At 70.7% G+C, this 175,533-nt stretch carries 161 protein-coding genes, 2 tRNA genes and 2 pseudogenes (1 of these 165 only partly in view); 75 read left to right on the top strand and 90 right to left on the bottom strand.

The window, feature by feature from the left end; genetic code table 11:
• Nucleotides 1–106 (top strand): annotated as a pseudogene (locus JTJ31_RS08685) (IS5/IS1182 family transposase); the annotation flags it as partial.
• Between the two features lie 685 nt (nucleotides 107–791).
• Here the strand turns inward: JTJ31_RS08685 and JTJ31_RS08680 are convergent.
• From JTJ31_RS08680 to JTJ31_RS25340, 4 genes are all read right to left on the bottom strand, one after another.
• A tRNA-Arg gene (locus tag JTJ31_RS08680) sits at nucleotides 792–868 on the bottom strand.
• Nucleotides 846–2,144, bottom strand: a complete 1,299-nt coding sequence (locus JTJ31_RS08675; protein ID WP_207538224.1) for a glycosyltransferase — start codon at nucleotides 2,142–2,144, stop codon at nucleotides 846–848. Before JTJ31_RS08675 ends, JTJ31_RS08680 begins: the two co-directional genes overlap by 23 nt.
• Nucleotides 2,141–3,538, bottom strand: coding sequence for an SEL1-like repeat protein (locus JTJ31_RS08670; protein WP_207538223.1), 1,398 nt, complete (start codon nucleotides 3,536–3,538; stop codon nucleotides 2,141–2,143). The genes JTJ31_RS08675 and JTJ31_RS08670 overlap by 4 nt, the downstream gene beginning before the upstream one ends.
• A gap of 57 nt (nucleotides 3,539–3,595) precedes the next feature.
• Complete coding sequence (locus tag JTJ31_RS25340; RefSeq protein WP_207538222.1) at nucleotides 3,596–3,973, bottom strand: FAD-dependent oxidoreductase; 378 nt, start codon at nucleotides 3,971–3,973, stop codon at nucleotides 3,596–3,598.
• Nucleotides 3,974–4,069: 96 nt separating this feature from the next.
• Between JTJ31_RS25340 and JTJ31_RS08660 the strand changes: the two genes are divergently transcribed.
• The 7 genes from JTJ31_RS08660 to glyA all read left to right on the top strand — a co-directional run bounded on the left by JTJ31_RS08660 (nucleotide 4,070) and on the right by glyA (nucleotide 9,974).
• A complete protein-coding gene (locus JTJ31_RS08660) occupies nucleotides 4,070–5,059 on the top strand; it encodes a Bug family tripartite tricarboxylate transporter substrate binding protein (protein ID WP_207538221.1) in 990 nt (329 codons plus the stop codon).
• Nucleotides 5,060–5,150: 91 nt separating this feature from the next.
• Complete coding sequence (locus JTJ31_RS08655; protein WP_207538220.1) at nucleotides 5,151–5,618, top strand: deoxycytidylate deaminase; 468 nt, start codon at nucleotides 5,151–5,153, stop codon at nucleotides 5,616–5,618.
• Between the two features lie 63 nt (nucleotides 5,619–5,681).
• Nucleotides 5,682–6,275 (top strand): tetratricopeptide repeat protein, encoded by a 594-nt coding sequence (locus JTJ31_RS08650; RefSeq protein ID WP_207538219.1) that lies wholly within the window; start codon nucleotides 5,682–5,684, stop codon nucleotides 6,273–6,275.
• A 54-nt stretch (nucleotides 6,276–6,329) separates the two neighbouring features.
• Nucleotides 6,330–7,376, top strand: coding sequence for a methylated-DNA--[protein]-cysteine S-methyltransferase (locus JTJ31_RS08645; RefSeq protein ID WP_207538218.1), 1,047 nt, complete (start codon nucleotides 6,330–6,332; stop codon nucleotides 7,374–7,376).
• Nucleotides 7,373–8,176, top strand: a complete 804-nt coding sequence (locus JTJ31_RS08640; protein ID WP_207538217.1) for a dienelactone hydrolase family protein — start codon at nucleotides 7,373–7,375, stop codon at nucleotides 8,174–8,176. The genes JTJ31_RS08645 and JTJ31_RS08640 overlap by 4 nt, the downstream gene beginning before the upstream one ends.
• Nucleotides 8,177–8,223: 47 nt before the next feature.
• On the top strand, nucleotides 8,224–8,664 hold the full coding sequence (rpiB, locus tag JTJ31_RS08635) for a ribose 5-phosphate isomerase B (RefSeq protein WP_207538216.1): 441 nt from the start codon (nucleotides 8,224–8,226) through the stop codon (nucleotides 8,662–8,664).
• Nucleotides 8,665–8,675: 11 nt separating this feature from the next.
• Nucleotides 8,676–9,974, top strand: a complete 1,299-nt coding sequence (glyA, locus tag JTJ31_RS08630) for a serine hydroxymethyltransferase (RefSeq protein ID WP_207538215.1) — start codon at nucleotides 8,676–8,678, stop codon at nucleotides 9,972–9,974.
• Between the two features lie 10 nt (nucleotides 9,975–9,984).
• On the opposite strand, the gene trpF is transcribed toward glyA, so the two are convergent.
• Both trpF and JTJ31_RS08620 read right to left on the bottom strand, forming a co-directional pair.
• Nucleotides 9,985–10,194 carry a phosphoribosylanthranilate isomerase gene (trpF, locus tag JTJ31_RS24590; RefSeq protein WP_207538214.1) on the bottom strand — a complete coding sequence of 70 codons (210 nt, stop codon included), beginning with the start codon at nucleotides 10,192–10,194 and terminating at the stop codon, nucleotides 9,985–9,987.
• A 90-nt stretch (nucleotides 10,195–10,284) separates the two neighbouring features.
• On the bottom strand, nucleotides 10,285–10,578 hold the full coding sequence (locus JTJ31_RS08620; RefSeq protein WP_207538213.1) for a beta/alpha barrel domain-containing protein: 294 nt from the start codon (nucleotides 10,576–10,578) through the stop codon (nucleotides 10,285–10,287).
• Between the two features lie 144 nt (nucleotides 10,579–10,722).
• Between JTJ31_RS08620 and nrdR the strand changes: the two genes are divergently transcribed.
• The 8 genes from nrdR to JTJ31_RS08580 are packed head-to-tail and all read left to right on the top strand — an operon-like array spanning nucleotide 10,723 to nucleotide 17,091.
• Complete coding sequence (gene nrdR / locus JTJ31_RS08615; protein ID WP_207538212.1) at nucleotides 10,723–11,175, top strand: transcriptional regulator NrdR; 453 nt, start codon at nucleotides 10,723–10,725, stop codon at nucleotides 11,173–11,175.
• Between the two features lie 10 nt (nucleotides 11,176–11,185).
• The gene (gene ribD / locus JTJ31_RS08610; RefSeq protein WP_457852406.1) at nucleotides 11,186–12,283 is read left to right on the top strand and encodes a bifunctional diaminohydroxyphosphoribosylaminopyrimidine deaminase/5-amino-6-(5-phosphoribosylamino)uracil reductase RibD; all 1,098 of its coding nucleotides are present in this window, start codon (nucleotides 11,186–11,188) and stop codon (nucleotides 12,281–12,283) included.
• A 5-nt stretch (nucleotides 12,284–12,288) separates the two neighbouring features.
• Entirely contained in the window at nucleotides 12,289–12,891 is a 603-nt protein-coding gene (locus JTJ31_RS08605; protein WP_207538211.1) for a riboflavin synthase, read from the top strand.
• Nucleotides 12,888–14,015 carry a 3,4-dihydroxy-2-butanone-4-phosphate synthase gene (gene ribB / locus JTJ31_RS08600; RefSeq protein ID WP_207538210.1) on the top strand — a complete coding sequence of 376 codons (1,128 nt, stop codon included), beginning with the start codon at nucleotides 12,888–12,890 and terminating at the stop codon, nucleotides 14,013–14,015. Before JTJ31_RS08605 ends, ribB begins: the two co-directional genes overlap by 4 nt.
• On the top strand, nucleotides 14,012–14,488 hold the full coding sequence (gene ribH / locus JTJ31_RS08595) for a 6,7-dimethyl-8-ribityllumazine synthase (RefSeq protein ID WP_207538209.1): 477 nt from the start codon (nucleotides 14,012–14,014) through the stop codon (nucleotides 14,486–14,488). Before ribB ends, ribH begins: the two co-directional genes overlap by 4 nt.
• Entirely contained in the window at nucleotides 14,485–14,973 is a 489-nt protein-coding gene (gene nusB, locus JTJ31_RS08590; RefSeq protein ID WP_207538208.1) for a transcription antitermination factor NusB, read from the top strand. The genes ribH and nusB overlap by 4 nt, the downstream gene beginning before the upstream one ends.
• A 1-nt stretch (nucleotide 14,974) precedes the next feature.
• Nucleotides 14,975–15,904, top strand: a complete 930-nt coding sequence (gene thiL / locus JTJ31_RS08585) for a thiamine-phosphate kinase (protein WP_207538207.1) — start codon at nucleotides 14,975–14,977, stop codon at nucleotides 15,902–15,904.
• Nucleotides 15,901–17,091 (top strand): MFS transporter, encoded by a 1,191-nt coding sequence (locus JTJ31_RS08580; RefSeq protein WP_207538206.1) that lies wholly within the window; start codon nucleotides 15,901–15,903, stop codon nucleotides 17,089–17,091. Before thiL ends, JTJ31_RS08580 begins: the two co-directional genes overlap by 4 nt.
• A gap of 7 nt (nucleotides 17,092–17,098) precedes the next feature.
• Here the strand turns inward: JTJ31_RS08580 and JTJ31_RS08575 are convergent, their stop codons facing one another.
• Nucleotides 17,099–18,334 (bottom strand): MFS transporter, encoded by a 1,236-nt coding sequence (locus tag JTJ31_RS08575; RefSeq protein ID WP_207538205.1) that lies wholly within the window; start codon nucleotides 18,332–18,334, stop codon nucleotides 17,099–17,101.
• A gap of 251 nt (nucleotides 18,335–18,585) precedes the next feature.
• On the opposite strand from JTJ31_RS08575, the gene JTJ31_RS08570 reads away from it, so the two are divergent.
• A complete protein-coding gene (locus JTJ31_RS08570; RefSeq protein ID WP_207538204.1) occupies nucleotides 18,586–18,993 on the top strand; it encodes a response regulator in 408 nt (135 codons plus the stop codon).
• 38 nt (nucleotides 18,994–19,031) lie between these two features.
• On the opposite strand, the gene JTJ31_RS08565 is transcribed toward JTJ31_RS08570, so the two are convergent.
• The 15 genes from JTJ31_RS08565 to JTJ31_RS08495 all read right to left on the bottom strand — a co-directional run bounded on the left by JTJ31_RS08565 (nucleotide 19,032) and on the right by JTJ31_RS08495 (nucleotide 34,486).
• Nucleotides 19,032–20,393 (bottom strand): MmgE/PrpD family protein, encoded by a 1,362-nt coding sequence (locus JTJ31_RS08565; protein ID WP_207538203.1) that lies wholly within the window; start codon nucleotides 20,391–20,393, stop codon nucleotides 19,032–19,034.
• On the bottom strand, nucleotides 20,390–21,913 hold the full coding sequence (locus tag JTJ31_RS08560; protein ID WP_207538202.1) for an AMP-binding protein: 1,524 nt from the start codon (nucleotides 21,911–21,913) through the stop codon (nucleotides 20,390–20,392). Before JTJ31_RS08560 ends, JTJ31_RS08565 begins: the two co-directional genes overlap by 4 nt.
• Nucleotides 21,914–21,925: 12 nt before the next feature.
• Nucleotides 21,926–23,098: an acyl-CoA dehydrogenase family protein gene (locus JTJ31_RS08555; RefSeq protein WP_207538201.1), complete on the bottom strand. Its 1,173-nt coding sequence runs from the start codon at nucleotides 23,096–23,098 to the stop codon at nucleotides 21,926–21,928.
• A 3-nt stretch (nucleotides 23,099–23,101) separates the two neighbouring features.
• The gene (locus JTJ31_RS08550) at nucleotides 23,102–24,241 is read right to left on the bottom strand and encodes a dihydrolipoamide acetyltransferase family protein (protein ID WP_207538200.1); all 1,140 of its coding nucleotides are present in this window, start codon (nucleotides 24,239–24,241) and stop codon (nucleotides 23,102–23,104) included.
• Between the two features lie 4 nt (nucleotides 24,242–24,245).
• Nucleotides 24,246–25,031, bottom strand: coding sequence for an enoyl-CoA hydratase/isomerase family protein (locus tag JTJ31_RS08545; protein WP_207538199.1), 786 nt, complete (start codon nucleotides 25,029–25,031; stop codon nucleotides 24,246–24,248).
• 10 nt (nucleotides 25,032–25,041) lie between these two features.
• Entirely contained in the window at nucleotides 25,042–26,016 is a 975-nt protein-coding gene (locus tag JTJ31_RS08540) for an alpha-ketoacid dehydrogenase subunit beta (RefSeq protein WP_328805708.1), read from the bottom strand.
• Between the two features lie 3 nt (nucleotides 26,017–26,019).
• On the bottom strand, nucleotides 26,020–26,973 hold the full coding sequence (locus tag JTJ31_RS08535) for a thiamine pyrophosphate-dependent dehydrogenase E1 component subunit alpha (RefSeq protein WP_236019980.1): 954 nt from the start codon (nucleotides 26,971–26,973) through the stop codon (nucleotides 26,020–26,022).
• A 5-nt stretch (nucleotides 26,974–26,978) separates the two neighbouring features.
• Nucleotides 26,979–27,686: an ABC transporter ATP-binding protein gene (locus JTJ31_RS08530; protein WP_328805707.1), complete on the bottom strand. Its 708-nt coding sequence runs from the start codon at nucleotides 27,684–27,686 to the stop codon at nucleotides 26,979–26,981.
• Nucleotides 27,683–28,456, bottom strand: coding sequence for an ABC transporter ATP-binding protein (locus JTJ31_RS08525; protein ID WP_207538198.1), 774 nt, complete (start codon nucleotides 28,454–28,456; stop codon nucleotides 27,683–27,685). Before JTJ31_RS08525 ends, JTJ31_RS08530 begins: the two co-directional genes overlap by 4 nt.
• Nucleotides 28,453–29,247, bottom strand: coding sequence for an SDR family NAD(P)-dependent oxidoreductase (locus JTJ31_RS08520; RefSeq protein WP_207538197.1), 795 nt, complete (start codon nucleotides 29,245–29,247; stop codon nucleotides 28,453–28,455). The genes JTJ31_RS08525 and JTJ31_RS08520 overlap by 4 nt, the downstream gene beginning before the upstream one ends.
• Nucleotides 29,244–30,209: a branched-chain amino acid ABC transporter permease gene (locus JTJ31_RS08515; protein ID WP_207538196.1), complete on the bottom strand. Its 966-nt coding sequence runs from the start codon at nucleotides 30,207–30,209 to the stop codon at nucleotides 29,244–29,246. Before JTJ31_RS08515 ends, JTJ31_RS08520 begins: the two co-directional genes overlap by 4 nt.
• Nucleotides 30,206–31,108 carry a branched-chain amino acid ABC transporter permease gene (locus tag JTJ31_RS08510; protein WP_207538195.1) on the bottom strand — a complete coding sequence of 301 codons (903 nt, stop codon included), beginning with the start codon at nucleotides 31,106–31,108 and terminating at the stop codon, nucleotides 30,206–30,208. Before JTJ31_RS08510 ends, JTJ31_RS08515 begins: the two co-directional genes overlap by 4 nt.
• A gap of 34 nt (nucleotides 31,109–31,142) precedes the next feature.
• A complete protein-coding gene (locus JTJ31_RS08505; RefSeq protein WP_207538194.1) occupies nucleotides 31,143–32,408 on the bottom strand; it encodes an ABC transporter substrate-binding protein in 1,266 nt (421 codons plus the stop codon).
• A gap of 143 nt (nucleotides 32,409–32,551) precedes the next feature.
• Nucleotides 32,552–33,214, bottom strand: a complete 663-nt coding sequence (locus JTJ31_RS08500; protein WP_207538193.1) for a TetR/AcrR family transcriptional regulator — start codon at nucleotides 33,212–33,214, stop codon at nucleotides 32,552–32,554.
• Nucleotides 33,215–33,286: 72 nt separating this feature from the next.
• Nucleotides 33,287–34,486: an MFS transporter gene (locus JTJ31_RS08495; protein ID WP_207538192.1), complete on the bottom strand. Its 1,200-nt coding sequence runs from the start codon at nucleotides 34,484–34,486 to the stop codon at nucleotides 33,287–33,289.
• A 145-nt stretch (nucleotides 34,487–34,631) separates the two neighbouring features.
• On the opposite strand from JTJ31_RS08495, the gene JTJ31_RS08490 reads away from it, so the two are divergent.
• Entirely contained in the window at nucleotides 34,632–36,332 is a 1,701-nt protein-coding gene (locus tag JTJ31_RS08490) for an NADH-ubiquinone oxidoreductase-F iron-sulfur binding region domain-containing protein (RefSeq protein WP_207538191.1), read from the top strand.
• A complete protein-coding gene (gene fdhF / locus JTJ31_RS08485) occupies nucleotides 36,329–39,076 on the top strand; it encodes a formate dehydrogenase subunit alpha (protein WP_207538259.1) in 2,748 nt (915 codons plus the stop codon). The genes JTJ31_RS08490 and fdhF overlap by 4 nt, the downstream gene beginning before the upstream one ends.
• Nucleotides 39,077–39,100: 24 nt before the next feature.
• Here the strand turns inward: fdhF and JTJ31_RS08480 are convergent, their stop codons facing one another.
• Complete coding sequence (locus tag JTJ31_RS08480) at nucleotides 39,101–40,123, bottom strand: LLM class flavin-dependent oxidoreductase (RefSeq protein ID WP_207538190.1); 1,023 nt, start codon at nucleotides 40,121–40,123, stop codon at nucleotides 39,101–39,103.
• 167 nt (nucleotides 40,124–40,290) lie between these two features.
• Between JTJ31_RS08480 and JTJ31_RS08475 the strand changes: the two genes are divergently transcribed.
• Entirely contained in the window at nucleotides 40,291–41,190 is a 900-nt protein-coding gene (locus JTJ31_RS08475; RefSeq protein ID WP_207538189.1) for a hypothetical protein, read from the top strand.
• A gap of 37 nt (nucleotides 41,191–41,227) precedes the next feature.
• On the opposite strand, the gene JTJ31_RS08470 is transcribed toward JTJ31_RS08475, so the two are convergent.
• From JTJ31_RS08470 to JTJ31_RS08440, 7 genes are all read right to left on the bottom strand, one after another.
• The gene (locus JTJ31_RS08470) at nucleotides 41,228–42,631 is read right to left on the bottom strand and encodes an MATE family efflux transporter (RefSeq protein WP_207538188.1); all 1,404 of its coding nucleotides are present in this window, start codon (nucleotides 42,629–42,631) and stop codon (nucleotides 41,228–41,230) included.
• An 86-nt stretch (nucleotides 42,632–42,717) separates the two neighbouring features.
• The gene (locus JTJ31_RS08465) at nucleotides 42,718–43,176 is read right to left on the bottom strand and encodes a MarR family winged helix-turn-helix transcriptional regulator (RefSeq protein ID WP_207538187.1); all 459 of its coding nucleotides are present in this window, start codon (nucleotides 43,174–43,176) and stop codon (nucleotides 42,718–42,720) included.
• A 111-nt stretch (nucleotides 43,177–43,287) separates the two neighbouring features.
• Nucleotides 43,288–46,185, bottom strand: coding sequence for a PAS domain S-box protein (locus JTJ31_RS08460; protein ID WP_207538186.1), 2,898 nt, complete (start codon nucleotides 46,183–46,185; stop codon nucleotides 43,288–43,290).
• Between the two features lie 137 nt (nucleotides 46,186–46,322).
• Complete coding sequence (locus JTJ31_RS08455; RefSeq protein WP_207538185.1) at nucleotides 46,323–46,721, bottom strand: GFA family protein; 399 nt, start codon at nucleotides 46,719–46,721, stop codon at nucleotides 46,323–46,325.
• Nucleotides 46,722–46,738: 17 nt separating this feature from the next.
• Nucleotides 46,739–47,830, bottom strand: a complete 1,092-nt coding sequence (locus JTJ31_RS08450; protein WP_207538184.1) for an MBL fold metallo-hydrolase — start codon at nucleotides 47,828–47,830, stop codon at nucleotides 46,739–46,741.
• Between the two features lie 272 nt (nucleotides 47,831–48,102).
• Nucleotides 48,103–48,726: a 3-keto-disaccharide hydrolase gene (locus JTJ31_RS08445; RefSeq protein ID WP_207538183.1), complete on the bottom strand. Its 624-nt coding sequence runs from the start codon at nucleotides 48,724–48,726 to the stop codon at nucleotides 48,103–48,105.
• A gap of 816 nt (nucleotides 48,727–49,542) precedes the next feature.
• On the bottom strand, nucleotides 49,543–50,127 hold the full coding sequence (locus JTJ31_RS08440; RefSeq protein ID WP_207538182.1) for a TetR/AcrR family transcriptional regulator: 585 nt from the start codon (nucleotides 50,125–50,127) through the stop codon (nucleotides 49,543–49,545).
• A gap of 198 nt (nucleotides 50,128–50,325) precedes the next feature.
• Between JTJ31_RS08440 and JTJ31_RS08435 the strand changes: the two genes are divergently transcribed.
• Nucleotides 50,326–51,447, top strand: a complete 1,122-nt coding sequence (locus JTJ31_RS08435) for an efflux RND transporter periplasmic adaptor subunit (protein WP_236019979.1) — start codon at nucleotides 50,326–50,328, stop codon at nucleotides 51,445–51,447.
• 30 nt (nucleotides 51,448–51,477) lie between these two features.
• Entirely contained in the window at nucleotides 51,478–54,663 is a 3,186-nt protein-coding gene (locus tag JTJ31_RS08430; RefSeq protein ID WP_207538180.1) for an efflux RND transporter permease subunit, read from the top strand.
• Nucleotides 54,664–54,728: 65 nt separating this feature from the next.
• Here JTJ31_RS08430 and JTJ31_RS08425 read toward each other — a convergent pair whose 3' ends face one another.
• The 3 genes from JTJ31_RS08425 to JTJ31_RS08415 all read right to left on the bottom strand — a co-directional run bounded on the left by JTJ31_RS08425 (nucleotide 54,729) and on the right by JTJ31_RS08415 (nucleotide 58,712).
• Nucleotides 54,729–56,312 (bottom strand): Na+/H+ antiporter, encoded by a 1,584-nt coding sequence (locus JTJ31_RS08425; protein WP_236019978.1) that lies wholly within the window; start codon nucleotides 56,310–56,312, stop codon nucleotides 54,729–54,731.
• 534 nt (nucleotides 56,313–56,846) lie between these two features.
• The gene (locus JTJ31_RS08420) at nucleotides 56,847–58,022 is read right to left on the bottom strand and encodes an OmpA family protein (protein WP_207538179.1); all 1,176 of its coding nucleotides are present in this window, start codon (nucleotides 58,020–58,022) and stop codon (nucleotides 56,847–56,849) included.
• A gap of 66 nt (nucleotides 58,023–58,088) precedes the next feature.
• A complete protein-coding gene (locus JTJ31_RS08415; RefSeq protein WP_207538178.1) occupies nucleotides 58,089–58,712 on the bottom strand; it encodes a hypothetical protein in 624 nt (207 codons plus the stop codon).
• Nucleotides 58,713–59,087: 375 nt separating this feature from the next.
• Here JTJ31_RS08415 and JTJ31_RS24580 point away from each other — a divergent pair.
• The 7 genes and pseudogenes from JTJ31_RS24580 (at nucleotide 59,088) to JTJ31_RS08380 (ending at nucleotide 69,977) form a co-directional block, all read left to right on the top strand.
• Nucleotides 59,088–60,550, top strand: a pseudogene (locus JTJ31_RS24580) (DUF2252 domain-containing protein).
• A 507-nt stretch (nucleotides 60,551–61,057) separates the two neighbouring features.
• A complete protein-coding gene (locus JTJ31_RS08405) occupies nucleotides 61,058–63,769 on the top strand; it encodes a hypothetical protein (protein ID WP_207538177.1) in 2,712 nt (903 codons plus the stop codon).
• Nucleotides 63,770–63,787: 18 nt separating this feature from the next.
• On the top strand, nucleotides 63,788–65,491 hold the full coding sequence (locus JTJ31_RS08400; protein WP_207538176.1) for an aspartate:alanine exchanger family transporter: 1,704 nt from the start codon (nucleotides 63,788–63,790) through the stop codon (nucleotides 65,489–65,491).
• 35 nt (nucleotides 65,492–65,526) lie between these two features.
• Nucleotides 65,527–67,218 (top strand): aspartate-alanine antiporter, encoded by a 1,692-nt coding sequence (gene aspT, locus JTJ31_RS08395; protein WP_207538175.1) that lies wholly within the window; start codon nucleotides 65,527–65,529, stop codon nucleotides 67,216–67,218.
• 58 nt (nucleotides 67,219–67,276) lie between these two features.
• Nucleotides 67,277–67,957 (top strand): MarC family protein, encoded by a 681-nt coding sequence (locus JTJ31_RS08390; protein ID WP_207538174.1) that lies wholly within the window; start codon nucleotides 67,277–67,279, stop codon nucleotides 67,955–67,957.
• A gap of 292 nt (nucleotides 67,958–68,249) precedes the next feature.
• Nucleotides 68,250–68,732 carry a hypothetical protein gene (locus JTJ31_RS08385; RefSeq protein ID WP_207538173.1) on the top strand — a complete coding sequence of 161 codons (483 nt, stop codon included), beginning with the start codon at nucleotides 68,250–68,252 and terminating at the stop codon, nucleotides 68,730–68,732.
• Between the two features lie 3 nt (nucleotides 68,733–68,735).
• Nucleotides 68,736–69,977 (top strand): HlyD family secretion protein, encoded by a 1,242-nt coding sequence (locus JTJ31_RS08380; RefSeq protein WP_207538172.1) that lies wholly within the window; start codon nucleotides 68,736–68,738, stop codon nucleotides 69,975–69,977.
• 71 nt (nucleotides 69,978–70,048) lie between these two features.
• On the opposite strand, the gene JTJ31_RS08375 is transcribed toward JTJ31_RS08380, so the two are convergent.
• The 5 genes from JTJ31_RS08375 to JTJ31_RS08355 form a co-directional block, all read right to left on the bottom strand.
• Entirely contained in the window at nucleotides 70,049–71,284 is a 1,236-nt protein-coding gene (locus JTJ31_RS08375; RefSeq protein ID WP_207538171.1) for a patatin-like phospholipase family protein, read from the bottom strand.
• A 99-nt stretch (nucleotides 71,285–71,383) separates the two neighbouring features.
• Nucleotides 71,384–72,388, bottom strand: coding sequence for a DUF2950 domain-containing protein (locus JTJ31_RS08370; RefSeq protein ID WP_236019976.1), 1,005 nt, complete (start codon nucleotides 72,386–72,388; stop codon nucleotides 71,384–71,386).
• Nucleotides 72,385–74,232: a DUF3300 domain-containing protein gene (locus JTJ31_RS24970; RefSeq protein ID WP_268957031.1), complete on the bottom strand. Its 1,848-nt coding sequence runs from the start codon at nucleotides 74,230–74,232 to the stop codon at nucleotides 72,385–72,387. Before JTJ31_RS24970 ends, JTJ31_RS08370 begins: the two co-directional genes overlap by 4 nt.
• Before the next feature lie 139 nt (nucleotides 74,233–74,371).
• Nucleotides 74,372–75,556: a patatin-like phospholipase family protein gene (locus JTJ31_RS08360; protein WP_207538169.1), complete on the bottom strand. Its 1,185-nt coding sequence runs from the start codon at nucleotides 75,554–75,556 to the stop codon at nucleotides 74,372–74,374.
• A 332-nt stretch (nucleotides 75,557–75,888) separates the two neighbouring features.
• Entirely contained in the window at nucleotides 75,889–76,731 is an 843-nt protein-coding gene (locus tag JTJ31_RS08355) for a hypothetical protein (protein ID WP_207538168.1), read from the bottom strand.
• 244 nt (nucleotides 76,732–76,975) lie between these two features.
• Here JTJ31_RS08355 and JTJ31_RS08350 point away from each other — a divergent pair, with 244 nt between their 5' ends.
• Complete coding sequence (locus tag JTJ31_RS08350) at nucleotides 76,976–77,926, top strand: helix-turn-helix domain-containing protein (protein WP_207538167.1); 951 nt, start codon at nucleotides 76,976–76,978, stop codon at nucleotides 77,924–77,926.
• A gap of 71 nt (nucleotides 77,927–77,997) precedes the next feature.
• Here the strand turns inward: JTJ31_RS08350 and JTJ31_RS08345 are convergent, their stop codons facing one another.
• On the bottom strand, nucleotides 77,998–78,276 hold the full coding sequence (locus JTJ31_RS08345; protein WP_207538166.1) for a YMGG-like glycine zipper-containing protein: 279 nt from the start codon (nucleotides 78,274–78,276) through the stop codon (nucleotides 77,998–78,000).
• Nucleotides 78,277–78,292: 16 nt separating this feature from the next.
• Nucleotides 78,293–78,721: a Rap1a/Tai family immunity protein gene (locus JTJ31_RS08340; protein WP_207538165.1), complete on the bottom strand. Its 429-nt coding sequence runs from the start codon at nucleotides 78,719–78,721 to the stop codon at nucleotides 78,293–78,295.
• Nucleotides 78,722–79,057: 336 nt separating this feature from the next.
• On the opposite strand from JTJ31_RS08340, the gene JTJ31_RS08335 reads away from it, so the two are divergent.
• From JTJ31_RS08335 to JTJ31_RS08310, 6 genes are all read left to right on the top strand, one after another.
• Entirely contained in the window at nucleotides 79,058–80,041 is a 984-nt protein-coding gene (locus JTJ31_RS08335) for an AraC family transcriptional regulator (protein WP_207538164.1), read from the top strand.
• Nucleotides 80,042–80,271: 230 nt separating this feature from the next.
• Entirely contained in the window at nucleotides 80,272–81,243 is a 972-nt protein-coding gene (locus JTJ31_RS08330) for a helix-turn-helix domain-containing protein (RefSeq protein ID WP_207538163.1), read from the top strand.
• A 334-nt stretch (nucleotides 81,244–81,577) separates the two neighbouring features.
• Nucleotides 81,578–82,300, top strand: coding sequence for a CBS domain-containing protein (locus JTJ31_RS08325; protein ID WP_207538162.1), 723 nt, complete (start codon nucleotides 81,578–81,580; stop codon nucleotides 82,298–82,300).
• Nucleotides 82,301–82,457: 157 nt separating this feature from the next.
• The gene (locus tag JTJ31_RS08320) at nucleotides 82,458–82,853 is read left to right on the top strand and encodes a potassium channel family protein (protein ID WP_207538161.1); all 396 of its coding nucleotides are present in this window, start codon (nucleotides 82,458–82,460) and stop codon (nucleotides 82,851–82,853) included.
• A gap of 249 nt (nucleotides 82,854–83,102) precedes the next feature.
• Nucleotides 83,103–83,987, top strand: coding sequence for a hypothetical protein (locus tag JTJ31_RS08315; RefSeq protein WP_207538160.1), 885 nt, complete (start codon nucleotides 83,103–83,105; stop codon nucleotides 83,985–83,987).
• An 8-nt stretch (nucleotides 83,988–83,995) separates the two neighbouring features.
• On the top strand, nucleotides 83,996–85,003 hold the full coding sequence (locus JTJ31_RS08310) for a hypothetical protein (protein ID WP_207538159.1): 1,008 nt from the start codon (nucleotides 83,996–83,998) through the stop codon (nucleotides 85,001–85,003).
• An 18-nt stretch (nucleotides 85,004–85,021) separates the two neighbouring features.
• Here JTJ31_RS08310 and JTJ31_RS08305 read toward each other — a convergent pair whose 3' ends face one another.
• The 4 genes from JTJ31_RS08305 to JTJ31_RS08290 are packed head-to-tail and all read right to left on the bottom strand — an operon-like array spanning nucleotide 85,022 to nucleotide 89,220.
• Nucleotides 85,022–86,749 carry a SulP family inorganic anion transporter gene (locus tag JTJ31_RS08305; RefSeq protein ID WP_207538158.1) on the bottom strand — a complete coding sequence of 576 codons (1,728 nt, stop codon included), beginning with the start codon at nucleotides 86,747–86,749 and terminating at the stop codon, nucleotides 85,022–85,024.
• 4 nt (nucleotides 86,750–86,753) lie between these two features.
• Nucleotides 86,754–87,890: an AI-2E family transporter gene (locus JTJ31_RS08300; protein ID WP_207538157.1), complete on the bottom strand. Its 1,137-nt coding sequence runs from the start codon at nucleotides 87,888–87,890 to the stop codon at nucleotides 86,754–86,756.
• Complete coding sequence (locus JTJ31_RS08295) at nucleotides 87,887–88,564, bottom strand: 3-oxoacid CoA-transferase subunit B (RefSeq protein WP_207538156.1); 678 nt, start codon at nucleotides 88,562–88,564, stop codon at nucleotides 87,887–87,889. The genes JTJ31_RS08300 and JTJ31_RS08295 overlap by 4 nt, the downstream gene beginning before the upstream one ends.
• A 2-nt stretch (nucleotides 88,565–88,566) precedes the next feature.
• On the bottom strand, nucleotides 88,567–89,220 hold the full coding sequence (locus JTJ31_RS08290) for a 3-oxoacid CoA-transferase subunit A (protein WP_207538155.1): 654 nt from the start codon (nucleotides 89,218–89,220) through the stop codon (nucleotides 88,567–88,569).
• 320 nt (nucleotides 89,221–89,540) lie between these two features.
• On the opposite strand from JTJ31_RS08290, the gene JTJ31_RS08285 reads away from it, so the two are divergent.
• Genes JTJ31_RS08285 through JTJ31_RS08265 form a run of 5 tightly spaced genes read left to right on the top strand, consistent with a single transcriptional unit; the run spans nucleotide 89,541 to nucleotide 95,550 of the window.
• Entirely contained in the window at nucleotides 89,541–90,926 is a 1,386-nt protein-coding gene (locus JTJ31_RS08285; RefSeq protein ID WP_207538154.1) for a bifunctional enoyl-CoA hydratase/phosphate acetyltransferase, read from the top strand.
• Entirely contained in the window at nucleotides 90,923–92,116 is a 1,194-nt protein-coding gene (locus JTJ31_RS08280; protein ID WP_207538153.1) for an acetate/propionate family kinase, read from the top strand. Before JTJ31_RS08285 ends, JTJ31_RS08280 begins: the two co-directional genes overlap by 4 nt.
• Complete coding sequence (fabI, locus tag JTJ31_RS08275; protein ID WP_457852405.1) at nucleotides 92,113–92,910, top strand: enoyl-ACP reductase FabI; 798 nt, start codon at nucleotides 92,113–92,115, stop codon at nucleotides 92,908–92,910. Before JTJ31_RS08280 ends, fabI begins: the two co-directional genes overlap by 4 nt.
• A 30-nt stretch (nucleotides 92,911–92,940) precedes the next feature.
• A complete protein-coding gene (locus tag JTJ31_RS08270) occupies nucleotides 92,941–93,396 on the top strand; it encodes a hypothetical protein (protein WP_207538152.1) in 456 nt (151 codons plus the stop codon).
• Between the two features lie 3 nt (nucleotides 93,397–93,399).
• Nucleotides 93,400–95,550 (top strand): DUF3141 domain-containing protein, encoded by a 2,151-nt coding sequence (locus JTJ31_RS08265; RefSeq protein WP_207538151.1) that lies wholly within the window; start codon nucleotides 93,400–93,402, stop codon nucleotides 95,548–95,550.
• A 236-nt stretch (nucleotides 95,551–95,786) separates the two neighbouring features.
• On the opposite strand, the gene JTJ31_RS08260 is transcribed toward JTJ31_RS08265, so the two are convergent.
• Nucleotides 95,787–96,650, bottom strand: a complete 864-nt coding sequence (locus tag JTJ31_RS08260; protein ID WP_207538150.1) for a hypothetical protein — start codon at nucleotides 96,648–96,650, stop codon at nucleotides 95,787–95,789.
• A 345-nt stretch (nucleotides 96,651–96,995) separates the two neighbouring features.
• On the opposite strand from JTJ31_RS08260, the gene JTJ31_RS08255 reads away from it, so the two are divergent.
• The 3 genes from JTJ31_RS08255 to JTJ31_RS08245 all read left to right on the top strand — a co-directional run bounded on the left by JTJ31_RS08255 (nucleotide 96,996) and on the right by JTJ31_RS08245 (nucleotide 99,349).
• Nucleotides 96,996–97,592 carry a hypothetical protein gene (locus JTJ31_RS08255; RefSeq protein WP_207538149.1) on the top strand — a complete coding sequence of 199 codons (597 nt, stop codon included), beginning with the start codon at nucleotides 96,996–96,998 and terminating at the stop codon, nucleotides 97,590–97,592.
• A gap of 582 nt (nucleotides 97,593–98,174) precedes the next feature.
• Complete coding sequence (locus JTJ31_RS08250; RefSeq protein WP_207538148.1) at nucleotides 98,175–98,813, top strand: Crp/Fnr family transcriptional regulator; 639 nt, start codon at nucleotides 98,175–98,177, stop codon at nucleotides 98,811–98,813.
• Between the two features lie 71 nt (nucleotides 98,814–98,884).
• Nucleotides 98,885–99,349, top strand: coding sequence for a hypothetical protein (locus tag JTJ31_RS08245; RefSeq protein ID WP_207538147.1), 465 nt, complete (start codon nucleotides 98,885–98,887; stop codon nucleotides 99,347–99,349).
• 415 nt (nucleotides 99,350–99,764) lie between these two features.
• On the opposite strand, the gene JTJ31_RS08240 is transcribed toward JTJ31_RS08245, so the two are convergent.
• Nucleotides 99,765–100,496: an oxygen-binding di-iron domain-containing protein gene (locus JTJ31_RS08240; RefSeq protein WP_207538146.1), complete on the bottom strand. Its 732-nt coding sequence runs from the start codon at nucleotides 100,494–100,496 to the stop codon at nucleotides 99,765–99,767.
• Nucleotides 100,497–101,826: 1,330 nt separating this feature from the next.
• Between JTJ31_RS08240 and JTJ31_RS08235 the strand changes: the two genes are divergently transcribed.
• The 4 genes from JTJ31_RS08235 to JTJ31_RS08220 all read left to right on the top strand — a co-directional run bounded on the left by JTJ31_RS08235 (nucleotide 101,827) and on the right by JTJ31_RS08220 (nucleotide 106,340).
• The gene (locus tag JTJ31_RS08235; RefSeq protein WP_328805706.1) at nucleotides 101,827–102,849 is read left to right on the top strand and encodes an amino acid ABC transporter substrate-binding protein; all 1,023 of its coding nucleotides are present in this window, start codon (nucleotides 101,827–101,829) and stop codon (nucleotides 102,847–102,849) included.
• Between the two features lie 153 nt (nucleotides 102,850–103,002).
• A complete protein-coding gene (locus JTJ31_RS08230; protein ID WP_207538145.1) occupies nucleotides 103,003–104,235 on the top strand; it encodes an ROK family protein in 1,233 nt (410 codons plus the stop codon).
• 57 nt (nucleotides 104,236–104,292) lie between these two features.
• The gene (locus JTJ31_RS08225) at nucleotides 104,293–104,982 is read left to right on the top strand and encodes a cyclase family protein (protein ID WP_207538144.1); all 690 of its coding nucleotides are present in this window, start codon (nucleotides 104,293–104,295) and stop codon (nucleotides 104,980–104,982) included.
• The gene (locus JTJ31_RS08220) at nucleotides 104,982–106,340 is read left to right on the top strand and encodes an amidase (protein ID WP_207538143.1); all 1,359 of its coding nucleotides are present in this window, start codon (nucleotides 104,982–104,984) and stop codon (nucleotides 106,338–106,340) included. The genes JTJ31_RS08225 and JTJ31_RS08220 overlap by 1 nt, the downstream gene beginning before the upstream one ends.
• 6 nt (nucleotides 106,341–106,346) lie before the next feature.
• On the opposite strand, the gene JTJ31_RS24965 is transcribed toward JTJ31_RS08220, so the two are convergent.
• The 11 genes from JTJ31_RS24965 to hisB form a co-directional block, all read right to left on the bottom strand.
• Complete coding sequence (locus JTJ31_RS24965) at nucleotides 106,347–106,961, bottom strand: GAF domain-containing protein (protein WP_268957017.1); 615 nt, start codon at nucleotides 106,959–106,961, stop codon at nucleotides 106,347–106,349.
• An 8-nt stretch (nucleotides 106,962–106,969) separates the two neighbouring features.
• Complete coding sequence (locus tag JTJ31_RS08210) at nucleotides 106,970–107,914, bottom strand: tripartite tricarboxylate transporter substrate binding protein (RefSeq protein WP_207538141.1); 945 nt, start codon at nucleotides 107,912–107,914, stop codon at nucleotides 106,970–106,972.
• Nucleotides 107,915–108,283: 369 nt separating this feature from the next.
• Nucleotides 108,284–108,859 (bottom strand): 3'-5' exonuclease, encoded by a 576-nt coding sequence (locus JTJ31_RS08205; RefSeq protein WP_207538140.1) that lies wholly within the window; start codon nucleotides 108,857–108,859, stop codon nucleotides 108,284–108,286.
• A gap of 236 nt (nucleotides 108,860–109,095) precedes the next feature.
• Nucleotides 109,096–109,186, bottom strand: a tRNA-Ser gene (locus JTJ31_RS08200).
• Nucleotides 109,187–109,241: 55 nt separating this feature from the next.
• Entirely contained in the window at nucleotides 109,242–109,748 is a 507-nt protein-coding gene (locus JTJ31_RS08195; protein WP_207538139.1) for a phosphoribosyl-ATP diphosphatase, read from the bottom strand.
• Nucleotides 109,748–110,521, bottom strand: a complete 774-nt coding sequence (gene hisF, locus JTJ31_RS08190) for an imidazole glycerol phosphate synthase subunit HisF (protein ID WP_207538138.1) — start codon at nucleotides 110,519–110,521, stop codon at nucleotides 109,748–109,750. The genes JTJ31_RS08195 and hisF overlap by 1 nt, the downstream gene beginning before the upstream one ends.
• An 89-nt stretch (nucleotides 110,522–110,610) precedes the next feature.
• Nucleotides 110,611–111,336 carry a 1-(5-phosphoribosyl)-5-[(5-phosphoribosylamino)methylideneamino]imidazole-4-carboxamide isomerase gene (gene hisA / locus JTJ31_RS08185; RefSeq protein WP_207538137.1) on the bottom strand — a complete coding sequence of 242 codons (726 nt, stop codon included), beginning with the start codon at nucleotides 111,334–111,336 and terminating at the stop codon, nucleotides 110,611–110,613.
• A complete protein-coding gene (locus JTJ31_RS08180; RefSeq protein ID WP_328805705.1) occupies nucleotides 111,333–111,908 on the bottom strand; it encodes a GNAT family N-acetyltransferase in 576 nt (191 codons plus the stop codon). Before JTJ31_RS08180 ends, hisA begins: the two co-directional genes overlap by 4 nt.
• Nucleotides 111,896–112,543 carry an imidazole glycerol phosphate synthase subunit HisH gene (hisH, locus tag JTJ31_RS08175; RefSeq protein ID WP_207538136.1) on the bottom strand — a complete coding sequence of 216 codons (648 nt, stop codon included), beginning with the start codon at nucleotides 112,541–112,543 and terminating at the stop codon, nucleotides 111,896–111,898. Before hisH ends, JTJ31_RS08180 begins: the two co-directional genes overlap by 13 nt.
• Nucleotides 112,540–112,905, bottom strand: coding sequence for a DUF2628 domain-containing protein (locus tag JTJ31_RS08170; protein WP_207538135.1), 366 nt, complete (start codon nucleotides 112,903–112,905; stop codon nucleotides 112,540–112,542). Before JTJ31_RS08170 ends, hisH begins: the two co-directional genes overlap by 4 nt.
• Nucleotides 112,905–113,504, bottom strand: a complete 600-nt coding sequence (hisB, locus tag JTJ31_RS08165) for an imidazoleglycerol-phosphate dehydratase HisB (RefSeq protein WP_207538134.1) — start codon at nucleotides 113,502–113,504, stop codon at nucleotides 112,905–112,907. Before hisB ends, JTJ31_RS08170 begins: the two co-directional genes overlap by 1 nt.
• A gap of 48 nt (nucleotides 113,505–113,552) precedes the next feature.
• Here hisB and JTJ31_RS08160 point away from each other — a divergent pair, with 48 nt between their 5' ends.
• The 4 genes from JTJ31_RS08160 to rho all read left to right on the top strand — a co-directional run bounded on the left by JTJ31_RS08160 (nucleotide 113,553) and on the right by rho (nucleotide 116,362).
• Nucleotides 113,553–114,053: a D-glycero-alpha-D-manno-heptose-1,7-bisphosphate 7-phosphatase gene (locus JTJ31_RS08160; protein ID WP_207538133.1), complete on the top strand. Its 501-nt coding sequence runs from the start codon at nucleotides 113,553–113,555 to the stop codon at nucleotides 114,051–114,053.
• The gene (gene hemJ / locus JTJ31_RS08155; protein ID WP_207538132.1) at nucleotides 114,050–114,499 is read left to right on the top strand and encodes a protoporphyrinogen oxidase HemJ; all 450 of its coding nucleotides are present in this window, start codon (nucleotides 114,050–114,052) and stop codon (nucleotides 114,497–114,499) included. Before JTJ31_RS08160 ends, hemJ begins: the two co-directional genes overlap by 4 nt.
• Nucleotides 114,500–114,501: 2 nt before the next feature.
• The gene (locus tag JTJ31_RS08150) at nucleotides 114,502–114,975 is read left to right on the top strand and encodes a hypothetical protein (RefSeq protein ID WP_207538131.1); all 474 of its coding nucleotides are present in this window, start codon (nucleotides 114,502–114,504) and stop codon (nucleotides 114,973–114,975) included.
• Between the two features lie 112 nt (nucleotides 114,976–115,087).
• The gene (gene rho / locus JTJ31_RS08145) at nucleotides 115,088–116,362 is read left to right on the top strand and encodes a transcription termination factor Rho (protein ID WP_207538130.1); all 1,275 of its coding nucleotides are present in this window, start codon (nucleotides 115,088–115,090) and stop codon (nucleotides 116,360–116,362) included.
• 169 nt (nucleotides 116,363–116,531) lie between these two features.
• Here the strand turns inward: rho and JTJ31_RS08140 are convergent, their stop codons facing one another.
• From JTJ31_RS08140 to JTJ31_RS08125, 4 genes are all read right to left on the bottom strand, one after another.
• Nucleotides 116,532–116,945: a phasin family protein gene (locus tag JTJ31_RS08140; RefSeq protein ID WP_207538129.1), complete on the bottom strand. Its 414-nt coding sequence runs from the start codon at nucleotides 116,943–116,945 to the stop codon at nucleotides 116,532–116,534.
• A gap of 73 nt (nucleotides 116,946–117,018) precedes the next feature.
• Nucleotides 117,019–117,657, bottom strand: a complete 639-nt coding sequence (locus JTJ31_RS08135) for a TetR family transcriptional regulator (RefSeq protein ID WP_207538128.1) — start codon at nucleotides 117,655–117,657, stop codon at nucleotides 117,019–117,021.
• A gap of 34 nt (nucleotides 117,658–117,691) precedes the next feature.
• Nucleotides 117,692–117,877, bottom strand: coding sequence for a hypothetical protein (locus tag JTJ31_RS08130; RefSeq protein WP_207538127.1), 186 nt, complete (start codon nucleotides 117,875–117,877; stop codon nucleotides 117,692–117,694).
• Nucleotides 117,878–117,915: 38 nt separating this feature from the next.
• A complete protein-coding gene (locus tag JTJ31_RS08125) occupies nucleotides 117,916–120,411 on the bottom strand; it encodes a hybrid sensor histidine kinase/response regulator (protein ID WP_207538126.1) in 2,496 nt (831 codons plus the stop codon).
• A 356-nt stretch (nucleotides 120,412–120,767) separates the two neighbouring features.
• Here JTJ31_RS08125 and JTJ31_RS08120 point away from each other — a divergent pair, with 356 nt between their 5' ends.
• Nucleotides 120,768–122,345 carry a sensor histidine kinase gene (locus JTJ31_RS08120; protein ID WP_207538125.1) on the top strand — a complete coding sequence of 526 codons (1,578 nt, stop codon included), beginning with the start codon at nucleotides 120,768–120,770 and terminating at the stop codon, nucleotides 122,343–122,345.
• Between the two features lie 100 nt (nucleotides 122,346–122,445).
• Nucleotides 122,446–123,687: a Na+/H+ antiporter NhaA gene (gene nhaA / locus JTJ31_RS08115; protein ID WP_207538124.1), complete on the top strand. Its 1,242-nt coding sequence runs from the start codon at nucleotides 122,446–122,448 to the stop codon at nucleotides 123,685–123,687.
• A 70-nt stretch (nucleotides 123,688–123,757) separates the two neighbouring features.
• Here nhaA and JTJ31_RS08110 read toward each other — a convergent pair whose 3' ends face one another.
• The 7 genes from JTJ31_RS08110 to JTJ31_RS08080 all read right to left on the bottom strand — a co-directional run bounded on the left by JTJ31_RS08110 (nucleotide 123,758) and on the right by JTJ31_RS08080 (nucleotide 128,342).
• A complete protein-coding gene (locus JTJ31_RS08110) occupies nucleotides 123,758–124,828 on the bottom strand; it encodes a DUF3618 domain-containing protein (RefSeq protein WP_207538123.1) in 1,071 nt (356 codons plus the stop codon).
• Nucleotides 124,825–125,220, bottom strand: a complete 396-nt coding sequence (locus JTJ31_RS08105; RefSeq protein ID WP_207538122.1) for a phage holin family protein — start codon at nucleotides 125,218–125,220, stop codon at nucleotides 124,825–124,827. Before JTJ31_RS08105 ends, JTJ31_RS08110 begins: the two co-directional genes overlap by 4 nt.
• Entirely contained in the window at nucleotides 125,217–125,984 is a 768-nt protein-coding gene (locus JTJ31_RS08100; RefSeq protein WP_207538121.1) for a hypothetical protein, read from the bottom strand. Before JTJ31_RS08100 ends, JTJ31_RS08105 begins: the two co-directional genes overlap by 4 nt.
• A gap of 105 nt (nucleotides 125,985–126,089) precedes the next feature.
• Nucleotides 126,090–126,413, bottom strand: a complete 324-nt coding sequence (locus JTJ31_RS08095; protein ID WP_207538120.1) for a DUF305 domain-containing protein — start codon at nucleotides 126,411–126,413, stop codon at nucleotides 126,090–126,092.
• Entirely contained in the window at nucleotides 126,410–126,607 is a 198-nt protein-coding gene (locus JTJ31_RS08090) for a heavy-metal-associated domain-containing protein (protein ID WP_207538119.1), read from the bottom strand. The genes JTJ31_RS08095 and JTJ31_RS08090 overlap by 4 nt, the downstream gene beginning before the upstream one ends.
• 45 nt (nucleotides 126,608–126,652) lie before the next feature.
• Entirely contained in the window at nucleotides 126,653–127,549 is an 897-nt protein-coding gene (locus JTJ31_RS08085) for a PfkB family carbohydrate kinase (RefSeq protein ID WP_207538118.1), read from the bottom strand.
• Nucleotides 127,550–127,559: 10 nt separating this feature from the next.
• Nucleotides 127,560–128,342 carry an SDR family NAD(P)-dependent oxidoreductase gene (locus tag JTJ31_RS08080; RefSeq protein ID WP_207538117.1) on the bottom strand — a complete coding sequence of 261 codons (783 nt, stop codon included), beginning with the start codon at nucleotides 128,340–128,342 and terminating at the stop codon, nucleotides 127,560–127,562.
• 85 nt (nucleotides 128,343–128,427) lie between these two features.
• On the opposite strand from JTJ31_RS08080, the gene JTJ31_RS08075 reads away from it, so the two are divergent.
• The gene (locus JTJ31_RS08075; RefSeq protein WP_207538116.1) at nucleotides 128,428–129,597 is read left to right on the top strand and encodes a zinc-dependent alcohol dehydrogenase; all 1,170 of its coding nucleotides are present in this window, start codon (nucleotides 128,428–128,430) and stop codon (nucleotides 129,595–129,597) included.
• 49 nt (nucleotides 129,598–129,646) lie between these two features.
• The gene (locus tag JTJ31_RS08070) at nucleotides 129,647–131,245 is read left to right on the top strand and encodes a DEAD/DEAH box helicase (RefSeq protein ID WP_207538115.1); all 1,599 of its coding nucleotides are present in this window, start codon (nucleotides 129,647–129,649) and stop codon (nucleotides 131,243–131,245) included.
• Between the two features lie 147 nt (nucleotides 131,246–131,392).
• Here JTJ31_RS08070 and JTJ31_RS08065 read toward each other — a convergent pair whose 3' ends face one another.
• Nucleotides 131,393–131,704 (bottom strand): hypothetical protein, encoded by a 312-nt coding sequence (locus tag JTJ31_RS08065; RefSeq protein ID WP_207538114.1) that lies wholly within the window; start codon nucleotides 131,702–131,704, stop codon nucleotides 131,393–131,395.
• Between the two features lie 78 nt (nucleotides 131,705–131,782).
• Here JTJ31_RS08065 and JTJ31_RS24960 point away from each other — a divergent pair, with 78 nt between their 5' ends.
• Nucleotides 131,783–134,902: a DEAD/DEAH box helicase gene (locus JTJ31_RS24960; RefSeq protein WP_207538113.1), complete on the top strand. Its 3,120-nt coding sequence runs from the start codon at nucleotides 131,783–131,785 to the stop codon at nucleotides 134,900–134,902.
• A 186-nt stretch (nucleotides 134,903–135,088) separates the two neighbouring features.
• Here the strand turns inward: JTJ31_RS24960 and groL are convergent, their stop codons facing one another.
• Together groL and groES are read right to left on the bottom strand one after the other, a co-directional pair.
• Nucleotides 135,089–136,726: a chaperonin GroEL gene (gene groL, locus JTJ31_RS08055; protein WP_207538112.1), complete on the bottom strand. Its 1,638-nt coding sequence runs from the start codon at nucleotides 136,724–136,726 to the stop codon at nucleotides 135,089–135,091.
• A 39-nt stretch (nucleotides 136,727–136,765) separates the two neighbouring features.
• Nucleotides 136,766–137,080, bottom strand: a complete 315-nt coding sequence (groES, locus tag JTJ31_RS08050) for a co-chaperone GroES (RefSeq protein WP_207538111.1) — start codon at nucleotides 137,078–137,080, stop codon at nucleotides 136,766–136,768.
• A gap of 221 nt (nucleotides 137,081–137,301) precedes the next feature.
• Here groES and JTJ31_RS08045 point away from each other — a divergent pair, with 221 nt between their 5' ends.
• A complete protein-coding gene (locus JTJ31_RS08045) occupies nucleotides 137,302–137,574 on the top strand; it encodes an usg protein (RefSeq protein WP_207538110.1) in 273 nt (90 codons plus the stop codon).
• Here the strand turns inward: JTJ31_RS08045 and JTJ31_RS08040 are convergent.
• Complete coding sequence (locus tag JTJ31_RS08040) at nucleotides 137,561–137,806, bottom strand: helix-turn-helix domain-containing protein (RefSeq protein WP_207538109.1); 246 nt, start codon at nucleotides 137,804–137,806, stop codon at nucleotides 137,561–137,563. The genes JTJ31_RS08045 and JTJ31_RS08040 overlap by 14 nt on opposite strands.
• 145 nt (nucleotides 137,807–137,951) lie before the next feature.
• Here JTJ31_RS08040 and JTJ31_RS08035 point away from each other — a divergent pair, with 145 nt between their 5' ends.
• Nucleotides 137,952–139,118 (top strand): alpha-hydroxy acid oxidase, encoded by a 1,167-nt coding sequence (locus tag JTJ31_RS08035; protein WP_207538108.1) that lies wholly within the window; start codon nucleotides 137,952–137,954, stop codon nucleotides 139,116–139,118.
• Nucleotides 139,085–140,218 (top strand): calcium-binding protein, encoded by a 1,134-nt coding sequence (locus JTJ31_RS08030; protein ID WP_207538107.1) that lies wholly within the window; start codon nucleotides 139,085–139,087, stop codon nucleotides 140,216–140,218. The genes JTJ31_RS08035 and JTJ31_RS08030 overlap by 34 nt, the downstream gene beginning before the upstream one ends.
• Before the next feature lie 28 nt (nucleotides 140,219–140,246).
• On the opposite strand, the gene JTJ31_RS08025 is transcribed toward JTJ31_RS08030, so the two are convergent.
• Complete coding sequence (locus JTJ31_RS08025) at nucleotides 140,247–140,768, bottom strand: TlpA family protein disulfide reductase (protein ID WP_207538247.1); 522 nt, start codon at nucleotides 140,766–140,768, stop codon at nucleotides 140,247–140,249.
• An 18-nt stretch (nucleotides 140,769–140,786) separates the two neighbouring features.
• Here JTJ31_RS08025 and argH point away from each other — a divergent pair, with 18 nt between their 5' ends.
• The 3 genes from argH to JTJ31_RS08010 all read left to right on the top strand — a co-directional run bounded on the left by argH (nucleotide 140,787) and on the right by JTJ31_RS08010 (nucleotide 143,810).
• Nucleotides 140,787–142,178, top strand: a complete 1,392-nt coding sequence (argH, locus tag JTJ31_RS08020; protein ID WP_207538106.1) for an argininosuccinate lyase — start codon at nucleotides 140,787–140,789, stop codon at nucleotides 142,176–142,178.
• Nucleotides 142,175–142,372 carry a hypothetical protein gene (locus tag JTJ31_RS08015; RefSeq protein WP_207538258.1) on the top strand — a complete coding sequence of 66 codons (198 nt, stop codon included), beginning with the start codon at nucleotides 142,175–142,177 and terminating at the stop codon, nucleotides 142,370–142,372. Before argH ends, JTJ31_RS08015 begins: the two co-directional genes overlap by 4 nt.
• Nucleotides 142,373–142,631: 259 nt before the next feature.
• Entirely contained in the window at nucleotides 142,632–143,810 is a 1,179-nt protein-coding gene (locus JTJ31_RS08010; protein ID WP_236020019.1) for a sensor domain-containing diguanylate cyclase, read from the top strand.
• A gap of 14 nt (nucleotides 143,811–143,824) precedes the next feature.
• On the opposite strand, the gene JTJ31_RS08005 is transcribed toward JTJ31_RS08010, so the two are convergent.
• Nucleotides 143,825–144,469 (bottom strand): YjbF family lipoprotein, encoded by a 645-nt coding sequence (locus tag JTJ31_RS08005; protein WP_207538104.1) that lies wholly within the window; start codon nucleotides 144,467–144,469, stop codon nucleotides 143,825–143,827.
• An 81-nt stretch (nucleotides 144,470–144,550) separates the two neighbouring features.
• Between JTJ31_RS08005 and proB the strand changes: the two genes are divergently transcribed.
• Nucleotides 144,551–145,666 (top strand): glutamate 5-kinase, encoded by a 1,116-nt coding sequence (gene proB, locus JTJ31_RS08000; protein WP_207538103.1) that lies wholly within the window; start codon nucleotides 144,551–144,553, stop codon nucleotides 145,664–145,666.
• A 3-nt stretch (nucleotides 145,667–145,669) separates the two neighbouring features.
• Entirely contained in the window at nucleotides 145,670–146,464 is a 795-nt protein-coding gene (locus JTJ31_RS07995) for an undecaprenyl-diphosphate phosphatase (RefSeq protein WP_207538102.1), read from the top strand.
• On the opposite strand, the gene JTJ31_RS07990 is transcribed toward JTJ31_RS07995, so the two are convergent.
• Nucleotides 146,448–147,983 (bottom strand): Na/Pi cotransporter family protein, encoded by a 1,536-nt coding sequence (locus tag JTJ31_RS07990; RefSeq protein ID WP_207538101.1) that lies wholly within the window; start codon nucleotides 147,981–147,983, stop codon nucleotides 146,448–146,450. The genes JTJ31_RS07995 and JTJ31_RS07990 overlap by 17 nt on opposite strands.
• A 21-nt stretch (nucleotides 147,984–148,004) precedes the next feature.
• Nucleotides 148,005–148,898, bottom strand: a complete 894-nt coding sequence (locus tag JTJ31_RS07985) for an NAD(P)-dependent oxidoreductase (protein ID WP_207538100.1) — start codon at nucleotides 148,896–148,898, stop codon at nucleotides 148,005–148,007.
• 79 nt (nucleotides 148,899–148,977) lie between these two features.
• Here JTJ31_RS07985 and JTJ31_RS07980 point away from each other — a divergent pair, with 79 nt between their 5' ends.
• Nucleotides 148,978–149,901 (top strand): alpha/beta hydrolase family protein, encoded by a 924-nt coding sequence (locus JTJ31_RS07980; RefSeq protein WP_207538099.1) that lies wholly within the window; start codon nucleotides 148,978–148,980, stop codon nucleotides 149,899–149,901.
• A 9-nt stretch (nucleotides 149,902–149,910) separates the two neighbouring features.
• Nucleotides 149,911–150,306: an SRPBCC family protein gene (locus tag JTJ31_RS07975; RefSeq protein WP_207538098.1), complete on the top strand. Its 396-nt coding sequence runs from the start codon at nucleotides 149,911–149,913 to the stop codon at nucleotides 150,304–150,306.
• Here the strand turns inward: JTJ31_RS07975 and purD are convergent.
• The gene (gene purD / locus JTJ31_RS07970; RefSeq protein ID WP_207538097.1) at nucleotides 150,303–151,577 is read right to left on the bottom strand and encodes a phosphoribosylamine--glycine ligase; all 1,275 of its coding nucleotides are present in this window, start codon (nucleotides 151,575–151,577) and stop codon (nucleotides 150,303–150,305) included. The genes JTJ31_RS07975 and purD overlap by 4 nt on opposite strands.
• A 42-nt stretch (nucleotides 151,578–151,619) precedes the next feature.
• Here purD and xseA point away from each other — a divergent pair, with 42 nt between their 5' ends.
• Complete coding sequence (gene xseA, locus JTJ31_RS07965) at nucleotides 151,620–153,113, top strand: exodeoxyribonuclease VII large subunit (protein WP_207538096.1); 1,494 nt, start codon at nucleotides 151,620–151,622, stop codon at nucleotides 153,111–153,113.
• Nucleotides 153,113–153,898 (top strand): M23 family metallopeptidase, encoded by a 786-nt coding sequence (locus JTJ31_RS07960; protein WP_236019975.1) that lies wholly within the window; start codon nucleotides 153,113–153,115, stop codon nucleotides 153,896–153,898. Before xseA ends, JTJ31_RS07960 begins: the two co-directional genes overlap by 1 nt.
• Here the strand turns inward: JTJ31_RS07960 and JTJ31_RS07955 are convergent.
• The 4 genes from JTJ31_RS07955 to JTJ31_RS07940 are packed head-to-tail and all read right to left on the bottom strand — an operon-like array spanning nucleotide 153,843 to nucleotide 164,234.
• Nucleotides 153,843–155,135, bottom strand: coding sequence for a capsule biosynthesis protein (locus tag JTJ31_RS07955; RefSeq protein ID WP_207538095.1), 1,293 nt, complete (start codon nucleotides 155,133–155,135; stop codon nucleotides 153,843–153,845). The genes JTJ31_RS07960 and JTJ31_RS07955 overlap by 56 nt on opposite strands.
• Nucleotides 155,132–155,899, bottom strand: a complete 768-nt coding sequence (locus tag JTJ31_RS07950) for a formyltransferase family protein (RefSeq protein WP_207538094.1) — start codon at nucleotides 155,897–155,899, stop codon at nucleotides 155,132–155,134. Before JTJ31_RS07950 ends, JTJ31_RS07955 begins: the two co-directional genes overlap by 4 nt.
• Nucleotides 155,896–157,194, bottom strand: a complete 1,299-nt coding sequence (locus JTJ31_RS07945; RefSeq protein WP_328805704.1) for an aminotransferase class I/II-fold pyridoxal phosphate-dependent enzyme — start codon at nucleotides 157,192–157,194, stop codon at nucleotides 155,896–155,898. The genes JTJ31_RS07950 and JTJ31_RS07945 overlap by 4 nt, the downstream gene beginning before the upstream one ends.
• Nucleotides 157,191–164,234, bottom strand: coding sequence for a type I polyketide synthase (locus JTJ31_RS07940; RefSeq protein WP_207538093.1), 7,044 nt, complete (start codon nucleotides 164,232–164,234; stop codon nucleotides 157,191–157,193). The genes JTJ31_RS07945 and JTJ31_RS07940 overlap by 4 nt, the downstream gene beginning before the upstream one ends.
• Before the next feature lie 175 nt (nucleotides 164,235–164,409).
• Between JTJ31_RS07940 and JTJ31_RS07935 the strand changes: the two genes are divergently transcribed.
• Both JTJ31_RS07935 and JTJ31_RS07930 read left to right on the top strand, forming a co-directional pair.
• Nucleotides 164,410–164,838 carry a PaaI family thioesterase gene (locus JTJ31_RS07935; protein WP_207538092.1) on the top strand — a complete coding sequence of 143 codons (429 nt, stop codon included), beginning with the start codon at nucleotides 164,410–164,412 and terminating at the stop codon, nucleotides 164,836–164,838.
• A 34-nt stretch (nucleotides 164,839–164,872) separates the two neighbouring features.
• Nucleotides 164,873–165,850 (top strand): asparaginase, encoded by a 978-nt coding sequence (locus JTJ31_RS07930; RefSeq protein WP_328805703.1) that lies wholly within the window; start codon nucleotides 164,873–164,875, stop codon nucleotides 165,848–165,850.
• Here JTJ31_RS07930 and JTJ31_RS07925 read toward each other — a convergent pair.
• From JTJ31_RS07925 to gnd, 4 genes are all read right to left on the bottom strand, one after another.
• Entirely contained in the window at nucleotides 165,844–166,191 is a 348-nt protein-coding gene (locus tag JTJ31_RS07925) for a hypothetical protein (protein ID WP_207538090.1), read from the bottom strand. The two genes, JTJ31_RS07930 and JTJ31_RS07925, sit on opposite strands and share 7 nt — an antisense overlap.
• A 35-nt stretch (nucleotides 166,192–166,226) precedes the next feature.
• Entirely contained in the window at nucleotides 166,227–166,943 is a 717-nt protein-coding gene (locus JTJ31_RS07920; protein ID WP_207538089.1) for a ribonuclease activity regulator RraA, read from the bottom strand.
• 34 nt (nucleotides 166,944–166,977) lie between these two features.
• A complete protein-coding gene (locus JTJ31_RS07915; protein WP_328805702.1) occupies nucleotides 166,978–167,487 on the bottom strand; it encodes a gluconokinase in 510 nt (169 codons plus the stop codon).
• A 174-nt stretch (nucleotides 167,488–167,661) separates the two neighbouring features.
• Nucleotides 167,662–168,624 carry a phosphogluconate dehydrogenase (NAD(+)-dependent, decarboxylating) gene (gene gnd / locus JTJ31_RS07910; protein WP_207538088.1) on the bottom strand — a complete coding sequence of 321 codons (963 nt, stop codon included), beginning with the start codon at nucleotides 168,622–168,624 and terminating at the stop codon, nucleotides 167,662–167,664.
• A gap of 63 nt (nucleotides 168,625–168,687) precedes the next feature.
• Between gnd and JTJ31_RS07905 the strand changes: the two genes are divergently transcribed.
• Nucleotides 168,688–169,908: a pyridoxal phosphate-dependent decarboxylase family protein gene (locus tag JTJ31_RS07905; protein ID WP_207538087.1), complete on the top strand. Its 1,221-nt coding sequence runs from the start codon at nucleotides 168,688–168,690 to the stop codon at nucleotides 169,906–169,908.
• A 112-nt stretch (nucleotides 169,909–170,020) separates the two neighbouring features.
• Nucleotides 170,021–171,334: a tetratricopeptide repeat protein gene (locus JTJ31_RS07900; protein ID WP_207538086.1), complete on the top strand. Its 1,314-nt coding sequence runs from the start codon at nucleotides 170,021–170,023 to the stop codon at nucleotides 171,332–171,334.
• A gap of 19 nt (nucleotides 171,335–171,353) precedes the next feature.
• Here JTJ31_RS07900 and JTJ31_RS07895 read toward each other — a convergent pair whose 3' ends face one another.
• From JTJ31_RS07895 to JTJ31_RS07885, 3 genes are all read right to left on the bottom strand, one after another.
• Nucleotides 171,354–172,328, bottom strand: a complete 975-nt coding sequence (locus JTJ31_RS07895; protein ID WP_207538085.1) for a Bug family tripartite tricarboxylate transporter substrate binding protein — start codon at nucleotides 172,326–172,328, stop codon at nucleotides 171,354–171,356.
• A gap of 91 nt (nucleotides 172,329–172,419) precedes the next feature.
• The gene (locus JTJ31_RS07890) at nucleotides 172,420–172,845 is read right to left on the bottom strand and encodes a DUF4149 domain-containing protein (RefSeq protein ID WP_207538084.1); all 426 of its coding nucleotides are present in this window, start codon (nucleotides 172,843–172,845) and stop codon (nucleotides 172,420–172,422) included.
• A 5-nt stretch (nucleotides 172,846–172,850) separates the two neighbouring features.
• Complete coding sequence (locus JTJ31_RS07885; protein WP_207538083.1) at nucleotides 172,851–173,867, bottom strand: zinc-binding alcohol dehydrogenase family protein; 1,017 nt, start codon at nucleotides 173,865–173,867, stop codon at nucleotides 172,851–172,853.
• A 137-nt stretch (nucleotides 173,868–174,004) separates the two neighbouring features.
• Here JTJ31_RS07885 and JTJ31_RS07880 point away from each other — a divergent pair, with 137 nt between their 5' ends.
• Nucleotides 174,005–174,181 (top strand): hypothetical protein, encoded by a 177-nt coding sequence (locus tag JTJ31_RS07880; protein ID WP_207538082.1) that lies wholly within the window; start codon nucleotides 174,005–174,007, stop codon nucleotides 174,179–174,181.
• Nucleotides 174,178–174,321, top strand: coding sequence for a hypothetical protein (locus JTJ31_RS07875; RefSeq protein ID WP_207538081.1), 144 nt, complete (start codon nucleotides 174,178–174,180; stop codon nucleotides 174,319–174,321). Before JTJ31_RS07880 ends, JTJ31_RS07875 begins: the two co-directional genes overlap by 4 nt.
• A 35-nt stretch (nucleotides 174,322–174,356) precedes the next feature.
• Here the strand turns inward: JTJ31_RS07875 and JTJ31_RS07870 are convergent, their stop codons facing one another.
• Entirely contained in the window at nucleotides 174,357–174,845 is a 489-nt protein-coding gene (locus tag JTJ31_RS07870) for a helix-turn-helix domain-containing protein (RefSeq protein ID WP_207538080.1), read from the bottom strand.
• A 188-nt stretch (nucleotides 174,846–175,033) separates the two neighbouring features.
• Nucleotides 175,034–175,533, bottom strand: the 3' end of a protein-coding gene (gene lnt / locus JTJ31_RS07865) for an apolipoprotein N-acyltransferase (protein ID WP_328805701.1). It continues 1,009 nt past the right edge of the window; the window shows 500 of its 1,509 coding nt (coding positions 1,010–1,509); the start codon falls outside the window, past its right edge — the gene reads right to left on this strand; it ends in the stop codon at nucleotides 175,034–175,036.

Below are 175,533 nucleotides of genomic sequence, written 5' to 3'. Positions count from 1 at the left end.
ATGCCGTCGCCTTGCCAAGGACTGGGAGAACCTCAGCCGTACCGCGCTCGCCTTCCTACGCCTCGCATCCATTCGGCTTATGATGCGAAGGCTCTGCCAACCTTGAAAATGTTCGCGGACAGACTCTTAGCATGAGCATGACATCGAAGAGGACCGATAGAAGTAGTCCAAGAACTTGCCTTGCGGTGCAGGCTACTGTGCCGCTGAAAAGCGGGGCGCGGTCATAGCATCGCGGCGATGCGCTCGCTCAAGTCGGTGGCCGCTGCGGAACCTCCCGCTCCCGGCCTTTCCAGTTGTCGGGACCGATGCCCATGTACGCGCCCCTCGCGTCGGCGGTCAGCGCCGCTGCCTCGTTGGGCAGGCGGGAACAGCCCAATCGGCGGCAATGTCTTTCGGAAGGATTTGCGTTTGGACATTCCAGGCTTGGATTGGAAAACAGCAGGCCCCTCACCGGCCCGGCTGGCGTCCAGGTTCAGGATGTTGGGATGACTTGCAGCGCCACCGCGGACGTCCACTCGAGGTGTCGCACCGGCTCATGGCATTTTGCAGCGGCTGGAGCCTTGGAAAAGCGCACGCCGAGGGGGTGTCTGACGGGATAGCGATAGCGCGCCTTGGAACGTCGCGAAGCGCAGGCTGAGCGTGTCACTGCTTGGCATTGGGAACCCACCCGGCAAAAAGAGCCATGCCGAAATGGAGCGACCATCAATGCCTTCTCTTGTGGCCCCTTCTGTGGGCCACAAGGAAAAACCTCGAAAATTGGCGAGCTAAATCAAGCGCTTAAATATGGAATCTGGCGGACCCGAATGGATTCGAACCATCGGCCTTTGCCTTCGGAGGGCAACGCTCTATCCAGCTGAGCTACGGGTCCCCGCGCGTCTCTTAGCGGATCGGCGCCGTGCGGGGAACCCCCGCCGGTCGCCGCCTTCCAGGGCGATGGCTTCCTCCATCACCGCGTCCATGGTCCGGTGGGTTTCGTCCAGGGTCAGGTGCGCCTCCGCCCATTCGCGCGCCCGGATGCCCAGGCGGGCGGACTGGGCTGGGTCGGCCAGCAGGTCGATCGCCGCTTCGGCGAGGAGGTCGGGGCGGAGGAAGGGGAACAGCATCCCCGTCTCGCCATGGGTGATGAATTCCTGCACCGGCCCGACATCGGAACCCAGGATGGTGCAGCCGGAAGCCAGCGCCTCCCGCAGCGACCAGGACGCGACGAAGGGATAGGTGAGGTAGAGGTGCAGGCTACTCGCCTGCAGCATGGCGCGAAAGGAATCGTAGGGAATCTTGCCGGGGACGAAGACGCGCTCCGGATCGAGCGGCGCGCCGAGTTCCGCCAGGAAACGGTCCTTCCAGCTGCCGCCGCCCGGTGCCGGTGCGCCATAGGATACGCCATGCCCTCCCACCAGCACCACGTCCACGTCGGGGCGGGCGGCCAGCAGCTGCGGCAGGGCGCGGAGGACGATATGCGTGCCCCGGTAGGGCTCCAGGTTGCGCGACACGTAGGTGACGAGGCGCCGCCCGCTGCCCTTGCGCCAGCGCCGGTCGCCGATCGCGAACTCCGCCTCCGCGTTGGGCCTGCACAATTCGAGGTCCACGCCCTCGGGCACGTGGCGCAGCTTGGGCTGGGCCCAATCGGGATAGGTGGAACCCTGGAACCGCGTCGGCACCTGGCCGAGCGTCGCCAGCTCGAGCCCCAGCAGGTTGGTGGCGTTGCGGATGCGGACCTGGCTGCGCTTGTCGGCATCCATGGGAAATTCGGGGTCAAAATCCACGTCGAGCCCCGACGTGTGATAGTAGAACTCAAAATAGGGAATGATGGGCACGCGCGGCCACACCTCGCGCAGGAGCAGCAGCTCGCCCCAGCCATTATGGCCGAGGATCACGTCCGGCTCGTAGCCCAGCTTCACCAGTTCGCGCGCCCGTATCGCGACCGACTGCGCGCGCAGCATCGCCAGGTCGAAATCATGCACCAGCGGATCGGGCGGCTTCATCGGCGCGCGGATCAGCGGGTATTCCATCTTCCGCACGCCCGCGAGCGAGTTGGAGTTGGGCTGCGACAGGAACAGCAGGTCATGCACGCCTTCGCGGATGTGGCGGCGAAGGATGTGGAGGTACTGCCCAGGAAAATTCTGATGCAGGAAGAGGAGCTTCATGCGCGCTGCGCCAATGCCTGCCGCGCTTCCTCATGCCCCTGCCCGGCCGCGGCGGCGATGAGCTGCCAGGCTTCCGCGGCGTCGCCGCCCGTTTCCAGCAGCATGCGCCCAAGCCAGAACTGCCCGTCGGCACGCCCCGCCTCCGCGACACGGCGCATCCAGGGCAACGCGGCGGCGGGGTCGGCCGTGCGCCCGATGCCGTTGCGGAGGCAGACGGCGTAGTTGAAGGCGGATTGCACGTCGCCCCGCGCCGCCAGCGCCTCCAGCCGGTCCGCCGCGCCCCGCACCTCGGCGGATTCGGGTCCGAACCCCGCCGCGATGCGGATCAGCGAGGCGGCGGCCTCGGCATCGCCGCGCTCGGCCGCGCGGTCCAGCCAGTGCATCGCGTCCTGCGGGCTGGGCGCCGTGCCGGTGCCACGATGATACATGAGGCCCAGCACCCGCATCGCCACGGCATGGCCGTTCTCGGCGGCGATGCGGTACCAGTTTAGCGCCTCGATCGGGTTGGCGGGCGAACCGTCGGCCGGGTTCATCTGCATGTCGCCCACCAGCGCCGCCGCCTCGGCATCGCCCGCCAACGCAGCCCGGCGCAGCCAGCGCTCGCCCTCCACCGGATTGGCCGGGGTGCCCCAGCCCTTGATGAGGGCGAGGCCATAGCGCGCGCAGGCCGGGCGCAGCCCCGCATCGGCGGCGCGGCGATACAGCTCGAAGGCCTTGGCCTCGTCGAAGGGCAGCGGCGGCACTGCCGCCTCATAGAGCGTGCCGTGCACGTATTGCGCCGTGGGCAGCCCGGCCTCCGATGCCTCAGCGATCAGACGGCAGGCCAGCTCCTTGTCCTCGATGCCGTCCGTGGCGTGGAGCCGCATGAGGCCGAGGCCGAGCTTGGCCTGGGGTTGCCCCATCTCCGCCGCCTTGCCGTACCAGCGTGCCGCCAGGGCGGGGTCGGCCTCCATGCCCTGTCCCGTCGCCGCCAGCCATGCGAGGAGCGACATGGCGGCGACATCGCCTGCCTCCGCGGCCGCCAGCGCCAGCCGCACCGCTTCCGCCGGATCGGGCTCGCCCTTGGTGGTGCCGAACAACTCCTCCGACGCGCCATGGCCCTGGCCGCGCAAGTGCATCATGGCCAGGAGTAGCCGCGCTGTGTTCTCGCCCTGGGCCGCGGACAGGTTGAGCCAGCGCGCCGCCTCGGCCGAGTTCTCCGGCACGCCCAGGCCGGACAGATAGGCCTCGCCCAGCTCACGCTGCGCGGTGGCGTTGCCGCGCGACGCGGCGCGGGACAGGCGCCGGATCTCGGAGGGGGAGCGCGGGGTGCGCGCCGCCGGACCGGCCGGCGCCTCCTCGACTCCGCCGCCGACGAGGTTGATGAACCAGGTCATCGGGCCGCTCAGCGCCATGGGCACGGTGCTCCCATGCGGGAAGGAAGGGCAATCATCGCTGGGCTCCTTACGATGTCACGCCCGTCTGCGCGAGGTGAGCGGCCACCACCGCCGCCTGGGTGCGAAGCTCGGGCACCGCCGTCGACTCCCAGAACAGCGCGCATGTTGCCGGACCAAGCAGGCCCCGACTCGGGGAAGAGAGACCCCAGCGCCTCGGCGGGCTGAGCGCAGCCAATCGAGGAAATGCTCCGACTGGTCTGGCAGTACGGACATGGATTTCGCGGTGACGTTCAGGAGGTGCAGCGGGTCGAGCGTGCCATAGGCGACGCCCGGACCTGGCTCACTTCGCTCGAAGAGCGCAACCGCCTGCCCGGCACGAGCAAGCTGCACAGCCAGCGCCGTGCCGGTGAAGCCCGCGCCGATGACCAGGACGGGCCGCAAAGACGAATCCATGCCCCAGCTTATGAACCCGCGCCGCGGAGCGCCACCGTTGAAGGCTCCGCCCCGGCGCGCCAAGGTGTCGACAACGAAACGGAGGGATTCCTGTCCATGGCACGACGCCGCTCGCTTCTGGCCCTGCCGGCGCTGCTGGCCGCGGCGCCGCGCGCCCAGGCGCAGCCCGCATGGCCCGACCGGCCGATCGCTATCGTGGTGGGCTTCCTGCCCGGGGGCTCGGTGGATATCGGCGCGCGGCTGCTGGCGGACCGCATGGCACCGCGGCTGGGCCCGCAGGCGCGCATCATCATCGAGAACCGGCCCGGCGCCGGCGGCTCGCTCGCCGCGGAATACGTGGCGCGGCAGCCGGCGGACGGGCATCTCCTTACCGTCTCCTCGGCCTCCTCCCACGGCACCAACCCGGCGGCGCTGCCCGACACGGTGCGCTACGACGCGCTGGGGGATTTCACTCATCTCGCGGTGATCGGCGGCGGGCCGATGTGCATCGTGGTGCCGGGCTCCTCGCCGCACCGCTCCATCGCGGCGCTGGTCGCGGCGGCGAAGGCGGCACGGGCGCCGCTGCTCTGGGGCTCCTCCGGCTCCGGCGGCATCGGCCACCTGACCGGCGAGCTTTTTGCCCATCGCGCCGGGTTCCGGGGCGAATACGTGCCGTATCGCGGTGGCTCGGCGGTGCTGGAGGCGATGCGCAAGGCAGAGATCGACTTCTCGGTCGAAGTGCTGGCCTCGGCCATGCCGCATCTGCGCGACGGCTCCTCCCGCGCCCTGGCCGTCACCTCGCCGGGGCGGCACTCGCTCCTGCCCGACGTGGCCAGCCTGCAGGAGCAGGGCTTCGCCGGCTTTGACATCGTCACCTGGAACGTCCTCCAGGGACCGCGCGGCATACCGGACGCGGTGGCAGACCGCATCAACCGCGCCGCGATGGAGGCGATGGCCGAGCCCGATCTCCGCCGCCGCCTCGCCGGCGCCGGGATCGACCCGGCCGAACCCTCCACCCCGGATTCCACCCGCGAGTTCGTCGCCTCGGAGCTGCGGAAGTTCCAGGGCATCGTGCGCGAGACGGGGCTGCGGCTGGGGCGGGGGTGAGGATCCGCCACGGGGCCGGGGCGGAAGCTCCGTCCCCGGTGCGGACATCCACCGAGTAGGCGGCCGCCTTTGCCTCTGGCACAAGCCTGGCATGGACTGGGACAGTTACTTCATCAACGAGGCGCACCTGGCGGCGCTCAAGAGCAAGGACCGCAAGCGTCAGGTGGGGGCGGTGATCGTGGGCCGTGACCACGCTATCCGCTCCAAGGGCTATAACGGCCCGCCGCGCGGCATGAACGACGACGATCCCGCGATCCACGTCAAGCCGCTCAAGCTGAGCATCTTCGAGTGCGCCGAGCGCAACGCCATCTTCAATGCCGCCCGGATCGGGGTGTCCTGCCTCGGCTGCACGCTCTACGTCACCCACGCGTGCTGCGCCCCCTGTGCGCGCGGCATCGTGCAGAGCGGCATCCAGGAGGTGGTGGTGCACGCAGCCTCGCCCGAAATGCCCAGCTGGCACGACAGCCAGGAAGCGGCCCGCCGCATCTTTGCCGAGTGCGGCGTGGTCTATCGGCGCTGGGCCTGCGAGGTGGTGGTCCAGCGACCGCTCACCGAGTAGGGGCAGGCCGACGCCTCCTGGCGCGGGCCGCGGCGACGCTCGGGACGGACTTCGAAACCGGCCTTGCCAGCGCACCCTGCACAGGCCGACCATGCGGCGATGCGCGCCCTGGCCCTTTCTCTTCCGGTGCTGCTTCTCCTCGCCGCCCCGGCCCCTGCCCAGGCGCCCCCTCCTGCCGCGCGCGAGCTGGACCGTGCCTTCGAGGCGCTGCGCGCCGCGCCCGATGCCGAGGGCGGCCAGATGGCAGAGGCGGTGATCCGACAGATCTGGGCGCGGCAGGCCAGTCCCGCCGTGCAGCTCCTGCTCAACCGCGGCATCCGCAACCTCCGCGCCAGTCAGACAGAGGAGGCGCTGGAGGATTTCGACGCCGCCATCATCCTCTCCCCCAACCTGGCCGATGCCTGGCACTGGCGCGCCCAGGCCCATGCCCGTGCGGGTGACAACCGCGCCGCCGCGGCCGATCTGCGCGAGGCGCTGCGGCTAGAGCCGCGTCACTTCGCCGCCCTGCTTTCCCTCTCGCGCCTCCAGGAGACGGCGGGCGACGCTGCCGGGGCGCTCCGCAGCCAGGAAGCGGCGCTGGAGATCCATCCCCGCCTGCCCGGCGGGGCGGAACGGCTGCGCGAATTGCGGCGGCAGGCGGAAGGGGAACGGATGTGAAGCGCCGCAACGCCCGGATGGCGCCGCGCACAGCGCCGGGCGGATAATCGCCCCATGCCCGACGATGCCCCCCTCCCCCTCGACGCGCGCCGCTTCCTCGCGGTGGTGGCGCGCAACCCTCAGCCGGATTGCGGACCCTTCCTGTATGGCGTGGTGACGCAGGGGGTGTTCTGCCTGCCCGGCTGCCCCTCCCGCGCGCCGTTGCGCCGCAACACACGCTTCTTCGCCGATGCCACGGAGGCCTCGGCGGCGGGGTTCCGCCCCTGCCGCCGCTGTGACCCGCTGGGTGAGCGCGCGGCGCTGCACCGCGCGGCGGTGGCGGAGGCGGCCCGGATGATCGAGGCGGCGGAAACCCCGCCGAGCCTTGCCGAGCTGGCGCAGCGCGCCGGGTTCGGGCGGCACCATTTCCTGCGCCTGTTCCGGGACGTCACGGGCGTCACGCCCCGCGCCTATGCCGAGGCGGTGCGCGCCCGGCGCCTCGGCACCGCGCTCGGCCAGGGCGAGCGCGTGGCGGATGCGGTGGCCGGAGCCGGCTTCGGCAGCGAGAGCCGCGTCTATGAGCGCCCGCCCCTGGGCATGACGCCGGGTACGGCGCGGCGCGGCGGCGCCGGGGAGCGCATCGGGATCGGCCGCGCGGAAAGCGCCATGGGGCCGCTCCTGGTTGGGGCCACCGCGCGCGGCGTTTGCTTCATCGGCTTCGGCGAGCCCTTTCTGGCGCTGGAAGCCGATCTGCGCCGCCGCTTCCCCCACGCGACGCTGGAGGAGGACCCGGCCCTGGCCGAGACGGTCGCCGTCGTGGCGGCCAAGCTGCACGAACCGTCCCGCGCCCTGGATCTGCCGCTCGACCTGCGCGGCACCGCCTTTCAGCGCCGGGTATGGGAGGCGCTGCGCGAGATCCCGCCCGGCCGCCCCACCACCTACGGCGCCCTGGCCGCCAGCCTCGGCATGCCGCGTGCCGTGCGGGCCGTGGCCTCGGCCTGCGCCCGCAACCCGGTGGGGCTGGCCGTTCCCTGCCACCGCGTGGTCGGGTCGAATGGCGCCCTGACCGGGTATCGCTGGGGGGTGGAGAACAAGCGCCGCCTCCTGCAAGGGGAATCATGATCCGGGCGCTGCCGCTCCTGTTCCTGCTGCTTCTCGGCTGCGCCACCCCGGACGAGGCCGCGCCACCCCTCCCTGCCTCGGCGCGCGAGGTCACCCTGCCCGGCCCCGGCGGCGTCGCCCTGCGCGCCCTGGTGCTGACGCCGGAGACGCCGCGCGGCCCGGCAGTGGTGGCGCTGCATGGCTGTTCCGGCATCGGCGGCGGAGGCTCGCCCATCCGGCTGGGGGCGCGGGAGCGGGACTGGACGGCGCGCTTGGTCGCCGCGGGGCACCCGGTCATCTTCCCCGACAGCTTCGGCTCGCGCGGGCTGGGCGAAGCCTGCGGCCAGCGCCCCTTCCCTGCCGGCCCCTTCAGCGTCCGGCGCGACGACGCGCTGGCGGTGGCGGCCTGGGCCACGGCGCAGGGATGGGGCCGCCCGGTTCTGCTCGGCTGGTCGCATGGCGGCTCCACCACCCTTGCCGCCTGGGCCGCCGCCCCGCCAGGCGCGCTTTCCGGCGCGGTGGCCCTCTACCCCGGCTGCCTGGGCGCCCCAGCGCCGAGCGGGGCCGTGCCGATGCTGCTCCTGCTCGGCGGTTCCGACGATTGGACGCCCGCTGCCCCCTGCGAGGGCTGGGCTGCCCGTGCCCCTGGGCGCGTCGTCGCTGCCACGTTCTCCGGCGCCCATCACGGCTTCGACGGGCTGTCGGGCGGGCTGCGGCGCCGCAGCTTGCCGGATGGACGCACCGTGTCCCTCGGCCCCGACGGGGCAGCGCGGGGCGAGGCGCGGCGCCGGGTCATGGAGTTCCTGGCAGCCCTCCCATGAGTCCTACGGGGATGCTGCGGCGCATGGGGGCGTGCTAGACGCCCACCATGATCATCGCCATCGGTTCCGACCATGCCGGGCTGTCGCTAAAGCGCAGCCTCCTCGCCGCCCTGGAGGCGGAGGGGCACACGCTGCTGGATGCCGGCACGCATGGCGAGGAAAGCTGCGACTATCCGGACTTCGCGCACGTGGTTTCCGCCAAGGTCGCCGCGGGCGAGGCGCGCTTCGGCGTGCTGGTCTGCGGCAGCGGCATCGGCATGAGCATCGCGGCCAACCGCAACCCCGCCATCCGCGCCGTGGTGCTGCACAACACGACGGAGGCGCGGCTGACCCGCGCGCACAACGACAGCAACGTCGCCTGCTTCGGCGCTCGCACCACGGGGGCCGAGGTGGCGATGGACTCGCTGCGCGCCTTCCTCGGCACCGAATTCGAGGGCGGGCGCCACCAGCGCCGCCTGGACAAGCTTTCCCCCACCGCCCTCGCCTGAAAGGCCCCGCCATGAACGAGAGCACCGCCCGCTTCCTCCCCGCGCGCTTCTTCCAGGCGGGCGTCGCCGAGGCCGATCCGGAGCTGAACGCCGCCATCCAGAAGGAGCTGGTGCGCCAGCAGGATGGGATCGAGCTGATCGCCTCGGAGAACATCGTCTCCCGCGCAGTGCTGGAGGCGCAGGGCTCGGTGCTGACCAACAAGTATGCGGAAGGCTATCCGGGCCGCCGCTACTATGGCGGCTGCGAGTTCGTGGACGTGGCGGAGACGCTGGCGATCGAGCGCGCGAAGCAGCTCTTCGGCGCTTCCTTCGCCAACGTACAGCCCCATTCCGGTGCAAGCGCCAACCTGGCGGTGTTCTTCGCCCTGCTGCAGCCGGGCGATTCCTTCCTGGCGATGGACCTCGCCGCGGGCGGGCACCTGACCCATGGCGCGCCGGTGAACTTCTCGGGCAAGTGGTTCAAGCCGATCCCCTACGGCGTGCGGGAAGAGGACGGTCTGCTCGACTACGAGGCGATGGAGCGGCTGGCGCGCGAGCACAAGCCGAAGCTCATCATCGCCGGCGGCTCCGCCTATTCGCGCGAGATCGACTTCGCCCGGTTCCGCGCCATCGCGGACGAGGTGGGCGCGATTCTGATGGTGGACATGGCGCATTACGCCGGGCTGATCGCGGCGGGCGCCTACCCCTCGCCCGTGCCGCACGCGCACGTCACCACCACCACGACGCACAAGACGCTGCGCGGCCCGCGCGGCGGCATGATACTCACCAATGACGAGGCGATCGCGAAGAAGATCAACTCGGCCATGTTCCCCGGCCTGCAGGGCGGGCCGCTGATGCATGTCATCGCCGCTAAGGCCGTGGCCTTCGGCGAGGCGCTGCGCCCCGAGTTCCGCGCCTATGCGAAGCAGGTGGTGGCCAATGCCCGCGCCCTGGCGGCGGAGCTGGTGGACCAGGGCCTCGCCATCGTGTCGGGCGGCACGGACAGCCACCTGATGCTGGTGGATCTGCGCCCCAAGAAGCTGACCGGCAAGGCGGCAGAAGCGGCGCTGGGCCGCGCCCACCTCACCTGCAACAAGAACGCCATTCCCTTCGACCCCGAGAAGCCGATGGTCACCTCCGGCATCCGCCTCGGCACGCCGGCCGCCACAACGCGCGGATTCACCGAGGCGGAGTTCCGCCAGGTGGGCCGCATGATCGGCCGCGTGCTGGACGGGCTGGCTTCCGCCAATGCGCCGGAGGCGAACAGCGCCGTCGAGCAGGCGGTGGCGGAAGAGGTGAAGGCGCTCTGCGCCAAGTTCCCGATCTACTGAGGCGAGGCTTCTATTCGCTGCGCGCGGCGTCCGCCGCGCGCACGGCCGCCATGAAGGCCCTGAGCCGCCCGGTATCGAGGTGTCCCTCGGGCCGCAGGGCGGAGCAGAGATCGAGCCCATAGGGCCGGACCATCTGGATCGCCTGCGCCACGTTTCCCGGCGTGAGTCCGCCCGCCAGGAAGACCGGGCGCGGGCTGCGCCGGACGAAGGCGGCGCTCACCTCCTAGTTCATGCACGCGTCCCGTCCCGCCCAGTTCCGGCACCGCCAGGCTCGGCCGGAATCCAGCAGGAAGGCATGCACATGCGGCGCTTAGGCCTCGATGAGGTCCAGCGCGGCTCCGTCCTCGACATGGATGACCTGCACACGACGGGTGACCGGCAGCAGCGCCGCGAGGCGTGCGGACTCGGCGGGCGGGATGTGGGAGACGATCTGCACCGCGGTCGTGCCCATCCCGGCGACATGGCGGGCGATGATCGCATCGTCCACCACCCCGGGCCCGGAGGGTATGGCCCCCACCAAGCCCAGCGCATCGGCGCCATTGGGGACCGCCAGCGAGGCCTCCTCGGGCGAGGCGATGCAGCAGACCTTGACCCGGCTGCGCATGACGCACTCCGCAGCAAGAATTCCGCCCGGTCAATGAAGCCCCTTGCTTCCGGATCAGGCGCTCGGTCTAGCCAAACCGCCGGCCGGGACCCTAGATGAAGGCGACCGCGCAGCAGCAGCCGGGCGTGGGAAGACGAGGACGCAATGCGTTGCCCCTACTGCGGACATGAAGACACCCAGGTGAAGGACTCCCGGCCGTCGGACGACGCCTCGGCGATCCGGCGCCGGCGCTTCTGCGCCGCCTGCGGCAACCGCTTCACCACCTTCGAGCGGGTGCAGCTTCGCGACCTGACGGTGCTGAAGTCCGATGGGCGCCGCGTGCCCTTCGACCGCGACAAGCTGCTGAAATCCATCCGCATCGCCTGCCGCAAGCGCCCGGTGGAGGAGGAGCGGATCGAGCGCATCGTCAACGCCATCCAGCGCCGCATGGAGATGGAGGCGGAGGCCGAGATCCCGTCCCGCCGCATCGGCGAGATGGTGATGGAGGCGCTGCGCGAGGTGGACCAGGTCGCCTATGTCCGCTTCGCCTCGGTGTACCGCAACTTCAACGAGGCTAAGGACTTCCAGGCCTTCCTCGGCGACCTCGAGGCGCCGTGAGTCCCGTCCCGTGAGCGCGGACGGGGCGCATATGCGTGCCGCTCTGCTGCTGGCACGGCGCGGACTCGGCAATGCGTGGCCGAACCCGGCCGTGGGCTGCGTGCTGGTGCAGGAGGGGCGCGTGGTCGGACGCGGCTGGACCCAGCCCGGCGGCCGCCCCCATGCCGAGACGGAGGCGCTGCGCCGCGCCGGCCCGCTGGCACGGGGCGCCACCGCCTATGTCACGCTCGAACCCTGCTCCCACCACGGCCGCACGCCGCCCTGCTGCGACGCCCTGATCGCCGCCGGCGTGGCGCGGGTGCTGGTGGCGATGCGCGACCCCGACCCGCGCGTGGACGGGCGCGGCCTCAATCGCCTGCGCGATGCCGGCATCGTGGTGGAGGAAGGACTGTGCGAGGCGGAGGCGCGCGCCATGCAGCGCGGCTTCCTCAGCCGCATCGGCGAAGGGCTGCCGCTGGTGACGCTGAAGCTCGCCTCCACGCTGGATGGGCGCATCGCCACGGAAACCGGGGAAAGCCGCTGGATCACGGGGCCGGAGTCACGCCGCGCCGTCCATGCCATGCGCGCCCGTCACGACGCCATCCTGGTCGGCTCCGGCACGGTGCTAGCCGATGACCCCGACCTGACCTGCCGCATCCCGGGCATGGAGCGCGTTCCCATGCTGCGGGTCGTGGCCGATGCCCGTCTCCGCACGCCGCTGGCCGCGCGGGTGGTGCGCACGGCACGCGATATCCCCACATGGCTGCTCACCGGGGTGGGACACCGCCCGAGCGCCCTGGCTCCCTTCATCGAGGCGGGGGTGGACGTCGCCACGATCCGCCGCGCACCGGGCGGTGGGCTGCTGCCGCGCCCCATGCTGGCGGCGCTGGCGGCGCGTGGCGTGACGCGGCTGCTGGTGGAAGGCGGGGCTGGCCTCGCCGCCGCCCTGCTGCGCGCGGGGCTGGTGGACCGCATCGCCTGGTTCCACGCGCCGGGCGCGATGGGGGCGGAGGGGCTTCCGGCCGTGGGGCCGCTCGGCCTCGCCCGGCTGTCGCAGGTGCCGCGCTTCCGCCGCCTGCGGAGCCTGACCGTGGGCCATGACGTGCTGACCGAGTTCGAGAGGGAGTAACGGGAATGTTCACCGGGATCGTCACGGGGCTCGGCACGCTGCGCGAGGTGCAGCCCATCGGCGCGGGGCAGGATATGCGCCTCGTCATCGGCGTCGCGCCGGAATTCCTGAAGGGCGCGGAGCTGGGCTGCTCCATCGCATGCTCAGGCATCTGCCTGACGGCGGTGGAGCTGAACGCCGACAGCTTCAGCGTGGACGCCTCCGCCGAGACGCTGAGCCGCACCACCATGGGCTCCTGGCGGGAGGGGCGGCGCATCAACCTCGAACGCTCGCTGCGCCTGGGCGACGAGCTGGGCGGGCACCTGGTTTCCGGCCACGTGGACGGGGTGGGGGAAGTCGTGTCCGCCACGCCGGAGAATGCCTCCGTCCGATGGCGCTTCCGGGTGCCGGAGGCGCTGGCGCGCCACATCGCGCCCAAGGGCAGCGTCGCGCTGGACGGGGTGTCGCTGACCGTGAACGAGGTTGACGGGTGCGAGTTCGGGGTCAACATCATCCCCCACACCGCCGCCGTGACCTCCTTCGGGACGCTGCAGCCCGGCGACCGTGTGAATGTCGAGACCGACACGCTGGCGCGCTACGTCAGCCGCCTCCTGGAGTTCCGCGCGTGACCACTGAGACCCGCATCACCTCCCTGCACGACTTCATCTCCCCCACGGAGGAATTGCTGGAGGAGGCGCGGCGCGGCCGCATGTTCATCCTCGTGGACGACGAGGACCGGGAGAATGAGGGCGACCTCGTTATCCCCGCGCAATTCGCCACGCCGGATGCGATCAACTTCATGGCCCGCTTCGCGCGTGGGCTGATCTGCCTCGCCATGACGCGCCATCGCGTCGAGCAGCTGGGCTTGCCGCTGATGGCACAGAGCAACGGCACGCGACACCAGACCGCCTTCACCGTCTCCATCGAGGCGCGGGACGGCGTCTCCACCGGCATCAGCGCCGCCGACCGTGCCCGCACCGTCGCGGTCGCCATCAACCCTGAGCTGGATCGCGAGCACATCGTCACCCCCGGCCATGTCTTCCCGCTGGTGGCGCGCGAGGGCGGCACGCTGGTGCGCGCCGGGCACACGGAGGCGGCGGTGGATTTCGCGCGCCTCGCCGGGCTGAATCCCGCGGGCGTGATCTGCGAGATCATGAACGAAGACGGCTCCATGGCCCGCCTGACCGACCTCGTCGCCTTCGCGCAGCACCATGGGCTGAAGCTTGGCACCATCGCCGACCTGATCGCCTATCGCCGCCGCACCGAGAAGCTGGTGCGGCGCGTGGAGGAGGCGGAGGTCCACCACGCAGTGGGCGGTGACTGGCGCGTCATCGCCTATAGCAGCGCCATCGAGCCGGGCGAGCACGTGGCGCTGGTGAAGGGCGACCTCGCCGGGACCGAGCCGGTGCTGACGCGCATGCATGCCGCGAACCTCATCAACGACCTCGTCGCCGGGCGCGGCACGCGGGAGCTGCATGCGGCGATGGAGGCCATCGCGGCGGAGGGGCGCGGCGTCGTGGTGCTGTTGCGCGACTGGCGGCCCGACGGCATGTCCACCCAGCTGCGCCAGACCCGCGACCGCAACGCCACGCCGCTGCTGCGCGACTACGGCATCGGCGCGCAGATCCTGGCCGATCTGGGCGTGCGCGACCTGATCCGCCTGACCAACAACCCCCGCCCCCTGGTCGGGCTGGACGGGTGGGGTCTGCGGGTTGTGGAAACCCGGCCCTTGGCGCAAGAACGCCGCGCATGAGCACCGCCGACGCGCCCGAACGCGCCCTCCCGAAGCTGGAGGGCGCGCCCCCACGCATCCTGCTGATCCAGGCCCCCTACTATGCCGAGGTGGTGGAGGGCATGGCGCGTGGCGTTCAGCGCGTGGTCGGCGAGACAGGCGGCACGCTCGACACGGTGGACGTGGCCGGCGCCTTCGAACTGCCGGCGGCGCTGCGCCTCGCCCTGACGCAGCGCTATGACGGATACGTGCTGCTCGGCTGCGTGGTGCGCGGCGAGACCGACCACTACGACCATATCTGCCGCGAGGCCTGCTCCGGCGTCATGGCCATCACCGCCGAGACGGGCGCGGCCGTGGGGTTCGGCCTGCTGACCGTGCACACCCTGGCCCAGGCCGAGGCGCGCTCCCGCGATGACCGGCACAACAAGGGCGCGGAGGCGGCGGCCGCCTGCCTGATGCAGGTGGCGCTGCGCCGCCAGTGGGGCGTGGCGTGAAGGCGCATCCGCGCGATCCCGCCAAGGGCCGCAAGCGCACCGGCGCGCGCGTCGCCGCCGTGCAGGCCCTGTTCAATGCCGAGGCCTCGGGCGAGAGCGTCGAGACGGTGCTGGACCAGTTCCTGCGCCACCGCCTGGGCACCGTTCCCGGCCAGGAGGGATTCGAAGATGGGCGGGTGGAGGAGGCGGATGCCTCGCTCTTCGTCCGCATCCTCCGTTCCGCCGCGACGGAGAGCGACGCGCTGGACACGCTGATCGCCAAGCACCTCGCCGCCGGCTGGGGGATGCCGCGCCTCGACCCGGTGATCCGCGCGCTGCTGCGTGCCGCCGGGGCGGAGCTGCGCGACCGCGAGGGCCCGCCGGCCCGCGTCGTCATCAAGGAATACATGGACATCGCCCACGGCTTCTTCGGGGGCGAGGAGCCGCGCTTCTGCAACGGCGTGCTGGACGCCATGGCACGGAGCCTCCGGCCCGGCGATTTCTGAAATGTCCGGCGCACCGCCGGAATTCGGCCTGATCGCGCGGCATTTCGCGCCGCTGGCCGCGCCGGGCGGGCTAGGGCTGCTGGACGACGCGGCGCTGATCGCGCCACCCCCTGGGCAGGAGCTGGTGCTGGCCGCCGACGCCATGGTGGCGGGCGTGCATTTCCTGCCCGATGACCCGCCCGACACGATCGGCCGCAAGCTGCTGCGGGTGAATCTCAGCGACCTCGCCGCCATGGGGGCGGAACCGCTGGGCTACCTGATGACCATCGCCCTGTCGCGCGGCATCGGTGATGCCTGGCTGGAGGGCTTCGCCGCCGGTCTGGCGCAGGACCAGGCGCTGTTCGGGCTGCGCGTGCTGGGTGGCGACACCGTCTCCACGCCCGGACCGCTTTCGCTCTCTCTCACCATCCTCGGCACCGTGCCTTCTGGGCAGGCCATCCGCCGCGTGGGCGCGCGGCCGGGGGACGAGGTCTGGGTCTCGGGGCGGATCGGCGATGGCTGGCTCGGGCTGCGGGCGGCGCGCGGCGAATGGCCCGATCCGGATGGGGCGCTGGCGCGGCGCTACCGCCTGCCCGAGCCACGCCTCGAAACCGGGTTGGGGCTGCGCGGCGTGGCGCGCGCCATGCTCGATGTCTCGGATGGGCTCCTGCAGGATCTGTCGCATCTCTGCCGCCTGGGCGGCTGCATGGCGGAGGTGGAGGCTTCGCGCATCCCCGTCTCCGACGCCATGGCCGACATCGCCGCGCTGGCGACGGGCGGCGACGATTACGAGCTGCTGCTGGCTGCCGCGCCAGAGGATGCCGAGCGCTGCGCCGCTCTGGGCCTGACACGGATCGGCCGCTTCACGGAAGGTGCGCCGCGTGTGACGTTGCGCGACGCGGCCGGAAGGGACATCACCCCGCGCCGCCTGGGCTGGAGCCACGTCGAATGACCCCCGAGGAACGCGGCATGCGCCGCACCGTCTGGCGCCTCTTCTTCTGCCAGGCGCTGCTGAACACGACGCTGGTCGGTCAGGTCTCCATGGCGGCGCTGATCGGGCACTCGCTTTCCGCCGACAAGTCGCTCGCGACCCTGCCCATGGCGGTGCAGATGACCGCGGTGATGGCGGCCTCCATCCCCGCCTCGATGATCTTCGCGCGCTGGGGGCGGCGTGCCGGCTTCCTGCTGGGCGCGGTGCTGTCCCTCGCGGGGTCGCTTACCTTTGCCGCAGGCGTGGCGATGGGGGATTTCGTCACCTACTGCTCGGGCGCGGTCTTTGCCGGGCTGGGCATCGGCATCGGCCAGCATTACCGCTTCGCGGCCGCCGAGGCGGCGACGCCCGAATACCGCCCGCGCGCCATCGCGCTCGTCATGGCAGGCCCTGTGCTCTCCGCGATCTTCGGGCCGGAGATCGTGAAGCACACGCATGCCGCCTTCGCGCCGACTCTGTTCCTGGGCACCTATCTCGTCCTCGCCGTGCTGCCGGTGATGTGCCTGCTGCTGCTGACCGGGCTGCGCCTGCCGCCCCTGCCGGCGCGCGGCGCTGCGCACACCCCGCTGCTGGAGATCATGCGCCGACCGCAATTCATCTACGCCGCGGCCGCCGGCATGGTCTCCTATGGCGCCATGAACCTCGCCATGACGGCGACGCCACTGGAGATGATGCTGTGCGGCTTCGGTGTCGCCTCCTCCGCCACGGTGATCCAGTTCCATGCCGTGTCCATGTTCGCCCCTGGCTTCTTCACCGGCCACCTGATCACGCGCTTCGGCGTGCGGCGGATCATCGTCGCCGGCGCGGCGCTGATCGCCGCTTCCGTGCTGGTCGCGGTGGCGGGCAAGGAATTCTGGCATTTCGCCACCGGCCTCGCCCTGCTCGGCATCGGTTGGAACTTCATGTTCGTGGGCGCCACCAACCTGCTGGGCACGGCGCACCGGCCGGAGGAGCGGGTGAAGGCCCAGGCGGCGAATGATTTCCTGATCTTCGGCACGGTGGCCGGCACTGCCTTTCTCTCCGGCTTCATCCATGCCCGGCTGGGCTGGGAGGCGCTGAACCTCCTCCTCCTGCCCACCCTGCTTGGCGCGGTGGCGCTGATCGCCTGGCAGACGGCCCGCGCCCGCCCGGCGCCAGCCGCCGCCTGACGGGAACTCAGCGCGCCGCGGCCGGCGCCGCTTCCTCCTGCGGCGCGACCATGGTCGGCGCCGTGCCCGCCAGGTCGAAATCCGGCCGAAGCTCCTTCGGCATGGCGGCGCGGCGGGTGATGCGCCAAGCGACGAAGCCTGCGAGTAGGAGGTGCGCCACCGCCGTCGCCATGAACAGCCCTGACGGTCCGGATATGCGCATCAGGACGGAGGCCAGCAGCGGCCCCGCCACCGCCCCCAGCCCGTTCGCCAGCAGGAGGCCGGAGGAGGCTTCCACGAAATCCGACGGCGCCGTGTGGTCGAAGGCATGGGCAGCGCAGATGGCGTAGAGCGGAAACGCCGCCGCGCCGAACAGCGCCGCCAGCAGGGCCATGGGCAGACCCGTCTCGTCCACTCCCATGACGAGGCCGACCCCCGACGCCGCACCCACAAGGCAGGCGCCGATCACCACGATGCGGCGGTCCAGCCGGTCGGACAGACGGCCGATGGGCCACTGGATCAGCGCGCCGCCCAGCACGGCGATGGACATGAAGATCGCCACCTGCCGCGTGTCGGCGCCCATCGCGACCACATAGGCCGGGCCGAGCGCCCAGAAGGCACCGGAGGCGACGCCGGCCATCATCGCCCCCACCACCCCCACCGGCGAGATGCGGTAGAGCTTCAACGGCCGCAGCCTTGCCTCGGCCAGCGGCGCGGGCGGCGCCGCGCCGGTGAGCGCCACCGGCACCGCCGCCAGCGACACCAGGATGGAAGCCAGCGCGAAGAGCGGAAAGCGAGACGGATCGGAGAGGGTCAGCATCATCTGCCCGATCACGATCACGCCCAGGTTGATCATGGTGTAGACGCCCATGACCATGCCCCGGTTCTCGTTGCCCGCGCGCTCGTTCAGCCAGCTTTCGATGACGAGGTAGAGCCCGGCAAAGCAGAAGCCGGTGATGGCGCGCAGCACGGCCCAGGTGAAGGGCTCGACCACCATCGCGTGGATCAGCACCACGGTGGAGGCGACGGAGGCCAGCGCGGCGAAGGTGCGGATATGGCCCACGCGCTGGATCATCCGCCCGCCGAGGATGCAGCCCACGACGAAGCCGAGGAAGTAGGAGGAGCCTTGCAGACCGATCTCCGTCGGGTCGAATTCCTCGAAGCTGGCACGCACGGGCAGCAAGGTGGATTGCAGCCCATTGCCCATGATGAGGATCGCGACGGAAAGCAGCAACGCGGAGATCGGGGACAGCAATGCCCTCATGCGGAAGGCTCCTGTTGATGTGGGGGAAGATGTCTCCGTCCCCAACGCAACAGGATGCGGTGGGATTACGGGGAATGCCGCATGTGGCTTTCAGGGCGCAGCGTTCACATTTATGGGGAGGTTCGCGCAGGTCTCACTTTACTTTTCAACCATGTCCCGAAAAATGGTGCATCGTGGAGACGACGTGGCGAGGGGGCCGGCTTCTGCTGGACGCCGCGTTTGCTCTCGGCCATGATGGGCGCACGGGGTGCATGACAGACAGGGGCGATGACAGCGCGACGTTGGAGGATTGGTACCCCCGGCTGGAGGGGCGCCACTTCCTTGTTGTCGAGGACGAGTTCCTGATCGCCTGCTGGCTGGAGCAGGTGCTTACCAATCTCGGGGCGACGGTCTCGCATGCGAGCAACGTGGCCATGGCGCTGGACACGATCAGCAGCCGCGTCCCCGATGCCGCGCTGCTCGACTTCAACCTCGGCGAAGGGCGCAACTCCGTCCCGATCGCCGATGCGCTGGAGGCGCAAGGCATTCCCTTCGGCTTCATCACCGCTTCCGACCGCCGCGTCCGCGAAACGCATCATCGCGACCGGCCCACGGCGCCGAAGCCCACCTTCGACGAGGATCTGTACGCCCTGTTGCGGAAGATGCTCGCCGACGCCTGAGGCGCGGCCTCAGCCGCACCGCGGGGGGTGAAGGGCCCTCACCCCCGGCGCGGCAGCAGTGCGAAGCAGCCGACGATGTCCTGCACCGAGCCTCCCGGCAGGCCCATCACGAAGCGTTCCATGCGGTCATAGGCCTCTTCGGGCACGGCTTCCTCGGCGCCGATGCGGCGCACGAGTTCCATGGTGCGCGCGCGGTCATAGCTGTAGTCGGATGCGGTCATGCGCTGGTCCTGAACCAGCTCGGTGCCATCCTCCAGCCAAACAGCGATCACGGCGGAGAGTGTCGGCACATCAGGGTCCGCCACGGTCTCGACCGCCTGCATCAGCGCATTCACCTGGGCGTCGTCATAGTCCGTCATGATGCCCATGGTCGGCGTGCCGCGCAGCAGCGTGGCCGCGATGCAGAAGGGAATGGACATCAGCGTGCCGGAGACGGTGTTGAAGGGTCCCTTGCTGTCCATGCCGGCATAGCCGATCTCGTAGGGGTTCATCCGCACCGTGACGCCGGCGATCTTCCTTTCCGCGATCTTCTCCCTGAGCAGGAGCGCCGCGGTGACAGGCGTCTGGTTGAAGGCGCAGACCGGGAAGGGCTTGAAGGCCACGCGCATGGTGGACCATTCGACCCCCAGCTTCGCGGCGAGCCCCCCCACATCCGGCGCCACGCGGGCGAAGGCCCGGATATAGCCGGCGCTGCCCTCGAAGGCGTGCGGCGCGGCGACCGCACCCTGGCGTGCCAGCTCCGCTGCCATCAGCCCGTTCACCGCAGCCTGGCCGACCTGATAGCGCCATTCATCCGTGCCATCGGCGAAGGATTGCAGGATGCCGCCGGCGAAATGCGCGCCGTAGGAGAGCGCGGCGGCGATGCGGTCCTCGGGCAGCGCCATCGCCTTCGCCACCGCCGCCGCGGCGGCGATCGTGCCGTAGATCGGCGAGGCGCGCAGGCCCGCCGGGGTGGTGTGGCCGGCATGCGCCTTCTCGAACAGCCCGCCCGCCTCGTAGCCGGCGACCAGCGCGGGGATTAGGTGATCGAGCGGAAGCCCCCGCTCCTCGAACAGCGCGGTGAGCAGCGGGATGAGGATGGCGCCCAGATGCGCCGCGCCGCAGGCATCCTCCTGCGCTCGGCCGTGCGAGAGCGCGGCATTGGCCAGGGTCGCGCCGGCGATGGTGGTGCGGCGTCCGTCGCCCCAGAGCGTCGCGCCGTCCGGCCGCTCGCCTTCCATGGCGATGGCGGCGGCGCGGGCGACCGGCGCGAACTCCGTCGCGTGGCAGCCCAGCGCGATGCCGTAGCCGTTCAGCAGGCAGGCACGCGCCTTCGCCTCGACCTCTGCCGGGATGGTCGCGGGGCCAAGGCTATGGATGAAGCGCGCGAGGGCGCGGGCGAGCGGAACTTCATCCGTCATGGCGTGGCTTCCTTGTCCTGCGCCTTCTGCGCCAGCTCCTCGCGCAGCACGCGCTTCAGCACCTTGCCCGAGGGGTTGCGCGGCAGCGCGTCCCGCAGTTCCAGCGCCTTGGGCACTTTGAATCCCGCAAGATGCACGCGGCAATGCGCCTGCACCGCCGCGAGGTCCAGCTGCACGCCGTCGCGCGGCACCACCACGGCCACCGGCGTCTCGCCCCAGCGCGGGTCGGGCACGCCGATCACCGCCGCCTCGCTCACCTCAGGCATGGCGTAGAGGACGCGCTCAACCTCGGAACTCGCGACGTTCTCGCCGCCCGAGATGATCATGTCCTTCTTGCGGTCCGTCAGGAAGAGGAACCCGTCGGCGTCGAGGAAACCCACGTCGCCGGTACGGAACCAGCCGCCGGGATGGAAGGAGGCTTCGGTCTTTGCCGGGTCGTTCCAGTATCCCTTGAAGACCTTGGGGCCGCGCAGGCAGATCTCGCCCTCCTGCCCGGGAGGAAGAGGGGCCCCGGCCTCGTCGCAAATGGCGATCTCCACATGCGGCGTGGCGCGGCCGGTGGAACCGATCTTCGCGATCTCCCACCCCGCCTCCATCAGCGTGTCGCCGCTGCATGTCTCGGTGAGGCCATAGGCGTCGATGTAGCGTCCCTTCGGGAACAGGCCGGTGAAGGCGCGGATGCGGCCCTCGGGCGTCTTCTCGCCGCCACCGATGCACCAGCGCAGCGTGGAGAGGTCGAGCCCATCCGGATTGCCGTGTTCCAGCGTGCGCGACAGCATGACGGGGGCCATCCAGGCCCCGGTCAGGCCTTCGCGCGCGATGGCGGCGACGGCGGCCGCAGCATCGAAATCCCGCAGGATACAGAGCATCCCACCGACCCAGAGCACCCCGACACCCGGCAGGTCGAAGGCGCCGACATGGTAGAGCGGACCGACCACCAGCAGCCGGTCCGACGCGGTGAGCCCCAGCGCGACGACGTGCTCCATGCACTTCCAATAGAAATTGCCGTAGCTGTGCATGACGCCCTTCGGCCGGTCCGTGGTGCCGGAGGTGTACATCAGCCGGAACAGGTCACCCTCCTGCCGCGCGGCCGGAGGCGGCACGGGCAGGCCGGGCGGCACGAGGCGCGTGGGGTCCGCCTGGGCGGCGGAGTCCACGATGACGAGGCCCGGCACATCCTCGACGACCGGGCGGAACTCCGCATCGGCGAAGAGCAGCCTTGCCCGCGCATTGCCGAGAATGTAGGCCACCTCATCCCGCGCCAGGCGGAAATTGATCGGCAGGAACACGGCGCCGATGCGGCTGGCGGCGATGGCAAGCTCCACGAAGGCGGTCGAGTTCTTCATGAAGGCCGCGACGACCTGCCCGGCTTCCACGCCGCGCGAGGCGAGCAGCGCCGAGAGCGCCTCCGTCCGGCGCTGCAGCGCCGCGTAGGTGATGCGCTGCGGCCCGTACACGATGGCCAGCGCATCCGGACGCTGCCGCGCGTGGAAGGCGACGAAGGCGGACAGGTTGAGCATGCTCAGGCCCCCTCAGTAGCCGCGCGGCATCCCCAGATCGTGGATGGCGATGAAGTTCAGCACCATCTCCTCGGAGACCGGCGCGAAGCGGAACAGGCGCGCATCGCGCCACAGCCGCTCCATGTGGAATTCCTTGGCGTAGCCCATGCCGCCCATGGTCTGCATCGCCCGCTCGGTCGCCTGCGCCGCCGCCTGGGCGGCGAGCAGCTTCGCCTGGTTGGCGGCGGAGCCGTAGGGTTCGCCCAGATCGCAAAGAGAAGCGGCCTTGTGGTTCAGGACCCGCGCCGCCTCGCCCAACGCATGCGCCTGGGCCAGCGGGAATTGCAGCCCTTGGTAGGAGGCGATGGGCTTGCCGCCGAACACCTTGCGGCCCTGCGCATATTCCACCGCGCTGCGGATCGCGAGCTCTACCGTCCCGACGAGACCGGCCGTGGTGACGATGCGTTCGGTGTTCAGCACCTCCAGCAGCGCGGTCCATCCTTCATCCAGCGTGCCGACCAGATCGTCCGGCTCGACGCGCACCTCGTCGAAGAAGACTGAGGAGGAGGGCAGCGTGTTGGTGCCGAGCTTGTCGATCGCGGCATGGCTCACGCCCTCCCGCTCCGGCTCGATCATGAACAGGCTGATGCCTTCCGTGCGGCGCTTCACCTCCTCCACCTTCCGCGTGCGCGCCACGACCAGCATCTTGCTGGCCTGCGGCACGGCGGTGATCCAGACCTTGCGACCGTTCAACCGCCAGCCATTGCCGTCGGCGCGCGCGAAGCTCCGGACCTCCAGGCTGTTCGTGCCGGCATCGGGCTCCGTCAGCGCCATGCAGAAGGTGATCTCTCCGCTGGCCAAGCCGGGCAGCAGCGCCTTCTTCTGCGCCTCCGTGCCGAACTTCGCGATGCTGACGCCGCCGAAGATCGGGTTCAGCATGAACATCTGCGCCAGGGTTGAGCCGGCTCCGCCGGCCGTCAGCGCCTCGATCGCCAGCGCCATCTCCAGCATGCCCAGGCCCGAGCCGCCATGCTCCTCCGGCAAGGTGATGCCGCAGAGCCCGGCCTCGCAGATCGCGGCCCAGGCTTCCTTCGGATAAGCCTTCCGCGCGTCCAGGTCGCGCCAGTATTCGGGGCCGAAGCGCTCGCCGACCTTGCGGGCCGTCTCGACCAGCATGCGCTGGTCCTCGGAGAGCCGGAACTCCATGACTCAGGTCCTTTCCTCGGCCGGCGGGCGCAGCAGGGCCAGCGGCTTCTCCAGGCAGGCGACGATGCGTGCGAGGAAGGCGGCGGCGGCCGCCCCGTCCAGCACGCGGTGATCGGCGGACAGCACCAGCGTGACCTCGCGCCGCAGCGCGGGCGCGCCATTCGCATCCGGCCGGAACAGCGATTCCATGGCACCGAGGCCGAGGATCATGGACTGGCCGGGATTGACGATCGGCACGAGGAAGCGCGCGCCGAACATCCCGACATTTGACAGCGAGATGCAGCCGCCCTCGAGCTCATTGGGGGACAGGCGCCCGGCGCGGGCGCGCTCCACCAAGCCATTCGCGTGCTCCGCGAGCGCATCCAACGTCAGCCGCCCCGCATCGCGCAGCACCGGGGCGAAGAGGCCGCGCGGCGTGTCCACGGCAAGGCCCACATCCGGCTGCGACAGAAGCCGCCAGCCCTCTCCCTCCCAGACGCGGTTCAGCTCCGGCATGGCCAGCAGCGCGCGGCCCATGGCGGCGAGCACCGCATGCGTCACCGTCAGGCGCGGCGCACCAGGGATTTCCCGCCATTCGTCGCGCAGGGTCAGCAGGCGCGAGATCTCGGCCGCGGCGCCGACATAGAAATGCGGCATCTCCTGCTTCGCCTGGGCAAGGCGACGCGCCGAGGCCGCGCGCACGCGGTCGAGCGGGACGAATTCGCCAGGGGCGGGCGCCGCCACTGCGGGAGGCGGCGGAGCCTCCGGCACGTCCTTCGCCTTGATGCGGCCGCGCGGCCCGCTGCCGCGCAATGCTTCCAGCTTTACCCCCCGCTCCCGCGCGAGGCGACGCGCAAGCGGCGTGGCGACGATGCGGGATGGCGGGGCGGCCTGCCCGGCCGGCTCTGCCTCCGGCGCTGCGGCGCCGGTCCAGCGCGCAACCGGCGTGCCCACGGGGATGGTGCTGCCGGCAGGGACGAGCAATTCCAGGATCTCGCCCTCACCCACCGCCTCGATGTCGGTGGAGATCTTCTCCGTCTCCACCACGAAGAGGATGTCGCCCGCTGCCACCCGCGACCCCGGCTGCACGTGCCACTGCGCCAGCAGCCCCTCGGTCATGGTGAGGCCGAGCTTCGGCATGACGATGTCGGCAGAAGCCGTCATCGGGTCATCGCCCGGTGAACTGGGCCGGGCGCTTCTCCAGGAAGGCGCGGCAGCCCTCATGCGCGTCGGCGGCGTCGAGCACGAGGCCGATCATCGCATGCTCATGCGCCAGGGCCTGCGGCAGCGGCATCTGCGCGCCTTGGCGCAGCGTGCGTTTCATCAGCTTGAGGATCAGCGGCGACTTGGAGGCGCAGCGCTCGGCCAGCTTCATCGCCTCGGTCATGAGTTCCGCCCGCGGCACCACGCGGTTGCACAGGCCGAGCTCCACCGCCTCCTGCGCCGTGATCTGGCTGCCGGTGAACATCATCTCCCGCGCCCGGCAGGGCGAGATCTCGCGGATCAGGCGCTGCGTGCCGCCCGCACCAGGGAAGAGGCCGAGATTGATCTCGGGCAGGCCGAGCCGCGCCGTGTCTGCCACCAGCCGCATGTCGGTGCAGAGAAGCAGCTCCGTCCCGCCGCCGAGCGCGAAGCCGTTCACCGCGGCGATGGTGGGCTTGTCGCAGGCCTCGACGCGGTTGAAGACCCGGTGCAGCTCCTCGCCGAATTCCAGGTAGTGCGGCAGGCCCTGGCGGCTTTCGAGGTCGCCGATGTCACCACCGGCGACGAAGGCCTTCTCGCCTGCACCGGTGATGACGATGACGCGTACGGCAGCATCCTGCTCGGCAGCGATGAAGGCGGCTTCGAAGGCCTTCAGCGTCGCCGCGTCGATCGCGTTCAGCGCCGCGGGGCGGTTGAAGGTGAGCACCGCGACGGCGCCCTTGGTCTCGGACAGGATGACGGGGTCGGGCATGGGCTGTCCCTTATTCCAGCGTGCGGCGAACGGCGGCGGCGATGCGTGCTGCGTCGGGGCGGTAGGCGCTCTCCAGCTCCTTCGCGAAGGGCACCGGGGTGAAGGGCGCGCCGACGCGCAGGATCGGTCCATCCAGTTCGTCGAAGCCGATCTCGGCCATGCGCGCGGCGATCTCCGCGCCGACGCCGAAGGCTTCCACCGCCTCCTGCGCGATGACGAGGCGATGCGTGCGCGACAGGCTTTCGAGCACCGCCGCCTCGTCCCAGGGCTGGAGGCTGCGGAGGTCGAGCACCTCGGCCTCGATCCCCTCCCCCTCCAAGGTCGCGGCGGCCTCGGTCGCCCAGTGCACGGCGGCGCCGTAGGCGACGACCGTCGCGTCGCGTCCAGGCCGGGCGATGCGGGCGCGGCCGATCGGCACCGGGGCCGGTGCTTCCTCGACCTCGCCCTTCATGGCGTAGAGCGCCTTGTTCTCGATAAAGACCACCGGATCTGGGTCGGCGATGGCGGCACGCAGCAGGGCGTGCGCATCGGCAGGCGTCGCGGGGCAGACCACCTTCAGCCCCGGGATGTGGCACAGCCACGCCTCCAGGCATTGCGAATGCTGCGGCCCGGCGGAAAGCCCACCGCCATGCGGCGTGCGCAGCACCATTGGCACGCCTCGCTGCCCGCCGAACATGAAGCGCGCCTTCGCCGCCTGGTTCACCAGCGCATCCATGGCGAGGGTGATGAAGTCCATGAACATGATCTCGGCGACCGGCTTCAGCCCCGAGAGCGCCGCGCCCACCGCCGCACCGACGATACCGGCCTCGGAGATCGGCGTGTCGCGCACGCGGTCGGGGCCGAACTTGTCCAGCAGCCCGCGCGTCGCGCCGAAGGGGCCGCCCGCGGCGCCGATATCCTCGCCCAGCAGGAAGACGGAAGGGTCCTCCGCCATGGCCTCGGCCAGGGCGCGGTTGACGGCCTGCACCATGCGTAGCTCGGCCACGGTTCAGGCCTCCGCCGGCGCATAGACGCCCGTCAGCGCGGCCGCCCAGTCGGCGGGGGGAGCCGTGCGCGCAGCGGCGATGGCGGCGGCGACAGCGTCGCGGGCCTCACTCTCGGCCGTGTCCAGTGTCTGGGCCGGCGTGCCTTCGGCGGTCAGGGCCGCGCGAGCGCGGGCGATGGGGTCGTGCTCCGCCATGCGGCCGGCCTCCTCCGGGTCGCGGTAGCGCTGCGGATCACCCTCGAAATGGCCGCGCCAGCGATGGGTGCGCGCCTCGATCACGCGCGGCCCCTCGCCGCGGCGCAGGGCGGCGACGGCCTCCTCCGCCGCCGCCGCGACGGCGACGACGTCGTTGCCGTCCACCTCGTCGTGGCGGACGCCATAGGATTGCGTCCAGGCGCCGAGCTTCGCCGCCACCTGCGTGTCGCTGCGGCTGAACTCCGCCCAGCCATTATTCTCGCAGACCATCAGCAGCGGCAGGCGCCAGATGGCGGCCATGTTCAGCGTCTCGTGCATCGCGCCCTCGGCCAGGGCGCCGTCGCCGAAGAAGGCAACCGCGACGCCATCCGTCCCGCGCGTGCGATGCGCCAGCGCTGCGCCGAGCGCGATAGGCGCGCCGGCACCGACGATGCCGTTGGCGCCCAGCATTCCGCGCTGCAGATCCGCAACGTGCATGGAGCCGCCACGCCCGCCGCACAGCCCGGTGGACTTCGCCATCACCTCGGCGAAGAAGCCTTCTAGCGCCATGCCGCGCGCCAGGGCGTGGCCATGGCCGCGATGGGTGGAGGCGACCGAATCCTGTGGCCCAAGCGCGGCGCAGACACCCGCCGCCACCCCTTCCTGCCCGACCGAGAGGTGGATGAAGCCCGGCACCTCGCCATCGGCGAAGAGCCGCGCGAGGGCGAGTTCCGCCTCACGGATAGTGAGCATCATGCGGAACAGCGCGATCGGGTCGGCCATGCGTGTCACACCTGCAGGTAGCGGGCCTGGACCGAAGGGTCGGCGCGAAACTGCTCCACGCCGCCGCGCCAGACGATGGCGCCCTTGTCGATCACCGCGACCCGCGTCGCGACGCCGAGGCAGAAGCGGCTATTCTGCTCGGCAAGCACGATGGTAGTTCCCATTTCCCGCAGCTTGCGGATCAGATCGCCGATCTGCGCGACGATCAGCGGCGCCAGCCCTTCCGACGGCTCGTCCAGGAGCAGCACGGCCGGGTTGCCCATCAGGCTGCGGGCGATGGTCAGCATCTGCTGCTCGCCACCCGACAGGCGGCCAGCCATGCGCTTGCGCAGCGGCACGAGCATGGGAAAGACCTGGAAGGCGCGCTCGACATTCCAGTCGCCGCCACCCGGCCCCGGCTTCTGCGCGACTTCGAGATTCTCCTCTACCGTGTGCTCCGGGAAGACCTGCCGGTCCTCCGGGACGAAGCCGACCCCGGCCCGTGCGATGCGATAGGGCTTGGCACCCGCGAGGTCCTGGCCACGGAGCAGCACCTTGCCGCCCCGCGGCGACAGCAACCCGGCGATGGCCTTGAAGGTCGTACTCTTGCCGGCGCCGTTGCGACCCATCAGGGCGAGGGTCTCGCCCCGCTCGACATCGAACTCCACGCCGAACAGGACTTGGCTCGCGCCATAGGCGGCGTCGAGGCCGCTGACGGAGAGTTCCGCCATCATGCCACATCGCCCTCCAGCGCGTGCTCGCTGCCCAGATAGGCCTCGATCACCGCGGGGTTTCGGCGCACCTCCTCCGGCGTGCCCTGGGCGAGGACGGCGCCGTAGCGCAGCACGCGCACTGTCTCGGCGATGCGGAAGACAATGTCCATGTCGTGCTCGATGAAGATCAGCGTCATGCGCCGCGCCTCCCACAACCGGTGCACGCGCTCGATCATCCGCCACCGTTCCTCGGGGCCCATGCCGGCGGTAGGCTCGTCCAGCAGCAGCACCTTCGGGTCGAGCGCCAGGGCCAGCGCGATGTCGAGAAGCTTCTGGTCGCCATGCGACAGATGCTTCGCCGTGATGTTCGCCAGCGAGGAAAGACCGCAAAGCTCCATCACCTCATCGGCCCGCGCCGCGACATCCGGCGGCGGGAAGGCGCGGAACAGGCTTGCGGTGCGGCCCTCATGCGTCAGCATCGCGGCGACGAGGCTTTCGGCCACGGTGAAGCTGGGGAAGAGATTCGCCACCTGGAAGGCGCGCCCGACGCCGCGCCGGACGATGTCCTGGCGGTCGAGATTCGTGATATCCGCCCCGTCCAGCAGGACGCGGCCGGCCGTCGGCTTGATCTTGCCGCTGATCAGGTGGAACAGCGTCGTCTTGCCCGCGCCGTTCGGCCCGATGATCGCCGAGAGCGTCCCCGCCGCGAAATTCAGCGAGACATCGTCCGTGGCCACCACCCCGCCGAAGGTGCGGCGCAGGCCCTGAAGCTCCAGCCGCCCGCCCCTCATGCATTGCCCCTGGGGCCCGGCAGCCCGCCATAGCTCGCCCAGGACCCGGCCACGAGCCAGCCGGCATCCACCGGCAGGTTGATGCCGGTGATGGCGGAGGCGGCGTCCGAGCAGAGGAAGCACACCGCCTCCGCGATATCCTCCGGCGTCACCATGCGGCCCAGCGCGCTGGTGGCCTCCAGCAGGGAAACGTCGCGCTCCCCCTTGTCGATCGCGGCCTGCAGCGCGGGTGTGCGGGTGTAGCCGGGCGAGACCGCGTTCACGCGCACCCCCGACCTTCCCCATTCGGCGGCGAGGCAGCGCGTCATCTCGATCACCGCCGCCTTGGCCGGGGAATAGGCGTGCAGCGGCATGGAGCGGATGCCGGCGATGGAGGCGATGGTGACGATGGCACCGCCGCCCCGCACCGCCATGCGCCGACCGAAGGCGACTGCCGAATTCCATGTGCCGATCTGGTCGATGCGGACGACATCCTCGACATCCTGCTCCGGCAATTCCTCGGCCCGCAGCGGCCGCTGGATCACGCCTGCCGAGGTGACGAGGATATCGGCCGGCCCAAGCTGCGCCTCCACCGCGGCCGCGGTGGCCTCATTCGCCGCCATGGTCGCGACGTCGAGGGCGAAGGCAATGCCGCCCGTCTCGCGCGCGACCTCCTCGGCCCGGGCCATGTCACGATCCGTCACCGCGACCCGGGCGCCGCGCGCGGCGAGGATGCGGCAGCACGCGGCGCCGATGCCGCTGGCCCCGCCGGTCACCACCGCGACCTTGCCGTGGAATCCCTGGCCGCTCATGCCCGCCTCTCCCGCCGCTCGCGCCACGCATCCACCACGAAATCCAGCAGGCCCTTCCGCAGCCCGAGCACCAGCAGCAGCAGGATGGTGCCCATGACCAGCCCATGATGCTCGGTGATGTTGGTGATGCGGTCGTTCAGCACCAGGAAGATCGCCGCACCCGCCAGCGGGCCGAGAAAGACGGTGATGCCGCCGAGCATGATCATGAAGATCGCCTCGCCCGAGGTGGTCCAGTAGAGAAAGGTCGGGAAGGCGCCGGACACGTAGAGGCTCATCAGCACGCCCGAGAGACCCGCGAAGGTACCGGCGATCACGAAGGCGGCGAGGCGGTACCGGAAGATGGAAAGCCCCAGGAAGGCGGCGCGCTCCGGGTTGTCGCGCAGCATCCGCAGCGCCGCTCCGAAGGGAGAGCGCACGATCTGCCGCAGCGCCACCACGGAGGCGAGCAGGCAGAAGAGGGAGAACAGCGCCAGATGGCCCTGATTGCCTAGGTCGATGCCGAGGAAGGGCGGCTTGGGAATGCCACCCATCAGCCCCTGGTCACCGCCGGTCAGCGACACCCAGGAGATGACGACCGAGTGGATCAGCATCTGGAAGGCGAGGGTGAGGAAGGCGAAGTAGATCTCCGACAGCCGCACGCAAAGCGCGCCGATGGCGAGTGCCAGCAGCGCCGTCATGACCATGGCGGCGAGGATGGCGGCCGGGATGGACCATCCGCCGGACTGCATCAGCAGCCCGAAGGCATAGGCGCCGGAGCCGAAGAAGGCCGCATGCCCGAAGGAGACGAGTCCCGTCGTCCCGATCAGAAGGTTGAGCGACATGGCCAGCAGGCCGAAGATCGCGAAGCGCACCACGAAATCCAGCACCGACGGCAGGCCCAGCAGGAAGGCCGGCACGGCCAGCGCAAGGAAGGCCAGGGCGGCGACCAGCACGTCGCCGCGCCAGGAAAGCGCTGTCCTCATGCGTGCGGCTTCCCGGCCAGACCGCTCGGCTTCACCAGCAGGACCAGCGCCATCATCAGGAACATCATGCCTTCGGTGAAGAGCGGGAAGCCGATGGAGCCAAAGGACCGGGTGAAGCCGATCAGCAGCGAAGCGATCAGCGCGCCCCAGATCGAGCCCATGCCGCCGATGACGGTGACGATGAAGCTCTCGATGAGGATGGAGACGCCGGCCCCCGGCACCACCGAGCGGATCGGCGCCGAGAGCGCCCCCGCCAGCCCGGCGAGCAGCGAGCCAATCGCGAACACCGCCGCGAAAACCGCGGTCGTGTTGATGCCAAGGGCACCGACCATGCCCGGATTCACCGCTGCGGCGCGCACGGTGCGGCCGAAGCGCGTGCGCCCCATGCCCCAGGCCAGGATCACCGCGATCGCGGCGGTGATGGCGAAGAGGATGACGTAGTAATAGGGGACGATGCCCCCTGCGATGATCACCGGCGGGCGGCGGAAGGCGTCCGGCAGGTCCATCTTCAGGAAGTCGCCACCCCAGACGATCTTCACCACGTCATCCAGGATCAGGATGATGGCGTAGCAGACCAGGAGCTGCATCAGCACGTCCGTGCCGTAGATGCGGCTGAGCAGGAAGCGCTCCATCAGCAGGCCGACGAGCGCGACGCCGAAAGCGCCCGCGCCCACCGCCGCCAGGAAGCTCCCCGTCGTACCATAGGCGGTCAGCGCGAAGTAGGAGCCCAGCATGTAAAGCGTGCCGTGCGCGAAGTTCACCAGCCCCAGCACGCCGAAGATCAGCGTCAGCCCGGAGGCGACCAGGAAGATCAGCAAGCCGATCGTCAGCCCGGCCGAGACCTGGGTGACGACACAGGATGCCGACCCCAGGCAGGATGCGAGTTCACCAAGATCCATCAGGTCGCTCCGTGCGCGAAGGAAAAGGCGCGGCTCAGGCCCAGCCCTTCGCGCGCTTCCACTCCTGCTCGTGGCGGAAGATCATGGACCAGTCGGCGGTGGTCATGTTCTCCACGTAGGGATCGGCCGAGATGGTGGTGCCCCATCCGATCGCGTAGCCCACCAGGGTCTGGTCCTCGGCGCGCATCGTGACCTTGCCGTCGGCGCCGAAGGGGCTGTCAATGGTCATCCCCTTCAGTGCATTGGCCAGGGCGCGCGGGTCCGTTCCGCCGACCTTCTTCAGCGCCTCGGTGATGAGGTGCACGGCGGTGGCGGATTGCCAGGCCCAGTTGGTCGGATAGGTCTGGTAGCGGCGGTTGTATTCCTCGGCGAAGGCGAGGTTGCCCGGCACGGGCGGGAAGTTCTTCAGGTAGCGGTTGCCGGAGTGAACACCGCGCGGCAGCTGCTTGATCTGCTGCAGCGTCGTGTAGTCCGCCATGTTCACGCCGAAGAACTGCGACTGGTTGAATAGCCCGTAGAGCGAGGCCTGCTCGACGAAGGTGACGAGGTCGCCGGCCCAGAGGCACGAATAGATCGCCTGCGGGCGGCCCTGCGTCAGCCGCGTCACGTTCTCGGTGTAATCGGGCTGGAACAGGCGGGGCCAGGTCTCGCCCACCACCTGCACGTCGGGCGCGAAGGCCCGCAGGTATTCGAGGAACTCCGCCGTCGTGTCGCGGCCATAGGCGTAGTCCGGGGACACGGTCATCCAGCGCCGCAGATTGCGCGACTTCACGATCTCCGCGGCATAGGCGCCACCCGCGATCGAGTCATGGATGCCCTGGCGCGCGATGCGGAAGGCGTTCCAGAAGCGCTGGCGCGGATCGGCGCTCAGCGATGAGGTTTCGGAGTTCAGGTGCAGCGTCAGCGTGCCGGTCTCGCGCACCACCTCGTGCACCGCGAAGCCGCCCGAGGAGGGCTCGCCATCGAAGAGAAGATCCACGCGGTCGGAGGTGATCATCTCGCGCGCGATGCGGGCGGCCTCGGCTGGGACGCCGCGGCTGTCGCGCACGATCACCTCGATGGGACGGCCATCGAGCCCGCCCGCCGCGTTGAACTTCTCGATCTCCATCATCACCGCGTTGCGGGAGGAGACGCCGAGCTGGGCGACGCGGCCGGAAAGGATGGTCGGCATGCCGATCTTGATCGGCTGGCGCCCCTGGCCCCGGGCGACCATGGGAAAGCCGGTGATGGCTGCCGCACCCATCGCGGCGCCCGCCATCAAGGTGGAACGGCGGCCGATGCCGCGGTCGTGCTGGGACATGTTTCCTCCTCCTGGGGCATCATGGCTGCGCCCCATTTGCGCGAAGCTTAGGCAGGCCGCCACGTGAAGGTCAATTCATCATGTGATTTCCGAATCACCGTTCATTTTTTTGCCCGGCAGCGGGATCGCCCCGCAGGCCAGGTTCACTCCTCCGCAGCGCCACTCGCGATTCCGTGGCGCATCAGCTTCACATAGGCGCGGATCAGGCTCTCCGGCGGCGCCTTGACCTTGCCACCCGGCCCCTCGGCGTAGCGCACGCTCGTGTAGCTGCGCGCGGCCATGAGCAGGAACACCAGCGGCTCGATCTCGTCCTCGGCGAAACCTGGCAGGGCGCCGCGGCCGCGCGCGGCTTCCAGGGCGCGGCGGTAATCGGCGGCGATGTTCGCGAGATGCGCGCGGAACCCCTTGGGCGCATAGACCTCCGCCTCGTTGAGGATGCGCAGGAAGGCCGGGCGCTTCTGCAGGAAGGCGAAGAAGGCGCGGAAGCGCCTCTCCTCGCGCGCGACCTCGTCGCGCTCGCCGCGCACCGTGCCAGCGATATGGGCCAGCATCTCCTCGCCCATGGCGGGCAGGAGCTGGTCCAGCAGGTCCTGGCGCGAGGCGAAGTAGTTGTAGAAGGTCCCCTGCGCCACCCCGGCCAGCGCCGTGATGCGCGCGACGGAGGCACCGGCATAGCCATGCTTGCCGACAATGCGCGCCGCGGCATCGAACAGGGCCAGGCGGACCTGCTCGGCCTTCTCCTGGCGGCGGGAGCGGCCGGCGGGCTTTGTGGTCTTGGCGGCCGTGGTGCGGGCGGTCCTGGGCATGATGTGCTGCGCGGAACCTGTCACGCGGGCCGGCGGGCCGTCAAAGGTGGCCGCCCGGGCCTGCTCCGAAGGTCACGACCACCTCAGGACAAGGCACGCCAGCCCGACGGCGACGAGTTGCGCTGCCATGACATGGAAGGCAGCCTCGAACCCGCTGCCCGCGCTCACCAGCCCCATGAAGACCAGCGGGCCCGTGACCGAGGCGACGAATCCGAACAGGCTGGAGGCGGCGGTCACGCTGCTCACCAGCGGCAGCGGCGCGACCCTCGCCAGCTCCGCGATGTGGACCCCGTTCCAGCCGATGGCGGTGAAGCCCACCAGCCCCGCGCAGGCATAGAGTGCCCAGCGCCCCTCATCCCCCGCCACGACCAGCAGGGACACGGCCGCGCCGGAGAGGATCGCCTGGAGGCCGAGGTGGCGCATCGCATTCCCCATCCGGTCGGCCACCCAGCCGAGCGCGATGCGCCCGATCATGCTGGCGCACTGCATCACCGCGACGACCTGTCCCGCTTCCGCCAGGGAGGCGCCATGCCGGGTATAGACGAAGGTGGCGATGAAGGCCGTCAGGCAAGCCTGCATCAGCGAGTAGGATGCGCCGATCACCGTCAGCATCGGCAAGGACGGGTGCGCCCGCAACGCGCCCACGCAGCGCACCATCTCCGCCGGCTGGATCAGCGCGCGGGCCCAGCCCGGCTGGCGGGGCCCCTTCTCCGCCTCCAGCGAGCCGCGAAAACCCTGGATGGCGAGGCAGCAGGCCAGCAGGAGGGCGATGAGCAGGCCCAGCGCCGCCGAAAGCCCATGCGCGGCCGCGACCGGCGCGACGATCAGCCCTGCCAGCGCCCCGCCGAGCGGCACGCCGGCCTGCTTGATCGAGAAGATGAGCGTGCGATGCGCGGGCGGCGCATGACGGATGAGGATCTGGCTTCCGGCCGGCGTATTGGGTCCGTTTCCGAAGCCGATCGCGAGCGCTCCCAGAAGCCCGAGGAAGCCGAGGGGCTGCGAAAGTATGGCGATGCCGACGGCCATGCAGACCATGCCGATCTGCAAGGTGCGGATGGGTCCGAAATGGCTGAGCATCGCGCCGCCGCAGGCCAGGAACCAGCAGATCCCCGCCGCCGACAGGGCCGAGACGAGGCCGATGCTCTCGGGCGAAAGCCCCGCTCGCATCATCAAGGGCGGGCCCAGGATCGGCACCGAGATGCTGGCAAAGGAACACACGGTCTGGACAAGCAGCGTCCCAGCAAGGGCGCTGGCCCACAAAGGCAGCTTCAACGTCGTTTCCGTCCCTGTTCGACCGGGTTCCCGTTCCTTGCAGCGTGGGCGCGCTGGTGACAAGCGCCGGCCCGGCCCGAGAAGGGTCTCACATCACGTCCTGATCTGCGCTATCGCTAGGCAAAAGAGTGGGCTGGGAATGGAAATGTCTGCGACGAAGCCGCTGGCGGTCGGAAGCAACGCTGCGGTGCGCAAGCCGCGGCTCCGCCCGCGGGGCCGCGTCGCCACGGCCGAGGCGCATGCGGCGGTGCAAGCCGCGTTGGTTGCGGCGGGCATCGCGGAGCCGCGGCGCGACCTGCTGATCGAGCAGCTTCACGCGCTCCAGGACGCCGCCGGCTGCCTGCGGGAGGGCCAGCTTGTCGCCCTGGCGGAGTGGCACCGCCTCGCCCCGGTCGAGGTGTTCGAGACCGCGAGCTTCTACGCCCATTTCGACATCCTGCCCGACGACGCCCCCGCGCCGCCGCCCGTCACCATCCGCGTCTGCAAGGGCCTGCCTTGCATGATGGCTGGTGCGGGCGCGCTGCTCGAGGCGGCGCGAGATGCGGCGCCACCGGGCACGCGCGTGATCGCTTCCCCCTGCATGGGCGCCTGCCACTGCGCGCCAGCCGCGGCCATCGGCTTCGAGCCAGTCGCGCCGGCGGAACAGGGGACACTTCTCTCGGCCGCACGAACCGGCATCGTCGCCACACCGAAGCCACCGGGCCTCGACGGTTACCGCGCGCGTGGCGGCCACGTTGCCCTGCGGGCCGCGCAGGCCGGCACCCTGACTCGCGAGGCAATGGTCGCCACCGTGGAGCGGGCCGGGCTGCGGGGCCTCGGCGGCGCGGGCTTCCCAGCCGCGCGGAAGTGGCGCTTGGCCCTGTCCCATCCCGCGCCGCGCCACCTCGTCGTCAATGCCGATGAAGGCGAGCCCGGCACCTTCAAGGACCGCTTCTGCCTGGAGACCGAGCCGCATCAGGTACTGGAAGGCATGCTGCTCGCCGCCCATGCGATCGGCGCGGAGGCGTGCTGGATCTATCTGCGCGACGAGTATCCGGATCTCCGCCGCGTCCTGACGCGCGCTTTGGAGGAGTTGCGCGGGGCTGGCATCCCCGGCCTGCCCGTGCATCTCCGGCGCGGCGCCGGCGCCTATATCTGCGGCGAGGAGACTGCACTCCTCGAAAGCATCGAGGGGCGTCGCGGCTATCCGCGCCACAAGCCCCCCTTCCCCGGTGAGCACGGGTTGTTCGGCCGCCCCACGGTCGTCCACAACGTCGAGACGCTGTGGTGGCTGCCCGCCATCCTGGCGACGCCCGAGGGGGCGGATCGCTACGCCTCGGCCGGGCGCCGGGGCGCGAAGGGCGAGCGCTTCTTCTCCGTCTCCGGCCGCGTCCGCGAGCCCGGCGTGAAGCGCGCACCCGCGGGCGTCACGGCGCGCGAGCTGATCGAGGAGTTCTCGGGCGGCATGGCGGAGGGCCACCGCTTCATCGGCTACCTGCCCGGTGGCGCCTCGGGCGGCATCCTGCCGGCGCATCTGGCCGATCTGCCGCTCGATGTGGGTGCGCTGGATGCGGAGGGCTGCTTCGTTGGCTCCGGTGCGGTCGTCGTGCTCTCTGACCGGGACGATCTGGCAGAGGTCGCGCGCAACCTCCTGCGCTTCTTCCGCGAGGAGAGCTGCGGGCAATGCACGCCCTGCCGGGTCGGCACCGCCAAGGCGTTGCACTTGCTCAACGTACCCGAATGGAACCGCGCGCTGCTCGGAGAACTCGCCGAGGCCATGGCGGATGGCTCGATCTGCGGCCTCGGCCAAGCGGCGATGAACCCGGTGCGCAGCCTGCTGCGCTTCTTCCCCGAGGAGGTGCCGTGACGGCGATCCGCTTCACCCTGGACGGCCAGGAGGTCGAGGCCGCGCCCGGCGAAACCATCTGGACCGCGGCGCGGGGCGCGGGCGTCGCCATCCCGCATCTGTGCCACCTGCCCCGCCCCGGCTACGGCCCGGATGGGAATTGCCGCGCCTGCCTGGTCGAGGTGGAGGGAGAGCGCGTGCTCACCGCCTCCTGCCGCCGTGTGCCGACGTCGGGGATGGTGGTGCGCAGCGCGAGCGAACGCGCCCGTCACGCACGCCGCATGGTGTTCGAACTCCTGCTGGCCGACATGCCGGAGGGATCGGCGCGCGACGACAGCGGCATCTTCGCGCACTGGGCACGGGAACTGGGCGTCTCGGCCTCCCGCTTCGCGCCGGAGCCGGTGCGGCCGGCACCCGATCTTTCCCACCCGGCCATGGCGGTGCAGCTCGATGCCTGCATCACCTGCGGGCTGTGCGAGCGCGCCTGCCACGAGGTGCAGCACAATGACGTCATCGGCTTTGCCCATCGCGGCATGGAGGCGACGGTCAGCTTCGACCTGCTGGACCCGATGGGCGCCTCCTCCTGCGTGGCCTGCGGGGAATGCGTGCAGGCCTGCCCGACAGGCGCGCTGCTTCCGAAGTCCGTGCTGGACGCGTCGGGCCGACGCGCCGCGCCCCCGGCGAAGGAGGTGGCGAGCGTATGCCCCTATTGCGGCGTCGGCTGCCAGGTCGGGTTTCGCGTGCGCGACGGGCGGATCGAGGAGGTGGTGGGCCGCGATGGCCCCGCGAATGCGGGCCGGCTCTGCGTGAAGGGGCGCTTCGGCTTCGACTACATCGCGCATCCCGAACGGCTGACCAAGCCGTTGATCCGCCTGAACGGCGCCCCCAAGGACCCCGCCGACTGCCTCGACCCCGCCCGCGCCCGCCGCCATTTCCGCGAAGCCAGCTGGGAGGAGGCGCTGGAGCGCGCCGCGCAGGGGCTTGCCCGCATCCGCGACGGTGCCGGCGGGCCCGCCGCGCTGGCCGGCTTCGGCAGCGCCAAGGGCTCGAATGAGGAAGCCTATCTGTTCCAGAAGCTGGTGCGGACCGGGTTCGGCACCAACAACGTGGACCATTGCACGCGGCTCTGCCACGCGGCGAGCGTTGCGGCCCTGCTGGAGGATGTCGGCAGCGCCGCGGTGACCGCGCCCTTCACCGCGGCGGCCGAGGCCGATCTGCTGCTGGTTATCGGCGCGCGGCCGACGGAGAATCACCCCGTCGCCGCCACCTTCCTGAAGGATGCCGCCTCGCGCGGCGCGAAGCTCGTGGTGATGGACCCGCGCGGTACGGGGCTGGACCGCTTCGCGACCGAGGTGGTCCGCTTCGCGCCCGGCCAGGATGTCGCCCTGCTGAACGCCATGCTGCACGTGATCGTGGAGGAAGGGCTCTACGACGCTGCCTTCGTCGCTGCGCGCGTGGACGGCTTCGCCGAGTTGCGCGCGCACCTCGCCGCCTACACGCCGGAAGCGATGGAGCGCTTCTCCCGCGTGCCGGCGGAGCAGGTGCGGCGTGTCGCGCGGCTCTATGCGGGGGCGCGCTCGGCGCTGACGCTCTGGGGCATGGGCGTCAGCCAGTCCGTGCACGGCACGGACAATGCCCGCGCCCTGATCGCGCTGGCGCTGCTCTGCGGTCATGTCGGGCACGAGGGCGCCGGGCTGCATCCCCTGCGCGGGCAGAACAACGTGCAGGGCGCCTCCGATGCCGGGCTGATCCCGATGATGCTGCCCGACTACCACCGCACCTCGGACCCGGTCGCCCGCGCCTTCCTGGAGGAGCTCTGGGGTACGACGCTGGACGCGCGGCCAGGCCTGACGGTGGTGGAGATCCTGCAGGCGGCCGAGCGCCGCGAGATCCGCGGCATGTACGTGATGGGCGAGAACCCCGCCATGTCCGATCCGGACCTCGCGCATGCCCGCGCCGCCCTCGCGCGGCTGGACCACCTCGTGGTGCAGGACCTGTTCCTGACGGAAACCGCGGCGCTGGCCGACGTCGTCCTGCCCGGCTCCGCCTGGCCGGAGAAGGACGGTACCGTCACCAACACGAACCGCCAGGTGCAGATCGGCCGCGCCGCCACTCCCCTGCCAGGCGAGGCGCGGCAGGATCTGCAGATCATCGCCGACCTCGCGCGGCGTCTCGGTCTCGACTGGCCGCAGCTCCAGGCGCGCGACGTGTTCACCGAGATGGCGCAGGCCATGCCCTCCCTCGCCAACATCACCTGGGAGCGGCTGGAGCGCGAGAACAGCGTCACCTACCCCTGTCCCGCGCCCGATGCGCCTGGCGAGGCCATCGTCTTCCGGGATGCCTTCCCCACCCCTTCCGGCCGCGCGCGGCTGGCGCCCGCTGGCCTGTCGGATCCAGGTGAGATGCCGGATGCCGATTACCCCTTCGTGCTCACCACCGGGCGCGAGTTGGAGCACTGGCACACCGGCGCCATGACCCGCCGCGCGCGCGTGCTGGATGCGTTGGAACCCACGCCGACCGTCTCCCTCGCGCCGGTGGAACTCCGGCGCCTCGGCCTTGCCAGCGGCCAGCGCCTGCGCGTGGCGACGCGGCGAGGCGCGGTGGAGCTGCTCGCGCGCGAGGACCCGGCCCTGCCAGAGGGTCTGGCCTTCATCCCCTTCGCCTATCGCGAGGCGGCGGCCAATCTGCTGACCGACCCCCGCCTCGATCCGGATGGCAAGATCCCCGGCTTCAAGTTCTGCGCCGCGAGGCTGGAGCCGGCATAAGGCGCAGCCATCCAGGGACCGGGCTCAGCGCCATCCCAGGGCGGGGGCGACGTGCTTGAGGATGCCCTCGATGACGTGGGCGCAGTATTCCACGCCCAGCTGGTTCGGAATGGTCAGGAGCAGCGTGTCCGCCGCCGCGATCGCCTCGTCGGCGCGAAGCTGCTCGACCAGCGCATCCGGCTCGGCGGCGTAGCTGCGGCCGAAGATGGCGCGGGTCTTCTCGTCGATGAAGCCGACCTGGTCCTCCTCCTTGCCGCTGCGACCGAAATAGGCGCGGTCGCGGTCATCGAGCAGCGGGAAGATGCTGCGACTCACTGAGACGCGCGGGGTGCGGGCATGCCCGGCCTCCTTCCAGGCGGCGTGAAACGCGCGGATCTGCTTGGCCTGCTGGATGTGGAAGGCCTCGCCCGTCTCGTCGTCCTTGAGGGTGGAGCTTTGCAGGTTCATCCCCTGCTGCGCGGCCCAGACCGCCGTGGCGTCCGAGCTGGAGCCCCACCAGATGCGCTCGCGCAGCCCCTCCGAATGCGGCTCGAGCCGCAGCAGGCCCGGCGGGTTGGGAAACATCGGGCGCGGGTTCGGCCGGGCGAAACCCTCGCCGCGCAGCGCCTCCAGGAAGACCTTGGCGTGACGGCGGCCCATCCCGGCATCGCTCTCGTCCTCGGCGGGGGCGTAGCCGAAATACCGCCAACCATCGATCACCTGCTCGGGCGAGCCGCGGCTAAGGCCGAGCTGCAGGCGGCCGCCGCTGATCAGGTCGGCCGCGCCGGCATCCTCGGCCATGTAGAGCGGGTTCTCGTAGCGCATGTCGATGACGGCCGTGCCGAGCTCGATGCGGCTCGTCTTCGCGCCCATGGCGGCGAGCAGCGGGAAGGGCGAGGCGAGCTGCCGGGCGAAATGATGCACGCGGACATAGGCGCCATCCGCGCCCAGCTCCTCCGCCGCGACGGCGAGGTCGATGGATTGCAGCAGCGCATCGGCCGCGGAGCGCGTGGCCGAGCCGGGCGAGGGCGTCCAATGGCCGAAGGACAGGAAGCCGATCTTCTTCATGACAAAGGATATCCGGTGATGGGGGGCGCGGCCTGCGAAGCGAGTTGGCGGCCAACGGACGGGGCGGGTGCTCGTTGCAGGAAATTATGGGGGCGGTCGCGCATCCATCCCAATCACCGGCGCCGATGATGGTGATGCGTGGAGCCCCTGCCGTGGAAGGATGACCGGTGGCCGACGAGACGGTGGAGTTCAGCGTGACGCCACGGGATGCCGGCGATGGCGCGGCCGGCGCGATCGCTGCCTTCCCCTATGACCGGATGACCGTGGAGCGGTTCCGCGAGGCGTTCCCGCGCGCGCGTTGGCGCGACGACCTCCAGGCCTGGTTCGTGCCGGGCACCCGCGCCGAGAAGCGCCTGACCACATGGATGGGCCGCCAATGGTCGGGCGTGCTAGCCTATGCCGACCAGCGCGGCCGCGACGCCTTCGCCTTCGAACCGATCACGAGCCCCTATCTGGAGGTCGCCGACGATTTCGTGGTGCGCACGCCCTACTCGCGCGACGTGATCGCCGAGCTGCGGGCGGTGCCCTGGGCGCGGTGGGATCCGGCCTCCAAGGCGTGGCGCGTGCCGTTCCGCTCCTTCGAGGAACTCAGCAAGCGCTGGCCCGCCATCGAAGCCGCCGCCCGCTTGGCCGAGCCAGAGGAGCGGCGGAAGCGCCAGGAAAGCCGCAAATCCTCCCCCGAGCATGAGGAAAGGCGAGCCGCGGAGGCGGAGCGTCGCCGCAACCGCTACCCCGTGCCGGAGGATGCGCTCCCGCCACTGGACCGCGTGGTGATGACCCCTGGCGGAAGCGTGGTGTTCGAGGAGATCAGCGGCGAGATCGCCGATCCCGCCACCGCCGCCCGCTTCTACCCCGCTGTCGCCAACGGAGCGACCACGCTGCTCTGGGCGCGCTGGCGCAGGCCGACCCATGCGGAGCTGGTGGAAACATGGCCGGCGCGGGTTCCGCCCAGCCCGGCTGAACTGGCGCGCGGCTGGTGGCAGCCGGTCATCGAGGTGCTGCGCGAGCAACGCCGCAAGGCCGCATCGCTGGAACGGGCGCAGGCGACGCGCCGCGCCAAGGCCTAACGGGCGGCGGCGGCGGGGCGTCCGCCCCGCCTGCCAATCACGAGCGAAGTGCCCCGGCGGGCGCCGGGCGCGCGGACCAGACGCCCGGACGGACGGCTGCCGCGGTCAGCAGCCCATAGGCCGTCACGCCAAGGGCGACGGCCAGGAACTGCCCCTCCAGCCCCCAGCCCAGCACGGTCGAGAGCAGCCAGCCGCCGCCCACCGCGATCGAGATCCGGGAGAGGCCCGCCGCCACCGGCCAGCGCATGCGCCCGGCGCCCATGGCCGCGAAGTAGAAGGCCATGCCGACGCCGAAGCCGGGCAGAGACGGCCCGATCACGGCTAGCGCGCGGGTCGCAATGGACACGACCTCGGGGTCCGACGCGAAGACCATCGCGGTCTCGCGCGGGAACAGGGCCACGGCGAGCCCCACCGGGCCCGTGACGGCCAAGGCCAGCATCGCACCGGCCCAGGCCGTGCGGCGCGCCGTCACCCAGTCGCCCGCCCCGACCGCCCGCCCGACCAGGGCCGTCAGCGCGGAGCCGACACCGAAGGCCAGCGGGATCATCAGGAACTCGAGACGGGCGGAAACCCCATAGGCCGCCACTGCCGCGGGCCCATAGGACTGGATTCGGGCCGTCACGAGGATGGTGGTGAGGTTGGCCACCGTGGCCAGGGCGCAGGCGACGAGGCCGACGGAGAGAATACGGGTGAACAAGGCTCCGCTGAGACGGATCCGCAGCGTCGGCTTGAAGCCGGCCCCACCCGCCAGGACCACCGCGCCCTGGCCGATCGTCGCCGCCAGCATGGTCAGCGCATAGGCGAGGCCGGCCCCGGCCAGTCCCATGCCCATCGGCTCCGCCAAGGTCCAGGCCAGCGGCGGATAGGCCAGGCCGGTGACCAGCAGTACGCGGGCTGCCAGGGCGTGGCGTCCCCCGCCGCGCAGCACCGAGGCCAGGGTGTTCGCCAGCCAGACCGGAATCGCGCCGAGGCCGAACAGCCAGATCGCATAGGGCGCGGCTGCTTCCGCCGCCGCCGTGCCTCCGATCAGGCCAAGCAGCATGCGCGGGAACCCGGCCAGGGCGATGGCAAAGAGCAGCCCGGCCGCGACCGCGATCAGCACGGCATGCAGCACCAGCGCCGCGGCTTCATCGGGCTTGCGCGCACCGAGCGCCCGGGCGACGGCGGAAACCACGCCCCCGCCCATCGCGCCTGCGGACATCATCTGCATCAGCAGGGCGAAGGGGAGGACGACCGCCCAGCCGGCGAGGGCCGCGGTTCCCTGGCGGGCCGCCAGCCACGTCTCGAAGAGCTGCCCGCCGGCCTGCACCGCCGCGAGCAGCGTGGTCGGCGCAGCGAGCTTGAGGATGCGGCGGAGCAGTTCCGCGCCGGGAACCGGCGGCGCCGTCGTGGCGGCCAGCGGCGCGGCATCGGCCGGCAAGGCGGTTGAAGCCGTGGACATGGCAAGCGTCCTTTGCGGAAGAGTGATGTCGTCGGTCACGCGGTGGCGGTCCGTGCCCTGTGGAGGGGATCGGACGGTGGAGCGCGTCAGGGTTCGGACGCCTCCGGCGTCCTGAGTTCCGTGTTCACCAGGACAGCGAGCGTCTGGCGCAGCGCGGCTGCCTGCGGCCCACCAAAGGCGGCGTCGAACTCGTGCTGCGCATCCGTCCAGCGCTTGCGCGCCTCGGCCAGGCGCTCGGCGCCGGTCTCCGTCACGTCGAGGATGCGGTTGCGCCGGTCGCGCGGATCGACGCCCACCGCGACGAGCCCGTCGCGTTCCAGCGGGCCCAGGTTCCGTCCAAGCGTCGTGCGGTCCATCACCAGATCCGCGGCGAGCTCGTTGATCGTGCTTGGACCCAGTCGCTTGAGGCGCGCGAGGATCGAGAACTGCGTGGTGCGCAGGCCCGTCGGGGCAAGGTGGCCGTCATAATACTGCGTCACGTGCCGCGCGGCCTTGCGGATCGCGAGGCAGTTGCAGAGGTCAGGTTGCGGAAGACGCTCGTCCATCGCCGTGTTCCCAGGCAGCGGGCGAATAATAGGCGTATATGCGCCTATTGCAAGCGGAGAATGCCGGAGTCACCTCGTCGGTCAGCCCTTGGCGAAAGGACCCTCGCCCTGTCAGCCCGTGGAATTGAGCTGGGCGAGGCTGGCTGAGAGCTCGTCCTTCCGGAACGGCTTGGTCAGCCGGGGGAGATCCGGCGCGATCCCCTCATTCTCCGCGTAACCTGACACCACGAGCACCTGCACCTCCGGCCGGGAAGTCCTGACCGCGCGGGCCAGATCCGTGCCTGTCATCCCGGGCATGAGATGGTCGGTGACGAGGAGATCGAAAGACTCCCCCTTGTCCACCAGGCGGATCGCTTCCTCGGCGGATGCGGCCTCGATGACGTCGTAACCGAGATCGGCCAGCATGTCGGCCGTGCTCAGCCGCACGAGTTCCTCGTCGTCCACGAGCAAGGCCCGCCCGCGCGAGACAGTCTCCGGCGCCACCTCCGGACCCGCTTCGGCGGCCTCGGGCGCGAGGGTGGTTTGCGGCAGCCAGAACTCGATATTGGTGCCGAGGCCCGGCCTGCTACGGATCTTGAGCGCGCCACCGAGCTGAGAGGCGAGGCCATGCACCATGGACAGCCCCAGCCCCGTCCCCTTGCCGATGCCCTTGGTCGAGAAGAATGGCTCGATGGCGCGGGCGGCCGTCGCCGCATCCATGCCCATCCCGGTATCCGCCACGGACAGGCGAATATAGGCGCCCGGGCGAAGCCCTGTGCCATGACCAGCACCCACGCGTTCCGTGTTCGCCGAGATGCGAAGCGTGCCGCCATCGGGCATCGCGTCGCGCGCATTCACGGCCAGATTCAAAATCGCCATCTCAAGCTGGTTGGGATCGGCCTTGGCAGGCGGCAGGTCATCCGCCGCCTCCACCACCACCCTGATCTGCGGCCCCGTCGTGCTCGCCACGAGCTCGGCCATGCCGGCCACGAGCTTCGACACGTCGATGGGCACTGATTGCAGCGGCTGGCGCCGCGCAAAGGCGAGCAGACGCTGCACGAGCGTCTTGGCGCGCTCTGCCGATTGCGCGGCCCCGGCGATCAGGCGGCGCTCACGGTCGCCGCCGATCCCCCGGCGCTGAAGCATATCGAGTGCGCCGACGATCGGGGTGAGGAGGTTGTTGAAATCATGCGCCACGCCGCCAGTGAGCTGGCCCATCGCTTCCATCTTCTGGCTCTGGCGCAGCGCCTCCTGCGCGGCTTCGAGCTCGGCCTGACGCTCCTTCTCGGCGGTGACGTCACGGGTCACCGAATACAGCTTGCCGCCTTCGGGCACTGCCACCCAGGACAGCCAGCGCCATCCGCCATCCTTGGTGTGGTAGCGGTTCTCGAAGCGCAGCACAGGATTGCCCCCGCGCACCTGGTCGAAGGCCGCGGCACTCATGCCCAGGTCGCCAGGATGCACGAATTCCGCGTAGGACCTTCCCTCAAGTTCGTCCATCCGCCAGCCGAGCGCCGCCGTCCAAGCCGGATTTACCGCCTCGAAGGTCGCACTCCCCATGTCGATGACGGAGAGCAGGTCGAGGCTGTGCTGCCAGATGAGGCCCCGCTCGCGGGACCGCTCGACCACCTTGCGCTCCAGATCGGCGTTGAGTGCCAGCAACGCCTCCTCCGCCAGCTTGCGGTCGTGGATGTCGACCGATGAGCCGAACCAGCGCACGATCTCGCCGGTGGCGGCATCGCGGTACGGAACGGCGCGGACGAGGAACCAGCGATAGCCGCCCGACGCCGAGCGGATGCGGTGCTCCACGACGAAGGTCGTCCCTGTGCGCCGTGCCTCGTCGAAGGCGGCCAACGTCGCGGGCCCATCTTCAGGGTGCACGTGATTGGCAGCGACCTCGGGGGCGGTCGTCGGCTCATAGGCGATGCCGGTATAGTCGGACCATTGCTTGTTGAAGAATTCGGTGCGGCCCTCGGCGTCGGTGATCCAGATGATCTGGGGAATGGCATCGGCCATCAGCCGGAAGCGCGCCTCGCTTTCGCGCAGATGCGCCTCGGCCCCCACCCGCTCCACGGCCGCCCAGGTTCGGGTGGCGACTTCCTCGATCAACGAGACCTCGTCCGCCGTCCAGGCATAGGGCTGGCGGCGATTCACGTAGAGCGAGGCGTGGAGGCGCCCTTCGCGCACGAGCGGCACGGACACGAAGGCGCGGGTGTCAAGCGCGGCCCACGTCTCCTGCATCTGCATGGGGTCCGCCTGCACATCCGCCACGATTTCCGTGGCGCCACGTCGTTGCCGTTCGACGCTCGCGCGCCCGAAATCATCGAGCTGGAAAGTGCCGAGGATCGGCGCGACGCCATCTGCGTAGCAAGTGGCGCAGCGGATGGTCTCGCCATTCTCCTGCACCTCGCTGTAGCCGACACGCGAGGCATTCAGATGCCGGCCGAGCGCCTCGACCGCCGTGTCCATGGCCGCGCGCGGCTCCGCCGCGCTGCGCAGCCGCTCATCCAGGTTGAGCAGGAAGCTCCGCCGCCGGTCGGCCAGCACCTGCCCCGTGGTCTCGGTGCAGACGCAGAACATGCCGGCGACGGCGCCGCTCTCGTCCCGCACCGGCGAGTAGGAGAAGGTGAACCAAGTCTGCTCGTCGAAGCCCTTGCGGTTCATCAGGAGCGGAAGGTTCTCGCGGTAGGTGGCCTGACCCGACAGCGCCGCATCGATCAGCGGCGAGATATCGGGCCAGATCTCGGACCAAATGTCATGGAAGCGGGCGCCCAATGCCCTGGGATGCTTGGCGCCGAGGACTTCCACGTAAGGGTCGTTGTAGAGGAAGCCGAGTTCCGGCCCCCATGCCACGAACATCGGGAATTTGGACCCGAGCATCAGGCCGATCACCGAGCGCAGCGATTGCGGCCAGGACGCCGGCGGCCCCAGCGGCGAGGCCTTCCAATCATGGGCGCGCATCAGGGCGCCCGTCTCGCCGCCGCCCGTCAGGAACTCGAAATCGCTCGCAAGGTCCTGAACGCCGGCCAATCGGGGTCCTTTCGATCCTGTCTTCTCGCCGAAGCCTGCGGCCCTCTCAGGGCGTCAGGGCGGTTCCGCCATGGTCGGCCTGCCCGGCCGATCCAGGGAGGCGAACGACTCAAGGCCGGTTTTGTCGCTGGTCGGCGTTAAGGCTGGCCTTCCACCTCGGGAACGCCGTCGAGCGGTGGCACCCAGGGGAGGCGGCGCTTCACCCAGATCTGCCGTCGCGGACGACCCAATTCCCGCCACTGGTTCAGGGCGCCGACGCGCAGCGTGTAGCTCGGCGGGTTCTCGGCAGCGCAGGAATAGACCGGCGAGCCGCAGAAGGCGTGGCGGCGCCGGCCACCGCTCTCCCCGGTCTTGAGGTATTCGCGAGGAACACCGGTCAGGATGCGGAAGCTGGAGGCCGGCGCCGGCACGTTGGCGCGGAAGGCCGAGCCGGCGAGCCTCTGGCAGTCGAGGCAATGGCAGATGGCGATGGCATCCACCTCTACCTCCGCCTCGTAAGTGATCGCGCCGCAATGGCATTGCCCGTCCACCTTCATGCGCTTCTCCCTTGCCGTCAGGCTTGCGTCGCGATGTCCAGCACCTGTCCCGGCCTTGCGGCGAGGAAGCACCCGGGCTCCAGCCCCGATGCGGCAAGCGCGGCGGTGAGATCCTCCGCCGGGCGCGCCACGCCCTCATCCGTCAGGCGGAACGTGCCCCAATGATAGCCGAGCGCCCGCCGCGCTCCGAGCAGGCGGAAGCCCTCGACCGCCTCGGCCGGGTTCATGTGCTGCGGCTCCATGAACCAGCGCGGCTCATAGGCGCCGATCGGCAACAGGGCGAGGCCGAGCGGGCCGTGACGCTCGGCGACGCGGCGGAAGGGACGGCCTTCGTCGAAGCCGGTGTCGCCCGCGAAGAAGACGCCATCGCCCAGCCCCCGCAGCACGAAGCCGCACCACAGCGCGCGGTTCCGGTCGCCGATGCCGCGCGCGGTCCAATGATGCACCTGCTCCAGCACCGCCTCCACGCCCTGGCCCAGCGGCACGGTGTCGCGCCAATCGGCTGGGGTGACGGCGATGGAGGCGTCGTGGCCACGGATGGTCGCGTCGTGGCCGAGCGGGGCAACGATGAGCGGCCGGTCGCGGTGCCAGAGCCGCGCCAGCGTCTCGACGTCGAGGTGGTCGTAATGGCCGTGCGAGACCAATACCGCGTCGATGGGCGGCAGGTCGTCGAAGGCGATGCCGGGCGGATTGGCGCGGCGTGGCCCGGCAAAGGAGAAGGGGCTGGCGCGCTCCGACCAGACGGGGTCGGTGAGGATGTTGAGCCCTGCGCCTTGCAGCAGGAAGCTGGCATGGCCGACGAAGCTCACGCGCACGGCGCGGCCGGCGACGCGCGGCGGCGGGCGATCGGGCTGGAAGGGGCTGGGATAGGCGTCGGGCCAGTCCTCCCGCTGCCCACCCAGTCGCCAGCGCGCCAGTTGGAGCAGGTTGCGCGGCCCGGCGCCGCCCGGGTTGAAGAAGCGCTGCCCGTCGAAATGGTCGCTCACCGGCCCGGCATGGAGCACGCCGCCCGTGCAGCCGCCGAGCCAGGGCAGCGCGGCCAGCAGGGCGCCAAGCTGCCGACGGCGCAGCCGCGGCGGGGCTCCACATTCCTCGTTGCTCCCAGGCATCACCCTCTCCGCGGTGGTCACGCCGATGTACTCGGCACCAGTCCATCCCAGCTTTTGTGTGGCTGGTCGAGGCACCGCGGCAGCCGAGGTGCAAGAGTATCGCCAGCGCAGAGCTTCTGGGAGCGAGCCAATTTCGCGGTGAGTGGTGGTTCCAAGGCCGAGGAGCCGTGCCCCGATGCGCTCGCGCAAGTGCGCGACACACGGTCGGGCCGCCTCCCGCGCTATAAGCGGGAGGCGGGTCCCGTCGAGGTCTTACAGGCTCCAGCCGGCGTTCAGCCCGCCCGGATCTCCACCTTCCGGAAGCGCACGACGCCGCGGTCATTCACCGCTCCGCCCGGACCCGGCACGCCCGGGCCGTGCTGCAACGCGATCCGCCCGGTCGCGAAGCGGGAATCCCGAACGCCGTCGGCGGTCTTCTGGCCGTTGAACACGACGGTGAAGGTATCGCCGGCGGCGGTGATCTCGTAGAGATTCCAGCGCCCGCCCGCCTTCGGCATCGGATCCACGGCGGCAAGATCCACGATCGCGCCGGTGCCGTAGCGTGGCTCCGGCCGCTCGTCCCAGATGTTCACCTCGTAGGCGTTGGCCGTGCTGACCATCGCGGGGTTGGTGCAGCGGATGTAGATGCCGCTGTTGGTGCTGGTGTCCACGAAGAACTCGGCGCGTAGCTGGAAGTCGCGGTAGTCCCGCTGCGTGACCAAGAATCCGTTGCCGCGATCGGCGACGAGGGCACCATCCTCCACCCGCCAGTTGGCATCGCCGATGCGGTCCCAATTCGTGAAATCGCGGCCGTTGAACAATGGTGTCCAGCCATCGGACTGCGCCAATGCCGCTTTGCGCCCTGCAGCGAGCCCGGCCGTCGCGGCCAGCAGCGGCACCAAGGTTCGACGCTTCATGCTGCGTTCCTCCCGATCGCTTTTCGTTACGGCGTCAGCCTAGAGGAGACCGATGACGCGCTTCAACAAGAAGCCTCGCGCGGATCGCAGCAGCTGAACGGCCGCTCGCGGTCCATCGCGCCGTGAAAAGCCAGGCGACGCTCCGTTGCGTCCGGCTCAGGCGCAAAGCGGACATGAGAGGCGCGAGCTACGACCGCTCCTCACCAGACATCTCGGCCGGTCTTCCCTCGTTCCGGGACGGGTTCACGGAGCCGCGCCCTTCCAGCCCCGCGAGCACTGGGTCGACATGGCGTGCCCCCTCCTGGAGCGAAGGATCCTTGCCGGCTGTTTCCTGGAGAGCAAGGCGAGCCGCACCCACGACCCGCAATCGCTCCTCGGAGGAAAGCTCGTTCCGCGCAGCGAGGTGGGCGAGTGCGCTCCCGACAAGGGCAGCTCGTTCAAACAGCCAATCTTCTGAAGCCCTGGTCTGGACAATCGGCATCCGCCACCTTCGTTGGCCGCTCGCTCTCTTGGTCTCCTGAATGCCCTTGGAGCGAAGGCACTGCATGGGAAGGGGAGTTTCGGTCCCGTTCCCTCGGTCTCCTCATGGAATTGCAGGCTTTGTGCCACGCGACTGACGGTGACACGCCGCGCCCAGGCCGCCATCGGATCCGCAGCATCGACCTCGAGGCGTCGGAAATGCGCGGGCAGTACCGATAGGAGGCGCGCATGGCCGCCAAGGAGCCCTGCGGAATCCCTGCCGAAAGGGCAGATGTTCCGGGCGGGCGGCACGACCAGCCCACCGCCGGAGCAGAGAGTCACAGCCGCTGCGGCCGCTCAGCGCGGCGGCAGGGCGTCGCGCAGCACGGTGCCGGAAGTGGCGCGCAACACGGCAGCAGCGCGCTCAGCGCCCAGATAGGGTAGGCTGGACCAAGCACCGTCGATCAGCAGGGCGAGGGCGTCACCCAGCAGGGCTGGGTCGCGTGCGCCAGCCTCTTCCGCCAGGCGCGCAAACCCGTCGCGCATGCGGCGCTTATGCGCGGCAACGAGCTGATGGGTCGGGTGCTCCGGGTCGGGGAACTCGGATTGGGCCAGCAGCAGCGGGCAACCGCGATACTCCGGCGCGCCGAGCTTGCGGGCCACGGCCTCCGTCAAGGCATGAAGCTTGCCGGCCGGGTCGGAGACGCCCGCAGTCGCCTCAGCGAACCAGACCTCGTAGGCCGCCGCGTCCTCCTCCAGGATCGCCGCCACCAGCGCATCCTTGCTGGGATAGCTGCGGTAGAGGCTCATCTTGGTGGCCTCTGCGACGCGGCAGACCTCTTCGACGCCCGTGGCCCGAATGCCCTGACGGTGAAACAGATCCTTCGCCGCGCTCTGGATTCGCTGGGCCGCCTTGGGCCGGTCGGCGTTGGCGCTCGACATCCTTCCGTCCTCCACGCCCGCCATGATTCCGTGAGCGTCACAAAATCGCCTCTTGATGATACTGACCGGTCACTTACTATGAGGGACGAACCGGTCGGTATCATCCGTGCCGAGAAATAGGTCAGGACCCCCGCCATGCGCAAGGGCGAACCGCAACAGTTCTTTGAAAATCCTTGGCTTTCCTGGCTCCGCCGAACCTTGCCCGCACAGGCCGCAGGCATCGCCCTCGCGATTTCCGCCGCCGGCCCGGCCGTGGCGCAGACCGCCCCGCCCGCCCCTCCGGTGACCGTCGCCGCCCCGCTCGCCCGGTCCGTGGCGCAATGGGACGAGCACACGGCCCGCATCGAACCCTCCGCCCGGGTCGAGGTGCGGCCCCGGGTCTCGGGACAGGTCACGGAGGTGCATTTCCGCGACGGTGCCCTGGTGCGTCCCGGTGACCTGCTCTTCACGCTCGACCGCCGCCCCTTCCAGATCGCCGTGGACAGCGCCCGGGCGGAACTGGCGCGCACCGAGGCCCGCCTCCTCCTGGCCGAGCAACAGCTGGCGCGCTATGCGCCGCTCGCGCAGCAGCGCATCGCACCGGAATCCGAGTTGGACACGCGCCGCTCGGCGGTGCGCGAGGCGCAGGGCAGCCTCGCCGCCGCCCGCGCCGCCCTGCGCCAGGCCGAGCTGGAGCTGGAATGGTCGGAGATCCGCGCGCCGCGCGCCGGCCGTGTCAGCGACCGGCGCGTGGATGCGGGCAACCTCGTGCAGGCCGGCGCCACGCTGATGACCACGCTTCTGGCGACGGACCCGGTCTACGCCGTGTTCGACGCCAGCGAGGCGCAGTACCTCCGCTACGCCCGGGCCGCGCGCGGCGGGATGCGCGACGCCTCCGGGGCGCCCGTCCGCCTGCGCCTGCTGGACGAGGCGGATTTCTCCCACGAAGGCCGGCTCGACTTCGTGGACAGCGCCTTCGAGGGGCGGAGCGGTACGATCCGCGCCCGTGCCGTCGTGCCCAACCCCGCGCTCCTGCTGACACCGGGCGGCTTCGCCCGGCTCCGCCTCTTCGTGACCGAGGAGGAGGCCTTGATGGTTCCCGACGCCGCCGTGGTGGCGGACCAGGCCGGCCGGGCGGTGCTGACCGTCACCCCGGACGGCACCGTCGCGCCGCGCCCGGTGCAGCTCGGCCCATTGGTGGATGGGCTGCGCGTCGTGCGTTCCGGCCTCTCGCCGGAGGACCGGGTGATCGTCGGCGGGCTGCACCGCGCCCGACCGGGCACCCGCGTCACCGCCCAGCAGGGGCGCATCGGGCAAAGCCCGCTCGCCTCCGCGCAGTAACGCCACCCCTCCGGCACAAGGCTTCCTCCCATGCGGCTCGCCCGCTTCTTCATCGACCGGCCCGTCTTCGCGGCGGTTCTGTCGATCGCCATCACCCTGGTCGGCGCCATCGCCGCGCTGCACCTGCCCATCTCGGAATATCCCGAGATCGCGCCGCCCACCGTGCAGGTGACGGCGCTCTATCCCGGCGCCTCGGCCGAGACGATTGCCGCCACCGTGGCCGGTCCCATCGAGCAGGAGGTGAACGGGGTGGAGGGCATGCTCTACCTCACCTCCCAGGCCACCGGCGACGGGCGGCTGAACGTCAGCGTCGTCTTCCGGCAGGGCACCGACATCGACCAGGCGCAGGTGCTGGTGCAGAACCGCGTCGCCATCGCGGAGCCGCGCCTGCCCGAGGATGTGCGCCGCCTGGGCATCACCGTCCGCAAGGCGTCGCCCGACCTGCTGATGGTCGTGCACCTCACCTCGCCGGATGGCAGCCGTTCGCCCGAATACGTCTCCAACTTCGCGACCATCGCCATCAAGGACCGGTTGGCCCGGCTGGACGGCGTGGGCGATGCGCAGGTCTTCGGCGGGCGCGACTACGCCATGCGAATCTGGCTCGATCCCGACCGGGTGGCGGCGCGGGGTCTTTCCCCCGGCGAGGTGGTGGAGGCGCTGCGCCGCTCCAACGCCCAGGTCGCGGCCGGCGCGATCGGCCAGGCGCCCCGCGCCGAGGAGGCCGGCGCCTTCGAGGTGAGCGTCCAAACCCTGGGCCGCCTGGCCACGCCTGAGCAGTTCGAGGAGCAGGTCGTGGCTACGGGCGCGGGCGGCCAGCCCGTGCGGCTGCGCGACGTGGCGCGGGTGGAGGTGGGCGCGGCCGACTACACCGTGAACGCGCTGCTGAACAACCAGGTCGCCACCGCGATCGTCATCTTCCAGCGCCCCGGCTCCAATGCGCTGCAGACCGCGGCCGCGGTGCGTCAGACCATGGAGGAGGCGGCCGGCACCTTCCCCGCCGGCATTGGCTGGAGCGTCGTGTACGATCCCACGCGCTTCGTCGCGCAGAGCATGGAGGCCGTGGTCCACACCTTCGCCGAGGCAGTGGTGCTGGTGGTGCTGGTGGTCGTGCTCTTCCTGCAGAACTGGCGGGCGGCGGTGATCCCGCTTCTGGCCATTCCCGTCTCCATCATCGGCACCTTCGCCGTGCTGCTGGCGCTGGGCTTCACGCTGAACTCGCTGACCATGTTCGGCCTGATCCTCGCCATTGGCATCGTCGTGGACGATGCGATCGTGGTGGTGGAGAATGCCGAGCGCCACATGGCCGAAGGACTGCCCCCTCTGGAGGCAGCGCGGCGGACCATGGACGAGGTGGGTTTCGCGCTGATCGCCATCGCGCTGGTGCTGGTGGCGGTCTTCGTGCCGACTGCCTTCATCACCGGCATCGCCGGCAGCTTCTACAAGCAATTCGCCGTCACCATCTCGGTCGCCACCGTGCTGTCGGCGGTGGTGTCGCTGACCCTCTCGCCCGCCCTCGCCGCGCGGCTCCTCAAGCCGCACGGGCATGGGACGCCGTCGCGCCTGGGCGCGCCGCTGCGCCTGTTCTTCCGTGGCTTCAACCGCCTCTTCGACGCGCTCTCCATGGGGTATGGCGGGATGACGCGTCGGCTGGTGCGGCTACCGCTCATCCTGCTCATCCTCTATGCCGGGCTGCTGGTGCTGACGGGGCGTTCCGTGCTGACCACGCCGACGGGGCTGATCCCGCCGCTGGATCGCGGCTACTTCATCGCTGCCTTCCAGCTTCCCCCGGGTGCCAGCCTCAGCCGCACCGACGCGGTGATCCGCCGCGCCTCGGACGCGATCATGGCGACGCCGGGAGTGGAGAGCGCGGTGGCCTTCGTCGGCTTCGACGGCGCCACCTTCACCAACGCGCCCAATACCGGCGTGGTCTTCGCCAGCCTGAAGTCCTTCGCCGAGCGCCAGCGCCTCGGCCTGACCGGCGAGGGCATCCTGCGTGACCTCCAGGGCCGGCTGATGGGCGATGACGACGCGCTGGTGCTGGTCCTGCCGCCACCCCCCGTGCCCGGTATTGGCACGGGCGGAGGCTTCAAGCTGATGATCCAGGACCGCGCCGGCCGTGGGCCACAGGAACTCGAGGCCGCCACCCAGGCCGCGCTGGCGGCGGTCAACCAGACACCAGGCATCGCCTTCGCCTTCAGCCTGTTCAACACCGCGACGCCGCAGATCCGTGCCGAGGTGGACCGCGCGCGTGCCGAGATGCTGGGCGTCCCGATCTCCCGCGTGCACGAGGCGATGGGGGTCTATCTCGGCTCCGCCTTCGTGAACGACTTCAACCTCCTGGGACGCACCTGGCGGGTGACAGCACAGGCAGACATGAGTCACCGCATGTCGGTGGAGGACATCGCCCGGCTCCGCACCCGCACCCAGGATGGCGGCGTGGTGCCGCTGGGGAGTGTCGCCACCTTCCACGAGACGTCGGGACCCTTCCGCGTGCCGCGCTACAACCTGTTCCCGGCGGCCGAGCTGCAGGGGACGGCGCTGCCCGGAATCTCGACCGGCCAGGCCATCGAAGCGGTCGAGGCTGCGCTTCGGACTGCCCTGCCGGAGGGCTTCGGCTTCGAGTGGACGGAGCTTGCGCTGCAGGAGCGCATCGCCGGCAACACAGCGCCCATCGCCTTCGGTCTCGCCATCGTATTCGTCTTCCTGGTGCTGGCGGCGATGTATGAAAGCTGGCTGCTGCCGGTGGCGGTCGTGCTGATCGCGCCGATGTCGGTGCTTGCCGCGCTGCTGGGTGTGCAGCATGCGGGGCTCGACAACAACGTGCTCGTGCAGGTGGGCCTCGTGGTGCTGGTGGGCCTGGCGGCGAAGAACGCGATCCTGATCGTGGAGTTCGCCCGCGTCGCCGAGGAGGATGGCGCGACGCGGTGGGAGGCGGCCGTGGCGGCGGCGCGCACCCGGCTGCGCCCGATCCTGATGACCAGCCTCGCCTTCATCCTGGGCGTCCTGCCGCTCACCATCGCCCAGGGCGCGGGCGCCGAGCTGCGGCAGAGCCTGGGCGTCGCGGTGTTCTACGGCATGCTGGGCGTGACGCTGTTCGGCCTAGTCTTCACGCCGGTCTTCTATGTCGTGGCGAGGGCGCTCGCGGGACGTGGGGCCGGCGACACGGAAGTCCAGCCCCTGCCCTCCGCCGCCGGTCCTTCCGCGGGAGCGCATTGAAGGGGGCTGTAAAGCCGATGGCCGAGCCTTTGCGCGGCTCGGCCATCGTATGCAAGCGCCGCTGGTCAGCCCTTGGCGGCGAGCGCCACAAGTTCCTCGAGGTCGAGGTCATGCTCCAGGTCATGGAGCGTTTCATCGTCGATCTGCCGTGCCCGGTGGAGGCGGACAAGCTCGGCCCGTCCAGCCGCGACGGCGGCGAGGATAACGTCGTAATGGGCGACGATGCTGCGGCTGCGTTCCTCCGGGCTCTCGACATACTCCGCCGAGAGCGTTGCCCGCCGCCGGTAGCTTTCGAGCAGGCGTGGGTGGAGGAGCGAGCCGTCGGCGTCATAGGCGAGCCGCTGCACCTCCGCGAATTGCGCCTTGAGCATGGCGACCTCGGCGGCGAAGAGGTCGAGGGGCGGCTTGCTGCGATGATCCTCCCGGAGACCAGCAAGGCGGATGACGAGACCCAGCGTCGTGCCTTGCACGAGCACCGTCACCAGGATCACGGCAAAGGCCGTCACCAGCATCAGGTCGCGTCCCGGCATCGTCTCGGGCAGGGTCAGTGCCACAGCCAGCGTCACCACGCCGCTCATCCCCGCCCAGCTCATGACGCTCGCGGCCCGCGGGCCGAGGGGCTCCACCCTGCGCCATCCGGCCCTGTTCAGCAGCCCGAGGATGGCATCCGACCCGAAGACCCAGGCGAAGCGGGCGACTGTGACGGCCACGATCACCGCCGCGACCGACCAGGCCATGTCCTCCAGCACCACGCCGATTCCGCCGACGCGGTCGAGCACTCCGCGCAGCGACAGGCCGATCAGGATGAACACCGCCGCCTCGAGAAGAAAGATCATCCCCTGCCAGAAGGCGAGGGCACGGATGCGGACGCTGGCCGTCAGGACGACGTGCTGATACCAGCCGCAGACGAGGCCCGCCGTCACCGTCGCGATGACGCCGGACACGTGCAGCATCTCGCCGGCGATATAGCTGGCCCAGCACACCAGCATCGAGGCGGCGATCATCAGGTGGTCGTCGCCGAGCCGGCGCAGCAGCAGGACCCAGACCGCCCCGATCGCGCCGCCCACCGCGATCCCGCCGACCACCAGAACGGCGAAGCTGCCGATGGCCTCGCCGAGGCTGAACGTCCCGGTGAGGGCTGCGGCCACTGCGAAGCGGAACAGCACGAGCCCGGTCGCGTCGTTGAGGAGGCTTTCGCCTTCCAACAGGGTGTCGAGCCGGCGCGGCAGCTTCACGCGCTGCAGGACCGCTCGGGCCGAAATGGCGTCCGGGGGCGAGACGATGGCGCCCAGCGCGACGCAGGCCGCCCATGGCAGGTCCGGCAGGATCAGCTTCGCGACGACCGCGACGATGGCCGCCGTGAACACCACCGCCCCGACCGCGAGCGAGGCGATGCCGCCGAGATGCCGGCGGAAGGGTGCCAGCGCCGTGAACCAGGCGCCATCCATCAGCAGCGGGGGCAAGAAGATGACAAGCACCAGTTCCGGATCGAGCTCTACCGTCGGCAGCCCCGGGACGAATGCCAGCGCGCCGCCGCCCACCAGAAGCGCGACCGCCGGCGGAAGCCGCAGGCGATGCGCCGCGTAATGCAGCACCAGCACCGCCAGGAACATGCCGACGACCAGTTCAAAGAGTTCCAGGGGCTGCATGTCGTGCCGAACCGTTTGCGTGGTGGCTGCAAGCTCTCCCCAAAGAGCAGGGTCGCGTCAATTGCGGCGGCCCTGATCCGGCGGTGATGTAGCGGGAGAAGCCGGACGCCCGTTAGGGTCCAGGTCCTTCGATGGCGGGCGAGCCCAAAGGACGGTTGCTTGGCGACCGCCGCTCAGGGACGCACCGCCTCAAGCATGCACTTCGCGCCCTCCGCGCAGGCGACGGAGGCGCTTCTGGTTTTGGTCATGCGGAAGTGACTGTCCTGTCTCCCGCCAGGATCGTATCTCCAGGAGCGCGATTTCAGACAGCTGCTTCCAAGCGGCGGGACGCATCTGCCCCGACACCGCGCACTCCGGTCTATTGATGAGCATGGCGACGAGGCGAAGGGCCTTTCACGTCACCCCTGCGCTTTGCAGGACGATGGCTCTGAAATGATGGGGCGGGTTCCCATTCGGCGCCACTCGGCCGCTTCGGTCTCCCGCCCTCTTTAGCCACAACCGGAACGCTCGGCCCTGGTCCGGACCGTGTTCACATCACCGCAGGACGATCTCCACGCGGCGGTTCTGCGGCTCGCGCACGCCGTCAGCCGTCGGGACCAGCGGGCGGCTCTCGCCAAAGGCCTGCACCGTGATCTCGCCCCGCGACACGCCGTTGCGGACCAGCTCCGCCGCCACCGCCTCGGCGCGGCGCTCGGACAGGCGCTGGTTGTACTGCGGCGTGCCGGAGCGGTCAGCGTGGCCCGAGACCTCGATCCGGGTGGACTGCACCCGGCGCGAGTTCTGCGCCGCGTCGCTGATGATCTGGCGAGCGCGGTCGGTCAGATCGGCGCGATCCCAATCAAAGAACACCAAGTAGGTGCGCGCCGGGGCCGGAACCGGGGCCGGGGCGGGCGCGACGGCGGCGACCGGCGCCGGACGCGGCTGGTTGAAGGCGTAGCGCAGGCCAACCAGAACCGAGTGGTTGTGGTTGTCGGTCTCGATGCGGCCGCCCGCATTGCCGAATGGCGGCCCGCCACGGCCGACAGCGCCGAAATCATTCTCGAGCGTCGCGAAGTAACGGTACTCCAGCGTGGTTGCGAGGCCAGGCACCGAAAGGATGTTGAAGGCCACGCCGCCCATCGCCTGGTAGGCGAAGTTGCTCGAGGAGCCGTTGATGTTGACGGCACGATTGCCCTGCGCCGGGTTCACGAACCGCACATTCCGCATTTCCTGCCACGCGCCGCCGATGCCGGCGCCGACATAGGGGGTGACCCAGGGAAAGGCGGGAATGTTGAAGTCGTAGAAGACGTTAGCCATGATGCCGTAGGTGCGCTGGAAGCCGCCCGCGCGGTTGAAGCCGGTCTGGAAGCCGAAGCCCTTGACGCTGTCGACCTCGTTCTCGCGGTAATTGCCCTCCAACTCGAAGCGCAGCCCGTTGCCGAGACCCCACCCTATGCTCCCCAAGCCGACCCATCCGGTATTGTAGTTGATGCGGCCGTTCGGGCTCTGGAAGGGGCTGACGCCACTGATGGATCCGGCACTCAGACCCTGCTGTTCCATCCAGTTGGCGCCCAAGGCGCCGCCAATATACAGGCCGGACACGACGTTGCGCGTCGCGGTCGGTGTCCAGGCACCAAGGAAGCCGCGGTCCTGGCCTGTCTGAGCGTGTGCGGCGAGAGGCAAGCCGCCAACCGCCACCGTGGCCAGGAGAAGGCCCTTCCAGTTCTTCATCTTCCAACTCCAGCAAGAGGCTTCAACAATGGCTCTGGGGACCCCCGGCCGGGCAACGAAAGCCTATCAATAACCTCCGGAATTTGCGGTCCCGACCGCGCCGCCAACAGGCTCCGCTCGGACCTGCCGCATCGGCTCCACGGCGATCGCCAGGGCTTCCTCGTACACGACGTCCACCTGGTCACCCCGCCGGAGCGATCGGACCATCGCCTGCACCTCGGGGTTCTGGACGGTCACCGTGCGCGGCACGCCGTTCGGCCCCAGGAAGGAGATCGTGTTCGTGGCCGGGTCCACATTGGTGACCGTGATCCGGCCGCTGAGGACGCGGGTGGCCTCTCCGCCAGGCCGCGGCGCCGTGGCCGCGGTGCGGTCAAGGGCCATGACGCCGCCGGGCGTGGGGGCGGAGGAGAGTGGGCGCGCCATGCGCGCCATCAGCCCCTGGTAATAGGTGACGTTGACCCGGTCGCCGGGCCTGACGCGCTCGATGTTCTGCACGCGCTGCCCGACCACCATGCTCAGCAGCGGACCCGACTGCGCGCCGCCCGCGCCGCGCAGCAGCAATTCCCGCGAGCGCGGGTCGATCGTCTCGACCACACCGTTCGCAGTCGTCGTCTCCTCGATGTCCCAGGACCGGCAGCCGGTCACGAAGGGAATCGTGAGAAGGCCAAGGGTGATGGAGCGGCGGCGCATGATCGTCCTCCTTTGATGGCGCTTACCCGAGCGTGTTCGCAGCCGTGCGCGCCGGTCAACGAATACGAAGCGCCGTCGGACGCACGAGCGAAGCGCCTCATTCGAGGCGAAAAGGGAAAGATTCCAGAAGCTTGGCGACGCCTCAGCCCGTCGCGACATGCAGGATCCGGTCCGCCCCGGTGATTTCCTGATAGCGATTGGCGCATGGCTTGAGCGTCGCTCCCGCCTGCGATCGCTTCGGCGATCGCGTCGTGCGGAACGCGCTTCGGCGCGACGCGTGGAATTCCGATAGCGGATGCACAGGGCGGGGCCGGGCGGGCGTGGGATGACAAAGCACCCAAGGGAGCACGAGCCGCCGTGAGGAGCGCATAGAACATGGCCGAGCAGGCGCGCATGGCCCGGAGCGAAGGGCGGCGTACGCCGAGCGCCGCGGCGCGGTCCCCGGGTGGCGTGGTCCGACTCCCAGACGAAGCAGCCGGCGGCCAAGTTTGGCACACCCACCGGGAGCGCGAGGAGGCCGGGCGCGCGATCCGCGAGCGCGTGTCACGCACGTCGCACGGCATCTGGACTCCGCCCGCTGACCGGCGCGATCCGATCGAGATCCTGCGCGAGGCGGATAGCGACCGGCTGCCGGATTTGGTTCCGCTGCGCTATGGCCGGATGCTGGCCTCGCCCTTCGCCTTCTATCGCGGGTCCGCGGCGGTGATGGCCACGGACCTCGCGCGCACCCCGGCGACGGGGCTGCGCGTGCAGGCCTGCGGCGACTGCCACCTGATGAATTTCGGCGGCTTCGCCACGCCGGAGCGGAACGTCATCTTCGACATCAACGACTTCGACGAAACGCTCCCGGCGCCCTGGGAATGGGATGTGAAGCGCCTCGCCGCCTCCTTCGTGCTCGCGGCGCGCTCGCTGGGGCTGCCGGACTCGACGGGCGCCGACATTGCCGCCGCCTGCACCCGCACCTATCGCAAGCCCTCCGCGAGTTCGCCGAGATGCATCCCTCGGAAGCCTGGTACATGCGCTACTCGGCCGAGGACTTCCTGGACCGCCTGCCGAAGCGCATCCGCGAGACGGTCGAGGCCCGGATCGAAAAGGCGGTCGCGCGCAGCGGTTCCGAGCTGGAGTTCCCCAAGCTGACGGGCGTCGTCGGTGGAAGCGTGGAGATCCGGGACGCCCCGCCCCTGATCTTCCATCCCGAGGGCTCCCGCGCGCCGGAATTCAAGGAGATCCTGGAGCAAACCCTCGCTGCCTACCGCACCACGCTGGCCGACGACCGGCGCGCACTGCTGGACCGTTACCGGCCGCTCGACGCGGCGATCAAGGTCGTGGGAATCGGCAGCGTCGGGCGCCGCTGCTGGATCGTGTTGCTCATGTCCGCCTCGAACGAGCCGCTCTTCCTGCAGTTCAAGGAAGCCGTTGCGTCGGTTCTCGAGCCACACGCGGGCCCCAGCGCATATGGGCACCACGGCGAGCGTGTGGTGATGGGCCAGCGCCTGATGCAGCCGTCCAGCGACATCTTCCTGGGCTGGGTGACCGCGCCCACCGGGAAGCAATTCTACGTCCGCCAGCTCCGCGATGCGAAGATCAAGCCGCTGGTGGAGACCTTCGACGCGGAGATGCTCGAACTTTACGCGAAGGCCTGTGGCGGCGTGCTGGCGCGGGCGCACGCGAAGGTAGGCAGCGTCTCCGAGATCGCGGGGTATCTCGGCTCCAGCGAACGCTTCGACGAGGCGATGAGCCGCTTCGCCGTATCCTATGCCGATCAGGCAGAGCGGGATCACGCAGCACTCCGCACCGCGGTCCGCAAGGGTAAGGTGGAGGTCCTGCGCGAGGCTTGACCGCCAGGCGCTGCACGCGGAGGCGCATTCGCGCGGATTACCGATAGCAACGGTCGTCGGAACCATGATCATCACGGCGTAGCGTTCCGTCCGCGCCGCGGCGCAACGGCCACACCTCGTACAGGTGGTCGCGCGTCTTCGCGGCGCGAACGGGAGAAGGCGTATGGCAGACGAGTGGCTGGAGCACGCTCTGACCGCGGGTCACCACGCTGGAGAGGTACCGGCAACCATCCGCGCTTGCGACCTCACCTTTCCAGCCGGTGGTGCGCGCGGAGGCGCTGTGCCGGGCAGACAACCATCAGCACACGCCGCGGTTGCGTACCGCGCGGGGAGGATGCCTTGAAGTCGCAGGCCGGCCGGACAACCCAATCGCCGTCACCCAGCAGCATGCGTCGCGGGCGCGTGCCGCGAAGGACGGATGGACCAGCGATGCAGGCGGAGAGGGCGGCCCCATCGCAGGCAAGCGGCGATGCGCGCGAAGATCGCGCACCGAATGGCGAGGATGCCGTGAGGCCGCAGGCCAATCGGATCGACCAGTTCCTTCTCATGCACTCGGCGCGCGCCGACCAGTGGCGCGACCTGACCGCTGCGGCGGAAGGCTGGGCCGCGGGCGAGGATGGCCGCGAGGCGGCCGAGAAGGCCCTCTCGGCGATGGCCGCGCTGGAAAGCTTCCATGCCTATCCCGGGCCACGCCTGCTCGGCACGCTCTCCGAGCGGATCGCCTCGGGCGATGCGTCGGGCGCGGCGAAGCTGGCGCGCCGAATTTCGGACGCGCTCCTCACCAAATCGTACCGCGAACGCCCGGGTGAATGGGATGCGAAGGAGGACACGCCGGTGACCGACGTGGCCGACGTCCTTCCCGCCGCGCTCGGCGCCGCCGAGGCGCGCCGCCCCTATTTCGAGGTGCTGTACGTGAGCAGCCAGCCAGCCGTCCGCTGGCCCTCCCTGGCCGCCGAGCTGCGCCGTATGCGCCGGACCGAGGACGCGTTCGTCTACGAGCCGGTCTTCGTCGGCTCCTTCGAGGACGCGGCCTGCGCCGCCGCAGTGAACCCCGCCATCGCCGCGGTCGTGATCGCGGAAGGATTCCCCTACCGCTCGCGCCATGATGCGCCGGCGCTCAGGGCCGTGCTGGACCCTCTCGGGCTGCCGGAGGGGCGCAGCGCGGAAGCGCTGCGTCTCGCGGCGACGCTGAAGCGGCTCCGGCCCGAGCTCGACCTCTACCTCCTCTCCGAGCGCGACGTCGAGACGCTGGCCACGAGCGAGGCCTCGGGCTCGCTCCGGCGCGTGTTCTACGCCGTCGAAGAGCCGCTGGAGCTGCACCTTGCCGTCCTGGAGGGCGTCGCGTCCCGCTACGAGACGCCCTTCTTCGACAACCTCAAGCGCTATGCGCGCCGGCCGATCGGCACCTTCCACGCCCTGCCGATCGCGCGCGGCAAGTCGGTGTTCCGCTCCGACTGGATCCGCGACATGGGCGAGTTCTATGGCGTGAACCTGTTCCTCGCCGAGAGCAGCGCGACCACGGGCGGGCTGGACAGCCTGCTGGAGCCGACGGGCAACATCAAGCGCGCGCAGGAACTGGCGGCGCGCGCCTTCGGGGCGGACCGCGTCTTCTTCGTCACGAACGGCACCTCGACCTCGAACAAGATGGTGGTGCAGGCGCTGCTTGCGCCGGGCGACATCGCCATCGTGGACCGCAACTGCCACAAGTCGCACCACTACGGCATGGTGCTGAGCGGTGCGCAACCGATCTACGTCGAGGCCTTCCCGATGACGGCCTACTCGATGTACGGCGCGGTGCCGCTGGCCACGATCAAGCGCACACTGCTCGCGATGCGCGCCGAGGGGCGGCTCGACAGGCTGAAGCTGCTCGACCTGACGAACTGCACCTTCGACGGCCACATGTACAACGTCCGGCGCGTGATGGAGGAGTGCCTCGCCATCAAGCCGGACCTGATCTTCCTGTGGGACGAGGCTTGGTCCGGCTTCGCGCGCTTCTCGCCTTTCCTGCGCCCGCGCACGGCGATGGGAGCGGCCGCCGACATCGAGGCGTGGCTGCGCAGCCCCGCCTCTTCTGCCGCCTGGGAGGCCCAGCGGGCCGAGCTGGGCGAGAACCCGTCGGATGAGGCGCTGATGGCGGCACGGCTGGTCCCCGACCCGCAGAAGGTGCGGCTGCGCGTCTACCAGACGAACTCGACGCATAAATCCATGTCCGCCATTCGCCAGGGCTCCATGCTGCTTGTCAAGGACGTGGACTTCCATCAGGTCGAGCAGCAGTTCCGCGAGGCTGTCTTCACCCATGCCTCGACCAGCCCGAACCAGCAGCTCGTTGCCAGCCTCGACATCGCGCGACGGCAGATGGAGCTGGAGGGCTACGGGCTGGTGATGAACGCGATCGAGATCGCCCTCAAGATCCGCCGCGCGGTGAACGGGCATTCGCTCATCTCGAAATACTTCCGGGTGCTCGGCGCGGACGAGATGATTCCGGAGGAGTACCGGCAATCCGGCTTCCGTGACTGGCTGGCGCCGGGCACCGGTTGGGACGACGTGGTGCGGGCCATGCGCGAGGACGAGTTCTATCTCGATCCGACGCGGCTGACGCTGGTCTGCGGTACGGCCGGCTTCGACGGCACCCAGTTCAAGGGGCTGCTCGCCGCGGAGCACAACATCCAGGTCAACAAGACCTCGCGCAACAGCGTGCTCGTTCAGACGAATATCAACAACACCCGCAGCGACGTGGCGCACCTCGTTCGCGTGCTGGTGGAGATCTGCCGCGACATCGAGGACCGCCTGCGGTCCGGTGGCGAGGCCGAGCAGGCCGCCTTCAACGCCCGCGTCAAGTCGCTGATGACCGACGTGCCAGACCTGCCGAACTTCTCGCACTTCCACGAGGATTTCCGCGGCAATGCCGGCCAGGCCACTCCCGAGGGCGACATCCGGACCGCCTTCTTCGGCGCCTATGACCAGGCTGGCTGCGAGTACGTCCCGCTCTTCGGCGAGGAATGCGACCGGCGCCTGCGCGATGGGCCGCCGATGGTCTCGGCCAACTTCGTCATTCCCTACCCGCCCGGCTTCCCGATCATGGTGCCCGGCCAGGTCCTGACGCCCGAGACGGTTGAGTTCATGCGCAAGCTCGACGTCAAGGAAATCCACGGATACGAGCGCGCGCGCGGGCTGAAGCTGCTGCGGCGGCACGCCGCCGCGGCGAAACCGAAGCGCTGAGGCAGGAGGACCGACGCCATGCAAGCCTTCTTCCACTTCCTCGCGACGAACCCATACATCCTGCTCTTCGCAACCGTGGGCCTCGCGGTCTGGTTGGGCCGGCAATCCGTCGCGGGCTACGGGCTCGGCATGGTGGCCTCGGCCATCATCGTCGGCTGCGGCCTGTCGGTCTGGGCCTCCGCCTATGGCGAGAAGCTCGAGCTGAACAACTTCACCAAGAGCCTGTTCTACTACCTGTTCATGTATGGCGTCGGCCTGCGCGTCGGTCCGTCCTTCGTGAACAGCCTTGGTGGCGACGGGATCAAGTTCACCTTCCTTGCCTTCGTTTCCTGTACCATCGGCCTCGCGCTCGTCGTCGGCGGCGCGGTCCTTTTCGACCTGCCGGTCGGCGCCGCGGGCGGGATGCTGGCCGGGTCGCAGACCATGTCCGCGGCGATCGGCTCGGCGGAGCAGGCCGTGACCTCCGGCGCCGTCACGCTGCCGGCCGGGGCGACGCCGGAGCAGGCGAGCGCGATGATCGCCCTCTCCTACGGCATCACCTATATCTGGGGCACGGTCGGGATCATCCTGATCACCAAGTACCTGCCGAAATGGTGGGGCGTGGATGCCCGGGCCGCCGCGATCGCCTACGAGAAGGCGCACGGCGTCGCCAGCGGCGACGCGCCCGCGCTCTCTGCCTGGACACCGGCCGCGGTGCGCGCCTACCGGCTGGAGAACTCGGCCTGGGTCGGCCGCACGCCAGTCGAACTCATGCGCGAGCACCCGGAGTACCGGGTGGTGAAGGTCGTCCGCGACGGCGCAGCCATGGGTGACACCGCCCTGCAGGAGCCGCTGCGCCTTGGGGATACCATCGCGCTGGGCGGCCGGCGCGAGACGATGACCGAGAAGATGGGGCTGATCGGGCCGGAAGTGTCGGAGCGCGTCGCGCTCGACGTGCCGCTCGACCGTGCCGAGATCCTCGTCACCAACAAGGAGATCCTGAGCAAGACGCGCGAGGAGTGGCGCGCCCTTCCTGGCGCGGACCAGATCCAGGTGGTCGGGCTTGAGCGCGCCGGGGTTCCGATTCCGATTGGCCGCGACACCCGGCTCCAGCGCATGGATCTCGTGACGGTCGTTGGCCTGAAGACTGCGGTCAACCAGGTGGGCGCTGCCTTCGGGCGGGTCGTCCGCCCCTCGACGGCGACCGACCTTCTCACCCTCGCCGCCGGCATGATCCTCGGCTTCCTGATCGGCCAGATCGAGTTTCCTGCCTTCGGGGCGAGTGTCGGCCTGGGCAATGCCGGCGGGCTGCTCGTCTCCGGAGTGATCGTCTCCTCCATCGCCTCGCGGCTGCGCTTCTTCGGCAACACGCCGGCGGCGGCGCGCAACGTGCTGGAGGATCTCGGCCTCGTCGTCTTCGTGGCGATCGTCGGCATCAATGCGGGCAATTCGCTGCTCGCCCAGCTCACCGGGGCGCTGGCGTTGAAGATCTTCATCGTCGGCTTCGTCGCCTGCAGCATCCCTCCGGTCGTGGTCTGGGCCATCGGCTACCACGTGTTCAAGATGAACCCGGCGGTGCTGATGGGTGGCGTCGCCGGTGCGCGCAGCCACAGCGGGCCCTGCCGTGAGGCGGCCGTAGAGATCCAGTCCAACGTCCCCTGGATCGGTTTCCCTGTCGGCTACGCCGTCTCCGGCGTGCTGCTGACCGTCTTCGGCTACTTCGCCATGATCCTGGCGCAGTAGCCGCGGCCGGCCCGACGACCGCTGGGAGCGGCGCGATGGAGTGGCTGCAGGCCTTCCTGGTCAAGTATCCGGAGCTGGCGGTTTTCCTTGTCATCAGCCTCGGATACTGGATCGGCGGGTTTAAGCTGGGGGGCTTCGGGCTCGGGCCCGTCACCGGCTCGCTCTTCGCCGGCATCCTCGTCGGGCAGATCGCCCACGTGCCGGTCTCCGGCATGGCGAAGTCCTTCCTGTTCCTGCTCTTCCTGTTCGGGATCGGCTACTCGGTCGGCCCGCAATTCATGCAGGCGCTGAAGCGCGATGGCGCGAAGCCGATGCTGCTCGCCGTCGTCTGCAACGTCACGGGCCTCGCCGCTGCGGTCGTCGTCGCCAAGCTCCTCGGCCTCGACCCGGGTCTCGCCGCCGGCCTCGTCTCCGGTGCCCTCACCGAAAGCCCGGCCATGGGAACGGCGACCGAGGCGATCAACGCCCTGCCGCTGCCCGAGGCGGAGCGGGCGCGGCTGGTGGCGCATATCGGGGTGGCCGACGCCGTCTGCTACCTGTTCGGCGCGCTCGGGGTCATCATCTTCTGCAGCGTCATCGGCCCGCGGCTCCTCGGTGTGGATTTGAAGGCCGAGGCACTGGCGTTGGAGCGGGAACTGGGCATCGAGCGCTCCTCGCCGGGCGTGATTTCAGCTTGGCGGCGCTTCGAGGTCCGCGCCTACCGGCTGACCGCGGATGCCCCAGCCACGGGGCTTTCGGTGGAGGAGGCCGAGCGGCGCGCCGGAGATTCGCGCCTGTTCATCCAGCGTGTACGACGCTGCGGCCAGATTATCGAAGCAGAGCCCTCCTTCGTGCTGCAGGCCGGCGACGTCGTCGCCGTCTCAGGGCCGCGCGACATCCTGGTGGGCCTGCTCGGGGCGCGCGCGGAGGAGGCCGAGGACCGCGACCTCCTGGACATCCCCGTCGCGGTGGTGGACGTGCTGCTGACGAACCGCGACGTCGCAGGCCGAAGCCTCGGCGAGCTCGCGCAAAGCGCCTGGGCACGCAGCGTCTATCTTCGGTCACTGACGCGCGGGGGCGCCGCAATCCCGTTCGGTGCGGGCGTGACCCTGGAACGCGGCGACATCCTCCACTTGGCGGGGCCGGAGCCAGTGATCGCCCAGGCCGCGAAGCGGATTGGCCCGGTCATCGCGCCGACCACCGCCACCGACTTCGTCACGCTCGGCCTTGCCATCTTCCTCGGCGGGGTGGCCGGCGTTCTCATCACCTTTCCGGTCGGCGAGCTGCGAATCTCGCTCAGCACCAGCGTCGGCACGCTGCTCGCCGGCCTCCTCGTCGGGCATCTCAGGACGCGCCATCCGCTCTTCGGACGCATCCCTGACGGGGCGGTGTCGCTGATGACGGCGCTCGGCCTCGCAGCCTTCGTGGGGATGACCGGCCTGCACGCCGGGCCGATCTTCTTTCCCGCCGTCGCGGAGGCAGGGATCGGCCTGCTGATCGGCGGCGCCGTGGTGACGATATTGCCGATGTTCGTCGGCCTCTATTTCGGCCGCTACGTGCTACGCATGAACCCGATCATCATCCTCGGCGGCCTCGCGGGCGCGCAGACGATGACGGCGGCCATGGCGGCGGTGCAGGACCGCTCCGGCAGCCCCGTGGCCGTGTTGGGCTACACCCCAGCGGTCCCGCTCGGGCATATCCTGCTCACCACCTGGGGCACCGTCATCGTGGGGCTTCTGGCCCGATGACCCGGGCTGCGCCAGGTCAACCGCGGCGGCCGCGCATCCAGTCCGGGTGAGCACGGCCATGGGCGGCATTTCGGCCTTCGAGCTCGCGAAGCAATTCCTGTTCGGGTACGGGACGCTCTTCGCCATCATCAATCCTTTCGGATTGGCGTTCGTGTTCCTGAACCGGACCATAGGCCTTTCCGATGCCGACCGGATCTCGGTCGCCCGCCGGGTCGCGGTCTTCGCGTTCGCGGTGCTCCTCGTTTCCCTCTTCGCCGGCGCGGCGATCCTGCGGTTCTTCGGCATCTCGCTTCCCGCGCTGCGCATCGGGGGCGGGCTGGTCGTTGCGGCGTCAGGCTGGGCGATGCTGAATGAGCCGCCGCGCGAGGCCGATGCCGGGCACGCGACCTCCATCGCCGGCATCGCGGCGATGCGGCAGATGGCGTTCTTCCCGCTCACCATCCCGCTGACGACCGGGCCGGGGACCATTGCCACGGCCATCGCGCTCGGCGCCAACCGGCCGGCCGAGCTGAGCGGCTTCCTGCTTACCTCCGGCGTTTCGGTGGCCGTCGCCGCGGCCGTGGCGCTGACGATCATGGTGGCCTATGGCCGGTCTGCCACCTTCGCCCGCATCGTCGGGCGTGCCGGTACCGACATCGTGACGCGGCTGTCAGCCTTCCTGCTGCTGTGCGTTGGTGTCCAGATCGCCCTCACCGGCGTGCTGGACGCATTGCGGCTGCTTGCCCCGGTGCAGGGCTAGGGCAGTGGCAGACGGCGTGCCGGTGCCATCATCCCTCCGGTCGCGGCAGCCCGGCCGTCGCACGTATGGAGCGGCGAAAACTGACAGCGTTTGGTGGCCAGCCCAGATGGGCAGCGCTCTAGGTTGGTGACCTCTCGAGGTACGCCGCCACGATGGCTGGAGGGGTGGCGCCTGCCGCGTGCGGCTTCGCCCAGAGCCGCTGGCCGGCGCACGAAAGTGCGCGGAAGTGGCAGGCACCGTTGGCCTCCGGCCCGAGTGACGGCGTGCCACGTCGCCTCGCAAGGACGGTCCCTTGAGCACGCCCACCCACCCCGACGCGCCGCACCACCTGCCCTTCTTCCTGCCCGGACCGGACGGGTCCGACCCGGTCCTGGTCGGTGCGGGGATCTTCCTGATCGGCGCGGTGATCGCCTTCGGCCTGCTCTTCCTGCGGCTGCACACGCTGCCGGAGCGAATGGCCCACAAGGGCGAGAAGCTGCAATTCGAGATCGTGGCCGTGCTCGGCCTGCTCGCGCTGTTCACCCACATGCACATCTTCTGGGTGGCCGGCCTGCTGCTCGCGCTGGTGGACCTTCCGGACTTCACGGGGCCGATGCGCAGGATCGCCGGCTCCACGGAGCGGATGGCCGGGCTGGCACCGGGCGAGGGCGACACGGCGGAAGGCCCGGCGGCTCCGGCGGCGCACGGCGTGCCGCACGAGCCGCCACCCGCGCCGGCCCCCCTCCCTCCGCGGCCACGCGCGGATGAGGCGGCGCGCGAGCGCACGGAGGCCTGAGCCATGCTCGAACTGATCATCTGCGCGCTCTTCACGATCCTGCCGGACTTCCTCTTCCGCCGCTACGTGCAGGGCAAGCGGGTCGGCCACGAGATCACGCTCTTCTCGGTGTGGTTCGAGCTGCGCTGGGGCATCGTGGGATGCCTGCTGCTCACCGTCGGGCTGATCACGGCCATCTTCTACTTCCACCCGGCCACGAGCTTCGCCAACGCGGTGTTCCGCAGCGTGCCGATCCTGCCGGAAGGGAGCGGGCGCGTCGCCGAGGTGTTCGTGCGCGGCAGCGAGCGGGTCGAGGCCGGCCAGCCCCTCTTCCGCTTGGTGGACACGACACAGCGGACCGCGGTGGAGACCGCGCGCCGCGCCGTGGCGGAGGTGGACGCGGCCGTGGCGACGGCCCGCGCCGATCTGGCGCAGGCGGATGCGCGCATCCTGGAGGCGCAGGGTTCGCTGCAGCAGGCGCGGGACGAGTACAACACGAAGGTGGAGCTCAATCGCGGCGCCCCCAGCGTGGTTGCGCGGCGCGAGATCGAGCGGCTGGCAGTGCTGGTGCAGACCCGGCAGGCCGGGGTGCAGGCGGCGCAGGCCGCGCGCCAGGCCGTGGAGGCGCGGCTGAGCGAGCAATTGCCTGCCCAGCGCGCGAGCGCCGAGGCGGCGCTGGCCGAGGCGGACGCCGCGCTGGCAAAGACGGTGGTACGCGCCGGCGTGTCCGGCCGGGTGGAGCAGTTCCTCCTGCAGGAGGGCGATGTCGTGAACCCGCTGATGCGTCCCGCGGGCGTGCTGGTGCCGGAACAGGGTGGCCTCCGGCGCCCCGTGCTGGCGGCGGGGTTCGGCCAGATCGAGGCGCAGGTGATGCGCCCCGGCATGCCCGCCGAGGCCACCTGCGTGTCGAAGCCCTGGGTCGTGATCCCCCTGGTCGTCACGGACGTGCAGCGCTTCATCGCCACCGGCCAGGTCCGCGGCGCGGACCAGCTCCTGGACCTGCAGCAATTCCGCCAGCCGGGCACCGTGCTGGTGGCGCTGGAACCGGTCTACGAGGGCGGGCTGGACGGGGTGCTTCCGGGCAGCAGCTGCATCGCCAACGCCTATACCTGGAACCACGAGCGGCTGAACGAACCCGGCATGACCACCGGCCGCTACATCGCGTTGCACGCGGTGGATGCGGTCGGGTTGGTGCATGCGATCCTGCTTCGGATCCAGGCCCTGCTGCTTCCCTTCAAGACGCTGGTGTTCAGCGGCGGCCACTGACGGCGCTCGCCTCGGGGGCCAGACCGCGAAGCGGCCCGATCCTCAGGCCCCTCCGCAGGCGGCGGCCGATGTCAGAATGGCGGGCGCTTGACCCAGGCGTCGCCCCGCAGCGCGCGCGCGCGTCCGTACTCGTAGAGCGGGCGCATATAGGCCTGGTCGAAGGGCTTGTCGTACTCCACCGTGAAGTCCCGGCCGATATAGGCTAGGTTGTAGTCTACTCCGTCGCGCTCCGTGGTGGCGTAGATCCGCAGCACGTCGTTGAAGCCGCTCGCCGCGATCATGGACGCGATTGCCCGGCCAGCGATGCCGAGCGTGCGCCGCTCCACCGTGGCCCACTCGGGATCGAGGCGGGCGTTGCGGATGATCCATGCCCGGGCCGGCGCCACGGGCAGACGGCGGGCCATGCGCTGCCGGCGAAATTGCGAGACGCTGGCGGGATACAGGAAGACCTGAGCGAAGGCGCCGCCATCCACGTGCAGCTCCTGGTACGGCTGGCCGTCCAGCGTCACGTCGAACAGCACAGGCGCGAAGGCGCCGGGAATGGCCGAGGAAGCAAGCAGGATGCGCCGCACCGTCTCGAGCGCCCTGGGGTGGCCACTCGCCGCGATGGCGCCGATGTTCCACACCACCGGCACCTGCGCGTCCAGGTTCGAGGTGCCGACCAGCAGCAGCCGGCCGCCCGCATATGCGCGTGCGATCTCGGCCATCATCGCCTCGTCGAGGAAGCGGGAGATAGTCCGGAAGAGCGGGCTGTTGTCGGCCATCGCGTCGTCCCAGATCGCGGCGGTGTAACTGCGCCGGATCAGCACGTCGGCCAGGGTGATGTCGGTGTAGACGCTCCTCAGCGGCGCATCCCAAGCACTGCCGAGGAAGGCGAAGGGCGCGCTCAGCGCGCCGGTGCTGATGCCGGTGACCACGGAGAAGACGGGGCGGCCGCCGCGCTCGGTCCAGCCATTGAGCAGCCCAGCGCCGAAAGCGCCGTTCTCGCCCCCGCCGGAGATGCCGAGCAGGTCCAGCTCCAGGTTCGGCACGCCGGCAGGCAGGCCACGCGCGGCGAGCTGTCGCTCGACCGCGGCAACGAACTCCCGCTGAAGCCCCTCCTGGCCTGCAGCCTCGGTCGGGATGAAGCGCTCATTCGGCACGCCGAGCACGGTCGCCGCGGTGGCGCGCCCGCGCGGCACGGCGGCGCGCCGTGTGGGAAGCGCGCAGCCCCCCATGCCGGCGGCGAGCAACCCCCCTGCGCCGAGCCGCAGCAGGGCCCGACGAGGCGGCGCAACTGCCGGGAACGTGGTGGGACACTGGGTCATCGATGGCCTCGCGACGGCGACGAGATTTCCTGCTGCGCTCCGGGAAGGACGCGCCACCCGCACGTGGCGATCCCGCACGGCGTCAGTGCAGCACGCATTTTACTCCTGGACCCTTTCCCAGCCGGGCCCCGGGTTGAAGGCGGTGATGCCGCTGGCGATTCGCGTCGTGTCTGGCCCGAGGTTGCGCTGGTACACGACGCCGGCGTGGCTCACCTGAAAGGTCTGGATCCCGGTGACGCCATACTGCGCCGGCACCGCGATCACGGCGAAGCCGCCGATCATCAGGCCGCTCACCACGAACTCCGCCGCGCCGCCCGGGGCGTCGGGCCCTTGCGACTCCAGGATGCGGAAGAGATAGCCGTGGAAGGGGCGCGGCGCGGTGTCGCCCGCCGCGCGCTGCGCGCCCGCGGCGGTGCCGGCCGCCGCTGCGAGCAGGGGCCCGAGCGGGCTCTCCGCCTGGCCCTCCTCGGAGGGCCAATAAAGCCCGTCATGCGTTCCTGGCGTCGAGAAGAAGCGCCGCGCATAGGCGCGCAGGGCTCCGCGCTGCCCGACCTCCCGGGCGTAGTCATCCTGCGCGACCACGATCGCGCGCAGCACCTGGATCGTGTTCAGCTCGTTGCGGCCGATGCGCCGGTTGATCAGCTCCTGCGAGCCATGGCGCGCGTCGAACCACCAGAAATTGTTGTACCGGACCATGGGGATGGGCAGCCGCCAGCGATCATTGCCGACATCCAGGAAGGCGACGTGGCGGCCGTGCATCACGACCTCGTGCCGCTCCTCATAGGCATCCGCGAAGCGGTCGCGCGCGGCACGGTCCTCCACCGGATCGCCGGAGCGGAGGAGGCGACGGGCTGCCTCGCCGAGGATGCGGAGCAGGCGCTGTTCGTCATGCGCGCGTGCCGCCTCTGCCATCGCTGCGAAGCCGCCCTCCGCCGTCCGGAACCCCTGCGGCTGCACGGGCTTCGGCCGAGACGGCGCAGCCGCGGCACCCGATCCGGCGGGCGGGACGGGCGTCGGCGTCTCCGTGGTCTGGGTCGCGCCGGGGCCCGGCAGGAGTGCGAGGGACACGGTCCCGGCGAGAAGCAAAACCCGCATCGTGCTCATCGGCCCCTCCCGCCGCCACCGCGGCCACCTCCACCACCGCGGCCACCTCCGCCGCCACCAGCGCGCGCGCCGCCACCGCCGAACCCGCCCGCTCCGGCCGAAGGCCGCCCACCGCCACCGCTGAACCCGCCCGCTTGGGCTCGCGCGCCCCCGCCGCCATAGCCGCCTGCTCCGGCGGAAGGGCGTGCTCCACCGCCGCCATAGCCGCCCCCTGGCCCGGCTGACGCAAAGGACTGGCGGCTGGCCTGGCCACGCTGCGAGGCGGCCCGCACGTCGGCGCCCTGGCCGATGCCCTGGAAGCCCTGCGCCCCACCGCCGAACCCGCCGGCTTGGCGATCCGCCGCGCGCGGCTGTCCGGAGCCGACGGAGGGCCGTCCACTTGGTGCATGGGAGACGCCACCCTGCCGGCCGCCGGCCCCGCGGTCGGCCGTCGCCGGCCGCGAGGCGCCGCCGCTTGGCCTGTTCGCGGGGCGGCTGGCCTGCCCTCCGCCGGGCCGGCCTGCGGCGGCCCGGTCGCCAGTTCCGCCCCGGTTGCCGCGGTCACCGGGTCCACCGCGATCGCCGGGGCCTCCTCGGTCACCGACGCCTCCCCGGTCGCCGACGCCTCCCCGGTCGCCGGGTCCGCCTCGATCGCCAAGGTTGGCACGGTCGCCAGCTCCACCTCGGTCGCCGAGATTGCCCCGGTCGCCGAGGTTGCCGCGATCGCCTCGGTTCCCGCGTTCACCTTCTACGCGGCCCCGGAACTCGTCCCGTGCGGCGTTGCGGTCCGGCCGGTCGCCCTGGAAGCGCTGCCGGACGTCGTCGCCGCGATAGGCGACGCCATGCCGGTGCTCCGCGTTGTGCTGCCACCGGTTGCTGACATTGCCTGAGCGCGAGCGGTCGATGTTGCGCACCCGGTCGTTGTCAATGTTGATGTCGCCGGTGTTCCAGCCAGGGTTCGACCAGCCCCACATCGAGCCAACGAGCGCGACGCCACCGGCAAAGGCCATCCCGGTGAGCAGCGCGCTGCCCACGCCCCACCCGACGGGCGGCGGGTAATAGGCCGGCGGGTAGGATGGGTAGGGCCAGCTGCCATACACCACCGAAGGGTCGTAGGCCGGCACGTAGACCTGATCCGACTGCGCCGGCTCAATGGTGATGATCTGCTGCGGCGGCGCGACCACGGAAGGTTCGGAGGAGGTGACGACGACGTCCCGGCGCACCTCGGTCGTACTGCCGCCGGTGACCACGCCATTGCTGACCGGCGGCGGCGCAGCCGGGGCCACGTTTTGCGAAACGTTGACCGTCATCTGCGGGCCGCTCTGCAGCCTGCCCGCCGCCTGCGCACGCCCGCGCAGGACCTGGATGGCGTTCATGACATCACGCTGCTGCGCAAGCACCGCGTCGCCGAGCTGCTGCGTCCACTCGAGCTGCTCTGCCATCATCTTCAGCACATCGGGAAATGGGACGAGCGACTTCACGCTGGCATCCCAGGGCTGCCCCTCCACGGCGCGCGCAAGGGCCTCGCCGCGCAGCGAGGCGTTGTTGCCCCTGCCGAGCCAGCGCTCGGCCTGCACCACCTCCAGCGGATAGGTCGCGGCCATGAGCATCTGCATGAGCAGCGTATCCGGATGGAGCGCGATCGGCGCCAGGAGCTGCTCAAGCTGCGGCTGCGTCAGCCGGTTTTCGTTCGCCGCGGGCGCGGCTTGTCGTGCCGGCGCAGGCGCCGAGCTGCCCGCACTCGTCCCCTGAGCCCAGGCGGGTCCGGTGCGCCAGTCCGCCACTGAAATGCCGCCAAAGGCGACCGCTACGCACAGGGCCAGGGTCCTGTGCCAGCTGGGCAATCTCGCCGCATCGCTCTGCATCGGCGTCACCTCGTTCGCATGGCGGGTCCCTGCCCCGCTGCTGGTCACCTTCGTATCAGGCGTCCTGCGAGGAGGGCGAAACGGATCGCTGTCGGTATTCCGCGCATCTCCGCGCTGTGATGCGAGGAATCTTCGGCCTTCACTGTCCGGCCAACTCTCCGTTGGTGCGCAGCGGGTGGCCGTTGCGCCACCTATAGCCGCGCCGTGCTTGATCGCGGGCGTAGCTGAAGAGCGCCTGCATGTATGCCGGGTCGAAGAGTTCCTCGCGCGTCGCGGTGAAGTCCGGCCCAATATAGGCCAGATTGAATTCCATCCCGTCCCGCGCCGCGATCTCCTGCACCCGCACGATGTCGTTCACGCCGGTGGAGTGGATCATGCTCGAGATGGCCCGGCCGGCGATGCTGAAGACGTTGCGCCGCACCGCAGACCATTCGGGATCGAGCCGCGCGTTGCGGATCACATATACTCTCCGCGTCCGGGCAAGCGCGCCGCGGCGCAGGTCGCGCCCCGAAGTGAGCGTCGCCGGGTAGAGAAAGAGATGCGCGACCGATCCGCCATCCACATGCATTTCCTGGTAGGGGCGGCCATCGGCCTCGACCTCGACGAGGACCGGCGGGAAGACGGCCGGGACGGAGGCCGAGGCGAGCAGGACGCGCCGAAGGAGGTCCAGCGCGCCCGGGCGCCCACTCGCGGCGATCGCACCCACGTTCCAAATGACCGGCCGCATGGCGTCCATGTTCGTCGTGCCGACCAGCAGCAGCCGCCCCTTCGCGTACTCCGCAGCGATGTCCGCGAGCATGCGCTCGTTCACGTGGCGTGCGATCAGGCGGGACAGCGGAGCGGTGTCGGTGATGGCCTCGCCAAACGGCATGGTCAGGTAGCTCTCGCGCACGAACACATCGGACTGACGGATGCCGGTATACACTTCGCGGAGTTGTGGATCGTAGGCGGGACCGAGGAAGGCGAAGGGGGCGATCAGGGCGCCGGTGCTGACTCCCGTGACCAGCTTGAACCGCGGCCGGTTGCCCGCCTCGGTCCAGCCCACGAGGAGGCCCGCCCCGAAGGCTCCGTCGTCGCTGCCGCCGGAGATGGCAAGGAGGTCGGCCGGCGGGAGACGCTCGCCGCGGCGGAGGGTGGCCCGCTCGCGCTCCAGCGCCCGCAGGACTTCCGCGCGCAGCTCCGGGACCTGCGTGTCGGCCCAGAACCGCGCATTGGCCAACCCGCCGAGCACCGTGGCCCGTTCGGTGTCGGGCGGGGGTACGGCGGGGCCCTGTCTCTGGAGCGCGCAACCTCCGGCCACGAGAGTGAGGAGCAGGGCGCACACGCAGCGCGAACCGGCCTTGCCGCGTGCGCCTGCGCCGGAGGGAGGACCTGCGCGCCTCGGCACAGTCCGAAGACGGAGCAGCGCATGCACCATCGCCCGCCTAGCACGCGCAGCCCAATCTCGCCCGGGCTCGGATGCCGGGGCCGATCGATGGGTCGCCTGCATGACTTGGGGAACAGCGAGACTGGCCACCATGCCTCCACTCCTGGAAACTGGCCGGCCGCGCCAGGACCGTCCCGGTTCGACGGACAAACCGGGGCGCCCGATGCCGGCCGCGGGTGGTGAAGCTACGCGGGGCACCGAGCACGCACGACCGCGATCAGTGTCGAGAATCATCCGCAGGCAGAGCGGCGGCTCCGGCGCGTCCCCGCCGGTGGGCGCGTTGCAGACGCGTCCTCGGCAGCGTGTTCAAGCCTCGCGGCGCGCCGTTCGAGCGCGGTCCGCGCCGCTGCCGCGCGTCGCTCGATGGCGAGCCGGGCATCGCCGTCCAGCGCCTCCGCCTGCGCGCGCAACACGGCGACCTTCGCGGCGCCCTCCCTGCGGAGCGCGGCCGCGAAGGCCAGAGCGCGGCGCGTGGCCTCCCGCAATTCCTGCTTGCGGGCGCGCATGACCTCCTGCTTCAGACTCGTAGGCCCCGCCTCGGCCATGTCGCCGCGCAGCCGGGCCAGATCCTCGCGCAGCTCCGCGATGTCGCGCAGGATCCTCTCCTCGGCGGCCGCTTCCGACAGCCTGTGCCAGAGCACGCGCCCTCCGCACGCGACAAGGCGGCCGTCGAGCGACGTCTGGCGGCCGTGCTCCACCTCCGCGAGGACCGCGCTGCCTCCGTATAGTTGGCCCCGCTCGATCCGCTCGAGGAAGGCGGCGTCGACGCCCGCCTCCTCCAGGTCGCGGACCGTCGATACCAGCCCCGCCCTGAGCGTCCGCGCAGCGGCCTGCATCGGCCCGCCCAGCAACGAGATCAGGCCCGCGATGGCGACTGCCAGCGCGGGAGCCGAGGGGCTCGTCCCCTCGCGCAGCGGCTCGCTCGCCACCAGCCCCGCGCCCCGCGCCCCGCGCGCAACGACGGCCAGGGCGTACACTGTGACCGTTCCCTCCGCATGCAGCGTGCGCAGGATCTCGGCGCCGGCTCGCGCTCCGGCATCGTCCTCGAAAGTGGCGACGAGCAGCGATGCCATCCGCCCTCCCGGCGTCGGTGCGGGTTCCACATGCAACCAGCGCGCGTGGGGCTTGCGACGCCCTTCCACGCGTCATCGATAGATGCGGGGAGAGGCTATCGGGAGGAGCTAGAAGGGGGGCTGGAACTGCTATCGAAAATCGACGCGCTACTGGCCAGCCACGTCGCGCTTGAGGAAGATCAAGACAGCAACGACGATCTTGAGCAAAATCAAGGCGCCAACGGCGATCCGGACGGAGGCTGCCATGCAGGACGCGCGCGCGCGCATCGGCAAGTTTGACGAGGTGGAAGAGTTCGTGTCCGCGCTGCGGACGCTCGAGGCAAGCGTGGTGGCGCTCCCAGCCGAAGGCTTCGGCGCCTCCGTGGCCACGATCCGTCTCGACGAGCTCGCCGTGGAGGTCGTTCGCACCCGGCCGGTCCTGCTGATGGCCGCAACGGCGGAGGAGCGGTCCGGTTGCCTGGTAACCCTGGATGGAGCCCAGGGCACGCGTTGGAACGGTCTCGCGGTGGGGTATGAGGATGTCGCGGTGCTCGCACCCGGCTCAACGCTGGCCGCCGATTGCCGCGACGACTGCGCCTACGCCTTCGTCAGCGCGGATCCGGCGCATCCATCCGGGGCTGCGGCGCTTGGGGTCGAGGACGAGCCGCCCCCGCGGCGCGGCGCAGTCCGGGTCGCACGCGCGAACGCTAGCGCGCACCGGAACTTCGCCGCCATCGTTCGTCACCTTGAGGAGATTGCCACCTCCGGCCCCAGCCTGCTGGTCCAGCACGAGCCGCGGCGGGCGCTGCGCGACGAGCTCGCCTCTGCTGCGCGGGGACTGCTCTTCCCCTGCAACCCCGCCCCTGCGCGGCGCCGGGCCACGACGCGGCACCTCGTCGTACGGCGCGCGGAGGAACATCTTTGCGCCTGCCCGTCGCGGCCCATCTATACGGATGAGCTGTGCGAGGCGCTCGGCGTCTCCGCCTCGGCGTTGCACGAAGCGTTCCATGCGACCTTCGGCGTCAGCCCGCACCGCTACCTCAAGATGCGCCGCCTGGGGATGGTGCGTGCGATGCTGCTCGCCCACGATGCGCCTTGGCGCTCGGTCAAGGCGGTGGCGCTCTCCCACGGCTTCTGGCACCTGGGCCAATTCTCTCATGACTACCGCGCGAATTACGGGGAGAGCCCGAGCGACACGCTCGCCAGGGCGCGGTGAGCCGATAGCCCACCGCGCTGCAAGGATGCTCGGCGGCGGCGTGCCGCCGCCACAGCCCTTCGAGCCAGGTCCTACCGCGTCGAGGACCGACCCGCCTGCACCCCGCGTGAGTAGGCGCGCTGCTCCGACTGCTTGTGCTGGTCGTAAATATACCCGCCGACCGCGCCGACGCCCGCACCGATAAGCGCGCCGACGCCGGCGTCGCCCGCCATGGCGCCGATGATCGCACCGCCGGCTGCGCCGCCGAGGCCGCCGGTCATGGTCCGCTGGGCGGTGGGGCTGAGATCCGCACAACCCGTCAGCCCGACCAAGGCGAGCGCGGCAGCGGCGGAGGTGAAGGTCTTGCGCATGGGGATGCTCCCTGGCTCAGCGGCGGACACGGGACGAGGACACCGGGCAGGGCCAGGTCGCGCTGGCGAAGCGCACCAGACCGTCCACGGCCCGCGTTCCGGCGTGCTCCGGGTGCGATCGCGCCCAGTTCACGAAGGAGGCGCGGATCTGGTCGAGCGTGATGTTCGGGTCCGGCACGCAATAGAGCCTACCGCGCGTCGGATCGGCTTCCGCCACGGAGTTGTGGTACTGCGCGGTCGCCACGATGAAGCCCTGGCACCAGGCCCGCGCGGCGGTTCCGGCCAGGTCGGTATCGCTCGCGGAGCAGAGGGCGGCCAGATCGCTGGTCCTTCCGCCGCGGAAGGTCTGCTCGGAAAGCTGCGCCGAAGCGGGTGTGGTGACGGCGGCTGCGACCGCGAGGACAAGCATCCCGGCGGCCAGTCGCGGCGTTTCTGATCTAAGCATATGGCCACGATTCCCTTTTGTGCTCTCGCCCCTAAGACGAGGTGATCCCCGCTGCACGCCTGGGCTGGTCTGGCACGACCCGCCGGCCCAGGCACGCCGCGCATGTCGGAGGCTACGCGGCCGCTGCGTTCGTGAGATAGGCAGAACCATGTCAATATCCGCTTGTGTCGCAGCCACACCGAGGCGAGACGCCGCAGCCCGGGTCGCCGGCCCATGGAGGCTGGAGCTGGGCAGGCTTTGCATGCCCCAGACTGCGATACGCGATCGCGGATGCGGGCACTTCTCACCCGACGTCCGACATTGAGGCGTGGCCGTATGACACGTTAGCATCAGGTGATGAATTTCGTGGGAACTCAGGTGGTCCGGCTCTCCGATGTGGATGAGCTGCACGGCCGGCTGACTGTCGGGTCCCGGGTGGCCTGCCCACTCCGGCCCGGCCCCTTCTCCATGGAGACGACGGATCTGGGGCTCGGCGATGTCACCATCCGGATCGGGCAGAGCACGCCGGTGCTCGTGCAGGGCGCCTCTCCCGATGGCGTGCTTCTGATGGTGCTGCCGCTGCGCCATGACGGCGCCTTCCTGTTCAACGGTGCCCCGGCGCGGCCGCACTCCGTTGCGACATATGTCGACGGCGCGGGCTTCGACAGCGCCAGCCACGCCGATTTCGCCTGGGCGATGGTGGCGCTGCGGACGCCAACGCTGGACCGCCTCGATCTGGCGCGCAGTTCGCCGGTTCACCGGCCCGGGGCGGCGGCGATGCTGGTCTGCGATCCGGCCGCGTGGTCTGGGGCCGCGAGGCTGATGCGCGACGCCGCCGAGGTCGCCGCCACCGATCCCGAGGTGTTCGAGGTCGAGGAGGCGCGCCGCTCGCTCCGCGCCTCGGTGCTGGAAGCGACTCACGAGTTGCTCGTCGGTCCGCTCGACGGGGAGCCAACGCGGATCTTGTGGTCCTCTGCCGCGCGGCGGCGACTCATCCTGGCCGCCGACGAGATCCTGCGCGCCGCATCGAGCCACGTCTCGACTGCCGTGGATCTCGCCGCCGCGCTCGGCGTTCCCGCGGACCGCCTGCGGCGGGCCATCCGCGAGACCTTCGGCATGGGCACGCAGCGCTATATCCTTCTGCGGCGGCTGACGATGCTGCGCACGGCGATCCGTCGCGCGCTCGAGGAAGGCATCCCGCCCAGATCCATCGCGCTCGCCCATGGGTTCTGGGATCTCGACCGCTTGGCGCGCGACTTCCAGCAGACCTTTGGTGAGCAGCTGGATGATCTCCTTGGAGCGGAGGTGGCCCGGAACGGCGAGGAGCGACGGCGGGCCTAGAGCCCTCGGAGGTCTCCGCATCGGACAGGCTGGGCACGATGCCCTGCGCCTCCCAGGCGCTCCTTTGGGTCGCTCGCCGCGGCGGTGCAAGGACCGTCCAAACGCAGGTTGCGATTTGGTAAAGAAAATTTCTTAAGCATATGGATGATGCAGCTGTAACGTCTATGCTTATGGCTTCGGATGATGATCCGCAGGCGGGCGCCAAGCGCCGGACCGTCGAAGCACGAGTGATGCGCGAACCTGAAGAAGCGGTGCAGGCAGTGCCCGGCACCTCCTACCGGATCGTGCCGCTCGGCTCCGGCCCGTTCGAGGTTGCCACCACCACCTTCCGCCTGGGCGACATGGCGTTGCAGGTCGGGCGGAGCACGCCGTTCCTGGGCTTTGCCACGCCCAATCCCGGTATGGCCGTCCTGCAGATTCCTCTCGCGCATGCGGGCACGCTGCTGCTCAACGGCATGCAGGCCCAGCGGCGCATGTTCGGAATCTATAGCGAAGGGTCCGAGTTGCTCAGGGCGAGCCCGCGGGACTCGCGCTATGCGGCGCTCACCCTGCCTCGGGGAAACGCAGAGGCGCTCCTGACCCCCCTGGGATGGGCAGCGCCGTTCCGGCCCGGATCCCATGCCTATGCCACGGCGACCCAGGAAGCCTGGGACCGGATGGCACGCGTGGTGCAGACGGCCGAGCGGACAGCGACGGAGAGCCCCGACATCTTCGAGAACGAACAGCCCCGCCGCGCGCTGCGCCACGCTGTCCTGGACGCCGGGCGCGAACTGCTCGCCAGCGCCGTCAGCGAGGAGGGGTCGTCCGCCACGGTCCGGATCCCGCGCGCCTCCCGCGGGCGGCATCGGATCGTCGTCGCGGCCGATGCTTATCTGCAGGCGCATCTCGACCACCCGATCTACACGGACGAGCTATGCGACGCGCTTGGCGTCTCCGCCACCGCCCTCTCCGAGGCGTTCCGCGCCGTGTTTCTGGTCAGCCCCCACCGCTTCCTGAAGTACCGGCGCCTGCACATGGTTCGCGCCGTGCTGCGCGACCGGGATGGGCCGGTGCCCTTGGTGAAATCCGTCGCGCTGTCGCACGGCTTCTGGCACCTGGGCCAGTTCTCGCACGACTACCGCGCCGCCTTCGGCGAGACGCCGTCCGAGACCCTGGCGCGCGCACGGGGCCTTGCGGTCCTGGAGGCAGGGTCAGTCAACTGATGCTGTGAGACGCACCGGCGCAACAGCCGGCAGCGCGCGCAAGGGAAGCCGACGCGGCACCCGACATCCCGCTTCACCGAGCGCCAGGACGATCGCATGATAGCGTGGCCGCAACGCGAAGGATCCTCCTCTGAGGACTGATCCTGAGCGGCGGCAAGTTACCGCGATTTCCGATAGCCTCCGCGGTTCGCGTCGGGATCACCTCTGGCTAGGTTGGCCGCGTGCCCACACCGCACTGCTCCGTCCCGGCGCGCGTTGCCGTGACAGTCTTGCGCGCTCTGGGGACACGGCGCGGGACAGTCCCCGCCGAAGATGCGCGAGGGAGGCGAGCGCCGTGAACGCGAAGGAGCTGATGTCCACCGCCCTCGTGGTCGTCCCGCCGGAGATGCCGGTGACCGCAGTCGCCGAACTCCTGGCCGGGCGTGGCATCTCCGCGGCGCCGGTGGTCGGCCCGGACGGCGCGCCGCTGGGCATCGTGACCGAGGGCGACCTGATTCGCCGCCTTGCCGAGGAACCACGGCGCGGACCGGTTACCTGGTTCTTCGACATGTTCCGCGACAAGGAGCCTGCGGCTCAGCGCTTCGCCAAGGCGCGCGGCAGGACGGCGCGCGACGTGATGTCGAAGGATCTCGTCACGGTGACCGGCGACGCGCCGGCCGACCGGATCGCGCGGCTAATGGAGCAGCGCAATATTCGCCGCGTCCTTGTCGTGGAGGGCGGAAAGCTGGCGGGGCTGGTGTCCCGCGCCGATTTGCTGCGGGCCTTGTTGCACCAGGTGGAGACGGAGAACCGGACTGAATCCGCCACCGCAGCCGGGCGGGCTGGCAACGACGCGGGGCTGCTGCGCGCCGTCACGGACGCGCTGCACGATCAACCTTGGACCGATACCTTCTGGGTCTATCCGCACGTCGCCAACGGCGTGGTGACGCTGCACGGCTTTGCCCGCAGCGACGCGGCCCGGGGGGCCTTGCGCGTGCTGGCCGAGGGCGTGCCGGGTGTCGCCTCCGTCGTGGACAAGCTGGCGCCGATGCCCCTGCTGCTGCGCATCACGCGCTGAGGCACGGCCCGCCGGCCCTGGATTGAGCCGCCCCTGCCCGTCACGCAGTGCGCGGGCCGCGGCGTGGCGGCACGGGGCTTCACCGCTGCCTACAACGCCGACCGGAACCGTCGGGGCGTGCAGGCACGGGCAGCCTGCGACGGGGAGGCGGTCACCCATGACGCTGCACGATGTTGCGCAGGTCCGACGTGCCTTCCTCCGCGCCCTCGTCCAGGAGCTGGGCGTCCTCTGGCCGATCCTGTCCGCGCTCCTGGCGGTCATCGCGGGTCTGGGTGCGACCGTAGGCGCGATCGAGGGATGGGGCTTCGGCCAGGGGCTCTACTTCGCCGCGGTGACCAGCCTGACGATCGGCTACGGGGACCTCACCCCGAGCCTACCGCTGACGAAGCTCCTCGCCGCGGCGATCGGGTTGCTGGGCATCGCGGCGGCTGGGCTCGTCGCCGCCCTGGCCGTGAGAGCCTATGAGGCGACGGCGGGCGGCAAGCGCGTAACGCACGGGACGGAGGGTGACGGCGCCACGGCGCGCAGCCGAGCCGATGGAAGCGAGGCGTAGCCGCGCCACGCTTGGCGGAAAGCGCATGATTCGGGCGGAAAATCCCGATACGATTTCCAGCTCGGAGACTGCGGCCAAAGGGCAGATCCGCGGGTCCGAGGCGGCTCAGCGTCGAGCGGCGCCCGGAATGGCGGTTGGACGGAACAGCCCCTACCCGGATGCCTCCGGCGCGTCATGTGTGGACGAGGAGGCGATGTGACCGCGGAAGGCCGTTTGCGCCATACCGGCGCAGCTGCGACGAAGGAAGCCGTGGCGCCGCCCCCGAGGGCAAGCATCGCGCCAGTGGCCGCCATCGCACTCACCCTCCTCTCGGCTGCCTGCAGCTGGCCGGACTACACACCTGTCCGGGATTGGGCCGGGACCGCAAGCACGACCGTGGACTATCCGGTCGTCGCCGTCGTCTGCGCGCCGGCCGAGGTGAGCTGGGCGCCTGAGGATCCGCGGCGCCTCGGCCTTCGCGCCATGCAGGAGGCGCTCACGACCTACCTCCGGGCGCTCACCATCCTCGCGGATGACGGCGCCCTGCCCTATCGCGAGAACCCTTTCGCCTATCACCTGGTGCCGCGGGCGGCCACCGTGAGCGAAGCGGGGAGCCACGCCGTCGCGGCGCTCGGCGCCCTTCTGCGGGAAGCGACCATCAGGAACGCGCAGGCACCGCAGCTCGCTGACATGATCAAGGCGGCCGACAGCGATGTTCAAACCCTCGTTGCAGCGCTCGCCGCGGTGCTGCCGCCTGACGAGGCCGACGCTCCGCACCGGACCGCGACTGCCGAGGCCTATGCCGCGTTGGTGCGGGCGACGCACGATCCGGCGGCCCAGCAGGCGGTGCGCGACGTCGCCGCCCTGCGCGACCGCGAGTTCGCCGCACGGGAAGCCTCGCGCGCACTCTACGCCCGCGCGCTCCTCCAGGTCGGAGAGGGTCATGCGCTGCTGAACGAACGCGCCTCGCGCCTGCCGCAGGAGGAGACGGCGCGGCAGGTCCGGGCCACGCGAGATCAGCTCATGCGCCTCGCCGCCTTTCTGCCGAGAACTCCCGGCGGGCTGCCGGATGCTGCGCCCTGCCCGCCTCCGCCGCCCGCGCCGCCACCATCCACCGAGCCGGCATCGCGGCAGCGCCGCCCGCACGCGCGATGATGCCGCCATTGCCTCGTCGGTGGGCCATCGCGGGACCGGCCATGGTGCTGGCGTGGCTCGCCTGGGCTCCTCCCGCAGCGGGGCAGGCGGGCGACGGCACTGCCCGCGACCAGGTCCGCGAGGCCATCGCCAGCCTTCGGCCAAGGCCGGGCGGCGTGCTCGCGCTCATGGGCTACAACGTCACGCCCGACGGATCCTCCAATGCCATCACCGTGAACCGCGCCTCGTCCAACCCAGGCGGCCGGGAAGCCGCGCCAGCCCTGACCCTCGGCCAGTTCGGCTTCGGCTTCACGGTGAGCAACTCGTTCCCGCTCTTCCTCGAGAGCTATGTCGGCTATGCCCGCTACGACCCGCGCACGCTGCTCACCGGCGCGGGCGCGCGACAGCTTCCGCTGCGGTGGAACAACGCTGCCGCGACGCTCGGGGTGGGGTGGGACATTCGCCTGACCGATCACCTGGTCCTCCGGCCCATCCTGAACGGCTCGCTCGGCTACGCGGCCAGCGACTCCTCCCTGTTCGCAGCCTTCGTGGACAACCGCAGCGACGTCGAGTTCTCCCGGCTCCGCTCCGTGCACGCCAATGTCGGCGGCTATGGCGGGTCCCTGATGCTCGCCTACTACGATCACCGCCCGGCGCGGGACATCGACGTCGAGCTCCGCTACACGCAGATCAGGCTGGAGACCTTCGGCGACACGCTGGCGGCCGCGCGCGGCAACACCACTGCGAGGACGCTGGGCCTGTGGGCCCGGTACCGCTGGCCCACCGGGTGGGAGGCCTTCGGCCGGCCGGTGCGCTGGGTGCTGGACGGTTCGGCGACGACCTATCTGGGCGACCAGCGCCAAGCGCTCGGCTTTGGATGGGCGGTGAAGCTCGGCGGCGGCATCGAGTTCGATGTCGGCCGCCACGAGGTCGGTCTGGCGGGCATCAATCTGTCGCGCGTCCGCCTCGTCGCGCGGTACCTCTTCGCCGACAAGGGTGTGACTGGCGTGTCCTTCGGCCTGGGCATCAGTTTCTGAAGAATCGCGGCGCCGCGGTCAGCGCGCCTGTCCCGCCGCGTCTCCCATTGCGAAGCCTTCCAGCGTGTCGCCGCGGTCTCCGCCGCCAGCCAGGACCGCGATGCCGTCGCGCCTGAGCACCTCGCGCACGCGGCCATGCGCGCCGACCAGCCGCAGCGCGATGCCGCGTGCAGCGAGCGCCGCGTGCAGCCGCCGCAGCGCCTGCGCCCCCGAGAAATCCATGTTCGGCGTGGCGGAGAGGTCGCACACGACGGTGCGGAGCGCCCCCGCCGGCGCGGCATCGACCGCAGCCATGACGGCCTCCTCGACATGCTCCGCGCCGAGGTAGATGAGCGCCCCCTCCGGCCGGACGGCCAGCACACCGGGGATCGGCTCGTTCTCGGGGTGCAGTCCACGGTCGCCGAATTGCCTCGTGCCGGGGATGCGCCCGAGCACGGCGACGTGCGGCCGCGTCCCGCGGGCGAGGACCATGAGGACCGAGGCCAGCGCCGCCAGCAGCACACCCTGCAGGATGCCGAGCAGCAGCACGCCGGCCAGCGCGCAGGAAGCTGCGGCGAAGTCGAGGCGACTGACCCGCCACAGTCGCGCCATCGCGCCCACGTCGATGAGGCCCGCGACCGCGGTCAGCACGATGGCCGCGAGCACCGCCTTCGGCAGGTAGGCCAGCGGCCCCGTCAGGAAGATGAGGCAGAGGGCGAGGGTAGCCGAGGCGAAAACCAGCGAGAGGGGCGACCGCGCGCCCGCCTTCTCGTTCACCGCGGATTGCGACAGCCCGCCAGCCACCGGGTAGCTGTGCCCCAGCCCGGCGAGCAGGTTCGCCGCGCCGAGGCCGAGGAACTCGCGGCGCGCATTGATGGCGTAGCCATGCTTCTCGGCGAAGCTGCGCGCCGCCGAGACGCCCTCGATATAGGCCAGCAGCACGCAGCCGGCCGCGAGGGGGAAGAGGTCGGGCACGTCGCGCAGGCGGAGCTGGGGCAGGCCGATCTCGGGCAAACCCGGCGGGATGGCGCCGGTCACCGCGATGTGGCCGGCCAGGCCCAGCGCAGGCACCGCGGCGATCGCCAGCACGACCACGGCGAGCGCGACCGGCTTGCCGGGCAGCAGGTGCCCCCCCGCGACGAGCGCAATCAGCGCCGCCAGGCCGAGGGCGAGGGCGTAGGGATTCACCTCGCCGAGCTGGCCGAGCAGGAGCCACGCCCGCTCGATGAAGTCCCGCCCGCCGCCCGGGACGCCGAACAGGGCAGGGAGCTGCGTCATGGAGATCGTCAGCCCCGCGCCGAAGCGGAACCCGACCAGCACGCTGTTGCTGATCAGCTTGACCAGGGCGCTGAGCCGGGCGCCCCATGCGACGAGGCAGATCACCGCGACGGCGAAGGCCGTGAGCGTCGCCACGGCGGCGTGCATGGCGGGATCGCCGCCGGCGATCGCTGCGGCCCCTGCGCCCACCATCAGGGAGATCGCCGAGGTCGGCCCGATGGCCAGGTGGCGCGAGGAGCCGAACAGGGCATAGCCGAGGCCCCCGAGCAGGTAACCGTAGATGCCGAGCTGCGGCGGCAGGCCGGCGAGCGCGGCGTAGGCCAGTGCGACAGGGATCGCGTAGGCGGCCAGCGTGACTCCGGCGACGGCGTCCTGCGGCAGCCAGGCCGGCGCGTAGCCCGGCAGCCAGGAGAGAACCGGCAGACCGAGGCGCCGCGTGGCCCGTTCCGCGCGCCCCGCCGCCACCTCCGCCGGTGCGTCCGCGGGCATGGCCTCAGCTCTCGAAGGTTGCTGGCAGCTGGCCCCGCCAGGCCTGCAGCAAGGTGAACGCGACCGCGAGGAGCGCCGGCCCGACGAAGAGTCCGAGGAAGCCGAGGGAGACGAACCCGCCGAACACGCCAAGGATGACCAGCGTCATCGGCATCGTCAGGCCGCGGCTGATCAGCCAGGGCCGCAGCACGTTGTCGCTCATCGTGACAAGGAGGAATCCCCAAACGAGCATGAACACGCCCCAGCCCGATTCGTCGCGCTGGAAGAGCCACCACCCGGCGCCGCCCCACACCAGGGGAAGCAGGATCGCGCCGACCTGGCTGATCGCCAGAAGCAGCACGAGGAAGCCGAGGAGGACGGCGCCCGGCACGCCGGCGATCCACGCACCTGTCGCCATCAGCAGCCCCTGGATCAGCGCGGTGCCGACGACGCCATAGGCGACGCCGCGCAGCGCGCCGCTGGCGGTTTCCAGCGCCCCGACCGCTGCATCGCCGCCGAGGCGGAGCGCGACGTCCCGGAGGGCCTCCTGCACGGCGTCGCCCCTCGCCCACAGCATGCCGGCGACGATGATGCTGAGCAGGAACTCCAGCGCGCTTTCCGCGAGGGCGGATGCGGCCGCCACCACGCCGCGCCGCAGCGTCTCCGCGTAGGGGGCGAGCAGCGTGTACAGGTCGCCCTCGGCCGCCGCCACGGCCGCCCAGACTCCGGTCGCCCTGGCCCCGACGACCGGAAGACCGGATAGCCACCCGGGCGGCGAGTCGGGCAGGGCGTTGAACGCTGCCGCGACATTCGCATTCAGCCCTGACACCTGCGCGGTCAGGCGCGGTGCGGCGACGAGGGCGGGAAGGCCGACGACCAGCAGGGCCGCGAGGCACATCAACGTGGCGGCGAGCCCGCGCGACACGCCGCGCCGCACCATGGCCGTCCGCAGTGGCCACGTGGCGATCGCCAGGACCGTCGCGAAGAGGATGGCTGTGCCGAAGGGCCACAGGACTGCCAGGACGCCGAGCAGCAGGCCGCCGATGAGGAGCAGGACGAAGGCGCGCTCGATGAGCGTCACCGTTCCGTTCGCGCCGGCAACGGCCACGCGGTCCGGACCTGCCGCTTCGCGCCGGGCCTCGTTCACCGGCGGGGCGCTCACCCCGGCGCTCCCTCGGGAGCCGGCGCGATCGGCATCTCGGGCACCGTGCCCCGAATCAGCATCTGCGCGCCCGTCGCCGCGACAATCTGGTCCACGGTCACGCCTGGCGCGCGCTCGCGCAGCAGCAGCCCCTCGTCCGTCGGCTCGATCACCGCCAGATCGGTGACCACCAGCGTGATGCGCCGTGCAGCGGTCGGCGGCAGGGTCAGCTCCGGGACGATCTTCGGCTCGCCCTTCGCGGCGTGCTGCATGGCGACCACCACCCGGCGCGCACCGACGACGAGGTCCATCGCCCCGCCCATGCCGGCCACCATCCTTCCCGGCACCATCCAGTTCGCCAGTCGTCCCGCTGCATCTACCTGAAGGCCGCCGAGCACCGTCATGTCCAGGTGGCCGCCACGGATCAGCGCGAAGGAGGTCGCGCTGTCGAAGCTCCACGCGCCCGGCAGGGCGGAGATGGGACTGCCGCCGGCATCGGTCAGGTCTGGGTTCTCCATCCCCTCCGGCGGCCGGGTGTCGAAGCCCAGTATGCCGTTCTCGCTCTGGAAGGCCACGCGGATGCCCGGCGGCACGTACCGCGCAACCAGGGTCGGCAGGCCGATGCCGAGATTGACCAGGGTGCGGTTGTGCAGCTCAAGGGCGACGCGCCGTGCGATCAATTCCTTCGCGTCCATGCTCATCGCCCCCGTGCCACGAGGTAATCCACGAGAATGCCGGAGGTGCGGACCGCGTCGGGCGGAATCACGCCGATCGGCACGACCTCGTCGGCCTCGGCGATCACGCAGTCGGCGGCGAGCGCCATGACCGGATTGAAGTTCGTCGCCGTCAGCCGGTAGGCGAGGTTGAAGAAGTGGTCCGCCTCGTGCGCGTGCAGCAGCGCCACGTCGGCGCGCAGCGGCGGCTCCAGCAGAAACTCGCGTCCGTCGAGTTCGATCACGCGCTTGCCGTCCGCTGCGGCGGTGCCGACACCGGTCGGCGTCAGCACGCCGCCCAGCCCGGCGCCGCCCGCCCGGATGCGCTCTGCCAGCGTGCCCTGAGGCACCAGGTCCACCTGAATCTCGCCAGCCAGCATCTTCCGCTGGGTCACCGGGTTCGTGCCGATGTGCGAGGCGACGACGCGCGCGACACATCCGGCGTCGATCAGCTTGCCTATCCCGAGCCCGGGCCGCGCCGTGTCGTTTCCGATGACCGTGAGGCCGCGCGCGCCGCGGGCGACGAGCGCCTCGACCAGCCTCTCCGGCGTGCCCACGCCCAGAAAGCCGGCGACCATCACGCTGGCGCCGTCGGGCACCAGCTTGGCTGCTTCCTCGGCGTTGATGGCGATCCGCATCGCAGTCTCCTGCGCGTGCCTGCGCCGACGGTGCAGCCACCGGCGCCGCGCGGGCCGCGTGCGGCTCACGCTAGTCATCATCGCACCTGCCGTCGCCGCCGAACGCTATCGGAATTCCTGGCCACCTCGTCGCGGGTGCGACCCGGTCAAACGGGACGTTTTTTGACAGCCTCGCCACTTGCTGCGCCGCGGCAGGGGAACCGATCCTGCGGCCGCTGCCGCAGGCGACGGCTCTGCGCGGTTCGCGGCTGCGACGGCCGGCGCGCCACGACGCAGCCTTGATCGTGCACGGCTGACAGAAAGGCGGAGAGGCGACGGTCGTGAGCATCGGCACCCACCATCTTCAGCTGCACACCGGACCGTCCCGGGACGACGTGCGCATCGGGCTCACGGCCACCGCCGAGCGGGCGCTGCAGGACCGGGCATTCGACGTCGCCGCGGCGATGCTCGGCGTGCCGGGGCGCGACCACGCCGGTGCGCCTGACGCCGCCGAGGCGCTGATGCTGCAGGGCATCGTGCTGGATTTCGTCACGCGGCACCTGCCGGGCCCGGGCTGCCGGCTCCTCTCCGAGGATCTGCGCCTTTCGATGGTCCCCGCACCGGGCGACACGGTCCGGGTGACGGGGACGGTGACATCCCGTCCAGCGGAAGACAGCGCGGTGATCGCCCTGGTCGTCGAGGCGCCGCGCGGCCGCGTGGCCGAAGGCGCCGTGACGGTGCGCCTCCCGGCCGAGCCCGTGACGCTGCCACCGGCCGACCGCCCGGACATCATCCTGCACCATCACCGGCACCTCGAGGCGCTCATGGAACGCGCCGCTGCCGCGCCATCGCTGAGCGTGGCCGTCGCATGGCCCTGCGACCGGGACAGCCTTCTGGGTCCGCTCCAGGCGCTCCGCGGCGGGGCGATCCTGCCGATCCTCGTCGGCCCGCGCGCTGCGATGGAGCACGCCGCTGCCGAGGCCGGCGCCTCGCTGGACGGGTGCGAGGTGGTCGAGGCGGGGACGCCGCACGAGGCCGCCATGGCAGCCGTGCGCCTCTGCCGCGACGGGCGTGCCGCCGCGCTGATGAAGGGCAGCCTGCACACGGATGAGCTGATGGCCGCCGTCGTCTCGCGCGAGGGCGGGCTGAGGGGCACGCGGCGGCTCAGCCACGTGTTCGCCATGGACGTCGCGTCCTACCACAAGCCGCTCTTCATCACCGACGCAGCGATCAACATCGCGCCGGACCTCGCCACGAAGGTGGACATCGTCCAGAACGCGGTGGACACGGTGCGGGCGCTCGGCGAGAAGGCGCCAAAGGTCGCGATCTTGTCCGCGGTCGAGACGGTGAACCCGAAGATCCCCGGCACGCTGGAGGCCGCGGCGCTCTGCAAGATGGCGGACCGTGGGCAGATCACCGGGGCGATCCTCGACGGCCCGCTCGCCTTCGACAACGCCATCAGCCGCGCGGCGGCGGCGGTGAAGAAGATCACCTCGCCCGTCGCGGGCGACGCCGACATCCTGGTCGCGCCGGACCTCGAGGCCGGCAACATGATCGCCAAGCAGCTCAGCTACCTCGCGGGCGCGGACAGCGCGGGCCTCGTGCTGGGCGCGCGCGTGCCGGTCATCCTGACCAGCCGCGCCGACAGCGTCACCTCGCGCCTCGCCTCGATCGCCCTCGCGCGCATGCTGGCGGCCGCAGCGGAGAGGGGCGGAGGCCACGCATGAGCGACCCCGGCACTGTCGTCGGCGTGGTCAATGCCGGCTCCTCCTCGCTGAAATTCTCGGTCTTCGAGGATGGGCGGAGCCTGCTCGACGGGCAGGTGGACGGCATCGGCGCGCGACCCGGCTTCCGGGCGAAGGACTCCTCCGGTGCCGCGCTGACGGGGCCGCCGCTGGAAGGTGCCGGGCCAGCGAACCCCGCCGATGCCCTGACCTGGATCTTGCCATGGCTGCGCAGCCAGCTCGGTAGGCGACGGCTCGCCGCGCTCGGTCACCGCGTCGTCCATGGCGGGGCCGCGCATGACCGCCCGGCGCGCGTGACGCTTGCGCTGCTGGACGAGTTGGAATGCCTCTGCCCGCTCGCACCGCTGCACCAGCCCTTCAACCTCGCGCCGATCCGCGCCGCCCTGGAGGTGGTTCCGGACCTGCCGCAGGTGGCCTGCTTCGACACCGCCTTCCACCGCACCATGCCGGAGGTGTCGCAGGCCTTCGCCATCCCCTTCGCCTATGCCGAGAAGGGCGTGCGCCGCTACGGCTTCCACGGCCTGTCCTACGAGCACATCGCCTCCGTCCTCCCGAAAGTGGCGCCGGCCCTCGCCGATGGGCGTGTCGTCGTCGCGCATCTCGGCAACGGCGCCTCGCTCTGCGCCATGCAAGCGGGACGCAGCGTGGCGACCACGATGGGCTTCTCCGCGCTCGACGGGCTGCCGATGGGCACACGGTGCGGCGAGCTGGATCCCGCCGTCGTCCTGCACTTCCTGCGCGAGGAGGGCATGAGCGTCGAGGAGGTCGAAGCTCTCCTCTACCGCCGCTCCGGCATGCTCGGCCTTTCCGGCGTGTCTTCCGACTTCCGCGACCTGCTGGCGAGCCAGGAGCCGCGCGCGCGCTTCGCGCTGGAAGTGTTCGTCCATCGCGTCGCGCGCAGCGTCGGCTCGCTTGCGGCAGCGCTTGGCGGACTGGACGGGATCGTCTTCACCGCCGGCGTCGGCGAGAACGCGGCGCCCATCCGGGCCTCGATCTGCGAGGCCTGCGCTTGGCTCGGCGTCGAGCTCGACCCCGCGGCCAATGCGGCGCGCGCCCCGCGCATCACCACGACGTCCAGCCGCGTCGCGGCGCATGTCATCCCAACCAACGAGAACCTGATGATCGCGCGGCACACAATCGCCGCGCTTGCGACCGAGGGAGCGCTGCCGTGACCCATCACGCCCATGACACCACGCGCATGCCGCCCGTGCTGACCGGGAAGAAGGCGCTGGTGGTAGGCGTCGCCAATGACCGTTCCATCGCCTGGGGCTGCGCGCAGGCGATGCGCCGCGCTGGCGCCGACATCGCCATGACCTATCTGAACGAGCGGGCAAAGCCACATGTCGAGCCGCTGGCGCATGCCTTGGAGGCGCCCCTCTTCCTTCCGCTGGAGGTGCGCGACGAGGCACAGGTGGATGCTCTGTTCGAAGCCCTCGCGAAGAGCTGGGGGCAACTCGACGTGCTGGTCCACTCCATCGCCTTCGCGCCCAAGGAGGCGTTGCAGGGCCGCGTCGTGGACTGCCCGCGTGATGGCTTCCTCACGGCCATGGATGTCTCCTGCTGGTCCTTCCTCGACCTCGCCCGCCGGGCAGAGCCGCTCATGAAGGAGGGTGGGACCATGATGACCATGTCCTACCTCGGAGCGTCCGAAGTGGTGGACAATTACGGGATCATGGGCCCGGTGAAGGCGGCGCTCGAATCCTGCGTGCGCTACGTGGCGACTGAGCTGGGGCCGAAGCGCATCCGCGTGCACGCGGTCAGCCCCGGCCCGCTGGCCACGCGGGCGGCTTCCGGCATCCGCGACTTCGACGAGCTGATGGAAAAGGTCTTGAGCCGCGCGCCGGCGCGGCGGCTGGTGACGGTCGAGGAGGTCGGCGCGGCCTGCGTCTTCCTCGCCAGCGACTACGGCGCGGCGATGACAGGCGAGACGCTCTTCATAGACGGCGGCTACCACATCCTCGGTTAGCCGGCGTCGGGTGGGATGGGAGGACTGAGCATGAGCTTCACCGGCAGCACGCTGAGCGCCGACGCGGTGCGCGGCTACCTCCGGTCCAAGAAGGACGCGGATGCGGCCAAGCAGCGCAGCTTCGAGACGCAGCAGAAGGAGGAACTCGACAAGCTTCACCAGGCCTTCCTGGAGCGTGAGGTGCAGCCGGACGCGCTGGACCGGGTCGCCGCGCTGGTGCGCAAGACCGTGGACATGGGGGAGAAGCAGGCCCTGGTGCTGCGCTTCCCGTCCTCCTGGTTGCCGGACCAGGGACGCGCCATCACCAACCGCGACAGGAACTGGTCGGCGTCGCTCGATGGCTTCGCCAAGCGCGCTCACGACTTTTTCAAGCGCGAGCTGGAGCCACGCGGCTTCCAGATCCGTGCCGAAATCGTGGACTGGCCAGGCGGCATGCCAGGCGATGTCGGCTTCTTCCTGACCTGGAAGAGCCCCGAGGAGATCTGACCCATGGCAGGCGTGCCGGTGTTTGCCGAACTGTTCGACTACGCGGTGGATGCCGCGCAGCGCAGTGTGCTCTTCTGGGACACGCTGAGGCAGCGCGGAAACGATTACCTGGGCCACGTGGCCGCGGGCCAGCCGCCGCTGCTGACTTTCGCGCATGAGCTGCTGCTGGACGGGCGGTCGCTGGAGCGCCCCTGCAATTACGCCTTGCTGCGCATCCTTCCAGGCCAGAACGACCTGCCCACCGATCCTGCGCTGCGCCCCTTCGTGGTGGTGGACCCGCGCGCGGGGCACGGACCCGGGATCGGTGGCTTCAAGGAGGATAGCGAGATCGGGAATGCCCTGAAGCTGGGCCACCCGGTCTATTTCGTGACCTTCTTTCCCGATCCGGTCCCCGGCCAGCGTCTCGTGGATGTCATGCTTGCGGAGGCACGCTTCCTGGAGCTGGTCCGCGAACGTCATCCCGAAGCGCCTGGCGGCCCCTGCGTGATCGGCAACTGCCAGGCCGGCTGGGCCATCATGGGCCTCGCCGCCGTGCGGCCGGACCTGCCAGGGCCGATCCTCGTTGCCGGCTCGCCGCTCTCCTACTGGGCGGGCGCGCCGGGGCTGAACCCGATGCGCTACGCCGGCGGCCTGATGGGCGGGAGCTGGCTCGCCCACCTTTCGAGCGATCTCGGCAATGGGCGTTTCGACGGCGCGAACTTGGTGCTGAACTTCGAGTCGCTGAACCCGGCCAATGTCTGGTGGCAGAAATACTACAACCTGCTGGACAAGGCGGACACCGAGCCGCCGCGCTTCCTGGAGTTCGAGCGCTGGTGGGGCGGATTCTTCCTGATGAACCGGGAGGAGATCACCGCGATCGTGGACCAGCTCTTCGTCGGCAACAAGCTCGCGCGCGGCGAGGTGGTGTCGCACGATGGGGCACTCCGGGTGGACCTCCGCAACATCCGTTCGCCAATTTGCGTCCTCTGCTCATGGGGCGACGACATCACCCCGCCGCAGCAGGCGCTGAACTGGATCCTTGACCTCTACGCCTCCGATGACGACCTGCTCGCGCAGGGGCAAACCATCGTCTACTGCGTCCACCCGAAGGTCGGACACCTGGGCATCTTCGTCTCCGGTGCCGTGGCGCGGAAGGAGCATGCCGGCTTCGTCGAACTGCTCGACCTGATCGAGGCGCTGCCGCCTGGCCTGTTCGAGATGCTGATCGAGGACAAGCGGCCAGAGATGCGCGCGGCGGAGCTGGTGCCCGACCGCTACGTCACCCGCTTCGAACGGCGAGGCCTCGCCGATATCGCGGCGCTCTGCGGCGACCGTGCCGGCGAGCGTCCCTTCGAGGTCGTGAACCGCGTCTCCGACGTGAATACCGGACTGTACCAACAGCTCCTCGCGCCAGCCGTGCGGGCGATGGCGAGCGAGCCGGTGGCGGAGGCGATGCGGCGGTTCCACCCGCTGCGGCTGCAGCGCTGGGCGATTTCCGACATGAACCCGCTGATGTGGCCCCTGGCCGCGGCGGCCGACGCCGTCCGGGCCGCGCGCAGGCCCTGCGCGCCGGGCAACACCTTCCGCGAGATGGAACGCGACGCCGCCAAGGCGGTCGAGCGCGGGATCGAGGCCGCGTCGGAGGCGCGGCACAAGGCGAGCGAGCAGATCTTCAAGGCGATCTACGACACGCCGGTGGCACGGGCCGCCGCCGGGCTTGCCGACGCGGCACCGTCGGCACCGCTCGGCGCCGACCCGGTGCGGCGTGCTTTGGCGCGGCGTGAGGCCGAGGATTTGCGGGTACAGGCGGGCGCCGGGACGCTGCGTGACGGGGTGGTGCGCATCCTGCTGCTGCTGATGAACGAGCAGGGCGCCGTGGACGAGCGAACCTACCGGGCGCTGCGCGCCGTGCGCGATGAGCTGCCGGCGCGGCACCGCCCGACACCGCCGGAGCTGCGCGAGATCGCCCGCCGCCAGGCGCTGCTGCTGCGGGTGGACCGGGAGGCCGCGATACACGGCCTCGCGACGATCTTCGCCGACCCGAAGGATCGGGACATGGCGGTCGCCGCGCTGCGGAAGGCAGCCGGGGTGGCGGGTTTCAGTGTCGAAGAGGTGCGCGAAGGGCCTGTCGCGGCCCTGCTGCGCCAGGGCAAGCAGCCCGAGGCCATCGCCTGACCATGCGGAAGCCTCATGCTCGCCGCGGGGTTGGTTCAAAGGAGATCGGGGTCGTGATGAGCATATCCACGCCGGATCACGCCTCATACACGCCGCGCCGCCGTGCCCTCCACTTGACAGCCCTGGTCTCTCTCGCGCTCGGCATCCTGGCAGGATGCTCCGGCCTCACCTTCGTGCGTGGCGGGACGAGCCGGGGAACCGACCGGGTAGAGGGCTCGATGCGGGACGGACGCTCCTCATCGGACCAACTCTACGACAGCTATGGGCGTCTGACGCGGGAGCGTTCCGGCAACTGACCGTGCAAAGGCATTAGCGCTGGGCAGGTGGCCTGAAGCTCTCCAGCGTCCAGAGCAGCGGGCCGGGTCGGTGCGGATCTGCCCCAGCCGCGGCGCGCCGAGGTCGATGATGATGACCAGGACCGCAGTCCACATTCCCAGCATGACGAGGGAGATGATCCTGAGCGGCCTGCCCCGCAGTCCGAACTGGTAGCCGAGGCCGCCCATGCTCGCCATGGCCATGGCGAGGAGGAGGAAGACGAGCTGTGCAGCGGGACCGGAGGCGAAGGCGTGCCGCTGTGCGGTGGCCAAATCAAAGGTCTCGTTGAGGGAGACCAACAGTGACGTGACGACCGGATCGGCCCGCGTGCTCGTGAGCTCCGTCACCTGCCGCCAGATCTGGGCCTGAAGCTCGTCGGTGCGTGCGTTCAGCTGGGCCACTGCGCCCTCGTCGCGCGGCGCCTCGACGAACTCCAAGCGCAGCTGGATGTATGTCTCGAGCAGGCGCGCGATCTCCGCCCCCTGCGTGCCGCCCACGGCCCCTGCGCGCAGCCAGGAAGTGCCGATGGACTGCGCCTCCTGCAGCGTAACGTCACGGCGCTCCTGGAACCGCGTGTTCGAGTACGCCAAGGTCAGGCCAAGCACGAAGGCGAGCAGCCCGAGCATGCTGGTCACCACGACGCCTACGCCCTCGACTGGCGCATCTGCCTTCGCGCTTCGCCGCCCCAGCGCGTAGCCGAGCTCCCGCGCCCCGATCTGAAGCAGGAACAGGACGGCGGCGAAGGCGAGGAGGCTATGCCGGGCAAGTTCAGCGAGCAGCGACACGAGCCATACTCCGTCCGGAGATTGTGTGGCGGCGTGCCGTTCGCCGCGATCCAGAGTGCGCACGGTAGCGATTTGGATCGTACCCGTTGCGGCCGGATCGCTATCAGTTTCCCTGCTCTTGCAAAGCAGGCTCCGTTCGGGGGGGGCCGTTCGGATACAGCGAGGAATTCGATAGCGCGAGCGGCTGCCTGGCTCGCACAGGCAGCATACCGTCGGGGCGTCGGTAACGCGGCGTGGTGACCCTTGGTGCCGCAGGCACTGTGTGGTCGCCCGTGGCGCAGGTTGCGCGCAGTTCCGCCCAAGGCGCCGAGCCGCGCGGCCGAACATACGCAGGAGGATGGACGCATGACCATGATGAAGTCTGCCGGCTACGCTTTCCTTGTGGCTGGCTGCACCTTGCTCGCCACGCCCAGCGCGCAGGCACAGGCGCAGCAGCGCCCCGGCGCGACCGTCGCCTACACGACCGAGGTGGCCGCGACGGTCGAGTCGGTGGACCCTCAGAAGCGCGAGATCGTTCTGCGCGGACCGGGCGGCAATTTATTCGCGGTGATGGCCGGCCCCGCCGTAGAGAATTTTGACCGCATCAGGCCCGGCGAGCGCGTGGTCGTCCGATATGTCGAGGCCCTTGCCGCGACGCTTGCCAGTCCGGGCCAGGGCGGCGGCGGCAGCGCGACGGAACAGCTCGGCGTCGCCCGCCACGCACCTCCGGGCTCCAGCCCCACCGGCACCGTCGGCAGCCAGGTGCGGGCGACGGTGCGCGTAGACGCGGTGGACCGTGCCGCGCACACGATCACCTTCTCCGGGCCCGCCAACGTGGCGCGCACCGTGGCCGTGCGCGATCCCGAGGCGCGGCGCTTCCTGGAGACACTGAAGCCGGGCGACAACGTGAACCTCGTTTACACGGAGTCCATGGCAGTCGCCGTCGAGCCGATGGGCCGCTGAACAGGGGCGATAAGGCGCTGGTTCCGAAGCAACGCGAGGCCGGTGCCGGCCTCGCCGATGGTGTGGCGGATCGCGCGTGATCGCCCGCCGCGAGATTGGCGCAACAGTCCGCGGTGGTATGCGCGCTTCCCCTCAAAGGCAGGTGCTGTGCGCGTCCCAAGCGCCTTCCAGCTTCCCATCCCAGCCGAAGAGAAACCGTTCGAATGGATGCCCGAAGCTTCCCTCAGAAGGCACCATGGGACAGCGCCCCGAGCTGACGGCGCCGCAGCCATAACAGCCGCCATGGGCCCTTCATCTTTAGGTTGGCCAGCGAACCAGATCGACATGGCGGCCATGCCACGCCATCTGCTCCGCGGGAACAGTCCTGAGCAGGATATCGGAAGTCTGCAGATCGACCTGCGATCCTGTCCTGTCCTGAGCAGGCGAACATTGACTGGAATCAATGCCCCGCCCCCGAGCGGGCTTGATAATCTCGGACTGCCATGAATTTGGCTCGTGATGCGTGGTGTGGCGAAGCATGGCCCGCATCGAACGGCTTGTTCCATCCATGCGGGAGATCGACCGCCACAGGGGAGTGCGACCATGCGCATCCTGGAGAGCCCCACCTCCGCCCAGTCTCGTCGGAGAGCGCGCCGCCATCCCGAAGCGGCCACCATATTCGTCGAAGGCGACGGCAATGCTGAATCGCTGCGCGTGCTTGCCGGCATCGTGCGCCTTGTCCGCCACACGGAAGATGGCCGACGCTGCGTTCTCGATTTCCGCTTTCCGGGGCAGGTCTTCGGCCGCTCCGCCGACGACCACCTCCTCACGGCCGAGGCGGCCACGGATTGCCTGATCGAAAGCGTCGAGGACGCGGAGGAAAGAGGGGAGTTGGAAGCGGATACGTCGCTGCTCGACCGCGTGACCTGCCTCGCCGTGCGACTCGCCTGCTGCTCCGCCACTGAGCGGGTCGCGCAGTTCCTGCTCGAGGTGCATGAGCGGCTTGCAGCCGATAGCGTCTTCACCCTTCCGCTTTCGCGCCAGGACGTGGCGGACCACCTCGGCATCCGCTCGGAAACGCTGTGCCGTTGCCTCGCCCATCTGGCCAGGGAAGGCATGATCGCCACGCGTTCAGGGCAGGTGGTTGAAATCCATGATCCTGCCGCACTGCATGCCGCCGCGCATGAAGGGCGCCGGCGGGCATGCCGATCGGGAGGGGCTGGCGCTGACATCGGTCAATAGTCGGCTCGGCCATGTGGTGGACCATGCGCGCTCCCCGCCACGGCAACATGACACAGTTGCAGGAGCCACTCATGACCACGGATACCATTCAGGAGCGGGCCGCACGCGACCGCGCGACATTGCCTCCTCAAAACCCAGAGCCTCGCCCAGCCGCGGCGCCGCCTTCCCCGGCCGCGGCCCTCGCCTGGCTTTCCTCACCCTTCCCTATCCCGCTGCCAGGTGACGGCCAGGATACCTGGATCAGTTCCTGGGCGGATTTCACGCATGCGCATTGGGCGACGGTGCAGGCTGGCCTTGCATTGCTCCAGCAGCAGCAGCGACTGCTTGGTGCGGCGGGCGAAGCGATGACTGCCTCGCTGCGCGGCGCTGGCAACGACCACGATCACCGCTGCCGCGTCGAAGCGGAAGCACTTGAGCAGGCCATCAGGGAGTTTGGCGAAGCCTTCCGCCGTCAGAACGAACGTCTTGCCAACTCGCTGCAGGCAACCCTTGCCGCACCAGCGGGGGAAGCCACGAAGACGCCATCGCGTGGTTGAGGCGCCCGGTCCCAACCGGCCTGTATTCCTTCCGCGACACGTTCAGGGAGAAGGGCATGCTCGCTGTGCGCAGCCTTGCGGCTGCGCACACGGGTTTAGCCTCGTCGCTTGTCCATTCGCGTAACGGGCGGGCCAGCATCTTCGCGAACGCTGACTTCCAGTCCCGCCTTCACTCGGCCCTTGATATGACGCTGGCCAATCAGCGGGCTCGACGTGCGGCCCGGACGAGTGACGCAGTCGATAGTAGGATCGCCGCGCTTCCGAAGCGGAGATCGACCTCAGCCCGCATTTCCTCCGGGTGAGGAGCCGCTGTCGCCAAGTTCCTGTCACTCATTCCCTGGGCTCCGTGTGCCTCATTCCCGCACCACCATTCTCCGAGACAAGCTCGACGTCCGCGGCTTGGGAATTCGTCTTGTCAGGCCAGTGCCGCCCGGACTCTGCGGTCATAGTCGTCGCCCAAGGCTCGCAGGGCTGCTGTCCCGTCTCCGGCGAAGGAGGATCCGTGCATCAACGCCAGCGTGCGCGGCTGAAGTTCCGCGAGCCGCCGGATCGTGGCGCCCATGCCAGGGTGCAGGCTGGAGGAGCGGAAGAAATCCTCCGTGGCGATAGCCGGCCCGACCACGTCCATGTCCGTCAGTGCCGGCCCATTGCCGGTGTGAGAGAAAAGATCTCCGCAAAGCAGGGTGCTGCTCGCCTCCTCATAGAGAACGCCGGCGTCCCAACCATGCGGGATATGCGGGGTGTCGAGGTATCGCACGCGCCGTCCACGGCCGAGGTCAATCACCTCACCGTCGCCCAGGATGCGCGGCGGACGGTCCGCCATATCGTTGAGCGACACCATGCATCCGGTTTGGCCGTGTGCGACTTCCGCTCGCGGTGCCACCGCGAGCCACTCGTTCATCGCGCCGCACTCGTCTGCTTCATAATGGCCGAAGGCGATCCAGCGCAGCCGCTCTGGTGCGATGATTCGGGCAAGCCCCTCGCGTATCAGAGGGAACATGCGCCGCAATCCCGTGTGGAAGAGCAGCGGCTCGTCGCCGAGCACGAGGAAGTGGTTGAAGGTGAAGCCCGCTGGTGGGGCGACCTCTGGCACGAAGACCGACAGCCGGTAGATGCCGTCAGCGATCTCGTCGATGCGGGCTTCCATTGCGGTGTGCTCCTGCTGAGGCGGCGCGGGGCAAGCGGCCGGCGTCTTGGTCAGGCTAGCGCATCGTTCTGCTTGCTGGCGATGCAAACCCGGCAAGCCTTGGCAGCCAGCGGAGCGCCGTGCTGCGAGACCTCCGTGGGTCATTGGCCTCCGGAAAGGCCAGAACCGAAGGGAAAGAGAGTGGGCGGATGCGCCGCGCGCCGAGCCAGGGACCGTGCGGGGGGCTGTGATGGGCCTTGAGGTCGCGGGCCGGGATGAAGCGCACAGGGGCTTTAGCTCGGCATTCGTCAGGCGCCTGCTCATTGCAGCGCTATGTGGCAGCCCATAAGGCCACTTCGCGGTCTCCCATCGATGTCTTCGAGTTCTCAAAAACATCGCGAGCGGCCACAAGAGGTGACTGCACGCAAAACGGGTAGCGCAACCATCAGACCATAATGCGGTTGTGGCTCACAGACGGCATGCATCTCCCGGCATGCATTTCCGCTCCCATCTGGAGCAGAGCGTCTCTCACTGGGCCCCCGCCTTCGGTTTGACAAACTGGCGGGGGCCTCTTTTTTATAGAGTGTCGCGCGATGAGCGGTGCGTTTTTAGCAGGTAATTTTGGCCAGGAAGCACTCCGGCTGCAAAAATTCCGTCCTGTGCAGGAAATCCACAATCAACCGAAACGCTCCTTCTTTTCTGCATGATACTCCCGAACATGCGGAATAAACCTTTCCACCCAGAAGGGGGCATTTGTCTTTTATTGCGGCTCCGATAGGGGCATTGGCTGGTCCACAACGACGGCGCTTCGGCTCGAAGCACGGCGGCGTACCACGCGTGGTCGGCAGGCACGGCCCGATCTGCATCCCTCTAACCTGCCCCGCGCCATGCCGCGTCTCCGGCCGCATCCTGCATGCAAGCTTCGACCGCAATGCGGCCTCCTTGCCGCAAGGCGCAGATCCCTACACCCTTGTCGACTGGTTCTTCCCCGATATGGCAGCAGGCCCTCAGGCGCCTCGTCGGGACAGGCTTCCCGGGCCACACGGCGCAGCCACGCGACGAAGGCGCTGAACCTCGCCAGCGCCGAAGATGAGGGCTGAAAACTTGCCCCACACCCTGCTGCCGCACGACGGGGACTCGGCGGAGAGGACTTCCGGCAGGCACCGGGATTCTCGCCGGCCTGACGCCGATGGAGCGCTTCGCAGCGCTTGCATGGGATGGGCGCGGACCCGCGCGCCGGGACTTCTGTCGAGGCCACGGCTTAATGGTTGCGGCGCGAGGCGGGGAAGTGGGAACAGATGAAGCGCGACGCCGGCACCACTGCGGGCTCACGATCAAGGAGGCTGAGCACATGATGATTCGAAGCGCGATTGCCGCGACCCTGGCGGCATGCTTGGCCTGGGCCAGCCCCGCCGCGGCAGGGCCGACGCTGGATGGTGTGCGGCAACGCGGCATCCTCGCGTGCGGCGTCAATGTCGGCGTGGCTGGGTTTTCCCTGCCCGACAGTCAAGGCGTCTGGCGCGGCATGGATGCCGATCTCTGCCGCGCTGTGGCGGCTGCGGTGCTCGGCGACCCGAGCAAGGTTCGCTTCGTGCCCCTGACGGCCGTGCAGCGCTTCACCGCCCTGCAGGCGGGCGAGATCGATGTGCTCATCCGTCAGACCACGCTGACCATGGTCCGGGACACCAATCTGGGCATGCGCATGGTGGGGGTGAACCTCTATGACGGGCATGGCTTCATGGTCCGTCGTGATGCGAATATCCGCTCGCTGCGCGACATGGATGGCATGACCATCTGCCTCTCGCCAGGTACGACCAACGAGCTCGTGACCGCCGACGCCTTCCGCGCGGAGCGCATCACCTTCCGCCCCGTGCTGCAGGAGCGCATGCAGGACAATGCCGCTGCGCTCCAGGCCGGACGGTGCGACGCCATCGGCACGGATGCGACCCAGCTTGCCGCACTGCGGTCCCAGTTCACGCGGCCACAGGACTTTGTGATCCTCGATCAGCGCTTCTCGAAGGAGCCTTACGGTCCTGTGGTGCGTCGCGACGATCAGGAATGGTTCGACGTGATCCGTTGGGTGCTGTTCGGGCTCATTGAGGCAGAGGAGCTGGGAGTCACCAGCCAGAACGCCGAGCAGCAACGCGCCTCCAGCTCCGATCCCGCCATCCGCCGCCTGCTGGGCGCGGTGCCCGATCTCAGCCAGGCCGTGAAGCTGCAGCCGAGCTGGCTCTACGACGCGATCCGGGCGGTCGGGAATTACGGCGAACTCTATGAGCGGAACATCGGCCCGAACACGCCCATCGGCCTTCCGCGCGGCGTCAACGACCTCTGGACCCGGGGTGGGCTGATGTACGCTTGGCCGCTGCGCTGAACAGTGCTGAAGGGAGCGTGCTGGGCACCACGTTGAGTGGACCCGGCGCGGCTCCGTGGGCGCAACGCGGCTCTGGGACTAGGCAGCCTGCCCGGGCGGTCCGGCCAGGACGTGCCGCTAGGACAGGCGCGCGCCGCTTGTCTAAGGTGAAGCATGGACGTTCGACTTCCCGGCACCGGCGTTGCTGCGTTGAGGGAACACAACCAATCGCTGGTGATGCGCCAGATCCTCTCGTACAGAGGCGTATCCCGCACCGATGTCGCGGCACGCATCGGACTCACCGATGCTGCGGTTTCCCGCATCACGCGCGACCTCATTGCGAGTGGCTTCGTGCGCGAAGGCCGCGAGGCACCCGCGGAACCAGGCCAGCGTGGCAGGCGGCATGTTCAGCTTGAGGCGGACCCGAATGGCGCAGCCTTTCTGGCCATCAGCCTGACGATCGCTGACCGCCGGGTTTCGCTGGTAGATCTCTCGGGGCGACGCCGGGGCGAGGTGGCCCTGTCCTCCGCTCTCCCACAGGATTACGGCACGCTCGTCGCTGATGTCACCCGCGCCGCGAAGCAGCTCGTCGCCCGCTCACGCATGCCGCGCGACCGGGTCCTGGGTATAGCCGCTACTACGGCGGGCGCGGTCGAGCAGACGAGAGGGAGGGTGATCGCTTCCTCGCTCGCCGTCCTGCGCGGCAGGGATGTCGGCGCAGACCTAGAAAAGAACCTCCATATGCCTGCTGCCGTGGAGACGGTCGGCAATGCCCTGGGTCTCGCGGAGACGCATCGGGTCATGCAGAACGAAGGGCTGACCCTGCCTGGATCCAGCTTGCTCGTCCATGTCGCATTCGGCCTTGGCGTGAGCGTGATGCTGGAAGGCGTGCCCATCCGGAGCGGGGGCGACGAACGCGTTGCCAGCCACGTCCCCGTGGCGCAGGGCCGTAGCACCTGCGTCTGCGGTGCAAGGGGCTGCCTGATGGCCGAAGCAGGAGGCTATGGCATCCTCCGCCGGATGCAGGGCGTGCCTGCCGAGGCTCCCGGTCAAGGCTGGGAGGATATGCGCCCCCAAGCCCTGCGCTCCGCGATCGCGAGCGATTGCTCGGGCGATGCCGCGACGTCCTGGATCATGGCAGAAGCGGGCCGGGTGCTCGGCAGGCATCTCTTCGCGTTGGGTGCCGCTTCAGCAGCGCGTCGGGTCATCATCGGAGGGCCGCTTGCAGCCGCGCCTTCCTATGTCCAGGGACTAAGAGCCGGATTGGCGGAAAGCTTCGGCCGGGCATCGGAGACGCCCCCCGGCGTCATCCTGTCCGACACGGACTACCTCCATGCCGCGGAACTCCTGGCCATCGAGGAATTCGCGTTGCGACGGCCCCTGCCCCTCGCCGACCCCATGGCTTGAACAGGTGTATCGTTTTGCTTACCGTCGTTAATCATATCAGCGCAGGTGGAGGGTGACATGCAACTGATCGACTTGAGCCGCGAGATTCACCACATGATGGCCCGGCTTCCGAATCATCCCTCCATCGAGGTCTACCCCTTCAGCACCCACGAGCATAAGCGCGTGGCCGACGGCTATGAGTTCTCCTCCGCGACGATGGTGCTGCACATGGGCGACCACGCGGGCACTCATGTCGATGCACCGGTTCATTTCGACGAGCGACCGGGCGCCAAGTCGATCGAACAGCTTCCGCTGGAAACCTTCTTCACCGAAGCCGTCTGCCTCGACCTCTCCCACAAGCCGCTCAAGAGCGACATCTCCATCGCGGACCTCGAGGCGGCGGAGAAAGCGGCCGGCGTCACCATCAAGCCGAAGGACATGGTGCTGCTGCACATGGACTTCTATCGCCGCGCCTATGGCACGGAAGGCTACGTCACGGACTTCCCGGGCCTGACCAAGGAAAGTGCGACTTGGCTCGGCAATCGGGGCATTGGCATGTTCGGCGTGGAGGCGGTCAGCCCGGGGCGTCCGGGCCGCAGCAACTTCGAGGTGCACCATGTCTGCCGCGACATGGGCTTCACCCATGTCGAGGGGCTCGTGAATCTCGACAAGCTCGTCGGCAAGGGACGCTTCCGCTTCATCGGCTTCCCGTTGAAGATTCGCGGCGGCACAGGCAGCCCGATCCGCGCCGTCGCCTGGCTTGATTGATGTCTGGAGAAGCCTGGGCGCTCGATGCGGCGGATCTGACGGATGCGTACCGGACGGGCGCGCTGACGCCCCTCCAAGCGCTGGAGGCGTGCCTTGCGCGCGCCGATGCGCTGAACGCGTCCCTGAACGCCATCGTCACCTTCGATGCGGAGAATGCCCGCGCATCCGCGCGCGCGAGCACACTGCGCTGGCAGGCAGGCGCGCCGCTCAGCGCGCTGGACGGCGTGCCCTTGACGGTGAAGGATAATCTCTTCGTCGGCGGGCTGCGCGCGACCTGGGGAAGCCGGCTTTTCGCGGATCATGTCGCTCCCCGCGACGACATTCCCGTCGCGCGGCTGCGCGCGGCAGGAGCGGTGATCTTCGGAAAGACCAACACGCCGGAACTCGCCCTGGCGGGCTTTACGGACAATCCTCTCTTCGGCTCCACGGGAAATCCATGGGCGCCAGCCCTGCAGCCCGGCGGATCGAGTGGTGGCGCCGTTGCGGCGGTGGCCAGCGGCATGGGCCCCGTCGCCCTTGCGACGGATGCGGGCGGGTCGCTGCGCCGGCCCGCCGGTCATTCTGGCGTCGCGACGATCAAGCCGACCGTTGGTCGCGTGCCACGGCGCTGGGGATTCCCGCCGCTCGCCAACGATTTCCAGGTCATCGGCCCGATCGCGCGCAGCGTCCGCGACCTGCGAAACGTGCTTGAGGTCATCGCTGAGCCTCGCGCAGCCAAGCCGGCTTCAGCGCGAATGCGCATCCGCGCCATCCTTGCCTGTGGCGCGGCACCCGTGGACCCAGGCATCCGCGCCTCCTTCCATGATGCGCTGGCGGCGCTGACGCAGCTGGGCCATTCGGTCGAGCAAGTGCCTGCGCCCTGGGACACGGAGGAAGTGGGCAATCTGTTCGGCACGCTTGCCTCCGCCGGCGTCGCGCGCGTGGTGTCGCGCCACAGTGGCTGGCAGGACCTCGTGACGCCGACGATCCGTGCACAGGCCGAGGCCGGGCTCCGGCTGACGGCAGCGGATTACGTCTCCGCGCTGGATCGCGTCGCGGCGCTGCGCGCCGAGCTGACGGACTGGATCGCAGAGGTGGATGTGGTTGTGACGCCCTCCGCTGCCGTCCTGCCCTGGGACCGTTCGAAGCCGGGCCCAGAGACGGTGGATGGCGTTTCCGTGGGCCCGCGCGCGGCGGCACTCTACTCGACGGTTGTGAACCTGGCCGGGCTGCCTGCGGTGGTGGTCCCCTCGCGTCCGGTTGGCGGGCTGCCCACCGGCCTGCAGTTTATCGGGGCGCCGTACGGTGAGGCGACGCTGCTGGACCTCGCCGAGGACTACGAGGCGCTGCGGCCCTGGCAGCGCCTCGCCCCTGGCTGAGCGAACTCAGTTCCCCTGCCTTCGGACCGGCAGGCGGCTGGTGTCGATGCCGGCCAGCCAGGCCGGTCCGCCATGCGCCATGAAGAGCGCTGAGGCCAGGCCAGCGAAAGCTGTCTGCATCGCCAGGTCGCGCTCGCGGAAGGTGCCGCGAGCGGCGTTCGCGCAGATGATCACGCCGATAGACTCATCCTGCCAGAGCATGGGCGTGAACATGGAGGACCCGGCACGGAAGGCCTGCAGGATCTTCACGAACTGCGCGTGCAGCGTGGTGTCATGCAGCACCATGGGTCGCCGCGTATTGGCGACATGGCCCGGATGGCCGAGGCCGATATCGACTAGCTCGTGATGCTGTTCGGGAGGAAAGTTCACCGGCGCGGCAATCAGGTGATGCGCGTTGTCGGGCATGCGTAAAAAGACAGCGCAGGCAGTGGTTACTGCGGGAGGCTCCTCGTCACGAAATGCGCGGGGGGATAGCGCCGCCGCACGGTCCCCCAGTATCGCCGGAAGCGTCCGCGTGATGGCCCACAGGGCCTCCTCAGGCCCTGACGCGGCGGCTCCTTCGGCAGCCACGCGGGAAAGAGCCAGCACAGTCTCCTGCGCCAGCCCGGCGGCATCGGTCATCTTTCGTCCTATTTCAGCAGGTTGAGTTCGCGGGCGATGGTGCCCAAAGCTTCGTGCTCGGCACGAATGGAACGAGACAACTCCTCGCCGGTATCGATGCGCATCACCGCAGCCTGGCTTGCCATCAGCTCTGCGAACTGGGGCTGTCGTGCGGCCGTGACAAAGGCATCGCGGATGCGTTCCAGCCGGTCGGCCGGCATGTCCCTCGGAGCGATGAGGCCCCACCAGATGGTCACCTCCATCTCGGACAGGCCGATGCTGGAAAGGCCGGCACTGCCGGGTGCAGCGGGAGAGGCCTCGGCTGTGGTCAGCATCAGGCACTTTGCGGTGTCGGCGCGAACGGCCGGCATCGCACCGGTGAGCGAGCCGCCGTAGAAGGTGATGTGCCGGCCGAGAAAGGCGGGCAGGGTTTGCCCGGCGCCCTGAAACGGGACAGCCGTGAGGTCGAGACCCAGGTGGCGCCAGATCCGCTCGACGCCGAGGTGCATGACGCCGCCCATCCCCTCATTGCCCCAGGTGTAGCGGCCTGGATTGGCGCGGATATTGGCGATCATCTCCTGCAGATTCGTTGCCGGGAAGTCGGGCTGCGCGCAGATCACGAAGGGGGAGTAGCCGACGCGCATCACCGGCGTGTAGCTGTCGAGTGTGTAGCGCGCACCCAGCGTATGCGGTGCCGCCGTGAGCGGCGTGTTCCAGACGAATCCGAGCGTGTGGCCATCAGGGCGTGCATCGATCACGGCCTGCGTGCCGATGGTGCCGCTGCCGCCTGCGCGGTTGTCCACGATGATCGGCTGCCCAAGCGATCCGCCGATCAGCTTGCGGGCAAAGACGTCAGTGCCGCCGCCAGGGCCCACCGGGACGATCAGCCGGATCGGCCGGTCCGGAAAGCTTTGCGCGACTGCTGGCAGCGCAGCCAGTGAGAGGGCAAGGGCGAGGAATCTGCGAAGCAGCATGTGAGCCTCCAGGCGATTGGAGTGCGACGGCGCTGTCGCGGCAATTACCTACCGCTTGTAACCAATTCTACCTGCCTCCTGGGACGATGCAAGCATGGTTTTCCCGAATGGGCCGTGCTACGGCGCAGGAAGCGCAACGGCTTCAAGCTGATCCTTCGCGGATGGGCTGGAGCCTCGTGCGCAGCAGAACCCGGGCCAATCAAAAGCGAGCGGCCGGACTTCCACGAGGCGCGGTGTGCCGCTGGATGCGCCTCTCATGATTACCAGTCAGCTCTACCGCCCACGCTTACTGAAGGGGCGCCATCATGAGGCGGCCATCGGTGGCCAGCACAACTCAGCGCCGCTCAATCCCGTCCAATCCTCGGTCCCTTACCGCTCGTTGCTGGGCGGAATGAGGCGGACGGGCCCGAAGCAGGCCCGGCCATGCAGGTGGCGCAGCACCTGTGCCGCCAGCACCGCATCCTCATAGGCCCCATGGGTCTGCCCGTCGCGGCTGAGCCCGATCTCGGCCAGCACCAGGTCGAGCTTGCCCCGCTTGCCCGGGTGCCGTGCCCGCCATCCCCGCACCGTGCAATAGCGTGGTGCCAGGGGGTCGAAGCCCCCTGGCCCGAGCCGCTCGAACTCCTGGCCCATCATCCGCCAGTCGAAGGACATGTTGTGAGCGACCAGCACGGCACCCCGGCTGAAATCGAGGATGGCTTCGGCGTGGCGCTCGAACGGGTCCTGCCGACGCAGATAGGCATCACTCAGTCCGTGGACCGACTGCGCCATGGGGTGGCTCGGCCGTCCGGGGTTGAAGACCAGATGGAGGCTGTCAATCAGTTCCAACTCGGGCGACAGGCGAACCATGCCGAGGGACACGACCCGGTCCTCGCGCGAGGTGCCGGTGGTCTCCGTGTCGAACACCACCACCTCGTCCAGCCCGTCCAGGCGATCAACCATCATACCCTCATCCACCCAGGCTGCATCATGCAATCGCATCCCGGTCCCGTCGCACTGTTACGCTCAGCCATCTTTCTTCCAACTGCCCGACGACGGCGGCCCAAACAAAACACGTCCCTGACGTGACTGGTGTCCGAAGGAGCCACGTTGGCCGTGGTTGGGAGCGTTGGGACGAAAGCCGGGATGCTCAACGCTCCCTTCTGAGGGACCGAAAGAAAGCCAGGGCGGAGCGATTGATCTGGCGGACAGGGTGGGATTCGAACCCACGATAGGCTTTTGACCTATACGCACTTTCCAGGCGCGCGCCTTCGACCACTCGGCCACCTGTCCCGCGGCGGGTCTCTTAGGCCGGCTCGCGCTTCGCGGCAAGCCGGCTGGGAGGGGTTCAGGGCAGCTTTGTGGTTTGCGCGATGGCGAGGAGGGCCTTGGGCCGGCTCGCCTTCTCCACGATGCCCGAAAGACCCTCGCGCCGCTCCAGCTCGCCCCAGACCTCGCTCGGCTGGATGCCGGCATCCACCAGCAGGACCAGCAGGTGATAGACCACGTCCGCCGCCTCGCCGATCGTGGCTTCGCGGTTTCGGGCGACGGCCTCGATCACCAGCTCGACCGCCTCCTCGCCCAGCTTCTGCGCCACCTTGGGCGTGCCGCGCTTCAGGAGGCGCGCGGAGTGGGAGGTCGCGGCATCGCCCGCGATGCGCCGCTGCTCCACCGTGTCCCACAGGCGCTGCAGTACCGCCGCAGTTCCCTCGCCGCGCGGCGGCAGCGGCGTGAGGTGGGCGGATTCGGCCCGGCGCACCGCCTTGGGGATATGCGCCTTTACGGTGGGCACGCCCTCGGGCAGTGGGAGCTTCGGCTTCTTCGGTGCGGCCTTCTTCTTCTCGGTCTTGGCCATCAAGCGGCCTCCCTTGCCCGGCGAACCGGGAATCCCTCTCGGCTCAACGCGTCCTTGGCTTCCGCGATGCGGAAAATCCCATCATGGAAAACCGAGGCGGCCAGCAGCCCGGTCGCCCCGGCGCGCGCGCCTTCCACGAAATGCTTCAGCGTTCCCACCCCGCCCGAGGCGATGACGGGCACGCGCACCGCCGCCCGCACCGCGCGCAGCAGGTCAAGGTCGAAGCCGGCCTTGGTGCCGTCACGGTCCATGGAGGTGAGCAGGATCTCCCCCGCCCCTGCCTCCGCCATGCGGCGCGCCCAGCCCACCGCCTCGATTCCCGTCTCGCGCCTGCCGCCATGGGTGAAGATCTCCCAATGGCCGGGGCGCACCTGTTTCGCGTCCACCGCGACGACAATGCATTGCGAGCCGAAGGCCTCCGCCGCGCGGGTCACGAGGGCGGGGTCGGCGATGGCGGCGCTGTTGATGCTCGCCTTGTCGGCGCCGGCCAGCAGGAGCTTGCGGATATCCTCTACCGAACGGACGCCGCCCCCGACGGTGAGCGGGATGAAGACGCGCGACGCGGTGCGCGACACGACGTCCAGCATCGTGTTGCGGTTCTCGTGCGTCGCGGCGATGTCGAGAAAGGTGATCTCGTCCGCGCCCTGCGCGTCATAGGCGGCGGCCTGCTCCACCGGGTCGCCCGCGTCGCGCAGCGCCAAGAAGTTCACGCCCTTCACGACGCGCCCGTCCTTCACGTCGAGGCAGGGGATGATGCGGAGCGCCAGCGCCATCGGGATGATCTCCACGCTTGTCCAGGTCAGACGGGACGTCCGGGGCGCGCGAGATGGAACCTCGCGCGCGCGGGGTCAAGTCAGGAACTTCACGCAGCGGCCAGGGCCAGAGCCTCGCGCGGAGCGATGCGCCCATCATACAGGGCGCGGCCGAGGATGCAGCCCGCCACCACGCCCGTTTCCTTCAACGCGCGAATGTCGTCGAGTGACGCCGCGCCACCCGAGGCGATGACGGGCACGGGCACCTCGCGCGCCAGCGACGCCGTCGCCTCCACATTCACCCCGCCCAGCATCCCGTCGCGCGCGATGTCGGTGAAGATGATGGCGGCGACGCCCGCATCGCTGAAGCGCAGCGCCAGGTCGCGCGCCGAAAGGTCGCTGGTTTCCGCCCAACCCTCGGTCGCCACCATGCCGTCGCGCGCGTCGATGCCCACCGCGACGCGGCCCGGCCACTCCCGCGCCGCGGCGCGAACGAAGCCCGGATCCTTCACCGCGGCCGAGCCGAGGATGATCCGTGCCACCCCCGCCTCGATCCAGGCGCGGGCCGTGTCCAGGGTGCGGATGCCGCCGCCAAGCTGCACGGGCGCCTCCGTGGCGGCCAGAATGCGGGACACCGCTTCCGCATTGGCAGGGCGGCCGGCGAAGGCGCCGTCGAGATCCACCACATGCAGCCAGGGGAAGCCATGCGCCTGGAATTCCGCCGCCTGGGCGCCTGGGTCGGCGGAGAAGACCGTCGCCTCCTCCATCGCGCCGCGCCGCAGCCGGACCACCTCCCCGCCCTTGAGGTCGATGGCGGGATACAGGGTGAAGCTCATTCGATCGGTCCCAGCACCGCCTCGGTGGAGCGGCCGCGCGGCGCTTCCAGCAGGCGATAGTAGAAGAAGCCCGAGACGGTCTGGCCGTTCACCCGCGCATAGGCGGGATGGGTGCCCCAGCGCGTATAGCCCAACCCCTCGAACAGGGTGATGGCGGATTCCTGCGTGGCGCGGACGTCGAGGTTCAGCACCCGCACGCCCTGTGCCGCCGCCCGTTCCTCCAGCCGCCGCACCAGGAGCCGCGCGAGACCGTGGCCGCGCGCATAAGGGGCGATGAAGGCGTGGGTGAGGGTGGCGCTGAAGGCCTGCGCCTCGTTGTTGCGCGGCGGCCGGACCAGCTGCGCCGAGCCCACCACCTCGCCATCGAGCCGCGCGATGAACAGCTCGCGCTCGGGCACAAGCAGCGCGCCGCGGAAATGGCGTTCCAGCGCGGCGCGGCTCTGCGCCTCCACCCAACCGAATCCACCGCCCTCCATGATGGCGGCGTTGGTCGCCTCACACAGTGCGGCGAGGTCGTGCGGGTCAAGCGACTCGGCTCTATCGACCGCGAGGCGGTGCGTCACGGTCGCCACTGGAGGAAGTTCCGCAGGATGGTGAGGCCGGTGGCGGCGGATTTCTCGACGTGGAACTGGGTGCCGACGATGTTGTCCTCACCGACGATGGCGGTCACTGGGCCGCCGTAATCCGTGGTCGCCAGAACCCGCCCTGGCGCGGCGCCGCGCCAGGCATAGGAGTGGACGAAATACGCGTGGTCGCCCGGCTCCAGACCGGCCAGGAGCGGGTGCGAGCCCGGCGCGAAGTCCAGCCCGTTCCAGCCCATCTGCGGCAGGGGCAGCGCCTCGCCCTCCGGGCCACGCGGGTCCATGGGCGCAACCTCGCCCTGCAGCCAGGCGAGGCCGGGCGTCACGCCGTGCTCCAGCCCCCGCTCGGCCAGGAGCTGCATCCCGACGCAGATGCCGAGGAAGGGCGTCGCACGCACTCGCACCGCCTCGTAGAGCGCGCCGACCATGCCTTCGAGCGCATCCAGCCCGGCCCGGCAGGCGGCGAAGGCGCCCTGTCCCGGCATGATGATCGCATCCGCCCCGTGCAGCGCCGCGGCCTCGCGCACCAGCTCCACCTGGAGCGGCGCATCCGCCGCGTGCTCCACCGCCCGCCGGACCGAGGCCAGGTTACCGGAGCCCGGGTCGATAATGACCACGCGCCTCATCGCCAAAGCTCCGCCACGGCGGGCGCCTTGCGGAAGAGACGCGCCAGCGCCGCCTCCTCGTCGCGCGCCAGCACGACATGGGCGAGGCGCCAGCCGCGCCGCTCCAGTGTCCAGCGGCGCAGGTCGCGCCCATGCAGCCCGACCAGAAGCTGCGCGCCCACCAGCAGGGCGAGCCCCGCCGGTCCCGGCACGAAGTTCAGCGCCAGCAGGAGCAGGAACACTGCCAGCCCGGCAAGCCAGCAGCGGTGCCACCACAGCCAGAAGGGACCGAACAGGAAGGCGCCCCAGGAAAAGCCCTCGCGCAACAGCACGGGGCCCTTCGCCGCGCCCTCAGGCGGCAGGTGCAGGGTCCAGCTCCGCATCAGGCCTCCAGAACGCCCTTGGTGGAGGGAATGGCATCCGCTGCGCGCGGGTCTGGCTCCACTGCCATGCGCAGCGCCCGCGCCACCGCCTTGAAGCAGGCCTCCGCGACGTGGTGCGCGTTGGTGCCGGCCTTCAGCGTCACGTGCAGCGTGATGCCAGCATTGAAGGCGAAGGCGCGGAAGAACTCCTCGAAGAGTTCCGTGTCCATCTCCCCCACCTTGTCGCGCGCGAAGGGCACGGACCACGCCAGGAAGGGCCGGCCGGAAATGTCCAGCGCCGCCTCGGCCAGCGCCTCGTCCATGGGCAGGATGGAATGGCCATAGCGGCGGATGCCGCGCTTCTCGCCCAGGGCCTGGCGCAGCGCCTGCCCTAGCACGATGCCGCAATCCTCCGTCGTGTGGTGGAAGTCGATATGGAGGTCGCCCTTCGCCTCCAGATCCAGGTCCAGCAGGGCGTGGCGCGTGAGCGCGTGCAGCATGTGGTCCAGGAATCCGATGCCCGTCGCGATGCGCGCCTCGCCCGTCCCGTCCAGGGACAGGCGAGCGGAAATCTCGGTTTCGGCGGTCCGGCGCGAGAGGGTGGCTTGGCGGGGCTGCATGGCCTGGGTTGTCTAGTCCCGGCGCGGCCGGATGGCTACACAGGGGCGATGAGACCTGCCGCCTTCCTGGACCGCGACGGCGTGCTGATCGAGGATACCGGCTATCCGCACCGCCCGGAGGAGGCGCGCCTGATCCCCGGCGCCCTCGCCGCGCTGCGTCGCCTGCACGAGGCCGGGCTGACCATCTGCGTCGTCACCAACCAGGCCGGCGTGGGGCGCGGCCTGTACGGAGAGGCGGAGGTGGCAGGGATGCACCTGTGGCTGCGCGACCTGGCGCGGGAGGCCGGGGGGCGCATCACCGCCTTCGCCCATTGCCCGCACCACCCGGAGGCGGGGCTGGGCCATTACCGGCGCGAATCGCCGCGCCGGAAGCCCGGACCCGGAATGATTCTCGACCTGCTGCGCTTCTTCCCCCTCCAGCGCGAGGGCTCCTTCCTGATCGGCGACCGGGAGACCGACCTCCAGGCCGCCGCAGCGGCGGAAATTCCAGGCCACCTGTTTCCCGGCGGGGACCTGGATGCGTTCGTGGCGGGAATCCTCGGCCGATGAGCGACTTCCTGGCGGCCGCCTATCCCTGGACCAAGTCGCTGCACGTCATTTCCATGGTGGCCTGGATGGCGGGGCTGTTCTACCTGCCGCGCCTGTTCATCTACCACCACCAGGTCGAAGGCAGTGGGACGGAGCACCAGCGCTTCGTGCTGATGGAACGGCGCCTGCTGCGCGCCATCATGAATCCGGCCATGATCGCCACCTGGGTGTTCGGGCTGCTGCTGGTGCTCACCCCTGGAGTGGTGGATTGGCGGGCCGGGTGGTGGCACGCCAAGCTGTCCTCCGTCCTGCTGATGACCGGCTTCCACATGCTGCTGGCCCGGCAGCGCCGCTTTTTCGAGGCCGGGGGCCGGCCCCTGACGGAGCGGGGCTGGCGCTTCCTGAACGAGGTGCCGACCCTGCTGCTGATCGTCATCGTCACCATGGTCATCGCGAAACCGTTCTGACCGTGGGCCGCGCCGCTGCCGCCTCCGCCGCCGCCTTCTTCATGTCCTTCACGGCGGAGCTGGCGCTCCTGCCGCTGGCCGCCGCCTTCGCCCCCACCCTGCCGCTGATGGCGGTGCTGGTCGCGCCCGTGATGGAGGAGGGAGCGAAGCGCCTTTGCGTCGCATGGTTCCGCCTGCCCTGGATGCCGGTCGGGCTGGGCTTCGGCCTTTTGGAGGGCGGGTTCAAGGTCTGGCAGAGCGGCGCCTGGGCCGGGGGGATCGCCTCCGTGGCGCTGCACGCCGCCCTGGCGGGCTTCGCCGCCCGCCACGGGGTGCTGCGCGCCTCCCTCCCTCTCCATGCCGGGTTCAATGCCACCGTGATCGCGCTGGAACTCGCCCTCAATGCGCCGCCCGAGGCGTCGGCGCTCGGCATGGCGATGGGCCTGCTCTTGGTTTCCCGCCGACTGCCGGTTGACGCGGGGCGGCGCCCTGCCTAGCTTCGGGGGGCCGTCGCTCCGCGCCGGCTCCTCCCTTCCGTCCGCCGCCGATGCGTCACAGCCCCGCGGGGCCTGCCGTGTCCGCCGCCCGCATCCCCATTCCGGACACCCGATGCACCTTTCCGAACTCAAGGCCAAGACGCCGCCCGAACTCCTCGCCTTCGCCGAGGAGCTTGGTGTCGAGAACGCCTCCGTCCTCCGCAAGCAGGACATCATGTTCGCCGTCCTCAAGACGCTCGCGGACAATGACCAGGCCATCTACGGCGATGGCACTCTCGAGATCCTTTCCGACGGCTTCGGCTATCTCCGCTCGCCGCAGGCCAACTTCCTCCCTGGACCTGACGACATCTACGTGAGCCCGGCGCAGGTGCGCCGCTTCGGGCTCCGCACCGGCGACACGGTCGAGGGTCAGATCCGCGCACCCAAGGATGGCGAGCGCTACTTCGCCATGCTGAAGGTGACGGCGGTGAATTTCGAGCAGCCGGAAGCGCTGCGCCACCGCATTAACTTCGACAACCTCACCCCGCTCTACCCGAACCGCCGCCTCCAGATGGAGAACCCGGAGGTGGAGAGCGTGGCAAAGGGGCCGATGAAGGACATGACGCATCGCGTCATCGACCTGATCGCCCCCATCGGCATGGGCCAGCGCGCCCTGATCGTCGCGCCGCCGCGCACCGGCAAGACGGTGATGCTGCAGAACATCGCGAAGAGCATCACCGCCAACAACCCCGATGTCTTCCTCATGGTGCTGCTGATCGACGAGCGGCCGGAGGAAGTGACCGACATGGCGCGCACCGTGCGCGGCGAGGTCGTCGCCTCCACCTTCGACGAGCCGGCGACGCGCCACGTCCAGGTGACGGAGATGGTGCTGGAGAAGGCGAAGCGCCTCGTCGAGCACAAGCGCGACGTCGTCATCCTGCTCGACTCCATCACCCGCTTGGGCCGCGCCTACAACTCGGTCGTTCCCTCCTCCGGCAAGGTGCTGACGGGCGGCGTGGACGCGAATGCGCTGCAGCGCCCGAAGCGCTTCTTCGGCGCGGCGCGCAACATCGAGGAAGGCGGCAGCCTCACCATCATCGCCACCGCGCTGATCGACACGGGCAGCCGCATGGACGAGGTGATCTTCGAGGAGTTCAAGGGCACCGGCAACTCGGAGCTGGTCCTCGACCGCAAGCTTTCCGACAAGCGCGTCTTCCCGGCGATCGACATCACCAAGAGCGGCACCCGCAAGGAGGAGCTGCTGGTGGATCGCGGCACGCTGTCCAAGATGTGGGTGCTGCGCCGCATCCTGAACCCAATGGGAACGCAGGACGCGATGGAGTTCCTGCTGGACAAGCTGAAGTACAGCAAGACCAACCAGGACTTCTTCGATGCAATGAACACCTGAGCGCGAAGCGCTCAGGTTATTTCCCTGCCCTCAGGCGCCGGGCGGCGGCTCCGCCGCCTTGGCTTGCGCGCCTCAGACAAGGAGTGCGGCCGGGATGGTTCTGAGCCGCGCGCCGGCCGCGTTGCGGCCGGATGAACGTCAGCGGGTGCGCCTGTGAGCGCCGAGTGCCTTAGCTGCCCGGCTTCATAAGCGTCTTTACCTCTTCCATCGCCTCGGTGAAGCGCCTGTTGAGCAGGCCGACCGCCTCGCCGTTGCTCTTCTGGATGAGGTCGGCGATCTCCTTCATGTTCGACACGGCGCGCTCATAGGCAGATTTCAGCATCTCCGCCTGCTGCGCCGCCTTGGCCTGCGGCGATGCCTCGGCGGAGGCGAGGCGCTGTGCCGCCTCGGTCATCTCCGTCATGGTCTGCTGCAGGATTTCCATGTTGCGCCGGGCCAGGGCCTGCGCCCCTTCCATTGCGACACGGTTCGCGGCGGCCAGAGCTTCCAGGTTGCGCCGATGCGCCTCCGCCAGGGCCTGCATGTCGGGCATCTGCATCTGCCCAAAGCCCTTCATCATCTCGTTCATGTTGAAGCCCGACATCGCGCTCTCCTTCGTGGGTGAAGCTTGCTGCCCAGACAGGCATAAGCACCCTAGGAAGGGGAACGCCCCAAGGTCAAACGGGTTCGGGCGGGGTTTCCTCCGGCATCTGCACCGGTGCCTCGCCCAGCCCCAGCAGCCGGGCCGCGCGATCGGCGCGATCCAGGGCGCGGTCCAGCGCCGCCATGGTGCCCGAAAGGTCGGGGCTGTCATCGCGCGACCAAGCGCGCAGCGCCTCCAGCCACACGAGGCACAGCCCCTTGATCCGCGCCAGCCCCCGCACGCCGGACGCTCCGATCCCAGACGCCTCCAGCATCCAGGCCATCGAGGCGTCGGTTTTGGCCGCCAGGAACAGGGCGGTCAGGGGCGCGCCCGGCAGGTCGCGCAGGAGGCGCAGGACGCCCTCCCGGTGCGGCTGCAATTCGTCCAGGCGCCGCATGATCGCATCGAACAACCGGTCACGCGGTGTGGAATGCGGATCGTCCACCGTGCCCGCCAGCACGGCGGAATCCACCGCGCGGGCATGGGCGACCAGGATGGAATGGGGCGTGGTGAAGCGCCGCCGCAACTCGGCGCTGGTGATGCCGGCCTCCGCCGCCACCTCGCGCATGGACAGGCGGTGCCAGCCCTGGCTGGCGAGGACGCGCCAGAAGGCGGCGATCACCGGGGCGTCGGCGTCGGAGGCGGGGGCGTTGGGGCTGTCGGTCGCGCTCATGCAGCTGAATGGTGCAACGGCGCGGGTCCCCGCCTCAACCCTTCTTGCGGTCGCCCTTGTCGCCCTGGCCCTTCTTGGCTTCCGTCGAAGCCTGCCGCTTCGCGTCCTGGCTGAGCGAGCGGCTCACGTCGTCGGATTCCTTGAACTGGCCCTTCTCGTCGCGCCGCACGTAGCGCTTGTCGGTACCGGTATCGATCAACTCGCGTTTCGCGCCGGGCATCGGCCTTTCCTCCTCTGTTGGGGAAATCCGCTGCGGCCTTAACGTTTCGGCGAAGTTATGGCTGCATCCTCCGTTGCCGAACCTTCCAACATCACCGCCACGCGCTCTGCTAGGTGCTCCGCCGTCACCGGCTTGCGCAGCAGGGAGAAGGTGCCACTCAGCGCCCCGCCCAGCGCCAGCTCCGCCGCATGGGTCGCGAAGCCGGTCAGCAGGATGGCGGGCAGGCGCGGGCGTCGCCGCTGCGCCGCCCGCACCAGGCTCACCCCGTCCATCCCCGGCATGGAAAGGTCGGAGACCAGCAGATCCACCGCCTCCCCCGCATCCAGCAGGGCCAGGGCGGAGGGTCCATCCGCCGCTTGCCGCACCGCGTATCCCGCCTCGGCCAGCTGCTCCGCGGTCACCTCGCGCACCACCGCATCGTCATCCACCAACAGCAGCCGGGCGCGCACTCCGTTCGCCGGCGCCTCGGCCAGGGCCAAGGGCACTTCCTCCCGCGCCTCGGCTTCCGCGAGGGGCAGCCAGAGATGGATGGTGGTACCGCGCCCTCGCGCGCTCTCGATGCCCAGGGCGCCGCCGGATTGCTCGGCGAAGCCGCGCACGATGGCGAGGCCGAGCCCAGTGCCCTGGCCCGGCGGCTTGGTGGTGAAGAAGGGCTCCGTCGCGCGGGCGACGATCTCGGGCGACATGCCCATGCCGGTGTCGGACACGGAAAGCCGCACATAGGAGCCGGCCCGGAGAGTCACCGGCCGCCCCGGCGCCCCATCCTCACGCGGGAAGTCGGTCGCGGCGGACAGTGTCAGCCGACCCTGCCCGTTCATCGCGTCGCGCGCATTGGTGGCGAGGTTCACCAGCACGGTCTCCAGCTGCCCCTTGTCGGCCAGAAGCGGCGGCAACCCCTCCGGCGCCTCGACGCGCAGCTCGATCCCGGTACCCAGCGTGTGGCGCAGGATCTCCGCCATGTCCGCCAGGAGCGATGTGGCCTCCACCGGCTCGGCGCGCAGGTCGCCGCGACGCGCGAAGGCGAGGAGGCGGCGCGTGATCGAGGCGCCGCGCTCTGCCGCCTCCACCACCATGCGCGCCAAGCGACGCACCGACGCCGCCTCGCCGGGCCGGCGCTCGATCAGACCGGCCCCGCCCTGCACGGCCTGGAGGACGTTATTGAAGTCGTGGGCGATGCCGCCCGCCAGCTGGCCCAGCGCCTCCATGCGCTGCGCGTGGGCGAGGCGCGCCTGAGTCGCCTGCAGGTCGCGGGTGCGGCCCTCGATCAGCTTCTCGAGCTCCACGCGCGACCGGGCCAGCACCTCGCGCGCCTCCACGATCTCCTCGATGTCGGTGCAGGTGCCGAACCAGCGCAGGATGTTGCCCTTCTCGTCGCGCACCGGCAGGGCGCGGCCCAGCATCCAGCGATAGCTGCCATCGGCGGCGCGCAGCCGGTATTCCACCTCATAAGGCTCGCCGGTCTCGAGAGAGTGGCTCCAGCGCTCCCAGGCGCGGGGCTGGTCCTCGGGATGGAAGACCGGCGCCCAGCCCGCGCCCTGCACCTGTTCCGGCGTGGTGCCGGTGTATTCGTACCAGCGGCGATTGTAGAAATCGTGGAATCCATCGGCGCGGGTGGACCAGACGATCTGCGGCATGGCGTCGGTGATGGCACGGAACCGCGCCTCGCTTTCGCGAAGCTGCGCGGTGCGCTGCGTCACCCGGCCTTCCAGCGTCGCATTCGCCTCCTCCAGACGCAGCCGCGCGCGGGCGACGGTCCACAGAAAGGCGGCCAGCAGGGCGGAGGCGGCGGCAGCGGCGAGGCCCGACAGCAAGGTGAAGCGGCGCCAGGGACGCAAGGCCTCCTCCGCCGTCACGCTGCTGGTCACCACCACGTCCCAGCCCGGCAGGCGACGCCAGGAGGCGATGCGCTGCCGCCCATCCACCGGCGAGACGAAGTCGAGCCCACCGCCCTGCGGCGCGTCCCCCCACAGCGCGCCCAGCGCCGCTTCCAGCCGCGCATCGGGCTCGGGCACGATGGGCGCCCAGGACCGGGCGATGAAGGCGCCGTCGGCGCGCAGCATCGCCACGCGCTGGGTCGGCAGGACCGCGACGGTGCGGTCCCAGTATTCGACGAGGCCACGCAGGTTCACGGCCACCAGGATGATGCCGTCGAACCGGTCCTCGCCGCGGCGCCGCGCCAGGCTGAAGAAGGGCGTTCCGGTGACCCGCCCCGTCATCGCCCGCTCGATGTGGACATGACCCGGCGGGGCGTCCCGCGCAGCGATGAAATAGCTGCGGTCGGCGCGGGACTGGTCATCCATGCGGTCCGCGCGGCTGCTGAGGCAGATCATCCCATCCGCGTTGATGATCCAGGCCGCTTCGGTCTGTGCCGCCTGATGCGCGGCGGCGCCGAGGAAGGCGCGCATGGAAGGGTCGAAGCGCAGCTCCGGGCAGGCGCGCTCCCCGGCCACCTGTTCCACCAGTTCGAGCATGGCGGCCTGCGTTTCGAGCAGGCGCAGCGCCTGCTCCGCCAGGATGGCGGTGGCGCGCTCCATCTCCTGCTCGGCGGTGACGAGGGCGCGGGTGCGCCCTTCCAGCGCGACCCAGGCCCAGAGGGCGAGAGGCAGGAGCGCGACAAGCGCGAGGGCGGCCAGGGAGACGACAAGCCCGCGTCGCGGTGGCTGCGCTGCGTCGGCGGGGATGGGGTCCAGGGGACGGCCTCCGGCGGAAGGGCGGGAAACTGCTTCCGCATCTTTCCATCGCAGAGCCCGTCAGGCGAAGCAAGCGCGACGCGCCGCCCTTTCAAAAATGGAGCCATGGCCACATATTGCCGCCGCGGCGGCCGATCCGGGCGGCCCGAAAGAAAGCCAATCCGGGTGCATCCTCCCTCCTCAGCATCGCGGCACCCCGCGTGACCGAGCCCGCCTCCGGTCCCGGCGAGGCGCGCATGGGCGAAATGGCGCAACGCCTCGCCGTGCTGGAGGAGGCGCTCGCCCTGGGCAGCCTCGCCACCTGGCGCATCGACCCCGTGACCGGTGCCGCTGCCTGGGATGCGAGGATGCACGCGCTGCACGGCCTGCCCGAGGCGCCGCTCGTCCTGCGCTCCCAGTGGTGCGCCCTGCTGCATCCTGAGGACAAGGAGCGGGTCGAGCGCGAATTCGACGCCGCGCTGCAGAACGCGACCGAATTCCACATCGAATACCGACTGCGGGCCGAGGAGGGGGTGGAGCCGCGCTGGATCCGCCTCGTCGGCCGGGCAGAAGGGCCGGGACCCGCCGTGACCCCCTGGCGCGGCATCGCGCTGGATGTGACCCCCCGCCGGCAGGTGCAGGAGGCGCTGGCAACGAGCGAGGCGCGGCTGCGCCGCGTGCAGCGCATCGGCCGCATCGGCGGATTCGAGATCGACCTCGCGACCGGGACCAATCTCCGCTCGCCCGAATACATGGCGCTGCAGGGCCACCCGGCCGCCGCGCGCACGGAGCAGCATCGTGACTGGGTGGCGCGCCTGCATCCCGAGGATCGCGAGCGCGCCGAGCGCCATTTCCTGGAGGCGGTAAGCGACTTCGTCCCTACCCGCCACTACGAGCAGGAATACCGCATCCTGACGCCGGAGGGGGAGGAGCGCTGGATCTACGCCCGTGCCGAGATCGAGCGCGATGCGGAAGGCCGGGCGCTGCGGATGCTCGGCGCCCATCTCGACATCACCGAGCTTCGCGCGGCGCGCGAGGCCCTGGCGCAGAGTGAGGCGCGGTTCCGCGCCCTGGCCGAATCCCGCGCCACCGAACTCGCCCAGGCGCGGGAGGAAGCGCGGCGCGCGGAACGGCTGGCCGCGCTGGGGCAGCTGACCGGCGGCGTGGCGCACGACTTCGTCAACTGGCTCCAGGTCATCATGAGCGGCGTGTCGCTGCTGGAGCGCGAGACGCTGGACGAAGCGGGACGCCAGATGGTCCTGTCCGGCATGAGCGAGGCGGCGCGGTCAGCGCAGGATGTGTGCGGGAGGCTGCTCGCCTTCGCGCGGCGCGGCACCAAGGCCCCCGAGGGCTTCGACCTGAATGCCCGCATCGCTGCCATGGGAGCGCTGCTGGAGCGCTCGCTCGGCTCGCATATCGAACTGGCGCTGGATCTCGACCCTGCCCTGCCGCACGCCTTCGCCGATCCCGGCCCGCTCGAGGCGGCGGTGCTGAACCTCGTCGTCAATGCGCGCGACGCCATGCCGAAGGGCGGCCGCCTCACCCTGCGGACCTTCGGCCGCCCGGCGGAAGGCCGGGACCAGGTCTGCCTCGCCGTCAGCGACACCGGCACCGGCATGGCGCCAGAGGTCGCCTCGCGCGCCTTCGAGCCCTTCTTCAGCACCAAGGGCGAAGGCAAGGGAACCGGGCTCGGCCTCGCCCAGGTTTTCGGCTTCGCGCAGGATGCGGGCGGCGCGGCGGCGATCGATACGAATCCGGGACGCGGAACGACCGTCACCCTGGCCTTGCCCGCGGCTTGAACCGCAGGCGGAACGCGTTTCCGCGCGGCCGAAGCTTCCTTGCCATGCCTGCCCGCGCCATCTATGGGCGCTGTCTCGCATCACTGCAGGAGACACGCGCATGGCCGCCCCCGCGAGGACCGACGACCGCCGCCCGCCTTCCATGCTGCGCGCCTTCCTGGACAATTCCGCCTCGGGCGGACTCGCCCTCATGGCGGCCGCCGCGCTGGCGCTGGTCGTCGCGAACTCGCCGCTCTCTGAGGCGTATTTCAGCGCGCTCCACGCCTATCTCGGCCCGCTCAGCGTCCAGCACTGGATCAATGACGCGCTGATGGCGGTGTTCTTCCTGTTCGTCGGGCTCGAGATCAAGCGCGAGGTGCTCGATGGCCAGCTCTCGACCTGGAGCCGACGCATCCTGCCCGGCGTCGCGGCGGCGTGCGGCATGGCCGTGCCGGCGATCATCTTCCTGCTGTTCAATTACCACGACCCCGTGGCCTCGCGCGGCTGGGCCATCCCGGCGGCGACCGACATCGCCTTCGCCCTCGGCGTGCTGGCGCTGCTGGGCGACCGCGTGCCGGTGTCGCTCAAGATCTTCCTCACCGCCCTCGCCATCCTCGACGATCTGGGCGCGGTGGTGATCATCGCCCTGTTCTACACGAGTGACCTGTCCACGATGGACCTCGCCCTCGCCGCCGCGGTCACGGCCGCGCTGTTCGGCATGGGGCGCGCCGGAGTGCGCAGCCTGTGGCCTTTCATGCTGCTGGGCGCGGTGCTGTGGTTCTTCGTGCTGCGCTCGGGCGTGCATGCCACGATCGCGGGGGTGGTGCTGGCCTTCACCATACCGATCCGCCCCAGCCCCGCGCAGGCGGACGACATGGCCGGCTCGCCCCTGCACCGGCTGGAGCACGCTCTGCAGCACTGGGTGACCTTCGCCATCATCCCGATCTTCGGCTTCGCCAATGCGGGCGTGTCCTTCGCAGGCATGACGGTGGACGCGCTGGCCGACAACCTGACGCTGGGCGTCGCGCTCGGCCTCCTCGTCGGCAAGCTGATCGGCGTCTATGGCTCCGTCCTGCTGCTGATCCGGCTGGGCTATGCGGACATGCCGATGGGCGCGGGGCGGATGCAGATGCTGGGCGTGTCGGTGCTCTGCGGCATCGGCTTCACCATGAGCCTGTTCATTGGGATGCTGTCCTTCGCGGACAACATCGCGCTGCAGAACGAGGTGAAGGTCGGCATCCTCTGCGGTTCGCTGATGGCGGGGATGATCGGCTGGGCGATCCTGCGCGTCGCTCCGCGCGACGTGCCGACGCCCGCCCAGATCCGCGCCGGGGCGCCGGCGAAGGGGACGCCGAGCCGCTGACCGGCCGGCACCGCACGACGAAAAAACCCCCGAGACTCGCGTCCCGGGGGTTTGCTATTTCGGACGGGCGTCAGCCCTGGCCGGTCAGGCCTCGCTTCGCCTCGGCAGCGGCGGAGCGCAGCGTGTCCTGCGCCGCCTCGCCGACCTTGGATGCCGCATCGGCGATGATGCGCGGCGCATCCGCCAAGCTCTCGCGGTCCAGCTGCTCCATCGCGCCCTCATAGGTCTCGACGATGGTGTCGCGCGCCTCGGCGATCTTGTCCTCGGCGATGTGGCGCACCGTGTCGATGCTCTCGCGCGCGGCGTCGAAGGCGGCCTCGCGATGCTCGCCGAGCAGGCGGTTCTCCACCTCCGTCGCCGGCAGCAGCGCGCCGATGCCCGCGCCGATGGCGAGGCCCAGCGCGCCATACAGGAAGGGCTCGGCCTGGCGGTATTGCCGCGCGGCGCGGTCCGCCACGTCGCTCGCCACGTCGCTGACCTGCCCGGTCAGATGCGACACATGCGCGCCGATCCCGCCACCCGAGCTCGAGGAACCATAGGAGGAGGAACCGGACGGCATGGCGCCGCTGACCGCGGAGGCCGCCGAGGAAGCGGCGCCCGACACGGCAGAGGCTGCCGAGGAAGCCGCCCCGGACACGGCGGAAGCGGCGCGCGACGCGGCATCGCCCATCGCATGGGCCACGGCCGAGGGGCCAGAGGTGATGGCGTCGCGCGCATCGTTCATGAAGCGGCGCACTGGCCCGGCGGAGGAGCGCACCGGCTCGTGCTGCATGCGATAGGTGCGGGTGTGACCCTGCGACCCGGCACCGGGCACGACCCGCGCCGTGCGCTGCGCGTCATAGTAGTCGTCGGTATCGCGCGAGGAACGGCCGCCCAGCAGCATCCAGGCGATGCCGACCCCAATCAGCACCACGGGCAGCGGGTTGTCACGCACCGTTGCGCCGAGGTTGGACACGAACTCCGTCCCACCGGAGCCTCGGATCCAGTCCGTCGCCTCCTCCATCACCTCGTCCATGATCTGCGACGGGCGCAGCTTCTCGCGCAGCGTGTCCAGCGTCTCGGACACGTTGTTGCGGGTCTGCTCCACCTCGCGCTCCAGCTCGGCTGGGCTCTTGTCGCCGGGGTCGGTGTTGCCGCTCATCGCACCTGCTCCTTGACGACCTGGGCGTCACGCGAAAGCTGCGTCGCCGTGCGGTCTGGGGTGATGTTGAAGGATTTGAGCGTGGCGAGGCCGCCACGCACCACGAGGAAGCCGATCAGCCCCAGCACGGCGGCCACGATCAGCGCGGAGACCGTCGCGGAAAGCCCCGCATACTCCACCAGCGCCGCGATCGCCGCCTGGGTGAGGGCGATCAGCGCACCGATCGCCAGCACCATCCCGGCGCCGAGCGAGATGACGGCGGTGCTGACCTGCCCCGCCTTTTCGCTCAGCTCCGCACGGGCGAGCTGGACCTCCTTGCGGACCAGCGTCGTGGTCTGGTCCACCAGGTCGCCGAGCAGGTCGGCGACCGAGCGGTCGCTGTTCTCTCTCATAGCGGCGTGCCTGAGTTCTGGTTCGGCACCGGGGAGGTGCTGCCGGAGGAGGAGCCGATATTCGGCGCGCTGAGGCCGGAGGACGACGTGCCATTGCTGGTGCCGCCGGAGGTGGTCGTCGATTGCGGCATGGTGCCGGGCTGGCCGCCCGACGGGTTGGCACGATGCGCCACGGCGCCGCCCAGCGTGGCCGCCGCCATGGTGGCCGGGCGCGGCGCCTCCTGCACGTCATGGTCCACCCAGCCAGGCGCCATCTGGGCGCGGCGGGGCATGGCGGGCGGGGCGCTCTTGAGGAAGCGCGCGAGGGCGAAACCCGCCACGGCGGCGATGGCGAAGAACGCCGTCGGGTTGCGGCGGGCGAAGGCGGAAACGTCGCCCATCAGCTCGCCCATCGAGCGGTCGCGCAGCGCCTGGGCCAGGCCCTCGGCCGCGTCGGCGGCGCGGTGGACGTGGCGGCCGATCTCCGGCGCGCCCTGGTCGAGGTCGGAGCCGATGCGGTGGATCGCCTGGGCGAGGGCCGAAGCCGCACCGGCGCCGCGTTCCTTGCCTTGCTCCACGAAATCCTCGGCCTGCTCGCGCGCCGAGCCGAGGATTTCCTCACCCTGGGCGCGCGCTTCCTGGGCGAGGCCGAGGGCGCGGTCCTTCACGTGCTCCGCCGTCTCGGTGGCCTCGGTCTTGGCGCGTTGGGCGAGGTGCTTCGCGTCCTCGAGGGCGCCCGTCAGGGTCGCACGGGGCGTTTCGGCGCCAACCGGTCTGTCGCTCATTCTGGCCTCCTGGGGTCGGGAACGAAGATTCTGCGTGCTGTGCGGGGACAACCATCCAGGGGCGTTTCGGTTGAGGGGGAGGGGAAGGTTGACCCGCGCCCCCCGCTAAGGCGTCTCGGGGGCAAGACGTCGCTCCAAAGTCTCCAGCCGCGTCGTATCGCGCCGCTGCTGCCGTTCCAGCCGCCGCGCGAGGTTGCGTATCTGGGGATTCTGCGTCTCGCGCGCCGCCTCGGCCGCCATCGCCGTCCCTTCCTGTTGGTGCGCGATCATCACGCGCAGGAAGTCCACGTCGGGATTGCCGGAGGTGACGACCTCGTCGTCGTCATCGTCCTCCTCCACCACCGACCAGCTGTAATAGCGGTCGGGCTGGGGCAGGGTGCAGGCTCCCAGGAGCAGCGCTCCCGCAAGGGCCAGGACCGGATGCATCATGGGACCTCCTTCGCTTCCCATCCGTCATCCCGCAACGCGGCCAGGAGTGGGGCGGCGTCTTGTGCCTCCACCCGCGCCTCGCGCTGGTCGAGCGACACCTCGACCGCGGCGTCCGGCGCCGCCTCGCGCAGGGTGGCGGCGACGCCGCGGGCGCAGCCGTCGCAGGTCATGTTCTCGACGCGGATGCGAATCATGGCGGGATAACCTCCAGGGGATGCGCAGGTTTTGCCGCACGTCGGTCAGGTGTACAGCATCTCCTCCAGGGCTGGGCGATGTGGCGTCTCCCCGTCCCGCGCCCGCAGTGCCCCGGCGGCCGAGGCGAAGCGCAGCGCCGCCTCCGGCTCCTGCCCCTCGGCCAGAGCGAGGGCCAGGGCGCCGTGGAACACGTCGCCCGCCCCGGTGGTGTTGCTGGCCTGGACGGGAAAGACCGGCATCTCCCGCAGCGTGTCCTCGCCGCGGAGCAGCCAGAGCGTCGGCTTCTCGCCCCGCGTCACGGCCGCCAGGATCGTCCGCCCCTCCCCCACCGCGCGACGCAGCGCCTCGGCCGGGCGCAAGCCGGGGGCGTAGTTGCCGAGGCCTGGGGCGGAGAACACCGCATGGGTGGCGCGCGGTGCCAGGTCGCGCAGGATGCGCGTCTCGCCTCGCTCCCCGTCGAGGACGGAGGGGATGCCGTGCTCTCCCGCCGCGTCCAGCGCCTGGGCGGCGGCTTCCGGCCAGCGCGGGTCGCAATGCAGCGCCTGGGCCTCCGCCAGAGAATCCAGCGGCAGGGACGAAGGATCGGTGGGCAGGTTCTCGCCGCGCCAGCCCAGCGTCACCCTCTCGCCGAACCGGTCCACGATGACGGCGGAGACAGGGGAGCGGGCGCCGGGGAAGAGGCGCAGGGCGGAGACATCCACCCCTTCCGCCTCCAGCGCCTCGCGCGCCGCCGCGCCGTTCGGGTCGTCGCCCAGCCTTCCCCACAGCGCGGCCCGCCCGCCGAGCCGTGCCACGGCGATGGCGGCATTGGCCGCCATGCCGCCGATGGTGGAGCGGTAGTCGCCGGCCCGGGCCTTGGCGGGGGCGGTCGGCACCTCATCCACCCGGAACACGTGGTCGGTGACGGCGCTGCCCAGGCAGATCACGCGCGGCGGCGCCATTCCGTCTCCCTCACTCCTTCGCCGAGCCGGGTTCGGCCTGCTTGCGGTGCTGCTGCGCCAGCACCGCGGCGGGGGTAACATTGGCCAGGGTGGTCTGCACCTTGTTCATGAGGCCGTGCACCACCTGGCCTTCGCCCTTCACCATCGCCTTCCAGCCCGTCTCCGCCACCGCGGCCGCGTCATCCTTCGACCCCGCGCCGACCTTGGTGTCCTCCATGCCCGCGCGCTCAAAGAACTCGGTTTCCGTGGCACCGGGCATCAGGCAGGTGACGGAGATGCCGTGCTCCTGCACCTCGTTGCGCAGCGCGGCGGCGAAGCTGTCGATGAAGGCCTTGGTGCCGTTGTACACGGCATGGAAGGCACCCGGCAGGTAGCCGGCGACCGAGCCGGTGATGAGGATGCGCCCGCCACCGGCCTGCCGCATCTCCCGCCCTACCTTCTGGATCAGCATGATGGTGCCGGTGACGTTGGTGTCCACGACGCGGCGTACCTGCTTCCAGTCCTGGTCGAGGAAGGCATGGCCCAGCCCGCGCCCGGCATTGGCGCAGAGCACGTCCACCCGCCGGCTCCCCAACGCGGAATGGAGGCGAAACACCCCGTCCTCCGTCGCGAGGTCGGCCTCCACCGCCGTCACCTCGGCACCCATGCCGCGCAGTTCGGCCGCTGCCTCCTCGATGCGTGCCTCGTCGGCGCAGATCACCAGGTCATGCCCCTCCCGGGCCGCGATGCGCGCGAGTTCGAGGCCAATGCCGCTGGACGCGCCCGTGACGAGGGCGAGAGGCTTGCCGCTCATGGCAGTGTTCCTTGCAAGGGAGTGGTTCCCCCGCAACGCCCCCTCCCTGGCAGCGTTGCCCCGGTCACAGTGGACGGAGGCGGCGATGAAGGCGATCACCTGGCACGGCAAGATGGACATGCGCTGCGAGTCCGTGCCCGACCCGAAGATCGAGCAGCCGCGCGACTGCATCATCAAGGTGACGGCCTGCGCCATCTGCGGCTCCGACCTGCATCTGATGGACGGCATCATGCCCACCATGAAATCCGGCGACGTGGTCGGGCACGAAACGATGGGAGAGGTGGTCGAGGTCGGCCCTGAATGCCGCAACCTGAAGGTGGGCGACCGGGTAGTGGTGCCCTTCACCATCTCCTGCGGTGAGTGCTTCTTCTGCACGCGGGGCTATTATTCGGGCTGCGAGCGCTCCAATCCCAACTTCGAGATGGCGCGGGAGCTGTGGGGCAACTCCCCGGCCGCGCTCTTCGGCTATTCCCACATGCTGGGCGGCGTGCCGGGCGGGCAGGCGGAGTATCTGCGCGTCCCCTATGCCGATGTCGGCCCGCTGAAGATCCCCTCCCACATCACGGATGAGCAGGCGCTGTTCCTGTCGGACATCTTCCCGACCGGCTACATGGCCGCCGATTTCTGCGACATCAAAGGCGGCGAGACCATCGCCATCTGGGGCTGCGGCCCGGTCGGCCAGTTTGCCATCCGCTCGGCGCTGCTGCTGGGCGCGGAGCGCGTCATCGCCATCGACGACACGCCGGAGCGGCTTGAGATGGCGAAGCAGGCCGGGGCCGAGACGCTGAACTTCCGCGAGGTGGACATCTACGACGCCATCATGCAGCGCACCCATGGCCGGGGCGCCGATGCCTGCATCGACGCGGTGGGAACCGAGCCCTCGCCCACCTCCTCGCTCATGGCGGCGGTGGACCGGGTGAAGGTCGCGACCTTCATGGGGACGGACCAGCCGCACGTGCTGCGCCAGGCGATCCATTGCTGCCGGAACTTCGGCACCGTCTCCATCGTCGGCGTGTATGGTGGCTTCCTGGACAAGGTGCCCTTCGGTAGCGCCATCAACCGCGGCATCACCTTCAAGATGGCCCAGACCCCGGTGCAGCGTTACATGCCGCTGCTGCTGGAGCGTATCGAACGCGGCGAGATCGACCCTTCCTTCGTGATTACCCATCGTGGGACGCTGGACGACGCGCCGGGGCTCTACAACACGTTCCGAGACAAGAAGGACGGCTGCATCAAGGTCTTCCTGCGGCCGTGATGGAAGGACGCGGGTTCCCCTCCCTGCGGGAACCCGCGTAAACCGCGCCATGCCTTTTCCGCCCCTGCCCGAACATCTCGCCGCCGCACTGACCGAACGCGGCTATGCCGAGCCCACCCCCGTCCAATCCGCCGTGCTGGCGGAGGAGACCGCCGGGCGTGACCTGCTCGTCTCCGCGCAGACCGGCTCTGGCAAGACAGTCGCCTATGGCCTCGCCCTGGCCGGCGAGCTGCTGGACGGCGCGCCGCGCTTGCCTCGGGCGGGGCAGCCCCTCGCGCTGGTCGTCGCGCCCACTCGCGAGCTGGCCTTGCAGGTGCGCGCCGAACTTACCTGGCTCTACGCGCGCGCCGGCGGCGTCGTCGCGGCGGCGGTGGGCGGCATGGACCCCATCGCCGAACGGCGCGTGCTGCAGCGTGGCGCGCATCTCGTGGTCGGCACGCCAGGCCGCATGCGCGACCACATCGAGCGCGGCAACCTCGACGCCACGGCGCTGAAGGCCGTGGTGCTGGACGAGGCGGACGAGATGCTCGACCTCGGCTTCCGCGAGGAGCTGGAGGCGATACTGGACGCCGCCCCGGCCGAGCGGCGCACGCTGCTGTTCAGCGCCACCGTGCCCAAGCCCATCGCGGCGCTGGCGAAGCAGTATCAGCGCGACGCGCTGCGGATCGAGGTGGGCAGCGAAAGCCGCCAGCACGTCGACATCGAGTACCGCGCCAGCCTCGTCGCCCCGCACGAGGTGGAGCGGGCGGTGGTGAACATCCTCCGGCTGGAGGAACCTCGCCTCGCCATGGTGTTCTGCGCCACGCGCGCGGCGGTGAACCGGCTGCACGCCAACCTCACCGAGCGCGGCTTCCCCACCGTCGCCCTGTCCGGCGAGCTGTCGCAATCCGAGCGCACCCGCGCGCTGCAATCCCTGCGCGACGGGCGAGCGCGCATCTGCGTCGCCACCGACGTGGCGGCGCGCGGCATCGACCTGCCGGATCTGGGCCTCGTGCTGCATGCCGAGCTGCCGCGCGACCCGGAGACGCTGCTGCACCGTTCGGGCCGCACCGGCCGCGCCGGACGCAAGGGGGTGAGCTGGCTGGTGGTGCCGCACAACCGCCGCCGCCTGGCCGAGCGCCTGTTCCAAGGCGCCAAGCTGCGCGTCTCCACCGTGCCCGCGCCCGGCGCAGAGGCGGTGCGCGCGCGCGATGCCGAGCGGCTGCTGGTGCAGGCCAAGGCCCTGCTGGCCGAGGAGCGGGAGGATGGCGACGCCGCCCTGGCCGCGAAGCTGGTCACGGAGGCGAGCCCGGACGCCCTGGCCTCGGCTTTCGTGAAGCTGCTGCGCGCCCCCCTGCCCGCGCCGGAGGAACTGGCCGAGGCGCCGGAACGCCAGGCCCCGCCCCCGCGCGAGCGGCGCGAGCATACGGGCGGCGGCAACTGGTTCCGCATGGATGTGGGACGCGACGACGGCGCCGATCCGAAATGGCTGCTGCCCTTCCTGTGCCGGCGCGGCCACGTGACGCGTGAGGCGATCGGCCGCATCCGCATCCTCAGCCGCGAGACGCAGTTCGAGGTGGATCCGCGCGTCGCCGCCCGCTTCGCCACTGCCATCCGACGGCCGGTGGGTGGCCAGGACGGCCAGGTGCGCATCGAGAAGATGCGATGAGGCACCGCGCCTGAAAGCAAGGCCTGCGGCCCAAGGGGCCGAGGCCGCGAAGGCGGCCCGCCGCAAGTGCGGCGAAGCCAAGCGACGCGGATGCGGCGCGCCCGGCGACTGGAGGGGCACGAAGGCCGCGCCTTCGTGCGGCCAGGATCAGCGCAGCGGCGCGGTCAGGGACACGCCCGGCTCGGGCCGCAGCGCTTCCGTGTTGTTCATCCGCTCCGGGTTGGCATCGCGGTCGGCGAAGCTCGACCCGCGCGTTGGGCTGCGCGTGCCCGGCACGGCGGGGATGAGGCGCGTCTCGGGCGGGTTGGCCTGCTCGGCGCTGGTGGGGAAGCGGCGGTCGGGCACCGGGGCCGTGCCGGGGCGCGGCGGCGGGTCGATGGGCGGGGCCGCGCCCACCCCGGACTGGGCAAGAGCCGGCAACGGGGCCAGGACGGCGAGGAGGAGGATGCGGCGTCTCATGGAGCGTGAACGGCCGAGGCCACCTCCCGGCTTCCCGCCCCGCTCAACGTCCCCTGCCCGGCCGCGTTCGCCACCCGCATGGACTTGGACCCCGAAGGGCTGCTAGCGGCCCGGTTGATCGAACGCGCCGGCCCGGAGGGGTTGATCCACCTCGCTCGCTCGGAAGGGCGCGCAGCGCGGCTGGCCGAGGCGGCGCGCGCCCTGGGCGCGGGGGTGGAGGTGCTGCACCTGCCCGGCTGGGACACGCCACCCTATGACCGGCTTGGGCCCTCGCCCGCCCTGCTGGGCGCGCGCATGGCAGCGCTGGAGGCGATGCGCCGCCCGGCGGCAGGGCCACGCCTCCTGATCCTTTCCCCCGCTGCCGCGCTGCAGCGCCTGCCCGCGGAGGTGCCGCCGCCCCTTCTGCTTCGCCCCGGCGATGCGGTGGAGACGGCGGCGCTGGAAGCGCTGGGCTATTCCGCCGATGACCTGGTGGACAGCCCCGGCGAGTTCGCCTTGCGCGCCGCCGTGCTGGACGTGTTCCCCGCCCTGCCCAATGCCCTGCCGCAACGGCTGGAGCTGGAGGAGGGGCGCATCGTCGCCATCCGGCGCTTCCATCCGGACACGCAGCGCTCGGAAGCGGAGGAGGGGTTCCTGTGCCTCCCGCCTGCACGGGAGGATACGGGCGGGGAGCTGGTCTCGCCCTTCGAGCTGTGGCCGGAGGCCGTGCTGCTGGCGGAGCCGGAGGTGGCGGAGCAGGCTGCGGATTTCTGGCGCGAGGCGGAGGACGGGTTCCGCCTGCGCCTCGCCGCCGGGCTGGAGGAGGGCGAGGAATCGCCGCGCGAGCCGGGAGCGCTCTTCCTCGACCCCGCCGCCTGGAAATCCGTGCTCGGCCGGGCCACCCCGCTGCCGCGGCCCGAGGAGGAGGCAGAGCCCCTCTCCTTCCTGGGCGCCGAGGATCCCGAGGCGGCGCTGGCCGATGCCGTGGCCGCGGCGCTGGACGCGGGCGTGCGCGTAGCCCTGGCGGGGGCGGGCGCACGGGCCACACGCCTTGCCCGGCTTCTGCGCGCGCGCTTCGGGACGCTCACGGAGGTAGAGGGCTGGCTGGCGCTGCGCGAGGCCGAGCCTGGCACGCTGCACTGGCTGCGGCGTCCGCTGCGCTCCTCCTTCGCCGCCGATGGGACGCTCGTCGCCGCGGCGGCCGAGATCTTGCCGCCGCCCAGCGGCGCGCGCGAGGCGCGGCTGCCGGTGGAGGAAGCGCCCCTCGCGCCTGGCGACCTCGTGATCCACGAGGAGCACGGCATGGCCCGGCTGCTGGGCATCGAGCCGGTGGAGGGGATGGACTGCCTGCGCCTGGAGTTCCACGGCGGCGCGACGCGGCTGGTGCCGGCGGAGGAGCTGGACCGCATCTGGCGCTACGGCGCCGAGTCGCGCGGCGTGTCGCTGGACCGGCTGGGCGGCGATGCCTGGGCGAAGCGGCGGGCGGAGGCCGAGGCGTCGCTGGCCGAGACGGCGCGCGGCCTCGTCGCCGCGCTGCGGGCGCGCGAGGGCCAGAGCGCCCCTGCCTGGGTGCCGCCTCGCCGCCCCTACGCCCGGTTCTGTGCCGGCTTCCCCTTCGAGCTGACGCCGGACCAGGAGGAAGCGTCAGCGGAGGTGGGACGCGACCTCGCGGCCGGGCGGCCCATGGACCGGCTGGTCTGCGGCGATGTGGGCTTCGGCAAGACGGAGATCGCGCTGCGCGCCGCCGCCGCCGTGGCGCTGGCCGGCGGGCAGGTGGCGGTGCTGGCGCCGACCACGGTGCTGGCGCGGCAGCACCTGGACAGTTTCCGCCGCCGCTTCGCGCCTCTGGGAATCGCGGTGGGCGGGCTGTCGCGCCTGACCCCGGCGAGGGAGGCGCGGCAGACCCGTGAATCCCTGGCCGAGGGGCGGCTGCCCATCGTGGTTGGCACGCAGGCGGTACTGGCCAAGGCGACGCGCTTCGCGCAGCTCGGCCTCGTCATCGTGGACGAGGAGCAGCGCTTCGGGGCGCGGCAGAAGCAGGTGCTGCGCAGCCTGGCGGAAGGGGCGCACTTCCTGTCCATGACGGCCACGCCCATTCCGCGCTCGCTCCAGGGCGCGATGCTGGGGTTACAGGCGCTGTCCGTGCTGCAAACCCCGCCCGCGAGGCGCCGCCCGGTGCGGACCGCGGTGGCGGCGCTCGAGGACTCGCTGCTGGGTGAGGCGCTGCGGCGGGAGCGGCGGCGCGGCGGGCAGAGCTTCGTCGTGGTGCCGCGCATCGAGGATCTCGGACCCATGCGAGCTCGGCTGCGGCAGGTGGCGCCGCGCTTCCGCGTGGCGGAGGCGCATGGCGAGATGGCGGCGGCCGATGCGGACGACGCCATGCTGCGCTTCGCGGAAGGGCGGGCGGAGGTGCTGCTTTGCACCGCCATCGTGGAGACCGGGCTGGACGTGCCGCGTGCCGGGACGATGCTGATCTGCGGCGCCGAGCGCTTCGGCCTGGCGCAGCTGCATCAGCTTCGGGGGCGGGTGGGGCGCGGCGGGCAGCGGGGCGCGTGCTGGCTGCTGACGGAGGGCGAGCCGCCCCCAGCGGCGGCGCGGCGGCTGCGCGCCCTGGCGGAGGAATCCTATCTCGGCGCCGGATTCGGCATCGCGGCACGCGACCTGGACCAGCGCGGCGCGGGCGACCTGTTGGGCGAGGAGCAGGCCGGGCATGTCCGGCGTCTCGGCCTGAACCTGACGCGACACCTGATGGAGCGCGCCCTGGCCGAAGCGCGTGGCGAGGCGCGCGAGGACGCACCGCCCGTCTCGCTGGTCCTGCCCCTGCCCGCCCATATCCCCGAGGATTACGTGCGCGAGGAGGCGCTGCGGATCGCGCTGCACGAGCGGATCGGCGCGGCGCAGCGCCTGATGGAGCTCGATGCGGTGGTGGAGGAGATGGAGGACCGCTTCGGCCCCTTGCCCGAGTCGGCGGAAGCGGTACTGACCCGCTCCCGGCTGCGCCTGCGGGCGCGACGCCTGGGGGCGACGCGACTGGAAGCGGGCCCGAAGGCCGTGGCCGCCAGCTTCGCCGACGAGGCGCCCGAGGTGTCGCCACCGCTGGAACGCAAGGAGGATCGGATACTTCTGCGCCGCGAATGCAGGACTCCCGAGGCCATGGCCGAGGCAGCCGAGGAGTTGCTCGCGCGACTGCGGCGGAAGGCATCCCCTCCCCGAAAATAGCGCTCCCCGCAGCATCCGGCTTCAAAGCGGCCGGCGCGCGGCTCGGAACCTCTCCGCACGCACTCCATGTCTGAGGCGCGCAGGCCAAACGCGCGGAGCGCGCACCCGGCGCCTGAGGGCACAAAAAAAGGGCGGCCCTTGCGGACCGCCCCTTCTTCTGGACCGGCCCCGAAGGGCCGCCCCAACTTAGAAGTCCATGTCGCCCATGCCGGCGCCGGGGCCGCCCGCCGGAGCAGCCTTCTTCTCGGGGCGCTCGGCGACCATCGCCTCGGTGGTGATCAGCAGGGAGGCGACGGAGGCCGCATCCTGCAGCGCCGTGCGCACGACCTTGGTCGGGTCGATGATGCCGGCGGACACCAGGTCCTTGTACTCGTCCTTCTGGGCGTCATAGCCGTGGCTGTAGTCGCTCTTGCGGAGCACTTCACCGGCCACGACCGCGCCGTCCTTGCCGGCATTGGCCGCGATCTGCTTCGCCGGGGCCTGGATGGCCTTGCGGACGATCTCGATGCCGACCTGCTCGTCGTTGTTCTCACCCTTCAGCGAGGACAGGTTCTCGGAGGCGCGCAGCAGGGCCACGCCGCCGCCCGGCACGATGCCTTCCTGCACCGCGGCGCGGGTGGCGTGCAGCGCGTCGTCCACGCGGTCCTTGCGCTCCTTCACCTCGACCTCGGTCGAGCCGCCGACGCGGATCACGGCCACGCCGCCGGCCAGCTTCGCCAAGCGCTCCTGCAGCTTCTCGCGGTCGTAGTCCGAGGTGGTCTCCTCGATCTGCGCCTTGATCTGCTCGCAACGGCCCTGGATCTCCGACTTCTCGCCGGCGCCGTCCACGATCGTGGTGTTCTCCTTCTCGATGCGGACGGTCTTGGCCTTGCCCAGCATCTGGAGGGTCACGTTCTCGAGCTTGATGCCCAGATCCTCGGAGATCATCTGGCCGCCCGTCAGGATGGCGATGTCCTCGAGCATCGCCTTGCGGCGGTCACCGAAGCCCGGGGCCTTCACGGCGGCGATCTTCAGGCCGCCACGCAGCTTGTTGACCACCAGCGTCGCCAGGGCCTCGCCCTCCACGTCCTCGGCGATGATGACGAGCGGACGGCCCGACTGCACCACGGCCTCGAGCAGCGGCAGCATCGGCTGCAGCTGGGAGAGCTTCTTCTCGAAGATCAGGATGTAGGGCTGATCCATCTCCGCAATCATCTTCTCCGCATTCGTGATGAAGTACGGGGAGACGTAGCCGCGGTCGAACTGCATGCCCTCGACGACGTCGAGCTCGGTCTGGATGCTCTTGGCTTCCTCGACCGTGATCACGCCCTCGTTGCCGACCTTCTCCATTGCTTCGGCGATCATCTTGCCGATCTCGGTCTCGCCGTTCGCGGAGAGGGTGCCGACCTGGGCCACCTCGGCGGAGGTGGTGATCTTCTTGGTCTTGGCCTCGAGCTCGGCGACAACCTGAGACACGGCCTTGTCGATGCCGCGCTTGAGGTCCATCGGGTTCATGCCGGCGGCAACGGCCTTGGCGCCCTCGCGGACGATGGCCTGGGCCAGCACGGTCGCCGTGGTGGTGCCGTCACCGGCGAGGTCGTTGGTCTTCGAGGCCACTTCGCGCACCATCTGCGCGCCCATGTTCTCGAACTTGTCGGCCAGCTCGATCTCCTTGGCGACGGTCACGCCGTCCTTGGTGATCCGCGGCGCGCCGAACGACTTGTCGATCACGACGTTGCGGCCCTTCGGGCCCAGCGTGACCTTCACCGCGTCGGCCAGGATGTCCACGCCACGAATCATGCGCTCGCGAGCGGAGGCGCCGAACTTAACGTCCTTGGCTGCCATGTGTCAGTTCTCCGGAATGGAAAAGGGGGAAAGGGGTCTTCAGGCGGCCTTGGCGGTCGCGGAGGAGGTCTCGACGATGCCCATGACATCGCTCTCCTTCATGATCAGCAGCTCCTCGCCGTCGATCTTGACCTCGGTGCCGCTCCACTTGCCGAACAGGATGCGGTCGCCGGCCTTCACGTCGAGCGCGCGAACCTCGCCCTTGTCGTTCACGGTGCCGGAGCCGACGGCGATGACCTCGCCCTCCTGCGGCTTCTCCTTGGCGGTGTCGGGAATGATGATGCCGCCCGCAGTCTTCTCTTCAGCCGTGATGCGGCGGACGAGGACGCGGTCGTGCAGGGGACGGAACTTCATGGCGGTTCTCTCTCCTGGGTCAGGCCCCGGCGGTATTGGCACTCCCCGCCGAGGAGTGCCAGCGATCTAGGAGAGGCTTCGGAATGAGTCAAGACAAATGGCAGCACTCTCTGCTCGCGAGTGCCAATGCTTTGAAATCAAACGAAATTCTTGCCGCCCGTGCAGCCTCCGTGCCACGCTTGGCGTTCCCGGAGTGACAGGCAAGAGGAGGCGAGGACCCCATGCTCGACGCGCTGACGCCCATCATCCGCCATCCGAATTGGCGGCTGCTCACCGCGGAGATCCTCTACCACCTGCCCGATCATCCGCACGTCCTGCAGAGCTTCTTCTGGCAAAAGGAGGATCTGGCGCCGGAATTCCCGCGCCTGTCGGGGTTCCTCGCCTTCTGGCAGCGCGAGATCCATGGCCCGCTCCATTCCGTGCGGGTCGCCTCCTCCGCGCTGGTGCGCCCGGCAGAGCTGCGCTACGCCAACGGCGCCTTCACGCTACACTAAGATCCGGGAGGGGTTGGCGCGCTGCGCGCAGCAGCGCCGCGGCATCGCCGCCCGCTTCGTGCACCCGGTCCAGCACGGCGGCCAGCGCGGCGAGGATCGGCGGCACGGGCAAGGCACCATGGACATACCGGCTCATGGTCGGGGGCTGACAGCCGACCAGCCGGCTGAATTCCGCCTGCGTGAGGCCAATTCGCCCGAGCGTGGCCTTCAACTCCGCACCCGTCATGGGCATGACCTCGTCCGGCCTGTTTGACATTGTAGGAGAGATATGACGGATCGCGATACTGAACACAAGTTGAACCGAATATTGCAGGATTGTTGAATTCGAAAAGATCCCGGTCTGGCGGAGTCGCGCCCTTCCGGTAGAGTTGCGCCTCATGCCCGCCTTGTCGCGCGTCCTTTGCCTGGACGATTTCGAGCCCCTGTCCCGCCGCCACCTGCCCCGCCCCGTCTTCGGCTATGTCGCCGGCGCGACGGAGCGCAACGCCTCCTTGCGCGAGAACCAAGACGCCTTCACCGAATGGGGCTTCGTGCCGCGCGTCCTCACCGACGTCTCGAAGCGCTCCCAGGCGGTGACTCTATTCGGGCGGGAATGGTCCACCCCCTTCGGCATCGCCCCCATGGGGATGAGCGCGCTGGTCGCCTGGCGCGGCGACCTCGCCCTCACCCGCGCCGCCCGCGCGGCAGACATCCCGATGATCATGTCCGGCTCCTCCCTGATCCGCATGGAGGAGATCATCGCCGAGAACCCGGATGCCTGGTTCCAGGCCTACCTGCCCGGCGATTCACGCCGGGTGGAGGCGCTGGTGGACCGGGTCGCCGCCGCCGGCTTTGGGACGCTGCTGCTGACGGTGGACACGGCTGTGCTGCCGAACCGGGAGAACAATGTCCGCAACGGCTTCTCCACCCCGCTGCGCCCCTCGCTCCGACTGGCCTGGGACGGGGCGATCCGCCCGCGCTGGCTGCTGAACACCTGGACGCGCACGCTGATGCGCCACGGCATGCCGCATTTCGAGAACAGCTTCGCCGAGCGCGGCGCCCCCATCCTGGCCCGCAATGTGCTGCGCGACTTCACGGCGCGCGACCACCTGAATTGGGAACACTTGGCGCTGATCCGTCGCCGCTGGAAGGGCCGCCTGATCGTGAAGGGAGTGATGCATCCGGAGGATGCCCGCCGCTCGGAAGGCGAGGGCGCGGATGGCGTCATCGTTTCCAACCATGGTGGAAGGCAGCTGGACGGCACCGCCTCGCCGCTGCGCGTCCTGCCGGAGGTGGTGAAGGCCGCCCCCGGCATCACCGTCATGCTGGATGGCGGCGTGCGGCGCGGCACGGACATCCTGAAGGCCGTGGGACTCGGCGCGAAATTCGTCTTCGTCGGCCGGCCCATGCTGCATGCGGCCGGCGTGTTCGGCGAGGCCGGGGTGGCACACGCCATCGCGCTGCTGAAGGGCGAAGTGGACCGCGACATGGCGCTGCTGGGGGTGAACTCGCTGGACGAGGTGACGCCGGAATGCCTCGTGCGGGTCCGTCCGCCCGTCCAATAAACGGCTTCGACAACTACGCCCTGACCGAGAATATCGAGCAGGGCGCCCTGTTCGGCACCGCGACCAAGTTGACCAGCGCGGCGGGCGGCGCGGTGCTCTTCGCCAATTCCACCCTGGGCTCCACGCTGAACGGGCTCGGAGGCAACGACATCCTGTTCGACGGCGCCGGCAACGACACGCTGATCGGCCAAGGCGGCAGCGATACCCTGACCAGCAACGCGGGGGCCGACCTGCTGATGGGCGGGGCGGGCGACGATCTCTACGCCATCAGCAACCCGAACGCGGCGCTGGTGGAAGCGGTGGGAGCCGGCACGGACATCGCGATCTTCCAGACCAATGGTTCCTGGGTCCTTGCGCCGAACATCGAGTTCGGCCTGCTGGTCGGGCCGGCGCGCATCCTCACCGCGATGGGGACCGGCCAGGTCCTGGCGAATTTCGGCGCCGGAGGCGCGACGATCGCCGGCGGGTCCGGCAGCGACACGATCTGGGGCAAGGCCGGGGTCACCGACACGCTGTTCGGCCAGGGGGGCGACGACGTCCTGGCTGGCCAGGGCGGCACCGACACGATATTCGGCGGCATGGGGGACGACACCTTCCTTGTCACCTCGGCCGGCGAGGGCACGGATTTCGCCTGGGTTTCCGTGGATGGCTGGACCGTGCCCGAATTTGTGGAGCGCGCGGGGCTGAACGAGAGCGCACGAGTGCTGAGCGCGGGCGCCGGGGCGCAGGTCCTCTTCGCCAACCCCAACTTCGCCTCGACCCTGTCGGGTGGCGCGGGGGACGACATCCTCTACGGCACCGCCCAGGCCGAGGTGATGACCGGCGGATCGGGCAATGACTGGTATGTGAGCAGCGGCGGCGCCGACCGCATCGTCATCAACGCCCCGAACTGGGGCGACGACGTGGTATTCGGCGCGCATGCCGGGATGATCCTCGACATGCGCGGATCCGGCATTGCCGGTCTCGGCTCCTTCACCGCCATCCACGACTTCGCGGCCACGGAAACGACGCCGGCGACGAGCATCTTCCAGAGCGCCCTGGGCAGCCTCGTCCTGTCCGGCATGTCGAAGGCCCAGGCCGAGGCGGCGATGATCTTCTGAGCGCGGCGGATAGGCCTGGGGGCTGCCTTTAGCCCCCGGCCAGCCGCCGCACCGCCTCCACCAGCGGCGCCGCGTCCCACTCCGCCTCGCCCAGCAGCCGGGCGCGCTCCTGCCCCTCGCGGTCGAGGATCAGCGTGGTGGGCAGGCCGCGCGCGCCCAGCGCCCGCGTCGCTGCGCCGCGCTGATCCAGCCAGATGCCGAGCGTCTTGATGCCCGTGCGCTCGTAGAAGCCCTGCACCTGCGCCTTGCCGCCTCGGTCGGAGGAGAGCGGCAGGACGGTGATCCCTGCCCCTTCCACCAGCCTGGCCAGCCGGTCCAGCGCCGGCATCTCCGCCACGCAGGGCGGGCACCAGGTCGCCCAGAGATTGACCACGAGGCCCCGGCCGCGGAAGGCCTCGAAGCCGTGCTCCTTGCCTTCGGCATCGGTGAAGGAAACCGTGGGAACGGGGCGCGTCTCCTCCCGCAGCCGTTCGAGGCCCGTTGCGGCTTGCGCCCGCGCGGGCGCGAGGGGTAGAGCCAGGGAAGCCGCCAGAAGGCGGCGCGGGACCATCACGGAAGCATCACTCCCTTGGATCAGCAGACCAACACCCAATGGGGCGGGCGCTTCGCCGCCGGACCCTCCGCCATCATGCAGGCCATCAACGCCTCGATCGGCTTCGACAGCCGCATGTGGCGGCAGGATATCCGCGGCAGCCTCGCCCATGCCGCCATGCTGGCCCATGTAGGCATCATCTCGCGGGATGACGAGGCCGCGATCCGTTCCGGCCTGGAGGCCATCGCCACGGAGATCGAGGCCGGGCGCTTCGAATGGTCCGAGGCGCTGGAGGACGTCCACATGAACGTCGAGGCGCGGCTGACCGAGCGCATCGGCGAGGCGGGCAAGCGCCTGCACACGGCCCGCTCCCGCAACGATCAGGTGGCCACCGATTTCCGCCTCTGGGTGCGCGACGCGATGGACGGGCTGGCCGCGCAGATGGAGGATTGCATCCGCGCCTTCATCGCGCGCGCGGAGGAGCACGCTGACACGCTGATGCCAGGCTACACCCACCTGCAGCCCGCGCAGCCCACCACCTTCGGCCACCACATGCTGGCCTATGCCGAGATGCTGTGGCGCGACCGCGGCCGGATGCTGGATGCGCGTGCCCGGCTGAACGCGGACTGCCCGCTGGGCGCGGCGGCGCTTTGCGGCACCGGCTTCCCCATCGACCGCCACATGACGGCCCAGGCGCTGGGCTTCGACGGCCCGGCACGCAACAGCCTGGATGCCGTCGGCTCGCGCGATTTCGCCATGGAGTTCCTGGCTGCCTGCGCCATCTGCGCCACGCATCTCTCCCGCCTCGCGGAGGAGATCGTGCTCTGGACCAACCCCTCCTTCGGCTTCGTGAAGCTGAGCGATGGGCTGACCACGGGCTCCTCCATCATGCCGCAGAAGCGCAACCCCGACGCGGCGGAGCTGGTGCGCGGCAAGGCGGGGCGCGTCACCGGCGCGCTGGTCGGGCTGCTGACCGTGGTGAAGGGCCTGGCGCTGACCTATGCGAAGGACCTTCAAGAGGACAAGGAAGGCGTGTTCGACGCGGCGGAGAACCTGACCCTCTCCCTGGCCGCCACCGCCGCCATGGTGCGCGACATGCGCCCCGACGCCACCCGCATGGAAGAGGCGGCGGGGGCCGGCTTCTCCACCGCCACCGACCTCGCCGACTGGCTGGTGCGGGAGTTGAAGTTACCCTTCCGTGACGCGCACCACGTCACCGGCCGGCTCGTCGCGGCGGCGGAGGCGCGGGGCGTGGATTTGTCGGCGCTTTCCCTGGAGGAGATGCGCGAGGCAGAACCGCGCATTCATGACGGCGTGTTCGGCGTGCTGTCGCCCGCCGCCTCCGTCGCCTCGCGCCGCTCCTTCGGCGGCACAGCGCCGGAGAACGTGCGGGCCATGGCGGCGGAATGGAAGGCGCGGCTGTCATGAGGGCAATGCCGCTCCTCCTCGCCGCGCTGGTCCTGGCAGGGTGCGGGCGCTACGGACCGCCGCGCCCGCCCGGTCCGCCCGAGGCCGTAGCCTTTCCGCGCAGCTATCCGGCACCGACGCCGGCGGAACGCGCACGGGAGGTCGAGCGATACCGCGCGGCCGGGCAGCCCGTGCCGGATCACCTACTGCGCTGACGCAGCGTCCGGGTCCCTGGGGCCAGTCCTGCGGGGCCTCGGCGCCCCAAAAGCATGCGAAGACACCGGTCTGGTCGCACCCAGCCTTGCTGCCCTTTTTCCGCGCCCCTCCCACGCAGAAAACCCGGGCGTTGCGTGTTGCCAACGTCTTGCGGAGCCTTCACTTACGCTCATACCGCTGCACAACCGGCAGTTGAGCGTTTCGGAGGAAAACTGTGCGTGACAGGACGCGGCCTCGCCAGGGGGAGGCAGGATCGTGATGGAAACCGACCAGTTTTCGGGATTCCGGCTCCGGCCCGGCCGGGCGGGAACCACGGTTGTGGCACTGCAACTCCGGGTGCCGGAACTTCGGACCGAGACCTCGGCCGATGGCGCGACCCACATCGTCGAGAATTACGAGCTGCGCTTTGACGAGGCGAGCCTCCTGGCGCGGATCGAGACCCTGCGCAGCCAGGGCCTTGACGTCACCCTTTCGCAGGAGGCGCTGCACACCCTGCGGGCTGCATGCAGGAATGCCCCTGTCCGGGCCGGGCGCCACCTCCCGACGCCGGAGGAAGTGGCGCGTGCCCTCGGTCCCGTCGCGCAGATCACGGGTGAAGCCGTCCTTGTCACCGCCCAGCCCCCCGGCACGGCGGAACCCGTGATTCTCCATGTGAATTCGGCTTGCGCCCGGCTGAGCGGCTTCCACGCCAAGGAGCTGCGCGGGATGAAGCTGAGCCTTCTGCTCGAAACGCGCGACAAGCGGGCGAGTGCCGCCGGAGGGACGGAAAGGCGGGTCTCCCTGCAGCGGAAGGGCGGCGTGTCCTTGCCGCTCGACCTGAGCGAGGCACCGCTCCTCGTGGAGGCGGAGGGGCCCTATCCCTGCACCGTGCTGGTGGCGCGTCCGGCCGAGCCGGACGTCCATGCGAACGACCTCGATTCCGAGCGCGACGAGCTGACGGGGCTGCGCGGCGAGGCCTCCCTGCTCCAGGCCATTGCCGCCGACCTCCTTCTGCCGGGGGCCAAGCCGCGCCGCCAATCCTGCATCGCTCTCTTCCGCGTCAACGGCTTCGAGGAGATCGCCGCTCGCCATGGCCACCGCGTCGGCAATGCGGTCCTGCTGGGCGTCGCCGACCGGCTGGCCTCGAAGCTTCGGCAGGGCGACCTAGCCTGCCGCCTCGGCGATGCCGAGTTCGCCATCTATCTCGGCAATATCGGCCTTTCGCAGACCAAGGCCAGCGTGTCGCGCCTGCACAACCACGTCACCGAAGCCCCGGTCCCCACGCCCCAGGGCGCCCTGCCGGTGAAGCTGGTCCAGAGCGTGACGGCGATCGATTGGCGGGACGGCGACGGCGACGTGATGGCGGCCCTGAAGGCGAAGCTCGCTGCGGCGCGGAGCGCCCTCCCCGCCCCCGCCCCCGCCCAGATGGCGGCGCTGCCCCCTGCCCGGCCGGGCTGAGGGGGCGCGGGCCGTCACTCCGGCTCGAAATCCAGGGCCAGGGGTGCGAGGCCCGGCCCCACCCATTGCTCGGCGAAGCCGACGCGATTGGTGCGCGCATCGGCCCAGAACTGGTTGGTGGCGCGGCGCATGCCGGTGGCGCGACACGTTTCCTCGACGAGGATCCCGCGCTCGTCCTCTGTGCGGAAGCCGCGCAACCGGCAGTCGAAGGCTACGCCGAATCGCATCGTGGCCGGGTCGCGCCCCGGCGTGCCCAAATCCACGAGGCGTCGCGCCTCCACGGAACGGCCGAGCAGCGCTCGGGGATCCTCCAGCGGGTCGGGACCATCGAAGCGCGTCGCCATCACGGTCTGCGGCAGACCGGCGGTGGCGACGACGCGCGCACCGTCCGTCTGCACCACCACCCCGCCCGGGGCGCGCCACATGCGCCGCTCCCCCAGCTGCTGGATCAGCGTCGCCGTGGCCTGGCGCCGGCCCAGGGCGAGGCGCAGCGTCGTGCTTCCCTCATCCTCGTCGCCGCTCTCGGCCTGCGCGATGGCGAGACGGTCCGGCTCCCCGTCACCCAGCCCCAGCCCATTCCGCACCGCGCGGGCCGTCCCGTCCAGCGTGGTGCCGCAACCGGCGAGAAGAAGCGGGACGAGGCAGGCAAGGCGGCGCATGGCGGCCCTATCGCATGGGGATGGCCGGCCCGGAACCGAGGGGTTGTCCCAAGCGCGGGAAGGCCGCAAGGGAGGGACCGCATGACCCTCGAAACCGCCCGCCGCATCGTCGTGAAGATCGGCTCCGCCCTCCTGGTCGAGCCGAGCCTCGCCGAGCCGCGCGCCGACTGGCTGGGCAGCGTCGCAGCCGACCTCGCCGCGCTGCGGAGCGAGGGGCGCGAGGTGGTGGTGGTTTCCTCCGGCGCCGTCGCACTGGCCCGGCGCGTCCTCGGCCTGACCCGCCGCACCTTGCGGCTGGAGGAGAAGCAGGCCGCCGCCGCAGTGGGGCAGATCCGCCTCGCGGGCGCCTGGGACGCGGCGCTAGCCGCCGAGGGGCTGCGCGCCGCGCAGCTTCTCCTCACGCTGGAGGATAGCGAGGACCGGCGCCGCTACCTCAATGCGCGCGCCACGCTGCGCACCCTGCTCGACCTCGGATGCGTGCCCGTCATCAACGAGAACGACACGGTGGCGACGGCGGAGATCCGCTTCGGCGACAATGACCGCCTCGCCGCCCGCGTGGCGGAGATGATCGGCGCCGACGCGCTGATCCTGTTCTCCGACATTGACGGGCTCTACACTGCCGACCCGCGCAAGGATCCCGGCGCTGCGCACTTGCCGGTGGTGGAGCGCATCACCGACGAGATCATGGCCATGGGGGGCGAGCCGCCGCCCGGCTATTCCTCCGGCGGCATGCGCACCAAGCTGATCGCGGCGCGCATCGCCACCGCCGCGGGCTGCGCCATGGCCATCGCCAAGGGCGAGGGGATGAACCCGCTGGCCGCGCTGCGCGGCGGCGGGCGCTGCACCTGGTTCCTGCCCGCGCCGGAGGGGCGCACCGCCCGCAAGCGCTGGATCGGCGGCTCGCTGCAGCCGCAGGGGGCGCTGCTGGTGGATGCGGGGGCGGCCGGGGCGCTGCGGCGCGGCGGCTCCCTGCTCCCCGCTGGGGTGCGCCAGGTTTCGGGAGAGTTCGCGCGCGGCGACGCCGTCTCCGTGCAGGACCTGGAGGGGCGCGAACTGGCGCGCGGCCTTTGCGCCTATGACAGCGCCGATGCCGCGCGCATCGCCGGCCATCGCAGCGACGAGATCGAGACCCTGCTCGGCTGGCGCGGCCGGGACGAGATCATCCACCGGGACGACCTCGTCCTGACTCAGGACTGAACCATGCTCGACGCAATCCTCATGGGCGTGCTGGAGGGGCTTACCGAGTTCCTCCCCGTCTCCTCCACCGGCCACCTGATCCTGCTGGGGGAGCTGATCGGCTTCCAGGGCCCGCCCGGCAAGGTGTTCGAGATCTCGATCCAGCTCGGCGCCATCCTGGCCGTGATCTGGCTGTTCCGCGACCGTCTCTTCGCGCTGGCGCGGCGCGCCTGGGTGCCGGGCACGGATGAGCGGGCGCTGGCGGTGAACCTCCTCCTCGCCTTCCTGCCCGCCCTGGTGATCGGCGCGACGCTGCACGGCACGATCACGCGGCTGCTCTTCGACCCTTGGGTGGTGTGCTTCGCGCTGATCGCGGGTGGCATCGCCATCATCGTGATCGAGCGGCAGATCCGCGTGCCCACGATCCGCACGCTGGAGGAGATGGGGCCGGGCGCGGCGCTGCTGATCGGCTTTGGCCAGGTGCTGGCGATGATCCCCGGCACCTCGCGCTCCGGCGCCACCATCATCACCGCCCTGCTTTGCGGGGTGGAGCGCAAGGCGGCGGCGGAATTCTCCTTCCTGCTCGCCATTCCCACCATGCTGGCGGCGACCGCCTTCTCCCTGTTCAAGGTGCGGAACGAGCTGTCGGCGGATGGGCTCGGGCTGATCGCCGTGGGCTTCGTCTCCGCCTTCCTGGTGGCGCTGGTGACGGTGCGCGTCGTCATGGCCTTCATCGCGCGGATCGGCTTCACGCCTTTCGGCTGGTACCGGATCGCCATCGGCCTCGTGATGCTGCTCGTGCTCAGCCTGGGGAGCTGAGCCCACCCACGAGGCGCGTCGGCAGCAGCTCGCCGCGCCGCAGCAGCAGCGGATGGGCGATGGCGGCCAGCTGGCCGGTCACCACCCGCAGCCCGCGCGCCAATTCGCGCGCCACCTCGCCCCCATTCGCCTCGCGCAGCTCCTCCTTCGCTTCCACGAGGCGGCGGGCGGCCGTGGCGTCGTCCAGCACCATGACGGTCAGCGCCAGCTGCATCTGCGTCCTGAGCGCCCGCAGCACCGCCTCCCCCGCCTCGCCGGCGCGGCGGCGCCGTGCCAGCGGCTTCAGCAGGTCTGCCTCCAGCGCCAGCATGGTGTGGTCCAGCACCTGGGCGAAGTGGCGCAGATCGGCCGCGCGGCGCGCCTCCTCCTCGCCCAGGGATTCGGAAGGAAGCTCGGACAGATAGGCGTGGATGGCGGATTGTAGCCGTCCGGTCGCGGCGCCATTGCCGGTCTCGCGCCCTTCGATGCGGTCCTCGATCATCTCCGCCATGCGCAGCACCTCGCGCTGCGCCTGGGCGAGCGCGACCGAGGGGGCGCGCAGCGCCGCGCGGTCCAGGAAGCGTGGTGCACCGGGGTCCGGCCCGGGCGGCGGGTCGGGCAGCAGGCGCTCCAGCCGGCGCGCAAGGGCGGGCAGGAAGGGCAGGAAGAGCAGCCCCGTCGCCACGTTGAACAGCAGGTGCGCGAGGGCGACCAGCGTGGCGGGCTTGAGCTCCAGCGCCGCGAGGGCGGGGGCCAGCCAGGGCAGCAGAGCGAGGCCGAGCGCCACCCCCGCCAGCCGGTTCAGCAGATTGCCCAACGGCATGCGCCGCCCGGCGGGGCCGGAGGCGGATTCGATCAGCGGGTTGAGCGCGGAGCCGAGATTGGCGCCCAGCACCATGGCCAGCGCATCCGCCGTCGCCACGCTGCCCGAGGCGGCGAGCGAGGCGACCAGCAACACCCCCGCCAGCGAGGAATGCGCGGCCCAGGCCAGCACCGCCGCCACCAGCACGAAGAGCAGCGGCCTGCCCTCCATCGCGCCCAGTACCGCGCGCAGCCCCGGCGATTGCTCGATGGGCGTCAGCGTCGCCGTCAGCATGTGCAGGGCGAGCAGGATCAACCCCAGCCCGATCGCCACGCGCCCAAGGTCGCGCAGGCGCGAGGAGGGACGGCGCCGGAACACCGCCACCCCCGCGAGGATGAGCCCGAAGGCGAGCGGCCCGGTGTCCAGCGACAGCAGCGGCACCAGGATGGCGGTGCCGAGATTGGCCCCCGCCACCGCCGCCAGCGCCGGGGCCAGCGCCACGGAGCCGGAGGCAGCGAAGCCCGCCACCATCAAGGCGGTGGCGGTGGAGGATTGCAGCGCGAAGGTGGTCACCAGCCCCGCCAGGAAGGCGCGGCGCCGCGTGCCGAGGGCAAGCGAGAGGCCCGCCCGCAGCCGCGTGCCGAAGGCGCGCTGCACCCCGGTCTGCACCATGTGCAGCCCCCAGAGCAGCAGCGCCGCCTCACCAGCGAACTCGAGAAGAAAGGCTAGTTCCTGCATCGCCCGCCCAACGTGCCGCGATCAGGAAGGGAGACGCGGCGGCGCGACTCCGGCAGCCGCGCATTGCGCGTCCAGCATGGAGGAGAAATCCTGCCCCCCCATGCCGCGCGCCCGCGCCGCCGTGAAGGCCTCGCGCCCCGCCGCCGCCATGGGCAGCGGCACCCGCGCCGTATTCGCGGCCTGGAGGATCAGGGACAGGTCCTTGTGCGCGAGGTCGATGGCGAAGCCGGGCTTGGTGTCGCCCTTCAGCACTTTGTTGGGCCAGTTCACCGCCAGCTGCCCGTTGGTGGCAGTGGTGCCGTGCAGCACCTCCAGCGTCTTCGACAGGTCGAGGCCGAAGGCGGTGGCGAGGCTCAGCGCCTCCGCGTTCATCTGGCAGAGCAGAATGGCGAGGTAGTTGTTCACCAGCTTGGTGCGCGTCCCCGCCCCCGGCCCGCCGCAATGGTGGATGGTGCTTCCCATCGCCTCCAGCAGCGGCCGCGCCCGCGCCACGTCGGCGTCGGAGCCGCCCACCATGAACAGGCTTTCCCCGCGCTCCGCATGGGCGGCGAGGCGACCGACCGGCGCGTCCACGAAGCCCAGGCCTCGTTCCGCGCAGGCCTTGGCGAGAGCATCCGTGGTCTCCGGATCCACCGTGGACATGTCGAGCACCAGCGCGCCGGGCCTGGCGTTCTCCAGCACTGGGCCGAGCACGGTGGAGGACACCTCGCGCGGGCCGGGCAGCATGGTGATCACCACGTCGCTGGCTCGCGCCACCGTGCCGGCATCGGGCGCCGACTCGGCGCCAAGCTCTGTCAGTGCGGCGACGGGGCCGGGCGCGAGGTCGAACACCGTCATCGGAAATTGCCGCCGCCGGATATTGGCGGCCATGGGCCGGCCCATATTGCCCAGCCCGATGAATCCCACACGTTCCATGCGAATCCCCCTTGTGAAAGCTTCGTGTCAGCATGGCCCCTCGGGGCAGCCACGCGAAGCCCGGCGCGTTGGGGGCGGGATGACGCCGCCCCGCCGCCTCGCCATGAGCCTGCCCTTCATTCTTCCCACCGCTGCCGGCGCCGCCGTCCCGGCGGAGCGGCGCGAAACCTGGCGCGACGCCGCTCGAAACCGCGACGTGCCGGTGCTGCTGCGCCTGCCCGCAGGCGACGAGCCCGCGCCGCTCATCCTCATCTCCCACGGCCTCGGCGGCTCGCGCGAAGGCATGGCCTACCTGGGCCAGGCGCTCGCGGGCTCGGGCTTCATCGCGCTGCACCTGCAGCACGCGGGCAGCGACACCGCGATCTGGCGTGACCGGGCCGATCCCTTCGCCGCCATGCGCAATGCGGCGCGCGACCCGATGGCCGCGGCGAACCGCCTGCTGGACGTTCCCTTCGCCCTGGACGAGGCGCAGCGGCGCCTGGGCGCGCGGCTCGACTCCGCGCGCATCGCGATCGCCGGTCATTCCTTCGGATCCTGGACGGCGCAGCACGCGCTGGGCCAGGCGCTGCCGCTATCCTTGCCCCGCATCCCGGATGGGCGGCTGCGCGCGGGCATCCTCATCTCGCCCGTGCTGGGCTTCTTCGGCCCGCCCGCCGCGAACGCCATCCGCGTACCGCTGCTGCACGTGACGGGCTCGGAGGACCGGACGGTGCTGGACCGCGCGGGGCCGGAGGAAAGGCTGGCGATCTTCGAGGCGATCAGCGGCACGCCGCAGGCGGCCGTGGTCTTCGCCGAGGCCGGGCACCTGGCCTTCGCGGGCCGGGAGGAAGCCGGCGCGGGCCATGTCGCGCCCACTTTCCATGCCCGGACCGCCACGCTTGCCGTGCTGTTCCTGCGCGCCGCGCTGCTGGCCGATGCCGAGGCGGCGGCGGAGATTGGGCGTGGCGCAGGCGCCCTGCTCCAGCCGGGCGACCGGCTAGTGACCAAGGATTGGGCTGGATAGGGTCACCGCATGCTGGAAGCTCGCACGGTCAGTGTCTCGGTCAACCGCCCCTGGCGGGAACTCTACGAGGCGATCTGGCGGCCTGAGTGCTTTCCGCGCTGGGCCTCCGGGCTGAGCCGATCCAGCCTCCAGCCGGATGGCGATGCGTGGACCGCGCAAGGCCCGCAGGGGCCGATCCGCATCCACTTCACCGGCCACAATGCCTTCGGCGTCATGGACCACTTCGTGGACACGGGCGACGGGCCGGAGATCCACGTCCCGATGCGCGTGCTGCCGAACGGGGCGGGGGCGGAGGTGATGCTCACCCTGTTCCGCCAGCCCGGCATGACCGAGGAGCAGTTCGAGGCCGATTTCGCCTGGATGCGGCGCGACCTCGAGGCGCTGCGCGACTGGGCTGAGGGCTAACGCCCCAAGGCGCGCCACCCGATGTCGCGGCGGCAGAATCCCTCGGGCCAGTTGATCGCATCCACGGCGCGGTAGGCCGCGTCCCGCGCCTCCCGCAGCGTGGCCGCGCGGGCGCCGATGCCGAGCACGCGCCCCCCGGCAGCGAGGGTCTGCCCGTCCGGACCCGCCTTCGTGCCGGCGTGGAAGACGGACACGCCGGGCACGGAAGCCGCTTCGGCCAATCCCCGGATCACCGTGCCGGTGCGCGGCGTGCCGGGGTAGTTCTCCGCCGCCATCACCACCAGCAGCGACGGCTCCGGCGACCATTCGAGCGACACGTCCGACAAGTCGCCACGCGCGGCGGCGAGCAATGCGGGCAAAAGGTCGGATTCAAGGCGCAGCATCAGCGCCTGGCATTCTGGGTCGCCGAAGCGGACGTTGAACTCGAGGAGCTTCGGCCCCTGCGCGGTCAGCATCAGCCCGGCGAAGAGCACGCCGCGGAAGGGCGTGCCGCGCCGGGCCATCTCGGCCAGGACGGGGGTTATGCAGGATTCCATCACCGCCTGCTGCAAGGCGAGGGTGAAGGCGGGGGCTGGGGAATAGGCGCCCATCCCGCCCGTGTTCGGCCCGGTGTCGCCGTCGCCCGCGCGCTTGTGGTCCTGCGCGCCTTGCAGCGGCACGGCGCGCGTGCCGTCGCACAGCGCGAAGAAGGACACTTCCTCGCCCTCCAGGAACTCCTCGACCACCACGCGCGCGCCGGATTCGCCGTGGATGCGGCGCTCCATGAAATCGGCGATGGCCTCCTCCGCCTCCGTCACCGACATCGCCACCACCACGCCCTTGCCGGCGGCGAGGCCATCGGCCTTCACCACGATGGGCGCGCCCTCGCGGCGGATGTATTCGCGCGCGGCTTGCGCATCGGTGAACTCCGCGTAGCGCGCCGTGGGGGCGCCGGCGGCGAGCGCGATCTCCTTGAAGAAGCTCTTGGAGCCTTCGAGCCGCGCCGCCTCGGCGGAAGGGCCGAAGCAGGGGATGCACGCCGCCGCGCAGGCATCGGCGAGGCCCAGCGTCAGCGGCGCCTCCGGCCCCGCCACCACGAGATCCACCTTCTTGTCGCGCGCGAAGGCGACCAGCGCTTCGATGTCGGTCGCGCCGATCCCGACGCACTCCGCCACCTCGGCGATGCCGGGATTGCCCGGCGCGCACCACAGCTTGGCGAGGAGCGGCGAGCGGGCGAGCTTCCAGCACAGCGCGTGCTCCCGCCCGCCGGAACCGACGACGAGGATGTTCATGAGACCACTCCGCATTCCGGCGCCGTGGCGGTAAGAGGGCTCATGACGAGCGGCGCCAGCGGCAACATTCCCGAATACGGTGTGGGCGAATTGGGCGGCGCCATCAAGCGCACCCTCGAATCCGCCTTCGGCCGCATCCGCGTGCGCGGCGAGATGACGGAGGTGAAGCCCTATTCCTCGGGCCATGTCTATCTCTCGCTGAAGGACGGCCAGGCCAAGGTCGAGGCGGTGGTGTGGAAGGGCACCGTGCCGCGCGTCGGGCTGAAGCCCGAGAACGGGGTGGAGGTGATCGCCACCGGCCGCATCTCCACCTATGCCGACCGCTCCAAGTACCAGCTCATCATCGAGCGGCTGGAATATGCGGGCGAGGGCGCGCTGCTGAAGCGCATCGAGATGCTGCGCCAGCGTCTCCAGGAAGAAGGGCTGTTCGAGCGGCGGCGCCCTCTTCCCCTGCTGCCCGAGGTGATCGGCGTCGTCACCAGCGAGAGCGGCGCGGTGATCCAGGACATCCGCACCACGCTGGCGCGGCGCTTCCCGCGCCGCGTCATCCTGTGGCCGGTGCAGGTGCAGGGCGCTGGGGCGGCGGAACAGGTGGCGGCGGCGATCCGCGGCTTCTCGCTGCTGGCCGCCGGCGGCGCGGTGCCGCGCCCGGACGTGCTGATCGTCGCGCGCGGCGGCGGCTCGCTGGAGGACCTCATGGCCTTCAACGAGGAGGCGGTGGTGCGCGCGGCGGCGGAATGCACGATCCCGCTGATCTCCGCCGTGGGGCACGAGACGGACACCACGCTGATCGACTTCGCCGCCGATCGCCGCGCCCCGACCCCCACCGCTGCCGCCGAGATGGCCGTGCCCTCGCGCGACGAGATGGCCGCCGGCCTCGCGCAGCTGGGCGCGCGGCTGAAGGGGCGCGCGGATTCGCATCTGGGCGATGCAAGGCTGCGGCTGCGCGTGGCCGGGCGCGGCCTGCCCGACCTGCCCGCCCTGGTCGCCAATGCGCGCCAGCGCCTGGATGAGCGGGCGGAGCGGCTGGACGGCGCCCTGCCCCGCTTCCTGGATGGTCGCCGCCTCGTCCTGTCGCGCCTTGCCGGATCGTTGCGCCACCCGCGTGAGGTGATCGCGGCGAAGCGCGGCACGCTGGGCGAGACGGCTGGCCGCCTTTTCGCCGCCTGGGGCCAGGCGCATCAGCGCCGCTGCTCCGCCCCTGCCCTCCAGCGCCTCTCCCCCGCGCCCATCGTGGCGCGGCTGCGCGCCGGCTCGGACCGCGTGCGTGACCTCGGCACGCGGCTGGAGGCGCTGGGCTCGGATGGGCGTCCGGGCCGGGAGGCGCGGGTGCGGCTGGAGGCGCTGTCGGCCCGGCTGGAGGCGGTGAGCTACAATTCCGTGCTCCGGCGCGGCTTCGCCCTGGTGCAGCGCGCCGGCGGTGCCGCCGTCACCGAGGCCGCCGCGTTGAAGCGCGGGGAGAAACTCACCCTCGTCTTCGCCGATGGCAGTGCCACGGTGCGCGAGGAAAGCGACCGCCAGGGGAGGCTGTTCTGATGCACCGCCGGATCCTTCTCGCCGCGCCCGCCCTGCTGGCCGCGCGCCCGGCCCGGGCGGCGGTGATGCTGCACGCCGCTTCCACCCAGGGCGCACTGGTGCTGGGCAGCGGCGCGGCCGGGCGCCGCATCGCGCTGGACGGGCGCCCCGTGCGCGTCTCGCCCGAGGGGGTCTTCGCCCTGGGCTTCGGGCGCGACCACGGCCCGCGCGCCGTGCTCTCCGTGGACGGCACGGCGCAGGAGCTGGAGGTGCGGCCGCGCGAATGGGACGTGCAGCACATTTCCGGCCTGCCTCCCGCCCAGGTGACGCCCGATGCCGAGGCGCTGCGCCGCATCGCGCGCGAGCGGGAGGAGCTGGCGCGCGCCCGTGCCCTCGCTTCCGAGCGCACGGATTTTGCGCGCGGCTTCGCCTGGCCGGCACGCGGGCGGATCAGCGGCGTCTATGGCTCGCAGCGCGTGCTGAACGGCCAGCCCCGCGCGCCGCATTACGGGCTGGACGTGGCGGGGCCGGTGGGGACGCCGGTGCTGGCCGCTGCCTCCGGGCGGGTGACGCTGGCGGGCGACTTCCACTTCTTCGGCCGCCTGCTGGTCGTCGAGCACGGCCACGCCGTCCACACGCTCTACGCCCATCTTTCGGCGCAGCATGTCGGCGCGGGGGAGGAGGTGCGCCAGGGCCAGCGCATCGCCGATATCGGGGCGACGGGCCGCGTCACCGGCCCGCATCTGCATTTCAGCCTGGGGCTCGGGCCCGTGTGGCTGGATCCGCAGCCGCTGCTTGCGGCGTAACCGAAGCGACGAGGCGCGGGCGCGGCGGCGTGGCGACCTCCGGCGGGCCGGCGCCCTGCTCCAGCCGCTCCACCGCTGCGGCGACGGCGGCACGGCGGCCGCTGGGCTCGTAGTAATCGCCCCGGATGTGCAGGTGGTGCGCGATGCCGCGCAGGAAGGCATCTGCCAGCACCGGGTCCGGGGCTTGCGGTGCCGCCCAGAACGAGTCGAGCCCGCCGCGATGCGCCAGCCCCTCCACGTCCCATAGCGCCTGCCCCAGCGCCAGCACGGGACGGCCCAGTTGCAGGGCGCGGATGCCGGTGGTGCTGTTCACCGTGACGAGGCCGGCAGCGCGCTCCAGCAGCGGGTCGAGCGGGATGCCGTCCACCAGCGCGACGCGGGTCTCCACCCCTTCATCCCGCGCCATGGCCGAAACGCGGGCGCGCCAGGATTTCAGCCCGGCATCGTAGGGGTGCGGCTTCACCAGCAGGCGGGCTTCGGCCAGGGCCTCGCGCACGAAGGAACGGATGGCGGCGCGCAGCGGCGTGTCCATGTCGGGGAAGGGCGAATAGGCGCGAATGGAGTAGTCCGTCTCCATCTGCATGGCGAAGAGGAAGACCGGCGCCTCCGCCGGGATGGATTCCACGAACTCGCGGGCGAGCCGCGCCTCCCGGCTTCGCAGCAGTAGGCGCAGCCCCGTCGCCGGATAGGCGAGGAAGGGCGAGTGGACGGCGAAGCTCCGCCAATGCGGGAAGGGCCAAGGCAAGGCGGAGGCGAGGTGGAACGCCATGTCGCCGCGCGCCAGCAAGCTGAACCGCCCCGGATGGCGCAGCGCCGTGTCCAGCGGCGGCGCCTCGGCCGCCAGGGCGAGGATACCGGCGCGGTCGCGCGGGTAGCGCGACAGGGCGTTCATCCCATCCCGCTCCAGCACGATCCAGTCGGGGCGGAGATAGCCGAAATCCGTCACCGTCACCGCGATGCCGCGCGAATGGGCGGCCTCGATGGCGGCGCGGTGCAGCGGCCGCTGCTCGCCGAGCAGGACGAGGTCGGTGACGCCTTCGAGGCGGGCTTCGAGGAAGTGCAGCCAATCCTCGGCGCGGCCCGTGAAGTCTTCTGAGCGCTCGTCCTTCCAGAAGAGCCGGTCGCCCAGGCACAGATTGATGCGCCGCACCGCGTGGCCGCGCGCCGCCAGCGCCGCGCCCAGTTCGCGGAAGAAGGGGCTGGTCGGCCCCTGGAGGAACAGGAAGGAGCGCCTCACCGCCACCCTCCGGCCGGGGCGCGCCAGGCGGCGCCGATGTCGGAAAGCCGCAATAAGGGCACTCCGGCACGACGCCGGGTGGTGCGGTCGGGCCAGGGCGCGTAGGGAAGGCGCGGCGGCGGTTCCGGCGGCGCCTCACCCGCGGCGATGCGGGCAATCGCCTCCTCCAGCAGCGGCAGGGCGGCGAGATGGAGTTCGCGCGCGGCGGCGGAGGCGGAGAGGCTCGGCGGCAGCGCCACTTCCCGCTGCGCCCAGACCCCGCCCGCATCCACCTCCGGCGTCAGCGCATGGACCGAGATGCCGGTCCGCCCCTCGGCCAGACCGTGGAAGGCGGGGATAGGCCCGCGATGCCGCGGCAGCAGCGAAGGATGCACGTTGATCCCCCCCAGCCTCGGCACGGCGAGGATGGCGGGGGAGAGGATGCGGTCCAGGTGGAAGGAAACCAGCAGCTCCGCCCCGCTGTCGCGCAGGGCGCGGATCGTCGCCGCCTCGTCGCCCAGGCGCAGGACCGGGATGCCGTGGGCGCGGCAGAGCGCCGCGAGGCCCGGGCGACCCAAAAGCGCCGGCAGGGCGTGGTTCACGAAGAGGTAGGGCAGCAACCCCGGCCCGCCGCGCCGCAGCGCCCGTCCCAGTGCCCGCGTGGCGCGGAAGGGCGAGGACCAGCCGACCAGGGCGATGCGGTCCGACTGCGCCTCGGCGAAGCGCAGCGCCGCCTCGGCGCTGGCCGCGCCTTCCAGGGTGAAGAGCGCGATGCGTGGCTTCACGCCGCCACCTCGCGTGCCGCGCGGCCCATCGCTTCGGCCGCCTCGTCCAGATCGGCCGCCTCGTGCTCGGAGGAAAGGAAGAAGCGCAGCCGCGCCTGGCCTTCCGGCACGACGGGAAAGGCGATGGGCTGCACGTTGATGCCCTGCGCCGCCATCTTCTCAGCGAGGCGCACGGCGCGCAGCGAGGCGCCGAGGATCACCGGCACGATGGACCCGCCCGTTGAGCCGCCCGTGTCGAAGCCGCGCGCCTGAAGCGCGGCGCGGAAGCGCTGCGTATTTGCCTGCAGCCGCTCCACGCGCCAGGGCTCCTCCTCCATCAGCAGGAGGGCGCGCTCCGCCGCCGCCGCCATCGGGGGCGGCAGGCCGACGGAATACACGAAGCCCGGCAGGGTGTGGCGCAGCCAGTCCACCAGCGCCCGCGACCCGGCGATGAAGCCGCCGCAGGAGGCAAGCGTCTTGCTGAGCGTGCCCATCCAGATATCGGCCGCGTCGGGCGCGACGCCCTGCGCCTCCCACACGCCACGCCCGGTGGGGCCGAGGCAGCCGAGCCCATGCGCCTCGTCCACCATCAGCCAGGCATCGTATCGCCGCGCCATGTCGCGGAACCGCGCGAGGTCGGGCACGGTGCCGTCCATGGAGTAGTGGCCCTCGATCAGCACCAGCGCCCGCTTGTGCCGCGCCCGCGCCCCGGCCAGCGCGCGTTCCGCCGCCTCGGGGTCGTTGTGCGGGAAGGCGACGCGCCGCGCGCCGGAAAGCCGCATCCCCTCGGCGCAGGAATTGTGGATCAGCTGGTCATGGACCACGAGGTCCTCCGGCCCCAGCAGATGGCCGATCACCGAGACATTGGTGGCATGTCCGGAGACGAGCACCAGCGCCTCCTCCACCCCGTAGTTGCGGGCCAGCGAGGCTTCGAGCTGCGCGTGCACCGGCCGTTCCCCCGACACCATGCGCGAGGCGGAGGCGGAGCTTCCGTGCAGTGCCAGCGCCTCCGCCGCCGCCAGGTTCACGCGCGGGTCGCCGTTGAAGCCGAGGTAGTTGTAGGAGGCGAAGTTCAGCATCTCCCGCCCGGCGATGCGGGTGCGGGCGCCGGCCACCCCATCATGCGGCTGAAAGAACGGATTGCTGAGATTGTGCCGCTGGCCGAGGCGCCGCGCCTCCGCCAATTCGCGCGCATTGGGCAGGGTGGCGAAGTCGCGCGCCGGAGAGCCGCCGGAGGGCGCGGGTGCGCCGCTGCCGGTGCGGAAGCGGCCCAGCAGGCTGGCACGCGCCTCGGGAGACAAGCCGCGACGGATCACTCCGCCGCCTCCGGCTGGGGGGCGGCATCCGGCAGGGCGGCAGCCCCGGCGAGCAGGCGCCGTGCGAGAAGATCCACGGTCAGTTCCTCGGAAAGCCCTTCCAGTGGCAGGGCGGCGGAGAAGCGGCGCTCCAGCGCCGTGCGGAGTTCCAGGCCGCCGAGCGAATCGAGGCCCAGGCGCTGCAGGGGGGCCTGCGCCGCCACCGCGCCTTCGGGCAGGCGCAGGATGCGCGCCACCTCTCGCCCGATGCCCCGGCGCAGCGCATCCAGCGCCTCCTCCGGGCCGAGGCGGCGCAGCAGGGCGGCGATGTCCTCGCCCTCCTCGTTCTCGGGCGCGGCCTCGCCGGCCAGGACGTGGAAGGGCGCCTCGGCCAGGACGGGCAGGGAGCGGCGCGCGCCGCTCCAGTCGATCCGCGCCACCGCCACGACCGCATCCGGCCCGGCGAGGAGCCGGGGCAGGAAGGAAAGCGCCTCGGCAGCCGCCATGGGCTTGGCGCCGAGGCGGTGCGACAGGGCGGCGGCGCCATCGGCCGCGAGCGCCCCGGCATCGGCGATGGGTCCCCACTGGACAGCGAGGCCCGGCAGTCCCCGCGTGCGGCGGCCGCGCGCAACGGCCTCCAGCCCCGCATTGGCGGCGACATACCCCCCCTGCCCCGGCGCGCCGATCGGCACGGTGGCCGAGGCGAAGAGCAGGAAGGAGCGCAGCGCGTCGCCCTCCGTCAGCGCGTCGAGATTCCGCGCGGCCGTCACCTTGCTGTCCCACACGGCGCGCAGCCGCGCCTCGTCCATGCGTGCGGCCAGCGCGTCGGCGAAGACCGCGGCGGCGTGGACCACGTGGGCGATGGGCGGCATGTCGCGCCGCACCTCCGCCAGGGCGGCAGCGAGGGAATCTCGGTCGGCGGCATCGGCGGCCAGCACCCGCACCTTTGCCCCCAGCGCCCGGAGCCGTGCCAGCCCATCCGCAATTCCGGGCGTGGCCGGGCCGCGCCGGGAAAGAAGGGCGAAATGCCGCACCCCCGCCCGCGCCAGAGCCACGGCTGCCTCCAGCCCGAAACCGCCCGTGCCGCCGGTCACCACGGCCGTCCCCCCGGGCGACCAGGCGTGGGGCGCGGTGGAAGCAGGAACAGGGGGGCGGATCACCAGCTTGCCGACATGCCCGCCGGCCTGAAGGCGGCGGAACGCCTCCTCCGCCTCCTCGGCCGGGTGGGCGCGCACCGGAAGGGGCAGGAACTCCCCTTCGGCGAAGCGCCGGGTCAACGTCGCCATGTGGCGCGCGGCGATTGCGGGCCGGGCGCGCGCCAGCTCGTCCAGGTCCACCGCGAACCAGGCGACGTTGCGGCGCAGCGGGCGCAGCGCCACGCGCGTCGCCTCGGCGAAGTCGCGCTTGCCCAGTTCCAGGAAGCGGCCAAAGGGCGCCATGAGGCCGAGGGAGCGCTCCATCGCCTCGCCGGCCAGGGAGTTCAGGCAGACATCCACGCAGCCCTCGCCCGGCGCCGTTTCCCAATGGAGGCGCAGCGCATCGGCGAAGGAGGCGTCGCGGCTGTCCAGCGCCAGCTCGGCCCCAGCGGCGCGCAGCAGGGCGCGGCGGGCCGGAGTGCCGGCGGTGACGGCGACACGGGCGCCACGCGCCAGCGCCACCTGCAGGGCGGCGAGGCCGACCGCGCCCGCCCCGCCATGGATCAGCACCCGGTCGCCTGCCTCGACCCGGCCGAGTTCCTCCAGCGCGTGCAGCGCCGTCAGGAAGGCGACGGGCAGCGAAGCCGCTTCCTCCATGGACAGGCCGGGCGGCAGCGGGGCCAGGGCAGCGGCGCCGGTGACGGCATGGGTGGCGAGGCCGCGCGGCGCGACGCCGAAGACGCGATCGCCCGGCTGGAAGGGCGCGCCTTCGCCCGCCGCCTCCACCGTGCCCGCCACCTCCATCCCCAGCCCCGGCCCGGCAAAGCCCGGCAGCAGCGCCTCCTCCGGCAGGAGGTTCTGCGCCCAGAGCACGTCGCGGAAGTTCAGCCCGGCGGCGGCGACCGCGATGCGGACCTCGCCCGGCCCAGGCTCGGGAAGGGCGGCGGGGCGCCAAGCGAGGCTGTCCAGCCTTCCGGGCCGTGCCGCCTCCAGGCGCAGCATCCCGGCCAGGGGTGCCTCGGCCAGCCCAGCCTGCAGGCGTGGGACCAAGCGCCCGGCCGGCGTCATGCGCTGCTCCCCTTCCCCATCCGGCGATGCGAGCAGGGCAGCGGCCAGGGCTCGCCCGGCTTCCTCGGGGGAAAGCCTAGGGGACAGATCGTGCCGCCGCGGCTTCAGCCGGGGCGCTTCATTGGCCAGGACGCGGCCCAGCGCCAACGCGGCGGCGGCGTCCGGATCCGTCTCGCCGTTGCGCACGACCAAGTTGAAGGAGGCGGCCGAGCCTTCGGCAGCGGCAGCTAGGCGGCCCAGCGCGACCAGAGAGTCGGGGCCCGGGCCGGGCAGCGCCACCAGCGCGGCGCCGCGCAACTGGCGCGGCGCGGGCTCACCTTCCGCCAGCGAAACCTGGGCGCCCGCCGCTTCCAGCGCCTCTGCCAGCGCCGCGGCGAGGCCCGCCATGGCCGGAGCGGCGGAGAGCACAAAGCGGCGCCCTGGCGCGGCGGCCAGGAGCCGCGCCCCTGCGGGGGCGGCCCCGCACAGCAGCAGGGCCGGCCAGGGCACGGGCGGGAGGGCGAGGGCGCGCACCCCATCCAGCCCGGCCTGAAGCAGCATCGCCTCCCACCCTTCCGCTCCGGCAAGGCGGCCAGGGGCGCGAGAATCGGGATGCAGCCCCTCCGTGATGTCCCAGAACAGGTGCGGCGCCGGCTCCGCCAGCAGCAGTGCGCCGCCGGGGGCGAGGGATGGGCGCAGCCGCGCGGCGATCGTCCCGGCCGGGCCGGCGCGGCCGGACAGGCCGAGGCCCAGCACGAGTTCCGCCTCCGCCTCGGGCGCGGCGGCCGGATTCCATTCGACGAGGCCGGTTCCCGGGGGCACGGAAGGAAGCCGCGCCTCCGGCAACGGCGCCAGGGTGAGGCGCAGCGCCGGGCCCAGAAAGCGCAAGGTGCGGCGCAGTGCGGGAAGCAGCGGGCCTTCCTCCGCCCCCACCACCAAGACGCGGCAGGGTCGGTCGGCGGGCCAGCCGGCGAGGAGCCGCGCCGCCTGTTCCGCCAAGCATTCGGCAAGGCGGCGCAGGCTCTCGGCATGGGGCGACAGGCGCGGGCGCGGGATGGCGGCGCCGCTCAGGGCGGCGGGCAGCGCCTCGCGCGCCTCGGCCAGCAGGGCGAGTTCATGCGCCAGCGCCGGGCGCTCCGCCCAGACCTCCCCCCAAATGTCGCCGGCAGCGGGAAGGGAGGCGGCGTCGAGGCCGAGAAGCCGGGCGCGCAGCGCCTCCGCCAGGGCGCCGGGGGCGGTGGCGAGGCCGGCCTCGGCCAGGGCGGCTTCCGTGAAGGCATCGAGCAGCATCGCCGCTTCGCTCAGATCCTCCCCCATGGCGGGGGCAAGGCGCGCCGGGTCCAGCACGGGCGGGGCGGCGGGAAAGGCGGGCGGCGGGGCAGCGGGCACCATCTTGGCGCGGAACAGCAGGTCCTGGCCCGGTTCGGGCCGGAAGACGCGGCGCAGTTCCGCCCCTTCCAGAACCGCCACCGCCTCGCCCAGCGCATCGCGCAGGACGCCATCGGCCAAGAGGGAGCGGGCACCGGCGGCGACGGGACGAAGCTCCGCCCGCACCGGGGCGGCGGCGCCGCGCCGCAAGGCGATGCGGCCGAAGCGCACGGGCAGGAACCCGTCCTCCGTTTCGCCCTCTCCCGGCAGGCCCAGCAGCGCCTGGAGGGCACCGTCCAGCCGCACCGGATGCAGAACGAAATCGCTGTCGGGCGGGGCGGAGTCCGGCAGGGCGAGTTCCGCCTCCAGCGCCGCCGCGCCCAGGCGCCAGCTTCGCACCGGTCGGAAGGCGGGCCCGTAATGCAGGCCGCGCAGCCGTGCCCGCTCGGTGATCGCCGCGCCGTCCCGCCAGGGGGCCTCAGTGGCGGCGGGGCCGGGGGCGGCGAGGCCCGGCAGGGCGGCGACCCGGCCGGTGGCATGGCGCGACCAGGCCTCGCCCGACAGGCGGCGGCGGGATTCCAGGGTGAAGACGCCCGCCGCATCCAGCCGGGCGCGGATCTCGCGCGGCGCCTCGGCGGAAAGCGGGATGGGCTGGAAGATGGCGAAGTCGCGCAGTTCCAGCGCCGGGGCCTGCGGGAAGCGATGCGCAGCGGCTTCGAGCGCGATCTCGGCCATGGCGGCGGCGGGCAGCACCACGCCCTCGCGCAGCGCGTGGTCGGCCAGCCAGGGCTCCTCCAGCGTGTCGAGGGTGCGGCGCCATTCCTCGCCGCCTTCCTCGTCGTGGCGGAAGCCGAGCAGCCTTCCGTCGCGGCGCGGGCCGACAAGGCTGCGCGCCTCCGGCGAGGCGACAGGGCGTAGCACCTCGCCTTCCAGGGGCAAGGGCGGCAGGTCACGCCACTCGGCAGGTCCGGCGAAGCAGGGACCGCCGCGCGGATCGGCCCCTGCTGCGGTGGCGCGGTCGGCGATGGCAGAGAAAGGATCGGCTGCTTCCGGCTCCGGGGCGCGGCGCAGCGTCGGCAGGATGGCGGCATCCCATCCGGCCGCGCGGGAGGTCCCGCGCAGATAGGCCTGGAGGATGGGGTGCGGCCCGATCTCCAGCAGCACGGCGGGGCGGTGCGCGGCCACCTCGCGGGCGGCGTCGCGGAAGCGCACCGGCTCCCGCAGGTTGCGCCACCAGTATTCCGCCGGCGCCTCGCGCAATTCCTCGCCCGAGACGGAGGAGATCATGGGCAGGCGCGGCGCGCGGCTCCGCAGCCCACGCAGGTCGCGCAGCAGCGCGTCACGCACCGTCTCCATCGCCGCCGAGTGGAAGGCGTAGTCGAGGCCGAGCGGAACGAAGGACCAGCGCCGCGCCTCGGCCTCGGCGCGCAGCCGGTCCAGCGCCGCCTCCCCGCCCGCCACGGTGAGGGCCGCGGGGGCGTTCTCCGCCGCGAGCTCGATTCCCAGCGTGGCGAGGACCGGCGCCGCCTCCTCCATCGGGGCCCTGAGGGCGGCCATGCGGCCCGCGCCCCGCGTCGCATGCTGGTGGCGCGAGCGCACGGCGACGAGGCGCGCCGCCTCGGCCGGGGCGAGCAGCCCGGCCACCTGCGCCGCCGCGACCTCACCCACCGAATGGCCGAGCACGAGGGCCGGGCGGATGCCCTCCTCTTCCAGCGCCGCCACGACGCCCAGCTGCAGCGCATAGAGCAGAGGCTGGGCGCGATCCGTCCCCTCCACCTCCTCCGGCGAGGCGCCGCGCGCCAGCGCCTCGGCGACCGACCAGCCGAGCAGGGGGCGGAGATGGGTGTCCGCCTGTTCCACCGCCGCGCGGAAGGCGGCGGAGTGGCGCATCGGCCCCTGCCCCATCCCGGCCCATTGCGCCCCGTTGCCGCTGAAGGCGAAGGCCACGCCAGCGCCCGGCCCGGCGAGGCCGGACACCGCGCCCGGCACCTCCTCCCCGCGCAGCCAGGGACCGAGGGCGGCGGGGTCGCGCAGCACGAGGCGGTGCGGGCGGAGGTCGCGGTGGCGGGCTTGGCCGCGAAGCAGGGCGGGGGTGGCGCGCAACGCCTCCCAGGCGCGGGCGAGGCCGCGCAGCGCCGCCTCCGAATGGGCGGAAAGCAGCAGGGGCGGCGCGGAGGGACCGGCCTTCGCGGTACGCGGCCGGCCCGGTTGGGGGGCGCGGGCCAGGGCAGCGCAGCCATTGGTGCCGCCGAAGCCGAAGGCGTTCACCATCACCCCCCGCCCCGCCAGCTTGCGGGCCGAAACCGTCGGGGCGAGGCCGAGCTGCGCGAAGAGGATGGCGGGGTTGGGCGGATCGGCGTGCAGCGTGGGCGGGATTCGCCCGGCTTCAAGCACGACCAGCGCCTTCAGCACGCCGACAAGCCCGGCCGCCGCTTCGGTGTGACCGATATTGCTCTTGGCCGAGCCGATGGGGAGCGGGCGGCGCCGGGCGCCGATGCCGCGCGCGATCGCCTCGGCCTCGATCGGGTCGCCCACCGGGGTGCCGGTGCCATGCGCCTCGAAATAGCCGATCTCGTCGGGGTCGAGGCCGGAGGCGGCGAGGGTCTCGGCGATCAGCGCGGCCTGGGCGGCGCCATCGGGCAGGGAGATGCCATTGGTGCGCCCGGCCGCGTTCACCCCGCTAGCGAGCAGCACGCCGCGCACCGCGTCGCCATCCGCTAGCGCGGCTTCCAGCGGCTTCAGCAGCAGCGCCACTCCGCCCTCGGCCCGCACATAGCCGTCGGCCCCGGCGCCGAAGGCCTGGCAGCGGCCGCGGCGGCTGAGCATCCCGGCCCGCCAGAACCCGCCGAAGGGAAAGGGCGAGAGGAGCAGATTCACCCCCGCCACCAGCGCCGCCGGAAGCCCGGCGCGGATCGCCGTCATCGCCTGGTGCAGCGCGACGAGGCCGGAGGAGCAGGCCGTGTCCACCGTCATGGCCGGACCGCGCCAGTCGAAGGCGTGGGTCAGGCGATTGGCCAGGATGGAAAGGGCGCCGCCCGTCATGGCGTAGCGGTCGCCGCCGCCCATGTCGTGCTGGCGCAGGTCGGACCAATCCGTCGTCGAGGCGCCAGCGAAGACGCCGATGCGCTGGCCGGCCACGCTTTCCTCCGGCCAGCCCGCATCCTCCAGCGCCCGCCGGGCGAGCACGAGGAGAAGGCGCTGCTGCGGATCCATCTCCTCGGCCTCGCGCGGGGAGATGCCAAAGGCGGCGGCGTCGAAGCGATGAACCTCGCCGATCGTGCCGGCGGCGAAGTGGGGCACGCGGCCGCGCTCGCCGGGGCGGGGGTGGAGGAAGCGATCCTGGTTGAAGCGGTCGGGTGGGACGCTGGTGACCGCGTCCCTTCCCTCGATGAGAAGCTCGGCGAAGGCCGCGCGGTCGGGCGCGCCAGGCAGGCGGCAAGCCGCCCCCACCACGGCAATGGCGCTCGGGCCGAGCACCCCGTTTCGCTTGCGGCTTCGGCCCCCGCTCATTCCAGCGCCTAGATCCCCGGACTGTTCATTGAATGACGATAGGTTAAGGGTCCACGCCCGTAATGGAAACAGGCGGGCGAAAGTTTTCGCCCCAGGGTTGCACCTTCGCCGCTTCGCCGGTTGACAGCCCCTCCATCCTGGCGTGGCCTCGCCCCGAACGCGAAGGACAGCCCCCATGAGCATCTGGCGCCAACCGGCCACCGCGCAGGAGATCAACCAGCGCTTCAGCCCGGAGACGGTGAACGGCCTCCTCGGCATCCGCATCATCGAGGTCGGGCCGGATTACATCGAGGGGGAGATGCCGGTGGATGGGCGGCACGTGCAGCCCTTCGGCATCCTGCACGGGGGCGTGTCCGTGGTGCTGACGGAGACGCTGGGCTCCCTCGCCTCCGTGATGTGCTGCGATCCGGGCTTCAGCGCGGTGGGGCTGGAGGTGAACGCCAATCATCTGCGGCCGGTGCCCAAGGGCGGGACTGTGCGCGGGCGCTGCACCCCCGTCCGGATTGGCCGGTCCGTCCATGTCTGGAACATCGAGCTGCGGCGCGACGACGGCGAGGTGTCCTGCGTCTCCCGCCTCACCACGGCGATCTTGGAGCGCAAGTGAAGCGCCCCCGCCTGTTCGCGCACCGGAGCGAAGCGTGAAGAAGCAGATCGCCTTCATTGGCACGGGCGGCACCATCGCCTCGCTCGGCGACGGTCCGTTCGACATCCAGGACTATGGCCGCCTCGGCCAGGTGATGGATGCCGCCACCCTGCTCGCCCGCTGGCCGGAGGCGGCGGGAGTGGCTTCGGTGGAGCCCATCGCCTTCCGCGCCATCCCGTCCACCGCGATCGGCCCGGCGGAATGGCTGGAACTGCGCCGGGTGGTGAACGAGGCGGCCGCGCGGGGGGTGGACGGCATCGTGGTCGGCCATGGCACGGCGACCTTGGAGGAAACGGCGTATTTCCTTCACCTGACCGCCGCCGGGGGCGCGCAGCCGCCCGTGGTGCTGGTGGGGGCGCAGCGCCCGTCCAGCGCCCTGTCGACCGATGCCGGGATGAACCTCGCCAATGCCTGTCGCGTGGCGGGCGACCCGGGCGCGCGGGGCCTCGGCGTGCTGGTGGCGATGAATGACGAGGTACACGCGGCGCGCGAGGTGACCAAGACCCACACCGCCCGCCTCCAGGCCTTCCAGAGCCCGGATTTCGGCGCGCTGGGCCAGGCCGAGGCCGATGCGGTGCATTGGTATCGCCGCCCGCTGCGCCCGCCGGGGGATTTCGATGTCTCCGGCCTCGCCGCCCTCCCGCGGGTGGATATCGTGCCCTGCTATGCCGGGGCGGACGGGACGGCGGTGGAGGCCTTCCTGCGCGCCGGGGCCGAGGGGCTGGTGCTGGACGGGTTCGCGCCCAGCGGCGGCACGCCCGCGCTGATGCAGGCGCTGCGCGACGCCCCCGTGCCGGTGGCCGCCACCACCCGCGCGGGGGGCGGCCGCGTGGTGGAAACGACGCGCAGCCGCGCGGCGGAGCTGATCCCGGCGGACAACCTCAACGCCGCCAAGGCGCGGGTGCTGCTGATGCTCGGGCTGACGCGGACGCGGGACCGGGCGGAACTGCGGACGCTGTTCGAGCGCTACTGAGGCCGCAGCCCCGCCGGCGTCACGCGCAGGATCTCGGCGCGGCAGGGGTCGAAGCCGCCCAGCGCCATCTCGCGCCCATCGGCCATGATGGCGCGCATCAGATTGGGGCCGGGCGGTGCCGCCACGGTAAGTTCCGTCCCCGGTGGCAGGTTCGCAAGGCCGAGCACATCGCGCTCCGCCCCGCCGGGCGTGCGGACGACGAGGTTGCGGACGGTGGCGCCCGAGACGTTCACCACCTGGAAACGGCCGTCACAGGCCGGGATGCGGATGTCGATGGGCTGCACCACCACCACGGGGGAGCAGCCTGCCAGCAGGGCCAGAAAGGGGAGGAGGCGGAGCATCATCCCCCTCCCAACGCCGCGCCGGGGCGCGGGTGTCAGATGCGTCCGGCGGCCTTGTCAGCCTCGTAGCGGGCCTTGTTCTCGGCATTGGCGGGGTAGAGGCCGGGCAGGGCCTGGCCCGCTTCCACCTGCTTCATGATCCAGCCTTCCAGCCGCTCCTGCTCCACGGCCATCTCCGTCACCGCCTCGACGAGGTCGGCGGGGATGACCACGGCGCCGTCCGGATCGGCCACGATCACATCGCCCGGGAAGACGGCGACGCCGCCGCAGCCCACGGGCTCCTGCCAGTTCACGAAGGTGAGGCCGGCGACGGAGGGCGGGGCCGCGCCGCCCGCGCACCACACGGGCAGGCCGGTACCGTTCACGCCGGCCACGTCGCGCACCGCGCCATCCGTTACCAGCGCGGTCACGTTCTTCTTCTGCAGGCGGGCGCAGAGGATGTCGCCGAAGATGCCGGCATCCTTCACCCCCATGGCGTCGGCCACGACGATCACGCCCTCAGGCATCGCCTCGATGGCGGCGCGGGTGGATTTCGGCGAAGACCAGGATTCTGGCGTGGCGAGATCCTCGCGCGCGGGGATGAAGCGCAGGGTGAAGGCCTCGCCCACCAGGCGCTTGCCCTGGGCGGCGGGGGTGAAGGGGGCGGCGCCGCGCATCCACACGTTGCGAAGGCCCTTCTTCAGCAGCACCGTCGTCAGCGTCGCGGTGGTGATGCCTTCCAGCTTGCTCTTGGTCTCGGCGGACAGCGCCATGGTCGGTTCCCCGTTCCTTTCGGTCCCGTTCGCTTTATGCGCGGCCTGCCCGCGCGTCCACCCAGGCGGCGGCGCGCTGCGCCAGCGCCTCGGGCGGGTCCGTGACGTCGAGGGCGAGCGCCGCTTCCTCCCGCGTAGGGGGTTCGAGCGTGGCGAACTGGCTTTCCATCAGCGCGGGCGGCATGAAATGGCCGGGCCGCGCCGCCTGCCGCGCCGCGATCAGCGCGAATTCGCCATGCGGGTGCACCACAAGCAGCCCGGGCGCATGCTCCCGGAGACGGTCGCGATAGGAGCGCTTCAGCGCCGAGCAGCCAATCACCCCTCCCCCCGCCTGCGCCGCGAGCCACTGTCCGAGCGCATCCAGCCAGGGCCAGCGATCCGCGTCGGTGAGCGGGATCCCTGCGCTCATCTTGCGAATATTCGCTTCGGGGTGGAACGCGTCCGCATCAGCGAAGGGCAGGCCAAGGCGCTCGGCCAGCAGCGCCCCCAGCGTGGACTTGCCGGAGCCGGAGACGCCCATGACCAGGACGCGGCGTGGGGTCACGGCCACGCGGCCAGCAGGTCACCAGTCAACCGACCCACCCCGACACATCGCGATGCCCATGGAGAATCCGGCCGCACGGCGGCCGGCGCCGCCAGACCAACCGGGCAACCAGCACGCCAGTAGCGCGGCGAAGCCAAGCCGGCGGAGCCGGCGCCCGGCGCCTGAGGGCAGAAATCAAACATCTGGAGCCTTCGGCTCCAGATGCCCGCCGAAACCCTTGCGCATGGCGCTAAGCGCCTTGTCGGCGAAGTTCTCCGTCCCGCGCGAGCGGAAGCGTGCGAAGAGCGCGGCGGCCAGCACCGGCGCGGGCACGGCGTGCTCCACCGCCGCATCCACCGTCCAGCGCCCCTCGCCGCTGTCGCTCACCACGCCGCCGTATTCCTTGAGGTCGGGGTCGAGCGCCAGGGCCTGCGCCGTCAGGTCCAGCAGCCAGGAAGAGACGACTGAACCGCGCCGCCACGCCTCCGTCACGTCGGGCAGCGGCAGCTCCGGGAAGGGGCCGCGGCGCAGGAGGTCGAGACCCTCGGCCATGGCCTGCATCATCCCGTACTCGATACCGTTGTGGATCATCTTGCAGTAGTGGCCGGCGCCGCTCGGCCCGCAATGGACGAAGCCCGCCTCCGGCCGCTTGTCGCGCCCCTCGCGCCCGCCCGTGGGCGGCGCGGCGCCTTCACCGGGGGAGAGGGCGCGCCACAGCGTCTCATGGGCCCGCACCGCCTCCACGTCGCCGCCGATCATCAGGCAGTAGCCGCGTTGCAGCCCCCACACCCCGCCCGAGGTGCCGACATCAAGGTAATGCAGCCCCTTCGCCCGCGCTTCGGCAGCGCGGCGCATGCTGTCCTTGTAGAGGGAGTTGCCGCCCTCGATGATCGTGTCGCCGGGGGCAAGCAGCGCGTGAAGTTCGCGCAGCGCGGCTTCGGTGACCTCGCCGGCGGGCAGCATGACCCAGACGGTGCGCGGCGCGTCCAGCAGCGCCACCAGCCCCTCCAGGCTGTCCGCCCCCGCCGCGCCTTCCGCCACCAGCGCGGCGACAGCAGATGCGTCGCGGTCGAACCCCGCCCCCGCGATGCCCGCGCGCATCGCGCGGCGCAGGATATTGGCCCCCATCCGGCCCAGACCGACCATGCCGAGCGTCATGAAGTTTCCTCCCCGCGCATCCTCATGCTGTGATGACGGAAACGCGATGGGGAGGAAAGTCCAATGAAGCTGCCGGAAAAGGGCGAGGCGTGGCCCGCCCTGGAGCAGGCGCTGCACGACGCCAAGGCGCGTGACCATTCCTGGCGCAAGGGCCGCATGGCCGTGTTCTTCTACTACCTGGACGAGGAGTTGGAGCGCGTCGGCCAGGACGCGTACCGGCTGTTCTGGACGGAGAACCACCTGGGCGCGGGCCGCGCCTTCCCCTCGCTGGCGAAGCTGGAGGGCGAGGTGGTCTCGATGGCGCTGGACCTCGTGCACGCACCGGAGGGCGCGGGCGGCACCATGACCTCCGGCGGCAGCGAGAGCATCTTCCTGGCGATGCTGGCGGCGCGCGAGAAATCGGGCGGCAAGACGGGCGGAAATGTCGTGATGCCGGACACGGCGCACCTCACCTTCGACCGCGCCTGCTGGTATCTCGGCCTCGAGGCGCGGCGCGTGCCCGTGGGCGCGGACCGGCGCGGCGACGTGGCGGCGATGGAGGCCGCCTGCGATGAGGGGACCGTCGCGATCGTCGGCTCCGCGCCCTGCTATCCCTTCGGCACGGTGGACCCGATCCGCGAACTCGGCGCGCTGGCGCAGCGGCGCGGGGCGTGGCTGCACGTGGATGCCTGCGTCGGCGGCTTCATCAACCCATTCCTGTCCGGCCTGCCCGAATGGGACTTCGCCGTGCCGGGCGTTTCCAGCATCAGCGCCGACATCCACAAGCATGGCATGGCCCCCAAGGGCGCCTCGCTGCTGCTGGTGCGCGACGAGGCGCTGCGCCGCTTCCACCGCTTCGAGAGCCGCGCCTGGGCGCGCGGCCTCTACGCCGCCTACACCGCGCAGGGCACGCGACCGGGCGGTGCGGTGGCCGCCGCCTGGGCAGTGATGCGCTTCCTCGGCCGCGCGGGCTACCGCGACTGCGCGGAGCGGGTGATGCGCGCCCGCGCGATCATCGTGGCAGCGGTGGAAGCCATCCCCGGCCTGGAGGCCCTGCCGGGCCAGCACGCCATCCTGGTGTATCGCTCCACCGACCCGGCTCTACCCATTGCCGCCGTGGCGGAAGGGCTGGAGCGGCGCGGCTGGCTGGTGTCGCGGCAGGTGGAGCCGGAGGGCATCCACCTGCACCTGAACCCGCTCCATGCCGAGGTGGCAGAGGAATACGTCGCCGCCCTGCGCGAAGCGGCGGCGGAGGCGCGCGGCGCCGGAGCTGCACGCGCGAAGGAGGAGGTGCGCGCCTACTGAGGCTGCGAAACCGAAGCCGGGCGGGGCCGCATCTTTCGTTGCCGCCGCCCGCCTCCCTCACCTAGACTTCCACCGCCGGGCGAGAGTTTCCCCTCCCTGTGGGACACGGCCCATGCTCACCGACCGATACGGCCTTCCCCTCTCCACGACATCGCCAGAGGCGCGCGATGCCTATGTCGAGGGATGCGACATCCTGCTGCGGATGTATCCCGGCGCGGCCGAGGCCTTCGAACGCGCGTCCCTCGCCGATCCGGACTTCGCGCTGGCCCATGCCGGCCGCGCGCGGGCGCTGCAACTGGCGGGCAACATCGCCGAGGCCCGCGACGCCATCGCGGCGGCACGCGGCGTCCTGGGCAGGAAGGCATCGGACCGGGATAGGAGCCACGTGGAGGTGATCGACCGGCTGCTGGGCGGCAAGCCCGCCTTCTCGCTGGAGGCGCTGCGGCGCCACGCGGTGGACTGGCCGCGCGATGCGGTCGCGGTCAGCCTCGCGGCCAACCAGACCGGCCTGATCGGCATCTCCGGCAGCGCGACGCGGGAGCAGGACCAGCTGGATTTCCTGGCGATGCTGGAACCGCACTATGGCGACGACTGGTGGTTCAACAGCCACTACGCCTTCGCCCTTTCCGAGCTTGGCCACCAGGATGCCGCGCGGCCGCGCATCGAAGCCTCCATCGCGCAATGCCCGCGCAACGCCTATGCGGCGCACACGCTGGCGCATTTCCACTACGAGAATGGCGAGGCCGAGGCCGCCACGTCCTTCCTCCGCTCCTGGCTCGCCGATTATCCGCGCAACGGCGCCCTCCACGGCCATCTGAGCTGGCACCTAGCGCTCGTGCGGCTGCACGAGGGCGAGTTCAACGAGGGGCTGCAGCTCTTCGATCAGGGCTTCGCGGGCGAGGACCATCCAGGTCCGGCATTGATCAAGATCTTCGACGCGCCCTCATTCCTGTGGCGCGCCGAGCTTGCGGGGCATCCGCGCGACCATGCGCGCTGGGAGGCGCTGCACGGCTTCGTGCGCCGCCTCTTTCCGCACCCGGGCCTGCCCTATGCGGATTGGCACATCGCCCTGGTCGACGCCGTGGCCGGCGACCCCGCGGAAACCGAGGCGCGCCTCGCGGAAATGGACGAGATGGTCAGCGCCGGACGCTACCCGGCGGGGCAGGTCGTCGCCGCCCTGGCCCGCGCCTTCATCGCCTTCGAGAAGCGGGACTACGACGCAGCGATCGCCGGCATCGAGAGCGTGTTCGCGGAGCGGGAGCGGATGGGCGGCAGCCGCGCGCAGATCGACCTCGTCGAGTTCACGCTGCTGAAGGCCTTTCTTGCCTGCGGGAGGCACGAGGAGGCGCGACGCCTGCTGGCGAGGCGCCGCCCCGGACCGCGCGGCATCCCGGTGGCCGGGCTGGAGGCGCTGCCGGTCCACTGACCGGCACGTGCTCCCATTTTTACTGCTGCGCGGCGCCGGTCACGCGCACCAGATGCTCCATCAGCGCGAAGTCGCGTTGCTGGATGCGCGCGAGGTCCTCGGCCGATCCGCCTTCCGGCAGGTAGCCAAGATCCTCCATGCGCTGCCGCGTCGCCGGGCTCCGCACCGCCTCGGCGATCACCTCGGACATGCGGCGCACGATGGGTTGCGGCAGGCGCGGCGGGCCGAAGATGCCGATCCAGGAATTGAACTCGTAGCCGGGCACGGTGTCGGAGATGGGCGGCACATCCGGCAGCGCCGGCATGCGGCCGTTGCGCGTGACGCCGAGCGGGATGATCTGACCGGCGCGGATCGCACCCATCGCCTCCGCGAGCGGCGAGAAGATCACCTGCACCCGCCCGGCCAGGAGGTCGGCCATGGCCGGCGCGCCGCCGCGATACGGCACGTGGGTGAAGCGCACCCCCGCTTTCTCCTCGAACAGCGCGCCGGCGAAATGCTGCGTCCCGCCCGACCCGCTGGTGCCGAGGTTGAGCCCGCCCGGATTCTCCCGCGCCAGGGCCACGAGTTCCGCGACGCTGCGCGCCCGCACGGAAGGATGCACGACCAGCACCGCGGCGCTGGTGAGGACCAGCGCCACGGGCGTGAAGTCGTTCACCACGTGAAACCCCATGTTCGGATACAGGAACTGGTTGGTCGCGTGCGTGCCGACCGAGGCGACGACGAAGGTGTGGCCATCCGGTGCCGCCCGCGCCACGGCTTCCGAGCCGATATTGCCCGCCCCGCCGATGCGGTTCTCCACCACCACGGGCTGGCCGAGCGCAGGGGAGATCGCCTCGGCAACGAGGCGCCCGGTGATGTCGGTGCTGCCGCCCGCCGCGAAGCCGACGATGAAGCGGATGGGTCGTTCGGGCCGCCAGGACGCCGTGCCCTGCGCGAAGGCGGGAACGGCAAGCGGCGCGAGGGCGAGCGCGGCGGCGAGGCTGCGGCGATGCATGGTCGTGTTTCCTCCGTGGTGGAGGCGCGACCCGAGGCGCCACGCCTCGTCAGGGAGTTAAGTCCATGCCGCAGGAAGCGGCAACGCGGGTTCAACGCAGCGCGAACATCGCCAGCACCGCGCCGGCCGCGATCATCTGCAACAGGTTCGCAACGACGCTCAGCCGGTGCAGCCGCGCGAAGACCGGGCGCGCCGCCGCATCGCCCGCCTGGGCTGCGTCGGAGAAATGGTTGATGCGCGGCATCAGCACCTGGCGCAGGAACCAAGCGAGGCCGGCGGTGGCGGCCATGATCCCCGCTGCCTCCTTGCTCAGCGGGAACAGCGCCACCGCGGCGGCGGCGGAGAGCGCCAGCACCCACAGGTAATAGACGGGGAAGACCTGCCGGATGAACGGCCCCGCGGCCACGGGCGGCAGCCGCGTGAAGACCAGCGGCGCCACCACGGCGGCAAAGAACACCATGCCGCCCAGCAGCAGGGCGAGCGCGAAGATCGCGATGAGCGACAGGACGGATTCCATTCCGCTCAGTTGGGGTCGTTCCAGCCCTCCGCCACCGCCTTGCCGATCATCCGCCCCTCCTCCACCAGTCGGTGCCCTTCCAGCAGCGCGGCTGCGGAGATGGGGCCGAGGCGGCGTGTGAGGGTGGAACGGATCGTTCCCGCATCGGCGAGGAGCGATACTTCCTTCAGCAGCGCGTGCTGCGCCTCGATGTCGGCGGTGCTGAAGAGGATGCGGGCGAACATCGCCTCCCACACCAGCCCGGCGGCCTTGGGCTTCAGCCGCCCGACCTCCAGCGTCATCGGCTCGTCGATGGCGCAGACTAGGCCCTGCGGCGCGATGATGTCGCAGATCGCGCGCCAATGGCGCTCCGTCTGGGTGGTGCAGAAGATCCACGGCACGGCAACGCCCAGCGCCTTCACCTGCGCCGCGAGGTCGCCCGCATGGTCCAGCACGTGATGCGCGCCGAGTCGCTCACACCATTCGCGCGTCTCGGGCCGGGAGGCGGTGGCGATGACGGTCAGCCCGGTCAGCGCCCGCGCCAGCTGAATCGCCATGGAGCCGACGCCGCCCGCGCCCCCCACCACCAGCAGCGCCGCGCCCGAAGCGCCGTGCGGGATGCGGAGCCGGTCGAACAGCGCCTCCCAGGCCGTGATGGAGGTGAGCGGCAGGGCGGCGGATTCGGCGAAATCCAGCTTCGCCGGGCGCGGGCCGACGATGCGCTCATCCACCAACTGAAACTGGGCGTTCGATCCCGATCGGTTCACTGCGCCGGCATAGAACACCTCGTTCCCCACGCCGAAGAGACGCGCCTCCGGGCCCACGGCGCGCACCACCCCGGCTGCGTCGAAGCCGAGGATCTTCGGCTCGCCCTTGGGGTCGGCACGGCCGCGCTGCTTGGTGTCCAGCGGGTTCACCGACACGGCGCGCACCTCCACCAGCAGGTCGCGTCCCTTTGGGGCAGGCGGTTCGGGTAGGTCGAGGTCGAGCAGCGCCTCCGGGTCGGAGGAGGGGCGGCATTGCGTGTAGGCTACGACCTTCATGGCGTTCTCCCAAGCGTCCCAAAGGGTCTAGCGTGGCGAAGCAGGGTGACAACCCCGCGCACCCTCCCCAAACACAGGACGGAGCAGCCCCACGGGAGACCATCCATGAGCCCTCCCGTCGAACGCCGCAGGACGACATGCCGCCGCAGTTCCAGCGCGTGAAGTTCGGGGACTTCGAGGTGATGGCGCTGCTGGACGGCGCGACGCAGGGCGCGAAACGAAGGCAGCTGCAACTTCTTCCCCGACAGACGCCCAAGAAGCATGCCGATTCGGCGTGGACGTGGACCCGGCGGAAGGCGTGGAGAGCCGCGTGAAGACGCTGACCATGCTGGCCGAGGAAGCCATGCCGATGGGCGCGGCGCACGTGCCCTGGCCGGGCTTCGGCCGGGTGATCCGTGACGGCGAGGGCTTCCTCTATGTGCCGCGCCCGCTGCATTTCGGCACGGCGATCTGACCGAAAGGGCGCGGGGCCGCTCCGCGCCCGGCGTCTCAGTCGGGCGGCGTCATCGCCTTGATGAGATCGAAGACGCGCTTACGGATCGCGGGATCCTGGATGCGGTTATAGGCGCGCACCAGCTCCAGCGTCTCGCGCTGCTGCAGCAGGTCGGGCGGAATGCCCGCCGCGGCCGCCGCATTCGCGGGGGCACCGAAGGGATCCTGCCCCGGCTCGGCCACGCCATGGTTGCGCTGCGCGAAGGAAACGCTGCCGCCGCCCATCGGCATGTCGTCGAAGAAGAAGGAGATCGGCACGTCCAGCACGCGCGACAGGTCGTAGAGCCGCGAGGCGCCGATGCGGTTCACGCCGCGCTCGTATTTCTGCACCTGCTGAAAGGTGAGGCCCAGCGCCTCGCCCAGCTTCTCCTGGCTCATGCCGAGGAGAGTGCGTCGCAGCCGGACGCGGGAGCCGACATGCACGTCGATGGGGCTGGGACGATGCTCTCGCTCCGCAGCACGCTCCAGGTTTTCCTCAGTCGCCATTGCATGCCTCATCTGTCCGTCTTCCTTCGACCTTCACCCGAGTCGAGCCGACTGTGATGCCTGGGACCGGGGGGAACCTGGCGGACAGGACCGGGGGGGCTGCCGAAACAACCATTAAGGGATTGTTGGGGTGTGGTCAATAATCTAAACGTGTCTCAAGATTTAAACCATACTCTCCGGTGTTGCGATCAACCATAATGCACGTCATGGTTGTCGGTTTCTAATCTATTTCGCAGGAAACTCAAAATCACAAGCAGGAGCGCCAGTGTAAGCGGCAGCATAGATCCTGCCCGTCCAAAAACGGTAGGCGGAAGTCTTCCTGGTAAACTGACTTCAAGGCTTCCGGTTGCGTTAAGCTCTAAGTGCGAAACGATATCACCTCGCGCGTCCACAACCGCGCTGATCCCGGTCTGCGCGGCCCGCGCCAGGGGCAGTCCCTCCTCCACCGCCCGCATCCGCGCCGCCGCGAAATGCTGGAACGGCCCGGCCGAGACACCGAACCATGCATCGTTGGTGATGTTCACCAGCCAGGCAGGCCGCTCCGTCCCCGTCACCGCACCGGGAAAGATCACCTCGTAGCAAATCAGCGGCGAGAAGCCGGGCAGCCCCGCTACGGAGAGCGTCACCGGTCCCGGCCCGGCGGAGAAATCGATTCCCCCCGTCACCACCCGGATGGGGATGAGCCCCC

It is taken from the genome of Sabulicella rubraurantiaca, from assembly GCF_017355885.1.
GTDB classification, from domain to species: Bacteria; Pseudomonadota; Alphaproteobacteria; order Acetobacterales; family Acetobacteraceae; genus Roseococcus; species Roseococcus rubraurantiacus.
The sequence above is the reverse complement of the archived record's forward strand: the minus strand, read 5'-3'. Positions and strand labels throughout refer to the sequence as shown.

Bases quoted from the DNA above. Each gene is read 5' to 3' on its own strand.
- JTJ31_RS08675 (WP_207538224.1), bottom strand. From the start codon at position 2,144: ATGAAGCTCCTCTTCCTGCATCAGAATTTTCCTGGGCAGTACCTCCAC.
- JTJ31_RS08670 (WP_207538223.1), bottom strand. From the start codon at position 3,538: ATGGCGCTGAGCGGCCCGATGACCTGGTTCATCAACCTCGTCGGCGGC.
- JTJ31_RS25340 (WP_207538222.1), bottom strand. From the start codon at position 3,973: ATGGATTCGTCTTTGCGGCCCGTCCTGGTCATCGGCGCGGGCTTCACC.
- JTJ31_RS08660 (WP_207538221.1), top strand. From the start codon at position 4,070: ATGGCACGACGCCGCTCGCTTCTGGCCCTGCCGGCGCTGCTGGCCGCG.
- JTJ31_RS08655 (WP_207538220.1), top strand. From the start codon at position 5,151: ATGGACTGGGACAGTTACTTCATCAACGAGGCGCACCTGGCGGCGCTC.
- JTJ31_RS08645 (WP_207538218.1), top strand. From the start codon at position 6,330: ATGCCCGACGATGCCCCCCTCCCCCTCGACGCGCGCCGCTTCCTCGCG.
- JTJ31_RS08640 (WP_207538217.1), top strand. From the start codon at position 7,373: ATGATCCGGGCGCTGCCGCTCCTGTTCCTGCTGCTTCTCGGCTGCGCC.
- rpiB (WP_207538216.1), top strand. From the start codon at position 8,224: ATGATCATCGCCATCGGTTCCGACCATGCCGGGCTGTCGCTAAAGCGC.
- glyA (WP_207538215.1), top strand. From the start codon at position 8,676: ATGAACGAGAGCACCGCCCGCTTCCTCCCCGCGCGCTTCTTCCAGGCG.
- JTJ31_RS08620 (WP_207538213.1), bottom strand. From the start codon at position 10,578: ATGCGCAGCCGGGTCAAGGTCTGCTGCATCGCCTCGCCCGAGGAGGCC.
- nrdR (WP_207538212.1), top strand. From the start codon at position 10,723: ATGCGTTGCCCCTACTGCGGACATGAAGACACCCAGGTGAAGGACTCC.
- JTJ31_RS08605 (WP_207538211.1), top strand. From the start codon at position 12,289: ATGTTCACCGGGATCGTCACGGGGCTCGGCACGCTGCGCGAGGTGCAG.
- ribH (WP_207538209.1), top strand. From the start codon at position 14,012: ATGAGCACCGCCGACGCGCCCGAACGCGCCCTCCCGAAGCTGGAGGGC.
- thiL (WP_207538207.1), top strand. From the start codon at position 14,975: ATGTCCGGCGCACCGCCGGAATTCGGCCTGATCGCGCGGCATTTCGCG.
- JTJ31_RS08580 (WP_207538206.1), top strand. From the start codon at position 15,901: ATGACCCCCGAGGAACGCGGCATGCGCCGCACCGTCTGGCGCCTCTTC.
- JTJ31_RS08575 (WP_207538205.1), bottom strand. From the start codon at position 18,334: ATGAGGGCATTGCTGTCCCCGATCTCCGCGTTGCTGCTTTCCGTCGCG.
- JTJ31_RS08570 (WP_207538204.1), top strand. From the start codon at position 18,586: ATGACAGACAGGGGCGATGACAGCGCGACGTTGGAGGATTGGTACCCC.
- JTJ31_RS08565 (WP_207538203.1), bottom strand. From the start codon at position 20,393: ATGACGGATGAAGTTCCGCTCGCCCGCGCCCTCGCGCGCTTCATCCAT.
- JTJ31_RS08560 (WP_207538202.1), bottom strand. From the start codon at position 21,913: ATGCTCAACCTGTCCGCCTTCGTCGCCTTCCACGCGCGGCAGCGTCCG.
- JTJ31_RS08555 (WP_207538201.1), bottom strand. From the start codon at position 23,098: ATGGAGTTCCGGCTCTCCGAGGACCAGCGCATGCTGGTCGAGACGGCC.
- JTJ31_RS08550 (WP_207538200.1), bottom strand. From the start codon at position 24,241: ATGACGGCTTCTGCCGACATCGTCATGCCGAAGCTCGGCCTCACCATG.
- JTJ31_RS08545 (WP_207538199.1), bottom strand. From the start codon at position 25,031: ATGCCCGACCCCGTCATCCTGTCCGAGACCAAGGGCGCCGTCGCGGTG.
- JTJ31_RS08535 (WP_236019980.1), bottom strand. From the start codon at position 26,973: ATGGCCGACCCGATCGCGCTGTTCCGCATGATGCTCACTATCCGTGAG.
- JTJ31_RS08530 (WP_328805707.1), bottom strand. From the start codon at position 27,686: ATGATGGCGGAACTCTCCGTCAGCGGCCTCGACGCCGCCTATGGCGCG.
- JTJ31_RS08525 (WP_207538198.1), bottom strand. From the start codon at position 28,456: ATGAGGGGCGGGCGGCTGGAGCTTCAGGGCCTGCGCCGCACCTTCGGC.
- JTJ31_RS08520 (WP_207538197.1), bottom strand. From the start codon at position 29,247: ATGAGCGGCCAGGGATTCCACGGCAAGGTCGCGGTGGTGACCGGCGGG.
- JTJ31_RS08515 (WP_207538196.1), bottom strand. From the start codon at position 30,209: ATGAGGACAGCGCTTTCCTGGCGCGGCGACGTGCTGGTCGCCGCCCTG.
- JTJ31_RS08510 (WP_207538195.1), bottom strand. From the start codon at position 31,108: ATGGATCTTGGTGAACTCGCATCCTGCCTGGGGTCGGCATCCTGTGTC.
- JTJ31_RS08505 (WP_207538194.1), bottom strand. From the start codon at position 32,408: ATGTCCCAGCACGACCGCGGCATCGGCCGCCGTTCCACCTTGATGGCG.
- JTJ31_RS08500 (WP_207538193.1), bottom strand. From the start codon at position 33,214: ATGCCCAGGACCGCCCGCACCACGGCCGCCAAGACCACAAAGCCCGCC.
- JTJ31_RS08490 (WP_207538191.1), top strand. From the start codon at position 34,632: ATGTCTGCGACGAAGCCGCTGGCGGTCGGAAGCAACGCTGCGGTGCGC.
- JTJ31_RS08480 (WP_207538190.1), bottom strand. From the start codon at position 40,123: ATGAAGAAGATCGGCTTCCTGTCCTTCGGCCATTGGACGCCCTCGCCC.
- JTJ31_RS08470 (WP_207538188.1), bottom strand. From the start codon at position 42,631: ATGTCCACGGCTTCAACCGCCTTGCCGGCCGATGCCGCGCCGCTGGCC.
- JTJ31_RS08465 (WP_207538187.1), bottom strand. From the start codon at position 43,176: ATGGACGAGCGTCTTCCGCAACCTGACCTCTGCAACTGCCTCGCGATC.
- JTJ31_RS08455 (WP_207538185.1), bottom strand. From the start codon at position 46,721: ATGAAGGTGGACGGGCAATGCCATTGCGGCGCGATCACTTACGAGGCG.
- JTJ31_RS08450 (WP_207538184.1), bottom strand. From the start codon at position 47,830: ATGCCTGGGAGCAACGAGGAATGTGGAGCCCCGCCGCGGCTGCGCCGT.
- JTJ31_RS08445 (WP_207538183.1), bottom strand. From the start codon at position 48,726: ATGAAGCGTCGAACCTTGGTGCCGCTGCTGGCCGCGACGGCCGGGCTC.
- JTJ31_RS08440 (WP_207538182.1), bottom strand. From the start codon at position 50,127: ATGTCGAGCGCCAACGCCGACCGGCCCAAGGCGGCCCAGCGAATCCAG.
- JTJ31_RS08430 (WP_207538180.1), top strand. From the start codon at position 51,478: ATGCGGCTCGCCCGCTTCTTCATCGACCGGCCCGTCTTCGCGGCGGTT.
- JTJ31_RS08425 (WP_236019978.1), bottom strand. From the start codon at position 56,312: ATGCAGCCCCTGGAACTCTTTGAACTGGTCGTCGGCATGTTCCTGGCG.
- JTJ31_RS08420 (WP_207538179.1), bottom strand. From the start codon at position 58,022: ATGAAGAACTGGAAGGGCCTTCTCCTGGCCACGGTGGCGGTTGGCGGC.
- JTJ31_RS08415 (WP_207538178.1), bottom strand. From the start codon at position 58,712: ATGCGCCGCCGCTCCATCACCCTTGGCCTTCTCACGATTCCCTTCGTG.
- JTJ31_RS08400 (WP_207538176.1), top strand. From the start codon at position 63,788: ATGCAAGCCTTCTTCCACTTCCTCGCGACGAACCCATACATCCTGCTC.
- aspT (WP_207538175.1), top strand. From the start codon at position 65,527: ATGGAGTGGCTGCAGGCCTTCCTGGTCAAGTATCCGGAGCTGGCGGTT.
- JTJ31_RS08390 (WP_207538174.1), top strand. From the start codon at position 67,277: ATGGGCGGCATTTCGGCCTTCGAGCTCGCGAAGCAATTCCTGTTCGGG.
- JTJ31_RS08380 (WP_207538172.1), top strand. From the start codon at position 68,736: ATGCTCGAACTGATCATCTGCGCGCTCTTCACGATCCTGCCGGACTTC.
- JTJ31_RS08375 (WP_207538171.1), bottom strand. From the start codon at position 71,284: ATGACCCAGTGTCCCACCACGTTCCCGGCAGTTGCGCCGCCTCGTCGG.
- JTJ31_RS08370 (WP_236019976.1), bottom strand. From the start codon at position 72,388: ATGAGCACGATGCGGGTTTTGCTTCTCGCCGGGACCGTGTCCCTCGCA.
- JTJ31_RS24970 (WP_268957031.1), bottom strand. From the start codon at position 74,232: ATGCAGAGCGATGCGGCGAGATTGCCCAGCTGGCACAGGACCCTGGCC.
- JTJ31_RS08355 (WP_207538168.1), bottom strand. From the start codon at position 76,731: ATGGCATCGCTGCTCGTCGCCACTTTCGAGGACGATGCCGGAGCGCGA.
- JTJ31_RS08350 (WP_207538167.1), top strand. From the start codon at position 76,976: ATGCAGGACGCGCGCGCGCGCATCGGCAAGTTTGACGAGGTGGAAGAG.
- JTJ31_RS08345 (WP_207538166.1), bottom strand. From the start codon at position 78,276: ATGCGCAAGACCTTCACCTCCGCCGCTGCCGCGCTCGCCTTGGTCGGG.
- JTJ31_RS08340 (WP_207538165.1), bottom strand. From the start codon at position 78,721: ATGCTTAGATCAGAAACGCCGCGACTGGCCGCCGGGATGCTTGTCCTC.
- JTJ31_RS08335 (WP_207538164.1), top strand. From the start codon at position 79,058: ATGAATTTCGTGGGAACTCAGGTGGTCCGGCTCTCCGATGTGGATGAG.
- JTJ31_RS08330 (WP_207538163.1), top strand. From the start codon at position 80,272: ATGCGCGAACCTGAAGAAGCGGTGCAGGCAGTGCCCGGCACCTCCTAC.
- JTJ31_RS08320 (WP_207538161.1), top strand. From the start codon at position 82,458: ATGACGCTGCACGATGTTGCGCAGGTCCGACGTGCCTTCCTCCGCGCC.
- JTJ31_RS08305 (WP_207538158.1), bottom strand. From the start codon at position 86,749: ATGCCCGCGGACGCACCGGCGGAGGTGGCGGCGGGGCGCGCGGAACGG.
- JTJ31_RS08295 (WP_207538156.1), bottom strand. From the start codon at position 88,564: ATGGACGCGAAGGAATTGATCGCACGGCGCGTCGCCCTTGAGCTGCAC.
- JTJ31_RS08290 (WP_207538155.1), bottom strand. From the start codon at position 89,220: ATGCGGATCGCCATCAACGCCGAGGAAGCAGCCAAGCTGGTGCCCGAC.
- JTJ31_RS08280 (WP_207538153.1), top strand. From the start codon at position 90,923: ATGAGCGACCCCGGCACTGTCGTCGGCGTGGTCAATGCCGGCTCCTCC.
- JTJ31_RS08270 (WP_207538152.1), top strand. From the start codon at position 92,941: ATGAGCTTCACCGGCAGCACGCTGAGCGCCGACGCGGTGCGCGGCTAC.
- JTJ31_RS08265 (WP_207538151.1), top strand. From the start codon at position 93,400: ATGGCAGGCGTGCCGGTGTTTGCCGAACTGTTCGACTACGCGGTGGAT.
- JTJ31_RS08255 (WP_207538149.1), top strand. From the start codon at position 96,996: ATGACCATGATGAAGTCTGCCGGCTACGCTTTCCTTGTGGCTGGCTGC.
- JTJ31_RS08250 (WP_207538148.1), top strand. From the start codon at position 98,175: ATGCGCATCCTGGAGAGCCCCACCTCCGCCCAGTCTCGTCGGAGAGCG.
- JTJ31_RS08245 (WP_207538147.1), top strand. From the start codon at position 98,885: ATGACCACGGATACCATTCAGGAGCGGGCCGCACGCGACCGCGCGACA.
- JTJ31_RS08240 (WP_207538146.1), bottom strand. From the start codon at position 100,496: ATGGAAGCCCGCATCGACGAGATCGCTGACGGCATCTACCGGCTGTCG.
- JTJ31_RS08235 (WP_328805706.1), top strand. From the start codon at position 101,827: ATGATGATTCGAAGCGCGATTGCCGCGACCCTGGCGGCATGCTTGGCC.
- JTJ31_RS08230 (WP_207538145.1), top strand. From the start codon at position 103,003: ATGGACGTTCGACTTCCCGGCACCGGCGTTGCTGCGTTGAGGGAACAC.
- JTJ31_RS08225 (WP_207538144.1), top strand. From the start codon at position 104,293: ATGCAACTGATCGACTTGAGCCGCGAGATTCACCACATGATGGCCCGG.
- JTJ31_RS08220 (WP_207538143.1), top strand. From the start codon at position 104,982: ATGTCTGGAGAAGCCTGGGCGCTCGATGCGGCGGATCTGACGGATGCG.
- JTJ31_RS24965 (WP_268957017.1), bottom strand. From the start codon at position 106,961: ATGACCGATGCCGCCGGGCTGGCGCAGGAGACTGTGCTGGCTCTTTCC.
- JTJ31_RS08210 (WP_207538141.1), bottom strand. From the start codon at position 107,914: ATGCTGCTTCGCAGATTCCTCGCCCTTGCCCTCTCACTGGCTGCGCTG.
- JTJ31_RS08205 (WP_207538140.1), bottom strand. From the start codon at position 108,859: ATGATGGTTGATCGCCTGGACGGGCTGGACGAGGTGGTGGTGTTCGAC.
- JTJ31_RS08195 (WP_207538139.1), bottom strand. From the start codon at position 109,748: ATGGCCAAGACCGAGAAGAAGAAGGCCGCACCGAAGAAGCCGAAGCTC.
- hisF (WP_207538138.1), bottom strand. From the start codon at position 110,521: ATGGCGCTGGCGCTCCGCATCATCCCCTGCCTCGACGTGAAGGACGGG.
- hisA (WP_207538137.1), bottom strand. From the start codon at position 111,336: ATGAGCTTCACCCTGTATCCCGCCATCGACCTCAAGGGCGGGGAGGTG.
- hisH (WP_207538136.1), bottom strand. From the start codon at position 112,543: ATGAGGCGCGTGGTCATTATCGACCCGGGCTCCGGTAACCTGGCCTCG.
- JTJ31_RS08170 (WP_207538135.1), bottom strand. From the start codon at position 112,905: ATGCGGAGCTGGACCCTGCACCTGCCGCCTGAGGGCGCGGCGAAGGGC.
- hisB (WP_207538134.1), bottom strand. From the start codon at position 113,504: ATGCAGCCCCGCCAAGCCACCCTCTCGCGCCGGACCGCCGAAACCGAG.
- JTJ31_RS08160 (WP_207538133.1), top strand. From the start codon at position 113,553: ATGAGACCTGCCGCCTTCCTGGACCGCGACGGCGTGCTGATCGAGGAT.
- hemJ (WP_207538132.1), top strand. From the start codon at position 114,050: ATGAGCGACTTCCTGGCGGCCGCCTATCCCTGGACCAAGTCGCTGCAC.
- rho (WP_207538130.1), top strand. From the start codon at position 115,088: ATGCACCTTTCCGAACTCAAGGCCAAGACGCCGCCCGAACTCCTCGCC.
- JTJ31_RS08140 (WP_207538129.1), bottom strand. From the start codon at position 116,945: ATGTCGGGCTTCAACATGAACGAGATGATGAAGGGCTTTGGGCAGATG.
- JTJ31_RS08135 (WP_207538128.1), bottom strand. From the start codon at position 117,657: ATGAGCGCGACCGACAGCCCCAACGCCCCCGCCTCCGACGCCGACGCC.
- JTJ31_RS08130 (WP_207538127.1), bottom strand. From the start codon at position 117,877: ATGCCCGGCGCGAAACGCGAGTTGATCGATACCGGTACCGACAAGCGC.
- JTJ31_RS08125 (WP_207538126.1), bottom strand. From the start codon at position 120,411: ATGGAGCGCGCCACCGCCATCCTGGCGGAGCAGGCGCTGCGCCTGCTC.
- nhaA (WP_207538124.1), top strand. From the start codon at position 122,446: ATGGCCGCCCCCGCGAGGACCGACGACCGCCGCCCGCCTTCCATGCTG.
- JTJ31_RS08110 (WP_207538123.1), bottom strand. From the start codon at position 124,828: ATGAGCGGCAACACCGACCCCGGCGACAAGAGCCCAGCCGAGCTGGAG.
- JTJ31_RS08105 (WP_207538122.1), bottom strand. From the start codon at position 125,220: ATGAGAGAGAACAGCGACCGCTCGGTCGCCGACCTGCTCGGCGACCTG.
- JTJ31_RS08100 (WP_207538121.1), bottom strand. From the start codon at position 125,984: ATGAGCGACAGACCGGTTGGCGCCGAAACGCCCCGTGCGACCCTGACG.
- JTJ31_RS08095 (WP_207538120.1), bottom strand. From the start codon at position 126,413: ATGATGCATCCGGTCCTGGCCCTTGCGGGAGCGCTGCTCCTGGGAGCC.
- JTJ31_RS08090 (WP_207538119.1), bottom strand. From the start codon at position 126,607: ATGATTCGCATCCGCGTCGAGAACATGACCTGCGACGGCTGCGCCCGC.
- JTJ31_RS08085 (WP_207538118.1), bottom strand. From the start codon at position 127,549: ATGGCGCCGCCGCGCGTGATCTGCCTGGGCAGCGCCGTCACCGACCAC.
- JTJ31_RS08080 (WP_207538117.1), bottom strand. From the start codon at position 128,342: ATGAGCGGCAAGCCTCTCGCCCTCGTCACGGGCGCGTCCAGCGGCATT.
- JTJ31_RS08075 (WP_207538116.1), top strand. From the start codon at position 128,428: ATGAAGGCGATCACCTGGCACGGCAAGATGGACATGCGCTGCGAGTCC.
- JTJ31_RS08070 (WP_207538115.1), top strand. From the start codon at position 129,647: ATGCCTTTTCCGCCCCTGCCCGAACATCTCGCCGCCGCACTGACCGAA.
- JTJ31_RS08065 (WP_207538114.1), bottom strand. From the start codon at position 131,704: ATGAGACGCCGCATCCTCCTCCTCGCCGTCCTGGCCCCGTTGCCGGCT.
- JTJ31_RS24960 (WP_207538113.1), top strand. From the start codon at position 131,783: ATGGACTTGGACCCCGAAGGGCTGCTAGCGGCCCGGTTGATCGAACGC.
- groL (WP_207538112.1), bottom strand. From the start codon at position 136,726: ATGGCAGCCAAGGACGTTAAGTTCGGCGCCTCCGCTCGCGAGCGCATG.
- groES (WP_207538111.1), bottom strand. From the start codon at position 137,080: ATGAAGTTCCGTCCCCTGCACGACCGCGTCCTCGTCCGCCGCATCACG.
- JTJ31_RS08045 (WP_207538110.1), top strand. From the start codon at position 137,302: ATGCTCGACGCGCTGACGCCCATCATCCGCCATCCGAATTGGCGGCTG.
- JTJ31_RS08040 (WP_207538109.1), bottom strand. From the start codon at position 137,806: ATGCCCATGACGGGTGCGGAGTTGAAGGCCACGCTCGGGCGAATTGGC.
- JTJ31_RS08035 (WP_207538108.1), top strand. From the start codon at position 137,952: ATGCCCGCCTTGTCGCGCGTCCTTTGCCTGGACGATTTCGAGCCCCTG.
- JTJ31_RS08030 (WP_207538107.1), top strand. From the start codon at position 139,085: ATGCCTCGTGCGGGTCCGTCCGCCCGTCCAATAAACGGCTTCGACAAC.
- JTJ31_RS08025 (WP_207538247.1), bottom strand. From the start codon at position 140,768: ATGGTCCCGCGCCGCCTTCTGGCGGCTTCCCTGGCTCTACCCCTCGCG.
- JTJ31_RS08015 (WP_207538258.1), top strand. From the start codon at position 142,175: ATGAGGGCAATGCCGCTCCTCCTCGCCGCGCTGGTCCTGGCAGGGTGC.
- JTJ31_RS08010 (WP_236020019.1), top strand. From the start codon at position 142,632: ATGGAAACCGACCAGTTTTCGGGATTCCGGCTCCGGCCCGGCCGGGCG.
- JTJ31_RS08005 (WP_207538104.1), bottom strand. From the start codon at position 144,469: ATGCGCCGCCTTGCCTGCCTCGTCCCGCTTCTTCTCGCCGGTTGCGGC.
- proB (WP_207538103.1), top strand. From the start codon at position 144,551: ATGACCCTCGAAACCGCCCGCCGCATCGTCGTGAAGATCGGCTCCGCC.
- JTJ31_RS07995 (WP_207538102.1), top strand. From the start codon at position 145,670: ATGCTCGACGCAATCCTCATGGGCGTGCTGGAGGGGCTTACCGAGTTC.
- JTJ31_RS07990 (WP_207538101.1), bottom strand. From the start codon at position 147,983: ATGCAGGAACTAGCCTTTCTTCTCGAGTTCGCTGGTGAGGCGGCGCTG.
- JTJ31_RS07985 (WP_207538100.1), bottom strand. From the start codon at position 148,898: ATGGAACGTGTGGGATTCATCGGGCTGGGCAATATGGGCCGGCCCATG.
- JTJ31_RS07980 (WP_207538099.1), top strand. From the start codon at position 148,978: ATGACGCCGCCCCGCCGCCTCGCCATGAGCCTGCCCTTCATTCTTCCC.
- JTJ31_RS07975 (WP_207538098.1), top strand. From the start codon at position 149,911: ATGCTGGAAGCTCGCACGGTCAGTGTCTCGGTCAACCGCCCCTGGCGG.
- purD (WP_207538097.1), bottom strand. From the start codon at position 151,577: ATGAACATCCTCGTCGTCGGTTCCGGCGGGCGGGAGCACGCGCTGTGC.
- xseA (WP_207538096.1), top strand. From the start codon at position 151,620: ATGACGAGCGGCGCCAGCGGCAACATTCCCGAATACGGTGTGGGCGAA.
- JTJ31_RS07960 (WP_236019975.1), top strand. From the start codon at position 153,113: ATGCACCGCCGGATCCTTCTCGCCGCGCCCGCCCTGCTGGCCGCGCGC.
- JTJ31_RS07940 (WP_207538093.1), bottom strand. From the start codon at position 164,234: ATGAGCGGGGGCCGAAGCCGCAAGCGAAACGGGGTGCTCGGCCCGAGC.
- JTJ31_RS07935 (WP_207538092.1), top strand. From the start codon at position 164,410: ATGAGCATCTGGCGCCAACCGGCCACCGCGCAGGAGATCAACCAGCGC.
- JTJ31_RS07925 (WP_207538090.1), bottom strand. From the start codon at position 166,191: ATGCTCCGCCTCCTCCCCTTTCTGGCCCTGCTGGCAGGCTGCTCCCCC.
- JTJ31_RS07920 (WP_207538089.1), bottom strand. From the start codon at position 166,943: ATGGCGCTGTCCGCCGAGACCAAGAGCAAGCTGGAAGGCATCACCACC.
- gnd (WP_207538088.1), bottom strand. From the start codon at position 168,624: ATGACGCTCGGCATGGTCGGTCTGGGCCGGATGGGGGCCAATATCCTG.
- JTJ31_RS07905 (WP_207538087.1), top strand. From the start codon at position 168,688: ATGAAGCTGCCGGAAAAGGGCGAGGCGTGGCCCGCCCTGGAGCAGGCG.
- JTJ31_RS07900 (WP_207538086.1), top strand. From the start codon at position 170,021: ATGCTCACCGACCGATACGGCCTTCCCCTCTCCACGACATCGCCAGAG.
- JTJ31_RS07895 (WP_207538085.1), bottom strand. From the start codon at position 172,328: ATGCATCGCCGCAGCCTCGCCGCCGCGCTCGCCCTCGCGCCGCTTGCC.
- JTJ31_RS07890 (WP_207538084.1), bottom strand. From the start codon at position 172,845: ATGGAATCCGTCCTGTCGCTCATCGCGATCTTCGCGCTCGCCCTGCTG.
- JTJ31_RS07885 (WP_207538083.1), bottom strand. From the start codon at position 173,867: ATGAAGGTCGTAGCCTACACGCAATGCCGCCCCTCCTCCGACCCGGAG.
- JTJ31_RS07880 (WP_207538082.1), top strand. From the start codon at position 174,005: ATGCCGCCGCAGTTCCAGCGCGTGAAGTTCGGGGACTTCGAGGTGATG.
- JTJ31_RS07870 (WP_207538080.1), bottom strand. From the start codon at position 174,845: ATGGCGACTGAGGAAAACCTGGAGCGTGCTGCGGAGCGAGAGCATCGT.